Raw genomic sequence first — 182,588 nt, forward strand, 5'->3', positions numbered from 1 at the left:
CGCGCGGCAGGCTTCACGCAGTTCATCAAGGGAATTGAAGCTCATGGGGTAAAATCTCCGGGGATCAGGAAAAAATAACGGAAGCGGCAAGCAGCAGGGTGATTTCGCCGATCTGCTGCATGGCACCAACAGTGTCTCCAGTGTGGCCGCCGATCTGACGCAGGCAGAGGCCACGAAACAGTGCGAAGGCCAGACCGAGGCAAAGGGCAGCCGCAAACATGCCGGGCAGGCCGAGAACAAGCAGCGAAATCAGCCCAAGCGCCAGCGCGCCATTGGAGGCATTGGCCGAAATGAGGCCGGCATTCGCCGACAGCCCGTCAAGGCGGGCAGCGGGCAGGAAACGCATGAAGGCCGGGATTAGCGCACGGGAGGCGACATGCGCGGCAATGAGGGCTGAAGCGACTTCGGCAGGGCCGGCAATGCTGGAGAGGGCCGACCAGCGCAGCAGGATGGAGAATAAGAGCGCGCAGGCGCCATATGTGCCGATGCGGCTGTCGCGCATGATCTCCAGCTTGCGCTCGCGAGTGGTGCCACCGCCGAAACCGTCGGCGGTGTCTGAAAGACCGTCCTCATGCAGACAGCCGGTCGCGAGCAGGGTGGCTGCGACCGCCAGGACAGCAGAGGGCGCCGGCGGCAGGCCGAGAAAGGTAGCGATGGCGTAGACAAGCGCGCCGATGATGGCGACGACCAGCCCGACCACTGGCGCGGCCCAAATCGACGCCGCCAGTTTCGCCTCCTTCAGATCGACGGCCGGAAGCGGCAGGCGTGTGAAGAAGATGAGGCAGAAGGCGACATCGCGGGCAAGGCTGCGGCCTGTCAGGGAGTTCATGCGTTAGAGCCTTTCAGGGTCATCTGGCCCGCAGGATTTGCCGCTGGCGGGGCGCCCGCGGCGTCGGCCGGACTTGGCCGATAGCCCACATCGGCCGGCACCGCCCTCCTGGCGGATCGCCACGCCATCGAACAAACAGAACTGCATCCGTATAATCCTGAAAGGTTCTAACCTCTGGCGATGGCATGGAAGAAAGTGCCGGTGACATGCCCGCGCCGCCCGCCGGCCGCGCCGAGCGGATTGCCCTGACCGTCAGCGAGGTCGGTCAGCTTCTCATCATTTCCGGGCGTGGTTATTTGCGCGTAGTGGAATTCATGGCCGCGTATGACATCGCTGGCGCGCCCGAGCGGGCAGTTGGAAAGAAGCCTCGCCTGGCGATAGCCGAGATTCATCCTGCGCTTGGCAAAGCTTGTCGAATGGCCGAGCAGCCCGAGCATTTCATGCCTTACGCCGTCGGCATCCTCAAGCGCCTCGCCAAGCACCATGAAGCCGCCGCACTCGCCATGGACCGGGCGTGTCGTGGCGAATTCCTGCATTCCAGCCCGGAAATTGCCGGCCGAAGCCAGCTTTCCGGCGTGGAGTTCCGGATAGCCGCCCGGTAGCCAGCAGACATCGCAATCATCGCGCGGCGCTTCATTGGCGAGCGGCGAGAACGGCACGAGTTCAGCGCCTTCATTGCGCCAGTGCATGGCGATATGCGGATAAAGGAAGGTAAAGGCGGCGTCGTTGGCAAGTGCAATGCGTTGTCCGGGCGGGTTGAGCGCGTCGGAAAAATCCGCGTCCGAGGGGGCGAGCGGCGCCATCAGCGAAACGATGGCGTCGAGATCGAGCGAGCGCTCGGCCATGTCGGCAAGGCGGTCGAGGTGGGCGATCATGTCGGCATGTTCAGAAGCCTGGACGAGGCCGAGGTGACGTTCGGGCAGGGTCAATGAAGGGTCGCGCAAGATGGCGCCGACGACGGGCAGGCCGATCTTCTCGACCGCCTCTCCGGCGAGACGGCGGTGCCGCTCGCTGCCAAGACGGTTCAGGACGACGCCAGCGATGCGTACATCCGAGTCGTAAGTGGCAAAACCCTTGGCGATTGCGGCCGCCGTCTGGGACTGGCCTGACACGTCGAGCACCAGAAGCACCGGCAGATCATAGAGGCGGGCCAGATCGGCGGCGGAACCGGAACGGCCGAGGGTGCCTGGAATACCGTCAAACAGACCCATTGCGCTTTCGACGACGAGCAGGTCGGCGTCCGATGCCGCACTCGCGGCGAGCGCATTGAGCAATGGAGGCGACATTGCCCAACTGTCGAGATTGACCCCCGGCAGGCCCGTTGCGACGTGGTGAAAGCCGGGATCGATATAGTCGGGACCCGACTTTGCTCCGCGAGCGCGGATGCCGCGGCGGGTCAGTGCGCGCAGCATGCCGATGGTGACACTGGTCTTGCCGGAGCCGGAGCGTGGTGCGCCGATGATGAGGCCGCGCGCCGTCATGAGCCACCCATGAGTTCGGCCCGCACGGAGACGATGTCGCCTACCACGATCAGCGCCGGCGACGAGATCTCCTGGGCGGCGGCCTGAACCACGATGTTGCCCAGTGTTGCGATGAGCACGCGTTCCTGCGGCGTCGTCGCCGCCTCGATGATGGCGACCGGCGTATCTGCCGCGCGCCCGCCTTCCAACAGGGCGGCGGCAATGACCGGCAGCGTCTTCATGCCCATGTAGACGACGATCGGCTGGCCGGTGCGGGCAAGGGCGGCCCAGTCGAGGTCGTCATCGTCGGCGGTGTGGCCGGTGGCCAGAATGATCGCCTTGTTGATACCGCGCATCGTGGCCGGAATGCCGTTTACCGCCATGGCGCCGAACGCCGAAGTCAGGCCGGGCAGGACACGCACCGGTATTCCTTCGCGCGCCAGCGCCAACGCTTCCTCGCCTCCGCGCCCGAAAACGTAAGGGTCGCCGCCCTTGAGACGCAGAACGCGCCGCTTTTCCCGCGCCAGCCGCAGCAGAAGGGCATTGATGTCTTCCTGCTTCATGGAAGGTCTGCCGCCGCGCTTGCCGGCGTAGAAAAGCTCGGCGCCTTCGGCTACCGCGACGACAGCGGGCGAAACGAGCGCATCATGCACCACGGCATCGGCCTGGGCGAGTGCGGCAAGCACGTCGAGCGTCAGGCAGCCAGGGTCGCCCGGACCGGCGCCAGCCAGCCAGACATGGCCGGGCTCAAGCTGCGGCGGCTGATGGTTCAGGCGGGCGAGGGCTTTTTCGAGCATCATTGATTTCGTTTCACAGGCCGCGCCCTCGGAAGCGGCGTTGATAATAGGCGTCGTAAAGCGAGCTTTCGCGGAAGTCCTGTGCGGCGAGGCTTCGCCCGACGAAAATAATGGCGGTGCGCTCGATCGGGTCCGCAGCGAGTTCGGAGGCGATAGTCGCCAAGGTGCCGCGAATCACGCGCTCGTCCGGCCAGGAAGCGTGGAAGACGATCGCTACCGGACAATCGGCGCCATAAAGCGGCGTCAGTTCGGCGACGATTTCGTCGATGGCGTGGATCGCCAGATGGATGGCGAGCGTGGAGCCCGTCTTGCCAAAGGCGGAGAGGGTTTCACCCGGCGGCATCGGTGAGGCGCGGCCAGAGACGCGGGTGAGCACCAGCGACTGGGCAAGTTCGGGAATAGTCAGTTCGCGGCCAAGTGCTGCCGCAGCCGCGGCGAAGGCCGGAACGCCGGGCGTCATCGTGTAGGGGATGCCATGGCGCGTAAGCCGGCGAATCTGTTCGGCGACCGCGCTCCAGACCGACAGGTCGCCCGAATGGAGCCGCGCCACGTCCTTTCCGGCTGCGTGGGCGGCTACATACTCCGCCTCGATCTCATCGAGCGACAAGGGCGCGGTATCGACAAGCCTGGTATCCGGGCCGCAATAGAAGAGCATTTCGGCCGGCACGATCGAACCGGCATAGAGGCAGACCGGGCAGCGCGCCAGAAGATCGCGGCCGCGAACGGTGATGAGGTCTGCCGCACCTGGACCCGCCCCGATGAAATGGACCGTCATTCGACCTCTCCACTGATGGCGAGCGCGCAGGTAACCGAATCGAGAAGGAGGCGAGGCCCGAGCAGGCGCGCCCCTTCGCCGGCGGCGGCAAGCGCTGCCGCTTCCGAGACCGACGCTACTCCGGTCAGCGTCAATGAAAGTTCCGAGCGGCTGGGCGTCTCGGTTCCCGCACGCGCCAAATCGGTGTCGTCGACGATGATGAGAGGAAGCCCGAGCTGCCGCGCCGCCGAATGGATAGCGGTCTCGTCGCGTTTCAGGCTGGCGGTCGCCAAACCGCCCAGGCTCGACAGATCGAGCCGGTATTCGGCGAGCGCCGCGCTTATGGCGCTCAGCACCTGCTGTTCGCTTACGCCCTTGCGGCTGCCGATGCCCGCGAAGATCATGGCTTCACCCACGACCATTGCGTGACCGGCATGGCAGGGCGCCAACCCTGCATGGAGCCGATGGGCGCGGCGCGCGAAACCGCCATGCGGGTGAGTTCGCCGCCCAGTCTGGCGTGCAAGGCAAGCAGCAGCACCTCCATTTCGAGCGTCACGGCATTTGCGACCAGCCGCCCGCCCGAGGGCAGGGCGTCGATTGCCGCATCCATGACACCCTGATCCGTGCCGCCACCGCCGACGAAGATCGCGTCAGGTTTTTGAAGCCCGGAAAGAGCCTCGGGAGCGCTGCCTTCGACTATGAGGAGACCCGGCACGCCGCAGGAAGCCGCATTGCGGCCGATGCGGGCGGCGCGCTCAGGCGAAGCCTCGATCGCGATCGCGCGCAGCGATGGATCGCAGAGCATCCATTCAATGGCGATCGAGCCGGAGCCAGCACCGACGTCCCACAGCAATTCGCCGCGCCGCGGTGCGAGCGTGGAAAGCGTCACGGCGCGCACTTCGCGCTTGGTGACCTGGCCGTCATGCTCGAACAGATCGTCAGCCATGCCCGTCGTGAGCGGCAGGATCCGCGCTTCAGGCGTTGATTCCACTTCGATTGCCAGAACGTTGAGCGGATTGATGTTTTTCTCCGAGAAAGTCACCGCGCGTACTGAGACCAGCCGCTCCGAAGGGCCGCCGAGCGCTTCCAGGATGGTCAGCCGCGACGGGCCGAAGCCGAGTTCGGACAGGAGGTGCGCGATGGCGGCCGGGCCGTCGCCATCCGAGGTCAGCGCCAGGATGCGGGCCCTTGGATGTAGCAGCGGGCAGATCAGGTCGATCGGCTTGCCGTGCAGCGAAATCGTCTGCACGTCGGCGAGAGACCAGCCGAGACGCGCAGCAGCAAGGCTGAACGAAGATGGCGCGGGCACGACATGCATCTCGTTGGCCGGCACGTGGCTCGCCAGAGTTGCGCCGACGCCGTGACAGAAAGGATCGCCGGAGGCGAGCACGCAGACGCGTCGCCCCCGCAACTCCAGCACGGCGCCCATGCCGGCATCGAATGGCGACGGCCAAGGCTGGACTGCGCCATGCACAAGCTGTTCCACCAGCGCCAGATGCCGCCTGCCACCAAAAACCGTTTCGGCTTCCGCAATGCGGCGCTTGGCCTCGTGGCCAAGACCTTCTACACCGTCTTCACCGATGCCGATGATGCTGAGCCAGCGTCCGGCCTCGGCGGATTCGCGCTCAGCAGGCATGATGGCACACCGGATTCTGATACTTGGCGGAACCACTGAGGCCCGGCAGCTTGCCGGAAGGCTGGCCGGTCGCACCGATGTTGCGGTGACGCTGTCGCTCGCCGGCCGTACCGTCGATCCAGTCGTGCTGCCGGTGCCGGTACGTCGCGGCGGTTTTGGCGGCGCACAGGGGCTTGCCCGCTATCTCAGCGACGAGCGCATTGATCTGCTGGTTGACGCCACGCATCCTTACGCGGCCGGCATTTCGCGCAATGCCGCGGAGGTGGCTTCCGTCGCGGGCGTCTCCATAGTTGCCCTGCGGCGCCCGGCCTGGATGCCGGTGCCAGGCGACCGCTGGACGCTGGTCGAGAACGGCGCGGGCGCGGTCGCGGCGCTCGGGGAAAAGCCGCGCCGGGTATTCCTGGCGCTCGGAAGGCAGGAGATCGCGGATTTCGAGGCTGCGCCGCAGCACGCCTATGTCATTCGCAGCGTCGATCCAGTCGAACCGCCGCTGAATTTGCCGACCGCCACCTATATCCTGGCGCGCGGGCCGTTTCGCGAGGAAGATGAACAAGAACTTCTGACCAGCCAGCGCATAGATGTGGTTGTGGCAAAAAACAGCGGCGGGGCAGCCACTTACGGCAAGATCGCCGCTGCGCGCGAGCTCGGCATCGAGGTCGTTCTGTTGCGCCGGCCGCAACTGCCGGAGGTTCCAGCAGCAGCCAGCGTCGCGGAGCTTCTGGACTGGATCGATCATTGGCTGGATTCCGTCGAAAAGCGCGGTGTGTAGACCAGCGGAGGCTTGTGGGCGCGCTCGACAATGCTGGTCTCGGGCGAGCCGATCATGACGCAGGTGGCCATGTCGGCTTTCGCCGGATCGGCTTGCTCAAGCTTTACGATCTCGATTCGTTCGTCGGGCCGACCGGCAGCACGGCCGAAAATGACCGGCGTGTCACCCGGCAAATGCCGCCGCAATATTTCGAAGGCGCTGCCGAGCTGCCAGGGCCGCGCCTTGCTGATCGGATTGTAAAGCGCGATCACGAAGCCTGCGCTGGCCGCCGCTTCCAGCCGGCGCTCGATCACCGCCCAGGGTTTCAGATTGTCCGAAAGCGAAATGGTGCAGAAATCATGGCCGAGCGGCGCGCCGATGCGGGCCGCAACCGCCAGCATCGCAGTGACGCCGGGGATAATCGTCAGATCGATGTCGCGCCATTCGACAGGGCCTTTTTCGATCGCCTCGCAGACCGCGGCGGCCATGGCAAAGACGCCCGGATCCCCCCCCGAGACCACAGCGACTTTCGCACCCTCCGCTGCCCTTTGCAGCGCTGCATTGGCTCGCGACAATTCCTCCCGATTGTCGGAGGCGATGCGGGTCTGGTCCGGCCGCAATTCCAGCCGGTCGACATAAGGCCCGTAGCCGAAGAAGAATTCGGCCTCGGCCACCGCATGGCTGGCCTCCGGTGTGACCTGGCTGGCATTACCGGGTCCGAGCCCGATGACGAAGAGCTGTCCGCTCATGGCCGCCCCTCCCAGCCGGGTACCAGCACGATGGCGAAATAGGGGGCGCTGTCGTCGCGTTTGTCGGAAAGCTTCATGGCCGCGGTGTTTTCCATCGTGCCGCGCTCGACATAGACGGCGCGGTCGAGCTTGCCGGATGCTCGCAGCGCGCGGCGAATTTTGGGCAGGTTGCGGCCAACCTTCATGATTACCGCCGCGTCGGTGTCGGCCAGCCGGCGCGTCATCTCGAATTCGCTCATCGTGCCGGGCAGCACGCTCAGCACATCGTCGCCTTGCACGATCGGCAGGCCGGTCTGCGACCAGCAGCCCGACATGGCCGTAACGCCGGGGATCACTTCGGTCGGGAAATGCTGCGACAGGCGGACATGCAGATGCATGTAGGACCCGTAGAACAGCGGGTCGCCCTCGCTAAGCACGGCGACAGTCCGGCCCGCCTCCAGATGTGCGGCAACAGCGCGGGCCGACTCCTCGTAAAAAGCGCTGATCGCCGATTTATAGTCGGCGTGGCTCCTGTCGATTTCAGTGGTAACCGGATAGAGCAGCGGCAACTCGATGATATCAGGCTTCAGATGCTCGGAAATGGTGGCGCGCGCATTTCCGTTACTGCCGCGCTTGGCGAAATGCGCGAGCACATCGGCCTCGCGCAGCGCCCGCACCGCTTTCAGCGTCAGCAATTCGGGGTCGCCGGGGCCGGTGCCGACGCCGATCAGGCGGCCTTTGGGCTGGATGCTCATAGGCCAGGCCTCGCCAGCGCATTGATAGCGGCGGCTGTCATGGCGCTGCCGCCGAGGCGGCCGCGCACGATGGCGTAGGGCACGCCGTAGGAGTTTTCAGCCAGCGCGTCCTTGGACTCGGCCGCACCCACGAAGCCGACCGGCATGCCGATGATGGCTGCGGGCTTCGGGGCGCCATCACGCAGCAATTCAAGCAGATAGAAGAGGGCCGTGGGCGCATTGCCGATGGCCACGACCGACCCCGCCATGCGGTCCTCCCAGAGCTTGATGGCGGCGGCCGAGCGGGTGTTGCCGATCTTTCTGGCCAGGGCGGGCGTCCGCTCGTCGCGCAGGGTGCAGATCACTTCATTGTCGGCGGGCAGGCGGGCTCGGGTCACGCCGCGCGCGACCATTTCGGCATCGCAGAAGATCGGCGCGCCAGCCTTCAGCGCCGTGCTGGCAGCTTCCACGAAGCCGGGCCCGAATTCAAATTTGTCAGCCGCCTCAACCATGCCGCAAGCGTGAATCATGCGCACGGCGACGTCCGCCTCGGCAGCGGAGAAGCGGGTAAGGTCGGCTTCGGCGCGAATGATGGCGAAGGAGCGCTCGTAGATCGCGTCGCCGTCGTGGATGTAATCATATGCGGACATTGTCACCTTGCTGAAAAAACGCGGCGATCCGGGCACTGCCGAGGCGCGCGAGACAGGTTGTCGGGGTTTCGCCGGAGCGGCGTTCCTTGCGAAGTGCAGCGGCCATCCGGCTAAGGCCGGACACCAGCGTCTCGCTGGGTGCATCTACTATTGGAGCGCTTCTGGCTGTTGCGGAGAAAACGAGCCCGACGCGCCCATTTTCGCCGCCGATGAGGGTAAACGGGGCAGTGCCCGGATGGGCGCAGCCTTTCGCGCAACCGGAGACGTGAAGGAAAAACGCGGCGTCGAGCATGTCGCCGGATCCACGAGCGATTTCCTCGGCGATATTGCGGGCCGCGATATGGCCCGAGGCGCATGCCGGTGCGCCGGGACAGGCCATGATCATACGGCGTGGATCATCGGCATCGACGATGAAGCCCAAAGACGCCGCGATCCGCTGAAATTCGGCGCAGGCGGTGCTTGAAAGGCCGAGCACGAGCAGTGCCCGTTGCTGCGCGAGCCGGATTTCCACGGCGCCCAACGATGTGGCCTGGCGGCATAGACTTATAAGCGCATTTGCATGCACGCTGCCGAAGGGCAGACCAACGCCGACAACAGGTTTTCCGTGCGCGCCGGCGAGAATTCCGATTGGAGAAGACGAGGTTAGTGCCGGATGCTTATTTCTTGATTCATCAAGCCGGGGCGGGCACTCAGCCATCGCTCGCATCTGCGCCGACGAGAGATCGCGGGCGCGGGCCTCGTGCCCCCGCTCTGCGATGGCCCGCAAGATCGCGAGAGCTGCGTCGCAGGCGTCATCCTCATTGAGCGTGCCAAGGCAGGCAGCGGTACTCGCGTCGCCGGCAACGGCAAGCAACCAGCTTCGATCGGCGAGCGCGACAAGCCTGACATCGGCTTGCACGGTGTTCATGGTCAGTTGGCCGCCGCCATCAACGACCACGGAAACCTTCGGGCCTAACTTATTTTCGAGACCGGACGTCTCGATGGCTTGGCGGATACGCTCGACGAGCGCAACGGGATTGCTGATCTCCTGCGGGTCGAGCCCGGCCAGTGGTCCGGTTTCGGCCGGAACACCGGTCCGGACCGCAATGCCCAGCATATCGACCTCCGCAGCCAGCAATGATGCGCTTTGCGCCGTCAATCCGCGAATCTGCAGGCTGCCGCGCGCCGTCACCTCCACAATGCCGTTGCCGTGGCGGAGAGCCGATTCGCCGAGTCCAATCAGGATATTGGGGGAAAGTCCTCCAGCGACGGGATTGAGGCGCACCAGGAGCCCATCGCCGGTATGCATCGGGCGGGACAAGGCCGGACAGGCGCCACGTCGGGAAAAGGCGCTCACGCTGCTTCCTCCAACGCCTCGGCCTCTGCAATCAGGCGCGCCAGGTCATCGTCTATCGAGTTGCGCAGCGGGTGCCAAAGCCCGCGACGGCGCGCGGAGGCCAAGCGCTGCGCTATAGCCTTGGCCGCCGCCGGATTTTCCTGCAGCAGGAAGGCGCGGACTGCCTCGTCGCCCAGATAGGCGTCGTGAACGGCCTCGATCAATGCGCCGGGAATCGCTTCTGTCGTTTCGGCGAAACCGACAAGCCTGTCGACGGTTTCGGCAAATTCGGAGGCGCCGCGCGGGCCGTGCCGCATCTGGCCCGCGATGAAGCGCGGATTGACGGCGCGGGCGCGGACCACGCGTGACACGGCCTCGGTTATCGAGCGCGGTCGCGGGTTTGCCGGATCGGTGGTGTCGAGGACGATGACGTCGGCATTTTTTCCCAGCGCTGCGACGGCTGCGGAAAAGCCGCCGATGAAGGCGACATCGGCCGAGCCCTCCAGGATGTCGCGGCCGGGATCGTCGCCCGTGTGGACCAGCAGATCCGCCTCGGCAATGCGCGCCGCAAACGCGCCTGGCGCCGAAATGCCTTCGCCTTCGGCACCGCCATAGGCGTGCGAGGTGGCATTGAGATATGCGTGGCCGAATTCTTCCCGATTGGCCCATCCGCCGCTCGAGAGCAGGTCCTCCAGTCCGGCGCCATATGTGCCGGGCGAGGAGCCGAAAATGCGCGAAGGCGCCTTGCCGGTTGCGCGCATATCCGCCGCGAGAGGGTTTTCCGACTCGTCTTCTTCGCGTGCGGCAATGGCTTTCACGGCCGCGTCGATGAGAGCGATCTGGGTCGGAAACATGTCGCGGAAGAGGCCCGAAATGCGCCAGGTGACATCGACGCGCGGCCGCCCGACCGCTGCCGGCGGCAGCACTTCGATGCCGGTGACGCGTCCCGTCGATGCATCCCATTGCGGACGGCACCCCATCAGGAACAGCCCCTGCGCAATTTCCTCGCCGCCGGTGCGCAGCGAGGCGCTGCCCCAGAGATCGATGACCAGAGAGCGCGGCCAATCGCCATGGTCTTGAAGGTAGCGGCGCAGCACCTCTTCGGCTGCGGCGCGGCCGAGGTCGAACGCGGTCGGCGTCGGCATGGTGCGCGGGTCTGCAGTGAACAGGTTGCGGCCGGTCGGCAGAACGTCGGTGCGACCCCGAGCAGGCGCCCCGGCGGGTCCGGCATGGATATGACAGCCGTCGAGCGCGGCAATGAGTGCGCTGCGTTCGCTCTCGGCACTGCCGCGGCGCATCGGGTCCGGCTCGTCGGTTGCCGCGCGGCCATATATATGCAGGCCGTCCTTGATGGTGAAATCCTTGAGGTCGCAAAGCCAGGCGTCGATGCGGCGCAGCGCTTCGTCGGGCGCATCGGTGCCCGCCACGCCGGCCTCGGTGGCTAAGCCAGTGCTGGCGGCGGTTTCGACGATCAGTCGCGCCAACCGGTCGCGACGGCGCCGATCGAGCCCGTCGGCCTGAGCATATTCGTCGACCAGCCGCTCCAGTTTCTGCTGATTCTCATCAAGCCCGGCCTGCGTTAGTGGTGGCGGCAGGTGACCGAGGGTGACAGCGGAAATGCGACGCTTGGCCTGCGCCGCCTCGCCGGGATTGCTGACGATGAATGGATAGATCACCGGCAGCGCGCCGGTGACGATTTCTGGAAAACATTCACCGCTCAACGCAACTGTCTTGCCCGGTAGCCATTCCAGCGTGCCATGCGCGCCGACATGCACCAGCGCGTGGCAACCGATACCCTTTTGCAGCCAAAGGCCGAAGGCGAGCAGCGCATGACGCGGCGGCAGCGATGGATCGTGATAGTCGGCGCGGCGATCCGCCGAGCGCCCGCGATCAGGTGCAAGGGCGACGGTGACGTTGCCGAAAGTCGCCGCGCGAAAGCGAAAGGTGGATTGCTGCGTGTCCCGAACTGCGTCGCCCCATGCCGCGTTTACGGCATCGATTGCGTTCGTGGGAAGCTTTAGGGCGAACGTACGATAGTCGTCCAAGGCAAGCGCGTGATCGGAAGCATCCAGTGCCGTCAAAAGATCACGAGAGCTTTCCGGAATCTTTTCAACAAAGTAGCCTTCGGCCTTCAGGTCGTGCAGCATGGCGAGCACGCTCGAGGGCACGTCGAGGCCAACCGCGTAGCCGATGCGGCCGGGGGCGCTCGGATAGTCCGGAATGAGGATCGCGATCTTTCGCGTGGCGCGCGGTTCTTTCTGCAGGCGGATGAAGGCTGCAAGGCGGTCGGCGGCCCGCGCGATGCGGTCAGGCTCGGGCCGATTGGCGAAGGCCTTGAATGCCAAGGCGTTGTCCGCTTGCGTTTCGGCCTTGAAGGAGACCGCACCTGCCATGATGCGACCGTCAAGCTCGGGCATGACGACATGCATGGCAAGGTCCGCGGGCGCAAGTCCGCGCTGGTTCGTCGCCCAGGCTTCGCGGCGGGTTGTGGCGGTGATGACCTGGAAGACCGGCACGCTGGCGCGGTCGAACACCGTTTCCACGCCGGGCTCGGCGCCTGTGGCAAACGCCGTGGCGGTAACGATGACGCTCGGCGAAAGAGACCTGAGTGCCGGTTCGACGAAACCGAGCGAGGCCGGATCCTTCAGGCTGGAGACGAAGATCGGCACTGGCGCCATGCCGCGCTCGCGCAGCGCTTCGACAAGCGCGTCGATAGGCGCCACATCGGCGGCAAGCAACATGGAGCGATAAAAGAGAATGGGAACGACCGGCGCGCCGACCGCCAATCGGGGGGAGGCCAGAGGTGCGGTCACGACGCCGGATTCCGGGTCGTAGAAGCCGGCCTTGGGGACATTTACCGGCGCGACCGGCGCCACCTCGCTGCCGGCAAGCGCCGCCAACTTGCGCATGACGCCGCTCATATTGGCAGGACCGCCCTCACGGAAATAATCGAGTAGATCGTCCAATTGGTCGCGGGGCAGGGTAGAGCACTCGATCAGCCGCAGATCCTGGTCGCGGCATTCGCCGGGCAGTAGCGCGAGGCGGATGTCGTTCTCGCGGCAGATGGCGGCGAGCCGGTCGCAACCATAGCGCCACCAGTCGTAGCCGCCGAGAATGCGGACCAGGATCACCTTCGCGTGGCTTGCGACACTGTCGATCCACAGATCGACCGACATGGGATGGCGCAGGTCGCGAAGCGCGGCCAGCCGCATCGACGGCAGTGTGTCGGCATTGACCCTCCACGCCGCTGCCAGCCCCGCCAGATCGCTGTCGGTGAAGGAGAGCGCCACGATATCCGCCGGCGCCTGCCGCAAATCGACCGGCTCGACCAAATCGTCGAGGGAGGCGGATGCCGTGGTTAATATGTGCATGGCGAAATTCGCCCGTCGGAAATTGGAGATCGCCCCCTCACCAGCTCGCTGCGCTTGCCACCTCTTCCCGAGGGGAGAGGAGACGCAGCGGCGATGGCTTCCTCTTCTCCCCACTGGGGAGACGGTAGCCGGGAAGCGACCGGACGAGGAGAAAGAGGAAGCATCTCCAGTCTACCTCAGTTCACCAGGATGCGCTCGATGGCTTGCCGATTGAGACCTTTCAACCCGATCACGACAAGACGCGAGCGGCGGTCGTCCGCCGGGGTCCAGGCGCGGTCATAATAATGGCTGACGCGCGGGCCCACCGCCTGAACCAGAAGCCGCATCGGCTTGCCGCTGACATCGACGAAACCCTTCACCCGCAGGACGTTTTCTTCTTCGGCCGCAGCCGTCACCCGCGTGGCGAGATCGTCCGGGTCGGTAATCGCCGGCAGTTCGACGATGAAACTGTCGAAGTCGTCGTGCTCGTGGTCGAGCATTCCGTCATGATGGGTCTTGCGGTTCTCGATGTCGTCTTCCACGGCAAGCCCGAGGCCGAGCATCACCGACGGGTCAATCGCGCCCTGCGCGGTCGGCACCACCTTCACCGCGCGGCCGAGATGTTCGCCGATAAGCGTGGTGGCGCGCGCGCTGCCCGCTTCGTCGAGCAAATCCTTCTTCGACAGGATCACGAGGTCGGCGCAGGCAAGCTGGTCCTCGAATACCTCCTCGACCGGATCGTCGTGATCGATGGAATCGTCGGCGCTTCGTTGCGCTTGCAGCGCATCCAGATCGGACGCGACCTTGCCGTCTGCCAGAGCCGGGCCGTCGACCACGGCCACCACGCCATCCACGGTGACGCGGCTACGGACCGAGGGCCATTGGAACGCCTGAACAAGCGGCTTGGGCAAGGCGAGGCCGGACGTTTCGATGATGATGTGGTCGACCTTCGGTTCCAGCGCGAGAATTCGGTCGAGGGCCGGCACGAAGTCATCGGCGACCGTGCAGCAGAGGCAGCCATTGGCGAGTTCCAGGATGTTTTCCTCAGGGCAGGTGTCGACGCCGCAGCCCTTCAGGATTTCACCGTCAATGCCGATGTCACCGAATTCGTTGACGATGAGCGCGAGACGCTTCCCGTTTGCGTTCTGCAGGATATGGCGGATGAGCGTCGTCTTGCCCGAGCCGAGAAAGCCGGTGACGACGGTGCAGGGAACACGGGTCGCGGACGTGGTCATGAGGGGTCCTTCAACAGATCGAGGGGAGGGATGCGCGCGACGAGACCGCGCTTGAGACTGTCAGGCCGGCCGCGCCATGGCAGGACGCCATCGGTCGAGGCCGCAAAGAGGCTGGCTCCGGCAATCAGGTCCGGGCCGCTGTCGGGTGTCAGGTCGCCGAAGACATAGCTCCAGGAGCCGTCCCGCAGAATCGCCGCGCTCAGGCGCCGCTTGCAATTGCCCAGGCATTGAACCTGCGTGACGCGGATGTCGGTTCGATCAGCGGCCTGTGCGGTCGCCACGCCGAGGCGTTCGCCGGCGGTAGGGCGAACGTCGGACCCTTGCTCGTCGCGGCAGGAAGAACAGACCACCACGGTGACGCCGGCACCATTGCCATTGTCGGCGTATTCGGCCCGCGCCGCGGGGTTACCGTCGATTTTCACTCGGCGTTCTCCTTGCCCGGGGCACCCGCCGGACTGTCGGATTTCATGCTGACGGCAGGTCTCCTGGCTCGCGGGTCGTCGCCTCGTGCCGCCTTCCCGGGACATTCCCAGTGGCTGTCGGCCTTCGGCTATTCGCTTACAGTTGCGGGGACAGCTGCGGATTGGAAGCCTTCCGGTTTCGCACCGCATTCCCTCTTAGCCCCTCCCTTTGCGGAGAGGGGACCGTCTTGGCTGAACTTAGGCGTTAGCGCATCAGCGTGTCAACGCGCCGCTGCGACATGATTATGTCGGCCAGCGCCGGACCGAGATCGCCGGCGGGCACGATCTCGATGCGCTCAAGGCCAAGCCAATCCTTCATCAGCCGAAGCTCCTCGCATAGAGCTTCCGCCGTATGGGCGGGCGCGAATGGCTCGGCATAGGCGGCAAGCACCCGCAACACGCCCATGGGCCGATCCGCCTTGACGTCGATGCGCGCAACCAGCCTGTCGCCGAGCAGGAACGGCAGCACATAGTAGCCGTATTGGCGCTTTTGCGCCGGCGTGTAGATTTCGATGCGATAGCGAAAGCCGAACAGCGCCTCCGTGCGCGACCGCTCGAAGACCAACGGGTCGAAAGGAGCGAGCAGCGCGCGTGCTTCCACCTTGCGCGGGATGCGCGCGCCGGCATGAAGGTAGGCCTGTCTGTGCCATCCTTCCACGCGCACCGGCAACAGCTCTCCGGCTTCCACCAGTTCCCCGATCCGACCTTTCATGTCGGCAGACGAAAGCCGAAAATAATCGCGCAGGCATGGTGCCGTGACGATGCCGTGGGCGCGGGCGGCAATGCGCAGCAGTTCGCGGTGCGCTTCGGCGGGCTGCGGCGTCGGCAGCGCAAGGATGGAGGGAGGCAACACGCGTTCGGGCAGGTCATAAACGCGTTCGAAGCCGCGCCGCGAGGCGGTGGTGAGGCGGCCCGCCCAGAACAGCCACTCGAAAGCGTGCTTGGCGTCGCTCCATCCCCACCAGCCGCCGGCGCCCTTCTGGCCGTCAAGCTCGGAAGCCGCAGTCGCGCCACGCGAAACCACCTGGCGATAGATGTCTTCAATATAATCCGTTCGCGCGCGGCCCCATTTCGCGAGGCCACCATACATCTCCTCACCGTTTCGAGCGCGCTCCATACGCCAGCGCATCAGGGGCTGGGTTGCGACGGGCAGGTAGGACGCCTCATGCGCCCAGTATTCGAACAGAGAGCGCTTTCTCGACATTGCCGCATCGTCCAGAACGGAGAGCGGATAGGGACCCAGCCGCGAAAACAACGGCATGTAGTGCGCGCGCACGACCGCGCTCACCGAATCGATCTGCAGCAGGCCGATGCGCGAAATCACTCGCGAAAGATGGCGCCGGCCGATCAGTGCCGCAGGCCGCGGATCGGCAAAGCCCTGCGCCGCAAGCGCCACGCGCCGGGCGGTTGCGGCGGAAAGCTTTTCCCTCATTGTGAAACGAGCCGAAAGAACGTCAATGCGGATGACCCAAGGTAAGCACGAAGGTTCGGGAGGTCAGTTTATCAATATTTGCAATAAAAACTGTCAGGAGAAAAAGTGGAGTTAGATAGGAAGGAATTCAAGTGCCCGTAGCAGCGGGGCAATTTCGGGAAAAGCCATTGGTGCAGCGGCTTGCCTGGCAAGGTTTGACTTGCTTCGCAGAGTTGGCTGCGCTAACCCTTCGCCGCGTTGCAACATGGTTTTTCGGCACCGCTTGACAGGGCCAAACTGTCGCGGGTTCGCCGGCTCGACTGGATGCTAATATGGAGCACGGTCGATAGCCAACGGAAAGTTTGGAGAATGAACGAGCTGCTGAGTTCATACCTTCCTATCGTGATCTTTGTCGGGGTCGCGCTGGTGGTCGGCCTTGCTCTGGTCGTCGCGCCCTTCATCATCGCCTATCGCAATCCCGATCCGGAGAAGCTGTCGGCTTATGAATGCGGCTTCAACTCGTTCGATGACGCGCGCATGAAGTTCGACATCCGCTACTATCTCGTGGCGATTCTTTTCATCATCTTCGATCTTGAGGTCGCGTTCCTGTTTCCGTGGGCAGTTTCCTTCGGCGAGGTCGGCATGCTCGGCTTCTGGTCGATGATGGTCTTCCTCGCCGTTCTGACCATCGGCTTCATCTACGAGTGGAAGAAGGGGGCGCTGGAATGGGATTGACCGACATGCCTCGCGCCCTTGTTGCCGAAAAGCCCAGGGGCATCATCGATCCGAACACCGGCAAGCCGGTCGGCGCGGATGATCCGTTTTTCCGCGACATCAATGGCGAACTCTCCGACAAGGGCTTTCTCGTCACCTCGTCCGAGGCGCTCATCACCTGGGCGCGCACCGGCTCGCTGATGTGGATGACGTTCGGGCTTGCCTGCTGCGCTGTGGAGATGATGCACATTTCCATGCCGCGCTATGATGCCGAGCGGTTCGGCATCGCGCCGCGCGCCTCTCCGCGCCAGTCCGACGTGATGATCGTCGCCGGGACGCTGACCAACAAGATGGCGCCGGCCCTGCGCAAGGTCTACGACCAGATGCCGGAGCCGCGCTACGTCATTTCGATGGGCTCGTGCGCCAATGGCGGCGGCTACTATCATTATTCCTATTCGGTGGTGCGCGGCTGCGACCGCGTCGTGCCGGTCGACATCTATGTGCCCGGCTGTCCGCCCACCGCCGAGGCGCTGCTCTACGGCATTCTTCTGCTGCAGAAGAAGATTCGCCGCACCGGCACGATCGAGCGGTGAACCCAATGAGTGAAGCCCTCATGGATCTCGCAAGCTATCTTGCCGAAAAGCTTGACGGCAAGATCGGCATGCCGGTGCTTGCCTATGGCGAACTCACGGTGCCGGTCGAGGCCGGCAATATCGTCGATGTCGCAGGATTCCTGCGCGATGACGTGCGCTGCCAGTTCGTGTCGATGATCGATATTTGCGGCGCCGACTATCCGGCGCGAGAGAAGCGATTCGATGTCGTCTATCATCTTCTGTCGCCGCGCCAGAACCTGCGCATTCGGCTCAAGGTCATGACCGACGGCGAGACGCCGGTGCCATCGATCACCAGTGTCTATCCCGGCGCCGACTGGTTCGAGCGCGAAGCTTATGATCTCTATGGCATCCTGTTTTCAGGTCATCCGGATCTTCGCCGCTTGCTGACGGACTACGGTTTCGAAGGTCATCCACTGCGGAAGGATTTTCCGCTGACCGGTTTCGTCGAGGTGCGTTACGACGACGAGGCCAAGCGGGTCGTCTACGAGCCGGTGGAGCTCAAGCAGGAATTCCGAAATTTCGACTTTCTGTCGCCATGGGAAGGGACGGACTACGTTCTGCCGGGCGATGAAAAGGCGAAGCAGTAAAAAATAGCGAGTAGAGAGTAGCGAATAGAGGAAAAGGAGGCAGAACGACGACGATCAACTCTTACAGAGACCTTATTGTCTGGAAGAATGCGATTGATTTGGCGGTCACGTGCTATGCCGAAACCAAGTCGTTTCCAAATAGTGAAGCCTATGGAATGACTTCCCAGATCAGACGTGCCGCAGCGTCCATCGCAGCCAATATCGCCGAAGGACATGGACGCGAGCATACCGGATCGTTCATCCAATTTCTTCGCGTCGCGCAAGGGTCGCTAAAAGAGTTAGAAACGCATTTGATCCTGTCCTCACGTGTCGGATTGATGAATGGCGAAGTGGCCGCGTCCTTGACCGAACAGTGTGAGGAAATTGGCAGGATGTTGCGTTCCTTGATTCGAAGTCTGCAACAAAAGCAATGACAATGATCCTTCTTCCCTATTCGCTATTGCCTATTCGCTATTGGCTCGCTGAAAGCGCATTCCATGGCTGAAACCTCCGTCCGCAATTTCAACATCAATTTCGGCCCGCAGCATCCGGCGGCACACGGCGTTTTGCGCCTCGTGCTGGAGCTGGACGGCGAGATCGTCGAGCGCGTCGATCCGCATATCGGACTGCTGCATCGCGGCACCGAAAAGCTGATGGAGCACAAGACCTATCTGCAGGCGGTGCCCTATCTGGATCGGCTCGATTATGTCGCGCCGATGAACCAGGAGCATGCTTTTGCGCTGGCCGTCGAGCGTCTGCTCGACATCGAGGTACCGAAGCGCGGCCAGCTGATCCGCGTTCTCTATTCCGAGATCGGCCGCATCCTGTCGCATCTGCTCAACGTGACGACCCAGGCCATGGACGTTGGCGCGCTGACACCGCCGCTCTGGGGTTTCGAAGAGCGCGAAAAGCTGATGGTGTTCTATGAGCGTGCGTCCGGCTCGCGCATGCATGCCGCCTATTTCCGCCCCGGCGGCGTGCATCAGGATCTGCCGCAGCAGCTTGTCGAGGACATCGGCAAGTGGATCGACCCGTTCTACAAGACGCTCGACGATATCGACGTTCTGCTTGCCGACAACCGCATCTTCAAGCAGCGAAATGCCGATATCGGTGTCGTTTCGCTCGAGGACGCATGGGCCTGGGGCTTTTCGGGCGTGATGGTGCGCGGCTCGGGCGCGGCCTGGGATCTGCGCAAGAGCCAGCCCTACGAATGCTACGCCGAACTCGACTTCGACATTCCGGTCGGCAAGAACGGCGACTGCTATGATCGCTATCTGATCCGCATGGAGGAAATGCGGCAGTCGGCGAAGATCATGCGACAGTGCGTCGACCTGCTTCTCGGCAAGGAGGGCGCCGGTCCCGTGTCGAACCTTGACGGCAAGGTGGTTCCGCCCAAGCGCGCCGCCATGAAGCGGTCGATGGAAGCCTTGATCCACCATTTCAAGCTCTACACCGAAGGCTTCCATGTGCCGGCGGGCGAGGTTTATGCCGCCGTCGAGGCGCCGAAGGGCGAGTTTGGCGTCTACCTCGTTTCCGACGGCACCAACAAGCCCTATCGCTGCAAGCTGCGGGCGCCGGGTTTCGCGCATCTCCAGGCCATGGATTTCATGTGCAAGGGCCACATGCTGGCCGACGTCTCCGCCGTCCTCGGCTCTCTCGACATCGTCTTCGGCGAGGTCGATCGCTGATGCTCAGGGCCGTCCAAAGCGATATCGTGATCGATGCGCAAACCGGCCGCGTGGAAGGCGCGCGGGCCGGCGAGCGCGTTGCGATCCATTTCCTGCGGATGGCTTTGCAAGCGTTGATGCCGTTTCACAATTTCGGCTTCTCCTACATTGCCCGCGCAACCCGCGGCCTGCTGCCCAGCACTCGAGCCATGGTGTTCGCGCTGGACTCTGACAGCCGCATGCGTGTGCGCTATTGCGATGCGTACTGGTCGACGCTGCTTGCTCCGAATTATCCGTATGAGCCGTCGATACGTGCCCTTCTGGCGGATTCGCGCGACGTCGGCTACGGCTTCATCGACGGCGGCGCCAATCATGGCTTCTGGTCGATACTGGCGAGCGGAAAGCGGGCAGGCTCCAAGCCTTGCGTCGCAGTGGAAGCCGCTTCCGATACGTTCCGCTACCTGGAGGACAACCGTCAGATCAATGGCGAACGGTTCTCGGCATTGAACAAGGCGATCGGCGCGACCAGCGGCGAGCATGTGCGCATCTACGGGGCCAAGCATGAAGCGCGGTCCACCGTCGCACCCTCGACAGAGGCGGTGCCCATCCTCGATTGCGAAACAATAACCGTGGACGACATCTCCGCCATGCCCGATTTCGACGGATTGGAGAAGTTCGTCGTCAAGCTCGACGTGGAAGGTGCTGAAATCGCGGCCTTTTCCGGCGCATCTCGACTGTTGGGCCTGGACACCGCCTTCGTCTATGAAGAGCACGGTTCGGATAGCGCTCACGAGGTGACGCGCCACGTCCTCGAAGCTTTGAAGCTTCGCGTGTTCTGGCTGGGGAAAGGCAAAGCCAGGGAAATCCATTCGCTCGATGAACTCGACCAGATCAAGAAGTCCCGGCGCTTCGGCTACGACATGGTCGCCAGCCGCAGCCCGTTTTGGATCGAACGGCTGGAGAGGCTTGTCGGCACGTCGGCGACACAGCATTGACGAGCGGGACCTGAGGAAAAAATGACAGTTCGCAGACTAGCCGCCGCCGAAGTCCAGCCCGCAGCTTTTGCCTTCAATGCTGCGATGAGCGCCGAGGCCAAGACCTGGATCAAGAAATATCCGGAAGGCCGCGAGCAATCGGCGGTGATCCCGCTGCTCATGCTTGCGCAGGAGCAAGAAGGTTGGGTGACGAAAGCGGCGATCGAACATGTCGCCGAGATGCTCGACATGCCGCTGATCCGGGTGCTGGAGGTCGCGACCTTCTACACGCAGTTTCAGTTGCAGCCCGTCGGCACGCGCGCGCATGTTCAGGTCTGTGGCACCACGCCATGCATGTTGCGCGGCGCGGGCGACCTGATCGAGGTCTGTCGCAGCAAGATTCATCCCGAGCAGTTCCACACCAATGATACCGGCACTCTTTCGTGGGAAGAGGTGGAGTGCCAGGGCGCATGCGTGAACGCGCCGATGGTGATGATCTTCAAAGACGCCTATGAGGATTTGACGCCGGAGCGCCTGGCCGAGATCATTGATCTCTTCGAGGCGGGCAAGGGCGGTAGCGTGATCCCTGGTCCGCAGGTGGACCGCGTCTATTCCGCGCCGCGGTCCGGACTGACTTCGCTGCTTGACGAAAACGCGGTGCTGAAATCCACCCGTGATAGGAAAGCGGCACTTGCGGCCGCGTCGGCAGATGAGGGCACCTCGCTTCCGCCGTCTCGGGCCGCCAAGCCGAAAACCCACGCGGCGGAAACCAACAACGCGGTGAAGTCGCCGTCTCCGGTCAAGTCGGGTACGAAGGCAGAGAAGTCGACAAGTGCTTCCGCACCCGTTGTCGACACTTTAGCCGCCAACAAGGCGGAGCCTGCCGTGGAGGCGGTTTCCAAGCAGCGCAAGGGCGCTGCGGCCAAGAGCGAGCCGGTAAGCGCCTACAAGGCGCCCGAGCGACTGAAGGGCGAGCCGGTGGGTGCGGCCTCCAAGAAAATCGAGCCGGCCAAGCCATCGCTGACCGACAAGAATCGGCCCGCGGGGATCGAGCGGCCGGAGACGATCGACGATCTCAAGCTGATTTCGGGTATCGGACCGAAGAACGAGGCCATCTTGCACTCGCTCGGCATCTTCACCTTCGCTCAGGTGGCCAGTTGGAAAAAGGCCGAGCGCGAGTGGGTCGACAATTACCTGAATTTCAAGGGCCGCATCGAACGCGAGGACTGGAACAAGCAGGCCAAGGTACTCGCCAAGGGCGGCGTTGCCGAATATATCCGCGTCTTCGGCAAGAAACCGGTCTGAGGGACGAAAAATGCTTCAGGACAAAGACCGCATCTTCAACAATATTTACGGCCGCTTCGACAAGTCGTTGAAGGGTGCCATGGCGCGCGGCCATTGGGATGGCACCGCCGGACTGATCGCCAAGGGCCGCGACTGGATCATCAACGAGATGAAAGCCTCGGGGCTGCGTGGACGCGGCGGCGCGGGATTCCCGACCGGCCTCAAATGGTCGTTCATGCCGAAGCAGAGCGACGGCCGCCCCTCCTATCTGGTGGTCAATGCCGATGAATCGGAGCCGGGCACCTGCAAGGACCGCGACATCCTGCGGCATGATCCCCACACGCTGATCGAGGGCTGCCTGCTTGCCGGCTTCGCGATGGGCGCGGTTGCGGCGTATATCTATGTGCGCGGCGAGTTCATTCGCGAGCGCGAGGCGCTGCAACGGGCAATCGACGAGGCCTATGATGCCGGTCTGATCGGCAAGGGCAACAAGAACGGCTACGATTTCGAGGTCTACGTGCATCACGGCGCCGGAGCCTATATCTGCGGCGAGGAAACCGCGCTCCTGGAGAGCCTCGAGGGCAAGAAAGGCCAGCCGCGCCTGAAGCCGCCTTTTCCCGCCAATGTCGGTCTCTATGGCTGCCCGACCACGGTCAACAATGTCGAGTCGATCGCCGTGGCGCCGACGATTCTGCGCCGGGGCGCGGCCTGGTTCTCGTCGTTCGGAAGGCCGAACAATGTCGGCACGAAGCTTTTTTGCATATCGGGCCACGTCAACAATCCGTGTACCGTCGAAGAGGCGATGTCGATCCCGTTCCGCGAACTGATCGACAGGCATTGCGGCGGCATTCGCGGCGGCTGGGACAATCTTCTGGCGGTCATTCCGGGAGGCTCATCGGTGCCGTTGGTGCCGGCCGCGCAGATCAAGGATGCGCCGATGGACTTCGACGCGCTGCGCGACCTGAAGTCGGGACTTGGCACGGCCGCCGTCATCGTCATGGACAAGTCCACCGACATCGTGAAGGCAATCGCGCGGCTGGCCTACTTCTACAAGCATGAGAGCTGCGGCCAGTGCACACCGTGCCGCGAAGGCACCGGCTGGATGTGGCGGGTGATGGAGCGGCTGGTGCGCGGCGAGGCGCAGAAACGTGAAATCGACATGCTGCTCGACGTCACCAAGCAGGTGGAAGGCCACACCATCTGCGCTCTGGGCGACGCCGCTGCCTGGCCGATCCAGGGCCTGATCCGGCACTTCCGACCGGAGATCGAGCGGCGCATCGATGAATTTACCCGTAACGCGCACCGGGCGAGCCCAGTGCTGATGGCCGCCGAGTAGCGTTTGTAGCAATCGCCTGGAAGTGAGATGAAGAACGACCCGACATTCGACATGCCGAGCGACATGGCCAGCGCCGTCAACCTGATCGCGCATCCGCTTGCCGGTGCTGCGGCAATGACAGCGCTTGGTCTTGGCCTTGCAAGCCAGACCATCGGTGTGTGGATGGGCGCGATGGCGGGCATGGCGCAGGCATCGCAGCAGGTCTTCTCTTCATTGGCCGACGAAGCCGGGGTAGCGGCACCCAAGGCGGCCATGAGCGCGAAAAGGTCGCGGCCGGCGCTGAAGGTCGTGAAACGGGAAGCGGGCGCCGGATTCAGCCGTCCGACGTCGATCGACCGACCCGATGCACCCGACGATCTGAAGGCGATTTCGGGCATCGGCCCCAAGCTCGAACAGGTGCTGAACGGGCTTGGTGTCTGGACCCATTCGCAGATCGCGGCGTGGGGCGCGCGCGAGGCCGGTTGGCTTGACGACTATCTGGGTCTTCAGGGCCGCATCGATCGCGATGGCTGGGTGGCCCAGGCGGCGCGGCTGGCGACGGAAAAGACGAAACACTGAACTGGACCGGCCGGAGCAAAACCCGGCTGGAGAATTGCGGACGCACCGCAGGGGTTTGAGACACTATGGCTAAGCTCAAGGTCGACGGGTTGGAGATCGAGGTCCCCGATCACTACACGCTCCTCCAGGCAGCGGAAGAGGCCGGCGCTGAAGTGCCGCGCTTCTGTTTTCACGAACGCCTGTCGATCGCCGGCAATTGCCGCATGTGCCTGATCGAGGTGAAGGGCGGGCCGCCCAAGCCGGTTGCCTCCTGCGCCATGGGCGTGCGCGACCTGCGTCCCGGTCCGAACGGCGAGACGCCGGAAATCTTCACCACCACGCCGATGGTCAAGAAGGCGCGCGAAGGCGTGATGGAGTTTTTGCTCATCAACCATCCGCTCGATTGCCCGATCTGCGACCAGGGAGGCGAGTGCGACCTCCAGGATCAGGCGATGGCCTATGGCGTGGATTCCTCGCGCTACCAGGAGAACAAGCGCGCGGTCGAGGACAAATATATCGGCCCGCTGGTCAAGACGATCATGACGCGCTGCATCCATTGCACGCGCTGTGTCCGTTTTACCACGGAGGTGGCCGGCATCTCCGAACTCGGCCTGATCGGCCGCGGCGAGGATGCCGAAATCACCACCTATCTCGAAAGCGCAATGACGTCCGAATTGCAGGGCAATGTCATCGATCTTTGCCCGGTCGGTGCGCTCACCTCCAAACCGTATGCCTTTCAGGCCCGGCCGTGGGAACTGACCAAGACCGAATCCATCGACGTGATGGACGCGGTCGGATCGGCGATCCGTGTCGATTCGCGCGGGCGGGAAGTGATGCGCATCATGCCGCGCGTCAACGAGCAGGTGAACGAGGAGTGGATTTCCGACAAGACCCGTTTCATCTGGGACGGCTTGCGCACGCAGCGCCTCGATCGGCCCTACGTTCGCCGCAACGGCAAGCTGCAGCCTGCAAGCTGGGCCGAGGCTTTCGCCGCGATCAAGGATGCGGTTGCAAAAACGTCTGGCGATCGGATCGGCGCGATCGCCGGCGATCTGGCGGCGGTCGAGGAAATCTATGCGCTGAAGGCGCTGATGGCCTCGCTGGGCTCGGCCAATATCGATTGCAGGCAGGATGGCGCGGCACTCGATCCGGCGCTCGGACGTGCCAGCTACATCTTCAATCCGACCATCGAAGGCATTGAACAAGCCGACGCTATCCTGATCATCGGCGCCAATCCACGTTTCGAGGCCTCGGTGCTCAACGCCCGGATCCGCAAGCACTCGCGATCAGGTGGCGCTTTGCCGATAGCTGTCATCGGCGATGTGGGCGACCTTCGCTACGACTACGAATTGCTTGGCGCGGGCCCCGACACGCTCAGGGAACTGGTGGAAGGCAGGGGCAGTTTCTTCTCGGTGCTCAAAGAAGCCGCGCGCCCGCTCATCATCGTGGGGCAGGGCGCTCTGGCGCGCCCTGATGGCGCGGCGGTGCTCGGCCAGGCTGCCAAGCTTGCCGGCGCCGTTTCTGCCGTGACATCGGAGTGGAATGGCTTTGCCGTTCTGCACACCGCCGCAGCGCGCGTTGGCGCCCTCGATGTCGGCTTTGTGCCGGGCGAGGGCGGCAAGGATGTCGCGGGCATGCTCGGCGCGACCGACGTGCTATTCCTGCTCGGGGCCGACGAGATCGACATGAGCGCCACCGGCAAGGCTTTCGTGGTCTATATCGGCACGCATGGCGATGCCGGCGCGCATCGAGCCGACGTTATCCTTCCAGGCGCTGCCTATACTGAAAAGTCCGGCACCTATGTGAATACGGAAGGCCGGGTGCAGCAGACCAACCGCGCCGGGTTTGCGCCGGGCGAGGCCAAGGAAGAATGGGCGATCTTCAGGGCGCTCTCGGACGTCCTCGGCCACAGACTGCCGTTCGATTCGCTGCCGCAACTGCGCGCGAAACTTTACGCGGACTACCCGCATCTGGCCGAAGTCGACGAGATTGCATCAGGAAATCCGGCCGACGTCGCCAATGTGACCAGGCTGGGCGGGGTATTGGGCAAGGAGGCTTTCGTGTCTCCGGTCAAGGATTTCTACCTGACGAACCCGATTGCGCGGGCGTCCGCCGTCATGGCCGAATGTTCGGCCCTGGCAAAGGGCGGCTTCAAACAGGCAGCCGAGTAGGACGGTCATGGATACTTTCTTTTCATTCTACGTGCTGCCCGCGCTGATCATCCTGCTGAAGTCGGTGGCGTTGATCGTCATCCTGCTGATCTTCGTGGCTTATATCCTTTACGCCGACCGCAAGATCTGGGCCGCCGTGCAGCTCAGGCGAGGGCCGAACGTGGTCGGTCCATGGGGTCTGCTGCAGTCCTTCGCGGACCTTTTCAAATTCGTGTTCAAGGAACCCGTCATTCCTTCGGGCGCCAACAAGGGCGTGTTCCTGCTGGCGCCGCTGGTTTCGGCAGTGCTGGCGCTGGCCTGCTGGGCGGTCATCCCGGTCAGCGAGGGATGGGCGGTCGCCAACATCAATGTCGGCATCCTCTATCTGTTCGCCATCTCCTCGCTCGAGGTCTATGGCGTGATCATGGGCGGTTGGGCCTCGAACTCGAAATACCCATTCCTCGGCGCGCTTCGCTCGGCAGCGCAGATGGTGTCGTACGAAGTCTCCATCGGCTTCGTCATCGTCACCGTGCTCCTGCTTGTCGGTTCGCTCAACCTCACCGACATCGTGCTGGCGCAGCGCGACGGCCTCGGCACCATGATGGGCCTGCCCAACAGCTTCCTGGACTGGCATTGGCTCGGCCTGTTCCCGATGTTCATCATCTTCTTCATCTCGGCACTGGCCGAGACCAACCGGCCGCCCTTCGATCTGGTGGAAGCGGAGTCGGAGCTCGTCGCCGGCCACATGATCGAATATTCGTCGACGCCGTTCCTGCTGTTCTTCCTTGGTGAGTACGTCGCCATCGTCCTGATGTGCGCGTTCACCACCATCCTGTTCCTTGGCGGGTGGTTGCCGCCGCTCGATTTCGCACCCTTTACCTGGGTTCCTGGCGTCATCTGGTTTGTGCTCAAAGTCTGCTTCGTCTTCTTCATGTTCGCCATGGTGAAGGCGATCGTGCCGCGCTACCGCTACGACCAGCTGATGCGGTTGGGCTGGAAGGTGTTCCTGCCGATTTCCCTGTTCATGGTCGTGGCGACCGCCGCCTTCCTGAAACTGACGGGGATGGCATGACGAATTCCGGTGTCATCGGTGCATTGGCGGGGCTGGCGCTCGCGGCAGCCGACTTCGTGCTGCTGCGGATGTTGGCGGCCCGCGTCGATCTGCCGGAGACGAAACGTGTCCTCAATATAACCGGCCTCAGCCAGTTCGCGCTTTTGCCGGCCATCGGCTACTTCGTAGCCCCTTACGTGATCGGAGATTGACGATGTCAGCTCTAGCCCAGGCGGCCAAATCTCTGTTGTTGAAAGAGTTCATCGAGGCGCTTGCGCTGTCGATGCGGCAGTTCTTTGCGCCAAAACCGACGCTGAACTATCCCTATGAGAAGGGCCCGGTCAGCCCGCGCTTTCGCGGCGAGCATGCGCTGCGCCGCTATCCGAACGGCGAAGAGCGCTGCATCGCCTGCAAGCTGTGCGAGGCGATCTGCCCGGCGCAGGCAATCACCATCGAGGCCGGCCCGCGCCGCAATGACGGCACCCGCCGCACGGTGCGCTACGACATCGATATGGTGAAGTGCATCTATTGCGGCTTCTGCCAGGAAGCCTGCCCGGTCGATGCGATCGTCGAAGGTCCGAATTTCGAATTCGCGACCGAAACGCGCGAGGAGCTCTACTACGACAAGGACAAGCTTCTGGCCAATGGCGACCGGTGGGAGCGCGAACTCGCGCGCAACATCTCTTTGGATGCGCCCTACCGCTAGTCGATCACTCATGGACGACCGGGAACGGCTCGTCTAAGGAACACGCGGCCTTGCCCGCCGAAAGCGGCGGCAGGCAAAGACGAGCCGGACGAATTGTCCGCGGCTCGACAAGGAAACCCGGGGGAACCCATGCTGAGTGGATTAGAGGCAGCCTTTTTCTACCTCTTTGCCTTTGTTGCGGTGGCGTCGGCCTTCATGGTCATTTCCGCGCGCAATCCTGTGCATTCGGTTCTCTATCTCATCCTGACCTTTTTCAACGCGGCAGCCCTGTTCCTGCTCACAGGCGCCGAGTTCCTGGCGATGATCCTGCTGGTGGTCTATGTCGGCGCGGTGGCGGTGCTGTTCCTGTTCGTGGTCATGATGCTCGACGTCGACTTCGCGGAGCTCAAGTCGGGCGCGCTGCAATACGCACCGATAGGGGCGATGGTGGGGCTGATCCTGGCTGCCGAGCTGATAGTGGTTGGCGCCGGATATGCCTTTTCGCCGGCGCTCGGCGGGGCGGTGGCCAAGCCGACGCCTGACATCGCCACGCGGCACAATACGGCAGCAATCGGGGATATTCTCTATACTGACTACATTTTCCAGTTCCAGGTCGCCGGACTGGTGCTGCTGGTGGCCATGATCGGTGCGATCGTGCTGACGCTGCGCCACAAGACAAATATCAAGCGCCAGAACGTTCCGGCGCAGGTCGCCCGCAAGCCGGCGACCTCCATCGAAGTCAAGAAAGTCGAAACGGGCAAGGGGGTCTGACGATGGAAGTCGGCATCGCACACTATCTCACCGTCTCGGCCATCCTGTTCACGGTCGGCGTGTTCGGTATTTTCCTCAACCGCAGAAACGTCATCATCATGCTGATGTCGATCGAGCTGATCCTGCTTGCCGTCAACATCAACTTCGTGGCGTTCTCCGCGGTTCTCGGCGACCTCGTCGGACAGGTCTTCGCGCTGTTCGTGCTGACGGTCGCGGCGGCCGAATCCGCCATCGGCCTCGCCATTCTCGTCGTCTTCTTCCGCAATCGCGGCTCGATCGCCGCCGACGACGTCAACATGATGAAGGGTTGACGGGACAAGCCAATGTATCACGCCATCGTCTTCCTCCCGCTTCTGGGTTTTCTGGCCGCCGGCCTGTTCGGCACCGCACTTGGCGCCAAGGCATCCGAGTACATCACTTCGGGCCTGCTGGTCGTTTCGGCGGTATTGTCCTGGATCGCCTTCTTCTCGGTAGGTTTCGGCTCGGCCGAGGCCTTCAGCATACCCGTTCTGCGCTTCCTCGATTCAGGCGGCTTGCAGGCTGATTGGGCCTTGAGGATCGACACGCTAACGGTCGTCATGCTGGTCGTGGTCAATACCGTGTCGGCGCTGGTGCATATCTATTCCATCGGCTACATGCACCATGACCCGCACCGGCCGCGCTTCTTCGCCTATCTGTCGCTGTTTACCTTTGCCATGCTGCTTCTGGTGACGTCGGACAATCTCATCCAGATGTTCGTCGGCTGGGAAGGGGTCGGCCTCGCCTCCTATCTGCTGATCGGTTTCTGGTACAAGAAGCCGTCCGCCAATGCGGCGGCGATCAAGGCTTTCGTCGTCAACCGCGTTGGCGATTTCGGCTTCATCCTCGGCATCTTCGGCGTGTTCATTCTGTTCGGCAGTGTCGACTTCAGCGCGATCTTTGCAACCGCCGCCACCTATATTCCGGCCGAGGGCGCGCAAGAGGCTGCTCCCGCGGTGATCAACTTCCTCGGCTACGAGCTTGATCGGACTGCCGCCCTGACGGTGGTGTGCCTGCTTCTGTTCATGGGCGCGATGGGCAAGTCGGCGCAGGTGCCGCTGCACACCTGGCTGCCCGACGCCATGGAGGGTCCGACGCCGGTGTCGGCGCTGATCCACGCCGCCACGATGGTGACGGCCGGCGTCTTCATGCTGGCACGGCTTTCGCCGATCTTCGAATTGTCGCACACGGCTCTGACCGTCGTGACGTTCATTGGCGCGTTCACCGCCTTCTTCGCCGCGACCGTCGGTCTGGTCCAGAACGACATCAAGCGCGTCATCGCCTATTCGACCTGCTCACAGCTCGGCTACATGTTCGTGGCGCTCGGCATGGGCTTCTATTCGGCAGCGATTTTCCACCTGTTCACCCATGCCTTCTTCAAGGCGCTGCTGTTCCTCGGCTCGGGCTCGGTCATCCATGCGGTTTCCGACGAGCAGGACATGCGCAAGATGGGCGGGCTGCGCAGGCTTATCCCGGTCACCTACTGGATGATGATCATCGGCACGCTGGCGCTGACCGGCGTCGGCGTTCCCGCAACCATCATCGGCACGGCCGGCTTCTTCTCCAAGGACGCGATCATCGAGGGCGCCTTTGTCGGCCACAATGCGGTCGCGGGCTTCGCCTTCACCGCACTGGTGATCGCCGCCGTCTTCACCAGCTTCTATTCGTGGCGCCTGATATTCATGACGTTCCACGGCCAGCCGCGCGCAACGGCCGACGTGATGCATCATGTGCATGAATCGCCGCCCGTGATGCTGGTGCCGCTGATCCTCCTCGCCGCTGGCGCCCTGTTTGCCGGCGTGGTCTTCCATGAGCAATTCATCGGTGAAGCTTATGAGGCGTTCTGGAAGACGGCGCTGTTCACCTTGCCTGACAACCACATACTGCACGATTTCCACGATGTGCCGTTGTGGGTGAAGCTTGCGCCCTTCGTTGCCATGCTCATCGGTTTCTTCGTCGCCTGGCACTTCTATATCCGCTCGCCGGAAACGCCGAGGAACCTCGCCGCGCAGCATCGCGGGCTCTACGCCTTCCTGCTCAACAAGTGGTATTTCGACGAGTTGTACGACCTGATTTTCGTGCGCACGGCCAAGTGGCTCGGCAACTTCCTGTGGAAGAAGGGTGACGGCTGGTTCATCGACGGCCTGGGCCCCGACGGCATTTCGGCGCGCGTCATCGACGTCACCAATCGGGCTGTGCGCTTCCAGTCCGGATATCTCTATCACTACGCTTTCGTCATGCTGATCGGCGTTGCCGCGTTCCTCAGCTGGATGATGCTCGGGGGCTCATTCTGATGACCGACTGGCCAATTCTTTCCACGGTCACCTTTCTGCCGCTGGTCGGCGCGTTCTTGATCCTGCTGATCCGTGACGACGGCGAGGGCTCGAAGCGCAATATCCGCAACGTCGCCCTGCTGACGACGGTGTTCACCTTCCTGCTGTCGCTGTTCATCTGGGCGGACTTCGACAACAACGAAGTCGGCTTCCAGATGGTCGAAAAGACCGACTGGCTGGACAGCGGTATTTCCTACCACATGGGCGTCGATGGCATTTCCATGCTGTTCGTCATCCTGACGACGTTCCTGATGCCGCTCTGTATCCTGGCAAGCCGCGAGGCGATCCAGATCCGCGTCAAGGAATACATGATTTCGTTCCTCGTCCTGGAAACGCTGATGATCGGCGTGTTCTGCGCGCTCGACATCGTGCTGTTCTATGTGTTCTTCGAGGGCGGCCTGATCCCGATGTTCATCATCATCGGCGTGTGGGGCGGCAAGCGCCGGGTCTACGCCAGCTTCAAATTCTTCCTCTACACGCTGCTTGGCTCGGTGCTGATGCTGCTCGCCATCATGGCGATGTTCTGGCAGTCCGGCACGACCGACATACCGACGCTGCTGACGCACGACTTCCCGACGTCCATGCAGACCTGGCTATGGTTGGCCTTCTTCGCCTCTTTCGCGGTGAAGATGCCGATGTGGCCGGTGCACACCTGGCTGCCTGATGCTCACGTCGAAGCGCCGACCGCCGGGTCGGTCATTCTGGCGGGCGTGCTGCTCAAGATGGGCGGCTACGGCTTCCTGCGCTTCTCACTGCCGATGTTCCCCGATGCGTCGCTCTATTTCCAGCCGCTGGTGTTCGCGCTCTCAGTCATCGCCATCATCTATACCTCGCTGGTGGCGTTGATGCAGGAGGACATGAAGAAGCTGATCGCCTATTCGTCGGTCGCGCATATGGGCTATGTCACCATGGGCATCTTCGCGCTCAATCAGGAGGGCATCCAGGGCGCGATCTTCCAGATGCTGTCCCATGGGCTGGTCTCCAGCGCGCTCTTCCTGTGCGTGGGCGTCATCTACGACCGCATGCACACCCGCGAGATCGCCGCCTATGGCGGACTGGTCAACAATATGCCGAAATACGCGGTGATTTTCCTGATATTCACCATGGCCAATGTCGGCCTGCCGGGCACCAGCGGTTTCGTCGGCGAGTTCCTGACGCTGCTCGGCGCGTTCAAGGTCAATACCTGGGTGGCGCTGTTTGCCACGACCGGCGTGATCCTGTCGGCCAGCTATGCGCTGTGGCTCTACCGCAAGGTGGTGTTCGGCGCGCTGACGAAGGAAAGCCTGAAGGGCATGCTCGACCTGTCGACGCGCGAGAAGGCGGTCATCTATCCGCTGGTCGTATTCACCATCTTCTTCGGCGTCTACCCGGCTCCGGTCTTCGACGCGACCGCCGCCTCGGTCAAGGCGTTGATCGACAACATCACCGTATCGCTCGACGTGGCGCAGGCCGCGGTCGCGAATTGACAGGAACAGGTAAATGACGCCGGAACTCGCTTCGAGCCTCGTGCTGCTTTCGCCGGAACTGATCATCGCGGCCAGTGCCATGGCGCTGCTGATGATCGGCGTGTTTTCCGGAACGCGGGCAAACGACATCGTCAACGGCCTTGCCGTCGCCGTGCTTGCAGGCGCCGGCGCGTGGATGCTTTTGTTCGCGGGGCAGGGCAAGGCGTTCGATGGTGCGCTTGTCGCCGATCCGTTCTCGACCTTCATGAAAGTCCTGATGCTGATTGGCTCCGCGGTCACGCTGGTCATGTCGGTGGGCTTCGCAAAGGCGGAGAAGTTCGACCGGTTCGAGTATCCGGTGCTGGTCCTGCTTGCCACCGGCGGCATGATGCTGATGATTTCGGCCAATGATATGATGACGCTCTATCTCGGCCTGGAATTGCAGTCGCTCGCCCTTTATGTGGTCGCGGCGATCAATCGCGACAGCGCGCGCTCGACCGAGGCGGGGCTTAAATATTTCGTCCTCAGCGCGCTGTCGTCGGGCATCCTGCTTTATGGCATCACGCTGGTCTACGGCTACACCGGCCATACCGGCTTCGACGCCATAGCAAGCGCGCTGACGGGCGCCGAGCGTCAACTCGGCCTCGTCTTCGGCCTCGTGCTGGTACTCGCCGGCGTTGCGTTCAAGATCTCGGCGGTTCCTTTTCACATGTGGACACCGGACGTTTACGAGGGCGCGCCGACGCCGGTGACCGCGTTCTTCGCATCGGCGCCAAAGATGGCGGCGATGGCGCTAATGGTCCGGGTGACCATGACGCCGTTCGAGCCGATCGGCCCGGACTGGCAGCAGATCATCGTCTTCGTGTCGATCGGCTCGATGGCGCTTGGCTCGTTTGCGGCAATCGGCCAGCGGAACATCAAGCGCATGATGGCCTATTCCTCGATCGGCCATGTGGGCTTTGCGTTGGTCGGCCTTGCGGCGAACACCGAAGCGGGCATCCGCGGTGTGGCCATCTACATGCTGATCTATCTCGTCATGACGCTCGGCACTTTTGCCTTCATTCTCGCGATGCGGCGCAAGGACGGCAATGTCGAGCAGATCGGCGATCTGACGGGGCTTGCCGGAACCAATCCGATGATGGCAACGGTGCTGACCCTCTTGATGTTTTCGCTGGCGGGCATTCCTCCACTCGCCGGCTTCTGGGCAAAATGGTACGTGTTCCTCGCCGCGATCAACGCCGGGCTCTATGGCCTGGCCGTCATCGGCGTGCTGATGTCGGTGGTTGCGGCCTATTATTATCTGCGTATCATCAAGATCATGTGGTTTGACGAACCTGTCGAGGGCTTCCAGCCGATGGCCGGCGAGTTGCGCCTGGTGCTTGGTCTGTCGGGTATTTTCGTGTTGTTCTACGTGTTTATCGGCGGTCCGATCGGGCGCGTGGCTGAGGCCGCCGCCAAGACGTTCTTCTGACGGCATGGCATTTTCGCTGGCTCCGACATCCACGTCCGAAGGTTTTCGGCTCGAAGCCCGTGATAGTGTCGGATCGACCAATGCCATTGCCCTGGAGCGTGCTCGCGAAGGCGATCCAGGCAGATTGTGGATCGTGTCGAAAAAGCAGGAGAGCGGGCGCGGGCGGCGCGGGCGCGCCTGGGCGACGCCGGAAGGCAATCTCGCAGCGACCCTGCTTCTGATCGTCGGCCGCGATCTCAAGACGGCAGCCACGCTCGGCTTCGTCGCGGGGCTGGCGCTGGCTGACGCGCTCGATGCAGCCGTTCCTGGAGGCCGCATCTCCATCGCGCCGGATGGTGGCAGTGGCGCGCGCGGCAATCGTTTCGAACTGAAATGGCCTAACGACGTGTTGGCCGATGGCGCCAAGCTTGCGGGCATACTGCTTGAATCGTCACAACTCGACGACGAGCACAGCGCGCTGGCGATCGGCATCGGTGTCAATGTGGTCGCGCATCCGCAAGACGTTCCTTATCCGGCGACTTCACTCAGCGCGCTTGGCGCTGCATGCAATGCCGAGACGCTGTTCCTGGCCCTGTCGGATGCGTGGAGCCAAAACATGCGCGCATGGAACGAGGGGCGCGGTGTAGCGCTTATCCGCGAGCGTTGGCTGTCTCGCGCCGCCGGTCTCGGCGGCCAGGTCGCGGTAAGGGTCGACGGCAATGTGGTGCGCGGCGTGTTCGAAACCATCGACGAGGATTGCCGCTTCGTCATTCGCGACGACACGGGCGCACTGCTGAAAATCGCAGCCGGCGACGTGCATTTCGGCGCGGTCGCGTCGGCAGGCGCAGTCTGAAAGGTAAGGTAATGGCGAAATCCAGGGAAGCTGAACTCGTATTCGCACCACTAGGCGGCGTTGGCGAGATCGGCATGAATTTCGCCCTCTACGGTTATGGCCCTGCCAATCAGCGCGAATGGATCATCGTCGATGTCGGCGTCACCTTTCCGGATCCGACATTGCCGGGCGTCGATCTGGTTTTGCCTGACACGCGGTTCATCGAAGAGGAACTGCATAATCTGCGCGGCATCATCATTACCCACGCCCATGAGGACCATTATGGCGCGCTGCTCGATCTGTGGCCGCGGCTGAAGGCCCCGGTGTGGATGACGCCGTTTTCCGCCGGCCTGCTTGAGGCCAAGCGGCAGTCGGAAAATGGCGCCGCGAAGGTGCCGGTGACAATCTACCGCGCGGGCGAAACATTCGAGGTCGGCCCGTTCAGCATCGAAGCGGTGCCGGTCAGCCATTCGATCCCGGAGCCGGTCTCGCTGGCCATCACCTCGCCGCTCGGCACGGTGATCCATACAGGCGACTGGAAGATCGATCCGGCGCCGGAAATCGGCCCGATGACGGATGAGGCGCGGTTTCGTGCGCTTGGCGACAAGGGGGTGCTGGCATTGGTCTGCGATTCGACCAACGCGCTGCGCGACGGAGATTCGCCGTCGGAGCAGGCAGTCGGTCAGGGTTTGCGCGGCGTCATCGAGAGGGCGCCCGGCCGTGTCGCGGTCACGACGTTTTCTTCCAATGTCGGGCGTATCCGTTCGATCGCCGAGGCTGCGCGCGACACCGGACGCCAGGTGCTGGTGCTTGGCCGCTCATTGAAGCGGGTCATCGATGTGGCGAGCGAGCTCGGCTATATGGACGGCCTGCCGGAGTTCGTTTCCGAAGACGACTACGGTTACATTCCGCGCGAGCACCTTGTGATCATCTGCACCGGCAGCCAGGGCGAGCCGCGCGCGGCCCTTGCCAAGCTGGCGCGTGACGAGATGAAGACGGTGGCGCTCTCGCCGGGCGATATCGTGGTCTATTCGTCGCGTACCATTCCGGGCAACGAGAAGGCCATTCTCGAAATCAAGAATCTGCTGATCGACCAGGGCATCAAGATCATCGAGGACAGCGACGCGCTGGTGCATGTGTCGGGCCATCCGCGCCGCAGCGAGTTGCGCCGCATGTATGAATGGACGCGCCCACGAATTTGCGTTCCAGTCCATGGGGAGGCGGCTCACCTCGTCGCCCATGGCGCGCTGGCATCGGCGGCCGGGGTGCCGGAAGTCGCACAGGTGCGCGATGGCGACATGCTGCGCCTGGCGCCTGGCGGCGCCGAGATCATCGATCAGGTGCCGTTCGGTCGCGTCTACAAGGATGGCAAGCTGATCGGCAACGACGAAGTGATGGGGATTCGCGAACGCCGCAAGCTTTCATTTGCCGGGCATGTGGCGGTCAATGTCGTGCTGGACGAACGGTATGAACTGGCCGGCGACCCCGACATCGTGTCGATTGGCGTGGCGCGGCTCGACAACGCTGGCGACGATATCGAGGATCTGATGCTGGATGCGGCAATCGGCGCGGTCGACTCCATACCACGTGCGCGCCGAAAAGACCTGGACCTCGTGCAGGAGGCCGTGCGCCGGGCAGTGCGCTCGGAAGCCAACGATGCCTGGGGCAAGAAACCGCTCGTCACGGTGTTCGTGACGCGCTGACAGGAGTTGCCGAAATGCTCGGTCGCCTGAATCATGTCGCAATCGCCGTGCCCGATCTGGAAGCGGCGAGCGCCATCTACCGCGATGCGCTGGGGGCGAAGCTGAGCGACCCGCAGGCATTGCCCGAACATGGCGTGACCGTGGTGTTCATCGATACCGGCAACAGCAAGATCGAGCTGATGGAGCCGCTGGGCGAGGGCTCTCCCATCGCGGCGTTCCTGGAAAAGAACCCGTCCGGCGGCATGCATCACGTCTGTTACGAGGTCGAGGATATCGCCGCAGCCCGGGATCGGTTGCAGGCGACCGGCGCGCGCATCCTCGGCGACGGCAATCCCAAGACCGGCGCCCATGGCAAGCCGGTGCTTTTTCTGCATCCCAAGGATTTCTTGGGAACGCTGGTCGAATTGGAGCAGGTTTAAGTCATGGGCTGGATTTCGGCCGCCGCGATTTTCTTCATCATTTGGTGGACCGTGCTGTTCGTCGCCTTGCCGTTCGGTCTGAAGACCCAGGACGAGAACGACGACGTGACGCTTGGCACCGTGGCGAGCGCGCCCGGGCGGCCTCATATGCTGAAAACCGTCATCCGCACGACAATCGCCGCGATCATTATTTTCGGCGCCTTCTATTATGTCACGGTGGTCGCCGGTTACGGGTTCGACGACATTCCGAGCTTCTTGCCTGAGATGAACTGATCGAGCAGCCTCCGGCTCGGCCAACCTGAAATCGGGCCTCATCGAGGCCAGCGCGCCAGTCGCGACCGCGTCCTTACGCATCGGACGTAGGAACTCGAAGCGGCTTCGGCGATTGCGGCAAGATGTCGTGCAAAGTTCTTGATTGCACAAAAAAAATGCAAGGCACGAGGCCTTGCAATTGAACGCGTCCGATCTGCTTTCCGTTACCGGCGGCTGCGGATTATCGCGCCTAGATCGCATCCTCCCAAGACTTTGACCGCGCAGGAAGACAGATTTTCCTCTGCCCTCTCAGTTATCGGAGCACACTAGACCAAGACGCGATAAATTGTCACTAGGAATTTTGCGTTGGGCCAGATCAATATGTGATGCAGTGCACAATATAGATGCAGCCGCTGCCTAAATTGCAGCCAATCGCATGACTGGCCAGTTAAGAGGCAGGATGCGGCAACCAGCGACCTTGGGTCCGGGTTTTCATTCGGTCATGAAGTGGCTATGAAGTGCCGGCAGTCAGCACTGCGTTGTCGCTGATTCCGGCGCCTTCCCTGCCACCTCTTTGACGGAATTTTCCATGCGTCTGTCGCGCTACTTCCTTCCCATCCTGAAAGAGAATCCGCGCGAGGCCGAAATCGTTTCGCATCGATTGATGCTGCGCGCCGGCATGATCCGCCAGCAGGCTGCGGGAAGCTTCTCATGGCTGCCGCTGGGCAAGCGCGTTCTTGACAAGGTCTGTCGCATCGTGCGCGAGGAGCAGGACCGCGCCGGCGCCCTGGAAATTCTCATGCCGACCATTCAATCGGCCGATCTGTGGCGCGAGAGCGGTCGCTATGACGATTATGGCGACGAGATGCTGCGCATCAAGGACCGCAACAAGCGCGACATGCTGTTCGGCCCGACCAACGAGGAGATGGTCACCGAGATTTTCCGCTCCTACGTGAAGACCTACAAGGATCTGCCGCTCAATCTCTATCACATCCAGTGGAAGTTTCGCGACGAGCGGCGGCCCCGCTTCGGCGTAATGCGGTCGCGCGAGTTCCTGATGAAGGACGCCTATTCCTTCGACATCGATTTCGAAGGCGCCAAAGCGGCTTACAACCGCATGTTCGTGTCCTACCTGCGCACATTCACGCGCATGGGGTTGCAGGCCATTCCGATGCGAGCCGACACCGGTCCGATCGGCGGCGATCTCAGCCACGAGTTCATTATCCTGGCCGAGACCGGCGAGAGCCAGGTTTATTGTCACCGCGACTTCCTGGCGCTGCCGGTGCCTGGCGAAGACACGGACTTCTCCAACGACGCGGAAATCGGCGGCATCGTCAGGGACTGGACCACGCCTTATGCGGCGACAGACGAGATGCATGACGAGGCCGCCTGGGATGCCATCGGTGAAACGGACCGGCTTTCCGCGCGCGGCATCGAGGTCGGTCACATCTTCCATTTCGGCGAAAAATATTCACGACCGATGGGCGCCAAGGTCACCGGTGCCGACGGCAAGGACCATTTTGTTTCCATGGGCTCCTACGGCATCGGCCCGACTCGGCTGATCGCTGCCATTATCGAGGCCTCGCATGACGAGAACGGCATTATCTGGCCGGAGTCGGTGGCGCCCTTCGACATCGGCATCATCAATATGAAGACCGGTGACGGCGAATGTGACCGCATCTGCGAAGAGCTCTACAGTGCACTGACTGCCGCTGGGCGCGACGTCCTCTATGACGACACCGACCAGCGACCGGGCGGCAAATTCGCCACCGCCGATCTGATCGGTCTGCCTTGGCAATTGATCGTCGGACCGCGCGGGGCGGCGTCCGGAGAGGTCGAGATCAAGAACCGCCGCACAGGCGAGCGTGAAACCTTGCCCATCGCCGAAGCCGCAATACGGTTCGGGGCCGCCTGATGAACGATGTTGCCGCCAAACCGGCGGGCGGCGCCGGACCATTTTCCGTGTTTGAACGCATGGTTGCCTGGCGCTATCTGCGGTCGCGGCGCAAGGAAACCGTCATTTCGGTGATCGCCTCGATCTCGTTTGCCGGCATCATGCTGGGAGTGGCGACGCTGATCGTCGTCATGGCGGTGATGAACGGCTTCCGCGCCGAACTCCTGTCGCGCATTCTCGGCATCAACGGCCATATCGTCGCTCAGCCGATCGACACCCCTCTTGACGACTATGCCGCCGTCGCCGGCCGCATCAATGGCGTGGCCGGGGTGAAATACGCCATTCCGCTGATCGACGGACAGGTGCTGGCGCAGGGTGAGGTGGGGCCGGGCACGGGTGCGCTTGTGCGTGGGATGCGTGGCGACGATCTCGCCAAAATTTCGCTTGTTGCCAACAACATCAGGCAGGGCTCGCTGGTCGGCTTCGACACAGGCGAGGGCGTGGCGATCGGCCAGCGCATGGCCGACAATATGGGGTTGGCGCTTGGCGATCTGATCACGCTGGTCTCGCCCGAGGGCGACATCACCCCGATCGGCACCACGCCGCGCGTCAAGACCTATCCGGTGACGGCAATATTCGAAGTCGGCATGTCGGAATATGATTCCTCCATCGTCTTCATGCCGCTCGCCGAAGCACAGCTTTATTTCAACCTCGAAAATCGCGCCCAAACGATCGAGATATTCGTTGAAAATCCGGACGCGGTCGACAGCCTGAAGCCAGCCGTGGAGGCTGCGGCGCAGCGGCCGGTTTTCCTGTCGGACTGGCGCCAGCGCAACCAGACCTTCTTCTCCGCGCTTCAGGTCGAGCGCAATGTGATGTTCATGATCCTGACGCTGATCGTGCTCGTCGCCGCGCTCAATATCATTTCCGGCCTGATCATGCTGGTCAAGGACAAGGGCCGCGACATCGCCATCCTGCGCACCATGGGTGCGACCCGTGGCGCGGTGATGCGTATATTCCTGATGACCGGCGCGGCCATCGGCGTGACTGGAACGCTGGCGGGCGTCATCCTCGGCATTGTCATCTGCCTCAATGTCGAGTCCATCCGGCAGTTCTTCTCCTGGATTTCGGGCACGGTGCTGTTCAATCCGGAGCTTTATTTCTTGAGCAAGCTGCCGGCGAAAATGGACCCCGGCGAGACGCTCAGCGTCGTCCTGATGGCGCTGGCGCTGTCCTTCCTGGCCACGCTCTTCCCCGCCTGGCGCGCGGCCAGGCTCGATCCGGTCGAGGCGCTGCGGTACGAATAATGAAGACGGGCGATACGATCATCGAGTTGAAGAGCGTCGAACGCCACTATGTGCAGGGCTCGCGCACGCTCACCATTCTCAACGGCGCTGATTTTTCGCTGCGGCGGGGTGAAATGGTGGCGCTGGTGGCGCCTTCGGGCGCTGGAAAATCAACGCTGCTTCACACGGCCGGGCTGCTCGAGCGTCCCGATGCCGGCGACGTGATCCTTTCAGGCCGGGCCTGCGGCCGGCTCTCGGACGACGAGCGCACCGCAATCAGGCGCAATGACATCGGCTTCGTCTATCAGTTCCATCACCTCCTGCCGGAATTCTCCGCGCTCGAAAACATCATGATGCCGCAACTGGTTAAGGGGCTGCCGACCGCCGAAGCCAGCGCGCGAGCGGTACAACTCCTCGACTATATGCAGATCGGCAAACGCGCGCATCACCGCCCCTCGGAACTGTCCGGCGGCGAGCAGCAGCGCGTGGCGATCGCACGTGCTGTCGCCAATGCGCCGCTGGTGCTGCTTGCCGACGAACCGACCGGCAATCTCGATCCGGTCACCGCGTCTTATGTGTTCGATGCTCTGGCTGCTCTGGTCAGGCAGTCGGGGCTGGCGGCGCTGATCGCCACCCACAATCACGAACTTGCGGCCCGCATGGATCGACGCGTGACGCTGTCGGAAGGCAAGGTCGTTCAGATCTGACGAGGCGCCGTCAAAGACGCTTCATCCACGACTTAATTGACGATTAACCTTGTGAGCCGCGCGTGAGCATTTTCTCGCCGGGTGAGCAGTGGCGGCTTGACGCACGAACAAAAATGGAACAAATTACGAACATACTGAATACAGGAGAAATCAAATGACCGATTTCGTTCAGGATGTAGCCTCGTTGGTTTGCATGAGCACGTTTCTTGTCACTATGGCGATGTGGATCGGCGCGATGTGAGTTGCGCGTTGAATTTGCAGGATCAGCCTGCCTTGCGGCGGCTTTCGGCCGGCATGGCGGCAGCGGGGCCGAAGACGGCTTCGAACGACTGTTTCAGCGCGTTGTCCAGGTCGGCCATGGTGACCGGCAGTCCAAGATCGACAAGGCTGGTCACGCCGTGATCGGAGACGCCGCAGGGCACGATGCCGCTGAAATGGGTAAGGTCGGGCTCGACATTGATTGCGATGCCATGAAAGCTCACCCAGCGTCGTAGCCGGATGCCGATTGCGGCGATCTTGTCTTCGGCAGGCGAGCCGTCGGGCATGGGCGGGCGGTCCGACCGCACGACCCAGACGCCGACCCGGTCCTCGCGGCGTTCGCCTCGAATGTTGAAGCGATCGAGGGTTGCGATGATCCATGCCTCCAGCGCGGCGACGAAGGCGCGAACATCCTCGCGGCGACGTTTCAGGTCGAGCATGACATAGGCGACCCGCTGGCCAGGCCCGTGATAGGTGTATTCGCCGCCGCGGCCGGCGTTGAACACGGGAAAGCGATCCGGGTCCACGAGATCGTCCAAACGTGCGCTGGTGCCGGCAGTATAGAGCGGAGGGTGTTCGACCAGCCAGACCATCTCCGCGGCCGAGCCATCGCGGATCGCGGCAACGCGTGCTTCCATGAAGGCAAGCGCATGCTCATAGGCAGTCAAACCCGGCTCGATTCGCCATTCCACCGAGGGCGACCCGGGAACTGGCAGGAATGATGTCTCTATCTGGCTGCGCTGCGTCATGGCTGGGTTGTCGTTCCTTGCTCTGGTGCATTCGCGTGTTCGTCGGAAACACCGAACGAGCCCGAATGCGATGCCGGGGCGCTGGGTCGCAGGCCAGCGTCCTCGGGTAGCCAACATATGGCCGCGAGCGCGGGAAAGGTCCAGTTTCTTATGCCGTTCCCGCGGATTCGAGCCAGAGCCGATCGGCGTTGATGCTCTCCGAAAACAGGGCGAGAGCGGCTTGGCTCGGGTGGTCTCCCAAGCGATGATCCACGGCTTCATTTGGTCTTCACGCAACCGCCGAATATTCCGCTGGATGCCCTTGTTTCGCAGGAAGCGATTTGCTAAATGCCGCTGGCCGGTTCCGACCGGTCTTTTCGTGACGTGCGGTCGTGGCGGAATTGGTAGACGCGCAGCGTTGAGGTCGCTGTGGGGCAACCCGTGGAAGTTCGAGTCTTCTCGACCGCACCAACGAACTTTTCAATCACTGAATAAATTTTCTTTGTCTGAGTTCGCGATGGCTCGCATGAGCCATCGGTGCGGCATTCGGAATGGCTTCTTCGCCACATGTCGAGACGAAGATGTGCAACGCCTCGCTGCAAGGCTGTGAATCGACATCTGTTCATGCCAGATATCGGATGCTTTTTGAGCTTATGTGCTGGGCTTAGCCCGCCCTCAAGCTTAAGAAATCGGTTCGACGCGTGGTTTTGACGGGAAAGTCTGCAACTCTGCTGCACCGACCCTCGGTTTGGAATCACGTTCTGGAGCATGACCGGCCCGGCCTGGCGCAAACGCGTTCAAGTGGAATCACTTGAACAAAGCGATTTGCGCGGACTTAAAGTGCTGGAGCGTCCTTTGTGCGTCCCGGACGCACGGCGCTCTAGCCGGAGCCAATGCTCTTGAGTTGTTTTGATGCATGGTCTTGCTGAAGGTCTGCAATTTGCTGCGTTGACCTTCGGTTCGGGACGATGCTCCAGTGCAAGAGGCGAATTTGGAAGGCCAGGACAAACATTCGCCGGGCTCCGGGGCTCCCCAACCCGCCGCTGACATCTACGATGCGGATGGCGTCATCCGCGCGTCGTTCCTTGCTCAGGTCGGAGCGGCGATCGCCGATCGCGATACGCTGACGCTGAAGCAGGAGGTCGGTAGTCTCCATCAGTCGGAACTTGGCGATCTCCTCGAAGTTCTGTTGCCTGAACAGCGGCGCGCGCTCGTCGATCTGATGGGCAGCGATTTCGATTTCTCGGCGCTGACCGAGGTCGACGAGGCGATTCGTCTCGACATCGTCGACAACCTGCCCAACGCGCAGATCGCGCAAGCGGTGCAGGAACTCGATTCCGACGACGCCGTCTACATTCTCGAGGATCTCGACCAGGAAGATCAGGACGAGATTCTTGCGCAGCTGCCGTTCACGGAACGAATCAGGCTGCGCCGCTCGCTGGACTATCCGGAAGAAACCGCAGGCCGGCGCATGCAGACCGAGTTCGTCGCGGTACCGCCGTTCTGGACCATCGGCCAGACCATCGACTACATGCGCGACGACAAGAATCTTCCCGACCGGTTCAGCCAGATTTTCGTCATCGATCCGACCTTCAAGCTTCTCGGCGCCGTCGATCTCGATCGCGTGCTGCGCTCCAAGCGCACGGTCAAGGTCGAAGATGTCATGCATGAGACCCGCCACGCCATCCCCGCCAGCATGGACCAGGAGGAGGCGGCTTACGAGTTCGAACAATATGACCTGTTGTCGGCGGCCGTGGTCGACGAGAACGAGCGATTGGTGGGCGTGCTCACCATCGACGATGTCGTCGACGTGATCCAGCAGGAGGCGGAGGAGGACCTTCTGCGCATGGGCGGCGTCGGCGACGAGGAACTCTCCGACAGCGTGCTTTCAGCCTCGCGCTCGCGCGTGCCGTGGCTGCTGGTCAATCTGGTAACCGCGTTCATCGCGGCGTCTGTCATCGGCTTGTTCGAGGGAACGATCGAGAAGATCGTGGCTTTGGCGGTGCTGATGCCGATCGTGGCAGGCATGGGCGGCAATGCGGCCTCGCAAACCATGACGGTGACCGTGCGGGCGTTGGCGACGCGCGACCTGGACATTTATAATGCCGGCCGCATCATCCGCCGTGAAATGGGCGTTGGCCTGCTCAACGGGCTGATCTTCGCCTGCCTCATCGGCATTGTCGCCGCCGGCTGGTTTCAGGACCCCACTTTGGGCGGCATCATCGCAGCCGCCATGGTCATAAACATGTTCGTGGCTGCCCTCGGCGGCATATTGATACCGCTTCTGCTGGACAGGCTCGGGGCGGATCCGGCCGTCGCTTCGGCGGTTTTCGTAACGGCGGTGACAGATGTTGTCGGCTTCTTCGCGTTTCTGGGGCTCGCCACATGGTGGTTCGGCGCACTTTGATGCTGATAGTCGCTGTCTGTAATTGACTTTTACGTAAATGCCGGCAAAATCCTGTGTTTGTCGCTGCGCGTCCGCGAGGCGAGCAAGACGACTCACTTGAACGAGCATCGAACTAACCGACCGGTTCCCGTCGGGGACCGATGCGCCATATCGGGATTTGTCCACGGAGCGAGAATGCGGGAATACTATTCGATTACCGAACTGACCCGCGAGTTCGATATCTCGACGCGGACCCTGCGCTTCTATGAAGACGAGGGTCTCATCCAGCCGGTGCGGCGTGGCCGCACGCGCCTCTTCCGGCCGAGCGATCGGCATCTGGTGCGGCAAATCATGCGCGGCAAGCGACTCGGCTTCTCGATCAGCGAGATTCGCGAAATCATCCAGATGTATAAGGAACCGCCTGGTGAAGTCGGGCAGCTTAACCTGATGATCAAGCGTATCGAGGAGAAGCGCGAGGACTTGCGTCAGAAGCGCCGCGACCTGGAAGAGACGCTTGCCGAACTGGACCGTGCCGAGGAATCCTGCGTCGAGCGGCTGGTCGAGCTTGGCGTGACTACTTAAGGATAGCCTTCCGGAAGGCGGGACCAACTCCAATCGGCCGGCCTCACCGCCGGGTCGGTTTTCGAATTTCCGGCGTCATGACTATGCGGTTACAGCCAGCGGCGCACCTTTTTGGCATAGTCGCGGTATTTCTTGCCGAAATGGGTTTCCAGATATTTCTCCTCGCCCTCGATGGCGAGCTTTTTGGTTGCGGCGCTGGCGAGGAAGGCCAGGATCAGAAACCAGATGTTGCCGGCAAGCAGGCCGATGCCGGCCATAACCAGCGTATTGGCAAGATAGATGGGATTGCGGGTGAGCCCGAAGGCGCCAGTCGTTACCAGGTGCGTGGCGGGCTGGTCAGGCCGCACCGTCGTTCCGGCGCGGCGCATGGAGCTGATGGCGGAAACGTAAAGGCCTATGGCCGCGAGAATGACGAGGCCGCCGGCGGCAAACAGAATGTCGGAGAGTGGTCGCGAAATCCAGGGCAACGGCAAGAGCAGGCCGAGCCCGACGCTGATGGCGATAGCCGTCAGATAAAGAATCGGCGGCCACGGAATTCGGCTTTGGCTCGTCTCAATGTCAGTCACTGCACTCCTCCTTGCAGAGCGGGACCAGGGAGATCGCCTAAAAGCTTGTTGTCCGCTTTCTCCTCCGACTGGAAGCCGATTGCGTCGTCGGTTCGCGTCGTGCAGAGCCCCGCGCTGGTTTCGATCCTGGCGCGCAGTTCGGGCGTTTCGTCCCCCTTGAAAAGCTTGTCGAGCCCCGCGTCCTTCTCCAGTTCCTCCAGCATGCAAACACAATAGCGCGTGCAGAACTCGGTGTCGCGGCTCTGTTCGCAGGTGGCCTCACAGGAATTGCGAAACCGCACCTCGGGCGTCGGCACATCGGCGGGAAAGACCTGGGATGCCAGCCACACGCTGGCAATCAGCACCGGTTGGTGGATCAGATAGACCGCGAGGCTGTGGCGCCCGGCGAAGATCAGCGGGCGCGACCAGCCGCCGAATTTCACCTCCGCCAAACGTGCGGCGAGGCCGGCGTATGAGGTGAGCTTTGCCAGCGCAATGCCGGCGAGCACTGCGGCGAACCATGGAAACAGCGGAACGTAGTCGTTCGAGCGCGGATTGCTCGACGACAGGCCGACCCACCACCAGGCGGGATGGTCGAAGAAGGCGTTTCGCAGGAAATGGGGCGCGGCAATCACCAACGCCGCGATGCCGAGGGTAAGAGCTGCCGGGAGGCGCAGGAACAGAAGCCCGAGCAGGCTCGCCAGCGCGATCTGATGCAGTATGCCGAAAAAGATGAAGCCGCCCGGCACCGCGAGGCGGGTAACGATTGATATGGCAAGGGCCGCTCCCGCCACCATCGCGAACCGTCGACAGAAAGCTTTCCATCGAATCCCGTTGCTATGGGCGAGAAACAGGCTGACGCCGACAAGGAAGAGGAAGCTGGTGGCGATGCAACGCGCAAAGAATTTCCAACCGCCTGCGGCGGTCGTGCCTGGATCGGAATAGCCGAAAAACTCCAGGTCCCAGGCAAAGTGATAAATCGCCATGGCCAGCAACGCGGCACCGCGCGCGACATCGAGCGCTGCGATGCGGCCGATCCTGGTCTTGGGCTGATCGGATGATTGGGTTTGCGAATCCATACGGGTGCGTGCTGTTGCGATTGGTCGAGCGTCGTGCAACCGTTAGCATGGATGATGAGGTCGAAAGTATGAAATCGGAGCCGGCCATGCACAGCGTCGCTGCCAATGGCGCGATGATCCCCTCACTTGGCGTTGGCACATGGACGCTGAAGGGCGAGCTTTGCACCGAAATCGTATCGCACGCGCTGTCGGTCGGGTACCGCCATATCGACACGGCGAGCATTTACCGAAACGAAGCCGATGTGGGCGCGGGTCTGCGCGCGTCCGGCATTCCCCGCGACGATGTGTTCGTGACGACCAAGGTCTGGTGGACGGACATCAGGGCGGGCGACCTCGAGCGCTCGGCCGAAACCAGCCTGAAGCGGTTGGGACTCGATCGGGTCGATCTCCTGATGATTCACTGGCCGAATCCGCAAATTCCGCTGGAAGGATCGATCAGGGCGCTGAATGCCGTCAAACGCTCAGGACTCGCCCGCCATATCGGCGTGTCCAATTTTCCGACGGCTCTGCTTGCGCAGGCGCTTTCCCTTTCGGACGCGCCGCTCGTAGCCAATCAGGTCGAATATCACCCCTATCTCGACCAATCCAAGATTTTGAGCGCATGCCGGGGGGCCGGCATGGCCATGGTGTCCTATTGTCCGCTCTATCGCGGCGGTGGCCTGTTCGAGGAACAGGCCATTGGCTCCGCGGCCAGCCGCCACGGTAAAAGCCCGGGCCAGGTCGTGCTGCGCTGGCACATTCAGCAGCAGGGTGTGGTGGCGATCCCGCGCACGACAAAGAGGGAGCGCCTTGAGGAAAACATGGCGATATTCGACTTCGCTCTCTCGGAGAACGAAATGAGCGCCATCTCCGCTCTTTCGCGCCAAGGCAGCCGTATTTGCAACGACAGCTTTGCGCCCGAATGGGACGCCGCTTAACCGGCGGATTCAGGCTCGTAGATGCCGGAATAGGGTTTGCCGACCGACGGCTTTGTCCGTATAGTTCCGGGCGTCGTCGGTTCCGAAAGGAATCAATAGGGAATGCGGCACGGGCAGAAATGCCCAAAACCGCAGCTGCCCCCGCAACTGTGCGCGGCTAGCTCTCTCCAATGCCACTGGGGTTCTCGGGAAGGCGGGGAAGGGCGGTGATCCGCGAGCCAGGAGACCTGCCGGCGACATGACATATCTCAATGCCCTCGGGTGGAGGGTGAAAGGACATGAAATGAACGCGACGTCTTCGTCTCTCGCCACAACAGGTTTTGCTTCGCGCGCCATGCAGCTTGCGCTTGCCGGCCTGCTCGGCGTCTTCGTTATCGGCTTCGTCGGCTTTTCGCATATGGAAGCGGTCCATAATGCCGGCCACGACTATCGCCACTCGATGGCGTTTCCCTGCCACTAACGAAAGATCGCTCCCATGACATTGTTTCGTAACGTCGTGTTCATCGCGGCGCTCGCCGGCCTATTGTCCGGACTGATCATGACGGCCATGCAGGCCTATGCCACCGTTCCCCTGATTCTGAAGGCCGAAACTTTCGAAAATGCCGGCGGTGGGCATGACCATGGCGCCGTTTCGCCTGAGGCAGCGGAAGCTGGGCATTCGCATGATGCGGCCACACCCGCTCATGAGCATGACGGGGAGGGCTGGGCTCCGGCCGACGGCTTCGAGCGCTTTGCCTTCACCGCGCTTGCCAATATCGTCACCGGCATCGGCTTTGCCCTGGTTCTGGTTGCGGCTTCGGAACTGACGGGCGGCATCGCCAACTGGCGTCGGGGGATTTTCTGGGGCTTTGCCGGTTTTGCCGTGTTCACACTGGCGCCGGGTCTCGGCCTGCCACCGGAATTGCCGGCCATGCCTGCGGCCGATCTTGCGGCCCGCCAGGCCTGGTGGATCGGCACGGTCGCCGCCACGGCCGCCGGCCTGTGGCTGATCGCCTTCCGGTCATCGATGGTGCTGTCGCTTATCGGCGTGGCGTTGATGATCGCGCCGCATATCATCGGCGCGCCGCAGCCCGACAGCCATGAATCGCCGGTTCCCGTCGATCTGCACCACCAGTTCGTCGTCGCCGTGACGGTGACCAACCTGATCTTCTGGGTGGTGCTGGGGGCTGCGGTCGGGGTTTTCCGCGCTCGCTTCTCAGGCGCGGCCGCCAATTGGCGCGACAGTTTTGCCTGAGGCCAAGCTGACCTTCCTGCTTGGCGGCGCCCGCTCCGGCAAGAGCGCGCAAGCCGAGCGGCTGGTTGCCGCCTATCCCGCGCCGTGGATCTACATAGCCACGGCGCAGAGCCTTGACGATGAGATGGCCGAGCGTATCGCCATGCATCGGGCGCAGCGCGCGGAGGGCTGGATCACCATCGACGCACCGCTCGATCTTGTGGGTGCGATCGGTGACGTGCCGGATGGCCGCCCGCTGCTGGTGGATTGCCTGACTCTGTGGCTCACCAACCATCTGCTTGCCGGGCACGATCTCGAGCAAGAATGCGAGCGGCTGGAAAGCGCGCTGGCGGCACCTCGGGGGCCTTGGTTCGTCGTCGCCAATGAAGTCGGCCTCGGGATCGTTCCGGACAATGCTCTGGCGCGCAAATTCCGCGACGCCGCCGGCCGCCTCAACCAGCGGGTTGCGGCGCGCGCAAACTCCGTATCGTTCATGGTGGCGGGGCTGCCGCTTCAGGTGAAATGACATGAAGAATATCGACGAAAAGGAAGCCGAGCGCCACAAGGCCAAGATGGTCAAGCGCAAGGCGGTTCAGGATGCGGAAGTTGCCGGCAAGACGGTCGAGAAGGGTTTGCTGATCGTCAATACCGGTCCTGGCAAGGGCAAATCGACGGCGGCTTTCGGCCTCGCGCTGCGCATGCTCGGCCATGGCCGGCGCGTCGGTGTCGTCCAGTTCATAAAGGGCGCCTGGCACACCGGCGAAAAGGATGCCTTCGCCGCCTTCGGCGACAAGCTCGTATGGCACACGATGGGCGAGGGCTTTACCTGGGAAACCCAGGACATCGAGCGCGATGTCGCTGCTGCAGCGGCGGCGTGGGGCAAGGCCGTCGAACTGATGACCGATCCGACGATCAGCCTCGTTGTGCTCGACGAATTGAACATCGCGCTGCGCTACGATTATCTCGACCTGGACAAGGTTGTCTCGACCTTGCGGGGCCGCCGCGAGGGGCTGCATGTCGTGGTCACCGGCCGAAATGCCAAGCAATCATTGATCGATGCGGCGGACCTCGTCACCGAAATGGGAGCCGTGAAGCACCATTTCTCGGCGGGCGTGAAGGCGCAGCAGGGAATAGAGTTCTAGCCGGGGTTCTTTCAGCCGAATATCGCGCCTGCGCCCGCAGCTATGCCGAACAGTGCGATCAACAGCATGTCGGCTGTCCAGTAGAGCCGAAGTGCCTGCCGGATGTCGGCGGCATTCGCCTCGCGCTTTCCGTCGCCCATCGTGGCGTCGTCCACGGTGACGCCGCCATAGATGCGGGGGCCGGCAAGGGAGAGGCCGAGGGCTCCGGCCATCGCGGCTTCCGGCCAACCGGCGTTGGGGGAGCGATGTTTCCGGGCATCGCGCCGGATCGCGCGCCAGGCCCCCGCAGGGTTTGCGCCCGGCAAGATGATGGCGGCGACAACCAGAAGCACCGCCGTCAGCCGCGAAGCCGGCAGGTTGACGAGATCGTCGAAGCGCGCCGCAGCCCAGCCGAACGCCTCATGGCGCGGGGTGCGGTGGCCGATCATGCTGTCGGCGGTGTTGGCGGCCTTGTAGGCGAGCCCGGCGGTCAGCCCACCGGCGCCGAGCCAGAATGCCGGCGCAACGATGCCGTCGGAGAAGTTTTCGGCCAGGCTTTCGATCGCCGCGCGCGAGACGCCTGCCTCGTCAAGCTGGTCGGGATCACGACCGACGATCTGCGATACCGCCTGTCTGCCGCCCGGCAATCCGCCGCTCTCCAGCGCGTCGGCGACGGCTTTGACATGACTGGCAAGGCTGCGCTGGGCAAGCAGGCTGCTGGCAAGGATGGCGGTTGCGACTATGCCGAGCGGTAACGATGCAAGGATCGTTTCTAGGAAAAATCCAATGCTTGCCGGCACGGCAACCAGCGCGACCAGCGCCGCCACGCCCGAAATGCGGCGCCAATTGTCGGTATGGGTGGCGCGATTTAGGTGGTGGTCGAGGAAAGAGATGAACTTGCCGATCCAGATCACCGGATGGCCGATTGCGCGCACGAGCCGATCCGGATAACCGAGACCCAGTTCCGCAAGAAGCGACAAGAAGGCGAGCAGAACGAACATGGCGCTTGAGAACAGGAGTTGGATGGCAGCGGTGAGCGATCACGGCGGCAGTCTTGCCCGGGCAGCCGCGCTGTTTCCTCACGCGCCGCTACCCTGGATCGATCTTTCGACCGGGATCAATCCGCACTCTTATCCGCTTTTCGATCTGCCGGCCACCGCGTTGCGACGGCTCCCGGAAGCAGCGCGCGTGCGCGAACTGACAGGCGTTGCGGCGCTCGCCTATGGCGCGCCTTCGGCGGAACATGTGACTGCCGCCCCCGGTACGCAGATTCTTCTGCCCCGCGTCGCCTCGCTGGTGAAGCCGGGCCGGGCTTTTGTGCTCGGGCCGACCTATGCCGAGCATGCGCGCGCTGCGGCAATCGCCGGACACGCGGTGGCGGAGGTCGATAATTTCGAAGCACTTTACGCGGCCGATCTGGCGATAGTCGTCAATCCGAACAATCCCGACGGGCGGATCATTGGCCGCGAAAAGCTTCTCGATCTGGCGCGTGTGCTGAAAGGCAAGGGCGGTTTGCTGGCCGTCGACGAGGCGTTCATGGATGTCGGCCCGATGGACGAGCGTCTCGATGGGGATATTGCGGACGGCGGCATCGTCGTGCTGCGCTCCTTCGGAAAATTCTACGGGCTTGCCGGACTGCGCCTTGGTTTTGCCGTTGCGGCGGTCTCGATCACGCAAAAACTGGAGGCCGAACTCGGGCCATGGGCGGTGGCGGGGCCGGCGCTGGAATATGGCATCAAGGCGCTTGGCGATACCGAATGGCGAGACGCAATGCGAAGCCGGCTCGCGGGGGAGGCCGCACGGCTCGATGAACTGCTTGGCCGTTTCGGCATCCCGGTTGTCGGCGGCACCAGCCTGTTCCGCTTCATTGTCTCGAATGATGCCGCGAGCCTGTTTGCAGAACTTGGCAGCCGGGGCATACTGCTGCGAAAATTCGCTTGGAATTCTTCAGCGCTTCGAATCGGCCTGCCGGCGGCGGAAAGCGAATGGCAGCGCCTTGAAATCGCTCTGTCGACCTGGGCAGCCATGCGTGGCGCGAACCACAAGGAGACCTCATCGTGATTTATGTCTGTCCGCTGTCCAAACTGGACGAGACGGTGGTTCGCGTCGGGGCACGGCAACTCGTTTCCCTGCTGAACGCCGGCACGCCGATGACGCGGCCATCGGCAATTTTGGAGCACGACCATCTCCTCATGGCCATGCACGATATCGCCGAGCCGCAGGAGGGCATGACCTCGCCCGGTGAGGAGCACGTGCGCCACTTGCTGAAGTTTGCGGCGCGTTGGGATCGAACGCGCCCCCTGGTGATCAATTGCTATGCCGGCATCAGCCGCTCGACGGCCAGCGCCTATATCATCGCATCGGCGCTTTCGCCGAAGCGGGACGAGGCGGAACTGGCCACCACTTTGAGGCAGATGTCGCCATCGGCGACGCCCAATCCGCTCCTCGTCGCGATGGCGGACCGGGTTCTCGGGCGCGGCGGACGCATGGTAGAGGCAATCAAGGCTATCGGACGCGGTGCCGAAGCTTTCGAAGGAACGCCGTTTGCACTGAAGATCGATCTTTAATCAGGCGGCTCAGGTCAGCCAGTCGGCAGGCTTTGCCTTGCGCACGTCCTTGAGCAGACGCACGAACCCCTCTGCCATATGCGCGGCTGTCAGCCGGCCTTTCTCGGCTGTTGCGGCGGCGGCGTTGCCGACGACGCCATTCGGGTTGAGGTCGGTGGCGATCCAGGCGAAGGCGTGGGGGCTTTGATGCCGCAGCAGATCGAATTCACGCTCGGCTTTGGTCACGTTCGAGGCGAAATCCTCGGCCTTGCCCATATCGACGAGGTCAGGCCTGAAGTGCAGCATCAATGAGGTTTCCACATCGCCGCCATGGATGCCGCGGCGCAGTTCAAGCTCGCTGAACAGCCCATCCGGCCGGCCGAATCTCTCCCAGCTTGTCTTGACCGCGAGCATATTGAACCGCACCCGCAGGTTTCGCGTGATGATGCCGATGATCTCCTCATTGCCGCCATGCGAATTGACGACGACCAGCTTTTTCACGCCGGCTCGCGCAATGGACGCGCCGAGTTCCGTCCAGGCCTCGATCAGCGTCGCGGGCGGCAGAGTGAGCGTTCCGGGCGCATAGAGATGCTCGTCGGATTTCCCGACTGCCTGGACCGGGAGGATCCGTATATCGAGATTGGCGGGTAATCGCGCGATGACCTCGTCCAACATGCCGTGCATGATGGCCGTGTCGGTGGAAACCGGCAGATGCGGACCATGCTGCTCGATGGCGGCCACCGGGAGCACGGCAATCGTCGCCTCCGGATCGATCGTCGAAAACTCCGTCGTCTTGAAGTCGCCCCACCAGACCCGTCTTGCTTCGGCCATGTCAAAATCCGGATTTGCCCGTTCGGTCCGACATTTAGCGGTTTCTGGCCGATGGGGCGAGGGCTAGATTCGCACCCTTTCGGATTTCGGGTCATACATGGGCTTCAGCGAGGCCTCCGCCTTGAACCGCTCGCCCGCAATCTCAATCTCGTAGGACGAAGAAAGCATGTCCGCCTCGCTTTCGCCTTTTGCAGGGACGTAGCCAAGGCCGACCGCGCCGCCGAGATGGTGGCCGTAATTGCCCGAGGTGATCGTGCCGACGATTTTGCCGTCGCGAACGATCGCCTCATTGTGGAACAGCAGCGGCTCGGGATCGGTCAGCCGAAACTGCACGAGCCGGCGTGACAGGCCGGCCTCCTTCTTGCGCAGCACCGCATCGCGGCCGATGAAGTCGCCTTTTCCGGTCTTCACAGAAAAACCGAGCCCGGCTTCGAGCACGTGATCCTCGTCGGTGATGTCGTGGCCGAAATGACGGTAGGCTTTTTCGATGCGGCAGGAATCCAGCGTGTGCAGGCCGCAGAGCTTCAGCCCGAGCTCCGCGCCCGCCTCCTCGATCGCTTCGAACACATGCGCTGCCTGATCGGTGGATACGTAAATTTCCCAGCCGAGTTCGCCGACATAGGTGACGCGGTGGGCGCGGGCCAGCCCAAACCCGATCTCGACTTCCTGAAACGTTCCGAATGGGTTGTTTTCGTTCGAAAAATCGTTCGGACTCACGCGTTGAATCAAGTCGCGCGATTTCGGTCCCATCAGACAGAGTACCGATTCGGCGGCGGTAACATCGGTGATGACCACGAATTCGTCGACAAGGTGCTTTCTCAACCATGCCAGATCGCGCTGCAGGGTTGCTCCCGGCACAACGGCCAGGAAGGCCGTTTCCGACAGGCGGGAGATGGTAAGATCGCTCTCGATGCCGCCGCGATTGTTCAGCATCTGCGTATAGACGATCCTGCCCGGCGCGACATCGAGATCATTGGCGCAGAGGCGTTGCAGGAAGCTCAGTGCATCGCGGCCCTCGATCCTGATCTTGCCGAAAGAGGTCATGTCGAACAGGCCGACATGGTTGCGGACCGCGAGGTGCTCGTCGCGATTGTTGCCGAACCAGTTCTGTCGCTTCCATGAATAGCGATATTCGCGTTCCTGGTCTGGCCGTGCGAACCAATTGGCGCGTTCCCAGCCGGCGACTTCGCCGAAAACGGCGCCGCGTGCCTTCAGATGCTCGTGGATCGGCGAGCGGCGCACGCCGCGCGAGGTGGCCATCTGGCGATAGGGAAAATGGTCAGCGTAGAGCAGGCCGAGCGTTTCGGACACGCGCTCCTTCAAATAGCTGCGGTTCTTCTGGAACGGTTGGGCGCGGCGAATATCCACCTCCCACAGGTCGAAGGGCGCTTCGCCGTCGTTGATCCATTGCGCCAGCGCCATGCCGGCGCCGCCGGAGGAGACGATGCCGATGGAATTATAGCCTGCGGCGACCCAGTAGCCCTTCAGTTCAGGAGCTTCGCCGAGATAGTAGCGATCGTCGGGCGTGAAGCTTTCCGGTCCGTTGAAGAAGGTGTGAATGCCGGCGGTAGCCAGCATCGGCATGCGATTTACGCCCATTTCCAGGATCGGTTCGAAATGGGCGAAATCCTCCGGCAACTGGTCGAAGCAGAAGTCCTCGCGGATGCCCTCCATGCCCCACGGCTTGGCCTTGGGTTCGAAGGCACCGAGCATCATCTTGCCGGCATCTTCCTTGTAGTATGCGCATTCATCCGGCACGCGCAGAACCGGCAGGCGCGACAGGCCGGGAATGGCTTCCGTGACGAGATAGAAATGCTCGCAGGCGTGCAGCGGCACAGTTACGCCCGACATGGCGCCGAACTCGCGCGCCCACATGCCTGCGCAATTGATGACGATGTCGGTCTCGATCGTGCCCTGGTCCCCGCCTTGCGTCCAGGAAACGCCGGTAACACGGCCGTCCTTGCGCTGGACGCCGGTAACTTTGACGCCCTCGATGATTTTTGCGCCGCGCTGGCGTGCGCCCTTGGCCAGCGCCATGGCGATGTTGGCCGGATCGCATTGGCCATCCAGCGGAAGGTGTACCGCGCCGACGACGTCCGACACATTGAGATGCGGATACATCTCCTTGACTTCGCTCGGGGAAATTTCACGGACATCGACATCGAAGGCCCGCGCCACCGTCGCCTGCCGGTAGATTTCGTGCTTGCGTTCCTCGGTCAGCGCCACGGTGATCGAGCCGACCTGGCGCATGCCGGTGGCGACGCCGGTTTCTTCCTCGAGCTTTACGTAAAGATCGGCGGAATATTTGGCGAGCCGCGTCATGTTCTGCGAGCCGCGCAACTGGCCGATCAGCCCGGCGGCATGCCAGGTGGTGCCGCAGGTAAGCTGCTTGCGTTCCAAAAGCACGATGTCGGTCCAGCCGAGCTTGGCCAGATGATAGGCCACCGAACAGCCCGAGACGCCGCCACCTACGATGACGGCGCGGGCCTTGGAGGGAATGGAATTTGCGGCCGGGTTGCTCATGCCCTCAGCCTTTCATTCTGCGGGTCCCAGAGCGGCTTGTCTTCCTGCACCACCGCCGGGAAAGCCTCGCCGAAAATCTCGACTTCGACTTCGGTCCCCGGAACGGCGAGATCGGCGCGCAACATGCCGAGCGCGATCGACTTGTTCACCCGGTAGCCCCAGCCGCCGGATGTCGTCTCGCCGACGATCTTCCCGTCATGACGGATCGTCGACATATAAGGCGCGTCGCAGTCCCCAGCTTCGACCACCAGCGTCACAAACCGTTTGGTCGCGCCCTGCTGCTTTTCGCGTTCAAGTGCGGCTTTGCCTTTAAAGTCTGGCTTTTCCCATTTGACAAAGCGCTCAAGCCCGCCTTGCAGCACCGTGTAGTCGGTGGAAAGGTCCTGCTTCCAGGCGCGGTAGCCTTTCTCCAGCCTCAGGCTATCGAGAGCGAACATGCCGAACGGCCTCAGGCCGTGCTTCTGGCCGGCCTGCCAGACAGCGTCGAAGATGGTCGCCGTATCGTCCACCTTGGTGTGGATTTCCCAGCCAAGCTCGCCAGCGAAAGACACGCGAACGAGCTGGCACCAGCGCCCGGCGATCTGCACCGATTGGTGCGACAGCCAGGGTTGCGACAGGTCGGCATCCGTGACTTCGGCCAGAATGGCGCGCGAATTCGGGCCGGAAAGGATCTGGCACGAAAATGCCTCGGTCATGTTTTTCAACGCGATTTGAGTCTGTTGCGGCAAATGCTTCTGAAGCCACTCGAAATCATGCCACTCGGCGGCGGCCGCGGTGATCAGGAAGAAGAAATCCTCATCCAGCGCCATGATCGACATTTCGGTGACGATGCGGCCTTGGTCGTCGGCGAAATAAGCCAGACCGATCCGTCCCGGTTTTGGCACGGTGCCTGTAATCATAGACGACAGCCAGTCGCGCGCGCCGGGACCTTGCAGCCGGAAGCGCGAGAAGCCCGGAAGGTCGAGAATGCCGACGGCGTCGCGCACCGCCACGCATTCCTCGCGAATGCGCTGTTCCCAGGGCCCGGTTCGGGTGAAGGTCTGTGTGGAAGATTCCCAGGTGTCGTCCCCAGGCGCCGCATACCAGGTGGCGCGCTCCCAGCCATTATAGGCATCGAACTGCGCGCCAAGCGCCGCGATACGGTCATGGATCGGCGAGAGCTTGCGGTTGCGGCCGGCCGGCCAGGCGTGGTGGGGGAAATGGATCGCATATTCGTTGCCGTAGACTTCCATGCCCTTGGCAACACAATAGTCGTGATCCGACGCGAAGCTTGTGAACCGGCGCGGATCGCAGGACCACATGTCCCATTCGGTTCGGCCCTCCGTCACCCATTCGGCCAGGACCTTGCCGGCGCCGCCGGCCTGGGCGATACCGAAGGTGAAGACGCAGGCCTCGAAGGCGTTGGGCACTCCGGGCATCGGGCCGATCAGCGGATTGCCGTCCGGCGCGTAGGGGATGGGGCCGTTGATGATTTTCGAGAGGCCGGCCGTGCCGAGAATCGGCACCCGGGCGACCGCATCGTTCAAATACCATTCGAGCCGCTCCAGATCGTCGGGGTAGAGCTGGAAAGAAAAATCCTCCGGCATGGGGTCGTCGGGCGTGGCCCAGTGGGCGCGGCAGTTCCTTTCATAGGGGCCGAGGTTCATGCCGTTCTTTTCCTGGCGCAGATACCAGGAAGTATCGACGTCACGCAGCAGCGGCAGCTTCCTGCCGTTCTCCCTGGACCAGGCGGCAAGCTCGGGAATTTCCTCAAAGAGAATATATTGATGGCTCATCACCATCATCGGCACCTCGCGGCCGAACAGGCGGCCGACTTCCTGTGCGCGATAGCCGGCGGCGTTGACGACATATTCGCAGCGGATTTCGCCGTGCGGTGTCGTCAGAACCCACTCGCCATTTTCGCGGCGGGCGGCAGTCACCGGGCAGAAGCGGACTATTTTGGCGCCGAGGTCGCGCGCGCCCTTGGCCAGCGCCTGGGTGAGCTGCGCCGGATCGGTGTCGCCGTCGCTCGGATCGTATAGTGCTCCTTGCAGGTCGTGCGTGTCGATGAAGGGATAGCGGCCGGCGATGTCATCGACGCCGACCACGTCGATTTCCATGCCCTGATAGCGACCCATGCCCTTGACCCGCTGGAATTCGCGCATGCGCTCCTTGCTATGGGCAAGCCGCAGCGACCCGGTGACGTGATAATTCATCGGGTAGTCGACCTCCTTCGCCAATCGGCGATAGAGTTCAGTCGAGTAGCGCTGGACATTCATCAGCGACCACGACGATGAGAAGGTCGGCACGTTGCCGGCGGCATGCCAGGTGGAGCCGGAGGTCAGCTCGTTCTTCTCAAGAAGCACGCAATCGGTCCAGCCGGCCTTGGCCAGATGGTAGAGGGAGGAAACACCTACCGCACCGCCGCCGATGACCACCACGCGCGCTGTGGATGGAATTGCCGTCATTCGTTCCTCCTCACTGTTCGTTGCCGAGCTATCGGCTTCCGGAAACCGCTCTCCGTTCCAGCCGGTCGTACCGCTCAATAGACGGGCGGCGAGACCACCCAGATCACCACCGCAGGCTCGGCGCCCGGATTTTTCCAGCGAAACCGCTTGCCGCCGAAGCGGAAGCTGTCACCCTCGGTCAGCCGATGCCAATTTCCGTCAATCTCGATGTCGAAGCGGCCGGAAACCACGTAGCCTGCCTCCTCGGTCGGGCGCATCGCCGGGGACTTCAACTCCGCGCCGGGCGCGAATTCGGAACGCAGCATCTCGAAGCTGCCGCCGAGGTCCGGTGAAAGAAGCTCCTCGATAAGTCCGGATTCGCTTGTCCCGAGCAGGCGACGGCGACCCGCGCGCACGACAACGCCACGTTCGGTCTCGTCTGGCACCTCATGGCCGAAGAACAGGCTGACCGGCACACCGAACACGTCGGCAAGCGCTCGCAAGTCGCCGATGGACGGCCGGGAGAGTCCGCGCTCGACCTGGCTCATCCAGCCGACCGAGCGCCCCAGCCGCAGCGCAATCTCCGATAGTGTCAATCCGCGCGACTTGCGCAGCGCCCGCACGTCGCGGGCCAGCAGCATGTCAGCGCTGACGGGCTGGCTTTCGGCGGAACTCTGGCGAAGAAGGGAAGCGGGCATGAAAATTCTTTCTGGAATTTCATCGTGTGCCCAGTGCGTGAAAAAATCAAGCTTCATTTCATGCAGCTCAGGTATAGCTTGCGACATGCGGCTGGCTGGTGCAAATGCTGCACTGCGGCGAATGGCTTCTGGTTTGCAGCCGCATCGGAAAGGAACTTCCATGCTGTCACGAGGAACCGTGGCCACTTCTGGCGACATCAGCGAGACTGCCGACGAGGCCATTCTCTCTCGCCGTTCGGTGCGGGCGTTTCTGCCGACGCCGGTGGATGAGAGGACAATCCGGGACATACTGCAGGTAGCGGCGCGCGCGCCGTCCGGCACCAACATGCAGCCCTGGAAAGTCTACGTCACAACCGGTGAAACCAAGCAGCGAATTGCCGACGCGATTCTCAATTCCGGCATTCGCGCCGAGAAAGCCGTCTGGGACGAATACAAATATTATCCGGATCAGTTCTTCGAACCGTATCTGCAACGGCGTCGGGAGAACGGCTTCGGCCTCTACAGCGTGCTCGGCATCGGACGTCGCGAGGTCGAGCGCATGCGTGCGCAGCACGACCGCAACTTCATCTTCTTCGATGCACCGGTCGGCATGATCTTCACCATCGATCGGCGGCTGAATATGGGATCATGGGTCGATTACGGGATGTTCCTGCAAAACATCATGATCGCGGCGCGGGCGAGGGGCCTGCACACCTGCCCGCAGGCGGCATTCGCGCCCTACCATCGCCAGATCAGGCCGATCCTCGATATTCCCGACGAGGAAATCGTCGTCTGCGGCATGGCGCTCGGCCATGAAGACACGTCGAAGCCGGAAAGCACCTTCCGCACCGGCCGTGCACCGCTGGAGGAGTGGGTGACGTTCAGGAAATGAGCGAACGGTGAATGGTGAAAATGCTTGCTGCTCACGGCAGCCAAGTGTCTCTTCACCATTCACCATTGCCTTGGCGGGCCCGTGAGCAGCGGCCGTCCGATGTGTTCCCAAGTTGGCTTGCCCGCTTGCCGCGCCGTCTTTATCACTGTCGAACCTCGTACCACCCGGTTCGCTAGCTCGTGAGACGCCCAAACAGCATGTTGTTCGATATTTTGCGACGCCTTGCCCTCCTGGTTCTGCTGGCGTCGATGGCCGCAAGCTACCCTCTCGTCGCGAACGCGCAGCAACCGGCTGCTGTGGGGGCGGACACCGACGCCACGGCCGGGGGTGTCGTCGATACGCAACGGCAGGCGATCGACATGCTCACGGTAAAAGTCGACGTTATCGAGAAGGAGATAAATGCAAGCGACGAGAATGAAGAGGGTCTCGTCAAGGCGCGCGCGGAGCTGGAAACGATCGACAAGGCGCTGCTGGACAGCGGTCTCGCCTTTCGTCCTCGCCTGAGCGAAATCAACTCACGCATCGAACAGCTTGGCCCACCACCCGGGGAGGGGCAACCGCCGGAGCCGGAGCTGGTGGCGAAGGAGCGCCAGGCGCTCGCCACCGAAAAGGCGGAAATCAACGTCCTTCTTGGCAATGCGGAGGATCTATCGGTCCGGGTCAACGGACTGGTCAACCAGATCGCGACGCTGCGGCGCGATCTTTTCACCAATATGCTCACTAGGCGCTATCAGCTCCGTGAAGCGTTCAGCGGTGAAGTCGGGTCGGCGGCCCAGCAGGAACTTGGCACGCTTTATAGGGCCGTTTCGTCCTGGTTGCGATTTGTCGTCCAGTTCAAACACCAAGCGGTGCTGACGGCCACCTTCCTGGCGCTTTTGGCCGCGGCCATCCTGCAATTTGGCGGCAAGCGCCTCTTCCGCAGTTTGGTCGACCGCAACCCGGCGATCGAGGAGCCTTCCTATCTCAGCCGGCTCTCGGTTGCCTTCTGGTCGACCCTGCTGCCGAGCATCGCGGTCAGTGTGTTCCTGAATTCCACGATCGGTCTCTACAACTATTTCAACGTGCTGCGCGGCGATATCGGGGTGTTCCTCAACGGCGTCAGCGTGGTCATTTTCGTTTCCTTCTTCGTCAATCGCCTCAGCCATGCGGTGCTCTCGCCCGATATGCCCGCGTGGCGGCTGCTTCCGATCGAATCGCGCCCGGCTCGAATTCTGATCTGGTTACTGACCGCCATGGCATTGGTGGTCGGGGTCGATTTTCTGATGGGGGTTGTCAGCGACACGCTGAGTTCGCCGCTTTCCGTCACCATCCTGAAGAGTCTGATCGCCGCGATTACCGTCGGCGTGCTGCTGATCCTCATCGGCTCCGTCAAGCCATTTGCCGACAAGGATGGAGAGCCGCGTCCATGGCCCGCGACCTTGCGCTTTCTCTTTTATTTCCTGGGGGCGACGACGATTGTCTCCGCACTTCTGGGCTATGTCAGCTTCGCGCAGTTCGTCTCAAGGCAGATCGTCATAACCGGCGCGATGCTGGCGACAGCCTATATCGGCTTTCTGTCCTCTCGCGCCATAGCCAGGGAAGGCAGCTTTGCCGATACCTCGATCGGTCACCGGCTGAAGGGACGCTACGACACGGAAGAAGCGGTGCTGGACCAGCTCGGCCTTGCCGCCAGCCTTCTCATAAATATCCTGATCGTCGTCGTCTTCCTGCCCCTGGTTTTGTTTCAGTGGGGGTTCCAGCCCGGTGACATCGCCACCTGGCTGAACAAACTTGCAACCGGGTTCCAGATCGGCAGCTTCTCCTTCTCGCCGCTTGCCATCCTTACGGGCCTGCTCGTCTTTGCGCTCGGCTATTTCGTCACAAGGTGGTTTCAGGGTTGGCTCGACGGATCCGTGATGGCGCGCGGCAAGGTCGATGCCGGCGTGCGCAACTCGATCCGCACGATCGTCGGCTATGCCGGCCTTGCACTGGCCACCCTGATCGCCATATCGGCCGCAGGTATCAACCTGTCCAGTCTGGCGCTGATTGCCGGCGGTCTCTCCCTCGGCATCGGTTTTGGCTTGCAGAATGTCGTGTCGAACTTCGTTTCGGGCCTGATCCTGCTGGCCGAGCGCCCGTTCAAGGCCGGTGACTGGATCGTCGCCGGTACGGTCACCGGCACGGTCAAGAAAATCAGCGTGCGCGCTACCGAGATCGAGACGTTCCAGCGTCAGACAGTCATCCTGCCCAATTCCGAGCTGATCAACAGCGCCGTCGGCAACTGGACGCATCGCAACAAGCTTGGGCGCATCGATATCAAGGTAAACGTCGCCTACGATTCAGATGCAAAGCGCGCGCATGAGATCATGCTGGAGATCACGCGCGGTCATCCAATGGTGCTGAAGAATCCGGAACCCTTTGTGCTTTTCGCCAATTTCGGCCCGGCGGCGCTCGAATTCGAGATTCGCGCCTTTCTTTCCGATATCGTGAACAGCAATTCGGTCCAGAACGACATCCGCTTTTCGGTCGTGGAGGCCTTTGCCGAGGAAGGTATTGCCATTCCCTCGACGGCGCGTTTCATCATGCCACACGAGGAGGAGCTTGCGGACGAGCCTAAAGCTGAGCTTGACCAAGGCAAGCGCACGGAGCCGGAAGAGCAGGTCGGCCGTGTCAGGCGAAATCGAAGAAAGGTCGACCCCGATTAAGGGAGCCCCTTTGCCGATTGTGGCATGAACGTGTCATTCAGTTGCCGTTCAGGCTTTGAACTCTATAAGATCACTGCAAAAGGCGGGAACGCCTTGCAAATGGCAACAGAGGCGGTGGAAGCACCGACATGGCAATGATGAGATCTCTTCTTGCGGCCGTTGCTCTTGTGGCGGTGGGCAATACGGCTTTCGGCGCAAGCGCCATCAACAAGGACGCCGAGCCGCACACGCTGGTCGTGACCGAGGGCGGCAGCAAGACCGAACTGGCGCTGGCTGGCGGGGAGACCGTCGAATTCTGCCCGAGCGGCTGTTTCGTGACCATGCCGAACGGCGATCGCGAAGTGCTGACCGGTAGCGAGACCGTCGAAATTTCGGGCGGTGTCGCCCGCATCAAGTAATCACCGACAGCAATGCTGGGAAATACGTCAAGGCCGGGCGCATTGCCCGGCCTTTTATAGTTTCCGGTAGCGATTGTTTAACGACGCTGCGGATTTTCACCCTCGTCTGCCGCCAAATCCGCCGAGCTTAACCTTCTGTAGCTCTGTGCCGGCTACACCGCTCTTCAAGACGCCGGGAAACGGCGCGGCAACAACAGGCGGGGCTGAGGCATGGATGCTCGATCTGATAACGTTGCGATTCCGCTTGCCGTCGATCTCGACGGCACGCTGATCGCCAGCGATTTGCTGTGGGAAGGGCTGTTTCTGCTGTTGCGGAAGAACCCGGCCTATTTTTTCCTCGTTCCCTTCTGGCTGATTGGCGGGCCCGCCCGGTTGAAGCAGGAGATCGCCGCGCGGGTGGATATCGACGCGGCGTCATTGCCCTACCGCGAGGCGGTTGTCGCCCGCCTGCGCAAGGAGCATGCGGCCGGACGCCGGATCGTGCTCGCGACAGGAACGCCGCGCAAGTTCGCCGAAGCGATCGCGGCCCATCTCGGATTATTCGATATGGTACTGGCGACCGACGGGCTTGAGAACCTGACTTCGGGGCGCAAACGCGCGGCGCTCATCGCCGCCTTTGGCGATGGCGGTTTCGATTATGCGGGAAACAGCCGCCATGATCTCAAGGTCTTCGACGCGGCGCGGGAGGCGATCGTCGTTGCACCAGACCGCAAAGCGGCGCGCTGGCAAGCGAGGCATGGCTGTGAAGTCGTTCCCGGAGCGAAGCCGAACGTTCGAACGATCCTGAAGATGCTGAGGGTGCATCAGTGGCTGAAGAATTCGCTGATCGCCGTGCCGGTCGCGCTGTCGCACGAATATCTCGATGGGCAAATGCTGATTGCCTGTGCACTGGCGTTCATATCGTTCTGTGCGGCCGCCTCGGCGATATACATTATCAACGACTTCTTCGACCTGGCGCTCGACCGCGCCCATCCGACCAAGCGCAACCGGCCCTTCGCCAGCGGTGCGCTCTCGGTTCCATTCGGCCTGGTTTCGGTGGCTGTGCTTCTCGCCATCAGTCTCGGTACGTCGCTGTTTCTGCCGGTGGAATTCTTCGGCGTGCTTTGCCTGTACCTGGTGGCGACCACCGCCTATTCGCTGGCCGTCAAGCGCATGCTGCTCATCGACGTCTTGATGCTTGCCGGGCTCTATACGGTTCGCGTCCTTGCCGGAACGGTCGCGACTGGAGTGGATGAATCGTTCTGGCTGTTGGCCTTTTCCATCTTCTTCTTCCTGTCGCTGGCATTGGTGAAGCGCTATGTCGAATTGCGATCCTCGACGATCTCGATGGGTGAGCGCATCGCGGGACGCGGCTACCGTGCCGAGGACCAGGAAATCGTCGCCCAGGCCGGCATGGCATCCGCCTTCTCGGCAGCATTGGTGCTGGCGCTCTATATCGACAGTTCGGCGGTGCGCGAACTCTATCCACACCCCTGGCTGGTATGGCCGCTGGCACCGCTCGTGCTCTATCTCACGATGCGCGCCTGGATACTGGCGCGCCGCGACGAGATGCATGACGATCCGGTGGTCTTCATCATTCGCGACTGGCGCAGCCAGATCGTCACTGTGATGGGCGCGGCCTTGCTGTTTGGTGCAAGATGGGCCGGCTGAACCTCCAGTACGGAAGCTTCGGCAGGATCATGCCGCCGGCACGCTGGGCGCTACCGGCCGCCGAAGCCATCGAACGCCTGCAAGCCGGAACTGCCGGCGAGGGGTCGTTGCTGGCCTACGGCAATGGCCGCTCCTATGGCGATTCCTGCCGAAACGAAGCCGGAAGCCTCATCGACATGCGGCCGATGAACCGCATCGTTTCGTTCGATGCCACGACCGGGCGACTGGAAGCCGAGGCCGGCGTGCTTCTTTGCGACATCATCGCGCACGCCGCACCTCATGGATTTTTTCCGGCGGTCGTGCCGGGCACCCAGTTTGTGACGCTTGGCGGCGCCATCGCCAACGATGTCCATGGAAAGAACCATCATCGGCGCGGCACATTCGGCTGCCACGTGGAATCGCTCACGCTGCTGCGCTCCGACGGCCGGGCCTATACCTGCTCGGACGCCGAGAATACGCAGCTTTTCCAGGCGACGATCGGCGGCATGGGGCTGACCGGCCTGATACTCAAGGCGTCTATCCGCCTGATGCGCGTGCCCTCGCTCGATATCATCGAACGGGTAACGCGCTTCGGTGGGCTCGCGGAATATTTCGAGCTCGCCGAGGAAGCCGACGCCGCCAACGAATATGCCGTTGCCTGGATCGACCAACTGGCCGGCGGCGCGAAAAGCGGGCGCGGCCTGCTCCTGACCGGCAACCACGCTGAATATGGAGCGCGAACCGCCCCCGCGGCGGCAGCGCGGCTCTCGGTGCCGTTCCAACCGCCGCTGAACGTGCTCAATCGCCCGTTCCTGACCGCGTTCAATGCCGCCTATCGGTGGCGGAAAGGCAGGAATGCCGCGCCGCATCGTACCGGCTTCCAAAGCTTCTTCTTTCCGCTTGACGGCGTTCGCGACTGGAACCGGCTTTATGGCCCCAACGGCCTTTTCCAGCATCAGAGCGTCGTGCCGGAGGCGGCGGCGCGCGAGACGATACCGGCATTGCTCGAAGCGGCACGGCAAGCCGGGCAGGGGTCTTTCCTGACAGTGCTCAAGCGTTTTGGCGCTGTACGCTCGCCCGGCCTGATGTCCTTTTCGCGGCCCGGTTACACGCTGACGCTCGATTTTCCGAACCGCGGCGAAACTACACTGGCGCTTCTCAGCCGCCTGGATGCGATCACCGTCGACGCCGGTGGTGCCGTCAATCCCTACAAGGATGCGCGCATGGGCGCCGATATTTTCGGAGCCTCGTTTCCGGACTGGCCGCTTTTGGAAGAGCTGCGCGACCCCGCCTTCACTTCGAGTTTCTGGGAGCGTACGGCGCGGCAGCTTCCGGCGGTTCAGCGGGGTCGTGGCGAGGCCGCAGCTTAGAAGTGTAACTACCTAAAATTGTAGTCATTACTTCACAATATATTTCAGGCTTTGCGCTACCTGTTACTCAGGACGGACAGTTAGATGAAATACATAGCATTTATACTCTTCACCGTGATGACGAATGCGGCTGCGCAGCTGATGCTGAAGCAGGGCATGATGACGCTGGGGCCGATTTCTTTCGCCGGTGCCAATCCGATCCTGAAGATCCTTCAGATTGTCTTCAGCCCCTGGGTATTCGCCGGACTTGCCACCTTCGTCATTTCCATGGCCTCGCATCTTTATGTGCTGTCGAAGGTCGAGCTGTCCTTTGCCTATCCCTTTCTCAGCCTCGCCTATGTGGCGGTCGCGGTATTTGCCTATTTCGTTTTCCGCGAAGATCTCAATGCCTGGCGCATCGCCGGTATCGGCTTCATCTGCATCGGCACGGTGCTGATCGCGCAGGGCGGCAGCGGGCATGAGGACGTGCCCATTTCCACTTCCAACGAAACCATCCAGACGAGCGAGCTTGCCCGATGAGACATGTTATTTTTGGAGGCGACGGTTTCGTCGGCCGTCATCTTGCCCCGAAACTTTTGGCCGACGGTCAGGAAGTCATCGTCGCCGACATCGTCAGGAGCGAACTTGCGCATTATCGCAACGCGCGTTTCGTCCACTGCGACGTAACCGATCCGGAAGCCGTGGCAGCGCTCGGCATGAAGCCGGACGACATGGTCTACAATCTGTCGGCCAAGATGCTCTCGCCGATCCAGGTCCGCGCCAAGCGCCACGACTTCTTCTGGCCGGTGAATTTCCACGGCACCGAGAACATCATCCAGGCCATGGACAAGGCGGGCGCGACGCAGCTCGTCCACTACACCACCGACATGATCTATGGGCACACCTACACCTTCCCGCAGACCGAGGAGCATCCGGCTTCGCCATTGGGAGAATACGGCCTGTCGAAGCTGAAGACCGAAGAGCTCGCCGCCGAATGGCGCGAGCGCGGCATGAGAATCTCGCTGTTCCGTCCTCGCCTGATTATCGGACCCGGCCGGCTCGGCATTTTGGAGAAGCTGTTCAAGCTGATCGACTGGAACTTGCCCGTGCCGATGATCGGTTCGGGCAGGAACCCCTATCAGTTCATTTCGGTGTTCGACTGCGCGGAAGCGGCGCGCGCCGCCTGGAAGGCCGGCGTACCCAATGAAGCCTACAATCTTGGCTCGCTCAATCCGCCGCCGGTGCGCAAGCTGCTCGGCGATCTGATCCGTCATGCTGGGTCGAAGTCGATCCTGCTGCCGACGCCGGCCTGGGCGGTGAAACGCACGCTCGACCTGCTCGATCTCATGAACCTCCCGATCATGGATCCCGAGCAATATCTGATTGCCGACGAGATGTGCATTCTCGACGTGTCCAAGGCCGAACGCGATCTCGGCTGGGTGCCGCAATACCGCGACGAGGACATGCTGATCGCCGCCTACAAGGAATACCGCGCCAAGAAGGACGGTCATGCTGTGGCCGCTGCCCAGGTTCCTGCCGAATAGGAGAGTTCGATGACCGTCATGACCAAGCCGAATACAGGTGCTGCTCGCGCGGTGCTTGCAGCGCCGAGCCTTTCGCCGGCAGGTATTGCCAAACCCGATTTGATCAGCGTCGAGCAAGCCAAGGCGATGGATGTCGCCACGATGACCGACCTGTTCAAGACGCATCTCAACCCCGGACAGCTTCATTTCATGAAGCTGCTCGGCTTCCACAAAGTGAAGATCGAACGCGCCGAAGGCATGTTCTACACCGACCAGAACGGCCGCAAGATCCTCGATTTCTTTGGTGGTTTCGGTTCGCTGGCGCTCGGCCACAACCATCCGCGCATCGTGGCCGCGCGCAAGAAATTCCAGGACGAGAACCGGCACGAGATCGCCATCGCCTTCATGTCGCAATATGCGGCGGCACTTGCCCACAATCTGGCACAGATTGCGCCGGGCGACCTCGACATGGTGTTTCTCGGCTCCTCCGGCTCGGAGGCCATGGAAGCTGCAATCAAGCTTGCCGAGCGTGCGGCCGGGCCGAAGCGGCCGAAGGTCGTCTATGCCGAGAATTCCTTCCACGGCAAGACGAAAGGCGTGCTGTCGATCACCGATGGCCAGCTCTATCGCGGCGAGTTCAAACTCACCGATAACACCATACGCGTGCCTTTCGGCGACATCGGCGCGGTCGAGAATATCTTCCGGGCAGATCCGGAAATCGGCGTCATCGTTCTTGAAACGATCCAGGGCGGAGGCGGCATTATCCAGGCGCCGGAAGGCTACTGGCAGAAGCTGCGGGCGCTCTGCGATCAGTATGGCGTATTGTGGATCGCTGACGAAGTGCAGTGCGGGGTCGGCCGCTCGGGTCGCTTCTTCGCTTTCGAGCATTTCGGCGTGGTGCCCGATATCACTGCCGTTGCGAAATCGCTCGGCGGCGGCAAGTCGGCCATGGCGGCGATGATTGCGCGGCGCGAGGTCTACATGAAGGCCTATGGCACGCCGAAAACGGCGATGATCCATGCCGCCGCCACCTTTGGCGGCATCGGCGAGGCGTCGATCACCGCAATCGAGACGCTGAACGTACTTTACGACGAGGGGCTGATCGACAACGCGGCCGACACCGGCGAATATCTGCTCCAGCGGTTGCGGGCGCTGCAGGCCAAATATCCCAAGATCATCAAGGAGATTCGCGGCCAGGGTTTCATGGTTGGCCTCGAGTTCCATGACTTCTCGCAAACTCTACCCATGGTGCTGCGGCCGGTCGTCAGCGTGCTGGACGACAAGCTGAAAGGTTCGCTGTCGGGCTTCGTCGGTGCGCTGCTCTTGCGTGACTACGACGTGCTGGTCGCCTTCACCGAATACAATCGCAACGTCATCCGCCTGCTGCCACCGCTGATCTGCGAGCGCAGCCATGTCGATCAGTTCGTCGATGCGCTCGACAGCCTTCTATCGCGGGGCATCGTCGCGATTGTGAAGGATTTCGTCAAAAGCCAGATGAAGTAGTCTGCGGCACGCGACGATCTGAAATCGGCCGGGACTGAAATCCCCGGCCGATTTCATTTGCTACTGTTTGGGAAGTCTGCCTGCGTGGCGCGGATTGACGAAGGCGTCGTAGCAATCGTTCAGCTTGATGCGAACATGGCTCTTGAGGCCTTCGCTGTAGATTTGCAGGAGGGCCATGTTGGCGGTGGTCAGCGGACAGGTCGGCAGAAGCGCGATGTCGACATTCTCGACCTCTTTCAATTCGTCAGAACCCGGTTTGGGAACGGCGCGGCTTGGGTCGGCTCCGATTGCGATATGCTTGGGTGCGCTGCGGTCCATCAGCCACGGAAACGGATTGACGAAATTCAGCGCCATGACCGTTTCGAAGCGAATGCCGCTTTGTCTTTCCAGCTCAAGCAGACTCTCGACAGTTCGATCGAAACCGATCAGCAGACCGATCTGGAAATCGAAATCTGAGTAGAGCAGCGGCGCCGGCAGTTCGCCCGCATCGACGAATTTGTCAAATAGATCGCGATGGGCGGCATAAAAGGGCAGCATGTGCTTCACCCGCTCCATGACCTCGGGCCGCATGTTCACGGCGCCCAATGTCTTGAGGTGTTTGTGCTCCAGCGGGACATTCTTCACCGCTCCGATATAGGCGCGCGCAGCCCGTTCGATCGTGTTGACGAATGGCGGAAGGACGCATGCGGCGGCAAGCGCGATCGTCGCGATCAATAGTTTCGGCGTGGCGATCATGCCTCCGGATTTGAGCAGGACGGCAAGAACGGCAGGCCATACCAGGATCATCGCCTGGCTGCCGGTGTTTTGCGTTTCGAAGAAAATCCCGGCAAAGAGCACCACTCCTAGCCACAACGCGTTGTTGTCGAGGAGTTTTGCGACCGTGGTGGCGCTTTTATCTCGGCGGACCTCGCCGATCGCGGCGGCGATGCGCTTGCGTCCGGCATAAAGCACGGTCAAAGCGAGCAAGAATCCCGGCATGACCACGCCGAAATTGAGCGAAGCCGATTGCAGGAAGCGTGGGGCGAGCGAACCGCCATTCATCGCAACCAGAATCAGGATATCGGCGACATATTGCGAGACCAGGCCAGTGGTAACTTCGAGTGCGGCCAGCACGAAGAAAAATCCGAGCGCCGACGCTACCGCATGGCGCAGTCCGATGCGCCCGGCGACGAAGGCGAAGGCGCAAAGCAGCACGCCTGCGATGGCGCCGGTGATCTTCAGGAAGAAAAGACCAAGCAGCGACAAAGCCATGACCAGCGCCAGCACCCGCTGGTTGCGTACGAACAGCAGCGCGCAGGTGAGAATGTATAGCAACTGGCTGGCCTGCCGATTGTAGATGCCGAACCCGTCCGAGCCCGGATGCGGGTAGAAGTCGCGCGTGTTGAAGGGCAGGATCGCAAAAACCAGAAACGGCACCAGCAGCGCAAACGCGATGACACGCGACTTCTGATCGACCTGGTGCAGGATGAGCCCCATCAGCGGGGCAGTGATTGCCAGCAGGGACCAATGCACCAGCAACGCCGGTTGAGCGTTCGGGAACAGCCATACCGCGCCGGCAAATAGATAGTATCCGAGCGGGCCAACCGGGGTGAAGAAGTCGATGATTGGCGCCTGCCCGTCAAAGATGCGATTGGCGGCGTCGAAATAGATGAAGAGGTCCCAATACATCGGGCCGATGGGAACCGAGAGCGGGAGCGCCAGGAGAACCAGAAGGGCGGCAAAGGATGCAGCCAACAGAATGAGTGGGGAGAGGGACAGGCGCGTTCTGGCCCCTTGCGCGACCTGATTTGCCGTGGCGTTCATTTTTCCCCCACCTTCAATTCGCGGTACAGCTTCGAATACCGCCGCAAGCTTTCGGGTGGGCCGCATATCGGGCGCCCGGGAAGGTGGGCGGGTCGTCCGGCACAACGCGAGGACGGTCGGTATCCGACCGACAATCAGTCCCTAGCACCGCGCGCCAAACAACAGGTTAACCATGGCTGGCCACGTGCGGGCGTGGCCGGGCCGGGCGCGTCGCGGTGCTTTCGTGCGGTGTCGCAAACAGGCTGTAAACCCGCCGCATGGCTCTATAGTGTGCCGGAAAATTCCATCTCGGAGTCAGGGAAAATGGCAGGGTTTCCGGAACAGGCGAAGGTCGTCATCATCGGGCTGGGTGGTATCGTCGGGGCCTCGGTCGCCCACCATCTCATCGAGCGCGGATGGGACGATATTGTCGGCATCGACAAGTCCGGCATCCCAACCGATATCGGCTCGACGGCGCATGCGTCCGACTTCTGCTATGCGACCAGCCATGATTTCCTGTCCTGCTGGACGACGCTCTACTCGATCGACTTCTATGAAAAGATGGGCCACTACGCCCGCATCGGCGGGCTTGAAGTTGCGCGCGTCGGCGACGATGCGCGCATGGACGAGATCAAGCGCAAGGTCGCCTCGGGCAAGGCATTCGGGACGCGCGCGCGCCTGATCGAACCGGCCGAAATCAAGGAAAAATTTCCGCTGATTGAGGAGGGCATGGTTCAGGGCGGCCTGTGGGACCCTGATGCCGGACTCGTCATTCCGCGCTCGCAGACGGTCGCCGGCAAGCTGGTCGACCAGGCCGAAGCCTCGGGCAAGCTGAAGGCCTTTGCCAATACGTCCGCCACCTCGTTGCTGATCGAGAATGGGCGGATAAAGGGCGTGGTGACCAATCGCGGCACCATTCATGCCGATTACGTGGTGGTCTGCGCCGGTATCTGGGGCCGGCTGATCGCCGAAATGGCAGGTGAGGACCTGCCGGTCATGCCGATCGACCATCCGCTCACCTTCTTCGGTCCCTATGACGAGTTTGCCGGCACCGGCAAGGAGATCGGCTGGCCGCTGCTGCGCGACCAGGGCAACTCGGCCTATATGCGCGACACAGGCGACCCCAAGACTGCCGAGGGCGGGCAAATCGAGTGGGGTTATTATGAGGAGACCAACCCGCGTCTCTGCCACCCGCGCGATCTGCTGGAGAAGGACCAGGCCCGTCTTTCGCCCTCCCAGCGCGACCTCGACATGGAGCAGATCATCGAGCCGCTCGAACGCGCCATGGAGCTCACGCCGATCCTCGGCGAGCTTGGCTACAATGAGAGCCATTCCTTCAACGGTCTCTTGCAGGTGACCACCGATGGCGGCCCTTCGATGGGTGAAAGCCAGAAGGTGAGGGGCCTCTGGTATGCCGTTGCCATCTGGGTCAAGGACGGTCCCGCCATGGGCAAGCTGATTGCCGACTGGATGACCGACGGTCGCACCTCCATCGACCACAGCCGCATCGACTACGCCCGCTTCCAGCCGCATCAGCTTGAGGAAAAGCATATCGAAGAGCGCTGCACCGAGACCGCCATGAAGGTCTACAATCCGGCGGTGCATCCGCGCGAACCTTTCGGCGGGGGCCGCAATGTTCGCCGCTCGCCGTTCTGGGAACGCGAGAAGGAACTCGGCGGCTATTTTATGGAACTCGGCGGCTGGGAGCGTGCGCACGGCTATGCCGCCAACGAGCATCTTTTGGAGAAATATGGCGATCGCGTTCCGGTGCGCGAGAACGAGTGGGACAACCGCCATTTCTGGCGCGTCTCCAATGCCGAACATCTGGCGCTGAGCGAAGATTGCGGCATCATCAACCTGTCGCATTTCGCGGTCATCGACGTCGAAGGGCCGGATCACGTCGCATTGATGGAATGGCTGTGCGCGGCCAAGGTCGGCGGCGACAACATGGTCGGCAAGGGTATCTACACCCACTTCCTCGACGATGAAGGCATGGTGCGCGCGGATTTGACCGTGATCCGCATGGAAGACCGCTGCCGCGTCATCGACGGCGCCGATGCCGGGCCGCGCGACTTCCACTACATTCGCCGCGTGGCTGAAGATAAGGGCTTCGATGTCACCGTCACGGACGTGACCGAGAAACATGTCACGATCGGCATATGGGGTCCGAATGCGCGCACCACGCTTAAGAAGGTGGTGGAAGACCCCGAGGGCTTGTCGCAGGAAAACTTCCCCTTCGCAGCGATCAAGCCCGTCCGCATCGCGGGCAAGGATGTGGCGGCTTTCCGCATCTCCTATGTCGGTGAGCAGGGCTGGGAATTGCATATGCGTTATGAGGACGCCCTTGCCGTATGGGATGCCTTGCGGTCGACCGGGGTCATGGCTGTCGGCGTCGAAACCTATGCCAACAGCCGCCGCATGGAGAAAAGCCTGCGTCTGCAGAACGCGGACCTGCTGACCGAATACAATCTCTTCGAGGCCGATCTTGCCCGGCCGAAGGTGAAGGAGGCGGATTTTCGCGGTAAGGCCAAGCATCTGGAATACAGGGCGCGCGCCCACCAGCCGGCAATGCTGTGCACGCTCATCATGACCGACAATGTCGATGCGAAAGGGATTGCCCGCTATCCGGTCGGCATCATGCCGGTAATGGACCCTGAAACCGGCGAGACGCTGGTTGATGAACTCGGCCGCCGTTCCTTCACCACCTCGGTCGCCTATGGTCCGACCATCGGCAAGAACATCGCTCTCGCCTATCTGCCGTGGGCCTATTGTCAGGAAGGCCGCAAGCTCACCGTGGAATATTTCGGCGAGACCTATCCGGTGGAGGTGGCGGCCGTTGGCTACAAGCCGCTCTACGACCCGGAAAATCTAAAGCCGCGGAGCTGATGATACGGTACTCGCGAAATCGTGAAGAGAAAGGCCCGGCGAAAAATCGGGCCATTCTTTTTTAAAGGCCGTTTTTTGCGTACCCTGAGGGCATGTCTCGTTGGTCTTGCATCAGACATGCCCTTGCCGGCGGTATCACGCTAGCGCTGGCGCAGTTCGTCGCGCCGCCAAGTTTCGCGGCAGAGCCCGTCGATCTCGAACTGATCCTGGCCGTTGATGTGTCGCTGTCGATGTCGCCCGGCGAGCTTGAAATCCAACGCCGGGGCTATGCGGCGGCGCTCATGCATGACGATGTCATCCAGGCTATCCGTGATGGCGTTCATGGCAAAATCGCCGTAACCTTCTTCGAGTGGGCTGGCGCTACAACGCAGCGTGTCGTCGTACCGTGGACGACGATCTCCTCACTGGAGGATGCCGAGCGTGTGGTGCTCCAGCTTTCCGCCAAGCCGCCAAGCAGCGCACGGCGTACGTCGATCTCCGGCGCGCTTGAATTCGGCAACGACCTGTTTGCCGAAAGCGGTTATCGCGGCACCAGACGGGTTATCGACGTATCCGGCGATGGACCGAACAATCAGGGGGCGTCGGTGGAGGGTGCGCGTGACGCGCTGATAGCGAAGGGGGTCACCATAAACGGCCTGCCGCTGATGACAAATGGCGGCTTCACCAGCGTCTACGATATCGCGGACCTCGATCGCTATTACGCCGAATGCGTCATCGGGGGGCCGGGCGCCTTCATGATAGCGGTCAATGACTGGCCGCAGTTTCCCGAAGCCGTTCGCCGCAAGCTGGTTCTGGAACTGGCGGGTAACTCGCCCGACGATGCGGTGAGGAGCGAAGACACCAACAGTCTTCCGGTGGTTTTGGCGCAGGCCAAGGGATCCTACGACTGCCTGGTCGGCGAAAAGCTGTGGCGCGATCGGTCCTGGATGATGAACTCGCGCTGATCCAGATCGACGCGTCCTGACGGACGGACGCATATTGTCGATCTATCTCTTTGTTGGAGCATCGGATTTTTCCGAAAGCCGGGTTCCACCTTTCGGTCCGATGCTCCAGTCACATGTTTCGGGGCTTGTCAGGCCGCCAGCAATTGCTTGCGGTCCACCCGTTCTTGCTGAGGCGAGCGGGCGTAGAGCTCGCGGTAGCACTTGGAGAAATGCGAAGCCGAGACGAAGCCGCATGCCACCGCAACTTCGACCACCGGCAGCGACGACTGGATCAAGAGGTGACGGGCCCGGTCGAGCCTGATTTCCAGATAGTACCTCGCCGGAGAGCGGCCCATCTCGGTGCGAAACAACCTTTCAATCTGGCGACGCGACAGGCCGACATGCTCGGCGATTTCAATCAGCGACAATGGTTCGGAAAGATTGGCTTCCATCAGTTCGATGATGGTCAGCACCTTGGAGTTCTGAACGCCAAGACGCGCCCTGAGCGGCAGGCGCTGGCGGTCGGTCGGGCTGCGGACGCGATCGGTCAGCACCTGCTCGCAGACGCGATTGACGAGATTGTCGTCAAAATCTTCGCCGATCAGCTTCAGCATCATGTCCAGCGCGGCGGTGCCGCCGGCGCAGGTGTAGATGTTCTGATCGACCTCGAAGAGATCGGCAAAGACATTGACCTTCGGAAACGCCTCTGAAAATCCCGGCAGGTTTTCCCAATGGATCGCGCAGCGCTTGTTCGACAGCAGGCCGGCTGCAGCCAGCACATGTGCGCCAGTGCAGAGGCCGCCCACCGCGACGCCGCGATTATATTCTTCCCTGAGCCAGGCGAAGGTGGATTTGTTCTGGTATTTTTCGACGTTGAGGCCACTGCAGACCACCACCATGGAGGGGCGATCGACGCCGGACATTTTCTTGCGTTCATCATCGAGGGAGGTGTCGACGGAACACTCGACATAGTTGGAGGCACGGACCGGCTTGCCGTCGATGCTTGCCAGCCTCCATCGGTAAGCCTCGTAGCCGAGCATTCGATTGGCGGAGCGCAGCGGATCGAGCGCCGTGGCGAATGCTATCATCGTGAAATCGGGAACAAGAAAAAAAACGATCGAGCGTTTGATCGGATCTTTCGTGGCGCTCAAGGAACCCTCACACAGCCCATGATGTCGCTGACAAGAATGTCGCGATCAGCAAAGCTGTCATCAGGAAAAGCCATGGCTGTCAATGGGTAGAGGGCGCTTGGACGAAAAAAATTGCGACATTGGCCGCACTGCGTCATCCGCCGGACCAATGAGGAACGCAGCCGCCCGCCACTGCTTGCCGTCGGTTGCTTCAGCGGATGAGAAAGCCCAGCCGGGCAGCCGCGATTGCGCCGGCCTGGCCGGGCATTGTGCGGCCGAGGCGCTGGCGCTCAAGCGCAGTGGTCAGATTCATCTGGCGGCGATTGCCGGCGAGAAAGCGCGAGAAAATCTTCATGACACTTATCCATGCAGTCAGCTTACACGGGGTGCCTTCGTTTTATGGGGCGCCTCGTTTGCGAGGCTCATATAGGAGCTTCGCGCGAGGGCTTACACGAAGAAAACGAAGTGCTTGACGTGAAATGCGACATCGCCTGCTGACGGTGAATGAACAAGATGTCGCGGGCTGATTTGCAGCCATGGGATCGTGCCCGTGTCTTTCGTGCAAGGCACGTGGCTCGGACCGTCACTCGCATAAAAAACCTGCCGGATGTCTGCGAGACGGTCCGGCAGGTTGACCTTGCCTACACACGATTATCTTTCTCCGGCCCAGGCACCGAACGAAACGCGCGAGGTCTTGCGCTTGTCATCGACATAGGGCCATCCGATATCCTTCTGGATTTCGCGTGGCAGCGAGCGGATCAGGCGCTCGGTTTGATAGCGGCTGCGGGCAGCGGAATAGTCGGCTGCAAAGCGGCTGATTGCTGAAAGAACAGACATTTCACTCTCCCTGGTTTGCGGTCCGGGCATTCGGACCAACTCTGCTGATGACTTGACTATCCGCCCGATTGGATGTTCAATCAAACGAAATGGAATGATCTTTTAAGTCAGCAAAATTGAAAGGCGAGAGCGATGACGACTCCCCTCAATCACCCCTTGCCGGTGCTTGATCTCGATGTGCTGCGTACGTTTGTGGCGATCGCCGAAACCGGAAGCTTCACCGCCGCTGCCAATGCCGTCTTTCGCACGCCTTCGGCGGTGTCGATGCAGATCAAGAAGCTCGAGGACATCCTGGGGCGTTCGGTGTTTTCGCGCGATGCAAGGTCGGTGACGCTGACCAATGACGGTGAAATCCTGCTCGGCTATGCCAGGCGGCTCCTGGCAATCAATCGCGAGGCGGTCTCCAAGTTCATCATTCCCGATATTGTCGGCGTCGTGCGCCTGGGCTCGCCAGACGATTATGGCGAACGCATTCTGCCGCATGTGCTGAAGCGTTTCGCCCAGACGCACCCTTCGATCGCCGTCGATGTGACCATCGACCAGAGCAAGAATCTGATGCGGCGCATGGACGACCGCACGCTCGACATCACGCTCATCACCAATTCCTACAAGGCTGCAGTGGCCGGCGCCGAGACACTGCTGACCGAGCCGATCGTATGGGCTGGCGCCAAGGGCGGCTGCGCGCATTTGCGCGAACCGCTGCCGGTGTCGCTATGGGAGGAGGGATGTGCCTGGCGCGCCGGCGCGCTCGAAGCGCTTGGCCGGGAAGGGCGAAGCTACCGCATCGCCTATATGAGCGCGCATACGGCCGGCCAGCGTGCCGCCATTCTGGCGGATCTGGCGGTGGCGCCCTTACCGAAATCCTTCCTCGGCAGTTGCAATCTGGTGGAGCTTGGCGCGAAGGACGGCATGCCGGAGATCGGCGAATACAGCCTTGCGCTGGTGGTGGCGCCGGAAGCCAGCGCGCCGGTCAAGGCTGTTGCCGACCACATCCGCGCCGCCTTCGAGCTTTTCCGGGAAACCGGCAAGTTCTAGAGCTTTTCCGGATAGCCTGAAAGGCTCTAAGCAGAACCGCGTTCCCGCCGCGCGGCCCGCTCCTCGCGCGAGCGTCGACGTGGTGCAGCTTCGCTCGCAACGACCTGATCGCTGGCCGCCTTTCGCGGCGGCAGTTTCACGGCCGCCGCCAGCTTCGGAAATGGATCGACCTTGTTGGGCAACGCCATCGCATCGATGAAGATCTGCTGGAAATGCGGCTCAAGTGCCGTCTCGATCTTCTCGATACGATTGACCTCGTCCTCGATTTCGCGGCGGTGATCGCGGTTGAGCAGCGCCATCAATGCGCCGGTGCCCGAGGCGTTTCCGACGGCCTTGACGTCGGCAAGGTCGCAGTCCGGGATCAGTCCAAGCACCATCGCATATTTCGGGTCGATGAAGGAGCCGAAGGCGCCGGCGAAACGGATCGTATCCATCGTCTCGACGCCCTGCTTTTCCATCAGCAGCTTGACGCCGGCATAGAGCGCGGCCTTGGCAAGCTGGATTGCCCGCACGTCGGTCTGCGTGATGGTGATGCGGGGTTCGCCGTCGCGCAAGAGATAGGAAAAGGTGCGGCCATTCTGGGCGATGCGCGGCGTTTTCGCGGCAAGCGCACCATCGATCACCCCGTCCTCGGAGATGATGCCGGAGAGATACATTTCGGCAACGACCTCGATGATGGCTGACCCGCAAATGCCGGTGACGCCGACGGCGCTTGCGGCCTCTTCAAAACCCTCCTCGTCGGACCATTTGTCGACGCCGATGACACGGAATCTTGGCTCCAGCGTCTCCGGATCGATGCGCACGCGCTCGATGGCGCCGGGTGCCGCGCGCTGGCCGGAGGAGATTTCCGCTCCCTCGAATGCCGGCCCGGTGGGTGAGGAGGCAGCAACGACGCGCTGGCGATTGCCGAGGATGATCTCGGCATTGGTGCCGACATCGACCAGCAGCATCATGCGGTCCTGCCTGTAAGGCCCTTCGGAAAGTGCGGCGCCTGCAGCATCGGCGCCAACATGGCCGGCAATGCAAGGCAGCGTGTAAAGCCTTGCGCCGCGATTGACCTCGATGCCGACCTCATGAGCCCAATATTGCAGGGCGCCGGATACGGCGAGCGCAAACGGCGCCTGGCCGAGTTCTGTCGGATCGATGCCGAGGAACAGATGGTGCATGATGGGGTTGGCGACGAAGACGGAATCGAGAATGTCGTCGCGCTGGGCGTTGCCTTCCTCGCAGACCTTGCCGATCAGCCCGTTCACCGCCTCGCGCACCGCCTTGGTCATCGCTTCGCGGCCGTCCGGGTTCATCATGACGTAGGAAACCCGGCTCATCAGGTCCTCGCCGAAACGGATCTGCGGATTGGATGTACCGGAGGAAGCGGCGATGCGCCCCGACAGCAGCGACACCAGATGCATGGCGATCGTGGTCGAGCCGATGTCGCAGGCGATGCCGTAGGCCTCGTTCTTCAATCCCGGCCAAAGCGCGACGATGAAGGGGCGCGATGCGCCCGCATCGCGATGGACTGCAGCGGTTACCGCCCAATTGCCCTTGCGCAGGATGCCCTGCACCTGGGGAATGAGGTGCGGCGCAATCAGCAGGTCTTTCCAGCCCCAATCCTTCTCAAGCATTGCCTTCAGCCGGTCGAGGTCGCCGAGCGGCTTGTGCATGTCGGGTTCGTCCACCTCGACATAGCAGAGCTGGATTGCCGGATTGCGATCGATGACACGATCGGTCGCGGCTTTTCGCACCACCTGCGCGTTAATGACGGTGTCCTGCGGCACGTCGACGACCAGATCGCCCTGGACGGTCGCCGAACAGGAAAGCCGCCGTCCTTCGGGCAGGCCGCGCACGCGCTCGTAACGTTCCTCCTTCGGACCCTTTGGCGAGATGTGGTCGTCGGAAGAGACGATCTGGTGCTTGGCGAAATTGCCTTCCTGCACCTCGATTTGGCAGCGCCCGCAGGTTGCCCGGCCGCCGCACACGCTTTCGACATAGACGCCAAGCTGGCGCGCGGCGTCGAGAATCGGCGTGCCCACCGGAAAACGCCCACGCTTGCCCGATGGCATAAAGAGCACAAGCGGGTCGGTAAGGTTCGGCTGCGGGTTCATTTCATGCTGCTTTCCTGCCGGCACTGCCGTGCACGGCAAATCCAGTCACAATTGCGTTCTAGCCTCGCGCCATGCGGGCTTCACGTCCGCCACGGCGTCGACCGCCCGCGGCGGCTTCGCCCGGCGCCCCGACTGCCACGGGCGCCGCGACCGGATTTCCGCCAGCGGCAGGCTTGTAGTCCTTGTAGGTCTTGATCCAGGTCGTGCAATCCCTGTCGGTGCCGTTGAGTACGTTCGCGGCGCGCACCGCCTCCATCTCCTGCGGGCGAACCGGGTTCATGATCGCCGAGGTCATGCCGGCACCGATAACCATCGGAATGAAGCCGGCATTGATGCCGTGGCGATGCGGCAGGCCGAAGGAAATGTTGGAAAGGCCGCAGGTCGTGTTGACTTTCAGCTCTTCGCGCAACCGCCTGAGCAAGGCAAAGACCTGGCGACCCGCATCGCCCAACGCGCCAATCGGCATCACCAGCGGATCGACCACCACGTCATGGGCGGGAATGCCGAAATCGGCGCAGCGCTCGACGATCTTCTTGGCGACCGCGAAGCGCACGTCGGGATCCATGGAAATGCCGGTCTCGTCGTTCGAGATCGCGACCACGGGCACATTGTACTTTTTGACGAGCGGCAGGATCGCCTCGAGTTTTTCCTCTTCACCGGTGACGGAGTTGACCAGCGGACGGCCCTTGGCGACCTTCAAGGCAGCCTCGATCGCGCCTGAGACGGAACTGTCGATGGAGAGCGGCAGGTCGACCAGATCCTGGACGATTTCAAGCGTCTGCACGAGAAGGCCGGGCTCGGTCTCGTTCGGGTTCACGGCCGTCACGCCGGCATTGACATCGAGCATGGTGGCACCGCACGCCGCCTGTTCGAGCGCGTCCTTCTTCACCGTCTCGAAGTTGCCTTCCATCATCTCGGCGGCCAGCTTCTTGCGCCCGGTGGGGTTGATGCGCTCGCCGATCACGCAGAAAGGCTGATCGAAGCCAATGATGATTTCCTTGGTCGCCGAGGCGACGATCGTGCGGGTCATGAGGCTCTCCGTTAAGATATAAAGACTTCTTTATATCGTTATCCAATTTGTTTCAAGCGTCCGCCGAGGCGGCCGGCTCAACGCGAAGCTTTTTCCACCATCTGGACCGGCTTCTGGGTCTCGTTGTCATGGAGGATATGTTCAAGCCGGTCGGCTACCGTCCGGTCGTCGGCTCCGATCTCGCGTTTCCAGGGTTGGCGCCCCTTGAGGACGCCCGATTCATGGACGATCTCGGCGACATATTCCTCCTGGCGATAGGCCATCACGTGGATGCCCGAAACGCCCGGAATTTCCTTCACCTCATTGATGATGTCGATGCAGAGCTGCTTGCCTTCCTTCTTCTGGTCGGCGGCACCTTCCAGGCGCTTGATGACGGCATCGGGAATGTGAATGCCCGGCACGTTCGAGCGTATCCATTTTGCCGTCTTTGCCGAGGCAAGCGGGCCGACGCCGCACATGATGAAGCACTCGTCGGCCAGCCCGAGGTCGCGCACGCGCTGCATGTAGGTGCGGAACATCGGCACATCGAAACAGTACTGGCTCTGTACGAACTGCGCGCCGGCAGCGATCTTCTTGGCCAGGCGATGCGGCCGGAAATCGTAAGGCGGCGCGAACGGGTTGATCGCGGCGCCCAAAAACACGCCGGGAGGCGTTGTCAGCTTGCGGCCGGAGAGAAACTTGCTGTTGTCGCGCATGATGCGGATGGTTTCGAGCAGCGACATGCAGTCGAGGTCGAATACCGGCTTGGCGCCGGGCTGGTCCCCGGCCTGCACGCCGTCGCCGGTCAGGCAAAGTATATTGGCGACGCCCATGGCGGCCGCCCCCAGAACGTCGCCCTGGATGGCGATGCGGTTCCGGTCACGGCAGGAAATCTGCATGATCGGCGCATAGCCCATGCGAGTCAGCAGCGCGCAGATACCGACGGAGGACATGTGGCAATTGGCGCCCGACGCATCCACCGCGTTGATGCCGTCCACCCAGCCGTCGAAGATCTTCGCGCGCTCGTAAACATCGTGCGGGTTGGCGCTGTCGGGCGGGTTGAGTTCGGCGGTCACCGCGAACTCGCCGCGCCGCAGAACCCGTTCCAGCCGCCCGCGCGACGAATGGCCGGGCAGGGGATCGAGCGGCAGGTGCGGACCGTCCGGATGCTCGTCGCGCTGCTGCATCATGGCCGAACCTCGGCTTTTGCGGCTGCTTCGCGAGCTGCTGCCGCCTGCGCGGTCACCCGCAGCCAGGCCGAGGTTTCGCGCAGCGACTGGTCGACGGGCTTCTGCACGGTAAAGATGGCGTCGCCCTTGACCATGTTGCGCGAGCCTTCCCACGCTTTGACCCAGACGCACGGCATGTCGGGCTCGACTTCGCAATTTCCGTTGGCGCGCACGCCGCCGCAGGGGCCGTTGCGCAACTGCTTGGGGCAGTTCATCGGGCAGGACATGCCGGTGGAGGAGAGGATGCACTGGCCGCACATGCGGCAGTCGAACATGAAGCCCTTGACGCGCTTTTCCACGAATTTGACCGGCGCCTCTACCCGGCTGTAGCCGATGCCTTTCCAGACCGGATGCAGCATCAGGAACATGTCGGCGAAGCGCGCGTAGAACCATTCGAGCGCGCGCGAATGGCGAACCGCCCAAAGCCGGACCGCGTAGGAGCGCTGGACGCGCCGCTGCGGCGACACGTCTGCGGGTTTGTAGTCGCTTTTCGGCGCTGCCTTCCTGACCAATGTGGCCTGGGTAATCGCCGGTCTGTCGTCAGCCATCTTGTCTCCCGCCTGACTTGACCAATGCGAGCAGGCGCTCGCGATCGTATTCTGCTTCGAGAGCGGCCATCGCCTTCTCGGCCTCTGCTTCGAGTTCGTCGCTCACGGACACCGGATCGGCCTTGCGCCAGTCTTCCAGATAGTCGGAGCTGTCACGCGCGCCGCTGCGCATGGCACACATGTCGATCGCCTCGATGAAGCGCAGCGAAAGCTCGCGCTTGGCACTTTGCCGGCCTTTCTTGACGATGACCTGCGCAGGGATGTCGCGCCAGTAGACGATGAAAAGGTCGGCCATTTCATTCTCGCTTTCTCAAGTTTCAGCATTGCCGCAACGCTTGCGGACCCGCTTGTTATGGGACGACGCGCGCGCATTCAAAAGCGACGTGTCGTTACGTCGCAAACCGACGTGCGGCTGACGCACGGCGCGGGACTGTCCGGCATGGTGCCGGTCAGCTTACATGACGAGGCTGAAGATCGTCTCCGCCGCTGCGCCGGCAACCCCGAAGACAAAGACAATGACGGCGAAGGCCACCAGCGCCACCGCTCCGCCAACCGCAAACAGTAAGCCGTCACGTTCCGACAAAGCCAGGCCGAGCAGCGCGGTGGCAAACGCTGGGAGCCAGTTTCCAAGCGGTATCGGCAATGTGACCACCACAGCCAGGATAAAGGTGATGATGCCGGTGATGCGTTCGCCGCGCCGGCGCCAGAACGGCCAGTAGCGCGGCCTTACGTAATTTTCGAGTTGCGTGAGACGCGGGACCATCCAGTCCATGATCTTGCGAAACTGTGCCGCCGACAGCGACTTTTCCAACAGGAAGCGCGGCAGCCAGGCACGTTTGCTCCCATACATCATCTGTGCCGAAACAATGAGAAGCGGCAGGCCGAGAAAGGCCGAGGAGCCTGGCGGCAGCGGCAGGAGGTTGAATGCCGCAAACACCACCAGCAGGGCAGCGAAGCTGCGATCGCCCAGCGCATCGCGTATGCTGCCGATTGTTACGCGCTCGTCGGCATCATGGGCAAGATTGGTGAATAGCTGCGAAAGCCGGCGTGGCCGACGCCTCGGCGGAGCTCTTAACCGGCTCGCGTCGAATCCATCCATCGATGATCTCATTTCGTCCCTGTGAAGCCCGCCCGATATCACGCACTAGCCGTGGAAACAGGCAGCATTCTGTCAAAGGCCGATTAAGACCGTTTGAAGCTTGGTGACAAGGTCGAAGGTTGCGGGCTCTATGCTCCAGCCGAAACCGCTCTTGCGCGGAGCGACGAGGTGAGATCGCCATAGCCGGTGAACCGCCGTTCATAGGCGAGGCCGAGCAGGCGCGCGGCATCCTCGGCAACCTTGTCCAGTGCCGGATCGTCGGTCTGCGCCAGATAGACGACCTTCTCGTAATTGCCGAAATAATCGGCAATCAGTTCCGGATGACGATCAAGGCCCAGCGGCTTGATGAAGAAGGCTTCGAACTGGCGGCACAGGAAATCGGTCATGTAGAATGCCAGCATGTCGCCGTCTTCCATGGCCTTGAAGGCGTCGATGCCTTGGTAGAACGCAAAGCAATGCGGCCCTTCCATGCGCTCGACGCCGTGTTTTTGGCAAACGCGGTCGACCATGCCGCCGGTTCCGCAATCGGCGTAGCCGATGAAGATATGCTTGTAGCCATCGGCTTTCGCGTCTGAAATCGCCTTGTCGAGCGCCGGTGCAATCTTCTCGGGATAGTAGTGAAATTCGGCCGGCAGGCAGGTCAGTTCGAGATGGTCGAGCGAAAGGCGCTCCTTCACCGCCAGCACCTCGCGGGCGATCATGCCGCAGGCGATCACCAGCAGTCGTCGGTCGTTCTCGGCTTTTACACTTTTCCCGGGCGTGGCCATGGAACCACTTCACTTCAAACGAGTTTCCAGACGTATCTAGTAAATGAGGGAGACACCGTCCATGAAACTGTCACGCTTTGCATCAATCGCCGCAATTCTGGCCTGCGCGATGGCGCTTTCGGCATGCGCCAATACTGTTCGCGGCGTCGGCAAAGACGTCAAATCGACCGCCGATGCGGTTGAGGACACGGTCGAAAACTAACCCTCGAACCGTCTACATGAGGCAACAGGCCGCGCCACCGCGCGGCCTTTATTCATTCAGGCAGACGCATGCACATTGTGTTTGCGCTTCATGAAGTCCTTGGCGGTTTCCACCGCAACCGCCGCGTCGCGGCAATATGCGTCGGCGCCCACCGCCTTGCCGAACTCCTCATTGAGTGGCGCGCCGCCAACGAGCACCACGTAATCGTCGCGGATGCCCTTTTCCTTCATCGTGTCGATGACAACCTTCATGTAGGGCATGGTCGTGGTCAGCAGCGCCGACATGCCGATGATGTCGGGCTTGTGTTCCTCGATGGCGGCCAGGTATTTCTCGACCGGATTGTTGATGCCAAGGTCGATGATGTCGAAGCCGGCGCCTTCCATCATCATGCCGACGAGGTTCTTGCCAATGTCGTGGATGTCGCCCTTGACGGTGCCGATCACCATCTTGCCCTGCTTGGGCGCGCCCGTGGCGGCAAGCAGCGGGCGCAGGATGGCCATGCCGGCCTTCATGGCGTTGGCTGAAAGCAGCACCTCGGGCACGAACAGGATGCCGTCGCGGAAATCCTCGCCGACGATACGCATGCCTTCGACAAGCGCCTCGGTCAGGACCTTGTAGGGCTCCCATCCGCGTTCGAGCAGAATGTTGGTGCCTTCCTCGATCTCTTCTTTCAGACCGTCGTAAAGATCGTCATGCATCTGCTGCACGAGTTCATCGTCGGAAAGCTCGGACAGGATGATTTCGTCATCGGACATTTTCAGGCTCCTCGTTGCCGCGCGTAACATCGGGGCGGCCGCAAACTCGTTCAATACCTATCGTGCAACAGGTGCAAATCCATAGCTGATTTGCGACTTCCTGCAAAAGGAAAGCGACCGGAAATGCAAGCCCGGACACTATTGCTTTTCTTGTCGATTTTGCGACAGCGCTTGGCGCTGGCAAGCCGTTTCCATTAGGGTGCATGGCTACGATCCGGACAGGGGCATTATCGAATGCCGTTTACCTGATTTCTCAAGGATAACCACGATGGAAGATAAGATCTTGTCCGAGCAGGAAGCCTCAAGCGCGCGGCGCGGACGCGGGGCTGGCGGAGGTGCCGCGGCCAGGCGTGCGGCTCGCGCCGGTGGCGGTCCGGGTGTGCAGCACACCTATATCAACCGCAATATCAAGGTCTATGAGGTGCTGGACGAGGAGGGCCTGGCGCTTGTCGAGGCCAATGCCGAGATCGTGCTGGAGGAAACCGGCATCGAATTTCGCGACGACGCCGAGGCGCTGGCGCTGTGGAAGGAGGCCGGCGCCGACGTCAAGGGCGAGCGGGTCCGTTTTCCGAAGGGTCTCTGCCGCGCGCTTCTGAAAACCGCTCCCTCCATTTACACACAGCACGCCCGCAACCCGTCGCGCTCCGTGCAGATCGGCGGAAACGCGACCGTGTTCGCGCCCGTCTACGGCCCGCCCTTCGTGCGCGACCTCGACGGCAACCGCCGCTATGCGACGATCGAGGATTTCCGCAATTTCGTGAAGCTCGCCTATATGGCGCCGTCGATCCATCATTCGGGCGGCACGGTTTGCGAGCCGGTCGATGTGCCGGTCAACAAGCGTCATCTCGATATGATCTACGCGCATATGCGCTATTCCGACAAACCGTTCATGGGATCGGTAACCGCACCCGAGCGCGCCGAGGACACGGTGGCGATGTGCAAGATCCTGTTCGGGGACAAGTTCGTCGAAGAGAACACGGTGCTGACCAGCCTGATCAACGCCAACTCGCCGATGGTGTTCGACGAAACCATGCTCGGCGCGCTCAAGGTCTATGCGCGCAACAACCAGGCCTGCATCGTCACGCCGTTCATTCTGGCCGGCGCGATGAGCCCGGTCACGGTCATCGGCACTTTGACGCAGGTGCTGGCCGAAGTGCTGGCCGGCGCCTCCTTCACCCAGCTCATCCGACCCGGCGCGCCGGTCATCTTCGGCACGTTCGCCTCGTCGATTTCGATGCAGTCGGGCGCGCCGACCTTCGGCACGCCGGAGCCCTCGCTGGTTTCCTATGGTGCCGCCCAGCTTGCACGGCGTCTCGGCCTGCCGTTCCGCACCGGCGGGTCGCTCTGCGCTTCCAAGGTGGAGGACGCGCAGGCCGCATATGAGAGCGCCAACACGCTGAATTCGACGCTGCTCGCCGGCACCAATTTCGTGCTGCACGCCGCCGGTTGGCTCGAAGGCGGCCTGGCATCCAGCTATGACAAATTCATGATGGACATCGACCAGCTCGGCATGAGCCAGAAATTCGCCGAGGGGATCGATCTCTCCGAAAACGGACAGGCGATGGACGCGATCCGTCAGGTCGGGCCGGGCAGTCATTACCTCGGCTGCGACCACACCCAGGCGAATTTCCAGACGGCGTTCTACCGGTCGAACATCGCCGACAACAATTCCTTCGAGCAGTGGCTGGCCGAGGGCCAGAAGACCGCGCCACAGCGGGCCAACGAACTCGCCCGCAGCTGGCTGGCGAGCTACGAGGCGCCGCACCTCGATCCAGCCATTGACGACGCACTGAAGGATTTCATTGCCCGCAAGAAGGAGTCGATGCCCGACGCCTTCACTTGAAGAGAGCCCGATACAGGCCGGGCTAAAGTGGCCAACATCATCCACAAGGAGGTCTGGCGGAGCGCGTTCTCCGAGCCGGACGAGAGGTGATATTGCCGTTGCCATGCGACGGCTGGCCTATTAGCCCGTGCTTGCATCCGACAGGAGCGAGTGGTTTTCTCACTCGATTCTCAACGGAAGAACGAGCATGCAGCCGACTGTCGCCCTCATCAGCGTCTTTGCCATTTTCATTCCGGCTCTGCTGATTCCTGGACCGGATTTTGTCGCGGTGGTCCGTTCGTCGATGATGCGCGGCACCACTGCCGGTCTGCTCACCACCGTGGGTGTGTCGATCGGGCTTGGAATCTATGCCACGCTCGGCCTGCTCGGCCTCTCGGCGGTGCTCGTCCGGTTCGAGTGGCTTGCCTGGGCGATCCGTATCGTGGGTGGCGCCTATCTGGTCTATCTCGGTGTACGGCTGCTTTTGGCAAAGCCGGAGGCGCTCAAGGTGGGGGATGAGAAATTTGCCAGACGTGGCAATACGCTGCTGTTCGGCCTGGGCGTAACGCTGACAAACCCTAAGGCGATCGTGCTGTTCGCCAGCGTGTTCGCCACTTCGGTGACGGCGTCGACACCGGGTTGGCTGATGGCGACAATGGTGGCCTTGGTCATGGCAAGCTCGCTCATCTGGTTTTCGATCGTCAGCCTGTTCATGTCCTCGGCGCCGGTCATCCGCTCCTTCGGAAATGCGCGGCATCGAATCGAGCGCATTGCCGGCGTATGCTTTGTTGCGCTCGGTGGCCGGCTGCTCGCCGACAGCCGCAATCCGCTGACGCCGTGATCGAGGAGGCCCTTGCCGCGCATGGTTTGATCCTGCGTGGCGGTTTCTCGTTTGGCTCCGGCGAACAGGTGCCGACTGGCCGCTCGGGCCTTCCTGCGGGATCCGTACTCCTGGTGGGGCAGGCCGGTGCCGCGCCGTGGCCGCATTTTCTGCGCTGGCGCGAAGCACAGCCGGACACTCTGCAAAACCCGCTGGACACCTGGTCGCGTGAGGTGATTGGCGCAGTTGCCGCGCAGTTTGGGGCGAGGGCGGTTTCACCCAATGACAAGCCGTATCTACCGTTCCAACAATGGGCCATGCGCGCGGAGGGCCTGAAGTCGTCGCCGCTCGGTATCCTCATGCATCCTGAATATGGGCTGTGGCATGCCTATCGCGGTGCGCTGCTGTTCGAGCACGAGATTCCGATTCAAGCGCCTCAGAACCCGATTCACCTTTGCGATCTATGTGACGGAAAACCTTGCCTGAATTCCTGCCCCGTCGAGGCGTTTTCGAATGGCGGATTCGCCTATGAGGACTGTCTTTCGCATGTACGGGGATCAGCAGGCGCAACGTGCCGGGAGCTCGGCTGCATCGCCCGAAATGCGTGCCCATATGGTGCGGATTATCGCTATCCGCCCGATGAACAGGCTTTTCACATGGCGAGCTTCGCGGCTCGTAAAGCTTAGCCGCGCCGACGGCGTTCGCGGCGGGGTTCGCTGGTTTCCGCGCCGCTGCCGCTCTGGTCTGCGGTCTTGTTGCGCAACGGCCCGATGCGCTCGACAATGGTGGAGACGGTCGGACGCGTGCCCTTGTGATGCGTGTCGAGCGCCTGGCGCATGGCGGCAAGATGCTCGAACGAGGTGCCGCAGCAGCCGCCGATGATCTTGGCGCCGCTGTCGACGGCAAGCCTGACATAATCGGCCATCAGTTCAGGCGTGCCCGAATAGTGAATTTCCGTGCCGTGGAATTCCGGAATGCCGCAATTGCCCTTTACGATCACCGTCGCTTCCGGCTTTGCTTCGGTCATGTCCAGCAGCGAAGCCAGAATATCCGGCGCGCCGACCCCGCAATTGGCGCCGACACCGACCGGCCCTTGTGGCAGTCCTTCGACAACGCCGTGGATGTCCTTGGGGGCAAGGCCCATCATCGAGCGGCCCGCTGTGTCGAAAGAGACGGTGTAGGTGTAAGGCAGGCCGACATTGATGGCAGCTTGCGCGGCCGCCTTCGCTTCGCCTGGCGCCGACATGGTTTCGATCCAGGCGATTTCGGCACCGCCATCCTTCAGACCCTTGATCTGTTCGGAGAAAGCGTCGACGGCCTCCTCATAGGTCATTGCGCCCAGCGGCTCGAGCAATTCGCCTGTCGGGCCGACCGAGCCCGCGACGATGACCTTGCGGCCGGCTTTGTCGGCCACCTCGCGTGCAATTTCCGCCGCGCGCTTATTCAACTCATGGACCCGGTCCTGCGCATGGTGCAGCTTCAACCGATGACGCGTGCCGCCGAACGAATTGGTGAGTATGATGTCGGCGCCGGCATCGACGAATTTCTGATGCAATGTGGCGATCTTCTCCGGCGCGGTTTCATTCCACAATTCCGGCGCCTCGCCGGATGCCAGCCCCATATTGAACAGGTTGGTGCCGGTGGCGCCGTCAGCCAGAAGCACGCCCTTCTTTTCGAGCAGCGCGTCGATGGGGTTGGTCATGTGATCAATGCCTTAGCGGTGGGGTTGGTCAAAGATATAAGGAAATCTTTATATCCAGTCAATTGAAACCGCCTGTGGCGCTTCGGTTAGTAGCTGGGGAGCGCGCTTTCGGCCAACCCTCGCGCAAAACCGGAGGCTTCGTGCGCATTGATGTCGGCGGCGCGGATGAGATTGTCGAAATGCCGCGTCAGGGTGCGGATGGGCGCCGTGGCGTTGAGCACCAGATACATGTCGCCGACATAGATCGCCGCACGGAAAGGGCCGAAGATCGTATAGGGCACGGAATAGCGGACCCGGCCGTCATAAAGAAACAGGCGGAAGGTCGGGTAAAGATCGTCGAGCAGACTGGCCATATGGAGAAGCTGCTCGCGCCGCGCGCTTTCGGGAAACCCGCTCCAGACGCCCAACCCATGTGCGAAAATCTCCAATGTGTGGCGCGGCATGCACACTTCCATGTCGGTCTCGGGGCGGCGATTGTAATCGATGCGGTACTGTGTCTCGACCGCCTGTGATTGCCGGCTTCGGTTGCTGATATCGGCCTCGTAGTCGATCAGCGCATCGGTGCGCAGCAGGTCGGGGATGCCTGCGGGCACGTAGCGGATTTTCGTGCCGATCGCTTCGGCATGCCATTTCGCAAGCAGCGTCCGGTCAAAGCCGCCGAGCCCTTCCTCAATTTCGAGGCTGGCCCGGATTTCGCCGGTGAGGCCCTCGTCCTGGCTCAGGCCCAGCAGCCAATCGAGCGAAACCTTGTGCTCGGAGGCAATCGTCATCAGCGTCTCGGCGCGCGGCAGGCGCGTGGTCGACTCGGCGAGAAGCTGCGAGAGCGCCGAACGGTCGATGCCTACCGCTGCCGCAAATGCCGACTGGTTCAAGCCGGATCGCTGCAACAGAAGCCGCAGCCGCTCGCGAAACAGTCCCGAAAGATTACGCTTATCCATGAGGACTCCTCGTGGGCTGAACTTTCAAGCGCGCAACCGAAGCGAACGCACCATCTCTAGGTTTGTTCCGCTGCAGTGTTTACAATAGAAAACATATGCCGCTAAAATAGCGCAATATCATCACTTTATGCGCATTGTCGCGTTGAATCCCGGTTTGCCTACTGACATTTTGCTGTCAGGAGCTGCTCGGCGATTCGAGCCCGGCTCCGGTGCTGGGGCATTGATCAAATGGGAAAGCAGGCAAGGATTCGTGTTCGGCGCGACAGATGGGAGATCGAGTGGCCGACGGTAGTGCTCATCCTAGCCACTTACGCGGCATGGATGGGCATTGCATGTTTTCTCTGGCCGAATTTCCCGGTTCTCACCCTTGCCGTCCTTGGCTTCATTCTTGCCATGCAATCGTCGCTCATGCACGAGGTGCTGCACGGCCACCCGACCCGCAAATCCTGGGTCAATGAACTTTTTGTTTGCCTGCCGATCGGGCTTGTCTATCCCTACCGGCGCTTCAAGGCGCTGCATCTGCGCCATCATGCCGATGAGCGCTTGACCGATCCGTTCGACGATCCCGAGAGCTACTATCACGCCGTTTGGCAGCATCAAGATCTGCCACGCCCGCTAAAGGCGCTGCTTGCCGTCAACAACACCATGATCGGTCGGTTCATACTCGGGCCGTTGCTGGGCACCGCGGGATTTCTTCTCGCTGAGGCCAAGCTTATCAAGGAGGGAGATCGGGAGGTGCGCAAGGCCTGGCTGCTGCATGGCGCCGGCCTCGCCGTCATCCTGCCGCTCGTGGTTTTCGCGTTCGCAATACCGCTCTGGCTTTACCTGCTCGTGCCGGTTTGGCTCGGCCAGTCGCTGATTTCGGTGCGCACCTTCGCCGAACATCAATGGTCCGAACGGCCAGACGGGCGCACCATCATCGTCGAGCACTCGCCGCTTTCGATCCTGTTCCTCAACAACAATCTGCATTTCGTGCATCACAAGCGCCCGACAATTGCCTGGTATGAGTTGCCGGCGCTGTTTCGCGCGCGCCGCGACGAGTGGGTGGCGATGAACAAGGGCTATGTGTTCCCGAACTATCTGGCGCTTTTGAAAGCCTATGCGTTTCATCCCAAGGAGCCGGTGGTGCACCCTGTTCTTCGCCGTGCTCGGGATACCGGACGCGCCTTCAAGCCGCGCATCCGCGGCCACTCTACATATGGCACTGGCACTGTCCCGGTGCCGGCCCAGCCGCCGAAGGAATAGACGATTCCCGATCTTGCCAACGCAGTCGCTTGCGTGGGAAATGTCGCCATGACTGCATCGGTCGCGGCACTTCCCATGTATGACTGGCCCGAACTGCGGGCGCAAACCGATGCGGAATGGGTCCGCCTGCGCGACATCTTGCGGGCGCAAGGCGTTGACGCGCCAGAGCGGCTCGCCCGCATCAATTCCGATCTGCCAGCCGTTTCAGGCGGTATACGCGATGCATCGGGGCAGGTCATCGCTCCCGATCCGGCGAGCCTGCCGCCTGCGCCACTTCATCTGCCTACGCTGTGGCGCCACCCGAATCTTTTCTTTGCCCAGGCGTGCTGGGGGCCAATGGAACTGGGCCTGTCCGAGCATGTGCAGGTTATTGGCCAATCAAGCTACGATGACTTCGAAGGCGGGCAGGGGGCATATTACAGCAGCGCGATCCTGATGCGGTGCGGAATGGGCGATCCGATCCCGGCACCCGCCGATGGCAGGCCCGTCATCCCCATGGATATCATTCGTGGCAAGCGCCTCGGCTACAATAGCCTCGATTCCATGTCCGGCATGATCGCCCTGGCGCGGGACCTGGCGGCGATGGGAGAACGCCTTGATGTTATCTTCCCCGACCAGATCGAAACCAGTGGCCATCGTGCCTCGATGATTGCGGTGGCGGAGGGCAGGGCGGATGTCTGCGCCGTCGACTGCCGAAGCTTCGCGATGGCACGGCAGGTGGAGGCCGCGGCCGAGCGGCTGCAAGCGGTCGGCTGGACCGCCCGCCGCCACGGGCTGCCATTCATCACATCGGCGCGCATGCCGGCGCATATTGTGACAACGCTGCGCTCCGCGCTCGCTCAGCCTGCCATGAGCCTTTCGTCCAGCCTGTAGCTCGAAAGCTTCTCGCTGCCGGTCTCGGTGATCAGCACCTGCTCCTCGAGCTTGACGCCCTCGCGCCCGCCTTGCCGGCCGATATAGCTTTCCACGCAAAGAACCATGCCGGGTTGCACCACGCCGTCCGGCGTATCTTCGGTCCAGTCCGCGGCATGCGGCAGCGTTGGGTATTCATCGACGAGACCGACACCGTGATAGAGCACGCCATAGCGCATCGGAAAACAGTCGATCGGCGCATCCCTGGCTCGCTCGACGAGCTCGCGGAACGAGACACCAGGCTTCAACAGATCGAGATTGAAGGAAACCTGCTCGGCCGCCGTCCGGTAGAGATAGCGTTGCTCATCAGTTGGCGAAGCATCGCCGCACAGCCAGCTTCGCGACAGGTCGGCGCAGAATCCGTAGGGGCCGATGAGGTCGGTGTCGAAGGAGACGAGATCGCCGGCCTCGATGATGCGAGAGGAGCATTCCTGGAACCATGGATTGGTGCGAGGGCCGGAGGAAAGCAGCCGCGTCTCGATCCATTCGCCGCCGCGCGCGATGTTGCCGCGATGCAGTTCCGCCCAAAGCTCGTTCTCGGAAATTCCTGGCTTCAGCGCCGTTTCCATTTCCGCCATCGCCGCTTCGCAAGCGACGATGGCGCGGCGCATGCAAAGGATTTCGTCGGGCGATTTGATCAAACGGGCACTGTGCATGACAGCATCGCCATCGCCCACGACAATGCCGCATCGGGCCAGTTCGGTCACGGCGACGGCGTCAAGATGGTCCACGGCGATGCGGTTGTTTCCGTTGCCATGTTCGCGAACCAGATCGGCAATTCCGGCCGCCCAGCGGCGCGTCCGCATTTCGGTCAACTCACCGGTGTAGAGATATATCCACGACACGGTCGGCCGCACCTCATCGACGACGCCTGAGTGGTCGGACAGGTGTTCGCAGGAAAAATAATCGAACAGCACCACCGGCCCCTCGGTGGCGACGAAGCAATGGCGCGTCGCATTGTGCGTGACCCAGAGCTGCATGTTGGTGGAATCGGTCGCGTAACGGATATTGACCGGATCATAAAGCAGCGCGCCCGCATAGTCCCGGCGCTTGAGTTCCGCGCGGATGCGCTCAAGCCGATATTTGCGCATCGTTGTCAAATCGGGTTCGGCAATGCCGGCCTTGCGCCATTCGCTCTCGACTAGCGAACCAAAGCCGAGCACATGCTGGTTCAGGCTGGCCGCCTTGTCGCGCACTGCGCGACGCAGTGCGTCAGTATCTGCGGGCGAAATGTCCGGTTGGAAAGACGCGATCTTGCGATGCCGTCCAAAGTGTCCGGATTCGAACCGCCCGGCCATGGCAGTGCTACGCCCGCATTCTTTCGCCTGTTGGATCGAACGGCGGCGCGACGGTGATGCGGGCGGGACGGCGCACCCCAAGAATTTCTATCTCGAACAGGCCCTCACTTTCATTCTGTGCCAAGGCTGCCGGCACATAGCCCTGTGCCATGGACTTGCGAACATAGTGCGCGTAACCGCCGGAGGTGATCCAGCCGACGACGCGCCAGTCGCCGTCGACAATGCCGCGTATGCTGGACGCGCCTTCGTCAGCCGCCGAGCCGTGCACCTCTTTCCCGCTCTCATTGAATCTTGGCGCGCCGTAGCCATGAGGTCTTTCGACCGTGCCATAATCGGTCGAGCCGACCTTTGCCCAGATCGGCTCATCGCCCATAACGTCGGCGTCAGCGGCATCGACCACAAAGGATACGCGGCGCAGCCTGGGGCCTTCGGCTTGTTCCTTGGCCGCCGCCCCCCGGCCGATGAAGTCTGCCTTTTCCATCCTGATGAAGCGATCCATCGAGCCCTCGAACGGACCATAGATGGGCCTGAGTTCGCGGAACCAGGTCGGGAAGTTCTTTTCAAGCCGCATCGAAAGCAGCGCGCGCATGCCGAAATCGACGATGCCGAACTCCTCGCCGGCCTGCTTGATCGCGCCATAGACGAGGCGCTGATAGGCAGGCTGCATCCAGATCTCATAGCCGAGATCGCCGGTGTAGCTGATGCGGTTGACGATCGCCGGCGCGCCGCCCACTGCCATCTCCCGGCAATCCATGAAGCGAAAGGTCGCGTCGTCTTCGTCGACCAGGCCGGCCAGCAGCTCCTGTGAGCGCGGGCCGGCGATGGCGACACCGACGAGCGTCTGGTCAAAGCGGTGGACACGAACCCCGCCGTCCTTGGGCAGATGTCGTTCGAACCAGCGCATGTGATATTTCTGGGCGGCGGACGAGCCCCAGATCATGAAGCGGTCGCCGCCTAAATTGGCAATGGTGAAATCGCCGATCAGCTTGCCGAATTCATTGAGCATCGGCGTCAGAATCAGACGCCCGGGCTTCGGCATGCGGTTGGTCATCAGCCGGTTGAGGAAATCCTCCGAACCCGGCCCGGAGACTTCGTATTTGGCGAAATTGGCGATCTCGGTAACGCCGACGCGTTCTCGCACGGCGCGCACCTCATTGCCGACATGCTCGAAGTCGTTGGAGCGGTGGTAGGAGACGATGTCCTTCGGCTCCGTGCCCTTCGGCGCGAACCAGAGCGGAGTTTCAAGTCCCCATGAATCGCCCATGACGGCATTTTGGGCGAGCATCGTGTCGTAAAGCGGCGTTGTCTGCGCGGGGCGGGCGGCGGGCAGTTCCTCATTCGGGAAACGGATGGAGAAACGGCGCGAATAGTTTTCGCGCACCTTGGCGTTGGTGTAGCGCAGCGTCGCCCATTCGCCGAAGCGGGCGACGTCCATGCCCCAGACGTCAAAGCCGGGGTCGCCGTTCACCATCCAGTTCGAAAGGGCGAGACCGACGCCGCCACCCTGGCTGAAGCCGGCCATGACGGCGCAGGCACACCAAAAATTGGTCAAGCCCTGCACCGGGCCAACCAGCGGGTTGCCGTCGGGCGCGAAGGTGAAGGGTCCGTTAATGACCTGCTTGATGCCGGCGTTGGCAATGCCCGGGAAGTGCTTGAAACCGATTTCCAGAGATGGCGCGATGCGGTCGATGTCGGGTGGCAAGAGTTCATGGCCGAAATCCCACGGTGTGGTGACCGGTGACCACGGTTTGCAGGCCTTCTCATAGGTGCCAAGCAGCACGCCGTTGCGTTCCTGCCTTGTATAGATCTCGCCCTTGAAATCGAGCACGCCGACCATTTCGCGGCCGGTGGCTTTGTTGAACTCCTCGACCTCCTTCATCGGTTCGGTGAGCAGATACATGTGCTCCATGGCAAGCAGCGGCAGTTCGAGCCCAACCATGCGGCCGACCTCGCGTGCCCACAGTCCGCCGCAGTTGACCACATGCTCTGCCTTGACCGTGCCCTGTTCGGTGACGACGTTCCAGGTGCCGTCCGGCTCCTGCGTGAGTTCGATCACGCGATTGCGCAGCACGATTTCCGCACCGAGCTTCTGCGCGGCCTTGGCATAGGCATGGGTGGTGCCGGAGGGGTCGAGGTGACCTTCGACCGGATCCCACATGGCGCCGACGAAATTCGTCTCGTCCATCAGCGGAAACATCGCCTTGGCCTCGGAGGGCGTGATCAGTTCGGTGTCCATGCCGAGATAGCGGCCCTTGGCGTGGGCGAGGCGCAGGAAATCCATGCGTTCCGGGCTGTCGGCTAACATGACGCCGCCGGTCAGATGCAGCGAACAGGACTGGCCGGAAAGCTCCTCCAGCTCCTTGTAGAGCTGCACGGTGTAGGCTTGCAGCTTGGCGACGTTGGGGTCGCCGTTCAGCGTGTGGAAACCGCCGGCGGCATGCCAGGACGAGCCCGAGGTCAGTTCCGAACGCTCAATCAGCATGACGTCGCTCCAGCCAGCGCGGGCAAGATGGTAGAGCACCGAACAGCCGACGACGCCGCCACCGATGACAACAGCTTTTGCGTGAGATTTCATGGCTTTATATCCAGATTTACATGGATTGATTCAGATTGAGGCGACGGACGGACCCGCTGATTGAGAGTCAGCTGATCTGCGGCTGACATATTGTTTTGAGGCTTTGCCGGACGGTAACGGAGGTCGAATGCGTCGATCTGCTTGGTTTCGCAAACGGAGGCGCGATGCTTCAGGATGTCGGTGTTCCAGAAGCGCAGGACCGAATAGCCGCGGCCCTGCAAGAATTCGTCGCGGGTTTGATCGTAGGCGCTGTCCGCATGCTGGCTGCCGTCGATTTCGACGATGAGCGATCGTTCGCGGCAACAGAAATCCACAAAGTACGGTCCAATCGGAAATTGCCGCGTGAATTTATGGCCACCCAGCTTTCGACGTTTCAGCTCAAGCCATAGAAGCGCTTCGGCCTGATTTCCAGCGGTACGAAGTTTCTTCGCTCGGCCGGTCGTCCCCGCTTTGCGACGGCTGCGCGTTTCAGCCCCCACTCCGTCGCCGCTTCGCGGCGCCACCTCTCCCCCCTCCGGAGGGAGAGGAAGGGCGTCAGGGCCGGCGAGTTCGCGTCCTTTCTCTCCCCCGTCGAGCGGGGGAGAGGTGGTCGGCGTAGCCGACCGGAGTGGGGGTCGATCCGGACAGGTCATCGTTCGATCAAGTCGCGTTACGCCAATTGTGAGCTGTTAGAAATCCGTCGGTGCGCCGCCTTCCAGCCGGCGCTTCTCCACGAAGGCGTCGAGCTCTTCCGCAATTGCCGGGTCCATCGGCGGCTGTTCGTAGCTGGCGAGGCGTTCCTTCCAGATCCGGTTGGCGCGCTCGAGGGCCGTCGGGCTGCCGGCTTCCGTCCAGGTCTCGAAATTGCGCCAGTCGGAGATGATCGGCGAATAGAATGCATTACGGTAGCGGTCCTGGGTGTGTTGGGTTCCGAAGAAGTGCCCGCCCGGTCCCACATCGCGTATCGCCTCGATCGCCAGCGCATCTTCGGAAAGATCGAGCGGTGTCAGGAACTCGGCGACCATCTGCAGAAGATCGATGTCGAGGATCATCTTCTCGTATGAGCAGCGCAATCCGCCTTCGAGCCAGCCGGCCGCATGCAGGATGAAATTTCCGCCGCCCTGGATGGCTCCCCACAACGAAAACACGCTCTCATAAGCCGCCTGCGCGTCAATTGTGTTTGCGGCGCAGACATTGGACGTGCGGTACGGAATATTGTAGCGGCGCGCGAGCTGGCCGCCGACGAGCTGCGCCTTCATATATTCCGGCGTGCCGAAAGCTGGCGCTCCCGATTTCATGTCAACATTGGAGGTGAAGCCGCCATAGCCCACCGGCGCGCCCTTCCTCACCATCTGCGTGAAGGCAAGGCCGGCGAGCGCTTCGGCGTTCTGCTGCACCAGTGCGCCCGCGATCGTCACCGGTGCCATCGCGCCGGCCAGCGTGAATGGTGTCACGATGACGATCTGGCCGTTGCCGGACATCTGGATGATGCCTTCCAGCATTGGAATGTCGAGCTTCAACGGCGAGTTGGTGTTGATGATGGTGTAGACGGAGGGTTCTTCCTGCAACTGTTCGCGGGAGATGCCGCGCGCGATGCGGGCGATCTCGATGCCGTCGACATTGCGCTCGCGTCCGAGCGAATAGATGTGAAATGCCTTGTCAGTCAGTGTGGCGAGGTCGCGAATGCATTCGAGATGGCGCAGCGAAGGGTGGATATCCACCGGCTCGACCGGATAGCCGCCCGTCGTGCTCAATATGTTGTGCATTTGCGCGAGCTTCAGGAAATTACGGAAGTCCGTTCGATTTCCGGGCCGGCGGCCGTTGTCGAGGTCCGAGCAGTTCGGCGCCGAGCCCATTTGCGAGAAGATGAGGTTATTGCCGCCGAAACGGACATTGTGTTCCGGATTGCGGGCATGAAGGGTGAATTCGGCCGGGCAAGAGGCCATCAGTTCCATGATCATGTCGCCATCGAAACGGACGCGTTCACTGCCTTCGCGGACATCCGCGCCATGACGCTTCATGATGGAGCGGGCCTCGTCGTGCAGGACATCGACGCCAATTTCCTTCAGCACCCGCAATGAGGCGAGATGGATCGCTTCCAACTCGTCGTCGGAGACAATCTTCGTCGGGGGGAAGGGGATCTTGAGTTGCCGGAACGGCGGTTGCTCGAAGGCTGCTGAGCGCCCGGCGTGCTTGCCGGCTCGCCCGCCGCGACGGGCGTGGTCGGTGGCGGGCGAAGGATCTGGAGCGTTGAGGGCGACGGACATGGAAACCTCATGGCAAATCAAGACGCATATTGGACCCGCGGAAACCCGGTCAGTGCCGATGTGACGACCCTTTGGGCAAGCAAAGCGACATCCGAGGACCCATTGGATTGCTGAGCCCGTCGCCCTTCGGCACCAATCCGCCTGACGTGCGTTCACCATGGAACCAGAGAGATTTCGCGAGCAGCCGACGTTGCAGAGGAAAGCAGTCGATACAGGCACCACCGAACTGCGTATCGGCACTTCGGGCTGGCACTACGCAGGTTGGTGGGGGCCGTTTTATCCGGAAGACGTCAGGAAAAAGGATGCGCTGACCTACTACGCTTCACGCTTTGGCGCGACCGAGTTGAACGCGCCTTTCTATCGCATGCCGACCGAGAAGGCGGTCCGAAACTGGTTCGAAACGACGCCGGATGATTTTCGTTTCACCTGGAAGGCGTCAAGGTACATCACGCATTTCAAGCTGCTCCTGGTCGATGAGCAGTCGCTTGATCTTCTGGAAAGTCGGGTCGGGGGCCTCGAGCACAAGGCAGGTCCGGTGCTGTTTCAACTGCCGCCACGAATGGGTGCCGATCGCGAACGCCTTGCCGCGTTCCTGAAACGGCTGAAACCATCCCGCCGCTACAGTTTCGAGTTTCGCCACAAGAGCTGGTATGAAGCGACAGTTTTCGAGCTGTTGCGGGAGCATGACATTTCGCTTTGTCTTTCCGACCATGCGGCAGCGCCCGCACCGACGGAAGTCACTGCCGAATGGGTCTATATCCGCAATCATGGCCCGAGCGGCCGCTATCACGGCAGCTATTCCGACGCGCAGATCAAGGATTGGGCGCGCCATATAAGGAAATGGCGGAAGGAGCGGCGCGACGTTTGGTGTTTTTTCGACAACGACGTGAAGAGTGCCGCACCGGCGGATGCAGAGCGGCTGCTTGGCTTTCTGGGCAAAGGCTGAAATCGGTTCGCGCGCCGCAGCTTGAAACCGCCATGCACCTTCCGTTATTCTCTAGGAATGAGCATTGCAGGCTTCTCATCGGTATGCGCGCGCGTCGTTTCTACGCCTTCGCCTAGAACACGGCATGCCGAGCTTTTGCGCCTGTGCGCGCGCATCGGCTACTCGCCGCCTTCCATGGGTTGAGTTCGCCCCGGCTTTGCCGGATTGAATCAACTGGAAGGATCAAGCCAATGACTTACCAGAACTTTTCGCTGTCGCAGCTACAGGCGATCGACGCAGCTCATCACATCCATCCATTCACCGACCACAAGGATCTGCGATCGGCGGGCGCGCGCATGATTACACGTGCCAAGGGGCCATTCATTTACGATTCGGAAGGCAAGGAACTCCTCGACGGCATGGCCGGCCTGTGGTGCGTCAATATCGGCTATGGCCGCGAGGAGCTCGCCGAAGCCGCCTATAAGCAGATGAAGGAACTGCCCTACTATAATTCCTTCTTCCGCTGCTCGACGCCGACGCCGGTGCTGCTTGCCAAGAAGCTCGCCGAGATCGCGCCGAAACACATCAACCAGGTTTTCTACGGCTCGTCGGGCTCAGAATCGAACGATACGGCGCTGCGTCTGGTGCGCCATTACTGGGCCCTGGAAGGCAAGCCGCAGAAAAACCGGATCATTTCGCGCGAGATGGCCTATCACGGCTCCACCGTTGCCGGCTCGTCGCTTGGCGGCATGTCGGGCATGCATGAGCAGCTTGGCGGCGCCGTGCCGAACATCGTCCACGTAATGATGCCATATGCCTATGAACTGGCCGAACCGGGCGAGAGCGATCACGATTTCGGCCTGCGAGCGGCAAAGGCGGTCGAGGACGCGATCCTGGAAGCCGGCCCGGACAATGTCGCAGCCTTCATCGGCGAGCCGATTCAGGGTGCGGGCGGTGTTAAAATACCGCCGGCAAGCTATTGGCCGGAGATCCAGCGTATCTGCCGCAAATATGACGTGCTCTTGATGCTGGACGAGGTCATCACCGGTTATGGCCGCACCGGCGAATGGTTCGCGGCGCAATCGATGGGCATCGAGCCGGATATGATCACCACGGCCAAGGCGCTGACCTCTGGTTATCAGCCGCTTTCGGCGCTGCTCGTCGGCGACCGCATCGCCAGTGCGCTGGTGGAGAAGGGCGGCGAATTCAACCACGGCTACACCTATTCCGGCCATCCGGTGGCCTGTGCGGTCGCGTTGAAGAATCTCGAGATCATCGAGAAAGAGGGCCTGATCGAGCGGGTCAGAACCGACACGGGGCCATATTTTGCCCAGATGCTCAAGGAGCGTATTTCAGGGCATCCGCTGGTCGGCGAAGTTCGCAGCTTCGGGCTGATGGGGGCGATCGAGATCGTCAGGGATAAGCAGACGCGCGAGCGTTTCGAGCCGGTCGGCAGTGCCGCGGTCGTCGTGCGCGATCACGCAATCGCGCAGGGCATGATGATGCGCGCGACCGGCGATTCCATGATCCTGTCGCCGCCGCTTATCTGGACCCGCGAGATCATCGATCTGGCGGGCGACCGTATCGTCCGGGCGCTCGAACTTGCCGAGAGAGACCTGCGCAAGTCAGGCTGATCGCTCATCGGGAGGTTCGACAGGCCGAACCTCCCACCAGCATCGCGGAACGTGCCGTCAGTTGGTGCGTTGGAGAGAGCCCGAACTGGTCGAGCTTGAGGGATCTTCTCATGAAAAGTCCTATAAGCAGCAAGGCTGCGCGCGAAACCGCGACGATTGCCGCAAACCTCATGCTTGCGCCGACGGTAGCGGCCATGCGGCTGCCGCTCATGGCGTTTGAGCCTCGCAGCGCGAATTCCTGGGGCTTGGAGACAGTCAGGGCAATCAGCGAGAAGAATGTGGCCTTGGCTGAGGGCGTTACGGCGGCGCAGTTGTCGTTGCTTCAATCGGCGACCGGATTCTGGTTCGATATCTGGATGGGCAGGGCGCCTGGCCTGCTTAATAGCGTTGCCATCGAACGCTCCATGCGGGCAGCATTAAAACCGGCAGGTCTGCGTGTGAAAGCGAACTATCGCCGCCTTTCCCGCAAGAAATGAGGCTCGCCAAAGGCAAAAACCGCGTTCTCCGGCTTGCGGAAGAACACGGCTTTGCCATTCGAACGCATGGCCCTTCGCGACTGAAAACGCTGCGAAGGTAACGGCTCCGGTACGCGAGACCTGATCCGGAGCGATTTGGCGGCTGCGATCGACCGCCTGCATCCCGTTGTAACCGCACATCGTTACCGCGTGGTTAGCGAGAGCTTAATCAAACCTAAATTTGTATCTTTTTGGCCGAAATCGGGCCGCGCCGGCTATTGTTTGGACTTGCCCCTCAGGAAATTTATGATTCCGGAAAAATCCACGTCGCCGTGGCCGAGCGCATTGAACAGCGCGTAGAGTTGAGCAGCCTCCGCGCCGAGAGGCGTGACCGCGCCCGCGCCTTGCGCCGCCTCCTGCGAGAGCTTCAGATCCTTCAGCATCAAGGCCGCGGCGAAGCCGGGCTGATAATCCCGGTTGGCCGGCGAGGAGGGCACTGGTCCGGGCACGGGGCAATAGGTCGTCAGCGACCAGCACTGGCCCGACGAGGTCGAGGCGACATCGAAAAGCGCTTGATGGGCGAGGCCGAGCTTTTCGGCGAGCACGAAGGCCTCCGCGACCCCGATCATCGAGACACCGAGGATCATGTTGTTGCAGATCTTAGTCGCCTGGCCGGCGCCCGCATCGCCGCAATGGACGATACGCCCTGCCATGGGCTTCAATATCGGCTCGGCCCTGGCGAACGCCTCCGGCGCACCTCCGGCCATGAAGGTCAGCGTGCCGGCGGCGGCGCCACCGGTGCCGCCGGACACCGGAGCATCGATGGAAAGGAGGCCGTGCTTTCCGGCGACCGCGTGGGCCTTGCGGGCGGATTCGACGTCGATCGTGGATGAATCGATCAACAGGGCACCTTTTTGCACCTTGGACGCGATATCTTCATAGACGGAAAGGACGTGTTTGCCCGCCGGTAGCATGGTGATGACGATTTCGGCGTCCTTCACTGCCGCAGTGGCGTTTGCCATTACGGTCACACCGTTCTTGCGTGCGGTCGTCAAATTGTCCGGAACGAGATCGAATCCCTGAACTGCATGACCGGCCTTGACCAGATTGGCGGCCATAGGGTTGCCCATATTGCCGAGACCGATGAAGGCGATGGTGGTCATTCGTTCGTGCTCCTGCGAGAGGTTGACTTAGCGTCCGATCAAGGCGCGCGCGATGATGACCCGCATGATTTCGTTGGTGCCTTCGAGAATCTGGTGAACGCGCAAATCGCGCACCAGCTTCTCGACGCCATAATCATGCAGATAGCCGTAGCCGCCATGCAGTTGCAGGGCATCGTTGGCGATGCCGAAGCCGATATCGGTGACGAAGCGCTTGGCCATCGCCGACCATTTTCCGGCATCCGGCGCCTTGCGGTCGAGCTTCGAAGCGGCCGTGTAGAGGAAAATGCGCGCTGCCTGCAACTCGGTTTCCATGTCGGCCAGTTTGAACTGCAGCGCCTGGAAACGGTTGATTGCCTGGCCGAATGCCTTGCGCTCGGCAGTATAGCCCAGCGCCTTGTCGAGGGCAGCCTGCGCGCCGCCAAGCGAACATGCCGCGATGTTGAGCCGCCCGCCGTCCAGCCCTGCCATAGCGATGCGGAAGCCCGCACCCTCATCGGAGAGCAGATTTTCGGCGGGCACCTTGCAGTTTTCAAAAATCACCTGGCGAGTGGACTGCATGTGCCAGCCCATCTTGCTTTCCAATGCGCCGAAGGAAAGCCCCGGCGCGTCCTTCGGCACCACCAGCGTGGAAATGCCCTTCGGCCCGTCCTCGCCGGTGCGGACCATGGTGACGTAGATATCGCTGTCGCCGGCCCCGGAGATGAACTGCTTGGCGCCGTTGACGACATAATCGCTACCATTGCCGCCGCTGCGCGCCGCACGCGTCTTGAGCGCGGCGGCGTCCGAGCCCGAGCCAGGTTCGGTCAGGCAATAGCTCGCAAGCCATTCCATCGACGTCAGCTTGGGCAGGAAACGCTGACGCTGCTCCTCATGGCCGAAGCTGTCGATCATCCAGGAGGCCATGTTGTGGATGGAGATGAAAGAGGAGAAGGCCGGGCAAGCCTTCGACAGCGCCTCGAACACAAGCACGGCGTCCAGGCGGCCGAGTGCGGAGCCGCCGACATCGTCCCGCACATAGATGCCGCCAAGCCCCAGCGGGCCGGTTTCCCGGATCACGTCAGCGGGAAAATGATGCTCCCTGTCCCATTCAAGTGCATTGGGTGCGACGCGGTCCTGCGCGAACGCTTCGGCCATCTCCTGGATGGCGCGCTGGTCGGCATTGAGATCGAACTGGCCGGCGGCGGCGTCAACGGTGGTGTCCATGGCGTCCTCCCTGATTTTCCTTGGCTAGGCGCCATGCTCAATCTAGACCAATGATGCGGCCACGCAAGTTGAGCATGCGAGCAGCCGCTGTGTGCATTTTGAACAACGGGGATTTTGGTGGCGACTTTTTTCTATGAGGCGGATGCACCGTTCCTTGCCGCGCGCGGAGGCGCCTGAGCCATGGCCAAGGCGATCATGCTCCAGGGCACGGGCTCGGATGTCGGCAAGACGGTGCTGGTTGCCGGCCTCTGCCGGGTCGCCAGGAAACGTGGCCTGAAGGTCCGACCGTTCAAGCCGCAGAACATGTCCAACAATGCCGCCGTGGCTGACATCCCGGGCGAGACCGGCGGCGGCGAGATTGGCCGTGCGCAATGGCTTCAAGCCATTGCCTGTGGGGTTGCGCCGTCGATCCACATGAATCCGGTGCTGCTCAAGCCGCAAACCGATATCGGCGCGCAGGTGATCGTACAAGGCAAGGTTTTCGGGGAGGCGAGGGCGCGCGACTACCAGACGCTGAAGGGCAGGCTGATCCATGCGGTGATGGATTCCTGGGATCGGCTTGGCGCGGATGCCGACCTCATCGTCGTTGAGGGAGCGGGCTCGCCAGCCGAGATCAATCTGCGCAGCCGCGACATCGCCAATATGGGCTTTGCCACCCGTGCCGACGTGCCGGTCGTGCTGGTCGGCGACATCGATCGGGGCGGGGTGATTGCCGCCGTCGCGGGCACGCATTTGATTCTGCCGGAGGAGGACCGGCGCATGATCGTCGGCTATCTCATCAACAAGTTTCGCGGCGATGTCTCGCTGTTCGACGACGGCATCGCGGCAATGGGCCGCTTCACCGGTTGGCCCTGCTTCGGCGTCGTGCCGTGGCTGAAGGCAGCCGCGCTGCTGCCCTCGGAGGATTCGGTGACGCTGGAGCGGCTCGCCTCCGGTGAAAAACGGGCGCTGAAGGTTGCCGTGCCGCTGCTCGGCCGCATCGCCAATTTCGACGATCTGGACCCGCTGCGGGCCGAGCCGCAGGTCGAGGTCGTCTTCGTACCGCCGGGAAGGCCATTGCCGGCCGACGCGGGACTGGTTGTCATTCCCGGCTCGAAATCGACGATTGGCGATCTGGTCGAGTTCCGCAACAATGGCTGGGACCGCGATCTCATCGCACATCGCCGCCGTGGCGGGCACGTCGTCGGCATTTGCGGCGGCTACCAGATGCTCGGCCGCGTCGTGCGCGATCCGCACGGTATCGAGGGTAGCGTTACGGAGGCGGAGGGCCTGGGGCTGCTCGAGGTCGAGACGGTGATGGAGCCGGAAAAGACGGTGCGCAACGTCTCGGCCCGCTCGGTGCATTTCGATGTGCCGCTATCCGGTTACGAGATTCATCTTGGCGCGACGCTTGGTCCGGACTGCCAGAGACCGGCCGTGATTATCGATGGTGTGCACGACGGCGCGACATCGGCCGACGGCAAAGTATTCGGCACCTATCTGCATGGCCTGTTCGGCGCCGACCTTTTTCGTGCCAGATTCCTTGAAACGCTGGGCATCCGGGGCAGCGGCATCGACTACCGCGCCGAGGTCGAGCGGGCGCTCGACGAGATTGCGGCGCATCTGGAGCAGTATCTCGACTGCGACGCAATCTTCGCCGCCGCGCGCTGAGGCCTAGGATGCGGGTGGAGGCGCTTTCGGCCAGTAGGTGCCGAAGGACCAGACGTTGCCCTCGGGGTCGGCGCAGAGGAATTCACGGCTGCCGTAGTCACGGTCGGTCGGTTCCTCGAGGATCTTGGCGCCCGCCGCCTTGGCGCGGGCATAGAGCGCATCAGCATCGTCGACCGCGACATAGACGGATTTTCCGCCATTCTGCCCCGGCTCGCCGACCATCTTGCCATACGCGTCGTGGCGGGCGCTGCCGAGCATGATGATGGAAGAACCCAGCGCAAGCTCCGCATGCTGAACGACGCCGTCGTCATCGGCATATTTGGCATGCACGGTGAAGCCGAAGGCATTGGCGAGCCAGTCGATCATCCTTTCCGCGTCCTTGTAGCGGAACGTCGGGTAAATGCGCGGCGGTTCGATTGAAGCAAGCGTGGCCATGTCTTTCTCCTCCGATTGGGCTGCGTGAGGATAACCCATCTCGCGGTCCAGCCGTTCCGCCGCCTGGCAATTTTACCGGCGCTCTCTCAAAAACCAATCAGCGTTCGCAGCGGCTGCGCGGGGTCCATCAACAGTTTCACCGCCAGCGCCACGCAGGTGAGGATGAGCAGCGGCTTGATCAGTTTGGAGCCGCTGCGGATTGCCAGGCTGGCGCCCAGGCGCGCGCCGATGAACTGGGCCACGCCCATGATCAGTCCAATTTTCCAGACGATCGCCCCGGCAAAGAAGAAGACGGCGAAGCTGCCGACATTGGAGGCGAAATTGAGAAGTTTTGTGTGCGCCGTCGCCTTGAGCACGCCGTATCCGGCGAGCGTGACGAAGGCCAGCATGAAGAACGAACCCGTGCCGGGGCCAAAGACACCGTCGTAAAAGCCGATGGAGGGCACGATCAAAAGGCTGAACAGGAACGGGGAGAGGCGGTGCGCGCGGTCGATGTCGTCCATGTTGGGCTTGACGGCGAAATATATCGCAATCGCCACCAAGATGAGCGGCAGAGCGGCGCGCATGAGATCGCCGGGCAAGACCGTTGCGAGAAACGCGCCGAGCGCGCCGCCGGCCAGGGATAGAAGCGCGGAGGGCAGTTGAGCACGAAGGTCGACATGCCCCTTGCCGGCATAGGTTATCGTTGCCGATCCTGAGCCGAACAGCCCCTGCAACTTGTTGGTGCCAAGCGCCTCTACCGGAGAAAGGCCGGACAATAGCAGCGCCGGTATCGTGATCAGGCCGCCACCGCCGGCGATCGAATCGATGAAGCCGGCGGCAAGGGCCGCAATGGCGAGCATGACGAGCATCTCGGTGGCTGGATCGAACATGAGACCGGCGGGTGCGTGGAAATTATCCCGCTTCGACCATATGCGACCGGTTTGCGCAAGCCGCATTTCGCGCTACCAGTTTGGCAGGCGGTAGAGAACGAGGATTCGATGGCGACAAGTTTGTTGGCGCAGATACGTGGTTTGTTCGACGGTGATCCGGGCGTGCGCAAGGTCGCCGACGACCCGGCCCTGACCGCCGAACTGCTTCTGCTTTTCCGCATGATCCTCGCCGATGGAACGGTCAGCGAAAGCGAAATGGCGGTGTTCCGGCGTATCTGCGAAGATGCTTTCGGCATCACAGGCGAAAGTCTCGACGGCGTCATCGAATATCTCAGCGATTTCGGTTACGAGACCACGGCAGCGCAGGCCATCGCCGTGTTCAGCGAACTGGACATCGAACGGCGCAAGCATCTGGCCCGGCACATGGCCGAAATCGCCAAGGCAGATTCAAAGCTGGCCGAAAGCGAGGTTCGGCTGCTTCGCCGGGCGCTCGAAATACTCGGTGTCAGCCCGGCCGACGTGGTGAAGCCTGCCGCACAACAGCCCTGACATCATGCCAGGGCTGTTTCGGTTGGCGGCGGCGCCTTCGCGCAGACGTTGCCGCTCACCCCTGCTCTTGAAGACGGCGCGCAATGGCCCGGCGCAGGTCCGGCGTTGCCGCGACAAGCGCCCGCGCCGGCTCGGATTGTGGATCGTCGAGGACCGAGGCCGTGCTACCGCGCTCGACGATCTTTCCCTCATGCATCACCATCACTTCGTCGGTGATGGCGCGTGCGACCGAAAGATCGTGGGTGATGAACAGATAGGCGATGCCCAGCCGCTGATTGAGATCGGCGAACAGGTCGAGTATCTGCGCGCGGATTGACACATCGAGCGCCGAAACCGGCTCGTCAGCGACGATCAGCTTCGGTTGCGTGATGATGGCGCGCGCAATCGACAAGCGCTGGCGCTGGCCGCCTGAGAACTCGTGCGGATACTTGCGCATGTCGGCGGCTTGCAGGCCGACCTGGTGCAGGGCACGCGCCACCCGTTCGCGGCGCTCGGCGGCAGCGGGTTTTGTCTCCAGAACATGCAGCGGTTCGGCCACCAGCCGCTCGACCGTATGGCGCGGGTCGAACGAGCCGTATGGGTCCTGAAACACCACCTGCATGTTGCGCCGCGCCGGCATAAGTGCTGCTTCGGTCTTGGCGGTCAATTCCTCGCCCATCAGGCGGATGGAACCCGAAGTCGGCCTGTCGAGCGCCAGGACCATCCGCGCCAGCGTTGATTTTCCGCAGCCCGAGCCCCCGACCAGCGCGACCGACCGGCCCGTCTGCATCGAGAAGGAGACATCGTCCACAGCGCGCACCGGTTTTTCGCGCCGCAACAGCGACAAGCGCCGGCCCGGATAGATGCGGGTGAGGTTTTCGACACGGAGGAGGGCCCCCTCATCCGGCCGCTTCGCGGCCACCTTCTCCCCGAGGGGAGAAGAGGGCGCCAGCTTTGCGGCCGTGGTCTCCTCTCCCCGGCGGGGAAAGGGCGGCGAGCGTAGTGAGCCGGGTGAGGGGGTATGTCTCGTCGGCACATGCATGGAGGCCTGGGCAAGCTGCCGGGTATAGGGATGTGACTGCGCCGACAAGGTGCGCGCGGTTTCGCCTTCCTCCATCACTTCGCCGCCGCGTAGAATGGTGATGCGGTCGGCCATCTCGGTGACGACCGCCAGGTCATGTGAAATGAGCAGCAGCGCCATGCGGTTCTCTGCCACCAGATCGCGCAGCAAATCGAGAATCTGCGCCTGCAGCACCACGTCGAGGGCCGTCGTCGGCTCGTCGGCGATCAGCAGTTTTGGCTTCAACGCGCAGGCGATGGCGATCACGACGCGTTGACGCTGCCCGCCCGACAATTGATGCGGATAGCGCGACAAGGGAAATTTGGCTTGCGGCAGGCCGACACGATCCAGGATCTGCCGCGTGCGCTCTTCGGCTGCGGAACGGCTCGCGCCCGTGTGCCAGCGAATGCCTTCCGCGATCTGCTCGCCGATCGTCTTGACCGGGTTGAGCGCCGTCATCGGCTCCTGGAACACCATGCCGATGTCGTCGCCGCGCAGGCGGCACATTTGTTCTTCGCTGCTTGCCAAAACATCGATGTTGCCGAAGCGAATACGTCCGGCAGCTTGTGCATCCTCAGGCAGCAGCCGCATGATGCTCAAGGCGGTCATCGATTTGCCGGAGCCGGATTCGCCGACCAGCCCCATCACCTGGCCGGTGTCCATGCTGAGATCGATATCCTTGAGGATCGCGGTCCTGCCGATGCTCAAGGACAGGTTTTTGATTTCCAGCAGGCTCATCGCCGCCGCCTCAGCTTCGGGTCGATGATATCGCTGATGCCGTCGCCAAGGAGGTTGAGCCCCAGCACGGTAAGCACGATGGCGAAGCCCGGAAACAATGCCAGATAGGGCGCAACGACCATGCGAGTCTGCGCATCGAACAGCATGCGCCCCCAGCTCGGCATTGGCGGTTGTACGCCAAGCCCCAGATAAGAAAGGCCGGCTTCGGCCAGGATGCCGAGCGCGAACTGGATCGTGCCCTGCACCAGCAACAGATTGGCGATGTTCGGCATGATGTGTTCCACCGTGATCCGTGCCTTGCTCTTGCCGGCGGCGCGGGCCGCGAGGATGTATTCGCGCGGCCAGATCGCGAGCGCGCCGGCGCGGGCGACGCGCGCGAATACCGGGATGTTGAAAATGCCGATGGCGATGATGGCGTTGACGGCGCCCGGCCCGAAGATTGCGGTGATCATGATCGCCGACAGCAGGGCCGGAAAGGCGAAAACCAGATCGTTGAAGCGCATCAGCACCTCGTCGACGATGCCGCCGCGCGCGGCTGCCCAGCAACCCAAAGGTACGCCGACGCCCATACCGATGCCGACTGCGACGAAGGCGACCGCGATCGAATTGCGCGATCCGACCATGATCATCGAGAGTACGTCGCGGCCGAACTGGTCAGTGCCGAATAGATGCGTCGCGGAAGGAGGAAGCATGCGGTCGCCGACGACCAGCCTGGTTACGTCGTAGGGCGTCCAAAAGAAGGAGATCGCAGCCATGGCAGCGATCAGCAGGGTGATCGCAAGTCCAGTCACGAAGGAGCGGTTGCGAAAGGCCTGTGAGATCAAGGAGGGTGGCGCGGAGAAAGCGGGCTGCGTCATCGCCCGATCCTCAGGCGTGGATCGATCGCCGCATAGGAGAGGTCGACCAGGAAATTGACGACGATAACTGCAGCCACGAGCAGCATCATCACGCTTTCGACGACAATCAGGTCACGTTGAGTGATTGCCTGGAAAATCAGGCGGCCGAGCCCTGGAAGATAGAAGACGTTTTCGATGATGATGGTGCCGGCAAGCAGGAAGGCGAATTGCAGGCCCATGATCGTCAGGACCGGGATCAAGGCGTTTCGCAGCGCATGCCGCCACAGCACATAACGGCGCGGCATGCCTTTGGCGCGGGCGGTGCGGATATAGTCTTCGCCCAGCACCTCAAGCATGGCCGAGCGGGTCACGCGGGAAAGTATGGCAGCTTGCGGCAGGGCAAGCGCGATCGCCGGCAGCAAGAGCGACTTCAGCGCCGGCCAAATGCCGGCCTCCCAGCCGGGAAAGCCGCCAGCCGGCACCAGCCGCAGCCAAACGGCGAAGACATAGATAAGAAGCAGGGCGAACCAGAAATTCGGAACGGCGACACCGACTTGTGCTGCGCCCATCGAAATCGTGTCGGCGGCACGGCCCCGCCGGGCGGCTGAGAAAATGCCGACCGGAATCGCAATCAGCGTCGACAGCGCCAGTGCCATCAGTGCCAGCGGCAGCGACACCGCCACGCGTTCCGTCACGAGATCGATGACCGGCACCGAATAGGTGTAGGATTCCCCGAAATCGAGCGCCAGCATGCCGCCGGCCCAATCGAGATAGCGGACGACCAGCGGCTGATCGAGACCCATCTGTTCACGCAGCACCTGCACGGTCTCGGCACTGGCGTTCATGCCGAGCATCAGGCGGGCGGGATCGCCCGGCACCACCTCCAGAACCCCGAACACGACGATCGAGGCGGCAACGAGCGTCGCCAGACCCGCAAGCAGCCGTTTCAGCAGGTAGGCGATCATGGGAGATTTATCCTCCCTTGGGTGACCCGGTTCAATGCATACAAGATTGCCCCCTCATCCGGCCGCTTCGCGGCCACCTTCTCCCCGCTGGGGAGAAGAGGGAACTGGTATCGCCACAGCGACTCCTCTCAACCAGAAGGAGAGGACGCGAGCGTAGCGAGCGGGTGAAGGGGGTATTGCGACAGCCTATCCACGAAGGGGAGAATAAGAGTCTCATTCAGCCCACTTCACCTTTGTCAGATCGTTGGCCTGGATCGGCGAATTTTGCCACAGGCCCTCGATCCTGGCATCCCAGACGCCGATTTTCGGCAATTCGAACAGGAAACCCACGACCGCGTCGTCGGCGAGTATCTTCTGCGCTTCGCCATGAAGTTCCTTGCGCCTGGCCGGATCCGAGGTGGCGTCCAACTCCTTGATTACCTTGTCGAAGGCCGGATTGTCGTAGTTGAAGTAATAGTCCTTGCGCGAATAGATATCGATGTCGTTCGGTTCGGTGTGCGACACGATCGACATATCATAGTCCTTGTCGGTGAAGACCTGCTTCAGCCAGTCGGCCCATTCCAGCGGGATGATTTCGACGTCGATACCGATCTCGCGCAGTTGCGACGCGATGATCTGCCCGCCGTCCCGTGCATAGGCTGGCGGCGGCAATTTCAGCGTCGTCTTGAAGCCGTTCTCCAGGCCGGCTTCCTTCAAGAGCGCCTTGGCCTTGGCGACATCGTGCGGATAGGTTCCGGTGAGATCGACATAGGCCGGATTGTGCGGAGCGAAGTGCGAGCCGATCGGCGTGCCGTAACCTGACGAGGCTCCATCGATGATCGCCTTGCGATCGATCGCATGCGAGATCGCCTGGCGCACCTTGAGCTTGTCGAAGGGCGGCTTCCCATTGTTCATCGACAGTATGGTTTCGCCCTCCGTCGAGCCGATCACCACCTTGAAGCGTGGATCGGACTGGATCTGGGGCAGGGCGTCGCCCACCGGCATCATCGGGAAGGCCTGCACGTCGCCCGAAAGCAGGGCGGGGATGGCGGCCGCCGCGTCGGGGATGATGCGGAACTCGGCCCGGTCGAGCGCCACCGGATCGCCCCAGTAACTTTCCGCCTTGACCAACTTGATCGACGAGCCCTTGGCCCAGCTCTCGAATTTTAAAGGTCCGGTGCCGATCGGTTTTTCCTTATTGGTTTCAGCCGATTCGGGCGCGACGATCACGGCGTCGCCCCAGCCCATATTGTAGAGGAATGAGCCCTGCGGCTGCGTCAGCGTTACCGTCACCGTCGCGGGGTCGACCACCTCAACGGTTTTGATAGCGGCAAACAGGCCTTTCTGGGCATTGGTGGAATTTTCGGCGCGTGCGCGGTCCAGCGAGAATTTCACGTCTTCGGCATCGAAACTCGTGCCGTCATGAAATTTCGCGCCCGTCCGCAGCGTGAAGGTATAGACCTTGCCGTCGTCCGAAACGCTCCAGTTTTCGGCAAGCGCGGGCTTCACTTCGCCATCAGGGCCAATGCGGGTGAGGCCTTCGAACACGTTGGCATAGAGAATTTCGTCGATGGCAGCGGCAGCGCTTGCCGTGGGGTCGAGATGCGGTGGTTCCAATACGACGCCCAGCACCAGGTCGGTTCTCGCAGCCATCGCCGCGCCGCTTGATGCGAGCGTGACCATGGCGGCCGCAAGGATCGTCTTCCAGCTGTGCATCTTGACCAACTCCCGGTTGCTGAAAATCGGCTGGATAGAAGCGCGAATCCGCCGTCGAGTAAATCATGGTTGTTGCAGTGCGGCACCCCGCAGGCGAGCGCATTTCAGCGTGGTGACTCGCCGCGCAGCAAAAGATCAAGCCCGATCGCCATCACCTTGGCTGATTGCACCATGTCGGCGATGCCCACCCATTCGTCGGGCCGATGGGCGAGATCGAGGATACCGGGACCGTAGGCGATGCAGTTGTAGAGATGGCCGAGGCGCGCGACGTGTTTCTGGTCATAGGTGCCGGGCGAAATGACGTATTCCGGTTCCCGGTCGAATATCTCGCGAATACCCCGCGCCACCGCTGTCACCACCGGCGCGTCGCGCTCGGTCATCGTCGGCAGCACTTCCATCACGTCGCGGATCGCATAGTCGAATTTCGGTCGGTCGCGCTTCAGCCGGTCGAGTATTGACGTAACCTCGCTTTTCACCTCGTCGATGTTTTCTTCCAGGAGAAAGCGGCGGTCTATGGTAAGGCGGCAGGAATCCGGCACATTGGGCGAGGGAAGGCCGGGTTTGAAATCCTCTGTCTGCCCGCCATGGATCGAATTTATGTTCAAGGTCGAGCGCCGTGCGCCCTCCGGTACGACCGGCATTTTCGTCTGCTTGCGGTCCAGTGCGGGAAACAGCTCTTCCTCAAAGGCGCGCAGAACCGCTCCCATATGGCGCACCGCGCAATCGCCGAGGAATGGCATCGAGCCATGCGCGATCTCGCCCCTGGTTTCTATTTCGGCCCACCAGACGCCGCGATGACCAAGACAGATGCGATCCTTGTTGAGCGGCTCAGGAATGATGACGTGGTCGACGCGCGGCCTGGAAAAATAGCCTTTCTTCGCCAGATAGGCGACCCCGCCGAAACCGCCCGACTCCTCGTCTACTGTTCCCGAAATCTCGATTGCGCCCGGAAAATCCGGATAGACATCCATGAAGGCTTCGGCGGCGATGATTGAGGCGGCCAGCCCGCCCTTCATATCGCAGGCGCCGCGGCCATAGACCCGCCCGTCCTTGATCACGCCTGCGAACGGATCGACGCTCCAGCCGGCACCGGCCTCAACGACGTCGATATGCGAGTTGAAATGCACCGTCTGGCCAGGGCCGCGACCATCGAAACGCGCCACGACATTGATGCGCGGATAGCGATCACTGTCGCCGGGCGTTCCTTCAGCGCGAATGAATTCAATGCCGAAGCTGCGTTCTCTAAGCCTGTCTGCAATGTATTCCGCGCAGGGGCCATAAGCTTCTCCGGGAGGATTGACGGTCGGAAAGCGAATGAGATCGGCTGTCAGTTCGACCAGTTCGTCCGTCCGATCATCAATGGCCTTCAGCAGCTTTTCGGTCATGCGGACAACGCGAGGCGGGTGCGGGCAGAGAGGTCAGTCTACACCGCGGCCGGGTGAAGTCGAGCCACGGCATTCCCATTCCGCTTTCAAGCTCCAAGTTTACCGAGTGTAGAGGAGTTTCTACGCATACTTATGGTAGAGTTGGCGAGTTTGCGTTCGAGAAGGTTGCGTAAAATGTATCGGGCGTTGTTCCTTGTCGCATCTTTGTTGCTGCTTGGCCTGCCGGCGCAGGGATGGGCGGCCAGCCTGGTCGCCAACGTGAATGTGACGACGCAGACGATGACGGTCAGCAAGCATGGCCGCGTGATCTACAGATGGCCGGTTTCGACTGCACGCAAGGGCTACATCACGCCGCGAGGAAGCTGGCGGCCGACACGGCTGCACAGAATGTGGTATTCGCGCAAATACGACATGTCACCGATGCCCTATTCCGTCTTCTATCACGGCGGTTATGCCATCCATGGAACCAGTGCGGTACGGCGGCTCGGCAAGCCCGCTTCCCACGGCTGCGTGCGCCTCGATACGGCCAATGCGGCCCGCTTCTATTCCCTGGTGAAGGAAATCGGCCCCGGAAACACGCGCATCATCGTTTCCAACTGATCCCGCCATCCGCACATAAGGCGAACCGCGCAAGTCGGTTGCTGGTCTGCCTGTCTCTATAGACAGATTTTGCCCGGACCCCACGCTCTGGGGCATTTCATTTCGTGCGCGCGCTCTGTAGAAATTGGCGAATGGAGCACCGCCCATGAGTTCACGATCGCGCGTGGCGCTGTCACGACCCGTTGCCGACGAAATTCGCAAGACCACTTGCTACATGTGCGCGTGCCGCTGCGGCATCAACGTGCACCTCAAGGACGGCAAGATCCGTTACATCGAAGGCAATCGCGACCATCCGGTCAATCGCGGCGTGCTGTGCGCGAAAGGTTCGGCCGGCATCATGCAGCACTATGCGCCGGCGCGCCTGCGTGCGCCGCTGAAGCGGACGGGGCCGCGCGGCTCCGGCGAGTTCCAGGAAATCTCCTGGGACGAGGCGCTGGAGATTGCCGCTGGATGGCTCGACGGCGTTCGCCGCACTGACCCGAAAAAGCTTGCCTTCTTCACTGGCCGCGACCAATCGCAATCGCTCACCGGCTACTGGGCGCAGCAATTCGGCACGCCGAACTATGCTGCCCATGGCGGCTTCTGCTCTGTCAACATGGCGGCTGCCGGCATCATGACACTTGGTGGTGCGTTCTGGGAATTCGGTGCACCGGATTGGGATCGCACGAAACTCTTCGTCATGTTCGGCGTGGCGGAGGATCACGATTCAAATCCGATCAAGATGGGAATCGCCAAACTCAAGAAAAACGGTGCGCGTTTCGTCTCGGTTAATCCTGTGCGCACCGGCTATTCGGCGGTCGCCGACAATTGGATCGGCATCCGGCCGGGCACGGACGGCCTGCTGATCCTCGCGGTCGTCCATGAACTCTTGAAAGCGCGTAAAATCGACGTCGACTATCTGGTGCGCTATTCCAACGCGCCATGGCTGGTCATCGACGCGCCAGGCACTGCAGATCATGGCCTTTTCGCGCGCGATGCGGACGGCAAGGAACTGGTCTTCGAAACCGTCACCGAGCGCGTCGTGCCGGTGGGGACCCGGGGCGCCCATGCCGCGCTCTCGGGACGGTTCGAGCTGCCCGACCGGCGTTTCGCGGTTCCATCCTTCCAGCTTCTTGCAGAAAAATATCTGGACCCGAAATATGCGCCGGAAGCGGTCGCGGCCGAAACCGGCATTGCCCCCGACATCATCCGCGGCCTGGCTGCCGAAATCGCCCGCGTTGCCTTCGAGGAGGCGATCGCGGTCGAGCAGCCGTGGACGGACATGCATGGCGAGCGCCACCAGAATTTCGTCGGACGTCCGGTATCGTTCCACGCCATGCGCGGCCTGTCGGCGCATTCGAACGGCTTCCAGACGGCGCGGGCGCTGCATATGCTGCAGGTGCTGATCGGCGCGGTTGATTGTCCCGGCGCGTTCCGCTTCGAACCGCCTTACCCCAAGCCCTTGGAAGCACATCCGACGCCGCATGGCCGGGCCGAGCATTTCGGGTCGAACAAGCCGCTTTCCGGCCCTCATCTCGGCTTCCCGCGCGGGCCTGAAGACCTGCTTGTCGATGCCGATGGCAAGCCCAGCCGCATCGACAAGGCGTTTTCGTGGGATGCGCCGATCTCTGCGCACGGTCTCATGCACATGGTCATTTCCAATGCGCATGCCCGCGATCCCTATCCGATCGATGCCCTGTTCCTCTACATGGCCAACATGGCCTGGAACTCGTCGATGAACACGGCGGGCGTCATGAAGATGCTGGAGGACAAGGACCCGGAAACCGGCGAATATGTCATCCCGAAGATCATCTATTCGGATGCCTACGCCTCGGAGATGGTGGCTTATGCAGATCTCGTGCTGCCGGACACAACCTATCTGGAGCGGCACGACTGCATTTCGCTGCTCGACCGCCCGATCTCGGAGCCCGATGCCGTGCAGGATGCGATCCGCTGGCCGGTGATCGAGCCGGACCGCGATGTACGCGGTTTCCAGAGCGTACTGATCGACCTTGGCGCGCGGCTCAAGCTGCCGGGTTTCGCCGACAGCCGCGGCGCGGCGATCTACAAGGACTATGCCGACTACATCGTGAGCCACGAACGCCGGCCGGGCATCGGGCCATTGGCGGGTTTCAGGGGACGAAACGGCGACAGGGCAGGGCGGGGCGCGGCCAATCCGGAGCAGTTGAAGCGCTATATCGAGAACGGCTCGTTCTTTTCAATGCACATCCCGCTCGAAGCGCAGTTCATGAAACACGGCAACCGCGCCTATCAGGATTTCGCGGTGCGCATGGGCTTCTTCGACGCGCCGCAGCCGGTGACATTCCAGCTTTACAGCGAGCCGCTGCAAAAATTCCGCCTCTCGGCGCAAGGATTGCGCGAGCCAGTCGCCCCCGAGACGCATCGGGCGCGCATTCTTGAAGCATTCGATCCGTTGCCCGACTGGTATCGGCCGTTCGAGGAAGCGAGCGTCGATCGCGAGACCTATCCCTATCACGCCATCAGCCAGCGACCGGCCGCCATGTACCATTCGTGGGGCTCGATGAATGCATGGTTACGGCAGATTCACACAAGGAACCCGCTCTATGTTCCCGGCGCGATCTGTGACGAACTCGGTCTTGCCGACGGTGACTGGGTCTGGGTCATCTCGCATCATGGCCGCATCAAGGTCGAGATCGCCCGCATGAACGCGGTCAACGCAAAGACGATCTGGACCTGGAACGCCATCGGCAAGCGCAAGGGCGCCTGGGGGCTGGATGACGATGCGCCCGAAGCCAGAAAAGGCTTCCTGATGAACCACTTGATCCACGAGCTTCTGCCGCCGAAAGGCGATGGCATGCGCTGGTCGAATTCCGATCCCGTGACCGGACAGGCGGCCTGGTACGACCTCCGCGTCCGTATCGAAAAGGCGGAACCCAGCCAGGAAGCCGAGCCGCGTTTTGGCGCAATAACTGTGGCCGGGCAGGATGAGCATCCAGACGAGCTGCGTTACGGCCAGGAGTGGTCGCAATGACGATGCTTCCGGCCCAGCCGACGCCCAAAAAGCTCGGGCTCGTCATCGATCTCGACACCTGCGTCGGCTGCCATGCCTGTGTGGTCAACTGCAAGGAATGGAACACCGGCGGCTATGGCTCGGCGCTATCGGACCAAGATCCTTATGGCGCGGACGTTTCCGGCGCGTGGCTGAATCGGGTTCATACGTTCGAGGTGGTGCCGGAAGGCGGGGAAATCATAGGCGAGGCGGGCGAGGCGCGAATCGTGCATTTCCCGAAATCCTGCCTGCATTGCGAGGATGCGCCCTGCGTGACCGTCTGCCCGACAGGCGCTTCCTACAAGCGCGCGGAGGACGGCATCGTATTGGTCGATGAGGACATGTGCATCGGCTGCGGTCTATGCGCCTGGTCCTGCCCCTATGGCGCGCGCGAGATGGACTTGGCGGCCGGCGTGATGAAGAAGTGCACGCTGTGCATTGACCGCATCTACAACGAAACGCTTGAAGAGGTGGACCGCCAACCCGCTTGCGTGCGCACCTGCCCGGCCAATGCGCGTCACTTCGGCGATCTTGCCGATCCGAATTCGGCGGTGTCGATCATGGTTGCCGAGCGCGGCGGCATGGATTTGATGCCGGAACAGGGCACGCGCCCGGTCAATAAATATCTGCCGCCGCGCCCGCGCCCGTCGCTTGCCGACAGCGCCAAGCGTCTGCCGCGCATGGAAAATACGGACGGAGCGAAAGGTTTCTTCGCCTGGCTGGACGGCATGCTGGACCGGATCTGACCCTATGCATCCGGCCTTTTCGATCATCCTCTTCACCACGTTGTCGGGCCTGGGCTACGGGCTGGCGGCAGTGCTTGGCCTCGGATTGCTCGATCCTTCGGCCATGGCGACGAAAATCGCGCATGTGCTGGCGCTGCTGCTGATTGCCGGCGGGCTTATGTCCTCGACGCTGCATCTCGGTAATCCGCAACGTGCATGGCGGGCGCTTTCGCAATGGCGCTCGAGTTGGCTGTCGCGCGAAGGCGTGATGGCGATCGTCAGCTTCCTGCCGCTACTTTATTCCGCGTGGCTGTCGGTCGTTGAAGGCCGGTATTCCGCGCTTTGGGGGTTGATCGGCACGGCGCTTTGCGTGGTAACAGTCTATTGCACCGCGATGATCTACGCATCGCTGAAGTCGGTGCAGGCATGGCACACGCGTCTGACGCCACTTTGCTACCTGCTGTTTGCAGCGGCGGGCGGGTTCATTCTCGCAAGCTTTTTCGCTTTTGCGGCAAGCGGGCAAACGGTCTTGCTCTCGCTCCTTGCGGTGCTTTTCATCATCGGTGCCTGGATAGCGAAGACCCGCTGGCGCATGCGAATGCGCATGATGGTGCCGCTTTCCACCCCGGAAACCGCAACCGGGCTCGGTAATATCGGGCATGTCAGGTTGCTTGAGCGGCCGCACGTTACCGAAAATTATCTGACCAATGAGATGGGCTTCAAGGTGGCGCGCAAGCACGCCGAAAAACTCTGGCGCATCGCCTTGATTACGGGCGGCATCGTTCCGGTGATCCTGCTGGCAGCGCTGGTCCTTTTTGGAACCGACGACGGTTTTTCGACCTTTGTCGCGGGTTCGGCCGTACTGTCTTTCTATGTCGGCATGCTGGTGGAGCGTTGGCTGTTTTTCGCCGAGGCTCGCCATGCGGTCATGAACTACTATGGCGGTTGAAGTCGCGCCATAGCTGCATCATGCCAGTTTCGGTTGCCGTCTCTTCTTGCGGCTGGCTGAAAGCGCCCACCGCTTGTGAAACCACATCCACTGGCCGGGGTCCTCGCGCACCCAGCGTTCGACGACATCGTTGAGAAGCTGCGCGGTGGCTGCCGTATCGACGGTGCCGTCGGCATCGCGCGGCAGTTTCAGGCGGTCTTCTATTTCGAGGCGGAAGCGATTTCCGGGCAGGCGGATGCAGCGCGCCGGATAGACGTCGCAATCGAACTGCCTTGCAAGTTTTGGCAGCAGCGGGCTGGTCTCGCAGGCACGCCCGAAGAACGTCGTCGGCAGGCCGTGCATGAATTTCTGGTCCACCAGCACGCCGATCGTGCCGTCGGCCTCCAGAATCCGGGCGAGGGCGAGTGACGCGCCCGCTTTGGATGCCAGCAGATCGCCCATGATCGAGCGGCGGGTCGAAAGGATATAGTCGGCGATGTAGGGGTTGTTGGGCGGGCGAAACAGGGCGGTCACCTTCATGCCGAAGGTGGCGCCGGCTATCGGCAGCAACTCGAAATTCCCGACATGCCCGGTGAAAATGATGTGGGGCTTCTCCTCTCCGGCAATGCGCTCGAACAGGCGTTCACCCGAAACCTCGACACGTCCGGGCTTTGCGGCATACGGGTCATAGTCGAAGATCGAATCGAGAAAGATGTATTCCGCGGCCAGCCGCGCCATGTTGCCCCACATGTCGAGCGCGATGGCCTGGATTTCCTGCTCGCTTTTTTCCGGATAGGCACGGCGCAGATTGTCGAGCGCGACGCGATGGCGGCCGACCAGCGGACCGATGCGGCGACCGGCCCGATCCGCGAAATTCAATGCCTTGTCTGTGGGCAGCCTCCGCAGCATGGCGAGCACCGCCATTGCGATCTGCGCCGTCACCCAATAGTTCGCCTGCTTGAGGGCTCGCGACAGGCGGTAGAGAAGGGCGTTCACGGCGCTACCCGCCCTCAGCCGATGCGCAGGACGATCTTGCCGAACACGTCGCGGCCTTCCATGCGCTTCAGGGCCGTATCGATCGAGGCGAAATCGACTTCGGTATCGATCACGGGTGCAACCAGGCCAGCGGCCATTTTCTGCATGGCATCGGCCATGTTTTCCATGCGGCAACCGAATGAGCCGAGCAGCTTCAACTGTTGCTGGAAAAGCTGCATCAAATTGATCTGCGTCGACACGCCCGAGGTGGATCCGCAGGTGACCAGGCGTCCGCCGCGTTTCATCGACAGCATCGAGCCTGCCCAGGTATCGGCGCCGACATGCTCGAAAACCACGTCGACGCCCTTCTTTTTCGTCAGCTTGCGCACCACGCCTTCAAAGCGGTCCTCGCGGTAGTTGATGACATGGTCGGCCCCGAGCGCCTTGGCTTTCTCGATCTTGTCGTTCGAACCGACCGTGGTGATGACCGTGCAGCCCATGCGCTTGGCAAGCTGGATCGCAGCCGATCCGATGCCCGAGCCGCCGGCATGGATGAGGATCGTCTCGCCGGGTTCCAGCCTGGCATTGTCGAACAGCATGTGCTCGACCGTGCCGAAGGTAACTGGCGCGACGGCCGCGCTGATCGCGTCCACACCGGGCGGAGCCGGCACGAGCAGCCGCGCAGGCAGGTTGATTTTTTCCTGCGCGAAGCCGTCGAGATGAAATCCGTGAACGCCCGAGACATGCTCGCAGAGATTGTCGCGGCCTTCACGGCACGGACGGCAAAGTCCGCAGGTGCGCGCACCATAGATCGAGACGAGTTGCCCCGGCGCGAGATTCGATACGCCCGGTCCGACAGTTTCGACTTCGCCGGAAGCCTCCGCCCCGATCACCAGCGGCAGCTTGCGCTTGGCGAACGCCATGCCGCGCCAGCCCCAGACGTCGATATGGTTGAGTGCCACCGCCTTGATGCGCAGCGTGACTTCGCCAAGTGCAGGGGCCGGCGGCGGAGCGATTTCCACCGCCTCGAGTTTGCGGTCCTCGACGAGTTGCAGTGCGCGCATCGGCGGGCGTTTCCTTCGAATAAACCTTCGGAAGGGCTCGCTTAGACGGGTTCACGCGCCATGACAAGGCAGGTGTTCTGCCCGCCGAAGCCGAATGAATTGGAAAGCACGGTCGAGACGTCTGCCTCGCGCTTCTTGTTCGGCACCACGTCCAGTTCGATCGCGGGGTCGCGATTGTCATAGTTGATGGTCGGCGGGATAATGCCCTCGCGCATTGTCAGAAGCGAAAAAGCTGCCTCGATTGCACCAGCGGCCGACAGGGTATGGCCGATCATCGATTTGTTGGAGGAGATCGGTGTCGCGCGCATCCGCTCGCCGAACACCGTCGACAGCGACAGATGCTCCATCTTGTCGTTTTCCGGCGTGGAGGTACCATGAGCGTTGACGTAGTCGATGCCGTCCTCGGCGAAGCCGGCATCGGCCAGGGCGGCCTTGACCGCCGCGATTGCGGGCGAGCCATCCGGCTTGGAGCGGGTGCGATGGAAGTCATCGGCCTTTTCGCCGCAACCGCTCAAGATGCCGAGAATCGTTGCGCCACGGGCAAGCGCGCTTTCCAGCGATTCCAGCACCAGGGCCGCCGAGCCTTCAGCCAGCACGAAGCCGTCGCGGTCCTTGGAAAAGGGTTTCGAGGCTTTCTCGGGAACATCGTTCTGAGTGGAAAGCGCCGAGAGCAGCGAGAAACGGATCAACGCTTCGGCAGTGGCCGAGCCGTCGGCGCCGATCGACAGCGCCCGGTCGCATTCTCCGCGCCTTATCGCCTCGACGCCGAGTTGGATCGCGGTGGCGCCCGAAGCGCAGGCCGTTGAAAGCGTTATCGGCAGGCCACGGGTGCCGAATTCGTCGGCAAGCCGCGCGGCGATAGAGCCGAATTGCGAGGTCTCGAATATCTCGAGCGTCGGCAGGTTGCGGGCGACGGTCAGGAGCCGGTCTGCCGCGTTGCCGTCCTTGCCTGAATTGTAGAGTGAGAAGCGCTCGCGCCAGTCAAGCTCGACCGGCGGCGAGGCAAGAAACAGCGGGCCGTCGAAATTGTCGGCATCGAGCCCGGCCTCGGCGATTGCCTCACGTGCGGAAATTTCGGCAAGCTCATAGGTCAGCGCGCTGGCGCCCTTATTGCTCGACGGCAGGAAGTCGACGGTGCCGGCAATTCTGGTGTTGAGGTGCTCGACCGGAAAGCGGGTGATGGGGTGGATGCCGGATTTGCCGGAAGTGAGCGCTGCCCAGTTATCGGCCTTGCCGACGCCGAGCGAGGTGACCACGCCTATGCCGGTTACGGCGACGATGGGCCTGCCGAGATGGTCGCTATGCTTAGCCATGTCCGTTCCGCTTCAGTCGAGTGCGCCAATCAGCGCCATGCCCTCGAAATAGTGATAGCCGATCGCCGTGGCCAGGACGGAGCGTGGCGCACCCGCAAAAGGCTTTTCCGCCATGGCGTCGAACGGGGGAAGCCCGGCCTTGCGGTCGATCGCCAGTGCTGCAAGCGCCACGGCGAACGGAAACTGCGCTTCCTTCAGATGGCCGGTAAGCGTGCCGAAGCCGCGCACGGCCAGGCCCTCATGCCTGCGAAGCGCCGATTTTTCCGCAGCGGTGGCCGCATGGGCGCCGGAGGCGCCGGAGATCGCCAGAAGCGGGCCGTCGGGGAGTGCGGTTCTGTCCAGAAGACTGGAAATCGCGTCAGCAAGATTTTCCCTGGAGCGCCTGGCGCGACCGGAGATCACCGGTCCGAGTTGTGCATAGGCGTGGTGGCCGCGCTTTTGTGCATGTTCGCGTGATTCGAGCACCAGAAAGGCCGCGCCCGAGCCGCTGACCACGCCACCGCCGTCAGCCCCGTCGCGCTGCCATACCGGCTTCCATGGACCACGATGCAGATAGCCGCCAAGTTCATAGCCGAGCAGCATGTCCGGATGCTCGGTCTGAAAGGCGCCGCCCACCAGCATATGCGAGGACTGGCCGGAGCGGATGCGCGCCGCCGCCGTTTCCACTGCCGAAACACCGGCGCCTTCCTCTCCCATGAAGGTGCGCGACGAGCCCGTGACTTTGTGGACGATGGAGATATTGCCGGCGAGGAGGTTCGAAAGCTGCGCCAGAAACAGCGTCGGCCGCAGCTCCGTGGTCAACTTTTCGTTGAGCAGAACGTCGTGATCATTGCGGTTTTCGGAGGCCGCCAGAATGTCGCTGTCGACAGCCTCGTCGCGCTCGCCCCCGCCGGCGGCCACGACCATGTCCATGGTCGCGCAGAGCGCTTCGTCGGCCTTGATTCCGGCATCGTCGAGCGCAAGGCCCGCCGCATAGGTGCCCAGGCGTTGCCATGTCTCCATCTGGCGCTGGTCGCCGCGCTTGGCGATCTGCAGGCTCCAGTCGATCTCGGGCAGGGGATGTATGGCGTAGGGCGGATAACGTTCGGTATCGACCACAGGCGCGGGATTCGCGGCGGTCAGCTTTTGCCAGTGCGCATCGGTGCCTTCGCCCAGCGACGAGACAAGGCCGATGCCGGTGATGACGACGTCGTGGGCGCTCATGAATTTTTGTCGGTCAGTGGACCATCCCCGTCAAGGTCAGGCGGCCGACTTGGCTGCGACCAGACCATCGATCTTGGCGCAAAGATTCTTCATCAGGAAATATTCGTCGGTCGAAGCCTTGCCGTCATTGACGTCCTGCGTCCATTTCTCAAGCGGCACCTTGATGCCGAACTCCTTGTCGATCGCGAACACGATATCGAGGAAGTCAAGGCTGTCGATGCCAAGATCATCGATGGTATGGCTCTCGGGGGTGATGGTATCGCGGTCGATCTCGCTCGTATCGGCGATGATTCTGGCGACTTTGTCGAATGTCGTTGACACGGCTTTTCCTTCACGTCCGGGCGGATTTGATCCGCGCATGTTTGTTCGGCTCTCTAATCGGTTTTGACCGGCAGGAAAAGGGCCAATCAGCTTGCGTCGTTTGCGAGCCGACGCCGCGCCATGCTGATCCGCTGGTTCCCGCGGCTCCTTAATTGAACACGATACGGCCGAGAATATGGAGACGCTCGCCCTCGGCGCGGACAATGATTGCCTCGCCTTCGCGGGCCGTTCTGCCCGTGAGCGCGACGATATTCTCCAGGTGCGTGATCATGACCAGATTGCCCGATCCGCTGAACGAGCGGACTTCCTCCATCACCGCGGCGTTCTGCGCCTTGGCGCCCGGCCCCTCGTCCGCCGGCCGGTCGAGAGCGGCAAATGGCTCCACGATTCTTTCGTCAAAGGCCAGTCGTGCGGTTTCGAGGCAGTTGCAGAAGCGACTGGTCAGCACGCGCTCGGTAAATTCCGCGCGCGCCAGGAACAGAGCTCCCATCTTGCGCGCCTGCTGCTTGCCACGGTCGGCCAGATTGCGCTGGGTGGAGCATTTCTCGATGTCGAAATTGGCAGGCTCGCCGGTTCCAGGCGTTATCGCGTGCCGAAGCAGAACGACGTGGCCGCCCTCGCGCAGCAGCGCCCAACCCGCTTCCGTCGCTTGCGCTGGCGTGAGCGCGAGTAGCAAAAACAAAATCGCAACGAATCTGAGCATGCACTATCCTTGCACGATTCCTCAAATATAGGGATGTGAAAGCCAGCCGAAAGGCAAGCATTAGAAGCAACCCCGAGGCTTCGATTGCGCCTGTCCTTCCGCTCGCCTATCACCGGGGCAATGTCTTTGCTGTCCGAAACAGTCCTTTTCGTCTTCGGCCTCGTCGCACTCGGCTATCTTGCCGGGCGGATGGGCTATCTCAAGTCTGATGCCGGGGATGCATTGTCGCAGTTCGCTGTCGGAATCGCGCTTCCGGTGCTGCTGTTTCGTACGATGGTCGGTGCGGATTTTCATGGAAGCGCCCCCTGGGCGCTTTGGACCGTCTATTTCAGTTCGGCGGCGGTTGCATGGCTGGCGGGTCATCTGGCCACCACACGACTCTTCGGGCGCACGTCTCAGGCAGGCGTGGTCGGCGGTGTTTCGACTGCGTTCTCCAATCTCGTCCTGCTCGGCATTCCGTTCATGCTCGGCGTGTTCGGTCAGGAAGGCTTCGAGATTCTGTCGCTTATCATCGCCGTCCACCTGCCGGTCATGCTGGCGGCGTCGATCGTCCTTTTCGAAATTTTCGGCAAGACCGCCGTCCATCCGTTGCGGGTCGCTGGCGACTTCCTGCGCCGGCTTTTCGCCAATCCGCTGATCATTGCCATAGTGGCCGGTCTGGCATGGCGCCTGACCGGCTGGCCGCTGCCAGGGTTGGCTTCACGCCTGGTGGATGCGCTCGCCGATGTCGCTGGACCGGTGGCGCTGTTTGCCATGGGTCTGGGGCTGTGCAAGTTCGGCCTGTCGGGAAACGTCAAGCCCGCGATCCTGCTATCGGCGCTCAAGCTGTTCCTCATGCCAGCTACTGCGCTGCTGCTGGCATGGCTTTCCGGCTTGCCGCAACTGCCGGCCATGGTGGTGGTCGCCGCTGCCTCGCTGCCGCCCGGCGTCAATTCCTACCTGATCGCGACCCAGTTCGGCACAGGGCAGGCGCTGGCCTCCAACCAGTTGACGATAGCCACTGCCTGTGCCCTTGCCAGCACGTTGTTCTGGCTGGCCGTCGCCCAGGCCGTTTTCGCATAGCTTGCTGGACCATCGTCTTGCTGTGCCAAGGCGATTGATCCAGGTGCGGCTGCCGGGCTAAGAAGTGGCGGGTGGCCGAAAAAGCCATATATCCTTCGTAGAATCCCCTGTCGTGAATTCCAGAAAGCCAGCGCGCGGGCGCTGACGAGAGGCAAAAATGCTCCAGAAAACCAGCCATTTCATGCGTCAGGCCAATCTCATCGACGGCGAATGGGTGCAGGCCGATTCCGGCCGGACCATCGACGTGACGAACCCGGCGACGGGCCTGAAGATCGGAACGGTGCCGAAATCGGGGGCGGCCGAAACGCGCAGAGCTATCGAGGCGGCTGAAACTGCTTTCCAGTCGTGGCGCAAGACCTCGGCGCTCGAACGCTCGAAGCTCTTGCGCAAGCTGCACGACGCCATCATGGACAATCAGGATGCGCTTGCCGAGCTGCTGACCATCGAGCAGGGCAAATCGCTGTTCGAATCGCGTGGCGAGGTCGCTTCCTCTGCCGCCTATATCCTGTGGTTCGCGGAGGAGGGTCGGCGCGTCTATGGCGATGTGGTGCCGTCGCCCTGGGCGGATCGCCGTATCCTGGTGACCAAGGAGCCGGTCGGCGTCATTGCGGCGATCACGCCCTGGAATTTCCCGAACTCGATGCTCGCCCGCAAGCTCGGGCCTGCCCTTGCCGCAGGCTGCACGGCTGTCGTCAAGCCTGCCTCGCAGACACCCTATTCAGGGCTTGCCTGGGGTGCGCTGTGTGAGGAGGTCGGTTTTCCCAAGGGTGTCGTCAACATCGTCACGGGTTCGGCCGGTGAGATCGGCGACGAGATCTGTGCAAATCCGCTGGTCAGGAAAATCACCTTCACCGGCTCGACCGAAATCGGCAAGATCCTGATCCAGAAATCGGCTTCGACGGTCAAGAAAGTGTCGATGGAACTCGGCGGCAATGCGCCTTTCCTCGTCTTCGACGATGCCGACATCGATCGCGCGATCGAAGGCGCCATGACCGCGAAATACCGCAACTCGGGCCAGACCTGCGTGTGCACCAACCGCTTCTTCGTGCAGGCCGGCATCTATGACGAATTCGTCGAGAAGCTCGCGGCCGCTTCGAACAAGCTCAAGGTCGGTTCCGGTCTCGATGAAGGGGTCCAGCAGGGGCCGCTGATCGACGAGAACGCGGTCGAGAAGGTCGAGGAGTTCATCGCGGATGCGACCGCCAAGGGTGGCAAGGTCGTTGCCGGTGGCAAGCGGCATGCGCTCGGTGGTTCGTTCTTCGAGCCCACCGTGATTGCCGACGCGTCGCCGAAGATGAAGTTCATGAAGGAAGAGATCTTCGGCCCGGTCGCCCCGGTGTTCAGATTCGAGACCGAAGAAGAGGCGGTCAGCCTCGCCAATGACACCGAATTCGGCCTCGCCTGCTATTTCTACACCGGTAATCTCGGTCGGGCGTTCCGGGTCATGGAAGGTCTGAAATACGGCATGGTCGGCGTCAATGAAGGTCTGATCACCACGCCCGAGGCGCCTTTTGGCGGGGTCAAGGAGTCGGGTCTCGGCAAGGAAGGCGGACATCAGGGCATCGAGGATTATCTCGATACCAAATATGTCTGCATCGGCGGGCTCGGCTTCTAGCAGCCGACGCGATAGGGGCGCATGAGCGAGGATGAAGTCTTTGGCGTGACGAATGACGGCCAGGCCGTCCGGCGAGTAGGGATCGCCGGCGGCGGGCTGTCCGCAAAAATCATCACCTTGGGTGCGGCGGTGCAGCACCTGCGCCTGCACGGCCATGAAGCGCCGCTTGTGCTGGGTTTCGAACGCCTGCAAGACTATCTCGCATCCGCGTCTTATTTCGGCGCTACCGTCGGCCGCCATGCCAACCGCATCCGCGACGGGCGTTTCGTTCTCGATGGCGTACGTTGCCAGATTGATGCGGAACACCCGGAATTGAACGGGCTGCATGGCGGCTCGAACGGATTTTCCAGGCGGGTCTGGGAGGTCGCCGAGCATGCCGCCGAGTTCGTGACGCTGTCGTTGCACGATCCCGACGGCTCGATGGGGTTTCCCGGCGCCCTCGATGTGCGATGCACCTATCGGCTGAAAATGCCAGGCACGCTGGCGATCGAACTGACGGCGGTTTGCGATGAGCCGACGCTCTGCAACCTGGCGCATCATTCCTATTTCAATCTGGACGACGGCGGCAACGGCAACATCCTCGACCACCGCGTGATGATTGGTGCCGCTGCCTATCTGCCCGTAGATGGCGCAATGATCCCGACCGGGGTCGTCAAGCCCGTGGAGGGCACCCCATTCGATTTCCGGCAGGCCCGACCGGTGCGGATGGATGCGAGCGGCAGGCAGATCGACTACGACAACAATTTCTGCCTTGCTCCAGCTCGAGGCGCGTTAAAGCAGGCGGCATGGGTGCAGGGTGTCTCCTCGGGCGTCGAGATGGAGGTCTGGACGACGGAGCCGGGCGTTCAGTTCTATATCGGGCAGCATATAGCGCCCGACACGATCGGGCTTGGCGGTCGTCGCTACAGCCCCTATGCCGGGCTGTGTCTCGAGCCGCAGACATGGCCGGATTCACCCAATCGGCCCTATTTTCCGCAGGCCGTGCTACTGCCGGGCGAAGAGTACCGCCAGATCACCGAGTATCGGTTCCGGCTGGAGTAGAGCGCCGTGCGTCCAATCGGACGCACAAAGGATTCCACTTTCGGTCCGAGGCTCTAACGGGCTATCGATCGAACGCTAGCTTCAATATGTCGAAAGGCGCCAGCGCGCCGCGAATCTGCACCACGGCCGCAGCCACGCGATGGGCGCGCTTGGCGGCCTCGGTTGGGGGGAGCCCGAACAGTCGGGCCGCCAAATAGGCGCCGTTGAAAGCATCGCCGGCCCCAGTGGTGTCTATCGGGCTGACGATTGCCGGTGCCGGTGCCGGCATCGTGTCGCCATAGTGCGATATCAGCGCGTCCTCCGCGCCATTCTTGACGATGGTTTCGGCAATGCCGGCGCGTTCCAGCCGTTCAGCGGTAGCCTCAGGCGAAGTGTCGCCGAACAGCGCCTGCTCGTCCGGAAAGGTCGGAAGAGCGATATCGACCACTTTCAACGCCTCGCCGATCGCCTGCCGTGCCGTGTCCGCGTCGGGCCACAGACCAGGCCGGTAATTTGGATCGAAGGCAATATGCGCGCCTTGCGTGCGAGCGCCGGAAATCGCCTGCAGCAGCGTCCGACGCGACGCCGGATCGAGAATTGCCAAAGTGATTCCGGAGAAATAGATAAGTGCCCGTTCCGAAAGGCTTTTTGCCAGCGCTGTCGGATCGCCGGCAAGCTGTCGTGCCGCGGAATCGCCGCGCCAGTAGGTGAAGGACCGCTCGCCACCGGTAAGCCTGATCGCATAGAGGCCGGGATGCTTGCCGGAGATGGTCGGGCTGTCGGCGATGCCGATACCGTGTTCGCGAAAGAACTCGATCTGGTCGTGCGAGAACGGATCATCGCCAAACGCCGAGACGTAGTCGACATGATGGCCCGACGTCAGCGCACGCAATGTCCAGAGCGTGTTGAACGTATCGCCGGCGAAGCCCATGCGCCAGACCGGCGCGTTCTGGCCGCTCAACTCGAGCATGCATTCGCCGATTGCCGCGATGCCGTTTGCCATTGCGCCGCTCCTCGCCCCTTGCCGTGAGAGTTACATGCCAAACGGAAAATTACCATATATGGCGAAGGTTCCACCGCTGGACGCCGCATCGTCCGATCAGCGGTCCTTCACCGTCTCCATGGCCACGAAAGTCGATGTCTGCGCAACATGGGGCAGTGCGGATATGCGTTCGCCAAGCACGCGTCGATAGGCGGCGATGTCTTTCGTGCGAACCTTCAGCAGATAGTCGAAACTTGCCGCCATCATGTGACATTGCTCGATTTCGGGCACACCCTGTACCGCGCGATTGAACGCGTCGAGCGCCACCGAGCGCGTGTCGGAAAGCTTCACCTGCACAAAGGCTACATGGCCTTCGCCCATCCGTTCGCGGTCGACCAGCGCCGAATAGCCGCGAATGAAGCCGTTTTGCTCAAGTCGGCGAACGCGCGCCTGCACCGGGGTTTTCGACAAGCCGACTTTCGAGGCAAGCTCGGCCATGGAAAGCCGGCCATCGCGCGAGAGCGCGGCGAGGATGTTCCTGTCGATGCGGTCCAATCGGTCTTCGGTCATGCCAAATGCAACCCACCGGAATGTTCAGGGCGATGGCATATAGATCAAATGAACTGCCTTGTTCAATCTTTTAGCCCGAACGCCAACCGGCTTTGTGGTAGCGTGGCGCATTCGTTCCATAAAGCGTCCTCTCAGCCGGCAGGATGTCCATGACCGCTCCCGTGCTCGATCCGCTTCGCAAACAGATTCGCGCCAACTACCTGCCCGACGAGGGCGAGGCTCTGGCAAGGCTGGTCGCCGCCGCCGACCTGACGGCGGAGACGAGAAAGGCGATCTCCTCGCGTGCCGTCGATCTGGTCAAGGCGGTGCGCTCCTCCTCCGATCCGCGGCTGATGGAGGTGTTCCTGTCGGCCTATGGCCTCTCGACCAAGGAGGGCGTGGCGCTGATGTGCCTTGCCGAGGCGCTGCTACGGGTGCCTGACACGCAGACGATGGACGATCTGATCCAGGACAAGATCGCCCCGCATGACTGGTCTGCTCATGCGGCAGGATCGAGCTCGATGTTCGTCAACGCCTCGACCTGGGCGCTGATGCTGACGGGCAGGGTGCTCGACGATGGCGAGGATGGCATTGCCGGCACCTTGCACAACATGGTGCGCCGGCTCGGCGAACCGGTGATCCGCAAGGCGGTTGCGGCCGCCATGCGCGAAATGGGCGAGCAATTCGTGCTCGGCCGCACCATCGAGGAGGCCCTCAAACGCGGCCGGCCGATGACTGCCAAGGGCTATCTCTATTCCTACGACATGCTCGGCGAGGCGGCCCGAACGGAAGCGGACGCCCTGCGCTATCTGCGCGCCTATGCCGATGCGATCGCTTCGCTTGCCGGCGTTTCGAAAGGCCCGGACATCCGTAAGAATCCCGGCATTTCGGTCAAACTGTCGGCCATCCACCCACGCTACGAAATGGCGCAGAGGGAAGCCATGCTGCCGGTGATGGTCGAGCGCCTGTTGTCGCTTGCGGTTGCGGCGCGCGATGCCGGCATGGGCCTGAATGTCGATGCGGAGGAGGCCGACCGGCTCGACCTGTCGCTCGACGTGATCGAGCGCGTGCTGGCCTCCCCCAAGCTTGAGGGCTGGGATGGTTTCGGCGTGGTGGTGCAGGCTTATGGGCCGCGTTGCTTCTTCGTAATCGACTGGCTTCATGCGCTGGCGGGACGGCTGAACCGCAGGATCATGGTGCGGTTGGTCAAAGGCGCCTACTGGGACACCGAAATCAAGCGCGCGCAGGTGCTCGGGCTCGACGGCTATCCGGTGTTCACGCGCAAGGTGAATACCGACGTTTCCTATATCGCCTGCGCCAGGAAGCTGCTGTCGATGACCGACCGCATCTATCCGCAGTTCGCCACGCACAATGCGCATACGGTCGCGGCGGTTCTGTCGATAGCGCCGGATCGCGATTGCTTCGAGTTCCAGCGGTTGCACGGCATGGGCGAAGCGCTGCACGAGACTGTTCGCAAGGCCGAAGGCACGCGCTGCCGCATCTACGCGCCGGTAGGCGCGCATTCCGATCTGCTGGCCTATCTGGTGCGCCGCCTGCTCGAAAACGGCGCCAACTCCTCCTTCGTTCATCAACTGACGGATGAAAGGGTGAAGGCGGAAGTCATTGCGCGTGATCCGTTCGAGGTGGTGAAAACTCAAGGGCAGGCCGCCAATCCGGCGATTCCGCGGCCAAGGGAGATTTTCGGCGCGGGACGTCTCAACGCCAAGGGATTTGACATAACCGATCCGGTGACCTTGACGGCGATCGAGGCGGCAAGGCGCGAATTCGCCGGTGCGGATCGCTGGTCTGCCAAGCCGATCACCCGCGCGGCCGGTTATGGCGCCGCAAAACGGCCGGTGGTCAATCCGACGAGGCCTGAAGATGTCGTCGGCACCGTGACGGAAGCGAATGCCAAACAGGTCGGGACTGCGGTTCGAATCGCAACGGAGGCCCAACCGGTCTGGGCAGCGCGTTCAGTTGCGGAGAGGGCGGACATGCTCCGCCGCGCGGCCGACCTCTATGAAGAAAATGCCGTCGAGTTCTTTGCGCTGGCGATGCGCGAGGCTGGAAAATCCCTCGGCGATGCGGTGGCGGAGGTGCGCGAGGCGGTGGATTTCCTGCGTTACTATGCGGCCGAGGCGGACAAGGTCGAGACCGGCACGCGTGCGCGCGGCGTGATTGCCTGCATCTCGCCGTGGAACTTTCCTCTTGCCATTTTCACCGGCCAGATCGCCGCCGCTCTCGTTACCGGCAATGCCGTCATTGCCAAGCCGGCCGAGCAGACGCCGCTCATTGCCTTCCGCGCGGTCGAGTTGCTACGCAAGGCCGGGATTCCTGAAGACGTCATCCAGCTTCTGCCTGGCGATGGACCGTCTGTCGGCGGACCGTTGACGGCAGACCCGCGCATCGCCGGTGTGTGCTTCACCGGATCGACCGACGTGGCGAAGCTGATCGAGCGGCAACTGGCCGAGACAGCCGCACCCGATGCCATGCTGATTGCCGAAACCGGCGGCATGAACGCCATGATCGTCGATTCGACCGCACTGCCCGAGCAGGCTGTTCGCGACATTCTCGCCTCCGCCTTCCAAAGTGCGGGCCAGCGCTGTTCGGCGCTGCGCATTCTCTACGTTCAGAAGGACGTGGAGAAAAAGATGCTGGAAATGCTGAAAGGCGGAATGGATGCACTCAAGGTCGGCGATCCGTGGGAGATCTCCACCGATGTCGGCCCTGTGATCGATGACGAAGCGCAGGACTCCATCCGCGATTATTGCCGGGGAATGGAAGCGAAAGGCCGCCTGGTCGCTCGTCTCGACGCGCCGGATAGGGGGCGCTTCGTCGCGCCGCATATATTCAGCGTCAAGGGCATAGAGGAGATGGAGCGCGAGGTGTTCGGCCCTGTCCTTCACGTCGCCAGCTTCGACGCGGACGCAATGGGCAAGGTGATTTCCGACATCAATGCAAAGGGATACGGCCTTACCTTCGGCCTGCACACGCGCATAGAAGCTCGCGTTCAGCATATTGTCGACGACGTTCATGCCGGCAACATCTACGTCAACCGCAATCAGATCGGCGCCGTCGTCGGCTCGCAGCCCTTTGGCGGCGAGGGGCTTTCCGGTACCGGGCCGAAGGCAGGCGGGCCGCATTATCTTCGCCGTTTTCGCCGGGCCGATCATGTTCCGGCGATCGAGGCGGAAGCGGGTCCGGTGCTGGAGCAGGCGATCACCGACCATTTTCCCGATCCGGCCTTTGGCGGCTGGAACGTGGCGCCCGACCGCATCGCGGTGTTGAGGAAGCATCTGCGCGGCAAAGGTGCGCCGGCAATCGCCGCCGCCGCAAGCATTGATTTCGGACCGGTCGATCTGCCAGGACCGACCGGCGAAGCCAATACGCTGGTGCTGGCGCCACGCGGACGGGTGCTATGCCTCGGCCCCGATGGCGAAACCCTGCTTGCCCAGACAATCCAGGCGTTGGCCGCCGGCAATGCGGTGCTGGCTGTCGCCCCCGATGCCAGTGCTGCGGTCAATGCGCTGACGGGAAAGGGCCTGCCCATTGCCGCCATAGACGGCATCGCGACGCCGGCTTCGCTGAAGTCCTCGGCCATCGATGTTGTTGCCTTCGCCGGAGCGGTGGAACGCAGCCGCGAAATCAGGCAGTCGCTGGCGGCCCGAAGCGGCCCGATAGTGCCGCTGATCGGCGAAGTGCTTTATCCGGCTGCCTATGCGCATGAGCGCGCCGTCTGTGTTGACACGACGGCGGCAGGCGGCAACGCCACATTGTTGGCCGGGGTGTGAAAATGCCCGCATCTCAGCGGGCAATGAGGAGGTCAGGCACCTTCCACGATCGAAAACCCTTCGAACTGCGGATGGCCGAGAGTGGTCGACTTGCTGGTGCCGGCATTCTTGTGCGCGGCCCGGAAGTTTTCGGATTTCGTCCAGGCTTGGAAGTCATCAAAGCTGTTCCAGACCGTATGCGAGGCAAAAAGCGTGTAGCCTTCCTGTTCATTGAATGAACCGCGCAGAAGGTGAAACTGCTGGAAGCCTTTCATTTCCGTCAGACGCCTGTCACGGTTCTTCCAGACGTTTTCGAATTCTTCTTCCAGGCCGGCCTTCACCTTGAAGCGGTTCATTGCGATATACATTGGTTCAGTTCCTTTCAGGTAGATGCTGCACGACTATGTGCCGAAAGTGATGCCGGTTTTGGTTTCGGTCTTGAGCTGGCGCAGGCAGGCTGTCGGCTCGATGCCGTCGCCGGCGCATTCCGTAGCATGATTGACCAGCACCCGGCCAATCCTGGCGCAATCGACGCCAGATAGGTCGAAGCGTGCCACCTTGGTCTTTCCAGCCGGCAGTTCCTTGAAGTCGAGCACGGTCAGCCTGTCGACCACGCCATCCTTGCTGAAGAGCGCGATTTCGAAAGCTGCCTTCGAGAGCTCCGTACCAAGCATATTGTTTACGACGAAGGTCAGACGGCAGCCCTTTTGCGAGGGCTGCGCGCCGTTGAGCTCGAGCGTCAAGACGGGGGCAGGGGCGCTCGCCGGCTCTTCGGACAGCGCGCCCGTCGTCGTCAGCATCAGCGTGAGGGCCGAGGCCGCATGGCGGATGAATTGCCTTGCTTGAAGCATTCTAACCTCCGAAACGCATGGTCGCGGCCAGTTTCAACGTGACCCCCGGTTCGTAGACTATCGAAGTGGCCGAAGCGTTGAGCGGATTGGTGTAGCTGACGTCGAAGATGTTATCGGCGCGGAAATCGACCTTGAAGTTTTCACTCGCCTTATAGCTCATGAATGCATTCACCAGCGTATAATCCTCGGCGATCGCGTTGCCCTTCGGCGCGCCATTATATTGCACCTCACCGCCGATGGTCAGCTTGTCTTCCAGGAAGCGGAAGCCGAGTTGGGCGGTAACCTGGTAAGACGGGATGGTGGCAAGGTCCTCCCTGACTCCCTCATAGGATATAGTGTGCCCGTCGGTTACCGAAACGGAGAGGCCGGCAAAACCCCAGCCGGCATCGTAGAGGCCCTCCAATTCGACGCCCCTGATCTTTGCATTGGCGAAGTTCTGATACTGGAAACACGTCGGAATATAATAGCCACCTGGCGCCCAGATCGGCGGGATGCCGGGAAGGAAACGGCATCCATTGGTGCCGATGGCAACTTCGTCGTTTCCGCCGATATAATCGTCGACATCATTGTTGAAATAGGCGGCTTTCAGGCGCAATGCGTCGTCGCGCTGAAAGATGCCGTCCTGACGATAATTAACACCGAGTTCCCAGGTTTTTGCTGTTTCGGGCCTGAGGTCGGGATTGGGCAGGAAGGGAAAGACCACGCCGTTCGGGTGAAGCCCGCTCATCAGCGTCTCGGTGATCGAAGGCGAGCGATAGCCTTCCGCATAGGTGCCATAGACCTGGAGGCCCTGCAGCGTGCCGTCCTGGAACGGCGACACGCCGACGGTCAGGCGCGGCGACAGCCGGTCACCGGAGGTTTCGGCCGTTCCGCGGTCGAGCTTGTAGCTGTCGTAACGCAGCGCGCCGATGACTTCGAGCCAATCATAGGTGAACTTGTCCTGCACATAGGCGCCGGAAACGCGCCGCTTGCCCGAAGGAGTGTAGACATCCATTCCTCCGCCTGCATTGGCGGTGACCACGTCGTCGCTGACCCAGTCGCCGCCATAGGTCAGTTCATGCGCGATGCCGCCGGTATCGAAACGTGAGGTGTTCCAGATGTCGAGGCCATAGGTGTCGAGATCGTAGGTGGTGCGCGTGCCTGCCGGAACGGTGATCGGGCGGCCGGTCTGGGAATCGTACTGCCTACGATCCCTGAGATAGGTTTGATCGAGGCCGGCCCTGTTCAGCGAGGCATTGATGTGCAGGTCGAGCCAGCTCTGGTTTTCATCGGTGACGTTGTAGCGGCCGGTAAAGGTGTTCTGCCTCACGTCGAGGTCGTAAGCGTTCAGGCCTTCGCTCCAACTATCGTTGGTGCCGATCCATCCAAGCTTGAGCTCGCTGTTTTCGGTCGGGCGCGCCGACGTCTTCAGCATGCCGCTCAGCACGTCGAAACCGGTGCCGGCGACTTCCTCGCCATTGCCGCCCTTGTAGTTGTTGAAGTCGCGCCAGACGATATTGCCGAGCACGTCGGCCGCCTCGTTGAAGCGGTAGGCTCCGGTCGCGCTCGTGGTCCAACCCTGGCCGTTGGTGTCGAAGCGGCCGGTTGCCGAGGTCGCCCATGTCTCATCCGAATGAAGGAAGTCGGTCGCGTCTTTGGTTTCGAAGAAGACGACGCCGCCGATCGCACCCGACCCGTAGGTGTTCGCCACCGGGCCGAGGATCACATCGACCCCTTTGAGAAGCTCGGGATCGATCCAGAACATCGACTGCGTGCCATGACCAGAGCGCTGGAAGTTCTGGCGGGCGCCGTCGACAATTACCGCGACGCGTCCAAAGTCCTGCAGACCGCGAATATTGATGCTCGATGCGGTGCGGTTCGCATCCGTCTGCAAAGTTACGCCAGGCACGCCGAAAAGCACGTCCTGCGGGGTGGCCGCCATCCGCCTTGCAAGCTGTTCCTCGCCCACATGGCTGACCGAGGCCATCGTGTCGATGGCGGTTTCATTCGTTCGGCTGACAACCGTGATTTCGTCGAGAAGCGTGACGCCCGCATTCGTCGTGACTGTTTCGGTCGTTTCCTGCATCGGTGCCGGGTTGCCGGCGTCCTGCGCCTGAGCGGTCGCCATGCCGATTGCAAGAGTGGCGACGCCCGCCAGCAGAGCGGCTGAACGCGCCCCACGCATATTTGTCAGCCTGCATCTGTCGAGCTCCGACAGAGCAACAATATTACGAGCCGGAAGCCCCATAGCCCATTTCTCCGATATGCATTTTTAATGCGGGCTGGCGTGGCGCTTGCTGGCATTTTGGTTGTGTGCGGAGTGATTTAAATCTTGACTCGTTTACTCCTGTATAGCACGACTAGTGAACATGATGATTTGAGTCAAGATTGTTTCCGCGGGCGCCGGATGGACCGGTAACGGTGGAGCCAGTCGGCAGCGATGAGGCCGAAAGACCATGAACAGCCACACTCACCGGGATTTTCGAGTCCGTGCCGCAAGGCCGTTGAACGCGGTTGAAAAGCCTTATGAAGCCGCACGCCTTTCGGTGCGCACCGTCTCCAGCACGTCGCTGTTTGCCGGCGGCCGCGAAATTGCGATCGATCACGGCGGCGCCCTTTACCGTTTGAAGATCACTCGCCAGGGCAAGCTCATCCTCAACAAGTAGGAATTGGTTACATGGACGCTCGCGTTAAACCCGCGCCGCATGAAATACGTCTGGCGCGCTCGGACAATCCGAAGATGCGGGAGCGGGACCTCGCGGCCCAACTCGGCATTTCGGAAGCCGAGTTCGTCGCGGCGCATTGTGGGGAAGGCATCGTGCGCATCGAACCCCGCGTCAACGACGTGCTGAAGGGGTTGGAAGCGGTCGGCGAGGTGATGGCGCTTACCCGCAACGAAAGCGCCGTCCACGAGAAGATCGGCGTTTATGACAAGGTCGTGACCGCCGACGCAAATGCCATGGCGCTTGGCGAAAATATCGACCTGCGCATTTTTCCGAAGGTGTGGGCGCATGGCTTTGCCGTCGAAAAGCGCGATGGCGGTGACATTCGCCGTAGCCTGCAATTCTTCGACAGGGCAGGCGAGGCGGTCCACAAGGTACATTTGCGGCCGTCGTCGAATCTCTACGCCTATCAGAATCTCGTTTCGAGCCTAGTATCGGTCGATCAGAGCCAGCGCGTCGAGCTCTACGATGGCGATTTGCCGGAGGAGCCAAAGGCGCCGGCCGACGCAGCCGTTACGCCCGAACTCCAGGAACGCTGGAGCAGGCTGACCGACGTGCACCAGTTCTTCGGCATGCTGCGCAAGCTTGGGCTGTCGCGTCTGGAGGCGGTGCGCATGGTTGGCCCGGACTACGCCTGGCTGGTCGACAATGACGCTATCGTTACCATGCTGCATCAGGCCGCCAAAAGCGCATTGCCGATCATGTGCTTCGTCGGCAATCGCGGCTGCATCCAGATCCACTCCGGCCCGGTGCAGAACATCAAGCCGATGGGGCCGTGGATCAATGTGATGGACGAGACGTTTCATCTGCATCTCAGGACCGATCACATCCGCGAATTGTGGGCGGTGCGCAAGCCAACCAAGGACGGTCACGTCACCTCGCTGGAGGCTTATGGTGCCGACGGCGAGCTGATCATCCAGTTCTTCGGCAAGCGCCATGAAGGGCAGGGCGAGCGCGAGGACTGGCGCCAGCTTGCAGAGGACTTGCCGCGCCTGTCGCTGCCGGTAATGTCGTAAGGACGGCTCATGGCTCTTTTCGCTCGTTTCGCCAGCGGCACCTGCGCTGCCTTCATCGCCGGCATCGTCGTGCTGGGCGGCGTCTCGCAATCCACGGCCGCGGAGGGTCAAGTTACCTTTTCCGATCCCTCCCGTGTCGCCTCCATCGGCGGATCGATCACCGAAATCGTCTATGCGCTCGGTGAGGAGGCGCGGCTGGTTGCTCGCGATTCGACCAGCACCTATCCGGAAGCCGCACGCAAGCTTCCCGATGTCGGCTATATGCGGGCGCTGTCGCCCGAAGGCGTCCTGTCGGTCAATCCGAGCGGCATACTGGCGCTGCAGGGCAGCGGCCCGAAGGAAGCAGTCGACGTGCTGAAGAAGGCTTCCGTCCCTTACATCGAGGTGCCGGAAGCCTTCGACGGGGCTGGCATTCTGGAAAAGATACGCATCGTCGGCGAGGCGCTCGGCGCCCAGGACAAGGCGGCAAAACTCTCGGACGCGGTGAAGAACGACATCGAAGCCGCCAGGAAGTTCACCGCCGAAATAGAAGAGCGCAAGCGCGTCCTGTTCATTCTCAGCGTGCAGGACGGAAAGATCCTCGCATCAGGCAGCGGCACTGCGGCCGACGGGATCATCAGGCTCGCCGGTGCCGTCAACGCGGTCGAAGGCATATCCGGCTACAAGCAGCTTACCGATGAGGCGGTGCTTACGGCGCGGCCGGACGTGGTCCTGATGATGGATCGCGGCGGTGATCATGCCGCGGCCGATGCGGAACTGTTCACCCATCCGGCCCTTGCCTCGACGCCGGCGGGCCAGGCGAACAAGCTCGTTCGCATGGATGCCGGCTATCTGTTGGGGTTTGGGCCGCGTACGGCAGGCGCAGTTCATGATCTTGCGAAGGCGCTCTACGGCGAGCAGATCAAGGACTGATCGGAATTTGAGCATGGCGGATAGTGTGGTCGGCCGATCCGGCATCATGCACAGGCGCGCACGTGAAGGAGACCGTGAAGGGCGCGCGAAGCTGGCGATCGCGCTTCTTGCGTTCGTGCTTGCGGCAACGATGCTGTTCAGCCTTACTGCCGGGGCCTCCGACGCGTCGGCCTTCGACGTCCTCCGCGATTGGCTGTTCTCCTCGCAATCGGACGATGTGCTATCGGCGCGAGACCGCGTCATCGTCTACGACATACGTCTGCCGCGCGTGTTGCTCGGCGTGCTGATCGGTAGCGCGCTCGCGGTGTCCGGCGCTGTCATGCAAGGTTTGTTTCGCAACCCGCTTGCCGATCCGGGAATCGTCGGCGTTTCGGCCGGTGCGAGCCTCGGTGCAGTGTCGGTGATCGTGCTTGGCGGCAGCATATTGGCGCCGCTCACCGCAGTTCTCGGCAGTTTTGCACTGCCCTTTGCCGCTTTTGGCGGCGGTCTGGCGACAACGCTGGTGCTTTACCGGATCTCGACGCGGCAAGGCCGCACTTCGGTCGCCACCATGCTGCTTGCCGGCATCGCGCTTGGCGCGATGGCGCTGGCGTTCACGGGCATGCTGATCTTCATGGCCGATGACCGGCAGTTGCGCGATCTGACCTTCTGGGGACTCGGTTCGCTTGCCGGGGCCACATGGACGAAGATCGGTGCGGTAGCGCCGATCATCGTGCTCGCCTTGTCGGCAGCACCGTTCCTGGCGCGCGGGCTCAACGCCCTCGCGCTTGGCGAGGCGACCGCGAGCCATCTCGGCGTTCCGGTACAGATGCTCAAATATGTGGCGATCGTGGCGGTCGCGGCAGCCACCGGCGCTTCCGTGGCGGTGAGCGGCGGCATCGGTTTCGTCGGCATAGTCGTGCCGCATCTGCTTCGCCTGCTGATCGGACCGGACAATCGATACCTGCTGCCAGCTTCGGCACTGCTTGGCGCTTCGTTGCTGCTGCTGGCCGACGCCGTCAGCCGCACCATTGTCGCGCCGGCGGAATTGCCGATCGGCATCATCACCGCCGCCGTCGGCGGGCCGTTCTTTCTCTGGATATTGCTGCGCAAGCGCGGAATCCTCGATCTCTAGGACCAGTCCATGCTCGAAGCCCGCGACGTATCCGTTTCGATCGGCGCCAAGCGCATCATCTCGAACATCAGTTTCGAAGTACGCGCCGGCGAGGTCGCGTCCATCGTCGGCCCGAACGGATCGGGCAAGACGACGTTCCTCAAGGCGCTGACGGGCGAATTGCCCTATACCGGCGCGATAACCATGAACAACCGGCTGATCGCAGCCTTGAAGCCGTGGGAAGCGGCGGCCATGCGGGCCGTTCTGCCGCAGGCGACGGCGCTGTCGTTTCCATTCACGGTGCGCGAAATCGTCAAGCTCGGGCTGATGGGTGGGCGCTCCGGCGCGCTGCCGGGGGAAGAGGACCGGCTTCCGGAACGGGCATTGGCGCGGGTCGATCTGGAGGGCTTTGCCGGGCGCCTATACCAGGAGCTCTCCGGCGGCGAACAGCAGCGCGTGCAACTCGCCCGCGTGCTTTGCCAGGTATGGGCGCCGGTTCTCGACGGCAAGCCGCGCTATCTGTTTCTCGATGAGCCCGTATCGAGCCTCGATATCAGGCATCAGCTCATCATCATGAACATCGCGCGCGATTTTGCCAGGCGAGGCGGTGGGGTGGTGGCGATCCTGCATGACCTCAATCTGACCGCCATGTTTTCAGATCGCGTTTTCGTCATGCACCGGGGAAGTCTGGCCGCCGCCGGCTCGCCCCAGGATGTTCTGAACGATGAGCTGATTTCGAACGTCTTCGAATGCCGGCTGAAAGTCGGCACGGCTCCCGCTGGCAACGTGCCATTCGTGCTTCCGCAATCGGCTGAAATTTAGAGGGCGGGTTCTTCCCTCAGGCTGCCGGCGCGTGGCGCTCTTCCAAGAGGTCGATGCCGAGCAGCGCACGCACGGTAGGCTTCGCCCTTACCAGGTCGGCGATGGTGTGCCGCGCCAGTGACTCGAAGAAGGCGTTGAGCGCCTCGCGCAACGCTGAGTTCAGCGCGCAGCTATCGATCAACGGGCAGTCGGCGGCGTCGTTTTCGAAGCACTCGGCCATGGCGAAGCTTTCCTCCGTCACCCGCACGACATCGAACAGCGTGATCTTATCCGCCGGGCGGCCAAGCCTGACGCCACCATTGCGGCCGCGCACCGTTTCCACCAGGCCGCTTTGCACCAGCGGCTGGAGGATCTTGAACAGGAACAATTCGGAAACCGAATAGGCGTTAGCGATTTCCGGAATCCGGCTAAGCTGCTCTTCGTTGACGGCGCAATACATCAGGATGCGCATGGCATAGTTGGTTTGTCGCGTAAGACGCATGATCATTCCTTAGCAAAGCATCGATCGGCCTTGCGGGCTAAGCAGTCCGCTACCGCATCGGAAGTCGCGCCGAATATGGCCTACAGTCTGGAATAATTCCAGATATGAATCGCAATACCTACGTTTTTTGTCAACTTTCAACCGACAGGTGAGCCGACGGCTGGCCTCAAGAAGGTTGCAAACTTTGGTGCAGTGCACAATATAAGCCTTGTCCAGAGTCGTCGACTTGGGGGAGGAACCCACGAGGAACGCGATATGCACCACAATGCATCCTGCCCGGTTCCCCTGACGGGAACCATTCGTCAACTGAGGCCCTCCGACCTGCCGCGTTTTCGCGAGCATCTGCTGAGGCTTGATGCCGCGAGCCGCCGGGACCGTTTCAACGGCTCTCTGAACGACAAGTTCATCGCCGCCTATGCCGACCGTTGTTTCGCCGATGGCGCGACCGTCATCGGCTATGTCGACGGCGAAAAGGTGCTGGGCGCCGCTGAATTGCACGAACGCCCGGAACTGGCGGAGCCGACCGGGGAGATCGCCTTCAGCGTCGAATGTGAGCTTCAGAACCGCCGCATCGGCGGGCAGCTTTTTGCCAGGCTGATCGCAAATGCGCGCGGGCTCGGCTACACGAGGCTGCTCGTCACCACACATCCCCAGAACGAGGCAATGAAGGCGCTGGCGCGAAGGTTCAATGCCAGGCTGACATTCGAGGCCGGCGAGACCGTGGGCGTGATCGAGCTCGATCGCTCTCCATTCGCCGAACATGGAGCAGTTGACCTTCATCGACCATTCGGGGTTTCGCCGGTAAGATACGGCCAGGCTGCCTTGTAATCCCGTCGGGCGGCGCGGATGTTGGATTGACCGGCATCGTCAAACGGATCACTCCATGCGTTCGACCGAAACACCGCCCGGCTTTCGCAACGATGTCGAAAAGCTTCAAGCTCTCAGGCGCACCAAATTTATAGCCACTGGCGCGCTGTGTCTGTGCGTGGCGGTCTTTTTGGTTGCGAAAACCCTTGAATCACGCTGGCCGGCACTTGGGTTTGTCGCGGCCTTCGCTGAGGCGGCGACCATTGGCGGCCTGGCAGACTGGTATGCGGTCGTTGCCCTGTTCAAGCGACCGCTGGGCCTGCCCATACCGCATACGGCGATCATACCGGCGAACCAGAACCGCATCGCCGAAAACCTCGGTCGATTCATCGAAGTCAATTTCCTTGCGGCCGATCCGGTGCGCAAAAAGCTGAACGAGGTCGACTTTTCCGCGCTCGTTGCCGATTGGCTCGCCGACCCCGAACGCGCGGAAGGATTGTCGCGCTTCGTTGCGCGGCTTGTGCCTCAGACGCTGGCGGCAATCGACCAATCGGGCTTGCGGACCTTCGTCGCCGAGCGGCTGACGGAGCAGGTGCAAAAAGTGCAGGTGGCACCGCTTGCCGCCGAACTGCTGTCTGCCTTCACCGATGATCGCCGGCACCAGAAACTGCTCGACGAGTTCACCAGGGTGATCGGAGGTTTTCTCTCCGATGAAGAGGCGCTCGAGGCAATGCGCGACAGGATTCGCAGCGAATTGCCGTCGCTGTTCAACCTGTTTCGAGCCGATGCCTACCTCTTGAAGAAGATCGTCGCTTCGGCGGCTGCGCTCCTTGAGGAGGTTCGTGCCGACCAGGACCATCCCGTGCGGCAGGAATTCGACCGCTTCGTGCAGAAATTCATCGAGGATTTGCGCCAGTCGAAAGCCTACGCACGGCGCGCCGAGAAGGTGAAGCGCGATTTTCTCGCGCGGACGGAACTGAAGTCTATGGCGCAGGACATGTGGCAGAGCCTGCGGCTTCTGATCGCGCAGGATGCGGTCGCTCCCGATTCGAAAATCCGTGCCCACCTTGCCGGCATGTTCGTCGAGGTCGGTCGTCAGCTCGCAAGCGACGAAAAAATCCGCGCGGATATGAATCAGGGCTTCGTGGTGGCGCTTTCGTCTTTCGTTGAAAGCCAGAAAAGCGGCGTTTCGGACTTTATCGCCGAGCAGGTAAAGGGCTGGGACCTTGCGCAACTGACCCGCCTGATCGAGCTGAATATCGGCCGCGACCTTCAATATATCCGCTTCAACGGCATGCTGATCGGGGGAATCGCCGGTCTGGTGCTTCACACCGTCGAGCGCACTTTGCTTGCGAATTGACCGCGCCGGCTATTGGCCTATTCTTGGAGGACGTTGCTCGTCGGTGAGGAGGAAACCATGGCCAAACAGCCAGAGTCAGACAGTTTTCTCGACATGTTCAGCAAATTCGGCCAGGACCTGAAAATGCCGCGCATGGATGTCGAGGCGATCCTCGCCCATCATCGTAAGAACCTGGAAGCATTGCAGAAATCCTTTTCCGCATCGGCTTCCGGGGCGTCTGCGGTCATGGCCCGGCAGCGCGCGGCACTGCAGGAGACATTGCACGATATGGCGGAGATGGCGCAAAGCTACCGCGCCGCGAACGCGCCGAGAGAGATGATGACCAGGCAGGCTGATTTTGCTCACCGCATGTTTGAGGCGGCGGTGAGAAATGCCAGCGAGGTCTCGGCCATCGTCAGCAAGTCGGGAAATGAGTCCATCGACATACTGCGCCAGCGAATTCGTGAGTCGATGGAGGAAATCCGGCGCGGCTATGAGGACAGGAAGTAGCGCGCTCCGGTTTCCTGCGTGTGCGGGGGATGTGACGATGACCGATACGGATGCAGCCGGCTCGCCACAGCCGTTCGCCGGCGCTGAGAACGCGGAGTCAGCCAAACCACCCCTGACATTTGCCGCGATGAAGGAAATGGCGGGGCAGGAACTCGGCGTTTCGCATTGGGTCACGGTCGGCCAGGACCGGATCGACAGTTTCGCCGATTGCACCGGCGACCATCAGTGGATTCATGTCGACCCGACTCGGGCTCGTCGCGAAAGCCCGTTCCGTACCACCATCGCGCATGGTTATCTGACGCTGTCGATCATCGGTGCGCTCGGCCAGGAGATAGGCGCCCTGCCGGAAAACACGCAGGCCGCCTTCAACTATGGGCTGGACAGCGTGCGCTTCGTCTCGCCCGTCCGGGCTGGTGCGCGCATTCGTCTACGCGTCACGATGATGTGGATGGAAGACAGGGGACCGGGCCAATATCTGATGAAGGCCAGCAACGTCGTGGAAATCGAAGGCGAGGAGCGACCGGCGCTCGTCGCCGAGACGCTGGTGATGCTCTACGAGCGGCGCAAGAAAAAAGCCTGATCACTTGCGAGTGTGGTGGATTTGAAGTTCTTGTCACCTGCATGGCATCCGCGTTCAGGAACGTCAAAATCCGTAAACCCACACTAGCCTGATCCGCTCATTCCGCATCAGGCTGGTTTTTCGGCGCGGCCTTGATGAACGCCGGTAGTGCCATGCAGGCATCATGAATGCGTGCGATGGTCGGGTAAGGCTCCATATCGAAATTATAGCGGGTATTGTTGACGACCTGGGCGGCGAGGCAGATGTCTGCGAGCCCCGGCGTGTCGCCATGGCAGAATTTGCCGGTTTCCTTGCTCTCGGAAAGAATCTTCTCAAGCGGTTGGAAGGTTTCATTTACCCAATGCCTGAACCAGTTTGCGACATCATCGTCACTGGCGCCGAATAGCGTGCGCAGCGAGGTCAGTATGCGCAGATTGTTGATCGGGTGAATGTCGCAGGCGATCATCTGCGCAATCATCCTTACCCGCGCCCTGCCGGCTGGATCGGTTGGCAGCAATGGCGGTTCGGGTACGCTTTCGTCCAGGAACTCGATGATCGCCAGCGATTGAACCAGAAGCGTGCCGTCGCTCCAGATCAGCGCCGGCACGAACCCTTGTGGATTGACGGCGAGATAGGAGGGCTCATGATGTTCGCCGTGGCGCAGGTGATGCGGGACGTAGGTGTAGTCCAGACCCTTCATTTCAAGCGCGATCCGCACCCTGTAGGATGTCGAGGAGCGATAATAGTTGTGCAGCACGATCTTGTTCATCGCGGTGGCCTCCGTTGCGTCGAAGGGGCCGTATCGGCGCCTGCGCGCGCATGATAGAGCGATCGATGTACTAATTGCCAATAATCGCTTGCGAAGCCCTCGGCTACTCTCGAAACTTGCGTAATGAATCGAGGATTTGGAAAATATGTCTCCTTTGGCCCGGGGCGGGTGGCCGGCGACATTGCGTGCTTCGTACGTTTCCATGATGGAGGGTGTCGATGAACGCCATCAATGAGACCGCCCGCTTCCTGATTATCGATGATCACCCGCTGTTTCGCGAGGCGCTGCATAGCGCCGTGCGCATGGCCTATCCGGATGTCGATACGGTCGAGGCCCGCTCCATTACCGAGGCAATGACCCTGCTTGCCGACACCAAGCCCTTCGACCTTGCATTGCTCGATCTCAGCATGCCGGACGTGCATGGTTTTGACGGGCTGCTGCAGCTTCGCACGCGCCATCCGCGACTGCCGGTGGTTATCGTTTCGGGCCATGAGGAGCCGAAGATCATTTCGGAGGCGCTGTCCTACGGGGCGGCAGGTTTCATTCCCAAATCGGCCCGCAAGGGAGACCTCGCCGCAGCCATCCGTGCTGTGATGGAAGGCGCGATCTACGTGCCGGAGAACTATGAAAGCCAGCCGCCGGACCCCGAAAGCGCTGACCGGGCCGAAATGGTTCGCCGGCTGGCGAAACTGACGCCACAGCAATTGCGGGTCCTTCAGATGCTGCGGCAAGGGCTTCTCAACAAGCAGATCGCCTTCGAGCTCCAGGTCGGCGAAACGACAGTCAAGGCGCATGTTTCGGAAATTCTGCGCAAGCTCAATGTCTACAGCCGCACCCAGGCGGTCATCGAGGTGTCGAAACTCGACAACGCAGATCTGTTTCGCGAGCAGCCATTGTAGGTGTGTTGGTATTCAGGCCATGGCGGTCTGAACCTCAACACACCCTGGCGCGACCCTTCGTGGTCTCAGGCAAGCAGGTGCGCCATCAACGCCCTTAGCTGTGCAGGTTTCAACGGCTTGCGCATCAATTCGACGCCTGCCTCCCGCGCGGTGCGCGCCACCTGATCCGACGGGTCGCCGGTGACGATCAGCGCAGGAACCGGACGGTCAAGATATCGCCTCACATTGGCGATGGTAGAGGTGCCGAGATCGTCATCGTCCAGATGCTGATCGGCGATGATGATGTCGGGGACCCAGGCCGCATCGGCAAGAGCCGCCAGGGCCTGTGCCGAGGAGGCCGCCGTTTTCACCGTGCACTGCCAGCGCTCGATAAGCGCGGTCATGGCGGCGAGCACATCGACGTCGTTTTCGACCAGAAGAACCTTGGTGCCGAACAGGCCGTAGCCGCGCGGCCGCTCCGGCTCGCGGGAAGGCACGGAGTGGTCCACGGCCGCCGCCGCGGCGGCAGGTACATCGAGATGAAACACCGTGCCGCGTCCGACGACCGAATGAAAGGCGATCGGATGGCCGAGCGCGTTGGTCATGCGACGCACGATTGACAGGCCGAGACCGAGACCGCCGGACGATTCGATGTCCGGCGGGATGGACCCACGATGGAACTCCTCGAATACCGCCTCGCGCTGATCATGGGGGATGCCGCAACCGGTGTCCATGACATCGATCCTGATCGTCTGACCTCGATGCCGTACGCTGACCTGAACGCCGCCGGTGCGGGTGTAGCGCACCGCATTGGAAACGATGTTCTGCAGAATGCGCCGCAGGAGCGCGCGGTCGGATCGCACCACGGCGTTGTCGGCGCGAAACCGCAATTTCAACCCCTTCAGGGCGGCCAGCGGCTGGAAGTCCGATTTCAGTGATGAAAAAAGAGGATCAAGCGAGACGTCGCTTATTTCCGGCTCGACGACGCCGGCGTCGAGCTTGGAGATGTCGAGCAGCGTGTGGAGCAGGTCCTCCATCGTTTGCAACGATCGCTCGACCTGGCGCACCAGCTTTTTGCCTTCGTCGCTCGTCTGGATTTCGGAGAGCGCGGAAATCGAAAGATGCGCGGCGTTCAGCGGCTGCAGGATGTCGTGGCTGGCAGCCGCAAGGAACCTTGTCTTCGACAGGTTGGCGCGCTCGGCGTTTTCCTTTGCGGCCACGAGGTCAATGTTCGACACTTCCAGCCGTCGCAGCGTCGAGCGCAGTTCCTCGGTGCGGCTGCGCACACGGGTTTCCAGATTGATCGCTGTTTGGAACAGCGAAAACGCGTTGCCCTGCTGATCCATCGACCGCTCGACGCGCGACAGCAGCGCCTGGTTGATCTTCTTGAGCTTTTCGATGTCGTCTATCTGGCGGACTGGCATGGATATTCTCGTTATTCCGCTGCCTGCCTCTGCCCGAAGGCAATTCCGACGAATGTCTGGTTGAGATGCATCGATCTGTATTGCTCGCCATATGTTCCGAAGCCGATGACATTATTGGCGCGATACAGTTCCGAAATTTCGCGGAAAACCTGGCGGTTGCGCGCGTCGAGCCGCCGCAGCACGCAGTCGAAGCCGAGCACGACATCGATGCCGCCCAGCCTTTCGTTGACGTTTTTCAGCGCGGTCCTGGTTGACTCCACCATGCCTGTCGGCTCGGCTATCGAAAGCACGATGCCATCATCGATGGCGCAGAAAAAGGACAGCGAGCCATCGGCATTCATCTTCTGGATCGAGCGGCAGTAGTATTCGCCGCCCACCCGCACGACAACCGGATGCGAGGCAAAGCTCAACGGGGTCATGGCGCCGTGGGCGATGCCGACGGCAGCGGCAAATTCTTCCGCCGCGCTGCCGGCATTGAATTCGCGCACCAGGCGCCTGTCCGGCTCGGAAGCGGTGACGACAAGCTTCTGATCGGTCGGCACGAAGTTTTCTGTCTTGAAGACATGGAACGGAACGTCGGTCGCGATCAGCACGACTACCGCGCAATCCTTGTCGACGCAGCCGTTGGAAAGCAGTTCCGTGGTTTCGAATTTCAGGTCATCGCCGGCCGACCCGCCAAGCAGGGGAATGTCGTCGAGGCCCCAGTGGATCGCCGATGTCACCGCTTCTTCGGCATAGGAGAGACCATCGATCAGGCACAGGGCGAAGACGTTGGCCGAGTCGGTCGAGCCGATCTGGGCGTAAAGTCTGCGGCGCAGTTCCTCGACCTCGCCTGCGATATCCTCCATGCCCGAGGCCGAAAGGTTTCTCACCATGGTGCTGACGGCGGTAAAGCGGCGGCGGGGAAAAAGAACCGCTATCACATGGCCTTCCTCGAGACCCGCCGGCGTTATCTCGCCAGCCGTCGAGCAGCCGGCATAGGCAAGGTCGGGCGCGTGCCTTGCCAGCGCTTCGGCCAGGCCTTCGGCGTCCATGAGTTCGCGCGAGTAGAACAGGAGGCTGAAGCCGGCGTCCATTTCGGCGGCTTGCCTGGCCATTGCACGCGCGAATTCGTCCGCATCGGCAAGATCACTCGCCAGCGTCGAGAGGCCACAGGCATAGCTTGTGTGCGAACAGACCAGCGCAGTCTCTCCCTACCTCGCTCGGCGCGCTTTTGCCGTTTCCCGCAGACGTGCCGTCTCCCCACGGACCCGTCTTGCATATTCTTGCCTCGGGGGACTAGTTTGGCAATGCTTGGGCGCGACGTTCGTATCCGAAAGTACACTATGCGGGTTTTGGAGCGGGCTGCATTCTCATTGTCAAGGGCCGCCAGAGCCCATGGCCATTGAACTGTGCGATGAGACGTTGAGGGAGGTTTCATGTCGGAAATATCGTTGATTGTGAACGGCCGGCAAGTTGGCGGCGTGGTTGAGGACCGCACGTTGCTCGTTCATTTTCTCAGGGAACATGTCGGGCTTACCGGCACGCATGTCGGCTGCGACACGTCGCAATGCGGGGCCTGCGTGGTTCATGTCGACGGCAAGGCCGTCAAATCCTGCACGATGCTGGCGGCCCAGGCATCGGGTTCGACCGTGCTGACGGTCGAGGGCCTCGCCAACGGGGCGGAGTTGCACCCTGTCCAGGCGGCGTTCAAGGAGCATCACGGGCTGCAATGCGGCTTCTGTACGCCGGGCATGATCATGACCGCCACGGATATGATCAATCGTCACCCCGAGGGGCTCGACGAAGCGACGGTTCGCGAGGAGCTCGAGGGCAATATCTGCCGCTGCACCGGTTATCACAATATCGTGAAGGCGGTGCTCGCGGCGTCGAAGACAATGGCCAAGGCGTCGAAAGGCAGGGCGAAGAAGGCGGCGTGAACTCGGTAAGTGGTGAATAGTGAATGGTGAATGGCCGGATTGTTGCCTGCCACAGAGCCGTTCTTAAGATCATTCACCATTTTCTCACCATTCACCTCAGGTTCCGGAGGAGAACTCTCAATGGGCATCGAAGGCGTTGGCGCACGCGTTGCGCGCAAGGAAGACAAAAGATTCATCACGGGGGCGGGCCGCTACGTCGACGACATGACGGTTCCGGGAATGAAGCATGCGGCTTTCGTGCGCAGCCCGCACGCCCATGCCGACATCAAGAAGATCGACGTCAAGGCAGCGCAGGCCATGCCGGGCGTCATCGGCGTCCTCACCGGTAAGGAACTGAAGGCGGACGGTATCGGGAATCTCATCTGCGGCTGGATGATCCATTCCAAGGACGGCTCGCCGATGAAAATGGGCGCGTGGTCGCCGCTCGCCGTGGACCGTGTGCGCTATGTCGGCGATGCGGTCGCCATCGTGGTCGCCGACACCAAGGGGCAGGCACGCGATGCGGCCGAAGCGGTCGAGATCACCTACAAGGAACGCAAGGCAGTGGTAGACGCGGCCGACGCGCTCAAGAAGGGCGCGCCGCAAATCCATCCGGAGGCCGAGAACAACCTGATCTTCGATTGGGACATCGGCGATGCCGATGCCACGGAGGCGGGTTTCGCCAAGGCTGCCCATGTCGTCAAGCTCGATCTCGTCAACAATCGCCTCGTTCCGAACGCGATGGAGCCGCGCGCGGCACTCGGCCACTACGACAAGGCCGAAGATCACTATACTTGCTGGACGACCAGCCAGAACCCGCATGTGGCGCGCCTTGTCATGAGCGCCTTCTACAATGTCGCGCCGGAAAACAAGCTGCGAGTGATCGCGCCGGATGTCGGCGGTGGCTTCGGCTCGAAAATCTACATCTACCCGGAAGAGATCGTCTGCCTTTGGGCGTCGAAAAAGACCGGCGTTCCGGTGAAATGGGTGGGCGACCGTACCGAGAGCTTCCTGACCGACGCGCATGGCCGCGACCACCATACCCATGCGGAGATGGCGTTCGACGCAGATCACAAGATTCTCGGCTTCAAGGTAGAGACGAAGGCCAATCTCGGTGCCTATATGTCGCTGTTCTCGTCGGCGACGCCGACCTATCTCTACGCCACGCTGCTGTCGGGGCAGTACGATATCCCCGCGATCCATGCCAATGTGAAGGCAATCTACACCAACACCGCGCCGGTCGATGCCTATCGCGGGGCCGGACGTCCGGAAGCCGCCTATACGATCGAGCGGATGATGGAGACGGCGGCGCGCCAGTTCGGCATCTCGCCCGCCGAGCTTCGCCGCAAGAACTTCATCACCTCGTTCCCGCACCAGACGCCGGTCATCATGTGCTATGACGCGGGCGATTTCGCCACGTCGCTCGATGCCGCCATGAAGGCGGCCGACTATGAGGGGTTCGAAAAGCGCCGCAAAGACGCGAAGAAGGCCGGCAAGCTGCGTGGTATCGGGATAAGCTGCTACATCGAAGCTTGCGGGATTGCGCCATCGGCCGCGGTCGGCTCGCTCGGCGCCGGCGTCGGCCTTTGGGAATCCGCCGAAGTGCGGGTGAACGCGGTCGGCACGATCGAGGTGCTCACCGGCTCGCACAGCCATGGCCAAGGGCATGAGACGACTTTCGCCCAGCTCGTCTCGCAGCGTCTCGGTGTGCCGCTCGAGCAGGTTTCCATCATCCATGGCGACACCGACAAGGTGCAGATGGGCATGGGCACTTACGGCTCGCGCTCCGGTGCGGTCGGCATGAGCGCGCTTTCGAAGGCGCTCGACAAAGTCGAAGCCAAGGCGAGAAAGATTGCCGCCCATCTGATGGAGGCGGACGAAAGCGATATCGTCATCGAAAATGGCGCCTGCAAGGTCGCCGGTACCGACAAGAACGTGCCGTGGTTCCAGGTCGCGCTTGCTGCTTACACCGCGCACAACCTGCCCGGCGACATGGAGCCTGGGCTGAAGGAGACCGCATTCTACGATCCGGCGAATTTCACCTTCCCGGCGGGTTGCTATATCTGCGAAGTCGAGGTCGACCCTGAGACCGGGTCGACGAAGATCGTCCAGTTCGTCGCGGCGGACGATTTCGGCAATATCATCAATCCGATGATCGTCGAGGGCCAGGTTCATGGCGGACTTGCGCAGGGCATCGGCCAGGCGTTGCTCGAGGGCGCGCATTACGACGCGAGCGGGCAGCTTTTGACGGCGAGCTATATGGACTACACGATGCCACGCGCCGGCGACCTGCCGTATTTCCAGGTCTCCACCTCCAACACGCCGTCGCCTTCCAATCCGCTTGGCATGAAGGGTTGCGGCGAGGCCGGCGCGATCGGATCGCCGCCTGCCGTCATCAACGCGATCACCGACGCCATCGGCAACAACGAGCTGACCATGCCGGCAACGCCGCAAAAGGTCTGGGCGGCCTTACAAGCAGCAACGAAGCACTGAGGAGGACGGATCATGTATCAGGTCAATTACCGCCGAGCCTCCTCGATCACAGAGGCTGCAAAGCTTGCCAAGGGCGGCGACGCCAAGTTCCTGTCGGGGGGCATGACGCTGATCCCGGCCATGAAGACGCGCCTGGCAGCGCCTTCTGACCTTATCGACCTGGCGCACGTCCAGGAAATGAAAGGCATCAAGGTTTCCGGCAAGACGGTGACCATTGGCGCGGCCACGACGCATGCCGAAGTGGCCAGTGACGAAAAGCTCAAGAAGGTCGCGCCTGCTGTCGCGCGCCTTGCCGGCCTGATCGGCGATCCGGCCGTGCGCCACAAAGGCACCATCGGCGGCTCGATCGCCAACAACGATCCGGCTGCGGACTATCCGGCGGCTTTGCTGGCGCTCGGCGCCACGATCGTCACCAACAAACGCCAGATCGTGGCCGACAAGTTCTTCAAGGGCCAGTTCGAAACGGCGTTGAAGGACGACGAGATCGTCACCGCGGTTACCTTTACCGCACCGGCGAAGGCTGCTTACGAGAAATTCCGGAACCCGGCATCGCGCTACGCCATCACAGGCGTGTTCGTGGCAAAGGGCAAGGAGGGGGTGCGCGTGGCGGTCACCGGATCGGGCGACGACGGCGTCTTTCGCTCCAAGGAAATCGAAGCGGCGCTTGGCAAAAAATTCGATGCCTCGGCGCTCGACGGAATGCAGCTCTCGTCCGCCAATCTGATGAGCGACATTCACGCCTCGGCGGAATATCGCGCTCATCTGATTGTGGTGATGGCCAAGCGCGCGGTAACCGCGGCCAACGCTTGAATGTCATCGAACCGCAACCGGAAGGGGCCTTGACGGCCCCTTTCTGTTCGATGCACGAGATTTCGATTTCATGCATTTCGATCTTGAGAAGCGATGCTCTATACCGCCGCGTGGCGAAATGGTTCGCCGGAAAATTCGCTGGGCGGTGACGCGTGACCACCTATGTAAAGATTGCCGCCGGTCTTCTGTTCATGCTTGCGCTGGCCGCCTTTGGCGTCTGGTACTACACGACCTCGCTCGGCCGTGAAGCGTTGCGCGATGTTGCCACGCAGGCGCAACTCTGCAAGACAGCGGCATGTTCCGAGGGCATGGAGGAGGCCGCTGCCTATCTTGCCGAGGAGTACGGGCTGACGCCGCGACTGGTCGAATGGTGCGTCGGCGTCGACACGCTCTCGGAGCGTTCAGGCAAAGCCGGATTGGTGAACCGCTCCTGGTGGATCGATCTGCTCTATCAGCCCTGTGGAGAGCCTCTGATCGAATAGGCGATGCCCCTCACGGTTTGACAGGGCCGGCAACCGGCGGATACGAGAACCAACCGCAAGAACAGGCATCAAGATGATCCCGAGTCACGGCAATCCCGAAGATCCCGGCCCCGGCCTCTACGCCGGCCGAGTGCTTGCGGTTGCACCCATGATGGATTGGACCGATCGTCACTGCCGCTTCTTTCATCGCCAGCTTACGCGTCGCGCGCTGCTCTATAGCGAAATGGTGGTGGCCGACGCGGTGATCAACGGTAATCGCGAACGTCTCCTTGGCCTTTCGCCGGAAGAACATCCGGTAGCACTCCAGCTTGGCGGCTCGGATCCGGCCAAGCTGGCCCAGGCGGCGCGCATTGGCGAGGATTTCGGTTATGACGAAATCAACCTCAATGTCGGCTGCCCATCGGACCGCGTTCAGTCGGGAACGTTCGGCGCCTGTCTGATGAAGACGCCGGCGCTCGTGACCGAGTGCGTGGCGGCAATGAAAGACGGAAGCAGGGTTCCGATTACGGTGAAATGCCGCATCGGCGTGGATGACCAGGACCCGGAGACGGCACTCGATGCGCTTGCGGACGGCGTTTTCGCCGCCGGCGCCGATGCGCTGTGGGTGCATGCCCGCAAGGCATGGCTGGAGGGGCTCAGCCCGAAGGAAAATCGCGATATTCCGCCGCTCGATTATGAACGGGTCTATCGCCTGAAAAAGAGATATCCGAATCGATTCATCGGCATAAACGGCGGCATCAACACGCTGCATGAGGCGCAAAACCATCTCGACCATGTCGATGGTGTGATGCTCGGCCGTGCCGCCTATCACACGCCCGGCATACTTGCGTTCGTCAATGCGGAGCTCTTCGGTGATGCCGGCGAGGTCGATTGCATGGCGGTTATCGACGCAATGGGTGCATATGCCGCCCGTCATATTGCACAAGGGGGCCGGCTCGCCCACATCACGCGCCATATGGTCGGACTGTTTCACGGATTGCCCGGCGCTCGCCGCTTCAGGCAGATTTTGTCCACCGATGCTACGCGCCCGGGAGCGGGACCGGAAGTCCTGCAAAGCGCGCTCGCGGCCATCGACTTCGATCGCGCCGGCAAGGCAGCCTGAATTCCCTTAGATTTTGCGTCAGTCCCGAAGGATCATACGATCGCCACGCATGTCGAAGCCCGACAGCGAGCCGATGAAATTCATGCCGAGCAAGCTCTGCCCGAGCATGCCGGGTGCAGCGACCAGCAACGGCATGTTGCGCCGGGTAATCCGGCCAAGCTTGATTTCGCTTGCCACGACGCGAGCGGCAGTGGTGGTGCCATTGGCAGTCGAAATCGGAATGGTGAAGGCGAGGTTTTCGACGCTGAAGCCGGCGCGCTCGGCGTCCGCGGCTGTAAGTACGGTGCTCGTGGCGCCGGTGTCGACGATCACCTGGATTTCCGTGCCGTCGACCGAGATCCGAGCGCCGAAATGCCCGTTTGACAGTTTGTCCAGCGTAACTGTCGTGCGGCCGTCCGCGTCGGTTAGCGACAGCGGACTGCCGGGCACCAGCCCGACGGTCACGCGATTGGCAATGTCCTGCAACTCGTAGCGATACTGGTAACCCGCGACCAGAACGAGCACCACCAGCACCCAAAGCGCCAGATTGCGGGTCATATCGCCAAAGCGATGGCGCGAAGCGAGAATTCCGGCGCCGATTACCGCGCCGAGAACCCCGAGATAGAAGACCCGCCCCAGCGTGTCGGAGGAAATGCCCGAGGCATCGCCGCTGGCGTCATTGACGATGAGCAGGATCAGGCCGATCCCCATCACTGCCAGAACGATCCAGATTGCGCGGCTCATCGCAGCCCGCGTTGCTTCAACTGAGGGTTTCGCGTTCGCGCGCCATGCGCGCGCGCCGGGTCTCGCGCCGCGGCCGCCGCTCGACGGTTTCGAGGCGCCCGGGCAGCACGTCCATGACCTTGCTGCGTTGCTGGGGCGTCATCTCGATCCAGCCCGAGATTTCGTCACGCGTGCGACCGCAACCGAAGCAGTAGCCGGTTTTCATGTCCATGGAGCACACCAAGATGCACGGTGATTCAATCGCCGCCATTTCAGATTCCCGTTCGCCCGTTCCAAATGGGCCAGCCTGACGCGCAATGCAAGTCCTGAGCCTCACCTATTGTGCCACGGCGGCATCGCCGCTATGCCGCTGGCAACGACAGATTTGACGGGCATCACGACATGGTCAGTGCACTTCCCTTCGATGACTTCCGCAATCTTCTGGGAAAGCTGCCGGCTGGCGATGCCGTGGCAGCGACGAGAGTGCGCGCGCAATTCGACAAGGCTGACAAGCCGCAGGGCTCGCTCGGGCGGCTGGAGGAGATTGCGATGTGGCTGGCAAATTGGAGCGGTCGTCCTCCCGCGGTGAATCGGCCGCTTGTCGCAATTTTCGCTGCAAATCACGGCGTTGCGCGGCAGGGCATCTCGCCACGCCCCATCGAGGCGACGGCGCGCTCGGTCGAACTCAGCGCTGCCGGTGGCGCGGCCATCAATCAGGTTTGTCTGGCTTATGATGTCGGATTGAAGGTCTTCGATCTCGCCCTGCACCTGCCGACAGCCGACATAACCGAAGCCGCGGCACTCGATGAACAGGGGTGCGCGGCCACGATGGCCTTCGGCATGGAGGCCATCAATGGAGCCGATCTGCTTTGCATCGGCGATCTCGGCGTCGGTAATTCGACTGTCGCGGCAGCGGTTCTTGCAGCGATCAACGGCGGGAGCGGTGCGGATTGGGTGGGTGCGGGTTCAGGCGCGGATGCCGCCATGATCCGCCGAAAGGCAGAAGTCGTGGATGCGGCGCTGAAGCTGCATCGCGATCATCTGGCCGATCCGTTCGAGGTGCTACGGCGCGTCGGCGGACGTGAGATCGCGGCGATCTGTGGGGCCATCCTTGCTGCTCGGATGGAACGGGTGCCAGTCGTATTGGACGGCTTTGCGGCTATCGCGGCCGCATCCGTGCTCCACGCCGCCAGTTCGACCGCGCTTCAGCATTGCATGATTGCGCAGGCTTCTGACGAGCCGGGCTATGATCGGGCGATCCGCGAACTGGGCATCCAGCCGCTGCTTGATCTCGGCGTCACGCATGGGGAAGGAGTTGGGGCGGCACTGGCGGCCGGTATCGTCAAGGCTGCCGCCTTGTGCAGTTCGGGAATGGCCGCAGCACTTCGATAGTCGGCGGGATAAGGCTCACGAGGAGCGTCGACGGCCGGCGACCGCCCGCATCGGCACGGCGGGGAGCACCTCCATGACGCGCGCCGCCGGAAAAATCGCGATCGCCTCGGTGCCCTCGCGCAATTTGGAATGCAATTCGAACTCGCCGCCGTGCATGGTCAGCAGGCCCTGAACGATGGGTAAGCCGAGGCCGGTGCCTTGTTCGGCGCTCTTGATTGCGATGGAGCCCTGGCCGAAGGCGGACAGCACGATCGGCAGTTCGTCGGGCGGAATCCCTGGTCCATTGTCCTTGACGGAAATGTACTGGCCGCCACCGGCGGTCCAGCCGACGCGAACCCGGATTTCACCGCCGGTGGAGGCGAATTTGACCGCATTCGACAGAAGATTAAGCGTGATCTGGCGCACGGCGCGTTCGTCGGCAAACAGGCGTGGCAGTTCCGGTTCGAATTGCTGGACGATCCGCAGCGCCTTGTGATGCGCCTTGAGTTCCATCAGATGGCAGCATTCCTCGACGATGTGGAGCAAATGCACCGGTTCCTCATGCAGTTGATAGCGGCCGGCTTCGATGCGCGACAGATCGAGGATTTCGTTGATCAGGTCCAGCAGGTGCTGGCCGGAATCATGAACGTCGCGGGCATAGTCACGATAGGTCTGGTTCTGCATCGGCCCCAGCACTTCGTTGGACATGACCTCCGAAAACCCCAGAATCGCGTTGAGGGGCGTGCGCAGCTCATGACTCATCGAAGCAAGGAACCGCGACTTGGCCATGTTTGCTTCCTCCGCGCGTCGGCGCGCTTCGTCCGACATGGATTTCGCCGTCTCGAGTTCGGCGATCAGGCCGTCCTTTTCGGAGCGGAAGGAGAGCAGCATGAGCGAGGAGCGGTTGAGACGGCCGGCCACATAGTCGAAGAACGGCAGGGAAAGCGTAAGCAGGCCGATCATGATCATGTCGGCCGGCGTGCCCAGATAGGCTCCGATGGCCGCATAGACGGCCACGGGCAGGCCGAATGTGACAAGGAGCGCGCCGCGCAGCGATGAGGCGATCAGCGCGGTTGCCGCGATTGCCAGCAGAAGCACCACAGCCTTGATGATCGGAAACGGCTCGATCCGGCAGTCGCCGCATTCGAGCGCGGCGAAATAGGCCCAGCCAAGTCCGCTGATGAAATGACCGATCAGGAAGTTCCGCTTGGCCTGTCCGGGGTCGAGTTTTGCCGCTTCGGTGTTTCCGACACGGCGAGCAATCAGCGCCAGCCCGGCCGAGCACGCCAATGTAAGCAGCGCCCATTTCAGGATGTCGCTGGTCATGCCGAGAGCAAGGCCGGATGCCGCTATTGCCAGCACCAGCAGCGGGATGGCAGGCGCGCTGCTGGTCATTGCCTGGGCATGGATTTTCAGCAGTTCGCGATCGAACGCCACCGCTCCGGGCTGTTGCATGAGCCGGTCGCGCGTCTTGCGCACCGCGCGCGCGACGTCGCTGTTGCGATGCGGTTTCGTGCGGTCCACAATGATCTTGTCCGCGGTATGGGAGCGCATCGACGGCATGGATGTCTTCAACTTGCGCGAGCAATGGGTTCGGCCCCGCAGGTTAGTTGGGAATGATTAAGAGACTGTTTGCCATATGAGTCGAATAGTACGGGGCAGGCGCGGCCGGATGCGCTCGGCCGTTCCGCGCGGTCCGTTTCGCAAGTTCCTCGATTATTGTCTGGCTGCAGCGATCCTCGCTTTGCTCGCGCTGGTGGCGGCACGCCTCGACCGCGTGGAGACGATGCAGGTGGGTGGCAAGCCGGTCATAAATGATGGAGATTCCATCACGCTTGGTGTCGAGCGCATTCGCCTGCGTGGCATAGACGCGCCGGAATACCATCAGATGTGCCAGAAACAGGGAGCCGATTATGCGTGCGGCCGCCGCTCGCGAGAGGCGCTGGCAAGTCTTGTCGCGGGTCGGCCCGTTTCATGTTCTGGCTGGGAGCGTGATCGCTACGGGCGTCTGCTGGCGGTCTGCACCGCAGCGGGCGTCGACCTCAACCGTTCCCAGGTCGAGCGGGGCTGGGCGGTCGCCTATGGTGACTATGAAGATGCCGAAACCCTGGCGCGTCGAAATAGCGCCGGTCTTTGGGCGGGATCCTTCGAACGACCCAAAGATTGGCGGAGAATTCATGGCGGCATGGCCGAGTCGGTGCATGATCTTGGTGGCGCCGTCCTGAACTGGCTGCGAGAAATCCTTCGGTTTTCGTGACGCTGCGCTATAGTCCTGCCGCTGCAATCAAAGGAGCCTGCTCGTGAAACTCTTCGATGGTGGGCGCGCCCCCAATCCTCGCCGCGTGCGTGTATTTCTTGCCGAGAAGGGGATCGAGGTGCCGCTGATACCGGTCGACATGGGCGCCCGGGAACACCGATCAAGCGAGATCGCCACTCGCAACCCGCTGCGCCGCCTGCCGGTGCTTGAACTCGACGACGGCACGGTCATCACCGAGTCGGTGGCGATCTGCCGCTATTTCGAGGAATTGCATCCGCAACCGGCGCTGTTCGGGCGCGGCGCGCTCGGCAAGGCGCTGGTTGAGATGTGGCAGCGGCGCATGGAGCTTAATCTTCTAACCGCTGTGGCGCACGCCTTCCGCCACATCCATCCGGCGATGAAGGAATGGGAGGTGCCGCAGATTCCGGAATGGGGTGAAGCCAACAAGCCGAAGGCGCTCGCTTTCCTGGAGCTTCTCGACGCTGAACTCGCGCACCGCGAATTCGCTGCCGGCGACGAGTTCTCGATCGCCGACATTACCGGCCTGATCGCCATCGATTTCATGAAGCCCGCGCGCATCGGCCTGCCCGAAGAACTGGGCAATGTCGCGCGCTGGTACAAAGCTGTCTCCAGCCGGCCGAGTGCGAACGCCTGACCATGACGATTGAACTTAAGCGGTTGGCGGCGGAAATACGCGCCTGCAACATTTGCCTGGAACATCCGCTTGCTCGGCCGCTGGCGCATCAACCGCGGCCGGTGGTGGTGGTCTCGAAAACCGCGCGCATATTGGTTGCGGGCCAGGCGCCCGGCACCAAGGTTCACGCCAGCGGCATTCCTTTCGACGATGCGTCGGGCGATCGGCTGCGTGACTGGCTCGGTGTGAGTCGCGAGGAATTCTACGATCCGAGAAATTTCGCCATCGTGCCGATGGGCTTCTGCTTTCCTGGCCAGGACCCCAAGGGAGGCGATCTGCCGCCGCGTCGCGAATGCGCTCCCAGATGGCGTGGGCCACTGCTTGAATTGATGCCGCAGATCGACCTGGTGCTGGCGATCGGCCTTTACGCACAGAACTGGCATATGGGTTCAGCGCGGGGCACTTCATTGACGGAGACGGTGATGAACTGGCGCGCCGCCCTTCGCGACACCAATGTCTTGCCGCTGCCTCATCCCTCCTGGCGCAACACTGCCTGGCTGAAAAAGAATCCCTGGTTCGAAACGGAATTGCTACCGGTGCTGAAATCGGAAATCAGCAATCGTATTTCTTGAGTTTCGGACAATCTCGTTCTGGAATATGGTGGAGTTCGGAGAATTCCTTTCTTGTGAACCGGGGTCTTTCGGGTCAAGATTAGGAATAATTTTCCACAGGAGCCAGCATGGACCGCCTCGACCGCAAAATTCTTCGGCTTCTGCAGGAAGACGCAACGCTTGCCGTTGCCGATGTCGCAAAAAAGGTCGGGCTATCGACCACGCCGTGCTGGCGGCGCATTCAGAAGCTGGAGGAAGAGGGTGTCATCCGTCGCCGGGTGGCGATCCTCGATCCGGTGAAGGTCAACACGCGTGTTACGGTCTTCGTGTCGATCCGCACCAATTCGCACAGCCACGAATGGCTGCGCCGCTTCTCCGAGGTCATCCAGGAATTCCCCGAGGTCATCGAGTTCTACCGGATGAGTGGCGATGTCGACTATCTGTTGCGTGTCGTCGTTCCAGATATCGCGGCCTATGATACGTTCTACAAGCGCCTGATCGCCAAGATCGAGATTCGCGCCGTGTCGTCGGCTTTCGCGATGGAGCAGATCAAGTACACGACCGAACTGCCGTTGGATTATATGATCCTCGACAAGGAAAGCGGCTCCAACGCAGCCTAGAGCGTTTACTTTTCCAGCCGCGCGAGCAGCGAGGACGTATCCCAGCGGCTGCCGCCCATGGCCTGAACGTCCTTGTAGAACTGGTCGACAAGGGCGGTGACGGGAAGCTTCGCACCATTGCGGTCGGCTTCCTCAAGGCAGATGCCGAGGTCCTTGCGCATCCAGTCGACGGCGAAGCCGAAGTCGTATTTTCCCGCGTCCATCGTCTTGTGGCGGTTCTCCATCTGCCAGGAGCCGGCGGCGCCCTTGGAGATGACTTCGACGACCTTGTCGATGTCGAGCCCGGCCTTCTTGCCGAAATGGATGCCTTCCGACAGGCCCTGCACGAGGCCGGCAATGCAGATCTGGTTGATCATCTTGGTCAGTTGCCCGGAGCCGGCCGGACCCATCAAGCCGACCATGCGCGCAAAAGCGTCAATCACCGGCCTGGCGCGCTCGAAAGCATCCTGCTTGCCGCCGACCATGACAGTCAGCACGCCGTTTTCGGCACCCGCCTGGCCGCCCGAAACCGGGGCATCGAGGAAATCGAAACCGCCGGCTGCCGCCTCCCGGGCCAGTTCGCGGGCGACCTCGGCCGAGGCCGTTGTGTTGTCGATGAAGATCGCGCCTTTCTTCATGGTGTGAAATGCACCGTCGGCGCCAATGGTGACGCTGCGCAGATCGTCGTCGTTTCCGACGCATGAAAAGACGAAGTCCTTGTCCTTCGCTGCCTCGCGAGGCGTCGCTACGAGGTTGCCGCCATGTTCGGCGACCCATTTTTCGGCCTTGGCAGCGGTGCGGTTGTAGACCGTCACCTCATGGCCGCCCTTGTGCTTCAAATGCGCGGCCATCGGATAGCCCATCACGCCCAGTCCGAGAAACGCCACCGATGCCATCTGATCACCTCCTCAAAGCTTGGACAATGCAAGTGTGACGTCTATGCATCGACTGCATCGGTCAACGCAAGGCGCGAGATAGCGCGCGCGGCAATTCAGCGTTTGAGATGACGCGTAATGCGACGCTCGATCCAGTCGATCGCATGCCGCAGCGTTTCGACTACCGACAGATAGATCAGCGCCGCCCAGATATAGGTCTGGAAATCGAAGGTGCGCGAATAGGCGCGGCGGGTCTCGCCCATCAGATCGTAGACGGTGATGATGGCGACGATTGCCGAGCCTTTGATCATCAGAATGATCTCATTGCCGTAGGGCCTCAGCGCCACGATCAGCGCTTGCGGCAGGATGATCTTGTAGAGCGTCTGCAATTTGCCGAGACCGAGCGAGGTCGCGCCCTCCCATTGGCCCTTCGGTACGCTCTCGATCGCGCCGCGCAGGATTTCGGCCTGGTAAGCGGCCGTGTTCAGCGAGAAGGCGAGAATGGCGCAGTACCACGCCTCGCGAAAAAAGCCCCATAGGCCAATCGCCTCCAGTTGTGGCCGAAAGGAACCCAGCCCGTAGTAGATCAGGAAAGCCTGTGCCAGAAGCGGCGTGCCCCGGAAGAAATAGACATAGGCATAGGCGGGACCGTAGAGCAGCGGGTTCTGCGACATGCGCGCATAGGCGATGGGCACGGAAAGAACGGCTCCGATCAGGCAGGAGATCGCCACCAGTGACAGGGTAACGCCAAGGCCACTGAGATAGAGGGGCGCATATCTGGCAAACAGCGCCGGGTCCCAGGCGCGAATGAGAAACAGGACGATGCCGAGCCCGAACGCTGCCCACAGCGCGAGGAATGCCGTGCCGATGATACGCTCGCGCGGCCAGCCGCGGGGCAGGGGCGGCGGGCGATCGACGGTGTCGGAGGTTTCGGCGGCGCTCATCGGTGCATCTCGGTCTTGCCCACGGCGCGCTCGATGGCGCCGATGCCGATGGAGGAGATGATCGCCAACACAAGGTAGATCAGGCAGGCGAGGCCATAGAAGAGGAACGATTCCTTGGTGACCCTGGCGGCGATGCCGGACTGGCGCAATATATCGGCAAGCCCGATCACCGAAACCAGCGCGGTGTCCTTGAGGAGAATCAGCCACAGATTGGAAAGGCCGGGCAGCGCGATCCGGATGAGTTGCGGCAGCACGACCAGGCGCATGGTCTGGCTCTTCGACAGGCCGATCGAGTAGCCGCCCTCATATTGCCCCTGCGGAATGGCACGGAAGGCCGAGAGAAAGACCTCGCTGGCGTAGGAGGAAAACACCGCGCCGAGCGCCACCATCCCTGCGACGAAGCTGTTGACCTCGACGCTGGCCTCGGGATTGAAGAGCCGCAACACCTGCTGAATGCCGATCTGCACGCCGTAATAGACAAGGAACAGCGTCAGCAGTTCCGGCAGCCCGCGAAATATGGTGGTGTAGATGTCGCCGGCCAATCTTAGCGCCGGCTCTTGCGAGCGCTTCGCCAGCGCCACGATGAAGCCGACAAAGAGCCCGAAGGGCAGGGTTGCGAGCGCCAGCGCAACCGTGACCAGCACGCCGGAAGCAATCTCATCGCCCCAGCCTTGCGGTCCGAAACCAAGGAGCGGATCGTTCATGCCATCAAAGCTCCCGGCTTCTTGCCGTTGCAGGCGCGATCGCGAGCACAGTCATGTCACCCGAGAGGAAACAGCGCGCAAATTTTGAGCGCGCTATGCATCGTGTCTGTTTTCGGCCGTGGCGGGTGCGGAAACTTCTCCGCGCCCGCCACAGCCGATGATTCCGTTACTCTCCGAAAATGTCGAACGGGAAGTACTTCTTGTTTATCTCGGCGTATTTTCCGTTGGCGCGGATTGCCGCGATCGCCGCATTGAGCTTGTCGCGCAGTTCGGTGTCGCCCTTGCGGATGGCGATGCCGATGACATCGTCCTTGCTCACGGCCTCGCCCTTGAATTCGCAGCAAGCACCGTCGTCGCTGTTGATCCATCCGTACTGGACGCCGAAGTCGGCCAGCACCGCGTCGACGCGGCCGTTGCTCAGATCGGCCCAGGCCTCAAGCTGCGACGGATAGGCCTTCATTTCCGCGTCTGGATAGGTCTTTTCCGTGAAGATCGCGGCAATCGTTCCTTCCTGCACACCGATTGTCTTGCCGGATGTGGCCGATGCCTCGAACTCCGAATCCTTGGGCGCCACGAAGACCAGCGAGTTGGTGTAATAGGGATTGGTGAAGTCGACCTGCTTCTGACGTTCCTCGGTGATCGACATGGAGGCGACGATGGCGTCGAACTTGCCGGCCTGCAGCGCCGGAATGATGCCGTCCCAATCCTGCGTCACGAACTCGCAATCGGCCTTCATCTCCTCGCACAGCGCTCTGGCTATATCGATGTCGAAGCCCTCGAGCTTGCCGTCGGAGGTCAGGTTGTTGAAGGGTGGATAGGCGCCTTCCGTGCCGATCTTGAGCTTTGTTTCCTGGGCCTGCGCGGCTCCGATCGCCAGCGCGATCGTCGATGCCGCCAAGGCGAGACGCATTGCAATACGCATGATGTTCCTCTCAGTTGTTGCCCGTCACTGCTTCCGCAGCACTGCCGGGCGCCGGTTACGGCGCTCCTCTGTCCCGGATACTCCCATTCTTTCCGACACAAAAGCAACTGCAAATACACTTGCCGCGAACGACTTTCCTCTGTGCTTGGCGCCAGCCGGAAAAATTTGGACTGCCGGGAAATCTATCTGCGAACATGACGTTACGTCAGACTTTTCTCAGGCCGGTTGCAATCTCTATGAAGTCGGCAATGCCTTCTATGTCGTCCAGTGCGAAAACCGGAAGCGTCTCGGCGACCTGCTCATGGTCGCAGGCGACGGCAACGATATTGGGGTCCTGCGCCGACAGCGGGGAAGTCTGCACGGCGTCGCGTCGCCGCGCTTCGATCTTGGCGTGCCGCTCGCGCTTGTAGCCCTCCACCAGCACGATATCGCAAGGCGAAAGCCGCGCCAGGATGTCGTCCAGCGAAGGCTCGTCCTCGTCGCGCAATTCGTGCATCAGCGCCCAGCGTTTTGCCGACACGATCGCCACTTCGCCGGCGCCAGCGGCGCGATGGCGAAAGCTGTCGGCACCTTCCTTGTCGATGTCGAAGGCATGATGCGCATGCTTGACTGTGGAAACGCTGAAACCGCGTGCGGTCAGCGCCGCCACCAGCCTTTCGGTCAGGGTGGTCTTGCCCGAATTCTTCCAGCCGACGATACCGAAAACCCGGCGCTCAGGCTGCCCTACGCTTGAATTCACCATTCTTCGTTCCCGTCGCGTGTAACGCGCATGACATAAAGTGTGGCCGCCGCGCCCGCCAGTGATGATACCAGCATGACCAATATCAGCGGGTAGGGACCCGAGCCGGGCGTCAGGAGCGCGCCAGCGAGCGCTGCGAGCAGCGCGCCACCACCGACCTGCAGCGCGCCGCCGAGCCCCGAGGCCGATCCTGCCAGATGCATGTTGACGCTGACGATGCCGGCATTCGCGTTGGGCAGGGTCAGACCGTTGCCGACGCCCGTGAAGAAGATCGGGCCAAACAGCGACAGGGCATGATAGTAGCCGAGGAGAAACAGCGCCATCGAGAGCGCCGTGCCGAACACGGAGGCGAAGTTGCCGTAAAGCATCATGCGGTTTGTGCCGAACCGACGCGAAAAACGTCCTGACATGAAGTTGCCCAGCAAATAGCCGAGCGAAATGATGCCGAAATAAAATCCGTATTCAGACGGAGAGAGGTGGAGCGATTCGGTGGCGACGTAAGGGCCGCCGCCCAGGAACGCGAAGAAGGCGCCGGAGGTGAAGGCGGCGGTCAGCGTGTAGCCCCAGAAACGCGGCGAGCCTAGAAGATCGGGATAAGCGCGAAACTGCGCGACGAAACTCTTCGATTTGACGCGGTTGGTTTCGCCGAGATCGAACCACGCCAGCGCAAATGTCAAAGCGCCGGCGGCCAGCATCAGGACGAAGCTCGATTTCCAGCCGTAGAGTTCGTCGAGAAAGCCGCCGATGATGGGTCCGATCATCGGCACCAGGCTCATGCCCATGGTGATGTAGCCGATCTTGCTCGCAGCCTGCGAAGCTTCCACGGTGTCGCGCACCACGGCCCGCGCCAGCACCATGCCAGCTGCCGAAAACGCCTGCAGCAGCCGGCAGCCGAGCAGCACTTCGATAGTCGGTGCGTAGATGGCGGCCACGGTGCCGGCAATGAAAACGGCAAGGCAGGCAAGCATCACCGGCCGGCGGCCGAAGCGATCCGATGCAGGCCCAATGAACAACTGCACCAACCCGGTCGCGGCCAGATAAAGCGAGACGAGAAGTTGCACGACCGCGTAATCCGCTGCGAAATAGCGTGCCATGCCGGGCAGGGACGGCAGGAAGACGTTCATCGAAAGCGAACTGACCGATGTTGCTACCACCAGGGTGAAGAGGTGGGGGGCAGTCGTCCGGTCGAGAAATCTTGTGGCCATGCTTACAGCCCGTCCGGGGTCATCGAAGAGCCGCTGGTTTGCGAGGCGTTGCGGGGGGCGCCGACGACCTGTTCGCGATAAAGGGTGTAGAGGCCGGAGCCGATGACGATCGCCGCGCCGACAATCATGGCCGTATCCGGCACATCGGCGAAAATGACATAGCCGAGCAGGATCGCCCAAAGCAGCGACGTATATCGAAAAGGCGCGATGAAGGAGATTTCGCCCTCACGCATCGACATGATGATGAACTGATAGCCGAACAGCAGAAGAACGGCGGCCGTGGCGAGAATGGCGGTATCTTCCCACCTCATGGGCGTCCAGCCGCCGAGCGGAACAACCAGCGCCAAACCACATAGCGTGACCATCGTGGCAGTGAGGGTAGAAGCGAACATCGAAGGCATTTCGGCAGGCAGCTTTTTCGTTGCAAGATCGCGCACGGCGCTGCAGATCACCGTGCCCAGGGCCATCAGCGCAAAAACATTGAAGCCTTCGAGGCCCGGACGCAGGATGATCACCACGCCTGTGAAGCCGAGGATAATGGCGAGCCAGCGGCGCAGTCCCACACCTTCCCCGAAAACCAGGGCCGCCCCCATGGTGACGGCCAGCGGCAGGGCCTGCAGCACCGCGGAAACGTTCGCCAGCGGCAGGTGTTGCAAGGCGGCGAGAAAGAAGATGGTGCCGCCGGCTTCGCCAAGCGTGCGCAGCAGGACCATTGGATGCATGGCAAGCCTGGGTTTCCTGAGGGCGCCGCGATTCCACGCGAGAAGTGCGATCAGCACCGCGGCGAACAGCCCGCGCACGAACATGACCTGGCCCAAATTCATGCCCTGTCCGGCGAGTTTCACCAATGCGTCGTTGCAGGTGAAACCTGCCATCGACACCACCATGAAGAGGGCGCCACGCTGATTGGAAGAAAGAGCCAAGACGTCCGATTCCGTTGTGCCGCCAAATGCATGTAACATCTGGCGGCGAACCGCAACGGTCCGCGCTCAAGTGAAACCATTGAGCGAAGCGATTTCGCACGAGTTGAAAGCGGTCCGGCGCACGGCGCTCCGGCAAATGTCCGCCGTGGCGGTTCGTCAGCCGCCGGTTACGCTCATGTGCCGCGAAACGGCTGGGCGGTTGGTGCGGCGATCGATGATGAAATCATGGCCTTTGGGTTTGCGGCCGATCGCTTCGTCGATGGCGTTTGAAAGCAGTTCGTTGCCTTCGGAGGCGCGTAGCGGTGCCCGCAGATCGGCCGCGTCTTCCTGGCCGAGGCACATATAGAGCGTGCCGGTGCAGGTCAGCCGCACGCGATTGCAGCTTTCGCAGAAATTATGCGTCATCGGGGTGATGAAGCCGAGACGCCCGCCAGTTTCCCTGACCTCGACATAGCGCGCCGGGCCGCCCGTCTTATAAGGGATGTCGGAAAGCGTGAACTGCCGTTCCAGATTGGCGCGCAGCAGTGACAGCGGCAGGTATTGGTCGGTGCGGTCCTCGTCGATCTCGCCCATCGGCATGGTTTCGATGACGGTCAGGTCCATGCCCCGGCCATGCGCCCAGCGCAGGAGTTCCGGAATTTCAACGTCGTTGAAATCTTTCAGCGCGACCGCGTTGATCTTGATCTTCAGCCCGGCCGCCTGCGCGGCATCAATGCCGGCCAAGACCTTGTCGAGTTCGCCCCAGCGGGTGATGGCACGAAATCTCGCCGGATCGAGCGTATCCAGAGATACGTTGATGCGCTTGACGCCGCATTCGACCAGCTCGCCGGCATAGCGACCAAGTTGCGATCCATTGGTCGTCAGGGTCAATTCCTCCAGCGCCCCGCTTTCGAGGTGGCGTGATATCTGGCGGACGAGATGCATTATGTTCTTGCGCACCAGCGGTTCGCCGCCGGTCAGCCTGAGCTTCTTTACGCCCTTTTCGACGAACACCGTCGTCAGACGGTCGAGTTCTTCCAGCGACAGCAAGTCCTTTTTCGGCAGAAAGGTCATGTTTTCCGCCATGCAGTAGGTGCAGCGGAAATCGCACCGATCCGTGACCGACACGCGCAGATAGCTTATCGTGCGGCCGAATGGATCGATCATGTTCATGGCGAAGCGCCTCCCTTGTTCCGGCTGTCTATGCCCGATCGTTGTATTCGGCAATGTCGTGCGCGCCGAGCAGACAATCAAGGCAACCGAAGTTGTTTCTTGGTAGCATTTTCCCGACCTACCCCGCAATGCGGTCTTGTTGACACAGCTACCGAGCCTTTGCCGCGAGGTCAAAAGGCGCTAGTGGAAGACATTCCAAAGATGGGACGTACGCTATGGCCGCACCTAAGGAACTCAGGGTCTCGAAAGACCGCAAGCTGCTGACAGTCACATTTGCCGGGCATCAGCCCTTCGAGCTGACGGCCGAGTTCCTGCGGGTGGTGTCGCCGTCAGCCGAAGTGCAGGGGCATTCGCCCGAGCAGCGAGTGACGGTGCCTGGCAAGAAAGACGTCGAGATCTCGAAAATCGAGCCGGTGGGCAATTACGCCGTGCGCATCATCTTCGATGACAGGCACGACACCGGTATTTTCAGCTGGGATTATCTGCATGCCCTCGGCCGTGAGAAGGAAGAACGCTGGAATGCCTATCTCACCGATCTCGCGGCCAAGGGCCTGTCGCGCGGGTAGAAATTCGGCTTCGCCCAGCGCTGCTCGTCATTCGGGTTCGGTCTTCATCGCTTCGCAGATGCGCAGCATCACGGCGCCCATACGGTCGCATTCGGCGGGCGTCGACTGCGCCATCACCTTTTCGATCAGGCCGTTATAGACGTGCAGCGCCTCCATCAGCAGTTTTTCGCCTTCGGCAGTCAGGGCAAGCCGCATCACTCGCTTATCCTTGACGTCGTTCTCACGACTTAGAAGGCCGCGCATCTCCAACTGCGGGAGCAGCATGGTGATGTTGGAACGCCCGACGAGCAATTTTCTGGCGAGTTCATGCTGCGACATGCCCGGATGCCGGTGAAGGTTCATCAGCATATCCAATTGCGCAATTTTAAGGTCGAGCGGCTGAAGCGCTCTCGCCAGCGCGGTAACGACGGCCTTTTCGGCTCGCACCAACGCAATCCAGTTGCGAAAACGCGGATTGTTCCAGGGAAGGTCCTGCTTATCGTCCATATCGACTGGTGTGTTCACGATTGAACTGTTTGCGGTTCGCCAATATGGCACCAATCGCCGGGAAGGTCATCCGCAGCGAATTTTGCAGGAGCGAAGTCCGGTGCGTTCTTCGGAGTCAGGCGGGATTGTCCGGCATCTCGACCGGCAGATCGGCCTTTTTCCAGGCTGTTATACCGCCCTGGATATGTTTCACCGGAGCGAGGCCCATATCCTGAGCCGTTTTGGTGGCGAGTGCCGAGCGCCAGCCGCTGGCGCAATAGAATATGAAGGTCTTGCCGGAGGCAAAGATCGGCTTGTGATACGGGCTTTCCGGATCGATCCAGAATTCGAGCATGCCGCGCGGGCAGTGGGTCGCCCCGGGAATTTTGCCTTCACGCTGCAATTCACGCGGGTCACGCAAATCGACAAATACCGTCCCGGCATCTTCAAGCAGGACCGCGGCATCTTGCGGCGAGATCGCCTCGATTTCAGCATTGGCCTGATCGAGCAGGGCTTTGTAACCCAATTTCATGACAAGTCCCCCCTTGTGACTGGCTTGTCTAAGCATCGTTGATCGCATGATCATCCAGTCCGCATCGTCGGTCAGCCATTCTGGCGTTTCGGCAACACTGACAATCTTATGCAACGGTCTATCAGCCGGCACGTGGAAATTCATAGTCCCTTAACCTAATCAGTATGAATCGGATATGGTCGCGTTCAGTGTCCGCTGTCGGGCGGTTTGCTTTCGCGAAGCCATAGGAATCCGGTCGGCTGACCGGGCGGAACGGGAAAAGCATGACATCCTTCGCAAGAAAAGCAGCGGTCATTCCATTGGTTGCCCTTGTCGCGTCTCTGACGGTCGAGCTGCCCCAAGCCGGAGCCCAGGGCTTTTTCGAAGCGCTGTTCGGTGGTGGTGTCAAGCATTCCTCCAAGAACGAATTTCCGCCGGCTCCGAAGAAGGAGAGGAACGTCGCCCGGAAGCAGGTCGCGCCGGCAAAGATCTCCAGCCCCTCCTACTATACCTACAAGGTCGACCCGCTGGTGCGCGTCGACTTCTCAAATCTGCTGGCAGCGCCGCAGCCGGCTTCCTTCGAGCCAACGCTGAACCGGACCGGCTTTTACGAGGGGCTCGGCGGGTTGGAGGAATTCGAGCTTCTGGCGGAGAAGGATGTCGCCAAGGCGATTGCCGAGTATTATGCCGTCAATCCCTCCTACATCTGGATTTCGGGCGCCACGGCCAACGGACGGGCTCGCGAGGCGGTGCGCGTGTTGAGCGAGGCAGGCAGTCACGGCCTGGAAGCGGTTGACTACGCCGTCACAGTGCCGCCGACCGGCTACTCGCTCGAAAATGCGGCGGCACGGCAGCGCGAGCTGATGCGATTCGAAATGGCGCTGTCGGCGCGCGTGCTGCGCTATGTGCATGACGCGCAGAACGGCCGCGTAAATCCGAACCGGCTGTCGGGCTATCATGACCTTCCGCTGAAGAAGCTCGATCTGCCGGGCGTGCTGAAAACCCTGGCGCATACCGGCGAGGTGCGCACCTATCTGGAATCCCGGCATCCGCAAAATCCGGAGTATCAGGCGCTGCGCGTCGAACTGGAGGCGCTGAAGGCCAGTTCGGAAAACGAGATCGTGGTCGACGCCAAACTCCTGCTTAAGCCAGGCGAGACAAGCCAGGAACTGCCGAAACTGCTGCAGCTTATCGCGCGCGACCTCGACGACGAACTCGGCGGCGAGTACGGCGAGATGCTCGCCCGGCTTGGTACCAGCGAGCTTTATGGCGAGGAACTGGTTCCGATCATCAAGGCCGTTCAGGCGAAGGCTGGATTGAAGCCCGACGGCGTGATCGGGCCACGCACGGTGGCCGAGCTTGCCGGCACATCCAAGGCCGATCGGCTCGCAAAGGTGGCTTTCGCGCTTGAACAGATACGCTGGCTTCCGTCCGATCTCGGCAGCCCTCGCGTGTTCATCAATCAGCCGGCCTTCAGCGCAACCTATATAGAGGGCCAGACTGAAAAGCTGAAAACGCGCGTGGTCATAGGTAGAACGACGAACCAGACCAGCTTCTTCTACGACGAAATCGAGCAGGTCGACTACAATCCCTATTGGGGCGTGCCGCAGTCGATCATCGTCAACGAGATGCTGCCTCGGCTGCGCAACGACCCCGGTTATCTCGACCGCTCGGGCTATGAGGTCACTGATTCGAAGGGCCGCCGCATCCCTTCCTCGTCGATCAACTGGGGGCAGTACGGGGCCAAGGTTCCCTACAGCATCCGCCAGACGCCGAGCGAAGCCAATGCGCTTGGCGAACTGAAGATACTGTTCCCCAACAAGCATGCGATCTACATGCACGACACGCCGCAAAAGGCGCTATTCGATCGCGATACGAGAGCCTTCAGCCATGGTTGCGTTCGCTTGAAGGACCCTCGAGGCATGGCCGCCGCGGTGCTCGGCACCAGCGTCGAGCATATCGCGCAGAAGCTTAAGCAGGGGCACTCCACCGAACGTGTGAAGCGCAAGATCCCGGTCTATGTCGCCTATTTCACCGCCTGGCCGAACATGGATGGCAAGGTCGAGTATTTCGGCGACGTGTACGATCGCGATGCACGGCTGCAAGTGGCGCTGGAGAAAACCGAGGCGCTTCGAGCACCTGGCAGCTAAACGCTGACGGCCTGTCCATCGGCCTCCGAGATGATTTGCGACCTAGGGTCTCGCCTTCGGCTCAGCCTATTGCGCCTATAAGGGCGTATTTCTTCTCGACATATTCGTCGATGCCGTGATGCGAGCCTTCCCGTGAATTGCCGCTTTCCTTGATGCCGCCAAAAGGGGCTAGCTCGGTGGAGATCGCTCCCGAATTGACGCCGACCATGCCGTATTCCAGGCGTTCGGTCACGCGGAACACCCGGGCGACATCCTGGGTGAAGAAATAGGCCGCCAGCCCGAATTGAGTGTCGTTGGCCCTGGCGATCACCTCGTCTTCGTTGTCGAAACGGAAGACCGCAGCCAGCGGGCCAAAGGTCTCCTCCTGCGCAAGCTCCATTTCTTCGTTCGCGTCGGCAAGGACCGTCGGCTGGAAGAAGGTGCGGCCAAGTGCGTGGCGGCGGCCACCGGCGACGAGCCGGCCTCTCCGTTGAAGCGCGTCGGCAATGTGGCGTTCCACCTTGCTGACCGCCGCCTCATTGATCAGCGGCCCCTGCGATACGCCCTCATCGCTGCCGTTGCCGACCTTCAGCCGTTCAACGGCAGCGGCAAGCTTTTCGACAAAGGCTTCATAGATGTCGGCATGGGCATAGAAGCGGTTGGTGCAGACGCAAGTCTGGCCCATGTTGCGGAACTTGGAGACCATCGCGCCTTCGACCGCGGCGTCGAGATCGGCATCGGCAAAGACGATGAAGGGAGCGTTGCCGCCGAGCTCCAGCGCGACCTTCTTCACGGTGCCGGCGCATTGGCGCATCAGCAGCTTGCCGACCTCGGTCGAGCCGGTGAAGCTGACGACACGAACCGCCGGATGCGACGTAAGCACGGAGCCGATCGCCACGGCATCGCCGGTAACGACATTGACGACGCCGGCCGGAAAACCGGCGCGCTGCGCCAGTTCCGCAAGCGCAAGTGCGGTGAGCGGCGTGTCGGGTGCGGGTTTGACCACGACGGTGCAGCCGGCGGCAAGCGCTGGCGCGATCTTGCGTGTGATCATAGCCGCCGGAAAGTTCCAGGGGGTGATCGCCGCGACGACGCCGACTGGTTGGCGCATGACGAGAATCCTGGCATCGGTTCGATGGCTGGGCAGGATTTCGCCGGCAATGCGCTTGGCTTCCTCGGCGTAGAATTCGACATAGGCGGCGGCATAGTCGATCTCGCCAAGCGCTTCGGCAAGCGGTTTGCCCTGCTCGGTAGTCAGGATGCGCGCCAGGTCCCGGCGATGCTCGGTGATCAGATCGAACCAGCGCCGCAGAATGGCGCTTCGTTCCTTGGCGGCGCGCTCCGCCCATGCGGGGAAGGCGCGTTTGGCCGCTTCGACCGCGCGGGTGGCTTCCTCCGCGCCGAAGCGAGGCACGTTCGCGATGATCTTGCCGTCCGCGGGATTCTCGACCGGGTCGGCAGGCGTACCGACGAATTCACCATCGACCAGGCACAAATGCTGGAGCAAGGCCGGGTCGGCCAGCGGCAGGGGAGTTGGTTGCATCGGTTTTCCGCGATCTCGTCAGGCGGGGAACAGGAAGGCGGCGGCCGGATCGAAGAACACCTGCCGGCCGGACATCGCCTCTCGGCCCCCCGCGAGATCGGATGTCGGCCTGATGTCGAGTTCCTGGCCGGCGGCGGTGCGCGCGACGACGCGCCGCCGTTCGCCGAAGAATGCAGCGTCGACGAACTCGACGGCAAGGCTGGCGCTCGCCTCGCCTGGGCTCAAGCGAAATGCCTCCGGCCGCACCATCAGCCGAGCCTTCTGGCCCCGGCCGAGCTGCTGGTTTGCCTTCACGCCGGAGACGATCGAACCATCGGCGAGCCGGATCGTCGCCGAGCCGTTCGCTGTTTCGAGACATTCGGCCGGCAGGAAGTTCGAATTGCCGATGAAGCCAGCGACGAATTCGCTGTTCGGGCGCAAGTAGAGATCTTCGCCGGTGCCTGTCTGCTCGATGCGGCCTTCATTGAACAGCGCGATTCGATCCGACAGATGCAGCGCTTCCTCCTGATCGTGCGTGACATAGAGGATGGTGACGCCCGTTTCGCGGTGAATGCGCCGGATTTCGGCCTGAATCTCTTCCCGCAGCTTCTTGTCGAGAGCCGAGAGCGGCTCGTCCATCAGCAGGATCGGCGGATCGTAGGCAAGCGCGCGGGCAAGGGCCACACGCTGCTGCTGGCCGCCGGACAAGGCGCCGGGCCGCCGGTCGGCGAAGTTGTCGAGCCGCACCAGCGACAGCATGTCGGCGACCTTGCGCTTCACCTCGGCATCCGGGCGGCGGCGCACCCGCAACGGAAACGCTACGTTCTCGGCGACTGTCAGATGCGGGAACAACGTATAACGCTGGAACACCATGCCGATATTGCGCTTGTGCGAAGGCACCGAAAGCATGGACTTGCCTTCCAGCAGCACGTCGCCGGAAGTCGGGTCCTGAAAGCCGGCTATCGCATAGAGCGTGGTCGACTTGCCCGAACCCGAGGGGCCGAGAAAGGTCAGGAACTCGCCTTTCGGAACATCGAGCGTGACGTCATGGACGGCGACCACCTGGCCGAACGTCTTGCGCACATGGCGGATGGAAAGGAAGGGCTGGGTCATTTTGCGAACCTCCGGCGCAAAAACGCCGTTACGATCATCAGAAGCACGGTCAGAAGGACGAGCAGGCTGGATGCGGCGGCGATCACCGGGCTCAGATCCTGGCGCAGGCTGCCCCAGATCTTCACCGGCAAGGTCTGGAGGGTAGGGCTGGCCATGAAGATCGCCACCACGACCTCGTCCCACGAGGCGAGAAAGGCAAAGATCGCCGCAGAGAAGATGCCGATGCGGATCGAGGGCAGGGTGATCCTGAGCTTGGCCTCCAGCGGGCTTGCCCCGCAGACGATCGCCGCATCCTCGATGGATTTGTCGAAACCCTCCAGGGCCGTGGCGATCGGGATGATGGCGAACGGCAATGCCAGAACGGTGTGGGCGATGACGAAGCCGATCGTCGTGCCGCCGAGCCCAAGCCGCAGGAAGAACGCATAGATGGCGATGGCAAACACCACCACCGGCAGCACCATCGGCGTCAGCAGCAGGCCGCGCAGGGTCTCGCGCCCGCGAAACCGGCCCCTGACCAGCGCAAAGGAAGCAAGCAGCCCGATAACCACTGCAAGCACCGCCGTCAGGGCGGCGATGCGGGCGCTGGTGGCGGCCGCCGCGAACCAGGAGGGATCGGCAAAGAGCTCCTTATACCATTTCAGCGTCCAGCCCGGCGGGGGAAAGGCCAGCCAGCGCGAGGAACCGAAGGACAGGAGCACGATGAAGATCACCGGCAGCAGAAGGAAGGCGGCGACCAGCCCGGTTATGCCGAGCAGGACGACGCGCAGCCAGCCCATGCGATCATAGTCGAGCAGCATCTCAGACGCCTCCCGCCAGCCGTTTGGCGCCGACGATGCGCAACTGCACGGCATACAGGGCCATGGTGAAGACGAGCAGGACGAAGGCGGCAGCGCTCCCGAGGCCCCAGTTGAGGAGCGACTGGATCATCTGCGCGATCATTTCGGCAAGCATCATGTTGGCGGTGCCGCCAAGCAGCGCCGGCGTGACGAAATAGCCGAGCGACATGACGAAGACCATCAGGCCTCCGGCGGCGATGCCGGGAAGCGAAAGAGGCAGCAGGATGCGGCGGAACGCTGCAAAAGGGCTCGCGCCACAAAGGGCAGCGGCGCGCAGCGTCATCGGATCGATCGCGCGCAATGTGCCGACCAGCGGCAGGATCATGAAGGGCAGCATGATGTAGACCATGCCGATGGTGACGCCGGTCAGATTGTTGATGAGAGGGAGCGGCTCGTCGATGATGCCGAGGCTCATCAGTGTCCGGTTGATGACACCGGTGCGCTGCAGCAGCACCATCCACGCATAGGTGCGTGTCAGCAGATTCGTCCACATCGACAGGATGATGACGCCAAAGACGATGGAGCCAAGCGCCGGCGGCATGATGGCCAGCATCCAGGCGACGGGGAACGCGACCACGATCGTGACGGCTGTCACCACGGAGGCGACGAGGAACGTATTGAAGAACACCCGCATATAGGTGCTGTCGCCAAACAGCGCGGCATAGTTCTCAAGTCCAGGCGTCGGCTCGGTAACACTGCGTAGCAGCAGTCCGACGACCGGCACGATAAAGAAAAAGGCGACGAGGATGACCGCCGGCAGCGCGCCGGCAGCGTCGGTCGGCAGGCGCAGCACTGAAGACCCTTGACGCGACTTGCCCGACATGACGGCTGTTCCGGTTGAGGGATCCGGACGCGCAAACGCGTCCGGACGGCTCGAATTGAGGGCGGCGCTATTTGGCCTGCCAGGCATACCAACGCTCCGCAATCATATCACGGTTCTCGGCCCAATAGTTCATGTCGAGGTTGATCTGGCCTTCGACATAGGCGTCCGGCAGCGACTTGACGACGTCCTCCGGCATCTCCGCCTTGGCTGCCGTGTTGGTCGGTGCATAGCCGCTGGCCTCGGCAAAGGACGCCTGGCCTTTCGGGCTCGTTGCCGTAGCCAGGAACTTCATTGCGGCATCCTTGTTCTTCGCGCCCTTCGGAACGACGAGAACGTCGGCGGCCGTCATGTTCTGGTTCCATGATACGCCGACATCGGCGCCTTCCTGCTGAAGGGCGAAAATACGCCCGTTCCAGAGTTGGCCGAAAGTGGCTTCACCCGAAGCGATCAGTTGCTGCGACTGCGCGCCGCCGCTCCACCAGACGATTTCCGACTTGATGGTATCGAGCTTCTTGAAGGCACGGTCGAGATCGAGCGGATAGAGCTTGTCGGCAGGCACGCCGTCCGCCAGCAGCGCGATCTCGATGACGCCCGGTGCCGACCATTTGTAGAAGGTGCGCTTGCCGGGAAACTTCGCCAGATCGAACATGTCGGCCCAACCGGACGGCTCGTCGGAAACAGCGCCATTGTTCCAGGCAAGCACGAAGGAATAATAGAAGCTGCCGACAGCGTGGTCAGTGGTGAAGCGCGGATCAAGGTCGGCCTTCGGCACGACGTTGAAGTCGATCGGCTCCAGCAGACCCTCCTTGGCCGCCTTTATGGCGAAGTCCATCTCGACGTCGACGACGTCCCAGGCGACGCTGCCGCTTTCGACCATGGCCTTCAGCTTGCCGTAGTCGGTCGGACCGTCCTGCAGCACCTTGATGCCAGTTTCGGCTTCGAAGGGTTCCGCCCAGGATTTCGTCTGGGCTTCCTGGGTCGTTCCACCCCAGCTGGTGAACACCATTTCCGCCGCGCTGGCGCTGCTTGCCAAAAGCAAGCTCGCGACCAGGCTTACTATCATGCGTTTCATGCGTTTTTTCTCCTCCTGAATGATCTTTGCCCGCCAATGGTGGCGAGCCTCGACCCGTTAAGTTTCACCGCATTACGAACGGATCCGGGATCGGCTCGTCGGATGTGCGAATCCAGACCGATTTCGAGCGGGTGTAGTCGCGAATGGCGTCGAGCCCGCCTTCGCGGCCAAGTCCGGAGAGGCCGTAGCCGCCGAATGGCACCAGCGGCGAAACCGCCCGGTAGGTGTTTATCCAGACGACGCCGGCATGGATGCTGCGGCCCATGCGATGTGCCCTGCCGAGATTGGTCGTGAAGACGCCCGACGCCAGGCCAAACTCTGTGTCGTTGGCGAGAGCCAGGGCTTGCGCCTCGTTGTCGAAGGCAAGCACGCTCAGCACCGGCCCGAACAGTTCCTCGCGCACGCAGGGCAGGGCGGCGTCGCCAGCCTCGATGATCGTCGGCGTATAGTAGTAGCCTTTGGCCTCTTGCTGTGGTCGCTTGCCCCCGGTGACCAGGCGCCCGCCCTGGTCCAGGCTTTCGGCGACGATTTTCTCGATCCACTCCCGCTGCTTCAGGGTCGCGAGCGGACCCATCTCGGTCGAAGGGTCCTGCGGGTCGCCGATGCGGATCGCTTCGGCCTTCTGCTTCAGGCGGGCGAGAAAATCTCCCTTCACCGAACGCTCAACCAGCAACCGGGAGCCGGCAACGCAGCTCTGGCCGGTCGCTGCGAAAATGCCGGCGACGACGGCGTTCGCGGCACTGTCGAGGTCGGCGTCGGCAAACACCACGACCGGGCTCTTGCCGCCGAGCTCAAGCGTCGTGTAGGCGAGGTTTTCCGCCGTGTTCTTGACGATGTTGCGCGCCGTCGACGGGCCGCCGGTGAAGGCAACGCGCGAAACCAGCGGATGGCTGGTCAGGCGGCGGCCGCAATCGTGGCCGAAGCCGGTCAGGATGTTCACGGTTCCGGCCGGGAATCCGGCTTCCTCAACCAGTTCGGCGAAGGCCAGCAGCGGGGCTGGCCCGTCTTCGGAGGCTTTCAGCACCACCGTGCACCCGGCCGCGAGCGCCGGGCCGAGCTTGACGGCCGACAGGAAGAGCTGCGAATTCCACGGAACGATGGCCGCGACGACGCCGATCGGCTCGCGCCGGATGGTGACATCCATGTCGGCCTTGTCGATCGGCACGTGCACGCCTTCATGCTTGTCGGCAAGGCCGCCATAGTAGCGATAGTAGTCGCCGACATAGGCGATCTGCGCGCGCGTTTCGCGAATGATCTTGCCGGTGTCGCGCGTTTCGAGCTCGGCCAGCCGGTCGGCATTGGCCACGACAAGATCGCCGAGCCGCACCAGCAGCTTGCCCCTGGCGGTCGCCGTCATCGAGGCCCAGGGCGCCGATGTCAGAGCCCGGTGCGCGGCTTCGACGGCGCGGTCTACGTCGGCTTCGGATGCCGCCGGCATCTTCGCCCAGGGCGCGCCGGTGGATGGATCGATGCTGTCGAAGGTCGCGGACGGTTCGTCGAAGCGGCCATCTATGTAGTTCCTGAACGCGCTTGTCATTGCGATCTCGCTTGCTGTCATTGAAAGGCCGGCATCACCTTGTCGATGAAGAGCTGCAGCGACTTCTTCTTGCGTTCATGCGAAATGCCGCTGTCGATCCAGATCGAATATTGGTCGTAGCCGAGCGCTTCATAGGCCTTGAGCCGGGCAATCACTTCGGCCGGTTCGCCGATCACCAGATTCTCGCGGATCTTGGTCGGCGCATATTGCGGCATCGCGGCAATTTCTTCTTCCGTCAGCGGTTCCAGAATGCCCTGATGCACCGGCTTCTTGTTCTGGAACCAGGCGCCGAACTGGCAATAAAACAACGACAAGTCGTTGGTCAGCCGTTCGGCTTCGGCCGCATCCTCGGCGACGAAAGTATGCATCAACAGCATGATTTCCGGGCGCTTGATCTCCGGATGAGCCTTACAGGCGGCGTTGAAGCGCTCCATGAGGCTTGTCACCTCGCCATCACCGGATGCAAGCGGCGTTACCTGGACATTGCAGCCGTTTGAGACGGCGAACTCATGTGAACTTGGGTCGCGCGCGGCGACCCAGATGGGCGGATGGGGTTGCTGCAGCGGCTTCGGCGAGGAGGTGCTCGGCGGAAACGACCAGAACTCACCCGACAGCTCGAAATCGCCCTCCCACAGGCCGCGGATCGCCGGGATCATCTCGCGCATGCGTTGGCCGGCACCCCAGGCATCGAGGCCCGGAAACAACCGCTCATACTCATAGCTGTAGGCGCCGCGCGCGATGCCGATATCCAGTCGTCCGCCGGTGATGACGTCGGTCATCGCCGCCTCGCCGGCAAGCTTTATCGGATGCCAGAAGGGCGCAACGACGGTGCCGGTGCCAAGCCGGATGTGCGTTGTCCTGGCGCCGAGATAGGCGATGTTGATGAACGGGTTGGGCGAGATGGTGAATTCCATCCCGTGATGCTCGCCGATCCAGGCGGTTTCAAACCCTGCCTTTTCGGCCAGCAGGACAAGCTCTTCGAGTTCCTTGACCAGCTCGACATGCGGCTTGGACAAGTCGGAGCGTTCCATATGTACGAAAAGCGAAAATTTCATTCTATTCACCCGGACTGGGAGATGTTGCTGGTGGTGGAGGCGGCTTTGGCGAGCGGACGAACCTCGCCGGTAAGCTCGCTGCCGACATAGACGCCGAACGCATCTTCCGTACGTTCGCGGACATAGCGGGCAAGCATCGAACGTACAGCCGGATCGGCGATTTTCAGAGTGGCGATCTGGTCGATATCGACCAGCCGCGCCTGGCGGTCGCTCGAACAGGGCGATGCCAATGTTCCGCGATAATAGACGTGCGTTCGCGCCGGCTTTGCCGCATCGTCCCAGACAGCAAACAGAAATCCAAGATCGGCATCGATGGCCTTGGCGGCGAACAGTCCCTTGAGGCTTGCAGGTTCTTCGGCCGCGCCGAGGCCGCGGCCGACCGGCAGTTCATGCACGCCATTCTCCCTTTCGAAGAACAGCACGCGGCCGTCTTCCTCCAGAATGGCTCCGACCTCCATGTTGGGCGGGGAGGCTGCGAGCGCCTCCTGACTGAGGCCGGGATTGACATAGCCGCCGCGCCAATAGCCGAGCGGCTGGGCGCCGCTGTGGGAAAAGTGGAGGACGCGGCCGATGAGAATCGAGTGATCGCCTGCGTCGATCAACTGGTCGAGATCGCAGTCGAATATGGCCAGAGAACCGTCGATCGCCGGACTTCCGGTCAGCCCCGGGCGCCATGCCACCGATGCGAATTTGTCGGGGGCTTTCGAGGCGAAAACCCCCGAGGCATCCTTCTGGTTTTCGCTCAGTATGTTGATCGCAAAGCTCTTGGAGGCGGAAAAGACCGGGTGGCCGAATGCCTTCTTGGCGATGCACACGAGAACCAGCGGCGGGTCGAGCGAGACCGAGGTGAAGGAGTTCGCGGTGAAACCGCGCGGCTCGCCATCGGGTCCGATGGTGGTGACGATGGTGACGCCAGTCAGGAAGGAGCCGAGAGCCTGCCTGAATTCAGCCGGATCGAAGACGGAAGCCAATTCCGTCCCCCTCGGCGAGGTCCCGCCGTCGCTCTCCAGAAAGGCGGTGATGTGCCGTGTTACTTTTTCGGGCGAGGCGATGGTCATCATGTGCCGCTCACCCTCGAGCACGATGCATTGCCCCTGCGGCGCCAGATGCGCCATCGCCGCCGACATCGCCGGCGAGGAATTCCTGTCCTCCGATCCGGTCATGAACAAAGCGGGCATGGAAAGTTGCGACAGGCTGTCGGCATGTGCTTCGTCGGCGCGCGCGAAAAGCCGATAGGTGCGCGCGTAACCCTGTGGGTCGACGCTTTCCAGCGCCGCCCGCGCAGTCGTGGCGGCGCCAGCAAGTCCGGCGGGCACGGGATCCCCGAACCAACGTGAAATCGTCGCGGCCACGGCAGACGGATCGTCATGACTGTTCATGGCCGCGGCTCGTTCGCGTACTGCCTTGGCCAGGGCTGGCGGCCGGCGGAACACAGCATTGAGGGATATGACCCGCCGCACCCGCTGAGGGGCGCGCAGGGCCATTTCCAGCGCGACGAGGGCGCCCATCGAGTGGCCGACGACCGAGGCGCTGGCCAGGCCGAGATGATCGAGCAGGGCGATCGCCTGTTCCGCATAATTTGCCAGGCCGGCATCTTCCGGTGGCAGCGGCGATTCACCGTGACCGAGCATGTCGATGGCGATCACGTCGTAGCGGTTTTTCAGCAGATCGATCTGTGGTTCCCAGATCGTGGCATTCATGCCGACGCCGTGGATCAGCAGCAGCGGCTCGCCGACTCCGGCGCGAATATAGCCGGTGCCCTCGGGCGTCTTGCCGCGAATGCGCGCCGGTATGGCGAAGCGTTCAGCCATGGAGATCGCCGAGCTTCTTGAGATCCTGATAGCGATCGCCGATGCGATGATGCGGCCGTCCGCCGACCGACGCGCCAAGCGCAACCACCAGTTCGTCCGGCGCCGGCGCGTCGCCGATCTGGAAATGCACGGTGAGATAGTGCGAGCGACGGCCCTCGTCGTTCTTGTCCATCAGCGGGATCATGATTGGCGTGTTCGGCCCCCCACGCAGATTGGTGAAGGCAAGATACGTCTTGGCGCCCACCGCACGACGGTAGTGGTTGCCGAAATGCAGCGTATGGATCAGCGCCGACGCATGCTCGATTTCACCCGCCGTGCCGCAAATGGCGGCCTTGCCGTAGCCTTCGATCGCCTCGCCGGATCCCGCAATGGCGATGATCTCGCGGGTCAGCGTCTCACCCAAAACCGGCGCGTAGGCGAGGATTTCCGGGGACAGATCTTCGGTGAAGCCCTGTCCAGCCCAGGGATTGTCAAGAACGGCCGCGACGCCGATCAGCCGCAAGGGGCGCGGAGCTTCCTTGCCACCCTCGATCAGCGTGGTTTCGGAGTAGGTTACGATCTTGCGAATGGCGGGTGTCATGAAATCCTCGGTCGGTTGGACGGTCGGCGAGTGTTGCATTCCATCTTATGGTATACCATACTACGAGGAGCCAAGTTCCTTGTCAATGGACTGTCGAATCTGTTTTCGTGCCAAGGCAAAAGGAGTTCTG

The 182,588-nt window shown here is 62.0% G+C and carries 174 protein-coding genes, 1 tRNA gene and 2 riboswitches (1 of these 177 running past the window's edge); of the genes, 88 read left to right on the top strand and 87 right to left on the bottom strand.

The genetic code is table 11. The features are described from left to right. From cobT to cbiE, 7 genes are all read right to left on the bottom strand, one after another. Positions 1-45: the 5' end (the start) of a nicotinate-nucleotide--dimethylbenzimidazole phosphoribosyltransferase gene (gene cobT / locus ACLKMW_RS01325; RefSeq protein ID WP_415722567.1), read on the bottom strand. The gene continues 966 nt to the left of window position 1, outside the view; 45 of the gene's 1,011 nt are visible here — the first part of the coding sequence; its start codon is at positions 43-45; the stop codon falls past the left edge of the window. A gap of 19 nt (positions 46-64) precedes the next feature. Next, entirely contained in the window at positions 65-829 is a 765-nt protein-coding gene (cobS, locus tag ACLKMW_RS01330; protein ID WP_415722568.1) for an adenosylcobinamide-GDP ribazoletransferase, read from the bottom strand. Positions 830-996: 167 nt separating this feature from the next. Next, positions 997-2,310, bottom strand: a complete 1,314-nt coding sequence (locus tag ACLKMW_RS01335) for a cobyrinate a,c-diamide synthase (RefSeq protein ID WP_415722569.1) — start codon at positions 2,308-2,310, stop codon at positions 997-999. Then, entirely contained in the window at positions 2,307-3,089 is a 783-nt protein-coding gene (gene cobA, locus ACLKMW_RS01340; RefSeq protein WP_415722570.1) for a uroporphyrinogen-III C-methyltransferase, read from the bottom strand. The genes ACLKMW_RS01335 and cobA overlap by 4 nt, the downstream gene beginning before the upstream one ends. 10 nt (positions 3,090-3,099) lie before the next feature. Continuing rightward, positions 3,100-3,861 carry a precorrin-4 C(11)-methyltransferase gene (gene cobM / locus ACLKMW_RS01345; RefSeq protein ID WP_415722571.1) on the bottom strand — a complete coding sequence of 254 codons (762 nt, stop codon included), beginning with the start codon at positions 3,859-3,861 and terminating at the stop codon, positions 3,100-3,102. After that, positions 3,858-4,244: a cobalamin biosynthesis protein gene (locus ACLKMW_RS01350; protein WP_415722572.1), complete on the bottom strand. Its 387-nt coding sequence runs from the start codon at positions 4,242-4,244 to the stop codon at positions 3,858-3,860. Before ACLKMW_RS01350 ends, cobM begins: the two co-directional genes overlap by 4 nt. Further along, positions 4,241-5,476, bottom strand: a complete 1,236-nt coding sequence (gene cbiE, locus ACLKMW_RS01355; RefSeq protein ID WP_415722573.1) for a precorrin-6y C5,15-methyltransferase (decarboxylating) subunit CbiE — start codon at positions 5,474-5,476, stop codon at positions 4,241-4,243. The genes ACLKMW_RS01350 and cbiE overlap by 4 nt, the downstream gene beginning before the upstream one ends. 1 nt (position 5,477) lies before the next feature. On the opposite strand from cbiE, the gene ACLKMW_RS01360 reads away from it, so the two are divergent. Next, positions 5,478-6,245 (top strand): cobalt-precorrin-6A reductase, encoded by a 768-nt coding sequence (locus tag ACLKMW_RS01360; RefSeq protein ID WP_415722744.1) that lies wholly within the window; start codon positions 5,478-5,480, stop codon positions 6,243-6,245. On the opposite strand, the gene ACLKMW_RS01365 is transcribed toward ACLKMW_RS01360, so the two are convergent. The 8 genes from ACLKMW_RS01365 to ACLKMW_RS01400 all read right to left on the bottom strand — a co-directional run bounded on the left by ACLKMW_RS01365 (position 6,209) and on the right by ACLKMW_RS01400 (position 16,129). Beyond that, positions 6,209-6,973 carry a precorrin-3B C(17)-methyltransferase gene (locus tag ACLKMW_RS01365; protein ID WP_415722574.1) on the bottom strand — a complete coding sequence of 255 codons (765 nt, stop codon included), beginning with the start codon at positions 6,971-6,973 and terminating at the stop codon, positions 6,209-6,211. The genes ACLKMW_RS01360 and ACLKMW_RS01365 overlap by 37 nt on opposite strands. After that, positions 6,970-7,707, bottom strand: coding sequence for a precorrin-2 C(20)-methyltransferase (locus tag ACLKMW_RS01370; protein WP_415722575.1), 738 nt, complete (start codon positions 7,705-7,707; stop codon positions 6,970-6,972). The genes ACLKMW_RS01365 and ACLKMW_RS01370 overlap by 4 nt, the downstream gene beginning before the upstream one ends. Continuing rightward, entirely contained in the window at positions 7,704-8,336 is a 633-nt protein-coding gene (locus ACLKMW_RS01375) for a precorrin-8X methylmutase (RefSeq protein WP_415722576.1), read from the bottom strand. The genes ACLKMW_RS01370 and ACLKMW_RS01375 overlap by 4 nt, the downstream gene beginning before the upstream one ends. Beyond that, positions 8,323-9,672: a precorrin-3B synthase gene (cobG, locus tag ACLKMW_RS01380; protein ID WP_415722577.1), complete on the bottom strand. Its 1,350-nt coding sequence runs from the start codon at positions 9,670-9,672 to the stop codon at positions 8,323-8,325. The genes ACLKMW_RS01375 and cobG overlap by 14 nt, the downstream gene beginning before the upstream one ends. Next, positions 9,669-13,022: a cobaltochelatase subunit CobN gene (cobN, locus tag ACLKMW_RS01385; RefSeq protein ID WP_415722578.1), complete on the bottom strand. Its 3,354-nt coding sequence runs from the start codon at positions 13,020-13,022 to the stop codon at positions 9,669-9,671. The genes cobG and cobN overlap by 4 nt, the downstream gene beginning before the upstream one ends. 176 nt (positions 13,023-13,198) lie before the next feature. Then, positions 13,199-14,236, bottom strand: coding sequence for a cobalamin biosynthesis protein CobW (gene cobW / locus ACLKMW_RS01390; protein ID WP_415722579.1), 1,038 nt, complete (start codon positions 14,234-14,236; stop codon positions 13,199-13,201). Continuing rightward, complete coding sequence (locus ACLKMW_RS01395; protein WP_415722745.1) at positions 14,233-14,652, bottom strand: DUF1636 family protein; 420 nt, start codon at positions 14,650-14,652, stop codon at positions 14,233-14,235. The genes cobW and ACLKMW_RS01395 overlap by 4 nt, the downstream gene beginning before the upstream one ends. A 42-nt stretch (positions 14,653-14,694) precedes the next feature. Further along, positions 14,695-14,900, bottom strand: a riboswitch (cobalamin riboswitch). Between the two features lie 2 nt (positions 14,901-14,902). Next, positions 14,903-16,129, bottom strand: a complete 1,227-nt coding sequence (locus tag ACLKMW_RS01400) for a winged helix-turn-helix domain-containing protein (protein ID WP_415722580.1) — start codon at positions 16,127-16,129, stop codon at positions 14,903-14,905. A gap of 348 nt (positions 16,130-16,477) precedes the next feature. Between ACLKMW_RS01400 and ACLKMW_RS01405 the strand changes: the two genes are divergently transcribed. The 25 genes from ACLKMW_RS01405 to ACLKMW_RS01525 all read left to right on the top strand — a co-directional run bounded on the left by ACLKMW_RS01405 (position 16,478) and on the right by ACLKMW_RS01525 (position 40,796). Continuing rightward, positions 16,478-16,843, top strand: a complete 366-nt coding sequence (locus tag ACLKMW_RS01405) for an NADH-quinone oxidoreductase subunit A (protein WP_415722581.1) — start codon at positions 16,478-16,480, stop codon at positions 16,841-16,843. Continuing rightward, entirely contained in the window at positions 16,834-17,415 is a 582-nt protein-coding gene (locus tag ACLKMW_RS01410) for a NuoB/complex I 20 kDa subunit family protein (protein WP_415722582.1), read from the top strand. The genes ACLKMW_RS01405 and ACLKMW_RS01410 overlap by 10 nt, the downstream gene beginning before the upstream one ends. A gap of 5 nt (positions 17,416-17,420) precedes the next feature. Next, complete coding sequence (locus tag ACLKMW_RS01415) at positions 17,421-18,023, top strand: NADH-quinone oxidoreductase subunit C (RefSeq protein WP_415722583.1); 603 nt, start codon at positions 17,421-17,423, stop codon at positions 18,021-18,023. A 53-nt stretch (positions 18,024-18,076) separates the two neighbouring features. Continuing rightward, on the top strand, positions 18,077-18,436 hold the full coding sequence (locus ACLKMW_RS01420) for a four helix bundle protein (protein WP_415722746.1): 360 nt from the start codon (positions 18,077-18,079) through the stop codon (positions 18,434-18,436). Between the two features lie 63 nt (positions 18,437-18,499). Further along, the gene (locus tag ACLKMW_RS01425; RefSeq protein WP_415722584.1) at positions 18,500-19,690 is read left to right on the top strand and encodes an NADH-quinone oxidoreductase subunit D; all 1,191 of its coding nucleotides are present in this window, start codon (positions 18,500-18,502) and stop codon (positions 19,688-19,690) included. After that, positions 19,690-20,664, top strand: coding sequence for an FkbM family methyltransferase (locus tag ACLKMW_RS01430; protein ID WP_415722585.1), 975 nt, complete (start codon positions 19,690-19,692; stop codon positions 20,662-20,664). Before ACLKMW_RS01425 ends, ACLKMW_RS01430 begins: the two co-directional genes overlap by 1 nt. A 21-nt stretch (positions 20,665-20,685) precedes the next feature. Continuing rightward, on the top strand, positions 20,686-21,948 hold the full coding sequence (locus ACLKMW_RS01435; protein WP_415722586.1) for an NADH-quinone oxidoreductase subunit E: 1,263 nt from the start codon (positions 20,686-20,688) through the stop codon (positions 21,946-21,948). A gap of 10 nt (positions 21,949-21,958) precedes the next feature. After that, positions 21,959-23,263: an NADH-quinone oxidoreductase subunit NuoF gene (nuoF, locus tag ACLKMW_RS01440; RefSeq protein ID WP_415722587.1), complete on the top strand. Its 1,305-nt coding sequence runs from the start codon at positions 21,959-21,961 to the stop codon at positions 23,261-23,263. Positions 23,264-23,290: 27 nt separating this feature from the next. After that, positions 23,291-23,821 (top strand): NADH-ubiquinone dehydrogenase, encoded by a 531-nt coding sequence (locus tag ACLKMW_RS01445; protein WP_415722588.1) that lies wholly within the window; start codon positions 23,291-23,293, stop codon positions 23,819-23,821. A gap of 65 nt (positions 23,822-23,886) precedes the next feature. Further along, positions 23,887-25,971 carry an NADH-quinone oxidoreductase subunit NuoG gene (gene nuoG / locus ACLKMW_RS01450; RefSeq protein WP_415722589.1) on the top strand — a complete coding sequence of 695 codons (2,085 nt, stop codon included), beginning with the start codon at positions 23,887-23,889 and terminating at the stop codon, positions 25,969-25,971. A gap of 7 nt (positions 25,972-25,978) precedes the next feature. After that, positions 25,979-27,022: an NADH-quinone oxidoreductase subunit NuoH gene (gene nuoH, locus ACLKMW_RS01455; protein ID WP_415722590.1), complete on the top strand. Its 1,044-nt coding sequence runs from the start codon at positions 25,979-25,981 to the stop codon at positions 27,020-27,022. Next, positions 27,019-27,213, top strand: a complete 195-nt coding sequence (locus tag ACLKMW_RS01460) for a hypothetical protein (protein ID WP_415722591.1) — start codon at positions 27,019-27,021, stop codon at positions 27,211-27,213. Before nuoH ends, ACLKMW_RS01460 begins: the two co-directional genes overlap by 4 nt. 2 nt (positions 27,214-27,215) lie before the next feature. Next, positions 27,216-27,707 (top strand): NADH-quinone oxidoreductase subunit NuoI, encoded by a 492-nt coding sequence (nuoI, locus tag ACLKMW_RS01465; RefSeq protein WP_415722592.1) that lies wholly within the window; start codon positions 27,216-27,218, stop codon positions 27,705-27,707. Between the two features lie 129 nt (positions 27,708-27,836). Next, on the top strand, positions 27,837-28,457 hold the full coding sequence (locus ACLKMW_RS01470; RefSeq protein ID WP_415722593.1) for an NADH-quinone oxidoreductase subunit J: 621 nt from the start codon (positions 27,837-27,839) through the stop codon (positions 28,455-28,457). Between the two features lie 2 nt (positions 28,458-28,459). Continuing rightward, positions 28,460-28,768: an NADH-quinone oxidoreductase subunit NuoK gene (nuoK, locus tag ACLKMW_RS01475; protein ID WP_415722594.1), complete on the top strand. Its 309-nt coding sequence runs from the start codon at positions 28,460-28,462 to the stop codon at positions 28,766-28,768. Between the two features lie 12 nt (positions 28,769-28,780). Then, complete coding sequence (gene nuoL / locus ACLKMW_RS01480; protein WP_415722595.1) at positions 28,781-30,769, top strand: NADH-quinone oxidoreductase subunit L; 1,989 nt, start codon at positions 28,781-28,783, stop codon at positions 30,767-30,769. After that, a complete protein-coding gene (locus tag ACLKMW_RS01485) occupies positions 30,769-32,274 on the top strand; it encodes an NADH-quinone oxidoreductase subunit M (RefSeq protein WP_415722596.1) in 1,506 nt (501 codons plus the stop codon). The genes nuoL and ACLKMW_RS01485 overlap by 1 nt, the downstream gene beginning before the upstream one ends. 13 nt (positions 32,275-32,287) lie before the next feature. After that, the gene (gene nuoN / locus ACLKMW_RS01490; protein ID WP_415722597.1) at positions 32,288-33,724 is read left to right on the top strand and encodes an NADH-quinone oxidoreductase subunit NuoN; all 1,437 of its coding nucleotides are present in this window, start codon (positions 32,288-32,290) and stop codon (positions 33,722-33,724) included. A gap of 4 nt (positions 33,725-33,728) precedes the next feature. Continuing rightward, positions 33,729-34,556 carry a biotin--[acetyl-CoA-carboxylase] ligase gene (locus ACLKMW_RS01495; protein ID WP_415722598.1) on the top strand — a complete coding sequence of 276 codons (828 nt, stop codon included), beginning with the start codon at positions 33,729-33,731 and terminating at the stop codon, positions 34,554-34,556. An 11-nt stretch (positions 34,557-34,567) separates the two neighbouring features. Beyond that, positions 34,568-36,238: a ribonuclease J gene (locus ACLKMW_RS01500; RefSeq protein WP_415722599.1), complete on the top strand. Its 1,671-nt coding sequence runs from the start codon at positions 34,568-34,570 to the stop codon at positions 36,236-36,238. A 14-nt stretch (positions 36,239-36,252) separates the two neighbouring features. Beyond that, positions 36,253-36,657, top strand: coding sequence for a methylmalonyl-CoA epimerase (gene mce / locus ACLKMW_RS01505; RefSeq protein ID WP_415722600.1), 405 nt, complete (start codon positions 36,253-36,255; stop codon positions 36,655-36,657). Positions 36,658-36,660: 3 nt separating this feature from the next. Further along, positions 36,661-36,930, top strand: a complete 270-nt coding sequence (locus ACLKMW_RS01510; RefSeq protein WP_415722601.1) for a DUF1467 family protein — start codon at positions 36,661-36,663, stop codon at positions 36,928-36,930. A gap of 568 nt (positions 36,931-37,498) precedes the next feature. Then, positions 37,499-38,824 (top strand): proline--tRNA ligase, encoded by a 1,326-nt coding sequence (gene proS / locus ACLKMW_RS01515; protein ID WP_415722602.1) that lies wholly within the window; start codon positions 37,499-37,501, stop codon positions 38,822-38,824. Then, positions 38,824-40,110 carry a lipoprotein-releasing ABC transporter permease subunit gene (locus tag ACLKMW_RS01520; RefSeq protein ID WP_415722603.1) on the top strand — a complete coding sequence of 429 codons (1,287 nt, stop codon included), beginning with the start codon at positions 38,824-38,826 and terminating at the stop codon, positions 40,108-40,110. Before proS ends, ACLKMW_RS01520 begins: the two co-directional genes overlap by 1 nt. Next, complete coding sequence (locus tag ACLKMW_RS01525; protein ID WP_415722604.1) at positions 40,110-40,796, top strand: ABC transporter ATP-binding protein; 687 nt, start codon at positions 40,110-40,112, stop codon at positions 40,794-40,796. The genes ACLKMW_RS01520 and ACLKMW_RS01525 overlap by 1 nt, the downstream gene beginning before the upstream one ends. A gap of 263 nt (positions 40,797-41,059) precedes the next feature. On the opposite strand, the gene lipB is transcribed toward ACLKMW_RS01525, so the two are convergent. Next, a complete protein-coding gene (gene lipB / locus ACLKMW_RS01530) occupies positions 41,060-41,803 on the bottom strand; it encodes a lipoyl(octanoyl) transferase LipB (protein ID WP_415722605.1) in 744 nt (247 codons plus the stop codon). Positions 41,804-42,168: 365 nt separating this feature from the next. On the opposite strand from lipB, the gene ACLKMW_RS01535 reads away from it, so the two are divergent. The 3 genes from ACLKMW_RS01535 to ACLKMW_RS01545 all read left to right on the top strand — a co-directional run bounded on the left by ACLKMW_RS01535 (position 42,169) and on the right by ACLKMW_RS01545 (position 44,750). Continuing rightward, positions 42,169-42,253: transfer RNA gene (locus ACLKMW_RS01535), tRNA-Leu, on the top strand. 520 nt (positions 42,254-42,773) lie between these two features. Next, positions 42,774-44,189, top strand: a complete 1,416-nt coding sequence (mgtE, locus tag ACLKMW_RS01540) for a magnesium transporter (RefSeq protein WP_415722747.1) — start codon at positions 42,774-42,776, stop codon at positions 44,187-44,189. A 174-nt stretch (positions 44,190-44,363) separates the two neighbouring features. Further along, entirely contained in the window at positions 44,364-44,750 is a 387-nt protein-coding gene (locus ACLKMW_RS01545) for a MerR family transcriptional regulator (RefSeq protein ID WP_415722606.1), read from the top strand. A gap of 89 nt (positions 44,751-44,839) precedes the next feature. Here ACLKMW_RS01545 and ACLKMW_RS01550 read toward each other — a convergent pair whose 3' ends face one another. Together ACLKMW_RS01550 and ACLKMW_RS01555 are read right to left on the bottom strand one after the other, a co-directional pair. Further along, on the bottom strand, positions 44,840-45,316 hold the full coding sequence (locus ACLKMW_RS01550) for a methyltransferase family protein (RefSeq protein WP_415722607.1): 477 nt from the start codon (positions 45,314-45,316) through the stop codon (positions 44,840-44,842). Further along, entirely contained in the window at positions 45,313-46,374 is a 1,062-nt protein-coding gene (locus ACLKMW_RS01555; protein WP_415722608.1) for a heparan-alpha-glucosaminide N-acetyltransferase, read from the bottom strand. Before ACLKMW_RS01555 ends, ACLKMW_RS01550 begins: the two co-directional genes overlap by 4 nt. Positions 46,375-46,460: 86 nt before the next feature. Between ACLKMW_RS01555 and ACLKMW_RS01560 the strand changes: the two genes are divergently transcribed. The 5 genes from ACLKMW_RS01560 to cobO all read left to right on the top strand — a co-directional run bounded on the left by ACLKMW_RS01560 (position 46,461) and on the right by cobO (position 49,646). Next, on the top strand, positions 46,461-47,291 hold the full coding sequence (locus ACLKMW_RS01560; protein WP_415722609.1) for an aldo/keto reductase: 831 nt from the start codon (positions 46,461-46,463) through the stop codon (positions 47,289-47,291). A gap of 60 nt (positions 47,292-47,351) precedes the next feature. Further along, a riboswitch (cobalamin riboswitch) is annotated at positions 47,352-47,540 on the top strand. Between the two features lie 34 nt (positions 47,541-47,574). Then, positions 47,575-47,751 carry a CbtB domain-containing protein gene (locus tag ACLKMW_RS01565; protein WP_415722610.1) on the top strand — a complete coding sequence of 59 codons (177 nt, stop codon included), beginning with the start codon at positions 47,575-47,577 and terminating at the stop codon, positions 47,749-47,751. A 15-nt stretch (positions 47,752-47,766) separates the two neighbouring features. Further along, positions 47,767-48,525: a CbtA family protein gene (locus ACLKMW_RS01570; protein WP_415722611.1), complete on the top strand. Its 759-nt coding sequence runs from the start codon at positions 47,767-47,769 to the stop codon at positions 48,523-48,525. After that, on the top strand, positions 48,518-49,030 hold the full coding sequence (gene cobU, locus ACLKMW_RS01575; RefSeq protein WP_415722612.1) for a bifunctional adenosylcobinamide kinase/adenosylcobinamide-phosphate guanylyltransferase: 513 nt from the start codon (positions 48,518-48,520) through the stop codon (positions 49,028-49,030). The genes ACLKMW_RS01570 and cobU overlap by 8 nt, the downstream gene beginning before the upstream one ends. A 1-nt stretch (position 49,031) precedes the next feature. Beyond that, complete coding sequence (gene cobO, locus ACLKMW_RS01580; protein ID WP_415722613.1) at positions 49,032-49,646, top strand: cob(I)yrinic acid a,c-diamide adenosyltransferase; 615 nt, start codon at positions 49,032-49,034, stop codon at positions 49,644-49,646. Positions 49,647-49,657: 11 nt separating this feature from the next. Here the strand turns inward: cobO and cbiB are convergent, their stop codons facing one another. Then, positions 49,658-50,626 (bottom strand): adenosylcobinamide-phosphate synthase CbiB, encoded by a 969-nt coding sequence (gene cbiB / locus ACLKMW_RS01585; RefSeq protein ID WP_415722614.1) that lies wholly within the window; start codon positions 50,624-50,626, stop codon positions 49,658-49,660. On the opposite strand from cbiB, the gene cobD reads away from it, so the two are divergent. Together cobD and ACLKMW_RS01595 are read left to right on the top strand one after the other, a co-directional pair. Then, the gene (gene cobD, locus ACLKMW_RS01590) at positions 50,625-51,686 is read left to right on the top strand and encodes a threonine-phosphate decarboxylase CobD (protein WP_415722615.1); all 1,062 of its coding nucleotides are present in this window, start codon (positions 50,625-50,627) and stop codon (positions 51,684-51,686) included. The two genes, cbiB and cobD, sit on opposite strands and share 2 nt — an antisense overlap. Next, a complete protein-coding gene (locus ACLKMW_RS01595) occupies positions 51,683-52,192 on the top strand; it encodes a tyrosine phosphatase family protein (RefSeq protein ID WP_415722616.1) in 510 nt (169 codons plus the stop codon). Before cobD ends, ACLKMW_RS01595 begins: the two co-directional genes overlap by 4 nt. 9 nt (positions 52,193-52,201) lie before the next feature. On the opposite strand, the gene ACLKMW_RS01600 is transcribed toward ACLKMW_RS01595, so the two are convergent. The 4 genes from ACLKMW_RS01600 to ACLKMW_RS01615 all read right to left on the bottom strand — a co-directional run bounded on the left by ACLKMW_RS01600 (position 52,202) and on the right by ACLKMW_RS01615 (position 58,649). Next, complete coding sequence (locus tag ACLKMW_RS01600) at positions 52,202-53,002, bottom strand: creatininase family protein (RefSeq protein ID WP_415722617.1); 801 nt, start codon at positions 53,000-53,002, stop codon at positions 52,202-52,204. A gap of 63 nt (positions 53,003-53,065) precedes the next feature. Then, positions 53,066-55,525 carry a GcvT family protein gene (locus ACLKMW_RS01605; protein WP_415722618.1) on the bottom strand — a complete coding sequence of 820 codons (2,460 nt, stop codon included), beginning with the start codon at positions 55,523-55,525 and terminating at the stop codon, positions 53,066-53,068. Then, the gene (locus ACLKMW_RS01610) at positions 55,522-57,972 is read right to left on the bottom strand and encodes a GcvT family protein (protein WP_415722619.1); all 2,451 of its coding nucleotides are present in this window, start codon (positions 57,970-57,972) and stop codon (positions 55,522-55,524) included. Before ACLKMW_RS01610 ends, ACLKMW_RS01605 begins: the two co-directional genes overlap by 4 nt. Before the next feature lie 74 nt (positions 57,973-58,046). Then, positions 58,047-58,649 (bottom strand): helix-turn-helix domain-containing protein, encoded by a 603-nt coding sequence (locus ACLKMW_RS01615; protein ID WP_415722620.1) that lies wholly within the window; start codon positions 58,647-58,649, stop codon positions 58,047-58,049. A gap of 160 nt (positions 58,650-58,809) precedes the next feature. Here ACLKMW_RS01615 and ACLKMW_RS01620 point away from each other — a divergent pair, with 160 nt between their 5' ends. The 8 genes from ACLKMW_RS01620 (at position 58,810) to ACLKMW_RS01655 (ending at position 68,606) form a co-directional block, all read left to right on the top strand. Then, complete coding sequence (locus ACLKMW_RS01620) at positions 58,810-59,520, top strand: nitroreductase (protein ID WP_415722621.1); 711 nt, start codon at positions 58,810-58,812, stop codon at positions 59,518-59,520. Between the two features lie 197 nt (positions 59,521-59,717). Continuing rightward, on the top strand, positions 59,718-62,204 hold the full coding sequence (locus ACLKMW_RS01625) for a mechanosensitive ion channel domain-containing protein (RefSeq protein ID WP_415722622.1): 2,487 nt from the start codon (positions 59,718-59,720) through the stop codon (positions 62,202-62,204). A gap of 134 nt (positions 62,205-62,338) precedes the next feature. Next, a complete protein-coding gene (locus tag ACLKMW_RS01630; protein ID WP_415722748.1) occupies positions 62,339-62,602 on the top strand; it encodes a hypothetical protein in 264 nt (87 codons plus the stop codon). A gap of 210 nt (positions 62,603-62,812) precedes the next feature. After that, positions 62,813-64,252 carry a UbiA family prenyltransferase gene (locus ACLKMW_RS01635; RefSeq protein WP_415722623.1) on the top strand — a complete coding sequence of 480 codons (1,440 nt, stop codon included), beginning with the start codon at positions 62,813-62,815 and terminating at the stop codon, positions 64,250-64,252. Further along, positions 64,240-65,601: an FAD-binding oxidoreductase gene (locus tag ACLKMW_RS01640; RefSeq protein WP_415722624.1), complete on the top strand. Its 1,362-nt coding sequence runs from the start codon at positions 64,240-64,242 to the stop codon at positions 65,599-65,601. The genes ACLKMW_RS01635 and ACLKMW_RS01640 overlap by 13 nt, the downstream gene beginning before the upstream one ends. An 84-nt stretch (positions 65,602-65,685) precedes the next feature. Next, the gene (locus tag ACLKMW_RS01645; protein ID WP_415722625.1) at positions 65,686-66,120 is read left to right on the top strand and encodes an EamA family transporter; all 435 of its coding nucleotides are present in this window, start codon (positions 65,686-65,688) and stop codon (positions 66,118-66,120) included. Next, positions 66,117-67,124 (top strand): NAD-dependent epimerase/dehydratase family protein, encoded by a 1,008-nt coding sequence (locus ACLKMW_RS01650; protein WP_415722626.1) that lies wholly within the window; start codon positions 66,117-66,119, stop codon positions 67,122-67,124. The genes ACLKMW_RS01645 and ACLKMW_RS01650 overlap by 4 nt, the downstream gene beginning before the upstream one ends. Before the next feature lie 9 nt (positions 67,125-67,133). After that, positions 67,134-68,606: an aspartate aminotransferase family protein gene (locus tag ACLKMW_RS01655; protein WP_415722627.1), complete on the top strand. Its 1,473-nt coding sequence runs from the start codon at positions 67,134-67,136 to the stop codon at positions 68,604-68,606. Between the two features lie 60 nt (positions 68,607-68,666). Here ACLKMW_RS01655 and ACLKMW_RS01660 read toward each other — a convergent pair whose 3' ends face one another. Further along, a complete protein-coding gene (locus tag ACLKMW_RS01660) occupies positions 68,667-70,409 on the bottom strand; it encodes a hypothetical protein (RefSeq protein WP_415722628.1) in 1,743 nt (580 codons plus the stop codon). 303 nt (positions 70,410-70,712) lie between these two features. Between ACLKMW_RS01660 and ACLKMW_RS01665 the strand changes: the two genes are divergently transcribed. Together ACLKMW_RS01665 and ACLKMW_RS01670 are read left to right on the top strand one after the other, a co-directional pair. Continuing rightward, the gene (locus ACLKMW_RS01665) at positions 70,713-73,274 is read left to right on the top strand and encodes a GcvT family protein (protein WP_415722629.1); all 2,562 of its coding nucleotides are present in this window, start codon (positions 70,713-70,715) and stop codon (positions 73,272-73,274) included. A 92-nt stretch (positions 73,275-73,366) separates the two neighbouring features. Continuing rightward, on the top strand, positions 73,367-74,218 hold the full coding sequence (locus ACLKMW_RS01670) for a DUF1194 domain-containing protein (RefSeq protein ID WP_415722630.1): 852 nt from the start codon (positions 73,367-73,369) through the stop codon (positions 74,216-74,218). Positions 74,219-74,346: 128 nt separating this feature from the next. Here the strand turns inward: ACLKMW_RS01670 and ACLKMW_RS01675 are convergent, their stop codons facing one another. From ACLKMW_RS01675 to ACLKMW_RS01685, 3 genes are all read right to left on the bottom strand, one after another. After that, a complete protein-coding gene (locus ACLKMW_RS01675) occupies positions 74,347-75,285 on the bottom strand; it encodes a GlxA family transcriptional regulator (RefSeq protein WP_415722749.1) in 939 nt (312 codons plus the stop codon). Positions 75,286-75,538: 253 nt separating this feature from the next. After that, positions 75,539-75,682, bottom strand: coding sequence for a hypothetical protein (locus ACLKMW_RS01680; protein ID WP_415722631.1), 144 nt, complete (start codon positions 75,680-75,682; stop codon positions 75,539-75,541). Positions 75,683-75,978: 296 nt separating this feature from the next. Further along, on the bottom strand, positions 75,979-76,164 hold the full coding sequence (locus tag ACLKMW_RS01685; protein ID WP_415722632.1) for a hypothetical protein: 186 nt from the start codon (positions 76,162-76,164) through the stop codon (positions 75,979-75,981). Positions 76,165-76,296: 132 nt separating this feature from the next. Between ACLKMW_RS01685 and ACLKMW_RS01690 the strand changes: the two genes are divergently transcribed. Continuing rightward, entirely contained in the window at positions 76,297-77,199 is a 903-nt protein-coding gene (locus tag ACLKMW_RS01690) for a LysR substrate-binding domain-containing protein (RefSeq protein WP_415722633.1), read from the top strand. Positions 77,200-77,225: 26 nt separating this feature from the next. On the opposite strand, the gene ACLKMW_RS01695 is transcribed toward ACLKMW_RS01690, so the two are convergent. The 7 genes from ACLKMW_RS01695 to ACLKMW_RS01725 form a co-directional block, all read right to left on the bottom strand. Further along, on the bottom strand, positions 77,226-79,301 hold the full coding sequence (locus ACLKMW_RS01695; protein ID WP_415722634.1) for an ASKHA domain-containing protein: 2,076 nt from the start codon (positions 79,299-79,301) through the stop codon (positions 77,226-77,228). A gap of 58 nt (positions 79,302-79,359) precedes the next feature. After that, complete coding sequence (locus ACLKMW_RS01700) at positions 79,360-80,331, bottom strand: methyltetrahydrofolate cobalamin methyltransferase (protein WP_415722635.1); 972 nt, start codon at positions 80,329-80,331, stop codon at positions 79,360-79,362. Between the two features lie 77 nt (positions 80,332-80,408). Continuing rightward, positions 80,409-81,497: a methylenetetrahydrofolate reductase gene (locus ACLKMW_RS01705; protein ID WP_415722750.1), complete on the bottom strand. Its 1,089-nt coding sequence runs from the start codon at positions 81,495-81,497 to the stop codon at positions 80,409-80,411. Continuing rightward, positions 81,497-82,087 carry a methylenetetrahydrofolate reductase C-terminal domain-containing protein gene (locus tag ACLKMW_RS01710; protein WP_415722636.1) on the bottom strand — a complete coding sequence of 197 codons (591 nt, stop codon included), beginning with the start codon at positions 82,085-82,087 and terminating at the stop codon, positions 81,497-81,499. Before ACLKMW_RS01710 ends, ACLKMW_RS01705 begins: the two co-directional genes overlap by 1 nt. After that, on the bottom strand, positions 82,080-82,382 hold the full coding sequence (locus ACLKMW_RS01715; protein WP_415722637.1) for a virulence factor: 303 nt from the start codon (positions 82,380-82,382) through the stop codon (positions 82,080-82,082). Before ACLKMW_RS01715 ends, ACLKMW_RS01710 begins: the two co-directional genes overlap by 8 nt. Before the next feature lie 159 nt (positions 82,383-82,541). Next, positions 82,542-83,186: an exopolysaccharide biosynthesis protein gene (locus ACLKMW_RS01720; protein ID WP_415722638.1), complete on the bottom strand. Its 645-nt coding sequence runs from the start codon at positions 83,184-83,186 to the stop codon at positions 82,542-82,544. Positions 83,187-83,314: 128 nt separating this feature from the next. After that, a complete protein-coding gene (locus ACLKMW_RS01725; protein WP_415722639.1) occupies positions 83,315-83,953 on the bottom strand; it encodes a DUF1638 domain-containing protein in 639 nt (212 codons plus the stop codon). Between the two features lie 61 nt (positions 83,954-84,014). Between ACLKMW_RS01725 and ACLKMW_RS01730 the strand changes: the two genes are divergently transcribed. Continuing rightward, on the top strand, positions 84,015-84,155 hold the full coding sequence (locus ACLKMW_RS01730; protein WP_415722640.1) for an EncA/B family entericidin: 141 nt from the start codon (positions 84,015-84,017) through the stop codon (positions 84,153-84,155). 56 nt (positions 84,156-84,211) lie between these two features. On the opposite strand, the gene ACLKMW_RS01735 is transcribed toward ACLKMW_RS01730, so the two are convergent. After that, complete coding sequence (locus tag ACLKMW_RS01735) at positions 84,212-84,910, bottom strand: corrinoid protein (RefSeq protein ID WP_415722641.1); 699 nt, start codon at positions 84,908-84,910, stop codon at positions 84,212-84,214. A 268-nt stretch (positions 84,911-85,178) separates the two neighbouring features. On the opposite strand from ACLKMW_RS01735, the gene ACLKMW_RS01740 reads away from it, so the two are divergent. The 3 genes from ACLKMW_RS01740 to ACLKMW_RS01750 all read left to right on the top strand — a co-directional run bounded on the left by ACLKMW_RS01740 (position 85,179) and on the right by ACLKMW_RS01750 (position 88,238). After that, positions 85,179-86,753 carry a trimethylamine methyltransferase family protein gene (locus ACLKMW_RS01740; RefSeq protein ID WP_415722642.1) on the top strand — a complete coding sequence of 525 codons (1,575 nt, stop codon included), beginning with the start codon at positions 85,179-85,181 and terminating at the stop codon, positions 86,751-86,753. Between the two features lie 187 nt (positions 86,754-86,940). Further along, positions 86,941-87,573, top strand: a complete 633-nt coding sequence (locus ACLKMW_RS01745; protein WP_415722643.1) for a LysE family translocator — start codon at positions 86,941-86,943, stop codon at positions 87,571-87,573. Continuing rightward, a complete protein-coding gene (locus ACLKMW_RS01750) occupies positions 87,513-88,238 on the top strand; it encodes a hypothetical protein (RefSeq protein ID WP_415722644.1) in 726 nt (241 codons plus the stop codon). The genes ACLKMW_RS01745 and ACLKMW_RS01750 overlap by 61 nt, the downstream gene beginning before the upstream one ends. On the opposite strand, the gene bmt is transcribed toward ACLKMW_RS01750, so the two are convergent. Together bmt and ACLKMW_RS01760 are read right to left on the bottom strand one after the other, a co-directional pair. Beyond that, complete coding sequence (gene bmt / locus ACLKMW_RS01755) at positions 88,235-89,254, bottom strand: betaine--homocysteine S-methyltransferase (RefSeq protein WP_415722645.1); 1,020 nt, start codon at positions 89,252-89,254, stop codon at positions 88,235-88,237. The genes ACLKMW_RS01750 and bmt overlap by 4 nt on opposite strands. Before the next feature lie 86 nt (positions 89,255-89,340). Next, entirely contained in the window at positions 89,341-90,192 is an 852-nt protein-coding gene (locus ACLKMW_RS01760; RefSeq protein WP_415722646.1) for a helix-turn-helix domain-containing protein, read from the bottom strand. Positions 90,193-90,420: 228 nt separating this feature from the next. Between ACLKMW_RS01760 and ACLKMW_RS01765 the strand changes: the two genes are divergently transcribed. Both ACLKMW_RS01765 and ACLKMW_RS01770 read left to right on the top strand, forming a co-directional pair. Continuing rightward, on the top strand, positions 90,421-91,437 hold the full coding sequence (locus tag ACLKMW_RS01765) for a fatty acid desaturase (RefSeq protein ID WP_415722647.1): 1,017 nt from the start codon (positions 90,421-90,423) through the stop codon (positions 91,435-91,437). A 48-nt stretch (positions 91,438-91,485) separates the two neighbouring features. Beyond that, positions 91,486-92,310 (top strand): phosphate/phosphite/phosphonate ABC transporter substrate-binding protein, encoded by an 825-nt coding sequence (locus ACLKMW_RS01770; RefSeq protein WP_415722648.1) that lies wholly within the window; start codon positions 91,486-91,488, stop codon positions 92,308-92,310. Here ACLKMW_RS01770 and ACLKMW_RS01775 read toward each other — a convergent pair. The 4 genes from ACLKMW_RS01775 to ACLKMW_RS01790 all read right to left on the bottom strand — a co-directional run bounded on the left by ACLKMW_RS01775 (position 92,277) and on the right by ACLKMW_RS01790 (position 98,468). After that, complete coding sequence (locus tag ACLKMW_RS01775; RefSeq protein WP_415722649.1) at positions 92,277-93,647, bottom strand: M24 family metallopeptidase; 1,371 nt, start codon at positions 93,645-93,647, stop codon at positions 92,277-92,279. The two genes, ACLKMW_RS01770 and ACLKMW_RS01775, sit on opposite strands and share 34 nt — an antisense overlap. A gap of 7 nt (positions 93,648-93,654) precedes the next feature. Beyond that, positions 93,655-96,222 (bottom strand): GcvT family protein, encoded by a 2,568-nt coding sequence (locus tag ACLKMW_RS01780; protein ID WP_415722650.1) that lies wholly within the window; start codon positions 96,220-96,222, stop codon positions 93,655-93,657. Continuing rightward, entirely contained in the window at positions 96,219-96,725 is a 507-nt protein-coding gene (locus tag ACLKMW_RS01785; protein ID WP_415722651.1) for an endonuclease domain-containing protein, read from the bottom strand. Before ACLKMW_RS01785 ends, ACLKMW_RS01780 begins: the two co-directional genes overlap by 4 nt. Before the next feature lie 165 nt (positions 96,726-96,890). Then, a complete protein-coding gene (locus tag ACLKMW_RS01790; RefSeq protein WP_415722652.1) occupies positions 96,891-98,468 on the bottom strand; it encodes a trimethylamine methyltransferase family protein in 1,578 nt (525 codons plus the stop codon). A 157-nt stretch (positions 98,469-98,625) separates the two neighbouring features. On the opposite strand from ACLKMW_RS01790, the gene ACLKMW_RS01795 reads away from it, so the two are divergent. From ACLKMW_RS01795 to ACLKMW_RS01805, 3 genes are all read left to right on the top strand, one after another. Continuing rightward, the gene (locus ACLKMW_RS01795) at positions 98,626-99,414 is read left to right on the top strand and encodes a DUF72 domain-containing protein (protein WP_415722653.1); all 789 of its coding nucleotides are present in this window, start codon (positions 98,626-98,628) and stop codon (positions 99,412-99,414) included. A 230-nt stretch (positions 99,415-99,644) separates the two neighbouring features. After that, positions 99,645-101,027, top strand: coding sequence for an aspartate aminotransferase family protein (locus ACLKMW_RS01800; protein ID WP_415722654.1), 1,383 nt, complete (start codon positions 99,645-99,647; stop codon positions 101,025-101,027). Between the two features lie 194 nt (positions 101,028-101,221). Next, positions 101,222-101,503 (top strand): hypothetical protein, encoded by a 282-nt coding sequence (locus ACLKMW_RS01805; RefSeq protein WP_415722655.1) that lies wholly within the window; start codon positions 101,222-101,224, stop codon positions 101,501-101,503. Positions 101,504-101,757: 254 nt separating this feature from the next. Here the strand turns inward: ACLKMW_RS01805 and mmsB are convergent, their stop codons facing one another. Then, positions 101,758-102,645, bottom strand: a complete 888-nt coding sequence (gene mmsB, locus ACLKMW_RS01810; RefSeq protein ID WP_415722656.1) for a 3-hydroxyisobutyrate dehydrogenase — start codon at positions 102,643-102,645, stop codon at positions 101,758-101,760. 27 nt (positions 102,646-102,672) lie between these two features. Beyond that, positions 102,673-103,848, bottom strand: coding sequence for an isobutyryl-CoA dehydrogenase (locus ACLKMW_RS01815; RefSeq protein ID WP_415722657.1), 1,176 nt, complete (start codon positions 103,846-103,848; stop codon positions 102,673-102,675). Between the two features lie 180 nt (positions 103,849-104,028). Between ACLKMW_RS01815 and ACLKMW_RS01820 the strand changes: the two genes are divergently transcribed. Continuing rightward, entirely contained in the window at positions 104,029-105,498 is a 1,470-nt protein-coding gene (locus ACLKMW_RS01820) for a cobyric acid synthase (protein WP_415722658.1), read from the top strand. A 3-nt stretch (positions 105,499-105,501) separates the two neighbouring features. On the opposite strand, the gene ACLKMW_RS01825 is transcribed toward ACLKMW_RS01820, so the two are convergent. Beyond that, positions 105,502-105,933: a VOC family protein gene (locus tag ACLKMW_RS01825; RefSeq protein ID WP_415722659.1), complete on the bottom strand. Its 432-nt coding sequence runs from the start codon at positions 105,931-105,933 to the stop codon at positions 105,502-105,504. 86 nt (positions 105,934-106,019) lie between these two features. Then, positions 106,020-106,805, bottom strand: a complete 786-nt coding sequence (locus ACLKMW_RS01830; protein WP_415722751.1) for a TSUP family transporter — start codon at positions 106,803-106,805, stop codon at positions 106,020-106,022. A gap of 108 nt (positions 106,806-106,913) precedes the next feature. On the opposite strand from ACLKMW_RS01830, the gene ACLKMW_RS01835 reads away from it, so the two are divergent. Next, positions 106,914-107,354, top strand: a complete 441-nt coding sequence (locus ACLKMW_RS01835) for a tellurite resistance TerB family protein (RefSeq protein WP_415722660.1) — start codon at positions 106,914-106,916, stop codon at positions 107,352-107,354. A gap of 55 nt (positions 107,355-107,409) precedes the next feature. On the opposite strand, the gene ACLKMW_RS01840 is transcribed toward ACLKMW_RS01835, so the two are convergent. The 5 genes from ACLKMW_RS01840 to ACLKMW_RS01860 all read right to left on the bottom strand — a co-directional run bounded on the left by ACLKMW_RS01840 (position 107,410) and on the right by ACLKMW_RS01860 (position 114,012). Continuing rightward, complete coding sequence (locus ACLKMW_RS01840; RefSeq protein ID WP_415722661.1) at positions 107,410-109,131, bottom strand: ABC transporter ATP-binding protein; 1,722 nt, start codon at positions 109,129-109,131, stop codon at positions 107,410-107,412. After that, positions 109,128-109,988: an ABC transporter permease gene (locus ACLKMW_RS01845; RefSeq protein WP_415722662.1), complete on the bottom strand. Its 861-nt coding sequence runs from the start codon at positions 109,986-109,988 to the stop codon at positions 109,128-109,130. The genes ACLKMW_RS01840 and ACLKMW_RS01845 overlap by 4 nt, the downstream gene beginning before the upstream one ends. Then, the gene (locus ACLKMW_RS01850; protein WP_415722663.1) at positions 109,985-110,932 is read right to left on the bottom strand and encodes an ABC transporter permease; all 948 of its coding nucleotides are present in this window, start codon (positions 110,930-110,932) and stop codon (positions 109,985-109,987) included. The genes ACLKMW_RS01845 and ACLKMW_RS01850 overlap by 4 nt, the downstream gene beginning before the upstream one ends. Before the next feature lie 213 nt (positions 110,933-111,145). After that, positions 111,146-112,627 carry an ABC transporter substrate-binding protein gene (locus ACLKMW_RS01855; protein ID WP_415722664.1) on the bottom strand — a complete coding sequence of 494 codons (1,482 nt, stop codon included), beginning with the start codon at positions 112,625-112,627 and terminating at the stop codon, positions 111,146-111,148. Between the two features lie 104 nt (positions 112,628-112,731). Next, positions 112,732-114,012, bottom strand: a complete 1,281-nt coding sequence (locus tag ACLKMW_RS01860) for an acetylornithine deacetylase/succinyl-diaminopimelate desuccinylase family protein (protein WP_415722665.1) — start codon at positions 114,010-114,012, stop codon at positions 112,732-112,734. A 174-nt stretch (positions 114,013-114,186) separates the two neighbouring features. Between ACLKMW_RS01860 and ACLKMW_RS01865 the strand changes: the two genes are divergently transcribed. The 4 genes from ACLKMW_RS01865 (at position 114,187) to ACLKMW_RS01880 (ending at position 119,296) form a co-directional block, all read left to right on the top strand. Then, positions 114,187-114,612 carry a L,D-transpeptidase gene (locus ACLKMW_RS01865; protein ID WP_415722666.1) on the top strand — a complete coding sequence of 142 codons (426 nt, stop codon included), beginning with the start codon at positions 114,187-114,189 and terminating at the stop codon, positions 114,610-114,612. 145 nt (positions 114,613-114,757) lie between these two features. Further along, the gene (locus tag ACLKMW_RS01870) at positions 114,758-117,604 is read left to right on the top strand and encodes a molybdopterin oxidoreductase family protein (RefSeq protein WP_415722667.1); all 2,847 of its coding nucleotides are present in this window, start codon (positions 114,758-114,760) and stop codon (positions 117,602-117,604) included. Further along, positions 117,601-118,368, top strand: coding sequence for a 4Fe-4S dicluster domain-containing protein (locus ACLKMW_RS01875; RefSeq protein ID WP_415722668.1), 768 nt, complete (start codon positions 117,601-117,603; stop codon positions 118,366-118,368). The genes ACLKMW_RS01870 and ACLKMW_RS01875 overlap by 4 nt, the downstream gene beginning before the upstream one ends. Positions 118,369-118,372: 4 nt before the next feature. After that, the gene (locus ACLKMW_RS01880; RefSeq protein ID WP_415722669.1) at positions 118,373-119,296 is read left to right on the top strand and encodes a dimethyl sulfoxide reductase anchor subunit family protein; all 924 of its coding nucleotides are present in this window, start codon (positions 118,373-118,375) and stop codon (positions 119,294-119,296) included. Positions 119,297-119,314: 18 nt separating this feature from the next. On the opposite strand, the gene ACLKMW_RS01885 is transcribed toward ACLKMW_RS01880, so the two are convergent. The 6 genes from ACLKMW_RS01885 to ACLKMW_RS01910 form a co-directional block, all read right to left on the bottom strand. Further along, positions 119,315-120,271 (bottom strand): lipid A biosynthesis lauroyl acyltransferase, encoded by a 957-nt coding sequence (locus ACLKMW_RS01885; RefSeq protein WP_415722670.1) that lies wholly within the window; start codon positions 120,269-120,271, stop codon positions 119,315-119,317. Between the two features lie 14 nt (positions 120,272-120,285). Continuing rightward, entirely contained in the window at positions 120,286-121,314 is a 1,029-nt protein-coding gene (locus ACLKMW_RS01890) for a zinc-binding dehydrogenase (RefSeq protein WP_415722671.1), read from the bottom strand. 41 nt (positions 121,315-121,355) lie between these two features. Continuing rightward, the gene (locus tag ACLKMW_RS01895; RefSeq protein ID WP_415722672.1) at positions 121,356-122,627 is read right to left on the bottom strand and encodes a beta-ketoacyl-ACP synthase; all 1,272 of its coding nucleotides are present in this window, start codon (positions 122,625-122,627) and stop codon (positions 121,356-121,358) included. 12 nt (positions 122,628-122,639) lie between these two features. Continuing rightward, positions 122,640-123,830, bottom strand: coding sequence for a beta-ketoacyl-ACP synthase (locus ACLKMW_RS01900; RefSeq protein WP_415722673.1), 1,191 nt, complete (start codon positions 123,828-123,830; stop codon positions 122,640-122,642). A 36-nt stretch (positions 123,831-123,866) separates the two neighbouring features. Next, a complete protein-coding gene (locus ACLKMW_RS01905) occupies positions 123,867-124,151 on the bottom strand; it encodes an acyl carrier protein (RefSeq protein WP_415722674.1) in 285 nt (94 codons plus the stop codon). A gap of 148 nt (positions 124,152-124,299) precedes the next feature. Further along, positions 124,300-124,854 (bottom strand): histidine phosphatase family protein, encoded by a 555-nt coding sequence (locus ACLKMW_RS01910; protein WP_415722675.1) that lies wholly within the window; start codon positions 124,852-124,854, stop codon positions 124,300-124,302. Between the two features lie 120 nt (positions 124,855-124,974). On the opposite strand from ACLKMW_RS01910, the gene ACLKMW_RS01915 reads away from it, so the two are divergent. The 3 genes from ACLKMW_RS01915 to ACLKMW_RS01925 all read left to right on the top strand — a co-directional run bounded on the left by ACLKMW_RS01915 (position 124,975) and on the right by ACLKMW_RS01925 (position 128,572). Further along, a complete protein-coding gene (locus ACLKMW_RS01915; protein ID WP_415722676.1) occupies positions 124,975-125,916 on the top strand; it encodes an AEC family transporter in 942 nt (313 codons plus the stop codon). 157 nt (positions 125,917-126,073) lie between these two features. Next, the gene (locus ACLKMW_RS01920) at positions 126,074-127,531 is read left to right on the top strand and encodes an NAD-dependent succinate-semialdehyde dehydrogenase (RefSeq protein ID WP_415722677.1); all 1,458 of its coding nucleotides are present in this window, start codon (positions 126,074-126,076) and stop codon (positions 127,529-127,531) included. A 21-nt stretch (positions 127,532-127,552) separates the two neighbouring features. After that, complete coding sequence (locus ACLKMW_RS01925; RefSeq protein ID WP_415722678.1) at positions 127,553-128,572, top strand: aldose epimerase family protein; 1,020 nt, start codon at positions 127,553-127,555, stop codon at positions 128,570-128,572. A gap of 61 nt (positions 128,573-128,633) precedes the next feature. Here the strand turns inward: ACLKMW_RS01925 and ACLKMW_RS01930 are convergent, their stop codons facing one another. Beyond that, complete coding sequence (locus ACLKMW_RS01930; RefSeq protein WP_415722679.1) at positions 128,634-129,554, bottom strand: sugar kinase; 921 nt, start codon at positions 129,552-129,554, stop codon at positions 128,634-128,636. Between the two features lie 96 nt (positions 129,555-129,650). Beyond that, the gene (locus ACLKMW_RS01935; RefSeq protein ID WP_415722680.1) at positions 129,651-130,103 is read right to left on the bottom strand and encodes an Lrp/AsnC family transcriptional regulator; all 453 of its coding nucleotides are present in this window, start codon (positions 130,101-130,103) and stop codon (positions 129,651-129,653) included. 143 nt (positions 130,104-130,246) lie between these two features. On the opposite strand from ACLKMW_RS01935, the gene putA reads away from it, so the two are divergent. Further along, positions 130,247-133,873 (top strand): bifunctional proline dehydrogenase/L-glutamate gamma-semialdehyde dehydrogenase PutA, encoded by a 3,627-nt coding sequence (gene putA / locus ACLKMW_RS01940; RefSeq protein ID WP_415722681.1) that lies wholly within the window; start codon positions 130,247-130,249, stop codon positions 133,871-133,873. Between the two features lie 32 nt (positions 133,874-133,905). On the opposite strand, the gene ACLKMW_RS01945 is transcribed toward putA, so the two are convergent. From ACLKMW_RS01945 to ACLKMW_RS01955, 3 genes are read right to left on the bottom strand one after another with little or no spacing between them, the layout of a single operon-like run. Continuing rightward, positions 133,906-134,220 carry an antibiotic biosynthesis monooxygenase family protein gene (locus ACLKMW_RS01945; protein ID WP_415722682.1) on the bottom strand — a complete coding sequence of 105 codons (315 nt, stop codon included), beginning with the start codon at positions 134,218-134,220 and terminating at the stop codon, positions 133,906-133,908. Between the two features lie 33 nt (positions 134,221-134,253). After that, entirely contained in the window at positions 134,254-134,703 is a 450-nt protein-coding gene (locus ACLKMW_RS01950) for a hypothetical protein (RefSeq protein WP_415722683.1), read from the bottom strand. A 1-nt stretch (position 134,704) separates the two neighbouring features. Next, positions 134,705-136,867, bottom strand: coding sequence for a TonB-dependent hemoglobin/transferrin/lactoferrin family receptor (locus ACLKMW_RS01955; protein ID WP_415722684.1), 2,163 nt, complete (start codon positions 136,865-136,867; stop codon positions 134,705-134,707). Between the two features lie 271 nt (positions 136,868-137,138). On the opposite strand from ACLKMW_RS01955, the gene hemP reads away from it, so the two are divergent. From hemP to ACLKMW_RS01980, 5 genes are read left to right on the top strand one after another with little or no spacing between them, the layout of a single operon-like run. Next, positions 137,139-137,348: a hemin uptake protein HemP gene (gene hemP, locus ACLKMW_RS01960; protein ID WP_415722685.1), complete on the top strand. Its 210-nt coding sequence runs from the start codon at positions 137,139-137,141 to the stop codon at positions 137,346-137,348. 11 nt (positions 137,349-137,359) lie between these two features. After that, the gene (locus tag ACLKMW_RS01965; protein WP_415722686.1) at positions 137,360-138,421 is read left to right on the top strand and encodes a hemin-degrading factor; all 1,062 of its coding nucleotides are present in this window, start codon (positions 137,360-137,362) and stop codon (positions 138,419-138,421) included. 9 nt (positions 138,422-138,430) lie between these two features. Then, positions 138,431-139,333, top strand: a complete 903-nt coding sequence (locus tag ACLKMW_RS01970) for a heme/hemin ABC transporter substrate-binding protein (RefSeq protein WP_415722687.1) — start codon at positions 138,431-138,433, stop codon at positions 139,331-139,333. Between the two features lie 13 nt (positions 139,334-139,346). Beyond that, positions 139,347-140,447, top strand: coding sequence for a FecCD family ABC transporter permease (locus ACLKMW_RS01975; RefSeq protein ID WP_415722688.1), 1,101 nt, complete (start codon positions 139,347-139,349; stop codon positions 140,445-140,447). A 9-nt stretch (positions 140,448-140,456) separates the two neighbouring features. After that, positions 140,457-141,248, top strand: coding sequence for a heme ABC transporter ATP-binding protein (locus tag ACLKMW_RS01980; RefSeq protein ID WP_415722689.1), 792 nt, complete (start codon positions 140,457-140,459; stop codon positions 141,246-141,248). Positions 141,249-141,264: 16 nt separating this feature from the next. On the opposite strand, the gene rirA is transcribed toward ACLKMW_RS01980, so the two are convergent. Further along, a complete protein-coding gene (gene rirA, locus ACLKMW_RS01985; protein WP_415722691.1) occupies positions 141,265-141,729 on the bottom strand; it encodes an iron-responsive transcriptional regulator RirA in 465 nt (154 codons plus the stop codon). 255 nt (positions 141,730-141,984) lie between these two features. Between rirA and ACLKMW_RS01990 the strand changes: the two genes are divergently transcribed. The 4 genes from ACLKMW_RS01990 to ACLKMW_RS02005 all read left to right on the top strand — a co-directional run bounded on the left by ACLKMW_RS01990 (position 141,985) and on the right by ACLKMW_RS02005 (position 144,965). Further along, positions 141,985-142,557 carry a GNAT family N-acetyltransferase gene (locus ACLKMW_RS01990; RefSeq protein WP_415722692.1) on the top strand — a complete coding sequence of 191 codons (573 nt, stop codon included), beginning with the start codon at positions 141,985-141,987 and terminating at the stop codon, positions 142,555-142,557. Between the two features lie 55 nt (positions 142,558-142,612). Next, positions 142,613-143,896, top strand: coding sequence for a DUF445 domain-containing protein (locus tag ACLKMW_RS01995; protein WP_415722693.1), 1,284 nt, complete (start codon positions 142,613-142,615; stop codon positions 143,894-143,896). A 57-nt stretch (positions 143,897-143,953) separates the two neighbouring features. Beyond that, positions 143,954-144,385, top strand: coding sequence for a phasin family protein (locus tag ACLKMW_RS02000; protein WP_415722694.1), 432 nt, complete (start codon positions 143,954-143,956; stop codon positions 144,383-144,385). Positions 144,386-144,512: 127 nt separating this feature from the next. Next, positions 144,513-144,965, top strand: coding sequence for a MaoC family dehydratase (locus ACLKMW_RS02005; RefSeq protein WP_415722752.1), 453 nt, complete (start codon positions 144,513-144,515; stop codon positions 144,963-144,965). Positions 144,966-145,062: 97 nt separating this feature from the next. Here the strand turns inward: ACLKMW_RS02005 and maiA are convergent, their stop codons facing one another. Beyond that, positions 145,063-145,713 (bottom strand): maleylacetoacetate isomerase, encoded by a 651-nt coding sequence (maiA, locus tag ACLKMW_RS02010; RefSeq protein ID WP_415722695.1) that lies wholly within the window; start codon positions 145,711-145,713, stop codon positions 145,063-145,065. A 218-nt stretch (positions 145,714-145,931) separates the two neighbouring features. Between maiA and ACLKMW_RS02015 the strand changes: the two genes are divergently transcribed. Then, entirely contained in the window at positions 145,932-146,612 is a 681-nt protein-coding gene (locus tag ACLKMW_RS02015; protein WP_415722696.1) for a response regulator, read from the top strand. Positions 146,613-146,677: 65 nt separating this feature from the next. On the opposite strand, the gene ACLKMW_RS02020 is transcribed toward ACLKMW_RS02015, so the two are convergent. Then, positions 146,678-148,015 (bottom strand): ATP-binding response regulator, encoded by a 1,338-nt coding sequence (locus ACLKMW_RS02020; RefSeq protein WP_415722697.1) that lies wholly within the window; start codon positions 148,013-148,015, stop codon positions 146,678-146,680. Between the two features lie 11 nt (positions 148,016-148,026). Then, positions 148,027-149,112: an FIST N-terminal domain-containing protein gene (locus tag ACLKMW_RS02025; protein WP_415722698.1), complete on the bottom strand. Its 1,086-nt coding sequence runs from the start codon at positions 149,110-149,112 to the stop codon at positions 148,027-148,029. A 321-nt stretch (positions 149,113-149,433) separates the two neighbouring features. On the opposite strand from ACLKMW_RS02025, the gene ACLKMW_RS02030 reads away from it, so the two are divergent. The 5 genes from ACLKMW_RS02030 to dusA all read left to right on the top strand — a co-directional run bounded on the left by ACLKMW_RS02030 (position 149,434) and on the right by dusA (position 154,800). After that, positions 149,434-149,934, top strand: a complete 501-nt coding sequence (locus ACLKMW_RS02030; RefSeq protein ID WP_415722699.1) for a (2Fe-2S)-binding protein — start codon at positions 149,434-149,436, stop codon at positions 149,932-149,934. A gap of 120 nt (positions 149,935-150,054) precedes the next feature. Then, complete coding sequence (locus ACLKMW_RS02035; protein ID WP_415722700.1) at positions 150,055-152,406, top strand: xanthine dehydrogenase family protein molybdopterin-binding subunit; 2,352 nt, start codon at positions 150,055-150,057, stop codon at positions 152,404-152,406. A gap of 12 nt (positions 152,407-152,418) precedes the next feature. After that, entirely contained in the window at positions 152,419-153,216 is a 798-nt protein-coding gene (locus ACLKMW_RS02040) for an FAD binding domain-containing protein (protein ID WP_415722701.1), read from the top strand. A 152-nt stretch (positions 153,217-153,368) separates the two neighbouring features. Beyond that, positions 153,369-153,698: a hypothetical protein gene (locus ACLKMW_RS02045; protein WP_415722702.1), complete on the top strand. Its 330-nt coding sequence runs from the start codon at positions 153,369-153,371 to the stop codon at positions 153,696-153,698. Between the two features lie 73 nt (positions 153,699-153,771). Continuing rightward, a complete protein-coding gene (dusA, locus tag ACLKMW_RS02050) occupies positions 153,772-154,800 on the top strand; it encodes a tRNA dihydrouridine(20/20a) synthase DusA (protein ID WP_415722703.1) in 1,029 nt (342 codons plus the stop codon). Positions 154,801-154,818: 18 nt separating this feature from the next. Here dusA and ACLKMW_RS02055 read toward each other — a convergent pair whose 3' ends face one another. Both ACLKMW_RS02055 and ACLKMW_RS02060 read right to left on the bottom strand, forming a co-directional pair. Beyond that, positions 154,819-155,523: a TIGR02281 family clan AA aspartic protease gene (locus ACLKMW_RS02055; RefSeq protein ID WP_415722704.1), complete on the bottom strand. Its 705-nt coding sequence runs from the start codon at positions 155,521-155,523 to the stop codon at positions 154,819-154,821. Positions 155,524-155,539: 16 nt separating this feature from the next. Further along, entirely contained in the window at positions 155,540-155,773 is a 234-nt protein-coding gene (locus tag ACLKMW_RS02060; RefSeq protein ID WP_415722705.1) for a DUF1289 domain-containing protein, read from the bottom strand. A 131-nt stretch (positions 155,774-155,904) separates the two neighbouring features. On the opposite strand from ACLKMW_RS02060, the gene ACLKMW_RS02065 reads away from it, so the two are divergent. After that, positions 155,905-156,894 carry a nicotinate-nucleotide--dimethylbenzimidazole phosphoribosyltransferase gene (locus ACLKMW_RS02065; protein WP_415722706.1) on the top strand — a complete coding sequence of 330 codons (990 nt, stop codon included), beginning with the start codon at positions 155,905-155,907 and terminating at the stop codon, positions 156,892-156,894. A gap of 15 nt (positions 156,895-156,909) precedes the next feature. Here the strand turns inward: ACLKMW_RS02065 and ACLKMW_RS02070 are convergent, their stop codons facing one another. Beyond that, a complete protein-coding gene (locus ACLKMW_RS02070; protein WP_415722707.1) occupies positions 156,910-158,436 on the bottom strand; it encodes a sensor histidine kinase in 1,527 nt (508 codons plus the stop codon). A 109-nt stretch (positions 158,437-158,545) separates the two neighbouring features. Here ACLKMW_RS02070 and ACLKMW_RS02075 point away from each other — a divergent pair, with 109 nt between their 5' ends. The 4 genes from ACLKMW_RS02075 (at position 158,546) to ACLKMW_RS02090 (ending at position 160,995) form a co-directional block, all read left to right on the top strand. After that, positions 158,546-159,130: a thermonuclease family protein gene (locus ACLKMW_RS02075; protein WP_415722708.1), complete on the top strand. Its 585-nt coding sequence runs from the start codon at positions 158,546-158,548 to the stop codon at positions 159,128-159,130. 43 nt (positions 159,131-159,173) lie between these two features. Next, positions 159,174-159,785, top strand: a complete 612-nt coding sequence (locus ACLKMW_RS02080) for a glutathione S-transferase (RefSeq protein ID WP_415722709.1) — start codon at positions 159,174-159,176, stop codon at positions 159,783-159,785. A gap of 2 nt (positions 159,786-159,787) precedes the next feature. Continuing rightward, complete coding sequence (locus tag ACLKMW_RS02085) at positions 159,788-160,396, top strand: uracil-DNA glycosylase family protein (protein WP_415722710.1); 609 nt, start codon at positions 159,788-159,790, stop codon at positions 160,394-160,396. A gap of 107 nt (positions 160,397-160,503) precedes the next feature. After that, positions 160,504-160,995, top strand: a complete 492-nt coding sequence (locus ACLKMW_RS02090; RefSeq protein WP_415722711.1) for an Lrp/AsnC family transcriptional regulator — start codon at positions 160,504-160,506, stop codon at positions 160,993-160,995. Between the two features lie 5 nt (positions 160,996-161,000). On the opposite strand, the gene ACLKMW_RS02095 is transcribed toward ACLKMW_RS02090, so the two are convergent. From ACLKMW_RS02095 to moaA, 8 genes are all read right to left on the bottom strand, one after another. Next, the gene (locus ACLKMW_RS02095) at positions 161,001-161,870 is read right to left on the bottom strand and encodes an NAD(P)-dependent oxidoreductase (protein WP_415722712.1); all 870 of its coding nucleotides are present in this window, start codon (positions 161,868-161,870) and stop codon (positions 161,001-161,003) included. A gap of 95 nt (positions 161,871-161,965) precedes the next feature. Next, the gene (locus ACLKMW_RS02100) at positions 161,966-162,793 is read right to left on the bottom strand and encodes an ABC transporter permease (protein WP_415722713.1); all 828 of its coding nucleotides are present in this window, start codon (positions 162,791-162,793) and stop codon (positions 161,966-161,968) included. Beyond that, positions 162,790-163,497 (bottom strand): ABC transporter permease, encoded by a 708-nt coding sequence (locus ACLKMW_RS02105; protein ID WP_415722714.1) that lies wholly within the window; start codon positions 163,495-163,497, stop codon positions 162,790-162,792. The genes ACLKMW_RS02100 and ACLKMW_RS02105 overlap by 4 nt, the downstream gene beginning before the upstream one ends. A 166-nt stretch (positions 163,498-163,663) precedes the next feature. Beyond that, positions 163,664-164,419 carry a transporter substrate-binding domain-containing protein gene (locus tag ACLKMW_RS02110; protein ID WP_415722715.1) on the bottom strand — a complete coding sequence of 252 codons (756 nt, stop codon included), beginning with the start codon at positions 164,417-164,419 and terminating at the stop codon, positions 163,664-163,666. Positions 164,420-164,624: 205 nt separating this feature from the next. Then, the gene (gene mobB, locus ACLKMW_RS02115) at positions 164,625-165,161 is read right to left on the bottom strand and encodes a molybdopterin-guanine dinucleotide biosynthesis protein B (RefSeq protein ID WP_415722716.1); all 537 of its coding nucleotides are present in this window, start codon (positions 165,159-165,161) and stop codon (positions 164,625-164,627) included. Continuing rightward, positions 165,155-166,363 (bottom strand): multidrug effflux MFS transporter, encoded by a 1,209-nt coding sequence (locus ACLKMW_RS02120; RefSeq protein ID WP_415722717.1) that lies wholly within the window; start codon positions 166,361-166,363, stop codon positions 165,155-165,157. Before ACLKMW_RS02120 ends, mobB begins: the two co-directional genes overlap by 7 nt. A gap of 2 nt (positions 166,364-166,365) precedes the next feature. Beyond that, on the bottom strand, positions 166,366-167,286 hold the full coding sequence (locus ACLKMW_RS02125; protein ID WP_415722718.1) for a DMT family transporter: 921 nt from the start codon (positions 167,284-167,286) through the stop codon (positions 166,366-166,368). 156 nt (positions 167,287-167,442) lie between these two features. Then, entirely contained in the window at positions 167,443-168,438 is a 996-nt protein-coding gene (gene moaA, locus ACLKMW_RS02130) for a GTP 3',8-cyclase MoaA (RefSeq protein WP_415722719.1), read from the bottom strand. A gap of 215 nt (positions 168,439-168,653) precedes the next feature. Between moaA and ACLKMW_RS02135 the strand changes: the two genes are divergently transcribed. Continuing rightward, positions 168,654-169,004 carry a gamma-butyrobetaine hydroxylase family protein gene (locus ACLKMW_RS02135; protein WP_415722720.1) on the top strand — a complete coding sequence of 117 codons (351 nt, stop codon included), beginning with the start codon at positions 168,654-168,656 and terminating at the stop codon, positions 169,002-169,004. Between the two features lie 27 nt (positions 169,005-169,031). Here ACLKMW_RS02135 and ACLKMW_RS02140 read toward each other — a convergent pair whose 3' ends face one another. Next, the gene (locus ACLKMW_RS02140; RefSeq protein ID WP_415722753.1) at positions 169,032-169,490 is read right to left on the bottom strand and encodes a MarR family winged helix-turn-helix transcriptional regulator; all 459 of its coding nucleotides are present in this window, start codon (positions 169,488-169,490) and stop codon (positions 169,032-169,034) included. Between the two features lie 115 nt (positions 169,491-169,605). Beyond that, on the bottom strand, positions 169,606-170,001 hold the full coding sequence (locus tag ACLKMW_RS02145; protein ID WP_415722721.1) for a rhodanese-like domain-containing protein: 396 nt from the start codon (positions 169,999-170,001) through the stop codon (positions 169,606-169,608). Between the two features lie 263 nt (positions 170,002-170,264). Between ACLKMW_RS02145 and ACLKMW_RS02150 the strand changes: the two genes are divergently transcribed. Further along, positions 170,265-172,130, top strand: coding sequence for a L,D-transpeptidase family protein (locus ACLKMW_RS02150; protein WP_415722722.1), 1,866 nt, complete (start codon positions 170,265-170,267; stop codon positions 172,128-172,130). A gap of 61 nt (positions 172,131-172,191) precedes the next feature. Here ACLKMW_RS02150 and ACLKMW_RS02155 read toward each other — a convergent pair whose 3' ends face one another. The 9 genes from ACLKMW_RS02155 to ACLKMW_RS02195 form a co-directional block, all read right to left on the bottom strand. Beyond that, positions 172,192-173,652 carry an NAD-dependent succinate-semialdehyde dehydrogenase gene (locus tag ACLKMW_RS02155; protein ID WP_415722723.1) on the bottom strand — a complete coding sequence of 487 codons (1,461 nt, stop codon included), beginning with the start codon at positions 173,650-173,652 and terminating at the stop codon, positions 172,192-172,194. Between the two features lie 18 nt (positions 173,653-173,670). Then, positions 173,671-174,744 (bottom strand): ABC transporter ATP-binding protein, encoded by a 1,074-nt coding sequence (locus tag ACLKMW_RS02160; protein ID WP_415722724.1) that lies wholly within the window; start codon positions 174,742-174,744, stop codon positions 173,671-173,673. After that, positions 174,741-175,541: an ABC transporter permease gene (locus tag ACLKMW_RS02165; protein WP_415722725.1), complete on the bottom strand. Its 801-nt coding sequence runs from the start codon at positions 175,539-175,541 to the stop codon at positions 174,741-174,743. Before ACLKMW_RS02165 ends, ACLKMW_RS02160 begins: the two co-directional genes overlap by 4 nt. 1 nt (position 175,542) lies before the next feature. Beyond that, positions 175,543-176,403: an ABC transporter permease gene (locus ACLKMW_RS02170; RefSeq protein ID WP_415722726.1), complete on the bottom strand. Its 861-nt coding sequence runs from the start codon at positions 176,401-176,403 to the stop codon at positions 175,543-175,545. 67 nt (positions 176,404-176,470) lie between these two features. Then, positions 176,471-177,475, bottom strand: a complete 1,005-nt coding sequence (locus ACLKMW_RS02175) for an ABC transporter substrate-binding protein (protein ID WP_415722727.1) — start codon at positions 177,473-177,475, stop codon at positions 176,471-176,473. 64 nt (positions 177,476-177,539) lie between these two features. Beyond that, positions 177,540-179,012: an aldehyde dehydrogenase gene (locus ACLKMW_RS02180; RefSeq protein ID WP_415722728.1), complete on the bottom strand. Its 1,473-nt coding sequence runs from the start codon at positions 179,010-179,012 to the stop codon at positions 177,540-177,542. 17 nt (positions 179,013-179,029) lie between these two features. Then, a complete protein-coding gene (locus ACLKMW_RS02185; RefSeq protein WP_415722729.1) occupies positions 179,030-180,067 on the bottom strand; it encodes an LLM class flavin-dependent oxidoreductase in 1,038 nt (345 codons plus the stop codon). A gap of 5 nt (positions 180,068-180,072) precedes the next feature. Beyond that, positions 180,073-181,878 carry an alpha/beta fold hydrolase gene (locus tag ACLKMW_RS02190; protein WP_415722730.1) on the bottom strand — a complete coding sequence of 602 codons (1,806 nt, stop codon included), beginning with the start codon at positions 181,876-181,878 and terminating at the stop codon, positions 180,073-180,075. Next, on the bottom strand, positions 181,871-182,458 hold the full coding sequence (locus ACLKMW_RS02195) for an amino acid synthesis family protein (RefSeq protein WP_415722731.1): 588 nt from the start codon (positions 182,456-182,458) through the stop codon (positions 181,871-181,873). Before ACLKMW_RS02195 ends, ACLKMW_RS02190 begins: the two co-directional genes overlap by 8 nt. Positions 182,459-182,588: the final 130 nt, after the last annotated feature.

The organism is Borborobacter xinjiangensis (assembly GCF_047739745.1).
In the GTDB taxonomy this organism is placed as follows: Bacteria; Pseudomonadota; Alphaproteobacteria; order Rhizobiales; family Rhizobiaceae; genus Pseudaminobacter.

Coding starts and splice junctions, on each gene's coding strand:
- cobS (WP_415722568.1), bottom strand. CDS start 829: ATGAACTCCCTGACAGGCCGCAGCCTTGCCCGCGATGTCGCCTTCTGC.
- ACLKMW_RS01335 (WP_415722569.1), bottom strand. CDS start 2,310: ATGACGGCGCGCGGCCTCATCATCGGCGCACCACGCTCCGGCTCCGGC.
- cobA (WP_415722570.1), bottom strand. CDS start 3,089: ATGATGCTCGAAAAAGCCCTCGCCCGCCTGAACCATCAGCCGCCGCAG.
- cobM (WP_415722571.1), bottom strand. CDS start 3,861: ATGACGGTCCATTTCATCGGGGCGGGTCCAGGTGCGGCAGACCTCATC.
- ACLKMW_RS01350 (WP_415722572.1), bottom strand. CDS start 4,244: ATGATCTTCGCGGGCATCGGCAGCCGCAAGGGCGTAAGCGAACAGCAG.
- cbiE (WP_415722573.1), bottom strand. CDS start 5,476: ATGCCTGCTGAGCGCGAATCCGCCGAGGCCGGACGCTGGCTCAGCATC.
- ACLKMW_RS01360 (WP_415722744.1), top strand. CDS start 5,478: ATGGCACACCGGATTCTGATACTTGGCGGAACCACTGAGGCCCGGCAG.
- ACLKMW_RS01365 (WP_415722574.1), bottom strand. CDS start 6,973: ATGAGCGGACAGCTCTTCGTCATCGGGCTCGGACCCGGTAATGCCAGC.
- ACLKMW_RS01370 (WP_415722575.1), bottom strand. CDS start 7,707: ATGAGCATCCAGCCCAAAGGCCGCCTGATCGGCGTCGGCACCGGCCCC.
- ACLKMW_RS01375 (WP_415722576.1), bottom strand. CDS start 8,336: ATGTCCGCATATGATTACATCCACGACGGCGACGCGATCTACGAGCGC.
- cobN (WP_415722578.1), bottom strand. CDS start 13,022: ATGCACATATTAACCACGGCATCCGCCTCCCTCGACGATTTGGTCGAG.
- cobW (WP_415722579.1), bottom strand. CDS start 14,236: ATGACCACGTCCGCGACCCGTGTTCCCTGCACCGTCGTCACCGGCTTT.
- ACLKMW_RS01400 (WP_415722580.1), bottom strand. CDS start 16,129: ATGAGGGAAAAGCTTTCCGCCGCAACCGCCCGGCGCGTGGCGCTTGCG.
- ACLKMW_RS01405 (WP_415722581.1), top strand. CDS start 16,478: ATGAACGAGCTGCTGAGTTCATACCTTCCTATCGTGATCTTTGTCGGG.
- ACLKMW_RS01410 (WP_415722582.1), top strand. CDS start 16,834: ATGGGATTGACCGACATGCCTCGCGCCCTTGTTGCCGAAAAGCCCAGG.
- ACLKMW_RS01415 (WP_415722583.1), top strand. CDS start 17,421: ATGAGTGAAGCCCTCATGGATCTCGCAAGCTATCTTGCCGAAAAGCTT.
- ACLKMW_RS01425 (WP_415722584.1), top strand. CDS start 18,500: ATGGCTGAAACCTCCGTCCGCAATTTCAACATCAATTTCGGCCCGCAG.
- ACLKMW_RS01430 (WP_415722585.1), top strand. CDS start 19,690: ATGCTCAGGGCCGTCCAAAGCGATATCGTGATCGATGCGCAAACCGGC.
- ACLKMW_RS01435 (WP_415722586.1), top strand. CDS start 20,686: ATGACAGTTCGCAGACTAGCCGCCGCCGAAGTCCAGCCCGCAGCTTTT.
- nuoF (WP_415722587.1), top strand. CDS start 21,959: ATGCTTCAGGACAAAGACCGCATCTTCAACAATATTTACGGCCGCTTC.
- ACLKMW_RS01445 (WP_415722588.1), top strand. CDS start 23,291: ATGAAGAACGACCCGACATTCGACATGCCGAGCGACATGGCCAGCGCC.
- nuoG (WP_415722589.1), top strand. CDS start 23,887: ATGGCTAAGCTCAAGGTCGACGGGTTGGAGATCGAGGTCCCCGATCAC.
- nuoH (WP_415722590.1), top strand. CDS start 25,979: ATGGATACTTTCTTTTCATTCTACGTGCTGCCCGCGCTGATCATCCTG.
- ACLKMW_RS01460 (WP_415722591.1), top strand. CDS start 27,019: ATGACGAATTCCGGTGTCATCGGTGCATTGGCGGGGCTGGCGCTCGCG.
- nuoI (WP_415722592.1), top strand. CDS start 27,216: ATGTCAGCTCTAGCCCAGGCGGCCAAATCTCTGTTGTTGAAAGAGTTC.
- ACLKMW_RS01470 (WP_415722593.1), top strand. CDS start 27,837: ATGCTGAGTGGATTAGAGGCAGCCTTTTTCTACCTCTTTGCCTTTGTT.
- nuoK (WP_415722594.1), top strand. CDS start 28,460: ATGGAAGTCGGCATCGCACACTATCTCACCGTCTCGGCCATCCTGTTC.
- nuoL (WP_415722595.1), top strand. CDS start 28,781: ATGTATCACGCCATCGTCTTCCTCCCGCTTCTGGGTTTTCTGGCCGCC.
- ACLKMW_RS01485 (WP_415722596.1), top strand. CDS start 30,769: ATGACCGACTGGCCAATTCTTTCCACGGTCACCTTTCTGCCGCTGGTC.
- nuoN (WP_415722597.1), top strand. CDS start 32,288: ATGACGCCGGAACTCGCTTCGAGCCTCGTGCTGCTTTCGCCGGAACTG.
- ACLKMW_RS01495 (WP_415722598.1), top strand. CDS start 33,729: ATGGCATTTTCGCTGGCTCCGACATCCACGTCCGAAGGTTTTCGGCTC.
- ACLKMW_RS01500 (WP_415722599.1), top strand. CDS start 34,568: ATGGCGAAATCCAGGGAAGCTGAACTCGTATTCGCACCACTAGGCGGC.
- mce (WP_415722600.1), top strand. CDS start 36,253: ATGCTCGGTCGCCTGAATCATGTCGCAATCGCCGTGCCCGATCTGGAA.
- ACLKMW_RS01510 (WP_415722601.1), top strand. CDS start 36,661: ATGGGCTGGATTTCGGCCGCCGCGATTTTCTTCATCATTTGGTGGACC.
- proS (WP_415722602.1), top strand. CDS start 37,499: ATGCGTCTGTCGCGCTACTTCCTTCCCATCCTGAAAGAGAATCCGCGC.
- ACLKMW_RS01520 (WP_415722603.1), top strand. CDS start 38,824: ATGAACGATGTTGCCGCCAAACCGGCGGGCGGCGCCGGACCATTTTCC.
- ACLKMW_RS01525 (WP_415722604.1), top strand. CDS start 40,110: ATGAAGACGGGCGATACGATCATCGAGTTGAAGAGCGTCGAACGCCAC.
- lipB (WP_415722605.1), bottom strand. CDS start 41,803: ATGACGCAGCGCAGCCAGATAGAGACATCATTCCTGCCAGTTCCCGGG.
- ACLKMW_RS01545 (WP_415722606.1), top strand. CDS start 44,364: ATGCGGGAATACTATTCGATTACCGAACTGACCCGCGAGTTCGATATC.
- ACLKMW_RS01555 (WP_415722608.1), bottom strand. CDS start 46,374: ATGGATTCGCAAACCCAATCATCCGATCAGCCCAAGACCAGGATCGGC.
- ACLKMW_RS01560 (WP_415722609.1), top strand. CDS start 46,461: ATGCACAGCGTCGCTGCCAATGGCGCGATGATCCCCTCACTTGGCGTT.
- ACLKMW_RS01565 (WP_415722610.1), top strand. CDS start 47,575: ATGAACGCGACGTCTTCGTCTCTCGCCACAACAGGTTTTGCTTCGCGC.
- ACLKMW_RS01570 (WP_415722611.1), top strand. CDS start 47,767: ATGACATTGTTTCGTAACGTCGTGTTCATCGCGGCGCTCGCCGGCCTA.
- cobO (WP_415722613.1), top strand. CDS start 49,032: ATGAAGAATATCGACGAAAAGGAAGCCGAGCGCCACAAGGCCAAGATG.
- cobD (WP_415722615.1), top strand. CDS start 50,625: ATGGCGCTTGAGAACAGGAGTTGGATGGCAGCGGTGAGCGATCACGGC.
- cbiB (WP_415722614.1), bottom strand. CDS start 50,626: ATGTTCGTTCTGCTCGCCTTCTTGTCGCTTCTTGCGGAACTGGGTCTC.
- ACLKMW_RS01600 (WP_415722617.1), bottom strand. CDS start 53,002: ATGGCCGAAGCAAGACGGGTCTGGTGGGGCGACTTCAAGACGACGGAG.
- ACLKMW_RS01605 (WP_415722618.1), bottom strand. CDS start 55,525: ATGAGCAACCCGGCCGCAAATTCCATTCCCTCCAAGGCCCGCGCCGTC.
- ACLKMW_RS01610 (WP_415722619.1), bottom strand. CDS start 57,972: ATGACGGCAATTCCATCCACAGCGCGCGTGGTGGTCATCGGCGGCGGT.
- ACLKMW_RS01615 (WP_415722620.1), bottom strand. CDS start 58,649: ATGCCCGCTTCCCTTCTTCGCCAGAGTTCCGCCGAAAGCCAGCCCGTC.
- ACLKMW_RS01620 (WP_415722621.1), top strand. CDS start 58,810: ATGCTGTCACGAGGAACCGTGGCCACTTCTGGCGACATCAGCGAGACT.
- ACLKMW_RS01625 (WP_415722622.1), top strand. CDS start 59,718: ATGTTGTTCGATATTTTGCGACGCCTTGCCCTCCTGGTTCTGCTGGCG.
- ACLKMW_RS01630 (WP_415722748.1), top strand. CDS start 62,339: ATGATGAGATCTCTTCTTGCGGCCGTTGCTCTTGTGGCGGTGGGCAAT.
- ACLKMW_RS01635 (WP_415722623.1), top strand. CDS start 62,813: ATGGATGCTCGATCTGATAACGTTGCGATTCCGCTTGCCGTCGATCTC.
- ACLKMW_RS01640 (WP_415722624.1), top strand. CDS start 64,240: ATGGGCCGGCTGAACCTCCAGTACGGAAGCTTCGGCAGGATCATGCCG.
- ACLKMW_RS01645 (WP_415722625.1), top strand. CDS start 65,686: ATGAAATACATAGCATTTATACTCTTCACCGTGATGACGAATGCGGCT.
- ACLKMW_RS01650 (WP_415722626.1), top strand. CDS start 66,117: ATGAGACATGTTATTTTTGGAGGCGACGGTTTCGTCGGCCGTCATCTT.
- ACLKMW_RS01655 (WP_415722627.1), top strand. CDS start 67,134: ATGACCGTCATGACCAAGCCGAATACAGGTGCTGCTCGCGCGGTGCTT.
- ACLKMW_RS01660 (WP_415722628.1), bottom strand. CDS start 70,409: ATGAACGCCACGGCAAATCAGGTCGCGCAAGGGGCCAGAACGCGCCTG.
- ACLKMW_RS01665 (WP_415722629.1), top strand. CDS start 70,713: ATGGCAGGGTTTCCGGAACAGGCGAAGGTCGTCATCATCGGGCTGGGT.
- ACLKMW_RS01670 (WP_415722630.1), top strand. CDS start 73,367: ATGTCTCGTTGGTCTTGCATCAGACATGCCCTTGCCGGCGGTATCACG.
- ACLKMW_RS01675 (WP_415722749.1), bottom strand. CDS start 75,285: ATGATAGCATTCGCCACGGCGCTCGATCCGCTGCGCTCCGCCAATCGA.
- ACLKMW_RS01680 (WP_415722631.1), bottom strand. CDS start 75,682: ATGAAGATTTTCTCGCGCTTTCTCGCCGGCAATCGCCGCCAGATGAAT.
- ACLKMW_RS01685 (WP_415722632.1), bottom strand. CDS start 76,164: ATGTCTGTTCTTTCAGCAATCAGCCGCTTTGCAGCCGACTATTCCGCT.
- ACLKMW_RS01690 (WP_415722633.1), top strand. CDS start 76,297: ATGACGACTCCCCTCAATCACCCCTTGCCGGTGCTTGATCTCGATGTG.
- ACLKMW_RS01695 (WP_415722634.1), bottom strand. CDS start 79,301: ATGAACCCGCAGCCGAACCTTACCGACCCGCTTGTGCTCTTTATGCCA.
- ACLKMW_RS01700 (WP_415722635.1), bottom strand. CDS start 80,331: ATGACCCGCACGATCGTCGCCTCGGCGACCAAGGAAATCATCATTGGC.
- ACLKMW_RS01705 (WP_415722750.1), bottom strand. CDS start 81,497: ATGCAGCAGCGCGACGAGCATCCGGACGGTCCGCACCTGCCGCTCGAT.
- ACLKMW_RS01710 (WP_415722636.1), bottom strand. CDS start 82,087: ATGGCTGACGACAGACCGGCGATTACCCAGGCCACATTGGTCAGGAAG.
- ACLKMW_RS01715 (WP_415722637.1), bottom strand. CDS start 82,382: ATGGCCGACCTTTTCATCGTCTACTGGCGCGACATCCCTGCGCAGGTC.
- ACLKMW_RS01720 (WP_415722638.1), bottom strand. CDS start 83,186: ATGGATGGATTCGACGCGAGCCGGTTAAGAGCTCCGCCGAGGCGTCGG.
- ACLKMW_RS01725 (WP_415722639.1), bottom strand. CDS start 83,953: ATGGCCACGCCCGGGAAAAGTGTAAAAGCCGAGAACGACCGACGACTG.
- ACLKMW_RS01730 (WP_415722640.1), top strand. CDS start 84,015: ATGAAACTGTCACGCTTTGCATCAATCGCCGCAATTCTGGCCTGCGCG.
- ACLKMW_RS01735 (WP_415722641.1), bottom strand. CDS start 84,910: ATGTCCGATGACGAAATCATCCTGTCCGAGCTTTCCGACGATGAACTC.
- ACLKMW_RS01740 (WP_415722642.1), top strand. CDS start 85,179: ATGGAAGATAAGATCTTGTCCGAGCAGGAAGCCTCAAGCGCGCGGCGC.
- ACLKMW_RS01745 (WP_415722643.1), top strand. CDS start 86,941: ATGCAGCCGACTGTCGCCCTCATCAGCGTCTTTGCCATTTTCATTCCG.
- ACLKMW_RS01750 (WP_415722644.1), top strand. CDS start 87,513: ATGCTTTGTTGCGCTCGGTGGCCGGCTGCTCGCCGACAGCCGCAATCC.
- bmt (WP_415722645.1), bottom strand. CDS start 89,254: ATGACCAACCCCATCGACGCGCTGCTCGAAAAGAAGGGCGTGCTTCTG.
- ACLKMW_RS01760 (WP_415722646.1), bottom strand. CDS start 90,192: ATGGATAAGCGTAATCTTTCGGGACTGTTTCGCGAGCGGCTGCGGCTT.
- ACLKMW_RS01765 (WP_415722647.1), top strand. CDS start 90,421: ATGGGAAAGCAGGCAAGGATTCGTGTTCGGCGCGACAGATGGGAGATC.
- ACLKMW_RS01770 (WP_415722648.1), top strand. CDS start 91,486: ATGACTGCATCGGTCGCGGCACTTCCCATGTATGACTGGCCCGAACTG.
- ACLKMW_RS01775 (WP_415722649.1), bottom strand. CDS start 93,647: ATGGCCGGGCGGTTCGAATCCGGACACTTTGGACGGCATCGCAAGATC.
- ACLKMW_RS01780 (WP_415722650.1), bottom strand. CDS start 96,222: ATGAAATCTCACGCAAAAGCTGTTGTCATCGGTGGCGGCGTCGTCGGC.
- ACLKMW_RS01790 (WP_415722652.1), bottom strand. CDS start 98,468: ATGTCCGTCGCCCTCAACGCTCCAGATCCTTCGCCCGCCACCGACCAC.
- ACLKMW_RS01795 (WP_415722653.1), top strand. CDS start 98,626: ATGGAACCAGAGAGATTTCGCGAGCAGCCGACGTTGCAGAGGAAAGCA.
- ACLKMW_RS01800 (WP_415722654.1), top strand. CDS start 99,645: ATGACTTACCAGAACTTTTCGCTGTCGCAGCTACAGGCGATCGACGCA.
- ACLKMW_RS01805 (WP_415722655.1), top strand. CDS start 101,222: ATGCGGCTGCCGCTCATGGCGTTTGAGCCTCGCAGCGCGAATTCCTGG.
- mmsB (WP_415722656.1), bottom strand. CDS start 102,645: ATGACCACCATCGCCTTCATCGGTCTCGGCAATATGGGCAACCCTATG.
- ACLKMW_RS01815 (WP_415722657.1), bottom strand. CDS start 103,848: ATGGACACCACCGTTGACGCCGCCGCCGGCCAGTTCGATCTCAATGCC.
- ACLKMW_RS01820 (WP_415722658.1), top strand. CDS start 104,029: ATGGCCAAGGCGATCATGCTCCAGGGCACGGGCTCGGATGTCGGCAAG.
- ACLKMW_RS01825 (WP_415722659.1), bottom strand. CDS start 105,933: ATGGCCACGCTTGCTTCAATCGAACCGCCGCGCATTTACCCGACGTTC.
- ACLKMW_RS01830 (WP_415722751.1), bottom strand. CDS start 106,805: ATGTTCGATCCAGCCACCGAGATGCTCGTCATGCTCGCCATTGCGGCC.
- ACLKMW_RS01835 (WP_415722660.1), top strand. CDS start 106,914: ATGGCGACAAGTTTGTTGGCGCAGATACGTGGTTTGTTCGACGGTGAT.
- ACLKMW_RS01840 (WP_415722661.1), bottom strand. CDS start 109,131: ATGAGCCTGCTGGAAATCAAAAACCTGTCCTTGAGCATCGGCAGGACC.
- ACLKMW_RS01845 (WP_415722662.1), bottom strand. CDS start 109,988: ATGACGCAGCCCGCTTTCTCCGCGCCACCCTCCTTGATCTCACAGGCC.
- ACLKMW_RS01850 (WP_415722663.1), bottom strand. CDS start 110,932: ATGATCGCCTACCTGCTGAAACGGCTGCTTGCGGGTCTGGCGACGCTC.
- ACLKMW_RS01855 (WP_415722664.1), bottom strand. CDS start 112,627: ATGCACAGCTGGAAGACGATCCTTGCGGCCGCCATGGTCACGCTCGCA.
- ACLKMW_RS01860 (WP_415722665.1), bottom strand. CDS start 114,012: ATGACCGAAAAGCTGCTGAAGGCCATTGATGATCGGACGGACGAACTG.
- ACLKMW_RS01865 (WP_415722666.1), top strand. CDS start 114,187: ATGTATCGGGCGTTGTTCCTTGTCGCATCTTTGTTGCTGCTTGGCCTG.
- ACLKMW_RS01870 (WP_415722667.1), top strand. CDS start 114,758: ATGAGTTCACGATCGCGCGTGGCGCTGTCACGACCCGTTGCCGACGAA.
- ACLKMW_RS01875 (WP_415722668.1), top strand. CDS start 117,601: ATGACGATGCTTCCGGCCCAGCCGACGCCCAAAAAGCTCGGGCTCGTC.
- ACLKMW_RS01880 (WP_415722669.1), top strand. CDS start 118,373: ATGCATCCGGCCTTTTCGATCATCCTCTTCACCACGTTGTCGGGCCTG.
- ACLKMW_RS01890 (WP_415722671.1), bottom strand. CDS start 121,314: ATGCGCGCACTGCAACTCGTCGAGGACCGCAAACTCGAGGCGGTGGAA.
- ACLKMW_RS01895 (WP_415722672.1), bottom strand. CDS start 122,627: ATGGCTAAGCATAGCGACCATCTCGGCAGGCCCATCGTCGCCGTAACC.
- ACLKMW_RS01900 (WP_415722673.1), bottom strand. CDS start 123,830: ATGAGCGCCCACGACGTCGTCATCACCGGCATCGGCCTTGTCTCGTCG.
- ACLKMW_RS01910 (WP_415722675.1), bottom strand. CDS start 124,854: ATGCTCAGATTCGTTGCGATTTTGTTTTTGCTACTCGCGCTCACGCCA.
- ACLKMW_RS01915 (WP_415722676.1), top strand. CDS start 124,975: ATGTCTTTGCTGTCCGAAACAGTCCTTTTCGTCTTCGGCCTCGTCGCA.
- ACLKMW_RS01920 (WP_415722677.1), top strand. CDS start 126,074: ATGCTCCAGAAAACCAGCCATTTCATGCGTCAGGCCAATCTCATCGAC.
- ACLKMW_RS01925 (WP_415722678.1), top strand. CDS start 127,553: ATGAGCGAGGATGAAGTCTTTGGCGTGACGAATGACGGCCAGGCCGTC.
- ACLKMW_RS01930 (WP_415722679.1), bottom strand. CDS start 129,554: ATGGCAAACGGCATCGCGGCAATCGGCGAATGCATGCTCGAGTTGAGC.
- ACLKMW_RS01935 (WP_415722680.1), bottom strand. CDS start 130,103: ATGACCGAAGACCGATTGGACCGCATCGACAGGAACATCCTCGCCGCG.
- putA (WP_415722681.1), top strand. CDS start 130,247: ATGTCCATGACCGCTCCCGTGCTCGATCCGCTTCGCAAACAGATTCGC.
- ACLKMW_RS01945 (WP_415722682.1), bottom strand. CDS start 134,220: ATGTATATCGCAATGAACCGCTTCAAGGTGAAGGCCGGCCTGGAAGAA.
- ACLKMW_RS01950 (WP_415722683.1), bottom strand. CDS start 134,703: ATGCTTCAAGCAAGGCAATTCATCCGCCATGCGGCCTCGGCCCTCACG.
- ACLKMW_RS01955 (WP_415722684.1), bottom strand. CDS start 136,867: ATGCGTGGGGCGCGTTCAGCCGCTCTGCTGGCGGGCGTCGCCACTCTT.
- hemP (WP_415722685.1), top strand. CDS start 137,139: ATGAACAGCCACACTCACCGGGATTTTCGAGTCCGTGCCGCAAGGCCG.
- ACLKMW_RS01965 (WP_415722686.1), top strand. CDS start 137,360: ATGGACGCTCGCGTTAAACCCGCGCCGCATGAAATACGTCTGGCGCGC.
- ACLKMW_RS01970 (WP_415722687.1), top strand. CDS start 138,431: ATGGCTCTTTTCGCTCGTTTCGCCAGCGGCACCTGCGCTGCCTTCATC.
- ACLKMW_RS01975 (WP_415722688.1), top strand. CDS start 139,347: ATGGCGGATAGTGTGGTCGGCCGATCCGGCATCATGCACAGGCGCGCA.
- ACLKMW_RS01980 (WP_415722689.1), top strand. CDS start 140,457: ATGCTCGAAGCCCGCGACGTATCCGTTTCGATCGGCGCCAAGCGCATC.
- rirA (WP_415722691.1), bottom strand. CDS start 141,729: ATGCGTCTTACGCGACAAACCAACTATGCCATGCGCATCCTGATGTAT.
- ACLKMW_RS01990 (WP_415722692.1), top strand. CDS start 141,985: ATGCACCACAATGCATCCTGCCCGGTTCCCCTGACGGGAACCATTCGT.
- ACLKMW_RS01995 (WP_415722693.1), top strand. CDS start 142,613: ATGCGTTCGACCGAAACACCGCCCGGCTTTCGCAACGATGTCGAAAAG.
- ACLKMW_RS02000 (WP_415722694.1), top strand. CDS start 143,954: ATGGCCAAACAGCCAGAGTCAGACAGTTTTCTCGACATGTTCAGCAAA.
- ACLKMW_RS02005 (WP_415722752.1), top strand. CDS start 144,513: ATGAAGGAAATGGCGGGGCAGGAACTCGGCGTTTCGCATTGGGTCACG.
- maiA (WP_415722695.1), bottom strand. CDS start 145,713: ATGAACAAGATCGTGCTGCACAACTATTATCGCTCCTCGACATCCTAC.
- ACLKMW_RS02015 (WP_415722696.1), top strand. CDS start 145,932: ATGAACGCCATCAATGAGACCGCCCGCTTCCTGATTATCGATGATCAC.
- ACLKMW_RS02020 (WP_415722697.1), bottom strand. CDS start 148,015: ATGCCAGTCCGCCAGATAGACGACATCGAAAAGCTCAAGAAGATCAAC.
- ACLKMW_RS02025 (WP_415722698.1), bottom strand. CDS start 149,112: ATGGCCAGGCAAGCCGCCGAAATGGACGCCGGCTTCAGCCTCCTGTTC.
- ACLKMW_RS02030 (WP_415722699.1), top strand. CDS start 149,434: ATGTCGGAAATATCGTTGATTGTGAACGGCCGGCAAGTTGGCGGCGTG.
- ACLKMW_RS02035 (WP_415722700.1), top strand. CDS start 150,055: ATGGGCATCGAAGGCGTTGGCGCACGCGTTGCGCGCAAGGAAGACAAA.
- ACLKMW_RS02040 (WP_415722701.1), top strand. CDS start 152,419: ATGTATCAGGTCAATTACCGCCGAGCCTCCTCGATCACAGAGGCTGCA.
- dusA (WP_415722703.1), top strand. CDS start 153,772: ATGATCCCGAGTCACGGCAATCCCGAAGATCCCGGCCCCGGCCTCTAC.
- ACLKMW_RS02055 (WP_415722704.1), bottom strand. CDS start 155,523: ATGAGCCGCGCAATCTGGATCGTTCTGGCAGTGATGGGGATCGGCCTG.
- ACLKMW_RS02060 (WP_415722705.1), bottom strand. CDS start 155,773: ATGGCGGCGATTGAATCACCGTGCATCTTGGTGTGCTCCATGGACATG.
- ACLKMW_RS02065 (WP_415722706.1), top strand. CDS start 155,905: ATGGTCAGTGCACTTCCCTTCGATGACTTCCGCAATCTTCTGGGAAAG.
- ACLKMW_RS02070 (WP_415722707.1), bottom strand. CDS start 158,436: ATGCCGTCGATGCGCTCCCATACCGCGGACAAGATCATTGTGGACCGC.
- ACLKMW_RS02075 (WP_415722708.1), top strand. CDS start 158,546: ATGCGCTCGGCCGTTCCGCGCGGTCCGTTTCGCAAGTTCCTCGATTAT.
- ACLKMW_RS02085 (WP_415722710.1), top strand. CDS start 159,788: ATGACGATTGAACTTAAGCGGTTGGCGGCGGAAATACGCGCCTGCAAC.
- ACLKMW_RS02090 (WP_415722711.1), top strand. CDS start 160,504: ATGGACCGCCTCGACCGCAAAATTCTTCGGCTTCTGCAGGAAGACGCA.
- ACLKMW_RS02095 (WP_415722712.1), bottom strand. CDS start 161,870: ATGGCATCGGTGGCGTTTCTCGGACTGGGCGTGATGGGCTATCCGATG.
- ACLKMW_RS02100 (WP_415722713.1), bottom strand. CDS start 162,793: ATGAGCGCCGCCGAAACCTCCGACACCGTCGATCGCCCGCCGCCCCTG.
- ACLKMW_RS02105 (WP_415722714.1), bottom strand. CDS start 163,497: ATGAACGATCCGCTCCTTGGTTTCGGACCGCAAGGCTGGGGCGATGAG.
- ACLKMW_RS02110 (WP_415722715.1), bottom strand. CDS start 164,419: ATGCGTATTGCAATGCGTCTCGCCTTGGCGGCATCGACGATCGCGCTG.
- mobB (WP_415722716.1), bottom strand. CDS start 165,161: ATGGTGAATTCAAGCGTAGGGCAGCCTGAGCGCCGGGTTTTCGGTATC.
- ACLKMW_RS02120 (WP_415722717.1), bottom strand. CDS start 166,363: ATGGCCACAAGATTTCTCGACCGGACGACTGCCCCCCACCTCTTCACC.
- moaA (WP_415722719.1), bottom strand. CDS start 168,438: ATGAACATGATCGATCCATTCGGCCGCACGATAAGCTATCTGCGCGTG.
- ACLKMW_RS02135 (WP_415722720.1), top strand. CDS start 168,654: ATGGCCGCACCTAAGGAACTCAGGGTCTCGAAAGACCGCAAGCTGCTG.
- ACLKMW_RS02140 (WP_415722753.1), bottom strand. CDS start 169,490: ATGGACGATAAGCAGGACCTTCCCTGGAACAATCCGCGTTTTCGCAAC.
- ACLKMW_RS02145 (WP_415722721.1), bottom strand. CDS start 170,001: ATGAAATTGGGTTACAAAGCCCTGCTCGATCAGGCCAATGCTGAAATC.
- ACLKMW_RS02150 (WP_415722722.1), top strand. CDS start 170,265: ATGACATCCTTCGCAAGAAAAGCAGCGGTCATTCCATTGGTTGCCCTT.
- ACLKMW_RS02155 (WP_415722723.1), bottom strand. CDS start 173,652: ATGCAACCAACTCCCCTGCCGCTGGCCGACCCGGCCTTGCTCCAGCAT.
- ACLKMW_RS02160 (WP_415722724.1), bottom strand. CDS start 174,744: ATGACCCAGCCCTTCCTTTCCATCCGCCATGTGCGCAAGACGTTCGGC.
- ACLKMW_RS02165 (WP_415722725.1), bottom strand. CDS start 175,541: ATGCTGCTCGACTATGATCGCATGGGCTGGCTGCGCGTCGTCCTGCTC.
- ACLKMW_RS02170 (WP_415722726.1), bottom strand. CDS start 176,403: ATGTCGGGCAAGTCGCGTCAAGGGTCTTCAGTGCTGCGCCTGCCGACC.
- ACLKMW_RS02175 (WP_415722727.1), bottom strand. CDS start 177,475: ATGAAACGCATGATAGTAAGCCTGGTCGCGAGCTTGCTTTTGGCAAGC.
- ACLKMW_RS02180 (WP_415722728.1), bottom strand. CDS start 179,012: ATGACAAGCGCGTTCAGGAACTACATAGATGGCCGCTTCGACGAACCG.
- ACLKMW_RS02185 (WP_415722729.1), bottom strand. CDS start 180,067: ATGAAATTTTCGCTTTTCGTACATATGGAACGCTCCGACTTGTCCAAG.
- ACLKMW_RS02190 (WP_415722730.1), bottom strand. CDS start 181,878: ATGGCTGAACGCTTCGCCATACCGGCGCGCATTCGCGGCAAGACGCCC.
- ACLKMW_RS02195 (WP_415722731.1), bottom strand. CDS start 182,458: ATGACACCCGCCATTCGCAAGATCGTAACCTACTCCGAAACCACGCTG.